At 42.8% G+C, this 230686-nt stretch carries 185 protein-coding genes, 1 pseudogene and 3 riboswitches (1 of these 189 cut by a window edge); of the genes and pseudogenes, 132 read left to right on the forward strand and 54 right to left on the reverse strand.

Features of this window, described 5'->3' with window-relative positions:
- Positions 1-52 precede the first annotated feature (52 nt).
- From NSQ70_RS01790 to NSQ70_RS01800, 3 genes are all read left to right on the forward strand, one after another.
- Positions 53-1240, forward strand: a complete 1188-nt coding sequence (locus NSQ70_RS01790; RefSeq protein ID WP_342502395.1) for an MFS transporter — start codon at positions 53-55, stop codon at positions 1238-1240.
- A gap of 125 nt (positions 1241-1365) precedes the next feature.
- On the forward strand, positions 1366-1995 hold the full coding sequence (locus tag NSQ70_RS01795) for a LysE family translocator (RefSeq protein WP_045034613.1): 630 nt from the start codon (positions 1366-1368) through the stop codon (positions 1993-1995).
- A 119-nt stretch (positions 1996-2114) separates the two neighbouring features.
- The gene (locus tag NSQ70_RS01800) at positions 2115-2498 is read left to right on the forward strand and encodes a UPF0715 family protein (RefSeq protein WP_041508211.1); all 384 of its coding nucleotides are present in this window, start codon (positions 2115-2117) and stop codon (positions 2496-2498) included.
- Here NSQ70_RS01800 and NSQ70_RS01805 read toward each other — a convergent pair.
- On the reverse strand, positions 2493-2774 hold the full coding sequence (locus tag NSQ70_RS01805) for a DUF2651 family protein (RefSeq protein WP_024718984.1): 282 nt from the start codon (positions 2772-2774) through the stop codon (positions 2493-2495). The two genes, NSQ70_RS01800 and NSQ70_RS01805, sit on opposite strands and share 6 nt — an antisense overlap.
- 229 nt (positions 2775-3003) lie before the next feature.
- Between NSQ70_RS01805 and NSQ70_RS01810 the strand changes: the two genes are divergently transcribed.
- Entirely contained in the window at positions 3004-3762 is a 759-nt protein-coding gene (locus NSQ70_RS01810) for a YqcI/YcgG family protein (RefSeq protein ID WP_024718983.1), read from the forward strand.
- Here NSQ70_RS01810 and NSQ70_RS01815 read toward each other — a convergent pair.
- Positions 3757-5106: an amino acid permease gene (locus NSQ70_RS01815; protein WP_342502396.1), complete on the reverse strand. Its 1350-nt coding sequence runs from the start codon at positions 5104-5106 to the stop codon at positions 3757-3759. The two genes, NSQ70_RS01810 and NSQ70_RS01815, sit on opposite strands and share 6 nt — an antisense overlap.
- An 82-nt stretch (positions 5107-5188) precedes the next feature.
- Between NSQ70_RS01815 and NSQ70_RS01820 the strand changes: the two genes are divergently transcribed.
- From NSQ70_RS01820 to NSQ70_RS01860, 9 genes are all read left to right on the forward strand, one after another.
- On the forward strand, positions 5189-5785 hold the full coding sequence (locus tag NSQ70_RS01820) for an urea carboxylase-associated family protein (protein ID WP_039166482.1): 597 nt from the start codon (positions 5189-5191) through the stop codon (positions 5783-5785).
- A gap of 195 nt (positions 5786-5980) precedes the next feature.
- Complete coding sequence (nadE, locus tag NSQ70_RS01825; RefSeq protein ID WP_024718980.1) at positions 5981-6802, forward strand: ammonia-dependent NAD(+) synthetase; 822 nt, start codon at positions 5981-5983, stop codon at positions 6800-6802.
- Positions 6803-7126: 324 nt separating this feature from the next.
- Positions 7127-7984 (forward strand): citryl-CoA lyase, encoded by an 858-nt coding sequence (locus NSQ70_RS01830; protein WP_255816847.1) that lies wholly within the window; start codon positions 7127-7129, stop codon positions 7982-7984.
- Positions 7981-9414, forward strand: a complete 1434-nt coding sequence (locus tag NSQ70_RS01835; protein WP_342502397.1) for an aldehyde dehydrogenase family protein — start codon at positions 7981-7983, stop codon at positions 9412-9414. The genes NSQ70_RS01830 and NSQ70_RS01835 overlap by 4 nt, the downstream gene beginning before the upstream one ends.
- Before the next feature lie 9 nt (positions 9415-9423).
- Entirely contained in the window at positions 9424-10197 is a 774-nt protein-coding gene (gene aroD, locus NSQ70_RS01840) for a type I 3-dehydroquinate dehydratase (protein ID WP_342502398.1), read from the forward strand.
- A gap of 38 nt (positions 10198-10235) precedes the next feature.
- Complete coding sequence (locus tag NSQ70_RS01845; protein WP_047945860.1) at positions 10236-11996, forward strand: thiamine pyrophosphate-binding protein; 1761 nt, start codon at positions 10236-10238, stop codon at positions 11994-11996.
- 23 nt (positions 11997-12019) lie between these two features.
- Complete coding sequence (locus NSQ70_RS01850) at positions 12020-12400, forward strand: cupin domain-containing protein (RefSeq protein ID WP_024718975.1); 381 nt, start codon at positions 12020-12022, stop codon at positions 12398-12400.
- 87 nt (positions 12401-12487) lie between these two features.
- On the forward strand, positions 12488-13690 hold the full coding sequence (locus tag NSQ70_RS01855; protein ID WP_041508218.1) for a CoA transferase: 1203 nt from the start codon (positions 12488-12490) through the stop codon (positions 13688-13690).
- 45 nt (positions 13691-13735) lie between these two features.
- Entirely contained in the window at positions 13736-15046 is a 1311-nt protein-coding gene (locus NSQ70_RS01860; RefSeq protein WP_008342087.1) for an MFS transporter, read from the forward strand.
- Positions 15047-15288: 242 nt separating this feature from the next.
- Here the strand turns inward: NSQ70_RS01860 and NSQ70_RS01865 are convergent, their stop codons facing one another.
- Complete coding sequence (locus tag NSQ70_RS01865) at positions 15289-16650, reverse strand: hypothetical protein (RefSeq protein WP_039166336.1); 1362 nt, start codon at positions 16648-16650, stop codon at positions 15289-15291.
- 143 nt (positions 16651-16793) lie between these two features.
- Here NSQ70_RS01865 and NSQ70_RS01870 point away from each other — a divergent pair, with 143 nt between their 5' ends.
- The 5 genes from NSQ70_RS01870 to NSQ70_RS01890 all read left to right on the forward strand — a co-directional run bounded on the left by NSQ70_RS01870 (position 16794) and on the right by NSQ70_RS01890 (position 22143).
- A complete protein-coding gene (locus NSQ70_RS01870; RefSeq protein WP_217967577.1) occupies positions 16794-17567 on the forward strand; it encodes an IclR family transcriptional regulator in 774 nt (257 codons plus the stop codon).
- Between the two features lie 85 nt (positions 17568-17652).
- Positions 17653-18210 (forward strand): shikimate kinase, encoded by a 558-nt coding sequence (locus NSQ70_RS01875; RefSeq protein WP_025206715.1) that lies wholly within the window; start codon positions 17653-17655, stop codon positions 18208-18210.
- Between the two features lie 403 nt (positions 18211-18613).
- Complete coding sequence (locus tag NSQ70_RS01880; RefSeq protein WP_342502399.1) at positions 18614-19561, forward strand: dihydrodipicolinate synthase family protein; 948 nt, start codon at positions 18614-18616, stop codon at positions 19559-19561.
- Between the two features lie 77 nt (positions 19562-19638).
- Entirely contained in the window at positions 19639-20646 is a 1008-nt protein-coding gene (locus tag NSQ70_RS01885) for a LacI family DNA-binding transcriptional regulator (RefSeq protein WP_255836188.1), read from the forward strand.
- 120 nt (positions 20647-20766) lie between these two features.
- Positions 20767-22143 (forward strand): MFS transporter, encoded by a 1377-nt coding sequence (locus NSQ70_RS01890; protein WP_058336338.1) that lies wholly within the window; start codon positions 20767-20769, stop codon positions 22141-22143.
- Between the two features lie 228 nt (positions 22144-22371).
- Here NSQ70_RS01890 and NSQ70_RS01895 read toward each other — a convergent pair whose 3' ends face one another.
- Entirely contained in the window at positions 22372-23145 is a 774-nt protein-coding gene (locus tag NSQ70_RS01895; protein ID WP_342502400.1) for a class I SAM-dependent methyltransferase, read from the reverse strand.
- A gap of 118 nt (positions 23146-23263) precedes the next feature.
- Between NSQ70_RS01895 and NSQ70_RS01900 the strand changes: the two genes are divergently transcribed.
- Positions 23264-24169, forward strand: a complete 906-nt coding sequence (locus tag NSQ70_RS01900; protein WP_216895645.1) for a LysR substrate-binding domain-containing protein — start codon at positions 23264-23266, stop codon at positions 24167-24169.
- 198 nt (positions 24170-24367) lie between these two features.
- On the opposite strand, the gene NSQ70_RS01905 is transcribed toward NSQ70_RS01900, so the two are convergent.
- Positions 24368-25153 carry a carbon-nitrogen family hydrolase gene (locus tag NSQ70_RS01905; RefSeq protein WP_096880978.1) on the reverse strand — a complete coding sequence of 262 codons (786 nt, stop codon included), beginning with the start codon at positions 25151-25153 and terminating at the stop codon, positions 24368-24370.
- Between the two features lie 210 nt (positions 25154-25363).
- Here NSQ70_RS01905 and NSQ70_RS01910 point away from each other — a divergent pair, with 210 nt between their 5' ends.
- Positions 25364-26326 carry an acetylxylan esterase gene (locus tag NSQ70_RS01910; RefSeq protein WP_216895546.1) on the forward strand — a complete coding sequence of 321 codons (963 nt, stop codon included), beginning with the start codon at positions 25364-25366 and terminating at the stop codon, positions 26324-26326.
- A 70-nt stretch (positions 26327-26396) separates the two neighbouring features.
- On the opposite strand, the gene NSQ70_RS01915 is transcribed toward NSQ70_RS01910, so the two are convergent.
- Positions 26397-26711, reverse strand: a complete 315-nt coding sequence (locus tag NSQ70_RS01915) for a hypothetical protein (RefSeq protein ID WP_008342068.1) — start codon at positions 26709-26711, stop codon at positions 26397-26399.
- A 60-nt stretch (positions 26712-26771) separates the two neighbouring features.
- Between NSQ70_RS01915 and NSQ70_RS01920 the strand changes: the two genes are divergently transcribed.
- From NSQ70_RS01920 to NSQ70_RS01940, 5 genes are all read left to right on the forward strand, one after another.
- Positions 26772-27575, forward strand: a complete 804-nt coding sequence (locus NSQ70_RS01920) for a nucleotidyltransferase domain-containing protein (protein ID WP_017358557.1) — start codon at positions 26772-26774, stop codon at positions 27573-27575.
- A 161-nt stretch (positions 27576-27736) separates the two neighbouring features.
- Positions 27737-28654: a proline dehydrogenase gene (locus tag NSQ70_RS01925; protein WP_327862119.1), complete on the forward strand. Its 918-nt coding sequence runs from the start codon at positions 27737-27739 to the stop codon at positions 28652-28654.
- A gap of 23 nt (positions 28655-28677) precedes the next feature.
- Positions 28678-30225 (forward strand): L-glutamate gamma-semialdehyde dehydrogenase, encoded by a 1548-nt coding sequence (pruA, locus tag NSQ70_RS01930; RefSeq protein ID WP_058336343.1) that lies wholly within the window; start codon positions 28678-28680, stop codon positions 30223-30225.
- Between the two features lie 125 nt (positions 30226-30350).
- Entirely contained in the window at positions 30351-31583 is a 1233-nt protein-coding gene (locus NSQ70_RS01935) for a helix-turn-helix domain-containing protein (protein WP_017358555.1), read from the forward strand.
- Between the two features lie 129 nt (positions 31584-31712).
- Positions 31713-33011: an arsenic transporter gene (locus NSQ70_RS01940; protein ID WP_008342056.1), complete on the forward strand. Its 1299-nt coding sequence runs from the start codon at positions 31713-31715 to the stop codon at positions 33009-33011.
- A 225-nt stretch (positions 33012-33236) separates the two neighbouring features.
- Here the strand turns inward: NSQ70_RS01940 and NSQ70_RS01945 are convergent, their stop codons facing one another.
- Together NSQ70_RS01945 and NSQ70_RS01950 are read right to left on the reverse strand one after the other, a co-directional pair.
- A complete protein-coding gene (locus NSQ70_RS01945; RefSeq protein WP_008347854.1) occupies positions 33237-33914 on the reverse strand; it encodes an amino acid ABC transporter permease in 678 nt (225 codons plus the stop codon).
- Positions 33915-33926: 12 nt separating this feature from the next.
- Positions 33927-34799, reverse strand: a complete 873-nt coding sequence (locus NSQ70_RS01950; RefSeq protein WP_342502401.1) for a transporter substrate-binding domain-containing protein — start codon at positions 34797-34799, stop codon at positions 33927-33929.
- Between the two features lie 181 nt (positions 34800-34980).
- Between NSQ70_RS01950 and NSQ70_RS01955 the strand changes: the two genes are divergently transcribed.
- On the forward strand, positions 34981-35310 hold the full coding sequence (locus NSQ70_RS01955) for a YckD family protein (RefSeq protein ID WP_024718960.1): 330 nt from the start codon (positions 34981-34983) through the stop codon (positions 35308-35310).
- Positions 35311-35356: 46 nt separating this feature from the next.
- On the opposite strand, the gene NSQ70_RS01960 is transcribed toward NSQ70_RS01955, so the two are convergent.
- Complete coding sequence (locus NSQ70_RS01960; protein WP_268373347.1) at positions 35357-36121, reverse strand: MBL fold metallo-hydrolase; 765 nt, start codon at positions 36119-36121, stop codon at positions 35357-35359.
- Positions 36122-36236: 115 nt separating this feature from the next.
- On the opposite strand from NSQ70_RS01960, the gene NSQ70_RS01965 reads away from it, so the two are divergent.
- A complete protein-coding gene (locus NSQ70_RS01965; protein ID WP_024718958.1) occupies positions 36237-36656 on the forward strand; it encodes an Lrp/AsnC family transcriptional regulator in 420 nt (139 codons plus the stop codon).
- Positions 36657-36680: 24 nt separating this feature from the next.
- A complete protein-coding gene (locus tag NSQ70_RS01970; protein ID WP_268373349.1) occupies positions 36681-37487 on the forward strand; it encodes an AAC(3) family N-acetyltransferase in 807 nt (268 codons plus the stop codon).
- A gap of 1 nt (position 37488) precedes the next feature.
- Here the strand turns inward: NSQ70_RS01970 and comJ are convergent, their stop codons facing one another.
- From comJ to NSQ70_RS01985, 3 genes are all read right to left on the reverse strand, one after another.
- A complete protein-coding gene (gene comJ, locus NSQ70_RS01975) occupies positions 37489-37875 on the reverse strand; it encodes a competence protein ComJ (RefSeq protein WP_342502402.1) in 387 nt (128 codons plus the stop codon).
- Positions 37876-38011: 136 nt separating this feature from the next.
- Positions 38012-39709, reverse strand: a complete 1698-nt coding sequence (locus tag NSQ70_RS01980) for a methyl-accepting chemotaxis protein (protein WP_342502403.1) — start codon at positions 39707-39709, stop codon at positions 38012-38014.
- 126 nt (positions 39710-39835) lie between these two features.
- Positions 39836-40264 (reverse strand): NucA/NucB deoxyribonuclease domain-containing protein, encoded by a 429-nt coding sequence (locus NSQ70_RS01985; protein ID WP_007498233.1) that lies wholly within the window; start codon positions 40262-40264, stop codon positions 39836-39838.
- Between the two features lie 368 nt (positions 40265-40632).
- Between NSQ70_RS01985 and NSQ70_RS01990 the strand changes: the two genes are divergently transcribed.
- The 12 genes from NSQ70_RS01990 to NSQ70_RS02045 all read left to right on the forward strand — a co-directional run bounded on the left by NSQ70_RS01990 (position 40633) and on the right by NSQ70_RS02045 (position 93604).
- Complete coding sequence (locus NSQ70_RS01990) at positions 40633-42702, forward strand: hydantoinase/oxoprolinase family protein (protein ID WP_041508230.1); 2070 nt, start codon at positions 40633-40635, stop codon at positions 42700-42702.
- A complete protein-coding gene (locus NSQ70_RS01995) occupies positions 42692-44677 on the forward strand; it encodes a hydantoinase B/oxoprolinase family protein (RefSeq protein WP_144679653.1) in 1986 nt (661 codons plus the stop codon). Before NSQ70_RS01990 ends, NSQ70_RS01995 begins: the two co-directional genes overlap by 11 nt.
- Entirely contained in the window at positions 44674-45759 is a 1086-nt protein-coding gene (locus NSQ70_RS02000; protein WP_342502404.1) for an ABC transporter substrate-binding protein, read from the forward strand. The genes NSQ70_RS01995 and NSQ70_RS02000 overlap by 4 nt, the downstream gene beginning before the upstream one ends.
- Before the next feature lie 8 nt (positions 45760-45767).
- A complete protein-coding gene (locus tag NSQ70_RS02005; RefSeq protein WP_041091065.1) occupies positions 45768-46859 on the forward strand; it encodes an ABC transporter ATP-binding protein in 1092 nt (363 codons plus the stop codon).
- Positions 46859-47728, forward strand: a complete 870-nt coding sequence (locus NSQ70_RS02010) for an ABC transporter permease (RefSeq protein WP_327862504.1) — start codon at positions 46859-46861, stop codon at positions 47726-47728. The genes NSQ70_RS02005 and NSQ70_RS02010 overlap by 1 nt, the downstream gene beginning before the upstream one ends.
- Entirely contained in the window at positions 47721-48524 is an 804-nt protein-coding gene (locus tag NSQ70_RS02015; RefSeq protein WP_327862503.1) for an ABC transporter permease, read from the forward strand. Before NSQ70_RS02010 ends, NSQ70_RS02015 begins: the two co-directional genes overlap by 8 nt.
- Positions 48525-48892: 368 nt before the next feature.
- A riboswitch (cyclic di-GMP riboswitch) is annotated at positions 48893-48986 on the forward strand.
- Between the two features lie 146 nt (positions 48987-49132).
- Positions 49133-59848 carry an amino acid adenylation domain-containing protein gene (locus NSQ70_RS02020; protein WP_342502405.1) on the forward strand — a complete coding sequence of 3572 codons (10716 nt, stop codon included), beginning with the start codon at positions 49133-49135 and terminating at the stop codon, positions 59846-59848.
- A gap of 19 nt (positions 59849-59867) precedes the next feature.
- A complete protein-coding gene (locus tag NSQ70_RS02025) occupies positions 59868-70562 on the forward strand; it encodes an amino acid adenylation domain-containing protein (protein ID WP_342502406.1) in 10695 nt (3564 codons plus the stop codon).
- Positions 70563-70606: 44 nt separating this feature from the next.
- Entirely contained in the window at positions 70607-74440 is a 3834-nt protein-coding gene (locus NSQ70_RS02030; protein WP_327862135.1) for an amino acid adenylation domain-containing protein, read from the forward strand.
- Between the two features lie 62 nt (positions 74441-74502).
- Positions 74503-84645: an amino acid adenylation domain-containing protein gene (locus NSQ70_RS02035; protein WP_342502407.1), complete on the forward strand. Its 10143-nt coding sequence runs from the start codon at positions 74503-74505 to the stop codon at positions 84643-84645.
- 13 nt (positions 84646-84658) lie between these two features.
- On the forward strand, positions 84659-92857 hold the full coding sequence (locus NSQ70_RS02040) for an amino acid adenylation domain-containing protein (protein ID WP_342502408.1): 8199 nt from the start codon (positions 84659-84661) through the stop codon (positions 92855-92857).
- Between the two features lie 6 nt (positions 92858-92863).
- Positions 92864-93604, forward strand: coding sequence for an alpha/beta fold hydrolase (locus NSQ70_RS02045; protein WP_160758155.1), 741 nt, complete (start codon positions 92864-92866; stop codon positions 93602-93604).
- Positions 93605-93683: 79 nt separating this feature from the next.
- Here NSQ70_RS02045 and NSQ70_RS02050 read toward each other — a convergent pair whose 3' ends face one another.
- The 3 genes from NSQ70_RS02050 to NSQ70_RS02060 all read right to left on the reverse strand — a co-directional run bounded on the left by NSQ70_RS02050 (position 93684) and on the right by NSQ70_RS02060 (position 96839).
- Positions 93684-94376 (reverse strand): ABC transporter ATP-binding protein, encoded by a 693-nt coding sequence (locus NSQ70_RS02050; RefSeq protein ID WP_327862138.1) that lies wholly within the window; start codon positions 94374-94376, stop codon positions 93684-93686.
- 8 nt (positions 94377-94384) lie between these two features.
- Entirely contained in the window at positions 94385-95719 is a 1335-nt protein-coding gene (locus NSQ70_RS02055) for a hypothetical protein (protein WP_327862139.1), read from the reverse strand.
- Between the two features lie 193 nt (positions 95720-95912).
- On the reverse strand, positions 95913-96839 hold the full coding sequence (locus NSQ70_RS02060) for a DMT family transporter (protein WP_060811887.1): 927 nt from the start codon (positions 96837-96839) through the stop codon (positions 95913-95915).
- 131 nt (positions 96840-96970) lie between these two features.
- Here NSQ70_RS02060 and NSQ70_RS02065 point away from each other — a divergent pair, with 131 nt between their 5' ends.
- Positions 96971-98308, forward strand: coding sequence for a PLP-dependent aminotransferase family protein (locus tag NSQ70_RS02065; RefSeq protein WP_096880991.1), 1338 nt, complete (start codon positions 96971-96973; stop codon positions 98306-98308).
- On the opposite strand, the gene NSQ70_RS02070 is transcribed toward NSQ70_RS02065, so the two are convergent.
- Positions 98295-98996 (reverse strand): 4'-phosphopantetheinyl transferase superfamily protein, encoded by a 702-nt coding sequence (locus tag NSQ70_RS02070; protein ID WP_327862140.1) that lies wholly within the window; start codon positions 98994-98996, stop codon positions 98295-98297. The two genes, NSQ70_RS02065 and NSQ70_RS02070, sit on opposite strands and share 14 nt — an antisense overlap.
- 143 nt (positions 98997-99139) lie before the next feature.
- Here NSQ70_RS02070 and NSQ70_RS02075 point away from each other — a divergent pair, with 143 nt between their 5' ends.
- On the forward strand, positions 99140-100000 hold the full coding sequence (locus NSQ70_RS02075; protein WP_098680843.1) for a GyrI-like domain-containing protein: 861 nt from the start codon (positions 99140-99142) through the stop codon (positions 99998-100000).
- Positions 100001-100025: 25 nt separating this feature from the next.
- On the opposite strand, the gene NSQ70_RS02080 is transcribed toward NSQ70_RS02075, so the two are convergent.
- Positions 100026-100616, reverse strand: coding sequence for a hypothetical protein (locus NSQ70_RS02080; protein WP_342502409.1), 591 nt, complete (start codon positions 100614-100616; stop codon positions 100026-100028).
- Between the two features lie 85 nt (positions 100617-100701).
- On the reverse strand, positions 100702-101346 hold the full coding sequence (locus NSQ70_RS02085) for a YitT family protein (protein WP_058336822.1): 645 nt from the start codon (positions 101344-101346) through the stop codon (positions 100702-100704).
- 546 nt (positions 101347-101892) lie between these two features.
- On the opposite strand from NSQ70_RS02085, the gene NSQ70_RS02090 reads away from it, so the two are divergent.
- The 3 genes from NSQ70_RS02090 to NSQ70_RS02100 all read left to right on the forward strand — a co-directional run bounded on the left by NSQ70_RS02090 (position 101893) and on the right by NSQ70_RS02100 (position 106918).
- Positions 101893-105957 carry an isopeptide-forming domain-containing fimbrial protein gene (locus tag NSQ70_RS02090; protein ID WP_342502410.1) on the forward strand — a complete coding sequence of 1355 codons (4065 nt, stop codon included), beginning with the start codon at positions 101893-101895 and terminating at the stop codon, positions 105955-105957.
- Between the two features lie 6 nt (positions 105958-105963).
- A complete protein-coding gene (locus NSQ70_RS02095; RefSeq protein WP_342499338.1) occupies positions 105964-106524 on the forward strand; it encodes a class D sortase in 561 nt (186 codons plus the stop codon).
- Positions 106525-106633: 109 nt separating this feature from the next.
- Positions 106634-106918, forward strand: coding sequence for an AbrB/MazE/SpoVT family DNA-binding domain-containing protein (locus NSQ70_RS02100; RefSeq protein ID WP_039166253.1), 285 nt, complete (start codon positions 106634-106636; stop codon positions 106916-106918).
- Positions 106919-106957: 39 nt separating this feature from the next.
- Here NSQ70_RS02100 and NSQ70_RS02105 read toward each other — a convergent pair whose 3' ends face one another.
- The 3 genes from NSQ70_RS02105 to tcyA are packed head-to-tail and all read right to left on the reverse strand — an operon-like array spanning position 106958 to position 109208.
- A complete protein-coding gene (locus NSQ70_RS02105) occupies positions 106958-107701 on the reverse strand; it encodes an amino acid ABC transporter ATP-binding protein (RefSeq protein WP_007498183.1) in 744 nt (247 codons plus the stop codon).
- A gap of 12 nt (positions 107702-107713) precedes the next feature.
- A complete protein-coding gene (locus NSQ70_RS02110; RefSeq protein WP_008347286.1) occupies positions 107714-108406 on the reverse strand; it encodes an amino acid ABC transporter permease in 693 nt (230 codons plus the stop codon).
- Positions 108393-109208, reverse strand: a complete 816-nt coding sequence (tcyA, locus tag NSQ70_RS02115) for a cystine ABC transporter substrate-binding lipoprotein TcyA (RefSeq protein WP_007498178.1) — start codon at positions 109206-109208, stop codon at positions 108393-108395. Before tcyA ends, NSQ70_RS02110 begins: the two co-directional genes overlap by 14 nt.
- A gap of 361 nt (positions 109209-109569) precedes the next feature.
- On the opposite strand from tcyA, the gene NSQ70_RS02120 reads away from it, so the two are divergent.
- Both NSQ70_RS02120 and NSQ70_RS02125 read left to right on the forward strand, forming a co-directional pair.
- Entirely contained in the window at positions 109570-110190 is a 621-nt protein-coding gene (locus tag NSQ70_RS02120; protein ID WP_327862143.1) for a dienelactone hydrolase family protein, read from the forward strand.
- Positions 110191-110520: 330 nt separating this feature from the next.
- Positions 110521-111912, forward strand: coding sequence for an amino acid permease (locus NSQ70_RS02125; protein ID WP_047946191.1), 1392 nt, complete (start codon positions 110521-110523; stop codon positions 111910-111912).
- Between the two features lie 44 nt (positions 111913-111956).
- On the opposite strand, the gene NSQ70_RS02130 is transcribed toward NSQ70_RS02125, so the two are convergent.
- Positions 111957-113450: a peptide MFS transporter gene (locus tag NSQ70_RS02130; RefSeq protein ID WP_342502411.1), complete on the reverse strand. Its 1494-nt coding sequence runs from the start codon at positions 113448-113450 to the stop codon at positions 111957-111959.
- A gap of 263 nt (positions 113451-113713) precedes the next feature.
- Here NSQ70_RS02130 and NSQ70_RS02135 point away from each other — a divergent pair, with 263 nt between their 5' ends.
- The 11 genes from NSQ70_RS02135 (at position 113714) to NSQ70_RS02185 (ending at position 125632) form a co-directional block, all read left to right on the forward strand.
- The gene (locus tag NSQ70_RS02135) at positions 113714-115498 is read left to right on the forward strand and encodes a right-handed parallel beta-helix repeat-containing protein (protein ID WP_342502412.1); all 1785 of its coding nucleotides are present in this window, start codon (positions 113714-113716) and stop codon (positions 115496-115498) included.
- A 198-nt stretch (positions 115499-115696) separates the two neighbouring features.
- Positions 115697-117022, forward strand: a complete 1326-nt coding sequence (locus tag NSQ70_RS02140; RefSeq protein ID WP_274660782.1) for an LLM class flavin-dependent oxidoreductase — start codon at positions 115697-115699, stop codon at positions 117020-117022.
- A gap of 17 nt (positions 117023-117039) precedes the next feature.
- Positions 117040-117543: a GNAT family N-acetyltransferase gene (locus tag NSQ70_RS02145; RefSeq protein ID WP_024720188.1), complete on the forward strand. Its 504-nt coding sequence runs from the start codon at positions 117040-117042 to the stop codon at positions 117541-117543.
- 22 nt (positions 117544-117565) lie between these two features.
- On the forward strand, positions 117566-118360 hold the full coding sequence (locus NSQ70_RS02150; protein ID WP_008347268.1) for an amino acid ABC transporter substrate-binding protein: 795 nt from the start codon (positions 117566-117568) through the stop codon (positions 118358-118360).
- A gap of 24 nt (positions 118361-118384) precedes the next feature.
- Entirely contained in the window at positions 118385-119059 is a 675-nt protein-coding gene (locus NSQ70_RS02155) for an amino acid ABC transporter permease (protein ID WP_007498163.1), read from the forward strand.
- 12 nt (positions 119060-119071) lie between these two features.
- Complete coding sequence (locus tag NSQ70_RS02160; protein WP_008347264.1) at positions 119072-119818, forward strand: amino acid ABC transporter ATP-binding protein; 747 nt, start codon at positions 119072-119074, stop codon at positions 119816-119818.
- A 33-nt stretch (positions 119819-119851) separates the two neighbouring features.
- Positions 119852-121009, forward strand: a complete 1158-nt coding sequence (locus NSQ70_RS02165) for an amidohydrolase (protein WP_342502413.1) — start codon at positions 119852-119854, stop codon at positions 121007-121009.
- Positions 121000-122334, forward strand: a complete 1335-nt coding sequence (locus NSQ70_RS02170) for an MmgE/PrpD family protein (RefSeq protein ID WP_342502414.1) — start codon at positions 121000-121002, stop codon at positions 122332-122334. The genes NSQ70_RS02165 and NSQ70_RS02170 overlap by 10 nt, the downstream gene beginning before the upstream one ends.
- Positions 122335-122601: 267 nt before the next feature.
- A complete protein-coding gene (locus NSQ70_RS02175; RefSeq protein ID WP_096881002.1) occupies positions 122602-123150 on the forward strand; it encodes a GNAT family N-acetyltransferase in 549 nt (182 codons plus the stop codon).
- Between the two features lie 369 nt (positions 123151-123519).
- Complete coding sequence (locus NSQ70_RS02180; RefSeq protein WP_058336812.1) at positions 123520-124215, forward strand: response regulator transcription factor; 696 nt, start codon at positions 123520-123522, stop codon at positions 124213-124215.
- The gene (locus tag NSQ70_RS02185) at positions 124205-125632 is read left to right on the forward strand and encodes a HAMP domain-containing sensor histidine kinase (protein WP_007498154.1); all 1428 of its coding nucleotides are present in this window, start codon (positions 124205-124207) and stop codon (positions 125630-125632) included. The genes NSQ70_RS02180 and NSQ70_RS02185 overlap by 11 nt, the downstream gene beginning before the upstream one ends.
- 32 nt (positions 125633-125664) lie before the next feature.
- On the opposite strand, the gene NSQ70_RS02190 is transcribed toward NSQ70_RS02185, so the two are convergent.
- The 5 genes from NSQ70_RS02190 to NSQ70_RS02210 all read right to left on the reverse strand — a co-directional run bounded on the left by NSQ70_RS02190 (position 125665) and on the right by NSQ70_RS02210 (position 131043).
- Positions 125665-126510: a GAF domain-containing protein gene (locus NSQ70_RS02190; RefSeq protein WP_024720194.1), complete on the reverse strand. Its 846-nt coding sequence runs from the start codon at positions 126508-126510 to the stop codon at positions 125665-125667.
- A gap of 152 nt (positions 126511-126662) precedes the next feature.
- Entirely contained in the window at positions 126663-128039 is a 1377-nt protein-coding gene (locus NSQ70_RS02195) for an aspartate kinase (RefSeq protein ID WP_160758162.1), read from the reverse strand.
- 174 nt (positions 128040-128213) lie between these two features.
- Complete coding sequence (locus NSQ70_RS02200; RefSeq protein WP_017358520.1) at positions 128214-129647, reverse strand: MDR family MFS transporter; 1434 nt, start codon at positions 129645-129647, stop codon at positions 128214-128216.
- A gap of 16 nt (positions 129648-129663) precedes the next feature.
- Positions 129664-130530, reverse strand: a complete 867-nt coding sequence (locus NSQ70_RS02205) for a TetR/AcrR family transcriptional regulator (RefSeq protein WP_224559208.1) — start codon at positions 130528-130530, stop codon at positions 129664-129666.
- Positions 130531-130668: 138 nt separating this feature from the next.
- Complete coding sequence (locus NSQ70_RS02210; protein WP_159160180.1) at positions 130669-131043, reverse strand: hypothetical protein; 375 nt, start codon at positions 131041-131043, stop codon at positions 130669-130671.
- A 123-nt stretch (positions 131044-131166) separates the two neighbouring features.
- On the opposite strand from NSQ70_RS02210, the gene NSQ70_RS02215 reads away from it, so the two are divergent.
- Positions 131167-131478 carry a metalloregulator ArsR/SmtB family transcription factor gene (locus NSQ70_RS02215; protein ID WP_041508257.1) on the forward strand — a complete coding sequence of 104 codons (312 nt, stop codon included), beginning with the start codon at positions 131167-131169 and terminating at the stop codon, positions 131476-131478.
- Between the two features lie 81 nt (positions 131479-131559).
- Here NSQ70_RS02215 and NSQ70_RS02220 read toward each other — a convergent pair whose 3' ends face one another.
- Complete coding sequence (locus NSQ70_RS02220) at positions 131560-132111, reverse strand: DUF4865 family protein (protein ID WP_024720198.1); 552 nt, start codon at positions 132109-132111, stop codon at positions 131560-131562.
- Positions 132112-132210: 99 nt separating this feature from the next.
- On the opposite strand from NSQ70_RS02220, the gene NSQ70_RS02225 reads away from it, so the two are divergent.
- On the forward strand, positions 132211-132942 hold the full coding sequence (locus NSQ70_RS02225; RefSeq protein ID WP_342502415.1) for a LysR family transcriptional regulator: 732 nt from the start codon (positions 132211-132213) through the stop codon (positions 132940-132942).
- Positions 132943-133008: 66 nt separating this feature from the next.
- Here NSQ70_RS02225 and NSQ70_RS02230 read toward each other — a convergent pair whose 3' ends face one another.
- Entirely contained in the window at positions 133009-134433 is a 1425-nt protein-coding gene (locus NSQ70_RS02230; protein WP_256689009.1) for a PLP-dependent aminotransferase family protein, read from the reverse strand.
- A gap of 108 nt (positions 134434-134541) precedes the next feature.
- Here NSQ70_RS02230 and gabT point away from each other — a divergent pair, with 108 nt between their 5' ends.
- The 3 genes from gabT to NSQ70_RS02245 are packed head-to-tail and all read left to right on the forward strand — an operon-like array spanning position 134542 to position 138637.
- A complete protein-coding gene (gene gabT / locus NSQ70_RS02235) occupies positions 134542-135858 on the forward strand; it encodes a 4-aminobutyrate--2-oxoglutarate transaminase (RefSeq protein WP_024720201.1) in 1317 nt (438 codons plus the stop codon).
- A 21-nt stretch (positions 135859-135879) separates the two neighbouring features.
- The gene (locus NSQ70_RS02240; protein WP_024720202.1) at positions 135880-137268 is read left to right on the forward strand and encodes an APC family permease; all 1389 of its coding nucleotides are present in this window, start codon (positions 135880-135882) and stop codon (positions 137266-137268) included.
- Entirely contained in the window at positions 137243-138637 is a 1395-nt protein-coding gene (locus NSQ70_RS02245) for an NAD-dependent succinate-semialdehyde dehydrogenase (RefSeq protein ID WP_342502416.1), read from the forward strand. The genes NSQ70_RS02240 and NSQ70_RS02245 overlap by 26 nt, the downstream gene beginning before the upstream one ends.
- A 45-nt stretch (positions 138638-138682) precedes the next feature.
- On the opposite strand, the gene NSQ70_RS02250 is transcribed toward NSQ70_RS02245, so the two are convergent.
- From NSQ70_RS02250 to NSQ70_RS02260, 3 genes are all read right to left on the reverse strand, one after another.
- Positions 138683-139279 (reverse strand): NAD(P)H-dependent oxidoreductase, encoded by a 597-nt coding sequence (locus NSQ70_RS02250; RefSeq protein WP_216896144.1) that lies wholly within the window; start codon positions 139277-139279, stop codon positions 138683-138685.
- A 130-nt stretch (positions 139280-139409) separates the two neighbouring features.
- Positions 139410-140024 (reverse strand): DUF1775 domain-containing protein, encoded by a 615-nt coding sequence (locus NSQ70_RS02255; RefSeq protein WP_024720205.1) that lies wholly within the window; start codon positions 140022-140024, stop codon positions 139410-139412.
- Between the two features lie 16 nt (positions 140025-140040).
- Positions 140041-141675, reverse strand: coding sequence for a copper resistance protein CopC (locus NSQ70_RS02260; protein ID WP_274660793.1), 1635 nt, complete (start codon positions 141673-141675; stop codon positions 140041-140043).
- Between the two features lie 503 nt (positions 141676-142178).
- On the opposite strand from NSQ70_RS02260, the gene NSQ70_RS02265 reads away from it, so the two are divergent.
- The 4 genes from NSQ70_RS02265 to NSQ70_RS02280 all read left to right on the forward strand — a co-directional run bounded on the left by NSQ70_RS02265 (position 142179) and on the right by NSQ70_RS02280 (position 147193).
- Positions 142179-143621, forward strand: coding sequence for a PTS mannitol transporter subunit IICB (locus tag NSQ70_RS02265; protein WP_041091126.1), 1443 nt, complete (start codon positions 142179-142181; stop codon positions 143619-143621).
- 95 nt (positions 143622-143716) lie between these two features.
- Positions 143717-144151, forward strand: coding sequence for a PTS sugar transporter subunit IIA (locus NSQ70_RS02270; protein ID WP_019743148.1), 435 nt, complete (start codon positions 143717-143719; stop codon positions 144149-144151).
- 1 nt (position 144152) lies between these two features.
- Complete coding sequence (locus tag NSQ70_RS02275; RefSeq protein WP_217967541.1) at positions 144153-145274, forward strand: mannitol-1-phosphate 5-dehydrogenase; 1122 nt, start codon at positions 144153-144155, stop codon at positions 145272-145274.
- Positions 145275-145444: 170 nt separating this feature from the next.
- Complete coding sequence (locus NSQ70_RS02280; protein ID WP_017366624.1) at positions 145445-147193, forward strand: methyl-accepting chemotaxis protein; 1749 nt, start codon at positions 145445-145447, stop codon at positions 147191-147193.
- A gap of 45 nt (positions 147194-147238) precedes the next feature.
- On the opposite strand, the gene NSQ70_RS02285 is transcribed toward NSQ70_RS02280, so the two are convergent.
- Genes NSQ70_RS02285 through NSQ70_RS02295 form a run of 3 tightly spaced genes read right to left on the reverse strand, consistent with a single transcriptional unit; the run spans position 147239 to position 149517 of the window.
- Positions 147239-148105: an RnfABCDGE type electron transport complex subunit D gene (locus tag NSQ70_RS02285; RefSeq protein ID WP_327862155.1), complete on the reverse strand. Its 867-nt coding sequence runs from the start codon at positions 148103-148105 to the stop codon at positions 147239-147241.
- A complete protein-coding gene (locus NSQ70_RS02290) occupies positions 148063-149040 on the reverse strand; it encodes an FAD:protein FMN transferase (RefSeq protein WP_327862156.1) in 978 nt (325 codons plus the stop codon). The genes NSQ70_RS02285 and NSQ70_RS02290 overlap by 43 nt, the downstream gene beginning before the upstream one ends.
- Before the next feature lie 15 nt (positions 149041-149055).
- A complete protein-coding gene (locus NSQ70_RS02295; protein ID WP_327872033.1) occupies positions 149056-149517 on the reverse strand; it encodes an FMN-binding protein in 462 nt (153 codons plus the stop codon).
- Positions 149518-149867: 350 nt separating this feature from the next.
- Between NSQ70_RS02295 and NSQ70_RS02300 the strand changes: the two genes are divergently transcribed.
- A complete protein-coding gene (locus tag NSQ70_RS02300) occupies positions 149868-150260 on the forward strand; it encodes a RidA family protein (RefSeq protein WP_144679590.1) in 393 nt (130 codons plus the stop codon).
- A gap of 44 nt (positions 150261-150304) precedes the next feature.
- On the opposite strand, the gene NSQ70_RS02305 is transcribed toward NSQ70_RS02300, so the two are convergent.
- Genes NSQ70_RS02305 through NSQ70_RS02315 form a run of 3 tightly spaced genes read right to left on the reverse strand, consistent with a single transcriptional unit; the run spans position 150305 to position 151275 of the window.
- Entirely contained in the window at positions 150305-150547 is a 243-nt protein-coding gene (locus tag NSQ70_RS02305; protein ID WP_017358500.1) for a DUF2651 family protein, read from the reverse strand.
- A gap of 31 nt (positions 150548-150578) precedes the next feature.
- On the reverse strand, positions 150579-150872 hold the full coding sequence (locus NSQ70_RS02310) for a DUF5316 family protein (RefSeq protein WP_017358499.1): 294 nt from the start codon (positions 150870-150872) through the stop codon (positions 150579-150581).
- 25 nt (positions 150873-150897) lie between these two features.
- Positions 150898-151275 (reverse strand): VOC family protein, encoded by a 378-nt coding sequence (locus NSQ70_RS02315; RefSeq protein ID WP_058336799.1) that lies wholly within the window; start codon positions 151273-151275, stop codon positions 150898-150900.
- A gap of 185 nt (positions 151276-151460) precedes the next feature.
- Here NSQ70_RS02315 and NSQ70_RS02320 point away from each other — a divergent pair, with 185 nt between their 5' ends.
- Together NSQ70_RS02320 and NSQ70_RS02325 are read left to right on the forward strand one after the other, a co-directional pair.
- Positions 151461-151727 (forward strand): excalibur calcium-binding domain-containing protein, encoded by a 267-nt coding sequence (locus NSQ70_RS02320; RefSeq protein ID WP_080964896.1) that lies wholly within the window; start codon positions 151461-151463, stop codon positions 151725-151727.
- Positions 151728-151854: 127 nt separating this feature from the next.
- On the forward strand, positions 151855-152610 hold the full coding sequence (locus tag NSQ70_RS02325) for a Cof-type HAD-IIB family hydrolase (RefSeq protein ID WP_008347194.1): 756 nt from the start codon (positions 151855-151857) through the stop codon (positions 152608-152610).
- 86 nt (positions 152611-152696) lie between these two features.
- On the opposite strand, the gene NSQ70_RS02330 is transcribed toward NSQ70_RS02325, so the two are convergent.
- Positions 152697-153191 carry a hypothetical protein gene (locus NSQ70_RS02330; RefSeq protein ID WP_041091136.1) on the reverse strand — a complete coding sequence of 165 codons (495 nt, stop codon included), beginning with the start codon at positions 153189-153191 and terminating at the stop codon, positions 152697-152699.
- Between the two features lie 69 nt (positions 153192-153260).
- On the opposite strand from NSQ70_RS02330, the gene NSQ70_RS02335 reads away from it, so the two are divergent.
- The 8 genes from NSQ70_RS02335 (at position 153261) to NSQ70_RS02370 (ending at position 160893) form a co-directional block, all read left to right on the forward strand.
- Positions 153261-153566: a hypothetical protein gene (locus tag NSQ70_RS02335; RefSeq protein ID WP_024720216.1), complete on the forward strand. Its 306-nt coding sequence runs from the start codon at positions 153261-153263 to the stop codon at positions 153564-153566.
- A gap of 246 nt (positions 153567-153812) precedes the next feature.
- Positions 153813-154946, forward strand: a complete 1134-nt coding sequence (locus NSQ70_RS02340; protein ID WP_138278114.1) for a Rap family tetratricopeptide repeat protein — start codon at positions 153813-153815, stop codon at positions 154944-154946.
- A gap of 595 nt (positions 154947-155541) precedes the next feature.
- Complete coding sequence (locus tag NSQ70_RS02345; RefSeq protein ID WP_159145418.1) at positions 155542-156300, forward strand: 5-oxoprolinase subunit PxpA; 759 nt, start codon at positions 155542-155544, stop codon at positions 156298-156300.
- A gap of 24 nt (positions 156301-156324) precedes the next feature.
- Entirely contained in the window at positions 156325-157542 is a 1218-nt protein-coding gene (locus NSQ70_RS02350; RefSeq protein WP_007498097.1) for an NRAMP family divalent metal transporter, read from the forward strand.
- A gap of 4 nt (positions 157543-157546) precedes the next feature.
- A complete protein-coding gene (locus tag NSQ70_RS02355) occupies positions 157547-158338 on the forward strand; it encodes a putative hydro-lyase (RefSeq protein WP_039166168.1) in 792 nt (263 codons plus the stop codon).
- Between the two features lie 19 nt (positions 158339-158357).
- The gene (gene pxpB, locus NSQ70_RS02360) at positions 158358-159104 is read left to right on the forward strand and encodes a 5-oxoprolinase subunit PxpB (protein ID WP_335352086.1); all 747 of its coding nucleotides are present in this window, start codon (positions 158358-158360) and stop codon (positions 159102-159104) included.
- Positions 159101-160105, forward strand: coding sequence for a biotin-dependent carboxyltransferase family protein (locus NSQ70_RS02365; protein WP_144668140.1), 1005 nt, complete (start codon positions 159101-159103; stop codon positions 160103-160105). The genes pxpB and NSQ70_RS02365 overlap by 4 nt, the downstream gene beginning before the upstream one ends.
- A gap of 14 nt (positions 160106-160119) precedes the next feature.
- The gene (locus NSQ70_RS02370; RefSeq protein ID WP_326377907.1) at positions 160120-160893 is read left to right on the forward strand and encodes an IclR family transcriptional regulator; all 774 of its coding nucleotides are present in this window, start codon (positions 160120-160122) and stop codon (positions 160891-160893) included.
- A 34-nt stretch (positions 160894-160927) separates the two neighbouring features.
- On the opposite strand, the gene NSQ70_RS02375 is transcribed toward NSQ70_RS02370, so the two are convergent.
- Positions 160928-161563: an FMN-dependent NADH-azoreductase gene (locus tag NSQ70_RS02375; RefSeq protein WP_024720223.1), complete on the reverse strand. Its 636-nt coding sequence runs from the start codon at positions 161561-161563 to the stop codon at positions 160928-160930.
- 414 nt (positions 161564-161977) lie between these two features.
- Between NSQ70_RS02375 and NSQ70_RS02380 the strand changes: the two genes are divergently transcribed.
- The 3 genes from NSQ70_RS02380 (at position 161978) to NSQ70_RS02390 (ending at position 165989) form a co-directional block, all read left to right on the forward strand.
- On the forward strand, positions 161978-162610 hold the full coding sequence (locus tag NSQ70_RS02380; RefSeq protein WP_251211005.1) for a GDSL-type esterase/lipase family protein: 633 nt from the start codon (positions 161978-161980) through the stop codon (positions 162608-162610).
- Between the two features lie 87 nt (positions 162611-162697).
- Positions 162698-163780: a C45 family peptidase gene (locus tag NSQ70_RS02385; protein WP_342502417.1), complete on the forward strand. Its 1083-nt coding sequence runs from the start codon at positions 162698-162700 to the stop codon at positions 163778-163780.
- A gap of 121 nt (positions 163781-163901) precedes the next feature.
- Positions 163902-165989 (forward strand): BglG family transcription antiterminator, encoded by a 2088-nt coding sequence (locus NSQ70_RS02390; protein ID WP_008347174.1) that lies wholly within the window; start codon positions 163902-163904, stop codon positions 165987-165989.
- 16 nt (positions 165990-166005) lie between these two features.
- Here NSQ70_RS02390 and NSQ70_RS02395 read toward each other — a convergent pair whose 3' ends face one another.
- Positions 166006-166617 (reverse strand): class I SAM-dependent methyltransferase, encoded by a 612-nt coding sequence (locus NSQ70_RS02395; RefSeq protein WP_024720226.1) that lies wholly within the window; start codon positions 166615-166617, stop codon positions 166006-166008.
- 155 nt (positions 166618-166772) lie between these two features.
- Between NSQ70_RS02395 and NSQ70_RS02400 the strand changes: the two genes are divergently transcribed.
- Both NSQ70_RS02400 and NSQ70_RS02405 read left to right on the forward strand, forming a co-directional pair.
- On the forward strand, positions 166773-167642 hold the full coding sequence (locus tag NSQ70_RS02400; RefSeq protein WP_035390424.1) for an SDR family oxidoreductase: 870 nt from the start codon (positions 166773-166775) through the stop codon (positions 167640-167642).
- A gap of 293 nt (positions 167643-167935) precedes the next feature.
- Positions 167936-168358 (forward strand): pyridoxamine 5'-phosphate oxidase family protein, encoded by a 423-nt coding sequence (locus tag NSQ70_RS02405; protein ID WP_342502418.1) that lies wholly within the window; start codon positions 167936-167938, stop codon positions 168356-168358.
- Between the two features lie 565 nt (positions 168359-168923).
- Here the strand turns inward: NSQ70_RS02405 and NSQ70_RS02410 are convergent.
- Positions 168924-169106, reverse strand: a complete 183-nt coding sequence (locus tag NSQ70_RS02410; RefSeq protein ID WP_041091160.1) for a hypothetical protein — start codon at positions 169104-169106, stop codon at positions 168924-168926.
- A gap of 13 nt (positions 169107-169119) precedes the next feature.
- Positions 169120-169338 (reverse strand): hypothetical protein, encoded by a 219-nt coding sequence (locus NSQ70_RS02415; protein ID WP_144668130.1) that lies wholly within the window; start codon positions 169336-169338, stop codon positions 169120-169122.
- 160 nt (positions 169339-169498) lie between these two features.
- On the opposite strand from NSQ70_RS02415, the gene NSQ70_RS02420 reads away from it, so the two are divergent.
- Positions 169499-171748: a hypothetical protein gene (locus NSQ70_RS02420; RefSeq protein ID WP_342502419.1), complete on the forward strand. Its 2250-nt coding sequence runs from the start codon at positions 169499-169501 to the stop codon at positions 171746-171748.
- A gap of 57 nt (positions 171749-171805) precedes the next feature.
- On the opposite strand, the gene NSQ70_RS02425 is transcribed toward NSQ70_RS02420, so the two are convergent.
- Both NSQ70_RS02425 and NSQ70_RS02430 read right to left on the reverse strand, forming a co-directional pair.
- On the reverse strand, positions 171806-172102 hold the full coding sequence (locus tag NSQ70_RS02425; protein ID WP_008347156.1) for a DUF3817 domain-containing protein: 297 nt from the start codon (positions 172100-172102) through the stop codon (positions 171806-171808).
- A gap of 129 nt (positions 172103-172231) precedes the next feature.
- A complete protein-coding gene (locus tag NSQ70_RS02430) occupies positions 172232-172906 on the reverse strand; it encodes a GntR family transcriptional regulator (RefSeq protein WP_045035043.1) in 675 nt (224 codons plus the stop codon).
- 153 nt (positions 172907-173059) lie between these two features.
- On the opposite strand from NSQ70_RS02430, the gene NSQ70_RS02435 reads away from it, so the two are divergent.
- From NSQ70_RS02435 to NSQ70_RS02500, 14 genes and pseudogenes are all read left to right on the forward strand, one after another.
- Positions 173060-173887 carry an AraC family transcriptional regulator gene (locus tag NSQ70_RS02435; protein WP_342502420.1) on the forward strand — a complete coding sequence of 276 codons (828 nt, stop codon included), beginning with the start codon at positions 173060-173062 and terminating at the stop codon, positions 173885-173887.
- Positions 173877-174809 (forward strand): DMT family transporter, encoded by a 933-nt coding sequence (locus tag NSQ70_RS02440; protein WP_058336789.1) that lies wholly within the window; start codon positions 173877-173879, stop codon positions 174807-174809. The genes NSQ70_RS02435 and NSQ70_RS02440 overlap by 11 nt, the downstream gene beginning before the upstream one ends.
- 100 nt (positions 174810-174909) lie before the next feature.
- Positions 174910-175965, forward strand: coding sequence for a tartrate dehydrogenase (locus NSQ70_RS02445; protein ID WP_342502421.1), 1056 nt, complete (start codon positions 174910-174912; stop codon positions 175963-175965).
- Between the two features lie 72 nt (positions 175966-176037).
- Positions 176038-178224, forward strand: coding sequence for a DNA topoisomerase III (locus tag NSQ70_RS02450; RefSeq protein ID WP_286068992.1), 2187 nt, complete (start codon positions 176038-176040; stop codon positions 178222-178224).
- 197 nt (positions 178225-178421) lie between these two features.
- A complete protein-coding gene (locus NSQ70_RS02455) occupies positions 178422-179504 on the forward strand; it encodes a glycosyl hydrolase family 8 (RefSeq protein WP_135010091.1) in 1083 nt (360 codons plus the stop codon).
- On the forward strand, positions 179485-180336 hold the full coding sequence (locus tag NSQ70_RS02460; protein WP_035390404.1) for a GGDEF domain-containing protein: 852 nt from the start codon (positions 179485-179487) through the stop codon (positions 180334-180336). The genes NSQ70_RS02455 and NSQ70_RS02460 overlap by 20 nt, the downstream gene beginning before the upstream one ends.
- Complete coding sequence (locus NSQ70_RS02465; RefSeq protein WP_342502422.1) at positions 180326-182041, forward strand: DUF2334 domain-containing protein; 1716 nt, start codon at positions 180326-180328, stop codon at positions 182039-182041. Before NSQ70_RS02460 ends, NSQ70_RS02465 begins: the two co-directional genes overlap by 11 nt.
- Positions 182034-183302 (forward strand): glycosyltransferase, encoded by a 1269-nt coding sequence (locus NSQ70_RS02470; protein ID WP_342502423.1) that lies wholly within the window; start codon positions 182034-182036, stop codon positions 183300-183302. Before NSQ70_RS02465 ends, NSQ70_RS02470 begins: the two co-directional genes overlap by 8 nt.
- 4 nt (positions 183303-183306) lie before the next feature.
- Positions 183307-185388, forward strand: coding sequence for a cellulose biosynthesis cyclic di-GMP-binding regulatory protein BcsB (locus NSQ70_RS02475; protein ID WP_342502424.1), 2082 nt, complete (start codon positions 183307-183309; stop codon positions 185386-185388).
- Positions 185389-185454: 66 nt separating this feature from the next.
- A riboswitch (cyclic di-AMP (ydaO/yuaA leader) is annotated at positions 185455-185602 on the forward strand.
- Between the two features lie 112 nt (positions 185603-185714).
- Complete coding sequence (locus tag NSQ70_RS02480; RefSeq protein WP_035703793.1) at positions 185715-187541, forward strand: APC family permease; 1827 nt, start codon at positions 185715-185717, stop codon at positions 187539-187541.
- Positions 187542-187611: 70 nt separating this feature from the next.
- Positions 187612-189333 carry a pyruvate oxidase gene (locus tag NSQ70_RS02485; RefSeq protein ID WP_019743133.1) on the forward strand — a complete coding sequence of 574 codons (1722 nt, stop codon included), beginning with the start codon at positions 187612-187614 and terminating at the stop codon, positions 189331-189333.
- 233 nt (positions 189334-189566) lie between these two features.
- A pseudogene (locus NSQ70_RS02490) lies at positions 189567-191119 on the forward strand (T7SS effector LXG polymorphic toxin).
- A gap of 4 nt (positions 191120-191123) precedes the next feature.
- Complete coding sequence (locus tag NSQ70_RS02495) at positions 191124-191606, forward strand: DUF2247 family protein (protein ID WP_342502425.1); 483 nt, start codon at positions 191124-191126, stop codon at positions 191604-191606.
- A gap of 416 nt (positions 191607-192022) precedes the next feature.
- Positions 192023-192247: a hypothetical protein gene (locus tag NSQ70_RS02500; RefSeq protein WP_035704197.1), complete on the forward strand. Its 225-nt coding sequence runs from the start codon at positions 192023-192025 to the stop codon at positions 192245-192247.
- 40 nt (positions 192248-192287) lie between these two features.
- On the opposite strand, the gene NSQ70_RS02505 is transcribed toward NSQ70_RS02500, so the two are convergent.
- The 4 genes from NSQ70_RS02505 to NSQ70_RS02520 form a co-directional block, all read right to left on the reverse strand.
- Entirely contained in the window at positions 192288-192551 is a 264-nt protein-coding gene (locus NSQ70_RS02505; protein WP_008346966.1) for a hypothetical protein, read from the reverse strand.
- 98 nt (positions 192552-192649) lie between these two features.
- Entirely contained in the window at positions 192650-193219 is a 570-nt protein-coding gene (locus NSQ70_RS02510; RefSeq protein WP_008346964.1) for a GNAT family protein, read from the reverse strand.
- A 67-nt stretch (positions 193220-193286) separates the two neighbouring features.
- Positions 193287-194564: an Nramp family divalent metal transporter gene (locus tag NSQ70_RS02515; RefSeq protein WP_327862521.1), complete on the reverse strand. Its 1278-nt coding sequence runs from the start codon at positions 194562-194564 to the stop codon at positions 193287-193289.
- A gap of 229 nt (positions 194565-194793) precedes the next feature.
- Positions 194794-195054, reverse strand: a complete 261-nt coding sequence (locus tag NSQ70_RS02520; RefSeq protein ID WP_003214275.1) for a GlsB/YeaQ/YmgE family stress response membrane protein — start codon at positions 195052-195054, stop codon at positions 194794-194796.
- A gap of 156 nt (positions 195055-195210) precedes the next feature.
- On the opposite strand from NSQ70_RS02520, the gene NSQ70_RS02525 reads away from it, so the two are divergent.
- Both NSQ70_RS02525 and NSQ70_RS02530 read left to right on the forward strand, forming a co-directional pair.
- Complete coding sequence (locus tag NSQ70_RS02525; protein WP_024720476.1) at positions 195211-196041, forward strand: EcsC family protein; 831 nt, start codon at positions 195211-195213, stop codon at positions 196039-196041.
- Between the two features lie 248 nt (positions 196042-196289).
- Positions 196290-197645, forward strand: a complete 1356-nt coding sequence (locus tag NSQ70_RS02530) for an IS1182 family transposase (RefSeq protein ID WP_047947312.1) — start codon at positions 196290-196292, stop codon at positions 197643-197645.
- A gap of 102 nt (positions 197646-197747) precedes the next feature.
- Here the strand turns inward: NSQ70_RS02530 and NSQ70_RS02535 are convergent, their stop codons facing one another.
- Positions 197748-198845, reverse strand: a complete 1098-nt coding sequence (locus tag NSQ70_RS02535; RefSeq protein ID WP_096881033.1) for a TRAP transporter substrate-binding protein — start codon at positions 198843-198845, stop codon at positions 197748-197750.
- An 82-nt stretch (positions 198846-198927) separates the two neighbouring features.
- Here NSQ70_RS02535 and NSQ70_RS02540 point away from each other — a divergent pair, with 82 nt between their 5' ends.
- The 8 genes from NSQ70_RS02540 (at position 198928) to NSQ70_RS02575 (ending at position 207605) form a co-directional block, all read left to right on the forward strand.
- Positions 198928-200532 (forward strand): sensor histidine kinase, encoded by a 1605-nt coding sequence (locus NSQ70_RS02540; protein WP_327862524.1) that lies wholly within the window; start codon positions 198928-198930, stop codon positions 200530-200532.
- Positions 200529-201212 (forward strand): response regulator, encoded by a 684-nt coding sequence (locus NSQ70_RS02545; RefSeq protein ID WP_039166112.1) that lies wholly within the window; start codon positions 200529-200531, stop codon positions 201210-201212. Before NSQ70_RS02540 ends, NSQ70_RS02545 begins: the two co-directional genes overlap by 4 nt.
- A 124-nt stretch (positions 201213-201336) precedes the next feature.
- Complete coding sequence (gene dctP / locus NSQ70_RS02550) at positions 201337-202605, forward strand: C4-dicarboxylate transporter DctP (protein ID WP_007496516.1); 1269 nt, start codon at positions 201337-201339, stop codon at positions 202603-202605.
- Positions 202606-202814: 209 nt separating this feature from the next.
- A complete protein-coding gene (locus NSQ70_RS02555) occupies positions 202815-203837 on the forward strand; it encodes an AI-2E family transporter (protein ID WP_007496515.1) in 1023 nt (340 codons plus the stop codon).
- Between the two features lie 63 nt (positions 203838-203900).
- Positions 203901-204035: riboswitch (cyclic di-AMP (ydaO/yuaA leader) on the forward strand.
- A gap of 44 nt (positions 204036-204079) precedes the next feature.
- Positions 204080-205354 carry a dicarboxylate/amino acid:cation symporter gene (locus tag NSQ70_RS02560; RefSeq protein ID WP_082627000.1) on the forward strand — a complete coding sequence of 425 codons (1275 nt, stop codon included), beginning with the start codon at positions 204080-204082 and terminating at the stop codon, positions 205352-205354.
- Positions 205355-205480: 126 nt separating this feature from the next.
- Positions 205481-206407, forward strand: a complete 927-nt coding sequence (locus NSQ70_RS02565) for an ABC transporter ATP-binding protein (protein ID WP_144668458.1) — start codon at positions 205481-205483, stop codon at positions 206405-206407.
- Positions 206385-207152 carry an ABC transporter permease gene (locus tag NSQ70_RS02570; RefSeq protein WP_148943814.1) on the forward strand — a complete coding sequence of 256 codons (768 nt, stop codon included), beginning with the start codon at positions 206385-206387 and terminating at the stop codon, positions 207150-207152. The genes NSQ70_RS02565 and NSQ70_RS02570 overlap by 23 nt, the downstream gene beginning before the upstream one ends.
- A 117-nt stretch (positions 207153-207269) precedes the next feature.
- Positions 207270-207605, forward strand: a complete 336-nt coding sequence (locus NSQ70_RS02575; protein ID WP_017366657.1) for a hypothetical protein — start codon at positions 207270-207272, stop codon at positions 207603-207605.
- A 98-nt stretch (positions 207606-207703) separates the two neighbouring features.
- Here the strand turns inward: NSQ70_RS02575 and fbpB are convergent, their stop codons facing one another.
- Positions 207704-207853, reverse strand: coding sequence for a Fur-regulated basic protein FbpB (fbpB, locus tag NSQ70_RS02580; protein WP_017366658.1), 150 nt, complete (start codon positions 207851-207853; stop codon positions 207704-207706).
- Between the two features lie 338 nt (positions 207854-208191).
- Positions 208192-208512 carry a thioredoxin family protein gene (locus NSQ70_RS02585; protein WP_008346934.1) on the reverse strand — a complete coding sequence of 107 codons (321 nt, stop codon included), beginning with the start codon at positions 208510-208512 and terminating at the stop codon, positions 208192-208194.
- A 185-nt stretch (positions 208513-208697) separates the two neighbouring features.
- Here NSQ70_RS02585 and NSQ70_RS02590 point away from each other — a divergent pair, with 185 nt between their 5' ends.
- The 7 genes from NSQ70_RS02590 to NSQ70_RS02620 all read left to right on the forward strand — a co-directional run bounded on the left by NSQ70_RS02590 (position 208698) and on the right by NSQ70_RS02620 (position 216144).
- Positions 208698-209780: a D-alanine--D-alanine ligase gene (locus NSQ70_RS02590; RefSeq protein WP_039169882.1), complete on the forward strand. Its 1083-nt coding sequence runs from the start codon at positions 208698-208700 to the stop codon at positions 209778-209780.
- A gap of 81 nt (positions 209781-209861) precedes the next feature.
- On the forward strand, positions 209862-211226 hold the full coding sequence (gene murF, locus NSQ70_RS02595) for a UDP-N-acetylmuramoyl-tripeptide--D-alanyl-D-alanine ligase (protein WP_110487757.1): 1365 nt from the start codon (positions 209862-209864) through the stop codon (positions 211224-211226).
- Positions 211227-211252: 26 nt separating this feature from the next.
- A complete protein-coding gene (locus NSQ70_RS02600; protein WP_045035109.1) occupies positions 211253-211945 on the forward strand; it encodes an alpha/beta fold hydrolase in 693 nt (230 codons plus the stop codon).
- Between the two features lie 127 nt (positions 211946-212072).
- The gene (locus tag NSQ70_RS02605) at positions 212073-212411 is read left to right on the forward strand and encodes a n-acetylglutamate synthase (RefSeq protein ID WP_113767287.1); all 339 of its coding nucleotides are present in this window, start codon (positions 212073-212075) and stop codon (positions 212409-212411) included.
- Between the two features lie 166 nt (positions 212412-212577).
- Positions 212578-214068: a DEAD/DEAH box helicase gene (locus tag NSQ70_RS02610; RefSeq protein WP_041507152.1), complete on the forward strand. Its 1491-nt coding sequence runs from the start codon at positions 212578-212580 to the stop codon at positions 214066-214068.
- 110 nt (positions 214069-214178) lie between these two features.
- Complete coding sequence (locus NSQ70_RS02615) at positions 214179-214658, forward strand: PH domain-containing protein (protein WP_041092980.1); 480 nt, start codon at positions 214179-214181, stop codon at positions 214656-214658.
- Positions 214648-216144: a PH domain-containing protein gene (locus NSQ70_RS02620; RefSeq protein ID WP_342502426.1), complete on the forward strand. Its 1497-nt coding sequence runs from the start codon at positions 214648-214650 to the stop codon at positions 216142-216144. The genes NSQ70_RS02615 and NSQ70_RS02620 overlap by 11 nt, the downstream gene beginning before the upstream one ends.
- A gap of 56 nt (positions 216145-216200) precedes the next feature.
- Here the strand turns inward: NSQ70_RS02620 and NSQ70_RS02625 are convergent, their stop codons facing one another.
- Positions 216201-216806: a rhomboid family intramembrane serine protease gene (locus NSQ70_RS02625; RefSeq protein WP_342502427.1), complete on the reverse strand. Its 606-nt coding sequence runs from the start codon at positions 216804-216806 to the stop codon at positions 216201-216203.
- A 94-nt stretch (positions 216807-216900) separates the two neighbouring features.
- Between NSQ70_RS02625 and acpS the strand changes: the two genes are divergently transcribed.
- From acpS to NSQ70_RS02695, 14 genes are all read left to right on the forward strand, one after another.
- Entirely contained in the window at positions 216901-217266 is a 366-nt protein-coding gene (acpS, locus tag NSQ70_RS02630; RefSeq protein WP_017366663.1) for a holo-ACP synthase, read from the forward strand.
- A 160-nt stretch (positions 217267-217426) separates the two neighbouring features.
- Positions 217427-218443, forward strand: a complete 1017-nt coding sequence (locus NSQ70_RS02635) for an outer membrane lipoprotein-sorting protein (RefSeq protein WP_007496489.1) — start codon at positions 217427-217429, stop codon at positions 218441-218443.
- Between the two features lie 135 nt (positions 218444-218578).
- Positions 218579-219760 carry an alanine racemase gene (alr, locus tag NSQ70_RS02640; RefSeq protein WP_047946997.1) on the forward strand — a complete coding sequence of 394 codons (1182 nt, stop codon included), beginning with the start codon at positions 218579-218581 and terminating at the stop codon, positions 219758-219760.
- Between the two features lie 294 nt (positions 219761-220054).
- The gene (locus NSQ70_RS02645; protein WP_003214273.1) at positions 220055-220336 is read left to right on the forward strand and encodes a hypothetical protein; all 282 of its coding nucleotides are present in this window, start codon (positions 220055-220057) and stop codon (positions 220334-220336) included.
- Between the two features lie 4 nt (positions 220337-220340).
- Positions 220341-220691, forward strand: a complete 351-nt coding sequence (ndoA, locus tag NSQ70_RS02650; RefSeq protein WP_003214169.1) for a type II toxin-antitoxin system endoribonuclease NdoA — start codon at positions 220341-220343, stop codon at positions 220689-220691.
- 114 nt (positions 220692-220805) lie between these two features.
- The gene (locus NSQ70_RS02655) at positions 220806-221636 is read left to right on the forward strand and encodes an RsbT co-antagonist protein RsbRA (RefSeq protein WP_017358395.1); all 831 of its coding nucleotides are present in this window, start codon (positions 220806-220808) and stop codon (positions 221634-221636) included.
- A 4-nt stretch (positions 221637-221640) separates the two neighbouring features.
- Complete coding sequence (gene rsbS, locus NSQ70_RS02660; RefSeq protein ID WP_003214235.1) at positions 221641-222009, forward strand: RsbT antagonist protein RsbS; 369 nt, start codon at positions 221641-221643, stop codon at positions 222007-222009.
- A gap of 2 nt (positions 222010-222011) precedes the next feature.
- Positions 222012-222413 carry an anti-sigma regulatory factor gene (locus tag NSQ70_RS02665; protein ID WP_003214085.1) on the forward strand — a complete coding sequence of 134 codons (402 nt, stop codon included), beginning with the start codon at positions 222012-222014 and terminating at the stop codon, positions 222411-222413.
- Positions 222414-222423: 10 nt separating this feature from the next.
- Positions 222424-223431 (forward strand): PP2C family protein-serine/threonine phosphatase, encoded by a 1008-nt coding sequence (locus tag NSQ70_RS02670; RefSeq protein ID WP_017358394.1) that lies wholly within the window; start codon positions 222424-222426, stop codon positions 223429-223431.
- Between the two features lie 59 nt (positions 223432-223490).
- A complete protein-coding gene (locus NSQ70_RS02675) occupies positions 223491-223820 on the forward strand; it encodes an anti-sigma factor antagonist (protein WP_017358393.1) in 330 nt (109 codons plus the stop codon).
- Positions 223817-224305, forward strand: a complete 489-nt coding sequence (rsbW, locus tag NSQ70_RS02680; RefSeq protein ID WP_017358392.1) for an anti-sigma B factor RsbW — start codon at positions 223817-223819, stop codon at positions 224303-224305. Before NSQ70_RS02675 ends, rsbW begins: the two co-directional genes overlap by 4 nt.
- On the forward strand, positions 224271-225059 hold the full coding sequence (gene sigB / locus NSQ70_RS02685; protein WP_012009000.1) for an RNA polymerase sigma factor SigB: 789 nt from the start codon (positions 224271-224273) through the stop codon (positions 225057-225059). Before rsbW ends, sigB begins: the two co-directional genes overlap by 35 nt.
- Complete coding sequence (locus tag NSQ70_RS02690; protein WP_017358391.1) at positions 225059-225658, forward strand: PP2C family serine/threonine-protein phosphatase; 600 nt, start codon at positions 225059-225061, stop codon at positions 225656-225658. Before sigB ends, NSQ70_RS02690 begins: the two co-directional genes overlap by 1 nt.
- Before the next feature lie 76 nt (positions 225659-225734).
- The gene (locus NSQ70_RS02695; RefSeq protein WP_041507146.1) at positions 225735-227894 is read left to right on the forward strand and encodes a Tex family protein; all 2160 of its coding nucleotides are present in this window, start codon (positions 225735-225737) and stop codon (positions 227892-227894) included.
- A 19-nt stretch (positions 227895-227913) separates the two neighbouring features.
- Here NSQ70_RS02695 and cmpA read toward each other — a convergent pair whose 3' ends face one another.
- Entirely contained in the window at positions 227914-228048 is a 135-nt protein-coding gene (cmpA, locus tag NSQ70_RS02700; protein WP_008346893.1) for a cortex morphogenetic protein CmpA, read from the reverse strand.
- A 99-nt stretch (positions 228049-228147) separates the two neighbouring features.
- Between cmpA and NSQ70_RS02705 the strand changes: the two genes are divergently transcribed.
- The 3 genes from NSQ70_RS02705 to NSQ70_RS02715 all read left to right on the forward strand — a co-directional run.
- The gene (locus tag NSQ70_RS02705; RefSeq protein ID WP_017358389.1) at positions 228148-228621 is read left to right on the forward strand and encodes a SprT family protein; all 474 of its coding nucleotides are present in this window, start codon (positions 228148-228150) and stop codon (positions 228619-228621) included.
- 192 nt (positions 228622-228813) lie between these two features.
- Positions 228814-229791 carry a thiamine pyrophosphate-dependent dehydrogenase E1 component subunit alpha gene (locus NSQ70_RS02710; protein WP_342502428.1) on the forward strand — a complete coding sequence of 326 codons (978 nt, stop codon included), beginning with the start codon at positions 228814-228816 and terminating at the stop codon, positions 229789-229791.
- Positions 229792-229811: 20 nt separating this feature from the next.
- Positions 229812-230686, forward strand: the 5' portion of a protein-coding gene (locus NSQ70_RS02715) for an alpha-ketoacid dehydrogenase subunit beta (protein ID WP_024719198.1). The gene runs 163 nt beyond the window's last position; 875 of the gene's 1038 nt are visible here — the first part of the coding sequence; its start codon is at positions 229812-229814; its stop codon lies beyond the right edge, outside the window.

The raw sequence follows: 230686 nt of genomic DNA on the forward strand, positions 1-230686 counted from the left end.
AGGTGGAGCGGAGGATATCATGACTCCGCTCCTTTTTAGAGGAAGTGAAAAGATGAAAAAGGTGTTTTATTTTGGCTGTATCTTTTATTTTTTTATTGGGACCATTCATGTGTTTTTTGGCAGTTTAACGCCTTATTTGCTGTCTAGTTATGAGAAGGGTCCTGGGGAATTATCTTCTTTAATCTTCTTTCAGTTTATTGGCTTTTTGACAGGCGTTCTTTTGTCGCCCATTCTTGTGAGGAAAAAAGGCTACGGCGCTGTTTTGACGATGGGATTGCTGCTGATGATCGGAGCGCTTCTTCTTGGCCTTTTGGTACCAGGTTGGACGATTCTTGTGGTGGCAGGTTTTTTCCTTGGGAGCGGTGCTGGCAGTCTTGAGACAACGGCCGGGGCGTATGTCATTTCAATGGCAAACAGTGCAAAGCGAATCAGCATCATGGAGGTCTTTTTTGGATTAGGTGCGCTATTATTTCCTCTATTGATTCTGCTGACTGTGACAGAGGAAACGTGGCATTATGTGTTTTTATTTCAAGTCGGTGCACTGACTTTTTTCCTTATGCTGTGGCTTACTTTTATGAATAAACTCCCTCGTGGACAGATGGCGGCTCCTTCTCAAGACATGAAGAAACCGTCCTTGCTGTTTGATCGAGGGAATCGGATGATTGTGGTGCTGATGATCTGTTTTGCGTTTTTCTACGCAGGAATTGAAACGAACTTTGCGAACTTTTTACCGTCGATCATGCTAGAAAAAGGGGGAGACAACTGGGGTCTTTTTGCGGTCTCTACTTTTTGGACAGCGATCGTCATTGGCAGAACTGTCATTGCGAGAAAAGCCGATCAGCTGCATCCGCTGCGTTTTTTAAAGTTAAGCGCAGCGCTGATGATTGTGCTGCTCGCCGTATTTGCTCTAGCCACCCAAATCGCCGCACAGCTAATTCTTATCTTTTTCATCGGTCTGTGCGCAGCTGGCATGTTCCCCATTGCCTTGACGGCTTCTGCATTAATGATTGAAAATGCCATCGACGAGGCCACGAGTTATTTTATTGCCGCCGCTAGTTTAGGTGGAGCTTGTTTGTCCTTTTTGATTGGGTTTAGCCTTGAGTGGGCAGGTGCGGCAAGCGCCGTCTTTGTTTTCGCCTTTTTAGCTGTTCTCCTTTTTGCGGCTGCCATTCAAATGAATCGATCTCGGAAAAAAGAAACCATACCCACACAGCCGCCGGCGATGAAAGCCGATCGATAAGCAGCTGATCTGGTGGCTTCTCCTTTTGTATAGTTTATCTTCAGAAAAGGTGACGAAGGACTTGTACTAAAACAACGAAAGCGTGAATAACATGTACAAGTCAGCATCAAAAGGAGGACGTCTATGTGGCGGTGTTTTTTGGTTATATCTTTTTAGGGTTGTCACTTTCAGCGCCTGTTGGGCCAGTCAATGCAGCCCAAATCGACAGAGGGATTAAAAGTGGATTTTGGCACGCTTGGATTTTTGGTGTGGGGGCTATGGCTGCGGATATTGTCTATATGCTCCTCATCTATTTTGGTGTCGCCCAGCTTTTGACTGCACCTCTTGTGAAAACCTTTTTGTGGCTGTTCGGCTTTTTCGTTCTGACCTATACCGGTATTGAAAGCCTTCGTAAAATCAACTTGCAGGAAAGTCCAAAGAAGGATGGAGGAAACACGTCGATCGGGCATTCGTTCATGACGGGATTTTTTATTTCTCTTTCGAATCCGCTTAGTATTTTATTTTGGCTTGGAATTTATGGAAGTATTTTGGCCAATACGATTGAAAAGTACGGGGCATCTCAAATGCTGATGTACAGCATCGCTATTTTCATCGGCATGCTCATATGGGATTTCTGTATGGCGATGCTCGCCAGTACGTTTAGACGGTATTTAAATGAACGAATGTTGCACGGCTTATCCGTTCTGGCGGGTCTCTCTTTACTTGGCTTCGGTGCCTATTTTGGATATCAAGGGATCATGGCGCTCATTGGATAGAATGGTTGATAAGAAAAAGGGCTAAAATCTAAATCATTTTAGCCCTTTTTCATATTTGACAGAAATAGGACACTCTTCAATAATGATGGAAGATACATAAAATTGAAGGAGTTTTTGTCATGCGTATGTTCCTGCCAGCATTCAACTATGTGTGTATGCTGATTTTGTCTGTGATCACAGCGACATTTGTTTATACCATGTTGTTTGCCCCACCTGATACGAGATTCAGTTATGTGGAGGTCACCAGTCTTTTCATTTTGATCGCTTATGTCCTATTTGCTGCACCTATCCAAATGGTTTTACACCGTCATCCTGAGAAGTTTCGACGCCGTGATTTATTGGTTTATTTTATCGGGGCGTGGGTGGTTTGTACGGCGCTCGCATTATGGATTGATTATGGTGTTGTCGTCTTTATTAGCTACAAAGTTTATCTATTTAGCTTTTGTGCGGCCTTTATTTATTGGCTGCTTGATTCCGTCTTTTTAAAGAAGAAACAATCATAAAGGCTTTTCCCGTTTTTTCTCTTGAACATGAACGTGTATGACCTTCGAGAGTCCGCTTGATACAAAAGCAAGAGCCGTCATCAGAAGGACCCAATATAGATTGCTAAGGTCAAATCCAGTATAAGCGAAGATGAAAATCATCGAAATCACGGACGTTAATATGAGGACAGGCCATATCCGTTTAAATAGCAGATAACCAACAAATCCCCAAAGGAAAGCCATCACTGGTAGTGTAAATAAGATCAGATACATCGGATGGAGAAAAAGAAGACGCATGTCATTCACCCATTTCTTTTATAATGACCAACTCTATTAGATAGAGGCGGCTAAATGATGATATGCAGAAGCATACTCATACATGATTAGATAAATGGAAGTGAATTCCTGCTTCATCCGGCAAATCAATCACCTTGTGAATGTCCAGTGAAAGTCGTTGAAGGACAGTCACCACAGCTTTTTCCTCCTCATAGGCTATGGAGAAGACGCTAAAACGAGGTGGAAGAAAATGGCCCAGCTGTATGCAAAAAGTTGCCTTGATCAAAATCTACGATCACTGGAAGAATGGAAGCAGGATGCCTTCACGCAGTTTGGAGAGATGGTAGGGGATGAGGCAGATACATTTCCGTGTGTACCAGGCAGACAAGGATTTTTTCTCGATCATTTACGCTATGGATTTGTCGGTGATCCGCGGGGAGAAGAGGCCGTGAATGAATTAGCAGAGCTTTTAAGGGAATACCAAAGCTGCTCTAGGGAAACCGGTCAATATGCTTCGTTCATTTGCTTTTTTGAAACACCGCAGGATATGAAGGAGTATTCGCTCGAAGAGTATGAGGAGCAGTTTTGGTCGGTTGTTCAGCAATTACATCAAAAGGATGAAATGAAATGGCCAGAGGAAATTCCATCAGATCCTGAAAATCATGAATGGGAATTTTGTTTTCATGGGGAGCCTTATTTTATTTTATGCGCGACACCAGCGCATAAGCTAAGAAAAAGTCGTCACTTTCCTTATGTGATGTGGGCCTTTCAACCAAGGTGGGTGTTTGAAAAGATGAACGGTTCCACCACATTTGGTCAAAAAATGAGTAAACTCGTTCGGAAGAGGCTGAAGGCGTATGATCAAGTAGATGTACACCCAGCATTAAAATGGTATGGGGATCAGAAAAATTTAGAATGGAAACAATATTTTCTCTCAGATGATGAGGCGGAGAAACCAGCCTCCGCCAAATGTCCATTTACTGCTTTAAAAAACATGATGAAATTATGATGCGGCCTGATCCTGTTTCCACTTTTTTCTCATAAAGAGTACCATGATGGCAATGACGGCAATGATCCCAAGGCTTATAAAAAAGCCGGGTCGTCCGCTTGCCTCTGTCAGAGTGCCTGAAACAGCCGCACCAATCAAGAGCAGGGCAAGAACCGTTTCACACGTTTGACGAGTAGATGGTTTTGACAGCTTTTTGCTCGAAAGCAGAATAAACACCCATGTGTATAAAAGAGTTAAACCGGCTGCTGTTGTGAGATGCTCATATATGTGTTTGGACAAAAAGAGTGCCAGCAAAATCGAGACAATCAATCCAGCAGCAGTTAACAAGATCGAAGACCATCTAACATGAGATGGTTCTTTTTGTTTAAAACAAGCAGGTGCATCGTGATGTTCCGACATCGTGCCAAGCAGCGTCGTGACTGCATAGAGGGAGGCAACCAATGTGGAAAACCCAGCAATAATGAAAATGCCATTAAAGATATGAAGGAAAATCGATAAATGAAATGGTTCTAGTGATGTAATGAATGGACTGCTATTCTCGTTAAAGGCTGTCACTGGCACAAGCAAAAGCGCAAGTCCGATGGAGACGATATAAATGACAGCAAGAATGATCAGCATCACACGTCCAGATTTTGCGGCGTCTTTCGGGTCTTTTAAATGAACCGCCATCAGCCCCATGACTTCAATTCCCCCGAAAGCATAAAACGCATAAATCAGCCCATTCCATAAACCGAGCGGGCCGAGCGGCATCCATTCATGGTCTTTATTTGGCAGGTGGAGGGTGGGCCTATGCTCTGTGAGAATGCCGCATAAAACAAGAACGGCAAGGACGACAAACAATAGGATCGCCCCGGTTTTCAGCACGGCAAGGACATTTTCCGTCTTTTGAAAAGAAGAAAGCCCAATGATAATCACAAGCAGGGCAAGAGCGGAATAAATCGCTGAAAACACCCATAGTGGAATGGATGGAAACCAGTGACGAGTAAAAAGAGAAATCGCCGTCAGTTGACTCCCTGTGATCAGCATTTCTGAAAACCAATACACCCAGCCATTACTAAAACCCGCCCAGCGCCCATAGGCTTTTCGGGCATAGGAACAAAATGATCCCTTATCTGGGTTCTCGGCTGTCATCGCAGCCAGGTGTTTAAAGACGAGATATGTGCCGACTGCCGCAAGCAAAAATGAAATGCAGACGGAATAACCGGATTTTGTAATAGCGATGCTGGAACCAAGGAAGAAACCAGTGCCGATTGTACAGCCGACTCCGATAAGAGAAAGCTGCCACCAAGATAAAGATTGTTCTTCTTTCAATGCATGTGCAACACCTTTCCGATTCAATAGCATTAGCTTGTGACCGCCTCTTTTTTTTATACATGATCAAGAGGACGTTTTGGGCATACTGTCAACATGGAAAGGAGTGCATGTGATGAACGGAGAATACGTGATTTTACCAAAGGATGGGCTTGGTTTTCGGTTAGGAAAAGGACAATGTATGCGAGTGGTTGATGTCGAAGGGCAGCAAGTAGCAGACGTGATGGCCTATCATGAAAAGGATTTTTATGAAAAATTTGATCAAGGCGCTACAATGGACAGCCTATTCTCTTCCAAGGTGAAAAAGGGAGATCAGCTTTATTCTAATTTATATAAGCCAATGTTTACGGTCATTGAAGATACAGTCGAATGTCATGATTTATATATGCCTGCGTGCCGGCAAGAAATGTATCAGCTCTTATACGGCAGGACGCACCTAGAGGTCATGCATACATGCTACGATAATCTCAGAACGGCTTTTGAGCCATTCGGGATTCCAAAGGAAGATATGTATTATCCTTTTAATGCGTTTATGAATACAGTCATTGATGAAAAAGGAAAGCTGTCTGTCGAGCTGCCAAAATCGCTCTCCGGTGATTACATTCGTCTGCGTGCAGAAATGGACCTCATTGTCGCGGTGTCTGCATGTCCTGCCGACATTGGAAAATGCAATGGCTCAAGCTGTACATCCATCCGGGTGGAGATTGATTGAAAAGGAAAGACCAGTCAAAACGGCTTGGTCTATTTCGTTTGTGAATGTTTGATCATTTATGAAAAAGGGGAACGTCTAAAAAATATCTTTTTTCAAAACATGATATAATAAAGTGGCTAAAATCGTAGGTAAATCAATTGAAATGGAAGTAAAACCTGTTCTCTTCATGTAGAGGATGCTTAGGAGGAAAAGTGTATGAGTTTGCAGAAAAAAATCAGCCAAGAGTTGCATGTGCAGCCCTCAATTGACCCAAAGCAGGAGATCGAAAAACGGGTTGGATTTCTAAAGGCTTACTTGAAAAAGACCGGTGCAAAAGGATTCGTTCTCGGTATTAGCGGCGGACAGGATTCAACGCTTGCCGGCCGTCTCGCTCAGCTCGCTGTAAGTGAGCTTCGTCAAGAAGGAAAAGAGGATGCTGTCTTTATTGCAGTCCGTCTACCGCATGGCACGCAGCAAGATGAAGACGATGCGCAGCTGGCTCTATCATTTATTCAGCCGGACAAGTCTTGGAAATATGACATCGCACCTGCCGTGACGGCATTCAGTGAACAATATCAAAAGGAAACAGGCGGTGCGCTGTCTGATTTTAATAAAGGGAACGTCAAAGCACGTATGAGAATGATCGCACAGTATGCCGTCGGTGGACAGGAAGGCTTACTTGTCATTGGAACGGATCATGCAGCTGAAGCTGTGACGGGCTTTTTCACGAAGTATGGTGATGGCGGTGCAGATGTTCTCCCGCTCACAGGTCTGACGAAACGCCAAGGACGGACGCTACTAGAAGCGCTGCAAGCACCAGAGCGTCTATACTTAAAGAAACCAACAGCCGATCTGCTGGATGACAAGCCTCAGCAAACGGATGAAACAGAACTTGGTATTACGTACAATGAAATTGATGATTACTTAGAAGGAAAACCAGTTTCAGATCAAGCAGCAGAAGCGATTGAAAAACGCTATGTTCAATCAGAACATAAACGTCAAGTACCAGCTTCTATGTTTGATGACTGGTGGAAATAAAATAAGTGACCTCTCCAGTAGATGGAGAGGTTTTTTTATGTCAAATTTCAGCTGAATTTGACAGAATGAAACGAAAATGGTTCATTAATAAGTAGAACGATCTACATAAGTCTGTTTGACTAAATAAAGGGTAAATTGAAGAAGAAGTGGTGAAATAATTAGTTCGATTCACTTAATTTCTCATCAAAAGACAGTATTTTCAGAAAAAATGATTGACGATAAAAAAGAATGCGCTTACAATGAAAACACATTCCAAAAAGTGAAATTGAATTCCACTAGACGGAATAAAAGGAGTCGTTCATCTCCAAATAAGTGGCTAAAGGAATGATTCACACAATGAAAAATCGAAGTGCACTGGAAATATACAAAGAAGGAGGCGCTTGGTGGGAGACTGAGATTAGTCATATTCAAAAAAATTCAATTGAACTTCGGGGCTATCCAATTGAAGAGCTTATTGGTGAATTGTCGTATCCGCAGATGCTTTATCTACTGCTTGTTGGTGAATTACTAGATGATTCGAAGGCAGCTCTTTTTGAAAGTGTTCTTGTCGCAGGTGCGGATCATGGGCCAAGAGCACCGTCTATTGCAGCGGCAAGAATGGCGGTTACGTGCGGCATTTCGTTTAATTCTTCTGTTGCAACAGGGGTGAATCTATTAGGTGATATTCATGGCGGAGCTGGTGAAAAGGCGATGCGTATGTTATACGAAGCCAAAGCAGCCTACGATGAACACGAGGATATCAAGTCTGCTGCAAAGCAAGTATGTCAGACGTGGTTAGCCCGCAAGGAAAAAATTCCGGGAATCGGTCATCAGCTGCATGATGATGATCCGAGAGTGAGACGGCTGTATGAGCTGAGTCAAACATATGTGCAGCAAGGTGATATCAGCGGAACGTACTTACGGTTAGCTGAGGCGATTAGACATGAACTTGAACAATTAAAAGGGAAAAAAATCACGATGAACATAGATGGTGTATCTGCTGCGATCCAATGTGAATTAAACATTCCAGCTGAAGCGGCAAAAGGCATCTTTTCCTTATCCAGAGGAATGGGCATCGTGGCGCATGCATATGAAGAGCTGACAAAAGGTGCCCTAGTGAAAGGTCCTTGTCCGAATGAAGAAAGACTTGTTCGTTATGCGGGGGTCGGGACGCGTCACTTGAAGGAGGGTGAGAGAATTTGAGTGAATTGAAAGCGTTGTCATATATAAACGGCGAATGGCTGGATGCAAACCATGTCAAAGAAGACATTATCAATCCATACTCTGGGGAAATGATCGGTACATCCTATCTTGCATCCTCAGAAGATATAGAACAGGCGCTTTCTATTGCGCAGCAAGCTAAAAAACAATTAGCGGCAATATCAGCATTAGAACGCTCAACGCTTCTAACAAAGGCAGCTGCCTTATTGGAAGAACAAAAAGAGCATTTTGCAAAACTCATTTCTTTAGAATTAGGCAAACCGCTTAAAAATACAAGAGATGAAGTCTCACGATCAATTGAAACGCTGGCGCAGTCAGCCGAAGAAGCCAATCGACTAATCGGTGAGACCATTCCTGGCAATGTATCTTCCCGTGGACAGAGAGCAATGGCGATGACATTTAAAGTGCCGGTTGGGGTTGTGCTGGCGATTACGCCTTTTAATGCGCCTCTCAACTTAATTTGTCACAAAATCGGTCCAGCTTTTGCGGCAGGGAATGCCATTATTTTAAAACCAGCACCGCAAACATCAGCTGTTGCCACAGCGTTTGTTAAGCTCCTGCTTGAAGCAGGGTTTCCAGAAAAGAGCCTGCAGCTTGTGATTGGAGGAGTAGACGCCGGCAGACAGTTAGTCACTGATGAAAGAACCAATCTTGTTTCTTTTACTGGCGGTGCGGTGGGCGGAGAACATATTTCAAACTCTGCTGGATTAAAAAAGGTACTACTGGAACTCGGAGGAAATGGAGCGACGATTGTTCATCATGATGCAGATATCGAGCAAGCCGCATCTCTTTGTGCCAAAACGGGCTTTAGCAACTCTGGTCAAAGCTGTATTTCTGTTCAAAGAATTTATGTTCACAAGCAAATTATGTCGACGTTTACTGAGACACTTAAACAAAAAGTAGAGCAGCTTGTCGTTGGAGATCCGCTGTCTAGTGAAAGTGATATCGGCTGTATGGTTGATGAACAGGCAGCAAAACGTGTGGAAGCATGGATACAAGAGGCAGAGAAAATGGGTGCCGAGCTTTTATCTGGAGGACAACGAAATGGCGCAAGCATCACACCGGCTATTTTGCTAAACCCGCCAAAACAAGCCAAGGTCGTCTGTGAAGAAGTGTTCGGTCCAGTTGTCAGCATTCTCCCATATGAGGAGCTGGATGAGGCAATCAAAGAAGCAAACGATAGTCGATATGGTTTGCAGGCAGGCGTCTTTACGAATCAGCTGGATGTTGCGTTACACGCAGCAAAAGAGCTTGAAACTGGTGGCGTAGTCATCAACGGGACATCGAATTTCAGACTAGATCACTGGCCATATGGCGGGATTAAACGAAGTGGTATTGGAAGGGAAGGCCCGCGTTTCGCCATCGAGGAGATGACCGAAACCAAAATGGTTGTGCTGCCAAATGGTCTATAAAGGGGGCAGATGGTTGTGAATGTCTTTCAGCAAAAGGTAAAGAGTGCGCAGACAGGCGGTCAGCCGATGATTTGTACGCCGCTCATTGGACAAACAAAGGAAGAATTGTTTCTTGAAGTTGAGGTGTTAGCTGAGAAGAAGCCTGATGTGATAGAGTGGCGAGCGGATTTTTTCAATCACCTCAATGACAAGGAACAAGTCATTGCCACCCTGAAAGGGATGATCGAAAAGGCAGATAGCATCCCATTTTTATTCACCATTCGTTCTGAAAAAGAGGGCGGCGAACGCATCTCACTCTCAGAGGATGAAAAGGTTTCCCTGCTTGTCGAGCTTTGTGCCACTCAGCTTGTGGCTGCCGTTGATTTTGAATTAATGCATGATGTCTCGCATATCCAGCAAGTCAGTCAGGCGGCTAAGAGAAACGGGGTCATCTTGATTGTGTCGTACCACGATTTCCAGCGTACCCCTGCGGCGGATCGGCTTATGGAGCTATTCACCCATGCAGAATCGGTTGGCGCCGATATCGCAAAGATCGCCGTCATGCCGCATTCCTATGAGGATGCATTGACACTGCTTTCTGCGACGGGCAAGGCGAACAAGCATCTGTCCATCCCCGTTATTTCGATGGCGATGGGGGAATATGGCGCCTTCACAAGAATGGTAGGTGGACTCTTTGGGTCTATCATGACCTTTGCTGTAGGGAAAGAAAGCTCGGCACCTGGACAAGTTGCGATACAGGATTTGAATACCGTTCTATCGATTGTGTTTTCAAAGAATCAGTGAGTAGCAGATTCATAGCTGCACCGTGAGAGGAGAGAAACATGAAGAAGAATATATCTACACAGGTCATTCAGTATTTAGAAAATCGAGGAGTTGAGCATATCTTCGGTCTGTGCGGTCATACGAATATTGCTTTTTTATCAGCGCTAGAAAAAAGCCGTATTCAATTTGTGAATGTCAGACATGAACAGATAGCTGCGCATGCAGCAGACGGTTATGCACGAGCGAAAAAACAGACGGCTGTTGTGCTCAGTCACTTAGGTCCTGGACTCACCAATGCGGCAACAGGCGTAGCGAATGCTGCACTCGATTCCATTCCAATGGTTGTTATTGCAGGAGATGTTCCAAGTCATTACTACGGAAAGCACCCACACCAAGAAATCAATCTTCATTCCGATGCTTCTCAATACGAAATTTATCGCCCGTTTGTGAAAAGAGCATGGCGAGTCGACATTCCAGAATTATTTCCAGAAATTTTATCAAAAGCGTTTCAGTTAGCTGAAAGCGGCCGCCCTGGGCCAGTCCTGATTTCAGTTCCGATGGATGTGTTCTCAAAAGACTTAGATGTGTCGTTATTTGAACAAATCGCTCATCATACACACACCGTTGAAAAACCATCTATTGATGATCAAACAGCGAATCGGATATTAGATCGATTGCTGCAGGCAGACAAACCGCTTTTATATGTAGGGGGAGGCATTTTACTAGCCGATGCAGCAGAAGAGTTAAAGGCATTTTCTGACCATTTGAGTATCCCTGTTGCCCATTCTTTGATGGGGAAAGGGGCGATGCCAGATGATCATCCAATGACCCTTGGTATGACAGGGTTTTGGGGGACGAAATTTATCAATGATCAGTGTAAAGCAGCGGACTATATATTGGCTTTAGGCACCCGTTTTGCTGAAGCAGATGCGAGTTCGTGGGAATCGGAGTATACGTTCAATTTCCAATCAACCAAGCTCATTCATATTGACATTGATCCGAATGAAATTGGCCGAAATTATCCTGTGGAAATTGGAGCGGTAGCAGATCTCAAACAGGCGTTGACCGTACTCAATCGTGTGGCGAAAGAAAGGCTGCCAGAAGGTCTGGATCGCCCTCAATTGAAAAAGGATATTGCGGTATATCGTGAGGAATTTCAGAAGAGCAATTTGACGAATATTCAAGACGAGTCTTTCCCAATGAAACCACAACGTATTTTGCAGGAGGTGCGGGAAGTATTGCCGCCTGATGCCTTCATTACAACCGATGTTGGCTGGAATAAAAATGGGGTCGGACAGCAATTTCCTGTATTCACCCCAGGCACTATTTTAACCCCAGGTGGTTTTGCGACGATGGGATTTGGCGCTCCTGCTGCACTTGGAGCAAAGATTGCCCAGCCTGACCGTGTCGTTGTATCACTTGTCGGGGACGGCGGATTCGGTCAAAATCCATCTGTTCTTGCAACAGCTATGGAAGAAAACATTCCTGTTGTGTGGATTGTGATGAACAACAGTGCGTTTGGGACGATCGCCGGCTTGCAAATGGCACACTATGAAACGACATACGGCACTGTTTTTAGAAAAGATGGAGAAAGCTATTCGCCTGATTTTGCAGCCATTGCAAGAGGTTATGGGATGAAGGGGATCAAAATTACGGCGGCTTCTGAATTCAAAGAAGCTTTGGCGGAAGCGATCGCTTCTCAGGAACCGTGTGTCATTGATGTAGCGATGAAAAATGATCCTGTGCCTACTGATGGACATTGGAACATTAATGATATTTATTCACCAAATACAAAACGTTCACATGTCAGTGTGAACTAAACATGACTAGGGAGGAATCAACAATGAAAATTAAAGTGTTAAATCCATTTCAAGACGGTCATCCATTATGGTTAGGTTTAGATCATCCAGAAGAGAACATGATTCGGAAGGTGTTTCAAACGATCACACCAGATACCGTTGGATCAGAGCATATGATGGCAGGTCTCACTATTTTTGAGCCGGGAGAAGCAAGCTCAGTACACAATCACCCGGGTTCAGAGGAATTTGATTATGTGATTAAAGGGTCTGGCGAAGTCATTTGCGATGGAGAAAGACAATCATTTAAACAAAATGACTTTATGTTTATTCCAGACGGTGTCTCGCATCAGCATGTGAACACAGGGGACGAACCTTTATGGCTGATTTGGCTCTATACACCGCAAGGGCAGCTGCCGAAGGACTAAAGAAACCTTGCACGAGAGAAAGAAGAAAAGGGGCTAAAATAGAAAGCATTTTAGCCCTTTATCAATTGAACGAAAGGGAGTCAAGCAATGAATAAGAATACACCACTTGAAGGAATCAAAATATTAGATGTTTCAACGATGATTGCTGCACCATACGGCGCGGTGCTTCTAGGAGATTTCGGTGCAGAGGTCATTAAAGTTGAGATTCCTGGAAAAGGGGATACACTGCGGCATGTTGGCCCTTTTGCAGATGGTGAACCTTTGAGATGGTCAGGGCTTTCAAGGAATAAGAAATCTCTTACACTCGATCTACACAAAGAAGAAGCAAAAGACATTTTTAAAAAGCTTGCAGCGCAGGTTGATGTGATCATTGAAAATTTTCGTCCGGGCACACTTGAAAAATGGGACGTTGGGTACGATGTATTAAAAGAAATCAACCCTCGTTTAATTATGATTCGAGTTTCGGGTTATGGGCAAACCGGTCCATTTAAGGACAAGGCGGGATTTGGTACACCTGCGACGGCGTTTAGCGGCTTTACATATATTCAGGGGTTTCCAGATCGGCATCCAGTCAGCCCGTCCTTTTCCCTTACGGATTATATCGCAGGAATCTATGTGGCGTTTGCCACTGTGACAGCGATGTATTACCGTGACACACATCCAGAAGGAACAGGGCAAATGGTGGATTTGGCTCTCTATGAATCTGTGTTCCGCATGTTAGAATTTTTGGTTGCTGAATATGACAAGCTAGGGAAGGTGCGTGAGCGTTCACCAGGGTTAAGCGGTCATTCAAGCCCTGCCGGCACCTATGAGACAAAGGACGGGCATTATTTGGTTCTTGTGACGAGTACAGATTCGACCTTTAATCGATTGGCAGAGGCGATGAATCGCTTAGATTTACTAGAGAACGAGAAATTCTCTGTGAATGCAGCCAGGCTGAAGCATAACGATGAAATGGATGAGATCGTCTCGCAGTGGATTGCGTCCAAAACAAGAGATGACGTCCTAGACATTCTAGATACACATGGTGTGCCTGTGAGTCCGATTCTAAGCATTCGGGATATCTTTGAGCATCCGCAATTTAAAGCACGAGAAAATATTGTCGAGGTGCATCATCCACGTCTTGGAAAAGTGAAGGTGCCTGGAATCATTCCGAAGTTTGAAAAAACCCCCGGCCGTATTCGCCATATTGCGCCTGATTTAGGTGAACATAATTATGACATTTTAACGAAAATGCTTGGCTTCACAGAAGAAGAGTGTAAACAGTTAGAAGAAAAAGGGGTCATTTAAGACACTCAACCGATCCGCACGCTGCGGAAACAAAGGAGGATGGTTATGAAAGTGCATTCAGAACTGAAGGGGAACGACTTGCGGCCTGCTTATGCGAAACCAACAAAAGCTCGTTTCGGCATCTTGATTCTGTTGTTTTTTATTACCGCTATTAACTATATTGATCGAGCCAGTGTATCCATTGTTGCACCTGCGATTCAGTCTTCATTGCAATTAAACCCTGCCTTATTAGGCCTCATCTTTTCAGCATTTAGCTGGACCTATACAGCCATGCAGATCCCTGGCGGCTTTATTCTTGATAAGTTTGGATCAAAGGTAACGTATGGAATATCACTCATTACTTGGTCTATTTTCACCGGTTTACAGGCGTTTGCGAACAGCTTTGCCTTCTTATTTGGCTGCCGTTTGTTTATCGGAATTACAGAATCTCCCGCATTTCCTGCGAATAATCGCATTGTGACCACATGGTTTCCAAGGCGGGAACGCGCATTTGCAACAGGGGTATATACCGCTGGAGAGTATGTGGGGCTTGCATTTGCGACACCTCTTCTTTTTTGGATCATGACAACTTTCGATTGGAGAACCGTCTTTATCACTGCTGGTGCGCTCGGTATTATATTTGCTTTCTTTTGGTACAAGTATTATCACGAACCGAAAGAGCATCCGAAGATCAATGAAGATGAATTAGAATTGATCCGTCAAGGCGAAGGACTGACTGTGGCATCACAGGAGAAACTGAAATGGGCAGACTTTGCCGCACTTTTAAAATATCGTAAATTGATTGGACTCTATATTGGTCAATTTTCTGTTGCGTCTACCCTCTTTTTCTTTTTAACATGGTTTCCGACCTATTTAGCAGAGGCGAAAAATATGGCCTTTCTCAAAGTGGGTTTTGCGGCATCCCTGCCATACATCGCTGCATTCTTTGGAGTGCTGTTTGGAGGCTATGTGTCTGACTGGCTGCTTAAAAAAGGTGTATCGGTCAATGTAGCGAGAAAGCTGCCGGTTGTGGTCGGTCTGCTTCTGACAAGTACCATTGTTTTAGCGAATTTTACAACGAATATCCCGCTTGTGCTGACTATTTTATCCATCGCGTCCTTTGCGCAAGGACTGTCTAATATCTCCTGGACCATGCTGTCTGAGGTGGCACCAAGAGAAATGGTCGGGCTGGCTGGCGGCGTATTCAACTTTTTTGCTAACTTATCCGGCATCATCACCCCGCTGATCATCGGATTCATTGTATCGGCGACAGGCTCTTACAACGGCGGTATTTTATTCGTCAGCCTAGTGGCATTAGGCGGAGCGTTGTCGTATATCTTTATTGTAGGTAAGATTGAACGGATTCAATTAAAATAATAGAGAGTAAGAAAAAGAGAACTCATTGGGTTCTCTTTCAGCGTGTAGACAAACCCTCGCATTCGGTGTCAGTCCTGCGCGCTGGTGCTCACGAATGTCAAATTCGCTCCGCGCCGGTACTCGTCCTTCCTAGGGCTGCAAAGGTTTTCTATCACACTGAAAAAAAGACAAGGGGCTAAAATCAAATTCATTTTAGCCCCTTGTCAACAAACTTGAAAGAGAACTCATTGGGTTCTCTTTTTCTATGAATAAAAGATGACGGTGATGATCGTTGCACATGCGATCCCCATGCTGATATAAAAACCAGCAAACCAGATATTCCATCGAGTGATTCGGTAAGGGTTGACCTTCATCAAATCGGCTAATAGGGAGACAGATACATTATATGGGCTAAACATGACCGTTGAGGTTCCAGCGATAATGAGCATGATTGCGATGGGAAGGGCAGGCAGTTCATGAATGACAGGTGCCATCAAGCTCACTAAGAGAGCAAGCGAAACGAGCGGGTGAAAACCGCAAAGAGCGGTGATGAGAAAATACAGCCCGATGACCCCATAAACCCAAATGGCATGATCTGATATACTGACGATAAATGCTTGAATCGGCTGCAGGCTGTTTGTGACAAGCAGCATATCGACAAAGAAGCCCGCGCTTAAAAATAGACACATATAATTGGAGAGCTGGCGGGTTCGTTCTTTCCAATGGGGAATAGAAACGGCTACATATTGTTTTCGTTTTTTGATGATAGACGAGAATAATAGAGCGAAAGGAATAATCGTCAGCACAACAGCGAACAGATAACCTTTTCCAATCCAGGCGTCAACAAGCGAAACGACTGTCATAAAACTGAGCAGCATGAAAGCAAGCTGAATGGTTTTTCTCTTGATGCGATGAGGGTTGGAGTGAGCTTCTGCCGGCTGGATGATATGCGGCAATCGTTTGCTTTGACGAGAAAACAGCAACCAATCCGTCAACAGCACAAGCACCATTAAACAAAAGGTAACGGGTGCAATCTGATAATATTTCAATTTGGTTGCATCAATGGTGACACTCACCAGTACTTCGACAGGACTCCAGCTAAGACATAGCGCATATGACCTTAAAAGATTGCGCGTATAAAGGTGCTGTTTGACTTGTTCCTGAAGGGCGTTCAGCGACGGTTTCAAGGATGTATATAATAAGGGAATCGTTGCGATATTTAAAAACATGCCAAGAACATGAGTGACAAAAGAACTCTTGCGATAAAGCTGATTTGTACTTGTTGTATGTAAGGTAAGCAGTTTATTTAATTGAGTATCGAAATGTCCAACATGTATGAGAGAATGAATAAATGGCAACATGAAAAATAAAGAGAGCAAGCCTAGCATGGAATGAAAATGAAGAAAAAGCGTATGCAAAGGCTGTTCTGACCAGAAAAATAACACCAATCCAATCAAGAGAAACATAGCACCCGTTTTCAAATAAAGCCCATTGGCCTTCTTAAAGGAAATGGTGAGCGAAGCAGCCGCCAGCAGACCAACCAAATAGGAGAGAATGGGAGCAGGGAATAGTTGATGAACGATGTATAAGCTAATAAGAAGTGTGAAAATGAGCAGGTAGATCATGATATCTCCTCCATCAAAACATCTATCGGTTTTATTCCGTACAGTGGAATTTGTTTTCTTTTAATGGAACATTTAAAATGGATTATAGCAAAATTGGTTAATCATGTCGATAAGAAATCAAAGGGGAAAAGGAGAAAGTGAACATGGCTGATAAAAAGTCAAAAGAAGAATCAGGATTGCGTACCGTTCAGCGCGCTTTGGATATTCTTTCTTGCTTTAGCGAAGAACGTCAAGAGTTGACGCTAACGGACATTTCAAAAGAGATGAACTTAGCAATGTCTACCACAACGAGACTGCTCAAGGCACTTGAAATGAATCATTTTGTGGAAAAGAACCAAGAGACGATGAAGTACCGGCTCGGTCAAAGACTTTATCTTCTCGGTTATATTGCTGGGAAGTCCATCAAATTGAGGGAACTGGCAAAACCGCTCATGTACACACTTCGTGATGAAACAAAGGAAACCGTCAACCTGTATGTGCTCGATCACAAAAGCAGGGTATGTATTGAACAAGCCGAAGGGCTGCAATCGATTCGGCATCTTGTGAAAATCGGTGAGAAGCTGCCGTTATACGCTGGTGCTGGTGGAAAGGTGCTACTTGCTTTCCAAAGCGAAGAGTTTCAACAGCAAGTTTTCGCATCTGAGGCTGATCACATGACGATGGAGGAATGGCAAAAAGAATGTCGTCATATTCTTGAAACGCATACCGCTTGCAGTATTGATGAACGGGAAGTCGGATCGGCGGCAGTGGCGGCACCGATCTTTAACATTCATGGGGAGGTGCAGGCATGTTTATCCATATCTGGACCGACCCAACGATTTAATGAAGATATCATCCCTCAGCTGCAGCAAAAAGTGAAAAAGCATGCCGAGAAGCTCTCCGAACAGCTCGGTTACGTCGTCAAACACAATTTTTAAGAATGCCTATCTTTTCTCAGTCCATTTATCATATAATAGAAACATTATGTAGCATTCCTTGTCGTAAGGAGGACGTGTCACGAACATGAAAAACAATAGAGAGATTCCTGTGAGACAGCGAAATATTGTCCTCATTGGCTTTATGGGCGTTGGGAAAACAACCATTGGGCAGCTCGTTGCCAAAAAGTTATATAGAGATTTTATTGATGTTGATCAGGAGATTGAGAAAAAGTACAACATGACGATTCCAGAAATGTTTCAGCAAAAAGGAGAAGATTTCTTCAGACAGGCTGAAAAGGACTATATCGTCGATTTATGTGAACATACTCAGCTAAAGATCGTGTCTCTTGGAGGCGGTGCGTTTAAACAGGAAGAAATCAAACGATCTTGCTTAAAGCATTGTACGGTTCTTTTCCTTGACCTATCTTGGGAGAATTGGAAACAGCGGCTGGATATTTTAATTGAAAACCGTCCTGTTCTTCATAACCGCACGCTTGACGAGATGAAAGAGTTGTTTGAAGAGCGCCGGGAAATTTATTCCCTTCATAACTCAAGAGTGGAAACAGATCATCTAGAAGCTGAAGAAGTCGCCAATTATATTGTCGATACACTCAAGCTTGGCTGGGATCTATATTCGAAATAAAAAAGTCTATCCTAAGGGGGTAGACTTTTTCTATTAGATCAGGAGTAGTCAAAGAAATCACAGTCTGATGGTTGAAAAAAAGAAGAAAAGATGTTTTTTCCTTCGTCACTATATCAAAATGTATGCATCCTTTATGTGGTGTGTCTAGCCGTTTGAAAAAAGTGGTGATTAGACTACAACTAGGTCAAGATGATGAGGTTTTTTGATTGATGTGGGAAACGAAATATATCTCTCATTTTCTTTTTTTGAAAAAATAAAATAGTATCTAAATTCTAATAATCGTTTTTTGAATTATTATAATTTTTAAAAATATTGTTGACACCTTCGGTTAGATCATTCTATGATTATTAACGTAAACGCTTACCGTAAACGTTTACTATAACGGATGGGGAGGAATTTGTTGATGAAAAATAAAGAAAAATGGAGCGGTGTATTCCCGGCAGTCTTAATTCCTTTTAAAGATGACTATTCAATTGATGAACCTGCTTTTCGTAAGCTTGTTCGCTGGGTGGCGGAGCACGAAGGGATTAATGGGATCGTTGTCAATGGACATACTGGCGAGATTATGACTTTGCTGCCACATGAACGAGCTGAAGCTGTGCGTATTGCAGCCGACGAATTAAAGGGAGAAATCCCTGTCATTTCTGGGGTTTCTGCTGAAGGGACAATCGAAGCGATCCAGCATGCAAAAGCAGTGGAGGAAGCTGGCGGAGAAGGTATTCTTCTTATGCCGCCACATTCATGGCTGAGATTCGGTATGCAGCCTGAGTCACCTGTCCAATTCTTTAAAGATGTTGCAGAAGCAATTGATATTTCAATCATCGTCCATCAGTATCCAACATGGACAAAAACCTCTTATACAACCAGTCAATTATTAGAAATGTCGGAGATTCCAAACGTTGTCTCATTTAAAATCGGTCAAAGAGACATGGCGCAATATGAAGTCGATGTGCGCGCACTGAAAAAGCATGCATCAGATGTATCGTTGCTCACATGTCACGATGAATATTTATTGCCAACATTAGTTCAAGGAATTGATGGGGCGCTTGTAGGTTTCGGCTGTTTTGTCCCAGATTTGATTGCTGAGCTTGTGAAATGTGTGGAAGAACAAGACCTTGTAGCGGCTAATAAAGTGTACGATAGAATCTTTGAATTAAAGCATGCTGTGTATAAAATGGATGAACCTTCCTCTACCTCTCATCTGCGAATGAAGGAAGCGATGTTCCAGCGAGGTTTGATCAGCAGTTCGCTTGCGAGGAAGCCAGTATTACCTTTAACTCAAAAGGAAAAAGAAGAGATTCGTCAGGGCCTTCAAAGTGTTGGTTTACTTAAGGAAAACGTTAGTAAATAACAGACCATTGATTTCATGATGAAGGTGAGTCGGGTTATAATAGAGTATAAAACAACAGACTCCCGGAGGTATGAAATGTGTCAGTAAGTATTAAAGATGTCGCATTGAAAGCTGGAGTATCTATCGCCTCTGTTTCCCGAGTATTAAGTGGCAAACCAGGAGTAGGTGCTCAAACGGCTGAAAGAATTAAACAAGTGATTGATGAATTAGGCTATCGTCCTAATTTAGGAGCTAGAGGGCTCGTTAAAAGAAAGACTGGCAATATTGCTGTCGTGGTTCCTCGTGGTTCATATATTTTGAATAATCCATTTTTTTCGACGATTTTAGATGGGATAGCGAAGGAATTAGATGAGACTGAATTCAATATGTTGATGTCATTTACATCTGTACAGCAGCAGCGATTACTTGAAACGCAGGCTGTAGATGGTGCCATTTTATTTTCTCCAAGAAATGAAGAATTGAGTATGGATTGGTTAAAAAGTTTAGCTATTCCCATTATCGTTGTCGGAAGTTACTTAGAGGATTCTCCATTTCCATGTGTCAGGCCTGATGATGAGGAAGGTGTGTGTCAATCTGTCACGGCCTTATTTGATAAAGGTCATCGAACCATTGGACTGGTCAATGGTCCAATGAGTTCGATGCATAGTGTGAGGTATTACAAGGGGTATGAGCGTACACTGAAAAATTTAGGATTAACAATGAACAAAGAGCTTGTGTTTGAGTTAGATGAATTTGATGGGGGAAAAGTAGTAGAAGTGGTTTCTCAATTTCTCCAAGGAAACCAGCACATGACTGGAGTTGTTTGCTCTTCAGATTTTTTGGCGATAGGGGTCATGAAAGCGGCAGATATCGCAAATGTGTTAATACCTCATGATTTGTCTGTCGTTGGTGCTGATGATGTGCCCATTGCAAGTTTTCTAACCCCTTCTTTATCTTCTGTTCATGTTGATTTAGTTGGAATGGGAAGAAAAGCGGTTTCTTTACTAACGCAGTTAGTAGAAGGAGAACAGTTAGAGAAGATGGAACATATCTTCCCGATGTACTATGTAGATCGTGGCACCACGGGAACGCCAAAAAAGAAATGATAGATGCTGAAAACTCATATGATCGCTTTAGAATGTCTCTTCATTTAAAATGTAAGCGATTTCTTTTGTGCTCATCAGCATGTACTTTTGCATCATTTCCTCTATTAAGGAGGAGATATCATGACGTTAGAACTCAGCGGAAATTCAAATTCTCATGATGAGCAAGTTGTTGATAGAGCTTCGCAACTATTGACTAGGATGGAAAGTGTACCTTTTTCGAGATGGCATTTAAAACCTCGTATCATTATGGGATCTGCTACCTTTTTTGATGCTTTTGATGCACTATCTTTAGCGTTTGTTCTCCCAGTTCTCATCGGCATGTGGAATTTATCACCTGCTCAAATTGGTCTTCTTATTGGGTCTGGTTATATCGGACAAGCGATTGGTGCTATTTTCTTTGGATGGTTAGCAGAAAGACGTGGCCGTGTATTTAGTGCAAAGTGGACTGTATTTCTCATGTCTATTATGAGTATCGCATGTGTATTTTCAGGTAACTTTATGGCCCTTTTTATTTTTCGTTTTATACAGGGGATTGGAGTAGGAGGAGAAGTGCCAGTAGCGGCCTCATATATCAATGAGTTGTCCCGGGCCCAAGGGAGAGGGAGATTTTTTATGCTCTATGAGATGATTTTTCCATTAGGATTAATGATCTCAGCTCAAATTGGTGCATTTGTTGTACCTAGCTTTGGGTGGAAATGGATGTTCTTGATTGGTGGAATTGGCGGTTTAATCGTCTTTGTCTTCTTTTTCATGTTACGCGAGTCTCCAAGATGGCTTATTTCAAAAGGCAGGTTAGATGAAGCCGAAGGAATCATTGAAGAGATTGAAGCTAGTACAGACAAACGAATGCCTGTTGCAAAGCAAGTGTCCAGCAGCACTGAAAAAGGCGACTGGAAAGAGCTCTTTTCTACTTTTTATCGTAAAAGAACATTGATCGTATGGGGACTATGGTTTTCTGCCTACTTTGTATCGAATGGATTAAATAACTGGTTACCGAGTCTTTATAATACGGTTTATAATTTGCCAGTTGGAGATTCATTAAGGGCAGCCTCTCTCACAAATATTTTACAGACCATAGGGGTATTCGCTTGTGCATTTTTAATCGATAAAGTAGGACGGAAGCGTTGGGCAACCATTGCATTTATCGTAACAGGTGCTTTATTAACGGCTTTATGGATCAGCGGAGCAAATTCTCCAGAAAGCGTTATTTATTTAGGGTCCGCTGCCTACGGAATGATGGGGACAATTACAGTTCTTCTCTATTTATATACACCTGAAATCTATCCAACCCGTATGAGGGTAATTGGTACGGCATTTGCTACAGCGTGGCTTAGGCTGGCCTCAGCGATTGCTCCTATTATGATAGGTTTTATTTTAGAGGTGAGCGGTGTTTCAACTATTTTTATTCTTTTTGCAAGTGTGACTGTAGTGGGAGCAATTCTTGCTTTTAAAATGATCGAAACGAGAGAGAAAGTATTAGAGGATATTGCACCGTAAGTGATGCATGCAGTGAAGAACTTATTCTAAAGAGGGTAGGTTCTTTTTTTATTCAGAGGATTTACGTACACTTTTGAAAAAGCCTAACCTACCTCAGTTCAATTATCTTATAATAGAAACATTATCAGCACTCCTTGTCACGAACATGAAAAGTATATCTATCAGATAGTGGAAATGTATATTCATAATATAAAAGTCTACCGGCTAGGGTAGACTTTTTCGATCAGTTTAATGTTTGATCCCTTGAAGCAGTGTGGCTTTTAGGCAAAAGGATGTTGGCTGACGATGTTCGTCGAATTGCAGTTGAAACAGCTGTTTCGTTTCATCGTCTGCAGCATGAAGGTGGGCAACGATTTCCTTTTGAACATTCTCTGGTGTACGTCCTCGTATGATCCAGTCCTGATAATCAATATGCAGATCCCAGTAACGGATTTCTTCTTTCGTCAGATGGTTGTCAGCGAAAAGCTCTTTCCATTCTGATAACGAGCTTTCTCGCACATGGGAGGGATCTCTCAGTCTATTTAAATGATTAATAAAGTCATCCTGTGCTTGGTTTTCAGGTGCATAATGATCGACAAGTAGAAATTTGCCGCCTTTCTTTAAGACTCGGCTGATTTCAGACATGGCTGCCGGGAGATGTGGGAAGTGATGAGCAGCAAATCGGCATGTGACCAGATCAAATGATGCATCAGAAAAGGGCAATGCGTCTGCGGATGCCTGCTCAAACGTAATGTGGTTCAGTTGGCGCTCTTCCGAAAGTGCTGTAGCAACCTCGGTCATTTTGTGTGTGACATCAATCCCGATTCCTTTAGAGATGACGTCTGAAAAGGAGAAAACGGTATGACCTGCCGCGCAGCCGATATCAAGTAGATGCTCATCGCCCTTTGCCTTCGCCGCCGTTTTCATCCATTCAAGTTCTTTTCCAGCTGCAAAGATGGGTGAATCTCGGTAGTTCTCTGCATTTTGTGAGAATTGTTTCTCGGCTTTTGAATATGGATTCATTCCTTTACCCCCTTTTTGTTGTTTCTTTATCGTAGGGTTCTTCCCGTGATTTGTCTAAGACATAAAAGATATGATATGAATAGTTAAAACCTATGAGGTGAGAGAAGTGGATATACGAATGATGGAATATGTCATGGAAGTGTACCGGCAGCAAAGCTTTACAAAAGCAGCGGAAAAACTTCACATTGCACAGCCCTCGTTAAGTCAGCAAATTAAAAAACTTGAGGAGGAATTAGATACTCCTCTGTTTATTCGGAAGTATGGACAAGTCACTCCTACACCTCAAGGAAACCGATTGATCAAAAGAGCAGAAACCATTTTGAAGGAACGAGATGATTTGTTGCGTGAGATGGGTGAAGCTGCTTATGAGGTGGGGAAAGAACTGTTGATCGGTGCGCCAGCTGTCACAGGGGGATATGTCCTGCCAAGTTTATTAAAAACCTATTGTCAAACGTATCCGCACGTTCACGTTCATTTGATAGAAGAATCGCCTCGTGAGCTAGAAAGACGTTTACTCGCTGGGAAACTGGATCTGGCGATTCTTTCTCTGCCTGTCGAGCATGAATCATTGAAAACAAAACAAATGCTGACAGAGCCGCTTCTCCTCGCCATTCCGCAAACGGCTCAACCGTGGTTGACGGATGAACTCAATGAAATCATCAATCAAGCGGATCAAGAAGGGTCTATCCCGTTTCATCTTCTGGAAGATGCCCCGTTTATTATGCTGAAAGAGGGATATGGCTTTCGGCAAGTGGTCACGGAACTGTGCCGTCATCATGGCTTTCGGCCGAGGATTGCATTTGAAACAAGTCATATTCAAACAGCTCAGGCATTGGTTGAAAATGAGCTAGGTGTGACGGTGGTGCCGAAAATGGTGGCACAAGAGGAAAGGAAAGCAGTCACTTATTTACACATTGATTCATGCCCAACCCGCACACTTGTGTTTGCATATGTGGAAGAAAGATATTTAACGAAAGCCGCGCAAGCCTTCATGGACCTTCAACAGAATCAAGGAAAAGCTTAAACAAACGTTTAATTAAACGTAAAAAGCAGGGGAGTCCCCTGCTTTTACCTTTTTTCAGCGTGATAGAAAACCTTTGCAGCCCTAGGAAGGACGAGTACCGACGCGGAGCGAATTTGACATTCGTGAGCACCGGCACGCAGGACTGACACCGAATGCGAGGGTTTGTCTACACGCTGAAAGCAGGGGGCCCCTTGCTTTCTAATATAAATCCAGCCGCTGATCTGTCATGACGGGGATTTGTTGTCTCACTTCATCTACGAGCTGAAGATCAATGTTTGCATAATAAATGTCTTCTTCATCATTTGTCTCAAGTAGAATGCGTCCGAGCGGGTCAATCACCATGGAGTGACCAGGGAATTCAGTGTCTCTGCTTGTGCCCGTCCGGTTCACCGCAATCACAAATGACTGATTCTCAATGGCTCTTGCGATGAGCAGACTGCGCCAATGGTCCACTCTTGCTGACGGCCATTGAGCGGTATTAACAAGCACCTTCGCCCCTTTGTTCACGAGCGTCCTAGAAAGCTGAGGGAAGCGGAGGTCATAGCAGATCATCGCACCAATCTTGACATTTTCACCATAGTCAAATAAACCAAGCTGATCACCAGCGGTTAAATAGTTATGCTCATCCATTAAGCGGAATAAATGAATTTTATCATAATCTAACAAAAGCTCACCTTGGCGGTTAAAGACATACATTGTATTGGTGATGTTTTCATCTTCTGTCCTCTTATTTAAAACACTGCCTGCGATGAGATACACTTGGTGCTTGCGGGCAAAGGAAGAGAAGAGTTGTTTTGTTCGCTCGCCATCTGCATCGGCAAGCTCATCCGCTTGCTCTAACGCATAGCCGGTATTCCACATTTCAGGTAGAATAATCAAATCAGGCTGTTGGCGGATGGCTTCTTCTAAACATGCTTCTGCTTTCTGAAAGTTTACATCAGGTTCTCCTATTTGTACGTCCATTTGAATCAGGGCGATGTTCATGTCGGTCTGCCTCCTTTATTCGTTTCATGCAATGAATGGTTCGGGTGATATTGCCTGAAGCATCTAGTCTTCAAGCCAGTTTCTTTATCATAAAGCTTTCCGCCATCTTTGCCAATAGAAATGTCAGAAGGTTTTGTTAAATGACTTTCTCAATCAAGAAATGAGTGGTATGATACTCATAACTAATAAAACAAAGGGGAATAGTATGATATGCAATTGTTCGATTTGTCACTAGAAGAGCTAAAAAAATATAAACCAAAGAAAACAGCACGTCCTGATTTCTCAGACTTTTGGAAGAAATCGCTCGAAGAACTGCGCCAAGTGGAGGCAGAGCCAACACTTGAATCTTATGACTATCCAGTGAAAGGCGTCAAGGTGTACCGCTTGACGTATCAAAGCTTTGGACATTCTAAAATTGAAGGCTTTTATGCTGTGCCTGATCAAACTGGTCCGCATCCAGCGCTCGTTCGTTTTCATGGCTATAATGCCAGCTATGACGACGGCATTCATGACATCGTCAACTGGGCGCTGCACGGCTATGCAACATTTGGTATGCTCGTCCGCGGTCAAGGTGGCAGTGAAGACACATCAGTGACGCCAGGCGGGCATGCATTAGGGTGGATGACAAAAGGCATTTTATCGAAGGATACGTACTATTATCGAGGCGTTTATCTAGATGCTGTTCGTGCACTTGAAGTCATTCAGTCTTTCCCCGAAGTAGATGAACACCGTATCGGCGTGATCGGTGGAAGTCAGGGGGGGGCGTTAGCGATTGCGGCCGCAGCCCTTTCAGACATTCCAAAAGTCGTTGCGGCAGACTATCCTTACTTATCAAATTTTGAGCGTGCAGTTGATGTTGCCTTGGAGCAGCCTTATTTAGAAATCAATTCATACTTTCGCAGAAACAGTGATCCAGAAGCTGAAGAAAAGGTATTTGAGACATTAAGTTACTTTGATTTAATCAATTTAGCCGGCTGGGTGAAACAGCCAACATTGATGGCGATCGGTCTGATTGATCAAGTGACACCGCCATCCACCGTGTTTGCGGCATACAATCATTTAGAAACAGATAAAGAGCTGAAAGTGTACCGATATTTTGGGCACGAGTTTATTCCTGCTTTTCAAACAGAGAAGCTGTCCTTTTTACAAAAGCATTTGCTTCTATCAACATAAGAGCATGACAAAGAGCTAAAATGACATTCATTTTAGCTCTTTGTCTTTTTCAGCTATTGGAGCGATCAGCTTAATAACTGGTGTTCTGTCTTGTTTTTTCATCAGGCACTAATGCTGTAACGATCAGGGCAAGGGCTGTGATGATGTGAAGGATGAATCCGAGAATCGGAATCCATGCAAGGCAGGATGTGACAATTCCAATGATACTTCCAATCATTGGTCCCTGGTCTCGCTTCGATAAGACGAGTGTGATAATATGCAGAATAAGCATGACCATGAGCGGTGAATAGCCATTGCTGATAACGAATAGACCTCCGATCACAGGGATAGCAAGGCAAGCTTCAAAAATCCCAGTGATCCATTTCATAATGCGAGATATAGACATCAGATCCAACTCCTTTTTCATATATGTCTTATTCGTATTTTCCCAAAAGGTGAAGAAGTCATGCAGAATTCTATAGAAAGAGTTGATGGACACTTGAGAGAGAGAATTAAGGAAGAGCTGAAAATCATCGAAGAAACGTATGACGTCAAGATTTGTCTTGCCGTCGAATCAGGCAGCAGGGCATGGGGTTTTCCCTCGACCGATAGTGATTATGATGTTCGCTTTTTATATGTTCCCCGGAAAGAATGGTATTGGGCGATGGAAGAGCATCGTGATGTCATAGAACGACCGATTGATGACATGCTTGATATCAGCGGCTGGGAGCTTAGAAAGGCACTGCGCTTATTCAATAAATCAAATCCGTCCATTATGGAATGGCTGTCTTCTGATATCATCTATGCTGAATCTTTCTCTTTGGCAAAGCAGCTAAGAGAATTAAAGGATCGAGCGTTTTATCCTGCGGCTTTGATGTATCATTACCTCAATATGGCGAAGCGGAATGAAAGCCGGCATTTACGAGGAGAGCAGGTGCGAATCAAGAAGTATTTCTATGTGCTTCGTCCGCTGCTTGCCTGTCAGTGGATTGAACGTTACCGAACAGTTCCACCAATGGACTTTCATGAATTACTCAAGGAGCTAGTGGAGGAAGGTCCGCTGTTAGCAGAAATTCACGAACTGCTCAAACGTAAAATGGACGGAGAAGAAATGGATGTAGAGAACCGTCTCGCTCATGTCCATCCATTTATTGATCAAGAGCTGGCGCGTTTTGATGAATTGGTGAAAAGCTACAATCAGCCGAAAGACAATCTGATGCAAGAATTAAATGAGCTTTTGCAGTCTACCCTTGATGAGGTGTGGGCGTAGGAGGGGAGAGTCAGCCGGATCGCGGCAGACTCTTTTTTTATCTCCTATTGTGATAAAACCACAAAAAAAGTCAGAATTTTTGTCATCTTCAAATATTGTAGCGGACAGCTCATGAGCCTTACAATAAAGACATAGCTTACAAAGAGTGGGAGGTGCCCTTTATGGAGTCGGTCACAAGAAATTTCTTCTTGTTTTTGTCAAAGAGCAGTCTCTTGAACCATATTGCTCGTAATTGGGGAAGTGCTGTTGCATCAAAGAAAATCATCGGTGGGAAGGATTTTGAGAGCGCTATCCCTGTCATCAAACGATTAAACGATCAAGGTATGCCCGTAACGGTTGATCATCTCGGTGAGTTTGTCACAAAGGCAGAGATTGCAAATGAGCGGACGAATGAGTGTATTCAAACCATTCAGCGCATTGCAGAGGCGGGACTCAATTCCCACGTGTCACTTAAAATGACATCGCTTGGCTTAGATATTGACGATGACCTCGTGTATCGCAATATGAAAAGCATTTTAGATACGGCAGAGAAACACCGTATTATGGTGACAATTGATATGGAGGATGAACAGCGCTGTCAAAAAACGCTGGACATTTTTAAAGAAATGAAATCTCAATATGAGTATGTCAGTACGGTTTTGCAGGCGTATTTGTACAGAACAGAACAAGATCTTGATGACCTAAATGAGTTGCAACCATTTTTAAGACTTGTAAAGGGTGCCTATAAGGAATCCGCCGAAGTGGCGTATCCAAACAAAAAAGACGTCGATCAGAATTACAAGAAGCTGATCGAAAAGCAATTACTCTCAGGGAACTATACAGCCATTGCGACACATGACGATCAAATGATCGAATTTACGAAACATATTGTGAAAAAACACAATATACAGACAAGTCAGTTCGAATTTCAAATGCTGTATGGCATGAGATCAGAAACGCAGCAAGCACTCGTGAAGGAAGGCTATCAAATGAGGGTCTACACCCCGTATGGACGAGAGTGGTATGGCTACTACATGAGACGTCTTGCAGAAAGACCAGCAAACATTGCATTTGCTTTAAAAGGGATGACGAGAAAATAATTTGAAACGGGAGCGTGACAAAGATGACAACACCTTACAAGCATGAACCATTCACGGATTTTAGCCAGGAAGAAAATCGCCAAGCGTTTGAACAAGCATTAGCCAAAGTAACAGAATCACTTGGGCAAACCTATCCGCTTGTGATTAATGGAGAAAGAATCGAAACAACAGACAAGATTGTCTCGATCAATCCGGCGAAGAAGGAAGAAGTCGTGGGTACCGTATCAAAAGCTGGGAAAGAAGAGGCAGAGCAAGCGATTCAAGCTGCGGCAAAAGCGTTTGAAACATGGCGCTACACGTCTCCAGAAGAAAGAGCCGGCGTCTTATTCCGCGCTGCGGCAAGCATTCGCCGTAAAAAGCATGAGTATTCAGCCCTTCTCGTAAAAGAAGCAGGGAAGCCTTGGAATGAAGCAGATGCAGATACAGCAGAAGCCATTGACTTCCTAGAGTATTATGCCCGTCAAATGCTAGAGCTTGCGAAAGGCAAACCGGTGAACAGTCGCGATGGGGAACGCAATCAATATGTGTACACACCAACTGGCGTGACGCTTGTCATTCCACCATGGAACTTCTTGTTTGCAATCATGGCAGGAACAACCGTTGCACCAATCGTCACAGGGAATACAGTCGTATTAAAGCCAGCAAGTGCGACGCCTGTCATTGCTGCCCGCTTTGTAGAAGAACTGGAGCAAGCAGGTCTTCCGAAAGGTGTTGTCAACTTCGTGCCAGGTAGCGGAGCAGAAGTTGGAGATTACTTAGTAGATCATCCAAAAACAAGCCTCATTACATTCACTGGATCAAGAGAAGTGGGCACACGTATTTTTGAACGTGCGGCAAAAGTACAGCCAGGACAACAGCATTTAAAGCGTGTCATTGCTGAAATGGGCGGTAAAGATACCGTGGTTGTAGATGAGGATGCAGATGTTGAATTAGCCGCTAACGCCATTTTCACATCAGCCTTCGGGTTCTCAGGTCAAAAATGTTCAGCTGGATCTCGTGCTGTCGTCCACGAGAAGCTGTATGACCAAGTCGTTGAGCGAGTGAAAGAAATCACAGAAACGAAAACAACAGCGAATCCGTTATCAGCTGATGTGTACATGGGACCTGTCATTGATCAAGCTTCCTTTGACAAGATCACGGAATATATCGAAATTGGCAAGCAAGAAGGCCGTCTAGTCACTGGCGGAACAAGTGATGATTCAGAAGGGTACTTCATTCATCCAACCGTGTTTGCAGATCTAGAGCCAACATCTCGTTTAATGCAAGAAGAAATCTTTGGACCTGTCCTAGCTTTCTCAAAAGTCTCAAGCTTTGATGAGGCGCTTGAAGTAGCCAACAACACAGAATACGGGTTAACCGGTGCGGTCATTACAAATAATCGTGATCACATCAACCGTGCGAAGCAGGAGTTCCATGTCGGGAACCTTTACTTTAACCGTAACTGTACGGGAGCGATTGTGGGATACCACCCATTTGGCGGCTTTAAAATGTCAGGAACTGATTCAAAAGCAGGCGGACCAGATTATCTTGCTCTGCACATGCAGGCCAAAACGATCAGCGAAATGTTTTAATATGGAAAAGCATGAACTCGTGCAGGCGAGTTCATGCTTTTTTTACCTGTCTACGACTTGTTTCTATACAAATATGACTGGAAAGAAGTATGATAAATGTATCACTTATTCAGGGAGCAATCGGGATGGAAGAGATATTAGAAAAGCTTCATACATTTTTTGATGTCGATAAATTAATTGCATTTATTAGTGGTTATTTAAAAAAACCAGTCATTTTAGAAAGTACTGAATGTCAGCTGCTTGCTTATAATTCTTACAGCATCCAGCAGTTCGACCCAGTCAATCAGCAAACCATTTTCTCAAAGGAATGTCCGGGAGCTGTGGTGGATTGGTTAAAAAAAACAGGGGTCATTGAGCAGCTATATACAGATTCAAATCCTTTTTATGTGAATGGTCATGAGGAGCTCGGGTTTAATCGACGAGTGGCTGTGAGCGCCAAGCACAAACAAGAGGTTGTCGGCTTTATTTGGGTGCAGGACATTGAAGATTCTCTCTCTCAAGAGGAGCTGCAATTTTTACACGAGGCATCGTTTCAAGTTGGAAAAGTTATTTATAAAAATAAGAAACAGTTGGAGAAAAAGGAAGGCAAAATTGAAGAGTTCTTCAAAAAGGTCATGGATGATCATTTTTATACAGAAGAAGAGCTGAAATGGGAAGCTGAGAATTTAAGCATTCCACTGCCAGCTGTCTTTACTGTGATGGTTGTTCATGCCGCCGATAACAAAAGTGAGACGGCAGAAGATGTGAAGGATGTGATTAGAACCTATTTACAGCTAGAAGACAAGGTCAATCATGTCTACTCTGTGCAAGCAGACATCGTCGTGATATTAGGCAGTTTGTCAGATCGCCACTCACCAAAAGCGACCGCTGCGGATGTCGTCGCCCATCTTCAATCGAAAACGCATACACACCCATCTCCTTTATATATTGGGATGGGAAGAGAATATCGAGATGTCATGAAAATGAGCACAAGTCGATTTGAAGCGATAGAAGTCGTGAAAGCAGTGAAGATTGTCGGCGGACAGGAATTGATTCCATACGATTACGAGCATTTGGGGGTCTTCCGGTTCTTAGACTCGATTTACAGTCACCAAAAAAAGAAAAACGACTTCAATCCAGATTTGTTGCGCCTAAAGGAAAAAGACCGTGACAGCCAAACATCATTTTTAAAAACCTTAGAGGTCTACTTATTGAATAATTGTAAGCTAAAACCAGCTGCAGAGCAGTTGTTTATTCATCAAAATACACTAAACTATCGAATGAAACAAATTTTTGAAATGACGTCTATAGATTTAAGTCATTTTAGCCAGCGATGTGAGTTATTTATTGAATTGATGCTGATGAAAAAAGATCAATAGACGTGGACTCCGCAGGTGCAAAGGATGACCTGCGGATTTTTATGCGAGATCATAAAATGGCATACAATTGCCTTATTTCGTTGTATGATAGATAAAGATTTTATGAGGAAAGTGAAAGGAGGGCCACCTTTGGGATCAGTCACCTTGGCCATTTTAATTTTCATCATGACCCTCGTCCTTGTCATTTGGCAGCCAGGACGTTTAACCATTGGATGGTCAGCGTGCGGGGGAGCGATTCTTGCTCTTGCTTTTGGGGTCGTTCATTTGGGCGATGTATGGGAAGTTACCCAAATTGTCTGGAACGCCACCTTTGCATTTATTGGAATTATCATCATTTCATTGATTTTAGATGAGATTGGTTTTTTTGAATGGGCGGCACTTCATATGGCAAAAGCCGCAAGAGGGAACGGGGTCCGCATGTTTATTTATTTAACATTGCTCGGCGCTGTGGTAGCAGCTTTTTTTGCCAACGATGGAGCGGCACTTATCTTAACCCCGATCGTTTTATCTGTGGTCAGAGCGCTGAAGCTGGATGAGCGTATGATCCTGCCATTTGTCATGGCAAGCGGCTTTATTGCAGATACGACGTCTTTGCCATTTGTCATTAGTAACTTGGTCAATATCGTATCAGCCGATTATTTTCATATTGGCTTTCTTGAATATACAGCAAACATGTTCGTCCCAAACCTTGTATCGCTTGGCGCTAGTATGCTTGTGCTGTATGTGTTTTATCGGAAACTCATCCCGAAAACGTACGATGTTTCGCAGGCGAAGGAACCAGCTTCGGCCATTCGTGATCTGCGCATGTTCCGGTTATCTTGGTATGTGTTAGGGTGCTTGCTTGTTGGATATTTTGCTGGGGAATTGGCAGGCATTCCGGTGTCAATCATTGTAGGAGGCATTGCCATTGCTTTCTTATGGCTGGCGAAACGGAGTCCACAAGTAGCGACAAAACGAGTCGTCAAAGAAGCACCGTGGTCGATTGTGTTTTTCTCTATCGGCATGTATGTCGTGGTGTATGGGCTGAAAAATGTCGGCCTGACAGAAATTTTAGCGGCGTGGATTGAACAGGGGGCGTCACACGGTTTACTTGCGGGAACGATGTTTATGGGGGTTCTGGCAGCAGTACTATCTTCAGTCATGAACAACCTCCCAACCGTTTTAATTGATGCGATTGCCATCGGTCACACAGATACAGCAGGTGTGATGAGAGATGCACTGATTTATGCCAACGTCATCGGCTCAAACCTTGGTCCAAAAATGACCCCAATCGGTTCATTGGCGACATTGCTGTGGCTTCATGTCTTGAAGAAAAAAGGTGTGCATATTTCTTGGGGAGCATACATGAAAGCTGGAATCATTCTAACCATACCAACTCTGATCATCACGTTATTGGGGTTGTATGTGTGGTTATGGCTGATACATTAAAAAGCAGATCTCAAGGATCTTAGCGCGTAGGCAAACCCTCGCATTCTTTGTCAGTCCTGCGTGCTGGTGCTCACGAATATCAAATTCGCTCCACGCCAGTGCTCGTCTTTCCTAGACTGCAAAGGTTTTCTATCACGCTGAAAAGTAGAAAAAGGGCTAAAATCAAGTTCATTTTAGCCCTTTGTCAACAATTCTAAGCAGATCCAATGGATCTGCCTTTTGTTGTTATAGATATTTTGCATAGCGTTTTTCCAAAAAGTCTTGGAGCAATGAGACCACACTGCATATGCCCCAGTAAATCAAGGCAACCAATATATACATGGTCATATAATCGAATTCTCGTCCACCCACAATTTTTGCTTGCTGGAAGAGTTCGGGCACAGTAATCATTGCCGCTAGTGAGGAAGCTTTGATTAAATCGAGCATGACGTTGGTCAGGGGCGGCAGTGCAATGCGCACGGATTGAGGCAAAATGACTCCGCGCATCGTTTGCCAATAACTGAGACCAAGTGATTTGGCGGCTTCCACTTGACCACTTGGAACAGAGGAGAGAGCCGCCCGGTTAATTTCGGCAATGTATGCAGCACTATTGAAGCTGAATCCAATAATAGCAGCAGTGACAGCTGTAAATTCAATGCCGATGTAAGGGAATCCGAAATAAAGGATAAACAAAATGACCAGAATGGGAACCCCTCGCATGAATGAAATATACAGCCGTGCAGGCAGCCGAAGGAACCACGTATTTGCCATTCTAGCAAGGGCAATAAAAAAGCCTAGAATCGTCCCAAAAAACATGCTCACAAAAGAAATGAGCAGCGTCAGCCAGATGCCTTTCATGACAAATGGAAATGACGCTTTTGCCAGTGCAGGATTAAAGATATATTCTAAATGAATATCTCCCACGTCTGCGGCTCCTTATTTAGAAATGTCGACATCTTCGACATCAACATCAATTTTCTTTGAGACGTCAGCATCATTAAAGAATTTCTCCGAAATCTTTTTCATGGTTCCGTCTTTTTTCATCTCTTTTAATACACGATTTAATTCTTTTTGAAGCTCTGTATTGTCTTTTTTCATCACAAACCCTTGTTCATTCGGCATGTATTTTAGGTCTGGATGGATCGTAATATTTAGCTTAGGGAATGCAGCAAGCGCCAGTGTTTGTAAGTAGTAGTCATTTAAAATGACATCTGTACGGCCATTTGCGACATCCTTTAAATATTGCTCGTTTGTGGCATTATCATAGATGACTTCTTTTGCACCATACTTACGGGCAACATCCATATAAATGGTCGTTGCAGCACCTGCTGCTTTCTTTCTTTTTAAATCCTTTAGCGTTTTAATACCTGACAGATCATCTTTTCTAACGATAGCGGTTCCATAGGAGTATTTATAAGGTGTTGAAAAGGCGAACTTATCTTTCCTGTCATCTGTGATGTCGATATCGTTTGCAGCGGCATCCACCTGACCTGAATTAATGGCACTGAGCATACCGTCATAACCCATTTCTTTAAATTCTACTTTTACGTCAAGGCGCTTAAATGCTTCTTTGACGACTTCCACTTCATAGCCAGTCAATTGATCCTTGCCGTTCGATGTATCATGGTAAGACGTAGGATACAAGGTGCCTGAAGTAGCGACCACGATTTTCCCTTTCTTTTGAATCTGATCCCACTTTGATTCTCCAGACTGAGATGAGCCTGATTGATTGCAAGCAGACATGACAAGCATGAGAGCAGACACAACAAGCAGCACCCATATAGGTTTTCTATGATAAAAACGACTCATTTAAGAATCCTCCTCTATTTTTTATACAAAACAAAACATAGCACGCTTTTTCAGTTAGGACAACGTTTTCAGATGAAAAGCGAAAAAGTAAGAATATTATGTGCAATTTGATGCTGTGAATAATGTATAAAAAAGGAAAGAGTGTGCAAATTAAAATCGAATAAAGGAGGGAACGACAGAGATGAAAAAAACAAGTGGTTTGATCTTACTAACGATGGTGCTATTATTTGGTTTTCAGGTGAATACGGCTCATGGAGAAACACCCCAAATGGAAAAGCGCCCCGTCACGCATCAAGTAAAATTAACGACAGAGCAACAAAAACAAATTGAAGTTCTTGAACAGCAAATTTTGTCTAAACGAAAAGAAGTGATTGAAAAATACGTTCAGTATGGTGTGTTAACGAAGGAACAAGGCACGCACATCACAAAACGAATGGATGAACATTACAATCATTTAAAAAATAACGGGTTTGTTCCATTACTAAAAAAACCACAGCACCATCGACCATAAGTTCAAGAAAACCGGCAGCAAGGTGCCGGTTTTTATTGTTTATGTGTTAAAAGGTCAGTATCTCACCATCTTGAGGGACAAAAATGGCCTGATCTGCATGATTCTCTTGAATGTAAGATGTTAATGCCGCTCTTGTTAATAAACAATGATTCACGGCTTCAAGGTGACAGGCGATGATTTGAGCTTGTGGTTGAGTATGGTGAATGTCTACAATCTCTTCCTTTGTCATCGTAATAGGGTCTCCCTCTAAAAATTGGGCAGCCCCACTATTGACCACAATAATATCTGGCTGGCATGTATTCACAACCTCTTTCGGCTCATCACACCAAATGGTATCTCCTGCAATATAAAGAGTAGGCTCATCAGGATGAGAGAAAACAAAACCGCTCACTTGTCCCATCCGTTTAGCGGTTTCTCCTGTCCCGTGCTGCCCGCCAGTTCGTTTCATATGAACACCGCAAACATCCATTTCATCTTCAATGCATGTAACATGCTGAAATCCAGCTTCTTTCACTATCGTGCGATCTTTCTCTGATTGAGTATAGATCGGCAAAGTTTGCGCTAACCTCTTTTTTGCCTCGTCGTCAAAGTGATCTACATGTAAATGAGTGAGCAGGACAGCATCCGGCTGTAATATCTTGTCCAAATCAATGTTTGCAGGCAGATCCACAATTGGATTGTTTACATGTTGATTGGCAGTATGCGGGAACGGTGGATAGGTTCCTTTTGCTGCTAAAAAGGGATCGATTAAAAATGTTGACGGACCATATTGAAGGTATAAAGTAGCATTACGAATGAGTGTTATTTTCATTAGAAGGCCTCCTTTTTTTCTCATTAAGTTTACAGTATATTAAAAGAGCTTCATGTGACAGAGGATCATGAAAGTCTTTCAGCGGAACGACTTGATTTTTGAAAGAGGTGAGCCAATGCTAGACAAAACAGATATGGATATATTAAAAGAACTCTCAAAAAATAGCCGATTGACGATGAAAGCACTTGGTGAAAAAGTCCATTTAACCGGTCAAGCTGCTAAAAATAGAGTTTTAAAGCTTGAAGAAGAGGGGGTTATTGAAGCCTATACCATTTCAATTAACTGGCGGACACAGCAGAACATCCAAACATTTTTACAGCTCTTTACCCGAAGTCATGATCATGAACCGCTTTTATCGTTTCTCCATCAAAAGGAAGAAATCAAAAACCTGTTTAAAATAAGTGGAGAGGGCTGTTATATGGCTGAAGGACATTTCTCCAGTCATGATGAGCTTGATCAATTTTTAACGGAGCTAACAAAGCATGCAAATTATAAATTGTCTATCGCTGTGAAACGTCTCACTCATCAAGAATAGATGAGGCGCAGGAGGAAATAACCGATGAAAAGATTAATTGAACATCAGGCTGAACCGATCACAAAGGAAAGAATCAAAGCGGATTTGGTTCAACTTGGTGTAAGGAAGGGCATGATCTTATGTGTCCACTCATCCTTGTCATCTATTGGCTGGGTGAATGGAGGAGCTATAGCCGTTATACAAGCTATGATGGATATTTTAACAGATGAAGGAACACTGATTATGCCGGCACAAACATTAGAGCTGTCGGATCCTGCTGATTGGATCAATCCGCCTGTTCCTTATTCTTGGTGGAAACCGATCAAAGACACAATGCCTGCATTTGATCCGGCTTACACAGCTCCAACAGCAATGGGAAAGGTAGCGGAGACCTTTTGGAAATACCCAGGCGTAGAAAGAAGCAATCATCCTCATTTCTCATTCACCGCCTGGGGGAAAAGGAAAGATGAAGTGTTGAAACACCATGCGCTTCCTTATGGTTTAGGAGAAAATTCACCTCTTGGACGTCTGTACGATCTTGATGCAAAAGTGCTGCTAATTGGCACGTCATTCGAGAGTGTGACAGCTTTTCACTTAGCTGAATATCGAATCTCACAGCAAGACCTCATGACACGAGGGGCCCCCATTTTAGAGAATGGTTGGAGGGTGTGGAAAGAGTATCAAGATATCATCACAAGAGAAGAACTATTTGAACAGATTGGTCGTGATTTCTTACAATCAGGATGTAGTTATAACCACAGTCAAATCGGGCTAGCCAATTCGTATTTATTGCCGATGAGAGAATCGGTCGATTTTGCGGAAAAATGGCTTGAGCAGTACGACCAGGCGTGATCTAAGCATTCTGAAAATCAAAATAATAGAGATCTTGATCAGGGTGCTCAGATATATAGCAGGTGAGCTGATAGTCTCCTTTTGGAATGGAGAAAGACAGTACCTGTGCCATGACGCTTGTCAGATAAACATCATCACTTGAATGAATAAATGGCACTGTGATGACTCTATCAACGGATGATGGAGGCTCATGGCTGTTTAATGTCACGATAATAGAAGCTTTTCCGTTATTGATGCCTTCAAAAGAAATACCTCGATCCCCAGTTGCGAATCCTTGAAGAATATCGTCATCTGTCCAATCAATCACAGGTGGCGTCGTGCTTCCAGTGTATACGGTGATTTGGTGATAGGAGATAGATAGGGGATACGTTTGATTTAAATCATTCATATAGATAACTCCTTTATTCATAAGATTTGTCCAGCTGGCGATCATGTTGAAAAGTGAATGTTTGAAAGTAAGATTATTGAAGAGAATGTTAGGCAGCAAGACGATTGTCGCCGTCTTGCGCTACTGTTTGAGGGATCTAGATGTGAAATTGCGAAACCATTTCTTTTAGGTCTCCTGCTAAATGGGCGAGAGCCTCTGATGAAGCTGTTACTTCTTCCATTGCTGCGAATTGTTCTTCTGTTAAACCTGCTACTTGTTGTGAATGTTCACTCGTCAGTTTAACGCCTTCTGTGATAGAGGCAAAGGTTTGCTTCGCATCATTTGTATAAGCTGCGATTTTTTGGGATGCATCTGATAAATGTTTAATGCCATCTGCCATTTCCTTCATTGACTGCTGAATGTCAATAAATGAATCCTCTGTATGAGAAATAAGAACAGCCCCTTGAGCCGCTTCCTCTCGTACTCGTTTAATGGCACTCGTCGAATGATTCATCTCTTTTTGTATTTCGGAAATGAGATGTGAAATCATGTTGGATGATGTTTGCGATTCTTCTGCGAGCTTCCTCACTTCGTCTGCCACAACGGCAAAACCTTTTCCATGTTCACCTGCGCGTGCTGCCTCAATGGCCGCATTAAGAGCAAGTAGATTTGTTTGGTTAGCGATATCTGTAATCACTTTCGAAATTTGATCAATCTCGGCTGAACGTGTTTCTAGCGCTTGAATTGCTGTGCCGTTCTCTTCAATTGATTTTGCAATAGATGTCATTTGTGAATTGACTTCACCGATATTTTGTACACCTTTTTGGGCCATTTCTTGTGCGGACTGGCTTCTTGTTGCCATTTGTCCCGCATTTTCAGTGATGTTTACCAGCTCGTTAGATACTTGTCTCATCGTGTGCTCACTAGCTGTCATTTGGGCTGATTGCTGTTCAGACGATTGAGCGACTTCTTGAATGGTATGGGTAATCTTTTCTGATGCTGCACTCGTTTCTTCTGCGCTAGCTGACAGCTCCTCAGAAGAAGTGGCTACTAATTCAGATGTTTTGATCACATTTAAAATGGTTTGATTTAATTTCTCACGCATCTTATTAAAGTGACCTGCCAGCTCAGAAAGTTCATCGCCTGTGTGATCTGTCACGTTGATGGTTAAATTTCCTTCGCCTGCACTCTTAATAGCAGATGCCATATGTTTGAGACGTGTCTGAATCCGCTTTGTGAAAATAGAAATAATGATAACAGAAACAATTAAACTTAACAGTAAAACCGTGACAAATTGAATAAAGAAAGACTGAAGCATTTGTGAAATCATGCTTTGATTTGCACCGGTATAGAAAATACCAATCGTTTCCCCTGTATTATTTTTGATGGGCATATAAGCCGTTTGGTAGTCTTTCCCGGCAACATTGGCTGTTCCGTAATAATTCTCGCCTTTATCCAAAACAGCGGCCTTTACTTCAGGTGAGACTTCGGTTCCTACAGCTCGTTTCCCGTTTAACATGACATTTGTGGCAACGCGGGTATTTCCTTGGAAGATCGTGATTGTATCACCAGTATACTCGGCTAATTGATCAACCAATGTGTCATGGTTATTGATTTGAGTCTTTCCTTTGTAAAGCTTGCCATCTTTTATCTGCCACGAGCCAGCAACCTTCTCAGTTAGGTAAGCGTATCCTAGCTTTAGATCGCCTTTTGCTTTTTCGGTGGCCATTTGCTTAATGTTCTCTGTCATTTCGCGGTTCACTACATAACCAACCACTGCTGAAAATACGATGAGGACACTTAAAAAGATCAGCATTATTTTGGCGCCAAGCCTCAGTTTTCCTTTTTTCTTCATGCTTTTTACTCCTTTAGGTATAAGGTAGGGTATCCCTCCTTAAAGATTATCGGCATGAAAAAAATGTTTGATATACGTGAATGCACTTACACAGAAATTTTTGTTATGAAAAAAGGAAAGATCGTGCTACTCGATAATAAATTGGATTCTTGTGCCATCAGGATCATCTGATAATTGATGACTTACCCAAGAGCCTGCCCCCCTATTATCCGAAGGACGTACATATTTGACAGAAGCCCCTGCTCCACCTTCTTTACACATCGCCATTGGCCATTCATCACGATCATAACCACGCTTTGTTGGAATGCCATGAAGTGATTTGTCTCTTTGCTCATCACTATTTTTTCGATCAATGGTGCAAATGGAAGAATGACCTTCGTCAATAGCTTCTTCTATGTGCTTTGCGGTTTCTGGATATCGATCTGATGGAAAGTGAATGGTTTTGTCATAAGAAGAGTTTGTCGTCTCTTGTTTATGTTGCCCTAGTTGGACATAGCCTGTCGCTATACCAATGACAATCAATAAAAGCAAGAGAATGGTTTTAAGAAGTTTCATAGATGCTAGCTCTCTTTCTCTTTAGCGTATTTTGTAAACAGAAGTATAGCAGAATTACTTACCAATTTCTCCTCGTTTTGAAAAAACGTCTTTTAAAGTTCGAAAAACGTTTTTTACCTGTTTATGCTCTTTTCCTATTTGAACAAAAATCACAAAAATTTTAATTTTGCTGCTCATATTACAATTCTGCTTATGTAAAATGGCTTTATCACAGGTTTTTAGGCTAATTTCAAGATTTTAACACACAGAAATTTCAAAAAAATAAAATTGACTAGACCGATATGCTTTAATAATATGGAGTCAAATATCAAAAAATGTCGTAATTTATCAAAATATGATTCCATTTACATGACAGGAGGGAAGTACAAATGGCGGATGTCTCTTATCGGCTCGGAATAGACATAGGTGGAACATTTACTGATTTATCGCTGATGAATGAAGCAACAGGGGAGCTGACTGAACTCAAGACACCTACAGTGACAGATGACCCAGCTCAAGGAATTATCAATGGGCTAAAACTTCTAAAAGAAAGAGGTGTCGATTTATCCAAAATCCAATATCTCGTACACGGTATGACAATCGGTCTTAATACATTATTGCAGAGAAAGGGAGCAGATTTAGCCCTTTTTGTAACGGAAGGTTTTCAAGACATTTTGTCATTACAGCGTTTACGTCTACCCATTCCTTATGACTTCAATTCTCAATTGCCAGAACCATTGATACCACGAAAACATGTATATCCAATCTCTGAAAGGCTCATACACGATGGTTCGATCAAAAAACCTCTCCAACTGCAGCAATTAGATGATGCTGTCCAGCAGGTCATCTCTAAAAAACTAGCAGGCATTGTCATTTCTTTTTTACATAGCTATCAAAATCCAGTTCATGAATTACAGGCAAAAGCCTATATTCATCATCATTACCCACAGTTAGAAGTCCTGACATCATCAGAATTATGGCCACAAATGAGAGAATATGAGCGGACAGTGATGTCTGTTGTCAATTTGTACATTCAACCAAAGGTGAAACAATATTTACAAACGTTGAAAAACCGTTTGAAAGAAGAAGGTGTACCAATTTCTCCATACATTACCCAATCAAATGGTGGTTTAATGGATGCAGAAAGCGCAGCCACTTCACCCGTTAAAACACTTTTTTCTGGCCCGGCAGCTGGAGTAATTGGTGCGGCAAGAATTGCAACATCTGCAAATGAACCCAATTTAATTACGTTTGATGTTGGTGGCACAAGTGCAGATATCTCGATCATTCAAAATGGGCAGCCTACAATGGCTCAGTCGAATCAGCTTTCAGGATTTCCGATCATTCTTCCATCTGTTGCAATGTATTCGATAGGGGCTGGCGGAGGTTCTGTTGCATGGCTTGATCAAGGCGGGCTTCTTAAAGCAGGACCGGAATCAGTTGGCTCGCAGCCTGGGCCTGCTTCGTATGGAAAGGGAAAAAAAGCTGCTTTAACCGATGCATTTCTCATATGCGGTTACCTCAATCAAGATCGGTTTGCCGGAGGACATTTACAATTGCAGCGGTCTGCAGCGGAAATAGCCTTTCAGCCAATTGCTGATCAGCTTCATAAAACGGTCGAACAGGCGGCTGACCAGTTGATTCAAGTGGCTGTTGCCAATATGTACACAGAACTAAGCAATGTCATGGAGCAGCAAGGGTTTGATCCTAGAGATTTTAGTTTGCTAGCATTTGGCGGGGCAGGGCCTGTTGTCGCGAATTTCCTTGCGAGAGAAATTCATGCGAAAAATGTGGTCGTCCCTCCAAGTCCAGGGACATTATGTGCGCTAGGTGCACTTACAGCCGATTTTATCCATGATGCTGTGTTGTCTAAGAAAATATGCTTACAAGACTATACGATGGACGAATTAAAACAAGATTATGAAATGCTTTCTCGCAAAGCAACGGATTGGTTCAGCCAGCAAAATATTCAACATATCAAACAAACGTCCATTTTGTTATTAGCAGATGCCCGCTATCAAGGACAGGCATTTGAGATTGAATTGCCATTATCGGTGGATTGGCTAAAGCAGGAACAAGACGTCTATCATCTGATTGAAGCTTTCCACAGCCTGCATGAGCGTCAATATGGCCATAGAGATGATCAGGCGAACATTGAATTTACTCATTTGCGAGTTCGGGTTATAGGTGAAACGCCTCCACTGCCTTTCTCTTCTGTTGATGAAAGCAGCGGACAGCCTTTAATACCACAATCATACAGACGAATCTTTATAGAAGAAAAAGAGTACGAAGCATCTGTTTACAATCGGAGTACTTTGTCATTAGGTGCTGTTGTGAATGGACCTGCCATCATTGAGCAAGATGATACGACAACATTGATTTTGCCAAACTGGGCAGGCAGCATAGACCATTCAGGAAACTTGGTGATTTCAAGGGAGGCAGCTTTACATGGGAACTGATCCAGCAAAGCTTGAGATGATGAGGAGTTATTTTAATGCGATTGCATCAGGCATGGGACATGTCATTGAGCGGACATCCTTTACAACATTCGTAAAAGAATCGGCGGATTTTGCCACAGCATTAGCCACGCCTTCTGGAGATTTCTTTGTTTACCCAAAAACAGTCGGTGTCACGATCTTTTTAGGGCTGAGTCTCAGAAAAGCGATTGAAGAAAGCGGACCGATGCAGCCGGGTGACATTATCATCACAAATGATCCTTATACGACAGACGGTTTAGCGACTCATTTGCCAGATGTTCATATCATCAAACCCATTTTTATAGAAAATGAAATTGTCAGCTATGCCTGGTCTTTTGTTCATGTAAGTGATGTGGGAGGTCTTGTCCCTTCAAGTATTTCTCCAACTGCCACGGATGTTCATCAAGAAGGATTAAGAATTCCGCCAGTGAAAATCTATGAAGGTGGAAAAGAGAATCAGGTTGTTCGTACCTTTTTAAGAGCTAATAGCCGGGCGAGTCATTTAAATGATGGCGATATTAATGCGATGATTGCCGCTGTTAATACAGCAGAAATCAGACTGAAAGAAATGATCGAGAAATTTGGAAAAAACGAAGTGAAGCAAGGAATGATTGATCTGCTGAAGCAAGCAGAGGATCGCGCCGGAAAAGTAATTGAAGCCATCCCTGATGGAACGAGTGAATTCGCTGATTACTTGGATGATGATATGATTTCGGACGTGCCGATCCGATTAAAGATCAAGCTGACGGTCAAAGGGAAACAGCTGACACTGGACTTCTCTGAGTGTGATCCGCAAGTTAAGACAGCTTTTAATCTTGTCACCAATGGTCAAAAGCACTCCTTCTTATATCAAGGATTGATTAATTACATCATTAGTAAAGATCCTTTTATTCCGATTAATGGTGGGATTACGTATCCGATAGACGTGATTTCACCTAAAGGAACGCTTGTCCATCCAGAATATCCGGCTTCTGTCGGTATTCGGCATTCCATTACAATGAGACTGTATAATGTCGTGCTAGGTGCTATTGGTAAGCTGTTGCCTGAAGCAGTGCCAGCGGCAGGTGCAGGTCAATCCGCTATCGTCGTTCTCTCTGTTCCTGATGATCAAACAGGAGGCAGAAAAATGTCTGTGGTCGAACCGTTAGGCGGAGGCGGCGGTGCTCAAAAAGGGACTGATGGAGTAGATGGAATTGATCATTCGTCAGGATTTTTAAAAAATACACCTATCGAGAGCTTGGAACAGCATATTGATATTCATGTACACCGATATGAACTGTTGCCGAACACAGGTGGAGCAGGGGAACATAGAGGGGGACATGCGATTGGTTTAGAATTTGAAATGATCAAGCCAGAATCGATGGTGACGGCACGAGGAATGGAACGAATGAAGTTTCAACCTTGGGGGTTAATGGGCGGCCGAGCAGGAGCAATTGGTGAGGTGAAATTGACCAAACCAAATGGGGAGACACAAAAACAGCCGAAAATTGATGTCATGCGTCTTGAAAAAGGCGATATTGTTCAATTGGTTTCACCAAGTGGGGGAGGATGGGGGAATCCATTTGCTAGAAAGAAAGAAAAAGTCCTTCATGAAGTGGAAGCAGGGCTATTAAGTGAAGAAAGAGCACTTCAGCAATATGGCGTCAAAGTCTATCGAGATCATAATGAATGGAAAATTGATGACGAACAGACGAGCAGGCTTCGTGAAAAGATGAATGATGCTGATGCTGTCGCTTGGGATTTTGGAGAGCAAAGAGCAGCTTATGAGAAAGTGTGGACGGACGAAGCCAGCAGTGAGCTTGCTGTGCAGCTTCGTTCATACCCAGCAAATGAGCGTACGCACTATAAACATGCGGTTCATTCTCATTTTGGTCATAGACAGGAACCGTTAACAAAGATGGATATTATTCAAGCACTTCATCACTTGAATCAACAAAAAGGGGGAAATGAATCATGAAAAGAAGAGTAATCGCCATATTTGCAGGTGTCCTATCCGTCATGTTACTGCTGTCTGCATGCGGTGGAAATGGGCAGGACCAAAGTAAACAGCAGCAGACTGTGATCGTTGGTGTCTACGGAGGGGATTGGGAAAAGAATATTAAGCCAATCCTCGAAAAGTTTGAAAAGGATACAGGCATTAAAGTACAAACGGTCTCTGGGGCAGATTCTGAATGGTTTACAAAATTAAAAGCATCTAATGGTAAAAATCCACCGTATGATTTGCTTATTTTACAGCCTGATACGATTCAAAGAGGTATTGCGGCAAACGTTCTTGCGCCTATTGATGAAGATCAAGCGCCAAATGTGAAAAAGCTTTATCGTTCTGTTCAAAAGAAACTCACTGTTGATGGAAAACAATATGCAGCAGGCTTTAGTATGGGACAGCTTGGAATTGCTTATAGAAAAGATCTTGTCAAACAGGAGCCAAACAGCTGGACAGATTTATGGAGCGATCAGCTGAAAGGGAAAGTGGCGATTTCTTCCCCAACTTATTCAGCGGGCTTGCAATTTTTCTCTGCACTTGTCCATGCTCAAGGAGGGACAGAATCAAATCCTAAGGATATTGATAAAGCATTTAAAAGCCTCGCACAATTAAAAGGGCGTGTAGCTGCTTTTCCTGATAACCCAGGGTCTATTCAAACGCTGTTAGAACGTGGTGACGTGACGGCAGTTCCATATTGGGATGGCCGAGTATTTGCACTTGAAGAAGAAGGGATGGATATTGGATTCTCATATCCGAAAGAAGGCGCTGTGGCAGCAGTTGCGAGCTGGGCGTTAACAAAGGGAAGTCAGCATGAGGAAGCGGCTTATAAGCTATTAAACTACCTTAGCGGGAAAGAAGCTCAAGAAGCCTTCTCAGAAAAATCTTACTATGGCATGTCGAATTCTGATGTGAAATACGGAGACAAAATTAAAGGGAAAGTGAAAGTTGGCGAAAATTATTATAGCAAGCTGACTTGGGTAGATTACGAAACAGCGACTTCAGAGCTCGGTCAATGGACAAATCGATGGAATGAAGTACTAGGCGGAGGAAAATAGGTGATCGCATGAGTGGAATCAATTTGGAACATATCAGCCAGCATTTTGGCGAGCAGATTGCTCTTGATGATGTCAGTCTTACGGTAAAAGAGGGGGAATTTTTCTCCCTTCTTGGCCCTAGTGGCTGCGGAAAATCAACTTTACTCAATATCATTGGTGGTTTTTTAGAACCAACAAAAGGAGTCGTCTATATTGGTGATCAGGATGTGACGACTTTACCTCCTTATCAAAGGAAAACGGGGATGGTCTTTCAAAGTTATGCACTTTTCCCACATCTCACCGTATTTGATAATGTTGCATATGGGTTGAAGGTTCAAAAGAAAAAGAAGGCGGAAATCAAGCAAAAGGTGATGGAGAGCTTGTCTCTTGTGCAATTAGAGTCATTTGCCAAACGTATGCCGCACCAATTAAGTGGTGGTCAGCAGCAACGGGTCGCAATTGCACGGGCACTTGCTATCCAGCCGGCTGTTCTCCTTCTTGATGAACCACTCAGTAATCTAGATGCAAAGCTAAGAAAAAATATGCAGACGGAGCTGCGAAATATTCAACGGAATGTCGGAATTACGACTATTCTTGTGACGCATGATCAGGAGGAAGCCTTAAGTCTTTCCGACCGAATTGGGATATTAGGTGAGGGGAAAATTCAGCAGATTGGGACACCTTTAGAAGTATATCGTCAGCCAAATAATCGTTTTGTTGCTGAATTTATCGGACAGGTCAATCTATTTGAAGCGGAGTATGATGAAGTTACTTCCACATACACTGTTCCACATTTCACTCAATCAAACGGGAAGCAAGTTCAGCTAAAAGCTGCCGCATTTAAAGAGAAGAGCGAGAAGCATTTACTCATGCTTCGTCCTGAGAGAATCAAGTTATCTTCTGGCGGGGAGGAAGTTCAGCCAAATCATGTCACAGGAATGTTGGCAGATGTCAGTTATATTGGGCACTCTTTACGTTTGGTCGTTGGGCTTGATCAAGGTGAAATCATTGTCCATGCATCAGACGCAGCATTTCCCGAGCTGCCTCGAGTTGGAGAAACTGTGCATATTCATTGGCAGCCTGAAGATATTGTTTTCTTAGATTCGAAGGTGCATGCGTGATGCGAATCAAAAAAAAGAATCAGCGCTTTCATTGGTTTATGCTGCTGCCAGCTTGTTTGTTTCTAGTTGTATTCCTTCTTGCTCCGCTTGTGATGATGTTTGTCCTCAGTTTTCGTGATGTGGATTCGATGATGAATACGTTACAATCCTATAGTTTGTCTCAATATTTACATGTATTTACGACAGATGCATATGTGAAAGCAATTGGAAGTACTGTGTGGGTGGCCTCACAGACAACGGTGATTTGTTTATTGATGGCATATCCTGCAGCTTATGTGCTAGTGAAAGCACCTCATCCAAGATTGCGGGCTTTTTTCTATATCTTACTTGTATCGCCGCTTTTGACGAGTGTCGTCATTCGGACATTTGCATGGATCGTTCTTCTTTCGCAAAATGGCTTGATCAATGGCATGCTGATCGATTTACATCTGATTGAGAAACCGCTATCGATGCTGTGGAATATGAATGCGGTCATTATTGCTTATGTTCAAGTGATGCTGCCTTTTGCAGTGCTGCCTATTGCAACGAGCTTAACTGATATGGACCGTCACTTAAGACCGGCTTCTATGAGCCTTGGTGCTGGGCGTATACGGACATTTTTTCATGTGACCTTGCCGCTTACGATTCCAGGCATGATCACCGGAGCAATTATTGTCTTCTCACTTGCAGCAGGAAGTTATATTACTCCTCTGCTAGTCGGCGGACGGATGCAGCCGCTCTTGCCACTGTCCATTTATCAGCAGGTCATGCAGGTGTATAATTTGCCTCTTGCCGCTGCGATGTCCTTTACTTTATTGATTTGTGTGCTAGCGGTCGTCAGTCTATTAAGCTATCTATTGAAGCGATGGGAGGCGAGGATGCATGCGTAAAAAATCAATAAGTGACCGTTTGCTTTCGGTTCTGATATGGACCGCAGGCTCACTCGTTTATCTCTTTTTAACCGTACCTGTTCTTGTCATTGTTCTTTCTGCTTTTAGCCCGAATGCCTTTCCTGAATTCCCGCCGACTTCATTTTCCGTTCGTTGGTTTCATGAGGTCGTGTCGAATCCAGAATGGATGGAATCTTTGCGTATCAGCGTGATTCTGTTATTGATTGTGACGCCGCTTACTGTTCTTTTAGGAACGATGGCTTCTTATGCTTTAGCAAGGCTTTCTTTTAAGGGAAAGGAAGCTGTTCAAGCCTTTATTTTGTCACCTCTTATGATTCCTCAGGTGGTATTAGGGATTGCGATGCTGTATTTGTTTTCGGCTATGGGTTTTACAGGGTCTTTGTGGGCATTAGTCATTGGGCATGTCATCATTGGTTTTCCTTATGTGGTACGAACCGTGGGTGTCAGTGTTTCAAATCTTGATCCACGTCTTGAGCTAGCTTCCATGAATCTTGGTGCAGGGCCCATACGTACTTTCTTTCGTGTGACACTGCCCTTGATCAAGCCGGGCATTATCGCAGGTGGCGTGTTTTCTGCTGTGACATCATTTGGTGAAATCTCGATTAGTTTGTTCGTTTCTTCACCTCAAACCATTACGATTCCCGTGAGGACGTTTAATTACATTGAGCAAACTTTTGATCCGAGTGTCAATGCGATATCTGTCATATTTATTATCATTTCTATCATTGCGTTGCTCATTATTGAGAAAACGATTGGTCTGTCTAAGGTGATGTAAATATAATGAAGAAACAAGGAGCTGTCATTTGAAATGACAGCTCTTTTTGTATTGTTTTTTATGGTAAAAATATTCAAAGTTTTAGGGAATATAGTTCTTAAGATTTAAGAAAATGCGAGGCGTGATAGGAGACCTCTCTCCTACATTTTCGGTCATATTTGCAAAATTTAAGGAAAAACATGAAATTTTTGCGGTAATTGGTCATTTATTTTCGGTGGAACGCAACTATTATTAGTTATTTTCGGTAAATATCGTAAATTATGATGTGATCCCTTCGGCATAACGCATGAATCTTTACACCCATTTTTCGGTGAAAAAAACAATAATTTCATATAAAGTGGACGTAAATAGAAAATATCTAAAAGAAAAGAAGAAAAAGGCAAATCTATGGAAACATAGAGACGCAAAGCCATGTCCTAAGGTAAAAGTTTCTTTTTTTACTATGGTCGGCAGGTTACCGAATCAAAATGGGAGTCCCTCCGTTTTATTCGGGGTGGGCTCCTTTTCTGTTATTCGTCTATTTTAATGAAATAGACTTGGTTCTTTTGATATAGAGGGTGCAGGGTATCACATTTGGTGGAGAAAACATAGAAGAGCGGAGGATAAGAATGAGTACAGTTTATTACCCCTTAACACATGCGCAAAAGCGAGTATTCTACACGGAAAGATTTTATCCAGGCACAAGTATTTCTAATTTGGGTGGGTTTGCCAAGTTAAGATCGGTATCAGGTCTAAATCCTTCTTTGATCGTTGATGTGCTTCAAGCGTACATTCGTGAAACTGATTCTCTTCGTTTAAGGCTGGTGTATCAACATGAGCAGGAGGAGCCCGTTCAATATATCAAGCCATATGAAAAACAGCCGATTCGTTTGGTGAAAGGATGGAGTGAAAAGGAAGTCAGGGCGTGGGCGAACGAGGAGATTCGTGAGCCGATGGAACTGATTGACCGTTCCTTAATCGAATTTACGGTCTTTCAAATCAGTGATCAAGAGTGCTGGCTGTTCTGTAAAGCGCATCATATTGTGGCTGATGGTATTTCAATTATCTTGATGGGAAACCGAATCATTGATCTATACCATGACATGCTGCAGGGGACAGACATCTCCCCAATTGAAGACATTTCCTTCGTTGATCACATCATGAGTGAGCAAACGTATGAATCTTCTAAACGTTTTCAGAAAGACCAAGCTTTTTGGAACGAGCAATTTGCCAATATTCCAGATTTCGCTTCTTTAACACCGCAGAAAGGTTACGAGATGAGTTTACATGCGGAGAGATTTTCAGGGGATATTCCAGATGCTTTAAAGGAGAAGCTTCGCGTTTTTTGTGAAGAAGAGAAAGTCAGTATGCTTTCTATGTTTATGTCCGCTGTCTATATTTACTTGCACCGATTTAGCGGCATGGAGGATGTGGTCCTTGGAACCTTTATGGGCAATCGGACAAATGCAAAGGAAAAAAAGATGATTGGGATGTTTGTGTCGACTATTCCGATGCGCGCATCTGTGCAAGGATCCCTCACGTTTCTTGATTTCGTGAAGAAGGTCATGGCGGATCAGATGAAGATCTTGCGTCATCAAAAATATCCTTACAATGTGCTCATGAATGATTTAAGGGAAAGAGATGGATTTACAGGACGCCTGTTTGATATTTCTTTAGAGTATCAGGTCATGCAGTGGCAGAAAAAAGAGAACCTTTCGTTCATTACGGAGCCGATTTTTAGTGGAAGCGGAATGAATGATATATCGATTCATGTGAAAGACCGCTGGGATACAGATACATTGACCATTGATTTGGATTACCGTACAGATCTATTTAGTGAAGACGATATGAGTAAGCTGTTTGATCGATTGATGATTTTGCTGGAGGCGGCAGTCTCTCAGCCAGATCAGCTGATTGGGGCTCTCTCTTTACTGCCAGCAGATGAACAAAAGCAGCTGCTTCAATTATCTAAGGGAGAAGCATTTGATTTACCAGGAGCGAAACCAGTTCACCACTTATTTGATGAGGTAGCTAAAAAGTATTCAGAACGGGCAGCTGTGGTAGCGGAAAATGGAACGTTCACTTATGGAGAGCTGTATCAAAAAGCGGACAAACTGGCACGATTTTTACAGATGAAAGGTGTCTCGCGTGATGTACCAGTTGCCGTTTTAATGGAACGGACGGCAGATGCGATGGTTGCCATTTTTGGGATATTAAAAGCTGGCGGTGCATATGTACCGATCGATCCGGCATTACCTGAGGAACGCATTCAATTTATTGTAGAAGATTCTGGTGCTTCTATCGTTTTAACAGAAGAATCGTTTGTTCAGCGATATTCATCCATTGCGGAAAAAATGATTGTCCAGCAGCATATGGAATTAGAAGATCGTCCGCTACCTGAGCTGATCGATCAGACGACATCACAGGATTTGGCTTATCTCATTTATACATCGGGTACGACTGGAAAGCCGAAGGGAGTGATGATCGAGCATCTTCAGCTGCATCATTTGGTTCATGCTCTGCATCACGAAGTGTATGAGGGGGCAAATCAGCTTCAAGTGGCGCTTCTTGCACCATTCCATTTCGATGCATCTGTTAAACAAATCTTTGCTGCTCTTTTATTTGGACATACGCTTCATATTGTGCCAAGAGAAACGACACGAAACGGTGTACAGCTAGCGGCTTATTACAAAGAACAACAAATTGAAGCAACAGATGGAACGCCAGCACATGTGCAGCTTTTACTTGCAGCGGATTTGGATGGGCTTGCACTGACTCACATGCTGATTGGGGGAGAAGCACTCCCTGCGAAAGCAGCGCAGGCGCTGATTGAAGCTGTGCGTGTCAGCCAGCCCGATTTTGCCTTGTGGAATGTGTATGGTCCGACAGAAACGTGTGTGGATGCGGCGGTTCACCGTCTAGATCTCAGTGAGCTGCAGAAGTCACCAGAACAGCGCTATGTGTCAATTGGAAAGCCACTGGGCCATCATCGGATTTATATTTTAAATGAACATGAACAACTACAGGTGCAGGGAGCTGTGGGAGAACTATGCATTGCGGGAATAGGAGTGGGACGGGGCTATGTGAATCAGCCTGAATTGACGGAGAAGGCATTCAGACCAGATCCATTTTTTCCTGAAGACCGGATGTATCGCACAGGTGATGTAGTGAGATGGCTTCCAGATGGCACTATTGATTACCTTGGAAGAATAGATGACCAAGTAAAAATAAGAGGTTACCGCATCGAAACAGGTGAAATTGAGGCAGTCATGGAGCAGGTAGACGGAGTCGATCAGGCTGTCGTGCTTGTCGTGGATGAACCGGACGGTGGAAAGGCTTTAAGTGCTTACTATCAAGCACGACAAGAATTTCTTTCCGTGGACACCCTGCAAGCCGCTATCAAACATCAGCTGCCAGCTTATATGATGCCGCTTTATTTCAAGCAGCTGGAGGCATTTCCACTGACAGTTAGCGGGAAAGTCGACCGGCGTGCGCTTGCTGCATTAAAAGGAGACAAGGCTGTCAGTGCTGTTTATGTAGCGCCTAGAAACGATGTAGAAACGAAGCTTGTTCGTTTGTGGGAAGACGTTCTTCATCAAGAGAACATAGGTGTGTACGACTCATTCTTTGACCTAGGCGGGCATTCACTCAAAGCGATGAAAGTTCTTACACTCGTTCAGCGGGCTTTTCAAGTGGAGGTCCCTTTATCTGTTTTATTTGAACAGCAAACGATTGCAGCACTTGCTGTTTATATTGAACAAGCGGAAAAGTCTTCACAAGTGGTCATACCGAAAGCACCGACTGCTGCCGATTATCCACTGTCACCAGCACAACAGCGTGTTTATATGGTGACTCAGTTGGAGCAGAGCATCGCCTATCATATGCCTGCCGTTGTGAAATTAAGAGGAACGCTGCAACGAGAGAAGTTGGAGGGAGCTTTTGAAAAACTGATCGCACGTCATGATGTGCTGCGCACTTCTTTTCATACAGTCAAAGGAGTCCCTCGTCAGCGGGTAGCTTCATCCGTTCCATTTCAAATAGAACAGGTGACAGGCAGCACGATGGAAGAGAACATGCGTCAATTTGTCCGACCTTTTTATCTTGAGCAGGCTCCGCTTTTGCGTGTTGGGCTACAGTCTTTACATGATCAGGAGCATCTTCTCTATTTCGATATGCATCATCTGATTTCAGATGGTCTTTCAATTGATTTAATGCTGCGTGAGCTGTCTAACGCATATGAGGGATCAGTGAAAGCGCCATTGAAGCTTCAATATCAAGATTATGCTGTTTGGCAAGAACAACAGGCAGAGCAAGGCGGTCAAATAGATGAAGCATTCTGGCTGAAAGAATTTTCAGGAGATATCCCTGCTTTGCAGCTGCTAACGGATTATCAGCGTCCCGCTGTCCAGTCTTTCGCTGGAGACCGCGTTCTCAGAAACATCGATGAGACGTTAACAGGCCGTTTGCGGGAGCTTGCAGCGAATCATCATACGACGCTGTATACCGTGTTGCTTTCTGCTTACTATACATTGCTTGCGAAATACACAGGTCAAAAGGAGTTTGTGGTGGGGACGCCAACAGCAGGCAGGGTGCATGCAGATTTGAATGACATGATCGGCATGTTTGTCCAAACACTTGCTTTACGTTCAGAGGTAGATCCTAACGGTTCAATGACACAGTTGATTGAGCAAGTAAAGGAAAAGACGATGAGGGCGTTTGAGCATCAGCAATATCCATTCGAGCGGTTGCTTGAAAAGCTAAATGTGCAAAGAGATTTTAGCCGCCATCCATTATTTGATACGGTCTTTACTCTAACGCCAGATCATTCAACAGCCCAGCATATTGGAGAGATGAAAGTCGAAGTCGAGGAAACCAATTTCCATATTGCGAAGTTTGATCTCACACTTCAAGCGACGGAGTCAAATCATGGTCTTTCCTTTGTTCTCGATTACAGTACGGCGTTATTTAAACGAAGTACTGCCGAGCAGATGCTCAAGCATTATGTTTATCTTCTGGAGCAGATGGTTGAAGTGCCGGAGCAAGCGATTCAATCATACCGCTTACTGTCTGAACAAGAGGCAGCGGCTCAATTGAAGATGTGGAACCCGTTACCTACGCCTTATCCTGCGGAAGAAACCATTGTGACGCAATTTGAATCACAAGTACAGCAGCATGGTCATCAGCCTGCTTTGCAATGTAAAGATGTGGTTCTTTCTTATCAAGAGCTGAATCGCAGAGTGAACCAGCTGGCTCATTATTTACACGAACATGGTTTTGAAAAAGGGATGAAAGCGGCTTTATTCTTTGAACGTTCCAATGAGATGGTGCTGTCGGTTTTAGCTGTGCTAAAGGCTGGCGGTGTCTATGTGCCAATTGATCCTGACTTCCCTGATGAACGTATCAAGCACTTTTTGACAGATAGTGGTGCACAGTTTGTCCTGACCCATCAGGTGCTGCGTCATCGTTCTGTGCTTACTGCATTTGAAGGGAAAATCATAGAAACAGAAGATCAAGCCGTTGATCAGCAGTCAGAGAGCAATCCAGTTGTATGTGTTTCGCCTTTGGACTTGGCGAATTTGACCTACACATCTGGTACGACAGGCAAACCTAAAGGGAACATGGTGACGCACCGGAACATTTTGAGAACAGTGAAGCAGTCGAATTATCTCACCATTCATCATGAAGACACGGTGATGAGCCTTTCAAACTATGTATTTGATGCATTTATGTTTGATGTGTTTGGTGCTTTATTGAACGGAGCGAAACTCATTGTTTTGCCAAAGGATCACATTTTAAATATGAATGAGCTTTCTGGCGCGATTGAGAAGGAAAAAGTCAGTATTTTAATGATCACGACCGCTCTATTTCACTTACTGATTGATATGAAAAAAGGCAGCCTGAAAAACGTCAGAAAAGTGCTGTTTGGCGGGGAACGTGCTTCTGTGCCGCATGTTGTGGCAGCCCTTGAAACGGTTGGAGAAGACAAACTCATTCATATGTATGGACCTTCTGAAAGCACGATTTTCACAACATATTATCCGGTGAATCACATTGAAGAACAAGCACTGTCGATTCCGATCGGAAAGCCGGTGAGTCAAACGGCTGTTTATATTGTCGATGAGTTTGGACAGGTGCAGCCGCCGGGAGTTGCTGGAGAGCTTTGTGTTGCAGGTGATGGACTGGTCAAGGGGTATTATCACCAACCAGAGTTAACGAGCGAAAAGTTTGTTGAAAATCCTTTCCGACCTGGTGAAGTCATGTACAAAACGGGCGATCTCGCACGATGGCTGTCAAATGGAGATGTTGAATTCATTGGGCGAATAGATCATCAAGTCAAGATTCGAGGTCAGCGTATCGAGCTTGGCGAAATTGAACACCAGCTATTGCAGCATCCGCAAGTGAAGGAAGCCGTTGTCATTGCGATATCAAATGATACATTGTGTGCATATTTCACAGCAGAAGGTGCTGTTCCGCTGTCGGATTTACGTGAGCAAGCAGGACGAGAACTCCCTGTTTATATGATGCCAGCTTTCTTCATGCAATTAGACGAGCTGCCACTAACGGGGAATGGCAAGGTAGATAGACGGGCATTACCGGTACCTGATGTAAGTGAGCAGGCGGCAAATGAATACGTCCCTCCTCAATCAGATACAGAGCGTATATTGGCACACATTTGGGAGGAAGTTCTTGAAGTGCCGAAAATCGGCAGACATGATCATTTCTTTGAATGCGGTGGTCATTCACTGCGCGGCATGAAAATGCTGAACAGGCTCTATGAAGAGATGCATGTGGAATGTACTTTGAAAACATTATTTGAATCACCCACTTTAGAGGCGTTTGCCCTTGCGGTGGATCAAACAGGTCGAACTGAAATCAGACGAGTGGAGAAAGCGGAAGAAGCGGCATTTTATCCTGTGACATCTGCTCAGAAAAGATTGTTTGTTCTGCAAAAAATGACAGATGCCGAGCAGAGCTATCATATGCCAGCTGCTTTAAAGCTTGAAGGTGTATTTGATGAAAAACGATTTAAAAAAGCCATTAAACAGCTTGTTCATCGTCATGAAGCATTCCGTACGAGTTTTGACTTCGTTCAGGGTGAACCTGTTCAGCGAATTGAAACGAATGTTTCTGTGAACATTGAAAACATCGAAGGGGAAGGCCGAGACATTCAGCAATTAATGAATGATTTTATCCGTCCATTTGATTTAGAAAAAGCGCCGCTGCTTAGAGTGGGGCTTGTGTCTGAATCGGAGAGTGTTCATTATCTGTTGATTGATATGCACCACATCATTTCAGATGGTGCGTCTGTCGGTATTTTAATTGATGAGCTATCGATCTTGTATCGAGGAGACGAACTTGATGAATTGCCTATTCAATATAAGGATTATGCGGTTTGGTCAACAAGTGAAAAATTTCTTGCACAAAAAGAGGCTGAAGCGGCGTTTTGGTTGGAACAATTAAAAGGAGAACTGCCTGTTTTGGCGCTGCCTGAGGATCTCCCGAGACCAAAGGTTCAGACGTTTGAAGGGGGCCGCGTCGAATTCTCTATAGACGGTGCGCTTAAAGCGCAATTGGATGAGCTGGTTAGATCACTCAACGGTACAACGTATACAGTGCTGCTTGCTTGCTACAGTACGCTTTTAAGCAAGCTTTCGAGACAAGAAGACATCATGATCGGTTCTCCAGTGGTGGGCAGAACTCATCCTGATATTCAATCAGTCATCGGCATGTTTGTGAATACGCTGGCACTCAGAACAAAACCAGAAGGACATCAGACATTTTCTCAATTTGCGTCAACAGTTCATGAGCTTGTGTTAGCGGCAAATGAACATCAACTTTACCCATTTGAAGAATTGGTGGACCAAGTACAAACGGTTCGCGACACAAGCCGTCATCCAATCTTTGATGTGGTGTTCTCGATGGAAAATGCAGATATTCGTGACCTGTCGATGGATGGACTTGATATCATTCCCCAGCCGTTCAATGAGAACATAGCGAAATTTGACTTAACCTTAACTGGAAACGAATCTGACGATCAAATCGAGCTTGTGTTTGATTATAATTCTTCTATCTTTGAACGGTCGTCGATTGAGAAGTGGAAGGAGTATTTCCTTTACTTGATCGAACAAATGGTGTCAGCACCAGACCAATTATTAGATCAGATGCAATTATTATCACCAGCGCAGCAGCAAAAACTGCTTGATGAATGGTCGGGCCCTTATCTAAATGTCCCGACAGATCAAACGGTTCATGCATTGATTGAGACAAAGTCACAAGAAGTACCTGATCAAAAAGCCGTAACTTTCTGCCGCACAAGTTGGACGTATGAAGAACTGAACAACCGGGCGAATACAGTCGCCGCAAGACTTATTTCCAGCGGCACAAAACCGGGAGACCGCATCGGCATTCTCACACGTCCATCGCTCGAGATGACAGCCGTTGTTCTCGGAGTTCTCAAGGCAGGTGCGGCATTTGTGCCGATTGATGCCGATTATCCAGCGCAGCGCATTGCCTACATGCTGGAAGATGGCGGGGCAGAGGTCCTTCTGATTCAGAAAGGGCTCACTGCACCACCTTCATTCAGAGGTCATACCCTCTTCATAGAAGAGGCAGTAGAAGGAGAAGCACACGAGATTCAGGTTCCTATCAAACCAACGGATCTCGCTTATATGATTTACACATCTGGAACGACTGGACAGCCGAAGGGTGTCATGGTCGAGCATCAGTCTCTTGTCAATCTTGCTTTTTGGCACAATGATGCTTTCCAGGTGACGAAACAAGACCGAACCGCCAAATATGCCGGCTTTGGCTTTGATGCCTCCATTTGGGAGATGTTCCCGACATGGATGGCCGGCGCAGAGCTCCATATCATCGACGAAACGATTCGCCTCGATATGATCAAGCTCAATTCGTATTTTAATCACGAAGGCATCACCATTGCGTTCCTGCCAACACAGCTATGTGAGCAGTTTATGTCGATGGACAATCATTCTCTCCGTTACTTACTGACAGGCGGGGACAAGCTGAAACAGGTGAAGCCCGTTCCATACAAACTCGTGAATAACTACGGCCCAACAGAAAATACGGTCGTGGCGACAAGCGGGATCATTGATCCAGATCGAGGCACGCTTCCTATCGGAACAGCGATTGCCAATACTCGTTTTTACATTATGGGTTCGTTATATGACCTCTCGCCGCAAGGCGTACCGGGTGAGCTCGTGATTGCGGGGAAAGGACTGGCAAGAGGCTACTGGAATCTCCCAGAGGAAACGGACAAACGGTTTGTCCCAGATCCGTTTTATCCAGGAGAGCGTATGTACCGTACAGGTGATTTGGTGAAGTGGACAGAGGATGGCGAACTGATCTACCTCGGTAGAAAAGACCATCAAGTGAACATCCGCGGATTCCGGATTGAGCTATCAGAAATTGAAGCCCAGCTCCTTGCGCTAAATGAAGTGAAAGAAGCCGTCGTGACAACGGTCAAAGACGCAAGTGATCAAGACGCTCTTGTCGCTTACGTCATCACAGATGAAGAAGCGGCCACTTTGAAAGAAAGCTTAAAGCGCACCTTGCCTGACTATATGGTGCCATCATGGATCATCAAGCTAGACCAACTGCCGATGACGGCAAATGGCAAAGTGGATCTCAAAGTACTGCCAGCACCTGATATGGAAGCGAATCAAACAGCATACGAAGCCCCAAGAGATGAAGTGGAAGCACTGCTTTGCGGCATTTGGGAAGATGTGCTTGGCGTCAGCCAAGTTGGTATTCACGACCATTTCTTCTTCCTTGGCGGAGATTCGATTAAAGGCATCCAAATGGCAAGCAGACTCACGCAAGAAGGCTGGAAGCTCGATATGAAACTGCTTTTCCAATATCCAACGATTGCGGAGCTTCGCCCATATATCGAAGAAGCGGATATTCTCACAGCTGATCAGTCAGTTGTCGAAGGAGAGGTTATTTTAACACCGATACAGCGCTGGTTCTTTGAACGGAACTTCAGCAGCCAACATCATTGGAATCAGTCCGTTATGCTCCATGCGGCAAATGGTTTGGATGAAGTGCTTGTCAAACAAGTGCTCGAGCAGATGATGACCCATCATGATGCTTTGCGATTGGTTTATCCGATAGAAGAAGGACGCATCATCCAGCGTCATCGTGGAGTAGACGAAAACGATGTAGCGGTGGACGTGATAGAAGTACAAGGAGAACGATCACAGCAAATCCAGCAGGTAGAAAAGCTGGCAAATGAAGTGCAGGCGAGTATTTCTTTAACAGAGGGACCATTAGTCAAACCTGCGATTTTCCGTACGGATCATGGAGATCACTTATTGCTCGTTGTACATCACCTTGTCATTGATGGTGTGTCATGGCGTATTTTCCTTGAAGACTTCATGGCTCTTTATGAGCAGGCGAAGCGCGGGGAGGAGCTGACACTTCCTGAAAAAACACATTCATTCCAAGCATATGCCCAGAAGTTGACGGAATACGCAGTGTCAGATGAGCTGCTGGCAGAAAGGGACTATTGGAAAAAGGTACTTGGGCATTTAACTGCACCTCTGCAAAAGGATCATGTCACAGAGGATCAAAGAATGCTGCATACAAAAACCATTCGCTTTACGCTGTCTGAGGAAGAAACACGCAGCCTACTGACAGAAGTACATGAGGCGTACCACACGGAAATCAACGACATTTTGCTAACCGCTTTAGGATTGACCTTGAAAGAGTGGACAGGAGAAGACAGACACTTTATTCACCTTGAAGGACATGGAAGGGAAGACATCCTTCCGGCGGTCAATGTGTCGCGGACCATCGGCTGGTTTACGAGCATGTATCCTGTGCTGCTTGATTTGTCGCATGCGGAGGATCTTTCGTATCAAATCAAGCTTTTGAAAGAAGAGCTCAGACACATTCCGAACAAGGGAATCGGCTATGGCGTTTTAAAATACTTAACGCCTGACAAAATGAAGGACGGTCTCGCATTTGATGTCACGCCAGATATCAGCTTTAACTATCTTGGTCAGTTTGATGAACAGATTGGCGGGGGTGAACTAAGTCGATCCACTTGGCAGGCAGGTCAATCATTAAGTCCAGAATCAGAGAAACCTCATGCATTAGATATTGTTGGTTTCGTAGAACAGGGCATGTTCCATATGACGATGTCATATCACCAGCTTGAATTTGAAGAGAAAACGATGGAACAGTTCAAGGACCTTTTAGAAAAGAACGTGAAGGCGCTTATCTCACATTGTGTATCACAAGATGAAGCGCAAATTACGCCTAGTGATGTAGGAGACGATGACCTGACCATGGATGAACTTGAAAAGCTAATGGATATATTTTAAGCAAACGAAGAGGTGGACTATGAGCAAACAGAAGATTCAAAAGGTATATCCTTTAACACCAATGCAAGAAGGCATGTTATATCATGCCATGCTAGACCCTAATTCGTCCTCTTATTTCACACAGCTGGAGCTTGGAATAAGAGGGGAGTTTGATCTCGATCTTTTTGAAAAAAGTCTCAATGAGCTCATCGGCACATATGACATTCTCCGTACAGCCTTTGTCTATCAGCAATTACAGAAGCCGCGACAGGTTGTACTGGCAGAGCGCAATCTAGATGTGTATAGAGAGAATCTATCTCACCTGAACCATCAGGAACAGCAAAAGGTACTAGATCAATATAAAAAGCAAGTGAGAAAGCATGGCTTCCATTTAACGAATGATTTGTTATTGAAGGTCGCTGTTTTTCAACTGAATGAAACAAACTGGCATCTCATTTGGAGCAACCATCACATCATCATGGATGGTTGGTCCATGGGAGTTTTGATGAAAAAATTGTTTCATTACTACGAATCTTATCGGAACGGCAAAACGCCGGATCGCTCACAAGGAAAACCTTATGCAGATTATATTCAGTGGCTTGGCAAGCAAAATCAACAAGCAGCGGAAGGCTATTGGAAGGATCGCTTAGATGGTGCGATTCAGCATCAAGGGCTTTTGCAGCAAAAAGAAGCGAACGGACAATATGACCATCAGGAATGGACGTTCACATGGGATGCTGAAATGGTCAGCACCATTCAAGAGATCGCAAGGAATTGCCAAGTGACAGCACCAAATCTATTCCAGGCTGTTTGGTCGGTTCTTTTAGGCACTTACCATGCGGCACATGATGTCACTTTCGGAACAGTCGTATCTGGCAGGCCGCCAAGTGTGGCTGGGATAGAACAGATGGCAGGACTTTTTATCAATACAATACCGGTCAGGGTAGAAATGAATCAGGAAGACACTTTCAAACAGCTGTTTCAAAAAGTTCAGCAGCATGCGCTGGAAGCGGAAAACTATGATTTTATGCCGCTTTATGACATTCAGCAACAGGCAGCTGCAGGAGGACAACTCTTCGATCACTTGGTCGGGTTTGAGAACTATCCTTTAGATCAACAGCTATCTGGTGACACCATGTCGGAACGTCTAGGGTTTTCCATTGATGTAAAAGACGGATTTGAACAAACGAATTTCGATCTAAATGTCCTCGTATATCCAGGTGAAACATGGACATTGAAAATCAAATACAATGCGGTTGCTTTTGAAGAAGAGGTCATTGAAAAAATATCGAAACACCTGACCAACCTCATGAAGCAGATCATCGAGAATCCGGAAGTTCGCCTTCATGACGTGACGTGTATCACCGAAGAAGAAAAACAGCAGATTGAAGCATGGAACAAGACAGAACGAGATTATCCAAAGCATCTGTCTATTCCTGAGCTTCTTAAAGAACGCATTCAAACGCAACCAGACCATCTGGCGTTAGTCGAAGGAGAGCGGGCATTCACCTATGAAGAGCTCGGCCAAGAAATCCATCGTGTTGCGGGATATTTGATTGATAGCGGAGTGAAACAAGAAGATGCTGTCGCAGTGTATATGAATCGATCTGCTGAAGCAGTGATCGCCATTTTAGCGATTCTTCAAGCAGGGGCTGCTTATGTACCAATTGATCCGGCCCAGCCAGAGGAGAGAATCCGCTTTATGCTTGAAGACAGCGACGCATCCGTTTTGCTCTATGCGGACAGCCAGCCGCCAGTTCATGAAAGTATCCAAGCCGTTCGTGTGTCGGACATATCGAATCATTCCAACGGACCATTCGAAGTCGAGACCTCTCCTTCGCAATTGGCGTATATCATGTACACGTCGGGGTCAACCGGCCAGCCAAAAGGTGTTCAAATTGAGCATCAGCATATTGTCAGATTGGCATGTTCTCAGGAGACACTGGGCTTGAACAAGTCGGATCGTATGGCACATACAGGAGCAGTCAGCTTTGATGCCATTACTTTTGAAATTTTCACCACACTGCTGAACGGTGCAACGCTTTATCCTGTTGACCGTGACACGTTATTGGACATCAACCGGTTTGAACGCTTTATCCAAACGAATCAAATCTCGGCGCTCTTTTTAACAACTGGTTTGTTTAATCAACTCGCTCAGCAGCGGCCGCATATGTTTAAAGGACTGTCCAAATTGATCACAGGCGGTGATGTGATCAATGTGAAAAGTGCAGAGCTTGTGAAGAAAAAACATCCATCACTTGTTTTACTGAATGCGTATGGTCCCACAGAAAACACCACCATCTCGACCATTTATGAGGTGAGAGGGGATGAAACGGGCACGATTCCAATTGGTCAGCCGATCAATCATTCGTCCGCTTACATTTTAGATGACAATCAAAGACTTCAGCCAATTGGCGCGCCAGGAGAGCTGTATGTTGGCGGAGACGGTGTCTCAAGAGGATATCTCCATCGTCCAGAATTAACAAAGCAAGCATTTATCGCTGATCCTTTCAAGGCAGAAGGGCGTTTGTATCGAACAGGAGATTTGGCTAGGTACGGTTCAAATGGTCAAATCGAATTCCTCGGACGGACAGATGATCAAGTGAAAATTCGTGGTTTCCGTATTGAGCTCGGTGAAATTGAAACGATTCTTCAACAAGAGACGGGGATCGATGATGCGGTTGTGCTCATCCATGAGTCTCCTTCAGAAGAAAAAGAAATGACCGCTTACTATACGGGAACGATCACGGAAGAAGAAGTGCGGGATCTATTTAATCAAGCACTGCCAACATATATGGTACCTCATCACGTCATGAAGCTAGATGCTTTTCCGCTTACCGCAAACGGAAAGGTCGATCGGAAAGCTTTACCAACGCCTGACGAAGCTGATCGTGAAGAAATCAGGATCATTCCACCTGAAACCGAGACGGAAAAGGCGCTTGCTCAAATTTGGGAGGAACTGCTTGGGAAAGCGGTGGGAATAGATGAGCATTTCTTCATGACTGGCGGACATTCACTCAAAGCAATGATGATGTCAGCCAAAATCCAAGAAGTGTTCCAAAAGGAAGTTCCGATTCAAGTGATATTCGAAAAGCCAACGGTTCGATCGCTTGCGTCATACATTGACCAGGACGGTCAAGAAGAACAAGGACATCCGATCTTACCCGCAGCGAAGGCGGAGGACTATCCAGTGTCACCAGCTCAGCGGCGCTTATACATTTTACAAACACTTGAACCTAAGAGTACGAACTATCATATTCCGATCGTCTTAACGCTTGAAGGTACGCTCGATCATCAGCGGCTCACCTCAGCATTTGATGAATTGATTCAAACGCATGAAATTTTAAGAACGAGTTTTCATATGAAAGGCGAGCACATCGTCCAAAGGGTACATGAACGATCGGCATTTGACCTCCCCATCCATGATGTAAAGGAAGAAGAGGCCGAGGCATTTCTTGCTGAACGTCAGGCGCCGTTTGATTTGACAGCCGCTCCCCTCCTGCGGGCACAGCTGCTCAAAGTGAGTGACGACCGTCATCTTTTAGTTCTGGAAGCACATCACCTGATTACAGATGGCAGCTCCATGAAGACGTTCATTCAGGATTTGGCGAAAGCCTATGATGGAGAACCGCTTGCAGAAAGAGCCATTCATTATAAAGACTACGCTGTCTGGCAGTTAAGTGAAGAAGAAACAGAGAAACAGCGTGTGCATGAAGCGTATTGGCTGAAGCAATTCCAAGGAGATGTACCGGTTTTAGATTTGCCGACAGACTTTCCGCGTCCAGTGGAACGTGATTTTTCTGGAGAACGAGTGATGTTTGGCTGTGATCAAGCGACAACTCAGCGTATTCATGAGCTGCTCAAGAAAACAGATACGACGCTGTACATGTTCTTGTTATCTGCATTTCAAGTGCTGCTCGCATCCTACAGCGGACAGGAAGATATCATTGTCGGATCTCCTGTTGCGGGACGAACACATCCAGATATTCAGGACATGCCGGGGATGTTCATCAATACCATTGCGATGCGCGGGAAACCGGAACAAAAAAAGTCATTTTTACAGCTGCTTGAAGAAATAAAAGAAACGAGTGTAGATGCTTTTGCACATCAAAGCTATCCGCTCGAAGAGTTAATCGCGCGTCTACCGCTTGATCGTGATACAACCCGAAGCCCACTCTTTAGTGTTTCGTTTAATATGCAGAACATGGATGTTCCTGCACTAAAGCTCGGCGATCTGAACATTTCGCCTTATGCGATGCAGCACCGATCCGTCAAATTTGATCTGTCTCTCGAAGCATTTGAACGTGAGGGAGAAATAAAACTAAGCCTAGACTATGCAACGGCATTATTTAAAGAGGAAACCATCCGCCGGTTCGGAACACATCTTCTTGCGATTATTCGTGAGGCGGTCCAGCATCCGAATGAACAAATTGGCTTGTTCAACCTCTTGGATCAGCATGAGCAAATGGAGCGGCTGGAGAAAAGGGATGGGGAACAAACAGGTCAACATGAGCCGTACCATGTGCAATTTTCACGTCAAGCCATGGAAACGCCTGATGCCATTGCGGTGATGGATGGTGAAAGGAAGCTGACCTACCGTGAACTAGATCACATGTCCAATGCTCTTTGCAGTGAGCTGAAGATGCAAGGCGTAGAGAAAGAAAGCACAGTCGCACTTATTCTTGATCGCTCTGTCTATGTCATTGTCTCCATGCTAGGTGTAATGAAAGCAGGCGGTGCATTTGTCCCAATTGATCCAGCTTTTCCTGCGGAACGTATTCGTTACACATTAAAAGATTCAGGGGCAAAAGTCATCGTGGCAAATGAGTCTCTTGGCGATTCGTATCAGCATCTCAAGTCGATTCAGGTCGTACATGTGGAGAAAGCCGTCCAACGAAACGATTCTCTAGACCTGCCAGACGTATCGGTTGATCAACTGGCTTATGTGATTTACACATCTGGAACAACAGGGAAGCCAAAGGGTGTACAGCTCACGCATCGTAATCTATCACACTACGTCAATTGGTTGACACATGAAGTGACTTTACAAGAATGCGATCGAACGGCACTCCTGTCTTCTTATGCATACGACCTTGGTTACACAAGCATTTTCCCGATTCTAAAAGCAGGCGGGACACTCTATATTCCTCATGAAGACGTGTATACAGACCCTGTACGTCTCATGCGTTTTATTGATGAACAAGAGCTGACTTATATCAAAATGACACCATCCTTATTTCATATGATGGCAGATTCGAAGGGTCATACATTTGATGCTTTACGGCTTGTGGTATTGGGAGGAGAACCGATTGTCTCTGAAGATGTTGCGACATTTATGAAGCAGCATCCATGCGTGGCAGTGATGAACCATTACGGTCCGACAGAAACAACGATTGGTACAGTGAGCAAGCTAATGACACCGCATGAGCTGGACGCTTTAAAGGAGCGTTCTATCATTGGAAAGCCTATTGCTCATACAAGAGCGCTCGTATGCAATCGCGAGCAGCGCCTTGTTCCTTATGGTGCACCGGGGGAGCTTTATATTTCAGGTGATGGTGTTTCAAGAGGTTATTTGAATCAGCCTGAATTAACAGCGGAGCGTTTTCTTGAAAATCCTTATTTCCCTCAAGAGCGGATGTATCGAACGGGAGATTTGGTTAGACAGCATGCTAATGGGGAGATTGAATTCCTTGGAAGAGTAGACGATCAAGTGAAAATTCGCGGTTATCGAATTGAGAAACAAGAAATTGAGCATGCCGCACGTGCCCTTTCAACCATTCAAAAAGTGTATGTCAAAGTGATCAACACATCTCGTTTACCGGAGCTGGCGTTATATTATACAGCACCTGATCACATTGGAACGCTGACATTTAGAGAAAAGCTTTCAGAGACGCTACCGGATTACATGATTCCTACTTATTTTGTCAAAGTGGATCATATGCCGCTGACGCAAAACGGAAAAGTGGATGCAAAATCTCTGCCGCTTCCTCATGAGGCACATATGAACCGCACGGCACATGCAGCACCAGAAACGGCGCTTGAGCAGACGCTTTGTGATATGTGGTCAGATGTTCTTGAGATTGAAAAAGTCGGCATTGATGACCATTTCTTTGAATTAGGCGGGCATTCTTTGAAAGGCATGGTGCTCATTTCGAAAATGCAAGCCAAACTGAATCAGCATGTTCCACTCAAGGTTCTTTTTGAAAAGCCAACGATACGGGCGATAGCTGCCTATTTGGAAGAAGCTGATGCTTCGCTCGTCACATCCATTCAGCCAGCGGAAAAGCAAGATTTCTATCCAGTCTCTTCCGCACAAAAGCGAATGTACGTATTACAGCAGTTGCATCCAGAATCCGTCACCTACCATATGCCAGCCGTTTTCATGATGGAAGGAAACCTTGATCTGAAGCAGCTAGAAGGAGCGATTCAAGCTTTAATTGATAGACATGAGTCATTGCGGACAGCCTTTGTTGAAATTGATGGCAGTCCCGTCCAAAAAATCTATCGCCGTGTGCCGTTTACGTTACAGATGGTTGAAGTAGAAAGCGATCAGGTACAATCCGTCGTAGACAACTTCATGACACCATTCTCATTACATCAAGCACCTCTAATGAGAGCGAAAGTGGCAAAGCTGTCTGATGACAAATATGTGTTCATGATGGATATGCACCATATCATCGCAGACGGAGTGACACGCAGTCTGCTTATTCAAGAATTAGCGGAGTTGTATGAGCATAAGACGTTATCGCCAGTTCAGTTGCACTACAAGGATTATGCGGTATGGCAGCAAGAGGAAGAGCAGCAAGCAGCACTTGAAAAACAGCGGCAGTTTTGGCTGGAGCAATATGCACAGCCGCCAGAAGACTTGGCACTTCCGCTTGATTTCCCGCGGCCTAGCGTGCAGTCATTTGCAGGAGACCGGGTTGATAGATGGCTGTCTGCTGAGAAGGCGCAGCATATCAAAGCGTTCATGGCTGAAAAAAATGTGAGTTTGAACATGGTGATGCAAACGGCCTTTGCCATTCTTCTTCATAAATTGACTGGGCAGCATGACATCGTCATAGGGGCTGTAACGGCTGGACGTACACATGCGTCAATCGAACGGATTCCGGGCATGTTTGTGAATACACTGGCCCTTCGACATGACGTTCAGTTAGAAGAAACTGCAGAGCATCTGCTAGAAAAAATAAGGGATCACAATCTATCAGCTTATGAACATCAAGGATTCCCATTTGAGGATTTGGTCGCGCAGTTAGACCTTCCGAAAGACACGAGCCGCAACCCGTTGTTTAGTGTCATGATGACAACGGATGAGCGTGATCTGACGTTACCGGATTTGAATGGACTTACGCTGTCGCACAAACAGCAAGAAGCCGTTCAGGCAAAATTTGATTTAACGCTCGGTGTCTTTGAGGAACAAGATCAAGTGGGCTTGCGCTTTGAATATGCAGCGGCACTATTTAAAAAGAGTACCATTCAGCGATGGAGTCAATATTTTGAGCGAATCATAGACGAAATGCTTGCGAAATTGAATCAGTCGATCTCGACCATCTCCATCTTAACAAAAGAAGAAGAGCGACATCTGCTTGATGATTGGTCAGGACCTGTCCTAAATGTCCCGACAGATCAAACGGTTCATGCATTGATTGAGGCGAAGTCACAGGAAGTACCTCATCAAAAAGCCGTAACTTTCTGCGGCACTAGCTGGACGTATGAAGAATTGAACAATCGGGCGAATACAGTCGCCGCAAGACTTATGTCCAGCGGCACAAAACCGGGAGACCGCATCGGCATTCTCACACGTCCATCGCTCGAGATGACAGCCGTTGTTCTCGGAGTTCTCAAGGCAGGTGCGGCATTTGTGCCGATTGATGCCGATTATCCAGCGCAGCGCATTGCCTACATGCTGGAAGATAGCGGGGCAGAGGTCCTTCTGATTCAGAAAGAGCTCACTGCACCACCTTCTTTCACAGGTCATACCCTCTTCATAGAAGAGGCAGTAGAAGGAGAAGCACACGAGATTCAGGTTCCTATCAAACCAACGGATCTCGCTTATATGATTTACACATCTGGAACGACTGGACAGCCGAAGGGTGTCATGGTCGAGCATCAGTCTCTTGTCAATCTTGCTTTTTGGCACAATGATGCTTTCCAGGTGACGAAACAAGACCGAACCGCTAAATATGCCGGCTTTGGCTTTGATGCCTCCATTTGGGAGATGTTCCCGACGTGGATGGCCGGCGCAGAGCTCCATATCATCGACGAAGCGATTCGCCTCGATATGATCAAGCTCAATACGTATTTTAATGACGAAGGCATTACCATTGCGTTCCTGCCAACACAGCTGTGTGAGCAGTTTATGTCGATGGACAATCATTCTCTCCGTTACTTACTGACAGGTGGGGACAAGCTAAAACAGGTGAAGCCTGTTCCATATACACTTGTCAATAACTACGGCCCAACAGAAAATACGGTCGTGGCGACAAGCGGGATCATTGATCCAGATCAAGGCACGCTTCCTATCGGAACAGCGATTGCCAATACTCGTTTTTACATTATGGGTTCGTTATATGACCTCTCGCCGCAAGGCGTACCGGGTGAGCTCGTGATTGCGGGGAAAGGACTGGCAAGAGGCTACTGGAATCTCCCAGAGGAAACGGACAAACGGTTTGTCCCAGATCCATTTTATCCTGGAGAGCGCATGTACCGTACAGGCGACTTGGTGAAATGGACAGAGGATGGCGAGCTGATCTACCTCGGTAGAAAAGACCATCAAGTGAACATCCGCGGATTCCGGATTGAGCTGTCAGAAATTGAAGCGCAGCTCCTTGCGCTGAATGAAGTGAAAGAAGCCGTCGTGACAACGGTCAAAGACGCAAGTGATCAAGACGCTCTTGTCGCTTACGCCATCACAGATAAAGAAACGGATACGTTGAAAGATAGCTTAAAGCGCACCTTGCCTGACTATATGGTGCCATCATGGATCATCAAGCTAGACCAACTGCCGATGACGGCAAATGGCAAAGTGGATCTCAAAGCACTGCCAGCACCTGATATGGAAGCGAATCAAACAGCATACGAAGCGCCAAGAGATGAAGTGGAAGCACTGCTTTGCGGCATTTGGGAAGATGTGCTTGGCGTCAGCCAAGTTGGTATTCACGACCATTTCTTCTTCCTTGGCGGAGATTCGATTAAAGGCATCCAAATGGCAAGCAGACTCACGCAAGAAGGCTGGAAGCTCGATATGAAACTGCTTTTCCAATATCCAACGATTGCGGAGCTTCGCCCATATATCGAAGAAGCGGACCTTCTCACAGCCGATCAGTCAGCTGTCGAAGGAGAGGTTATTTTAACACCGATACAGCGCTGGTTCTTTGAACGGAACTTTGATCACCAGCACCACTGGAATCTCTCAATGATGCTTCATGCGCCAAAAGGGTTTGACTTGGCTGTCACAGAACAAGTTCTACAAAGACTGCTCTCACATCATGATGCGCTGCGCATGGTGTTCAGACAGGAGCATGATGACATTCTGCAATACAATCAGCGGGAGCTGACAGAACCATTTTCAATTATTTCTTGTGATGTTTCAAAAGCGCAAGATGTGAAACAGGCGATTTCAACATACGCCAATGAGTATCAGCGTCAACTGAATCTTGAAAAAGGTCCATTGATGAAAGTGATTTGTTTCCATACAGAAAACGGTGATCACTTACTCATCATCACCCATCATCTTGTGATTGACGGCGTTTCTTGCCGGATTTTACTAGAAGACTTTATGTCTCTTTATCATCAGGCAGAAAAAGGAGAAACGATGGTTCTGCCGCCAAAAACGCACTCTTTCAAAGAATGGGCAGAAGCGGTTGAACGATACGCGCAGTCACAGCTGCTAAAAAACCAGAAGGAGTATTGGGCAGCGATTGAAAATAGACCGTTTACGACTTTACCTGTTGACCATGAAGTAAAAGAAAGAAAAGTCGCGGATACGAAAGCGGTCAAAATGCAGCTGACAGAAGCAGAAACCGAGCATCTGTTAACGAATATCCATCTTCCGTACACAACAGAAATGAATGATATTCTTCTATGTGCGCTCGGGCTGGCCGTTCAGGAATGGACAGGACAATCTCATGTACATGTACAGCTTGAAGGTCATGGAAGAGAGGATATTTTATCAGGATTAGATATATCCCGCACAGTTGGCTGGTTTACGAGCATGTATCCAGTCGTTCTTGAAGCGAAGCCGAATCAGACCATTGCAGACGCTATCAAAGGAACGAAAGAGATGCTGCGGCGTGTACCGAATAAAGGGATTGGTTACGGTATTTTAAGATACATGACACCATCCGAACCGTCAGTCAAACACGTGCAGCCTGAAATCAGCTTGAACTATCTCGGGCAGATAGATCAGGAAGTGACGACAGAACTCTTTGGACCTTCAACCTATGATATGGGCCGTCAAGCAAGCCCTGAATCAGAAGCTGTTTATAAGCTGAACCTCAGCGGTCTTGTTCAGCACAATCAATTCATTCTGTCGTGCTCATATTGTGCAAGTGAATATGAAGAACAAACGATACAGCAGTTCATCGCATTGTTGAAGGAGAAAATCAGATCCATCATCACTCATTGCTTAGCGCATCAAGAGCGAGAATTTACGCCAAGTGACTTCTCGGCTGCAGACCTTGAAATGGATGAAATGGACGATATCTTTGACATGCTCGAGGAGAAATTGACTTAACACCACTAGATCAGTCATGAAAAAGGAAAGGAGGAATGAAATAGATGAGTCAATTTAAAAGGGATCAAGTTCAAGATATGTATTATCTGTCACCGATGCAAGAAGGAATGCTGTTTCATACCCTCCATCATCAAGAAAAAGGCTTTTATGTAGAACAAATGGATATGAACGTGAAGGGGACACTTCGGTCTGATCTGCTTGAGAAAAGCATGAATATCATCGTGGAACGGTACGATATTTTTCGTACCGTGTTCCTCCACGAAAAAGTGAAGCGTCCTGTCCAAGTTGTATTAAAGAATCGACCTTTCCAGCTTGATATTGTGGACATACAGGATCTTTCTGAAAGTGAACAGCTTGAACGTATCGATCGTTTTAAACAAAAGGATCAGCTGAGAGGATTTGATCTCTCGAAGGATCTGCTCATGCGGGCCTCTGTTTTTCAAACGGGTCCTTCAAGCTATCGCTGGATATGGAGCTATCACCATATCCTTCTAGATGGCTGGTGTTTTGGCCTAGTTGTGCAGGAATTGTTTGCGATTTATCATGCACTTTTGCATGACATCCCTTACAGGCTGGAGCCAGTCAAGCCATATAAAGAATATATTCAATGGCTGGAAAAACAAGATAAACAAGCCTCACTTGAATATTGGACGCAATCTTTGGCTGGCTTTGAGGGGCAATCGACTTTTAAAGAACAGCGAAAGCAAACAAATGAGCATGAATTAGGCGAAATCGAATGGGCCATGAGTAAAGAAGAAACAGCTGCTTTATCAGAGTTAGCCTTGCAGCAGAATGCCACGTTAAGTAGTGCGCTTCAATCGATTTGGTCTATCTTACTCAGCAGGTATCAGCGCTCAAACGATGTGTTGTTTGGAACGGTTGTGTCAGGACGTCCGGCAGATTTGGCTGGTGTGGACCGAATGGTGGGATTGTTCATCAATGTCATTCCAAGACGAATTCAGCTGACAGACCAAATGACGTTCCGTTCTCTATTATCAGAGACGCAGCAGCAGTCTTTAGCGGCTGAACCGCACCAATATATCCCGATTTATGATATTCAAGCTAAAGCAGGTCAGCAGCAGCTCATTGATCATATTGTGGTGTTTGAGAATGTCCCTGCTGCAAAGAAAGACGAGCAGGAGTCACTGCTTGGCTTTACAGTAGAAGACATGAATGTCTATGAAAAATCGAACTATGATCTCAATTTACTTGCATCACCTGGGGAACAATTGCAGCTGAAGCTGGCCTTTAATCAGCGTGCATTTGATCCTGCATTTGTCCATAAATTAAAGGATCAGCTGACCCTTTTGATCAGAGGGACCATCAAACATCCAGATCAGTCAGTTCATACACTGACACTTGTGACTAAGCAGGAAAAGCAGCGAATGTTAGAGGAATGGAATGCACCTGAGCTGGAGCATGATCAGCTTTATTTGACAAAGTGGTTTGAACATAATGTTCGAAAACAGCCGAATGCAGTGGCATTATCAGCAGGTGATCACACGATGACATATGCGGAGCTGAACGAACAAGCCAATCGACTGGCGAGGCATTTGCAAAAAAATGGGGTCGAACATCAAACGGTGACCGCCATTTTAGCAGAAAGGACACCTGAACTCATTGTCAGCTTACTCGCTGTCTTAAAAGCAGGTGCCACCTATGTGCCGATTGATCCAGATTATCCAGAAAGCCGTATCCAATATATGCTGAAAGACAGCGGAGCGACGCATCTTCTGACTCATTCATCCTTTATCAGTCAGACGAGGTCACTCGCATTTGATGGCACGTATCTTTTTGCAGATGATCAAGAAATTTTACTGATGAGCTCAGAGAATCTGCCACTTGAAGCAGGTTTAGATGATACGGCATACATCATGTATACATCAGGAACAACCGGACAGCCAAAAGGCATCATGACGACCCATTCCAATATTGCCCGGGTGGTCAAAAATACGAATTACTTAACTATTTTAGAAACAGATACATTGCTGTCGTTATCAAATAGCGTATTTGATGGCTTTACATTTGATGTATATGGTGCGCTTTTAAACGGAGCAAAGCTTGTCCTGCCGCAAAAAGAAACCATTTTAGATATGGGGAAGCTCACTGAGCTGATAAAAGGAGAGCATATTTCTGTCATGTTTGTTCCAACCGCTTTATTCCATCTTCTCGTTGATGAAGGAACAGACTGGATGCGCGGTGTGCGTAAGGTGCTGTTTGGGGGAGAGAGGGCATCGGTTCAGCATGTGAGAAAAGCCTTTGATGTGATGGGAAAAGGCAGATTGTTGAATGTATACGGCCCGACCGAATCAACGGTTTTTGCCACGTATTATCCGATAGATGAAGCGATCCCTTTAGAGTCACATTCTATTCCAATTGGGAAGCCGCTCAACCAGACGGGCGCTTATATATTGAGTGAGCACAGGCAGCTTCAGCCGATTGGAATGGTTGGAGAGCTTTGTCTGAGCGGCAAAGGACTGGCAAAAGGATATTTGAATCGTCCTGATCTGACAAAACAAGTGTTTATTCCTCATCCTTTCGCTTCGGGTGAGCGCCTGTATCGTACAGGGGATTTAGCTTACTTTCGAGAAGACGGTCTGATTGAGTATGCAGGCAGAGTTGATGATCAGGTAAAAATTCGAGGACACCGTATTGAACTGACAGAAATTGAAGCCAACCTTCTCATGCACCCAGGTGTAAAACAAGCTGTACTCCTAGCGGATCATGATGAAACCAATCATACAAGGCTGCTTGCCTACATCACGTGTGATGATGCATGGAAAGGCAAACTCGATGATATCAAATCAAGGCTGAAAGAGCGTCTTCCAGCTTATATGCTGCCTCATGAGCTGATTGAACTGGAGAACCTCCCACTTACGCCAAACGGGAAGGTTGATAAACGCCAGCTACCAAAACCAGAGGCGCCGCAAGGAAACCGTCGTGTGAAACTGCCCGCAAATGAAGTGGAACAAAAGCTGTTGGTGATGTGGCGGGAAGTACTTGAACGAGAGGATATTAGCACAGATGACCATTTCTTTGAGCTTGGCGGACATTCTTTAAAAGCGATGTCTCTTTTGTCCAAAGTATCAAAAGAGTTTGAGGTTCAGGTGCCGATCCATTTGTTGTTTGAGACCCCGACGATTGAAGCGCTTAGTCATTATATTCAGCATCAGGACGGGGAAACCGCTGGCTATCTTGTATTCAATGAATCTCAAACATCAACAGTCTTTGCTCTTCCGCCGTTACCAGGCTACGGCTTTATCTATCAGGAAGCAGCAAAAACGCTTGATGATGTCCGGTTGATCGCCTTTGATTTTATTGAAACGAATAACCGAATGGCACAGTACGTTCAGCATATTCAGCACCTTCAGCCAAAAGGGCCGCTGACGTTGATGGGGTACTCAGGCGGATGTTACCTCGCCTTTGAGCTTGTTCAAGCGCTTGAACAAGGAGGACGGACAGTCGAGAAAGTCATCATGATCGATTCCTATAAGAAAATTGGAGAAAGTGATTTAGAAGGGCGATCCATTGATGATGATATTGAAGCGATTGTTCATCAAACGAAACAAAGCGAACTTGCTCAAGGGGAGATCGTTCAAGAAGCGCTTGCCCAAAAGACGCGCGCCTACTATGAAACGTTTGTTAAGGGGGTGAATCAAGGCAAAATACAGGCAGATATTACGTTCATCCAATCTGAAGAACAAATAGCGATCCCGGACTGGATGGAAGAGTGGACACAGGCAACGGCCGGATCTTTTACCCAATACCAAGGCTATGGCCGGCATGCTGATATGTTCAAACATAAAGAATGTGCAGCTCAAAATGCAAAGCTGATCAAACATATTGTCAATCAAACAAATAGAGAACGAGTCTTGTAAACTTTAGATTAGGCAGGATGCAGCCTTGCAGTCCTGCCTAACAAAAAAGGAAAGGAACTCATATGAAACCATCAACCATTAACCAAACGAGTAGACATGAATCAATGGATGCGATTTTACAAGATGTAAAGACAACCATTTTACAAACCAACGAAATCGAACGCTTCGCTGTTTTTTCACGTGAAAAAACCATTCGACCGCGGCCGTATCACCTCTCTCATTTATTTCTCGACAAGCACATTGAGCAGGAGGCCGCAGCGGAAGCGATACAGACGCAAACGGCTGTACCTGCTTTGGCCGACATGCCGCCCGCACTTTCCTATGGAGGGGATCTCGACGTCACACAAGGCGCACAGACTTTACAGGAAGTCTTAACAGAGGCTGCAAAAACGACAAATGGGCTTACGTATATCGTGAATAGCAAGAACGAACTCACACAATCTTATGCACAGTTACAAGGAGACGCCGAGAGGGTTCTGACTGGTTTAAGGGCACTGGGGCTTAAGGCAGGCGATCCTGTTTTCTTTCAATTCTCATCGAATCATGCCATGGTCACTGCCTTTTGGGCATGTGTATTAGGCGGATTTGTTCCAACGCTTGTGTCAGCTGCCCCAACCTATCGGGAGATGAATGCTGCAGTGAAGAAGCTTCATCATGCTTGGAAGCTCCTCGAGCATCCACTCATCCTAACAGATGACTCACTGATCGAGGAGGTGCAAGGGTTAGCCTTACTATGGCATACAGACCAATTACGTGTCGCAGCAGTTGAGCCGATGCTGACATTAGAAAGAGATACAGCCGCTCACCCTGCCGCGCCGGATGATTCCGTCTTCTTTATCTTAACGTCTGGAAGTACAGGGATGCCAAAGTGTGTAGAGCATTCCCATAGAAGTGTGCTGGCGAACGTCAAAGGAACAGTAGCAGCGAATCAATTTACACAAGAGGATGTCTCGTTAGACTGGATGCCTTTAGATCATATTGGTGGCATCGTGATGTTCCACCTTGTCAATGTGTACACAGGCTGCGAGCAGATTCGGGCAAGAACAGATGACTTTATCGCTCAGCCGCTGCGGTGGCTTGACTGGATGGACCGCTACCGTGCAACGAAGACGTGGGCACCTAACTTTGCATTTGCGATGATCAACGATTATGAGAAAGAGATTTCATCAGGGTCTTGGGATCTGTCGGCGATGACCTGCATGATCAATGGGGCAGAGGCGGTCGTTCCAAAAACCATCCACCGATTTCTACACCTGCTTGCTCCGCACGGCTTAAAGGGAGATGTGATTAGACCGGCTTTCGGCATGTCTGAAATCTCATCAGCGGTTGTGTTTTCCTTTGCGATTGAGCGTGGAGATGAAAACAGCGGGGTTCTGACCTTTGAGGAAACGTCGCTGACAGAGCAGCTAAGACCAGCAGAAGCACGTGAGACAGGAACCGTCAGCTTTACAGAGTTGGGCAAACCGATTCCAGGTATCACGATACGCATTGTCAATCATCAGCATGAGCTTCTTCCAGAAGATCATATTGGCCGTGTGCAAATAAAAGGTCCAACCACCATGAAGGGCTATTACCGGAATGACGAAGCGAATCAAGAAGTATTTCAAGCGGATGGCTGGTTTCACACGGGTGATTTAGGTTTCCTGCACGAAGGAAGGCTGACACTAACCGGTAGAGAAAAAGACATGATTATCATCAACGGGAAAAACTATCACAACTATGAAATTGAAGCCATAGCAGAGGAAGTACCGGGAGTAGAAACGAGCTTTGTGGCTGCTTGTTCCGTCCGAATGGAGGCTTCTGCATCCGATGAACTGATTCTCTTTTTTACACCGAAGCTGTATGAGCCGGCTTATATTATGAGGGCAAGTCAGCACATTAAATCCCATATTGCAACAAAAATGGGCTTGTCTGCATCTCGCATCATTCCTGTCCAGAAGCATGCATTTCCCAAAACAAGCTCTGGAAAAATAGAAAGGGCACAGCTCAAGACAAGATGGCAAGAAGGCGAATTTGATGAAATGATCATGGAAATGGACATGAGACTTGAAAATGAACATACCTTGCCTGATTGGAGTTATCAAAAGAAGTGGATACCAGCTCCACTTGATGCAGCTGACAAGCAGATCGTAGGGGACGTTGTGATCTTCGCAGATCCATTAGGACTGGCAGATCAATTGAAATCTTTTGCAAACAGTGAACAAACATACATTACGGTTGAACCGGGTCAAGCGTTCAAACAACTCACACACACTCACTTCATCATCCACCCGAATCGGCCGTCTGACTACGAACAACTCTTTGAGACGCTCCGTTCGTATGGCGTTTCGGTGAAACACATCATTCACCTTTGGAACTATACAAACCAAGAAGACAAGCTTTATGTGGCCAAGGCGAAACAAGCGCAGAAAACGGGCAGCATGAGTGCATTATTTTTAACAAAAGCCATTTCCGTCTATGAGGAGCAGGTGGCCATCACTTTTGTCTCAACCCATGCGATGAATGTGCCGGAGGATCACATCCACGATGTAGAAAAAGCAACGACAGCCGGACTGATGACAGCAGTTCAGCATGAATGGCCGTTTATCAAGGTGCAATGTCTTGATTTTTCACTAGCAGAATCGGTATCTAGTCATTCCCATGCAATGGCGATTATGGCAGAACTCACGCATGACCAAGACCGTCATGTCGCTGCTTATCGTCAAGGTGTTCGTTATATTCCCTTTTTAGCACCTCTTCATTTGGAAAAGGAACAGAAAAGGAAAGAGCCGCCATTTGAATCATCTGGGCTTTATGTCATAACAGGCGGGCTAGGCGGAATTGGACGTTTAGTCAGTGAACACCTACTGACATCTTATCAAGCACATCTCGTGTTGCTTGGAAGGAAAGAGAGAGAGGCACTTTCTAGTGACCAGCAAGAGACATTGTCTTTGCTAGAAGAGCAGGCAAAAGTGCATGGCGGCAAGGTTCTTTATGAGAAAGCAGACATCACGGCTGAAAAAGAGGTGGAAGCGATCATCTCTAGACATGAGGTCGCTGGAAATCAAAGGCTGGATGGCATCATTCATTTCGCAGGTATTATTCAAGAAGAACTGCTTGCTGATATGACATCTGTGTCTCTGAATGACATGTACGAAGCGAAGGTATATGGAACGATTGCGCTCCATGAAGCAGCCTCCAAACGCAGGAATGTTTTATTTCTTTCCAGCTCGTCAGCCCGAACGCTAAAGGGCGGTATGACTGTCGGCGCCTATTGCGCTGCCAATGAGTTCGTGGAACAATTTGCTCATTATCAGAAGCTGACATCTACAGTGAAGCCATATTGCTTTAGTTTCAGCATGTGGGACGAGATTGGCATGAGTGAAGGCTCCATGATAAAAGGCATGTTAAAAGAAAGAGGTTATCTTCCAATTTCAAAGCAGGCAGGCTTCCAAACGATGCTCGCATGTCTGATGACAGATGCTCCGCTCATTTATGCGGGATTGGATCGATCGAAGAAAGAGATTCACGAGATGATCCATGCAGATGCGGAGATGCAAACAGAGCAGACCTTTTACGTCTTTTTCAAAACGGATCAAACAAAGGCGGTGGAAGAGCGGCTATATCAATCGATTCATACATGTTTACAGTCCCGTCTATCTGGTGAATATGCCGTACATTTGTTTCCTGAGGAATATTGGAAAGAAACAGAAGATGGATCGCCAGACGAGGCATATTTTCATGAATTAATAGAGGAAAGCGGAATGGATGCAGACAACAGAGCACCTCACACAGAAACGGAGAAACTGCTCGCACACATTTGGTCAGAGCTGCTCGGTGTCTCAGATGTCAACTGCGGCGATCATTTCTTTTTACTAGGAGGTCATTCGCTGAAGGCGACGCAAATGCTGTCTGCGGTTAGGCAAAAAACAGGGTTTGACGTGCCGCTTGCTGTGTTGTTTGAACATACGAGACTCGGAGAATTAGCAGATTGGATCGATTCAAATGCCAAAGCAGATGAAGTGATTCCGATGAGAAAAATGGAGAAGGGTCAGGAAATTCCGATGTCTTATGCCCAGCAAAGACAGTGGTTCCTCTATCAATTAGAGCCGGATCTGCCATTTTACAATAATACGATTTCGTTTCGGATGAATGGGCCTTTAGATATCAAGGTGCTTCAGGAAAGTCTGCATCATATGGTGGAAAGGCATGAATCGCTCAGAACGTCCTTTACGATGAGCGGGGATGAACCGGTACAGGTCATTCATGAACAGATGGCCCTGCCAGAGCTTGAGGTGATGGACCTTTCAGGCATAGCGTCACAGGAAGAGAAAGAACAAAAAGCGACTGAATGGGCGAAAGAAGAGGCATCCACACCTTTTCAATTAGAACACGAAGCGCTCTTTCGAGTGAAGCTGATTCGACTTTCATCCGCAGAGCATATCTTGCTTATGTCCATTCACCACATCGTGTCAGATGGCTGGTCGATTGGCATTGTTGCAAGAGAATTATCTGAGTGGTATACAGCGGCGATCGAAGGGCGGGAGCCTCACTTGCCGGCACTGCCTATTCAATATGCGGATTACGCACTGTGGCAGAAGGAGTATTTGACAGGAGAGCCATTGCATAAGCAGCTTGCCTATTGGAAGGAGCAATTTGCGGCACCTGTTGAAGATTTGGTATTGCCGTATGATCATCCGCGGCCGGCCGTTCAATCCTACAAAGGGAAGACGAAAACATATCAGCTGTCGAAGTCGCTGTCTAAAAAGATTGAGGCGCTATCCAAGAAAACAGACAGCACACTGTATATGACCTTGCTGTCGGCTTTCTCTACGCTTTTACATCGATTGTCTTCACAGGATGAGTTTGTCATTGGCTCGGTCATTGCTGGGAGAAATCGAACGGAAATGGAGCATTTAATCGGATTTTTCGTGAATACATTGGCGCTTCGGATCGACCATAGCGGGAATCCAGCCTTTACGGAATTATTAGAGCGAGTGAAGGAGACAACTGTCGGTGCTTATGCACATCAGGATGTGCCGTTTGAGATGGTGGTCGATGAATTGAATATTGTGCGTGATGCCAGTAAGCAGCCGCTGTTTCAGGTCATGTTTGTTCTGCAAAACTTACCGCTGGAAGCATCTCCAATGGGGGAGGCGACGTCGGTTTTAGCCATTGAAGATAATGATACAGCGAAATTTGATCTCTCCCTGTTTGTGTTTGAAGGAGCTGAAGGCCTTCAGTTAAAACTGGAGTATCATGCGGATTTATTTTCTGATGACACGATGGAGCGATTCCTCGCATACTACGAGCACCTGCTTGAAAGCATTTGTGAAAATCCAGTGCAGCCGATCAGACAAGTGAATTTCCTGCCAGAGAAAGAAAAGCATCAATTGCTCTATGAATGGAGCGGAAAGACTGATCAACCAAAAGGTCCGCTGCTTATGACAGAACGATTTGAAGCGCAAGTGAAAAAGACACCTCATGCAGTGGCGCTCGAGTTCCAGGGAGATGAGTGGACGTACCAAGAGTTACATGAGAAAGTCGATCGTCTAGCAGCCTATTTGCAGCAACGAGGCGTGACGCCGCATGAACCAGTTGGACTGCTCATCGACAGATCGCCTGAAATGATTCTTGGGGTGCTGGCCATTGTGAAAGCAGGCGGGGCTTATGTGCCAATTGATCCTGAATATCCAGATGCCCGCATTGACTATATGCTGAGAGATACAGGGATTCAGCTTTTACTGACAAAAAATGAATGGCTGAAAAAAGTATCCATCCATCAAACGGAACTCATTTGTCTTGATCAAGGGTATGAAGAATTTTTACCAGAAGCAGAGGTCATGCCCGCTGCACTAAGACCTGATGGACTTGCTTATATCAATTACACATCGGGGTCAACTGGACAGCCAAAAGGAGTACTGATCCCGCATCAAGCGGTCGTCCGGCTTGTGTGTGAAACAGACTATGTCACCCTTGATGAACAAACGCGCATTTTACAAATCGCCAGCTTCTCTTTTGATGCATTTACGTATGAAATATGGGGAGCCCTTTTAAACGGGGGAAGGCTCATACTGACGGATCGAAATACCATTTTATCAATGGATACATTAGCGGAAGCACTAAAAACTCATCAGATTACAACAGGGTTCTTGACTGTGCCGCTGTTCAACCGTTTAACAGAAGAACATCCAGAAGCTTTATCTGGACTTCATGCATTATTGGTCGGCGGAGATGCCTTATCAGCCGCTCATATCCGAAAAGCACTGCCGTATTTGCCTGAAGGGCTTTTAAATGGTTATGGACCAACAGAGAATACAACATTCTCCTGTGTGCATCATATTCGGGCACTGGAAGAAGATCAGGCGACGGTCCCGATTGGACAGCCTATTGCTTATTCACAAGCTTATGTATTAGATGACCAAATGCAGCCAGTTCCGCAAGGCGTCATCGGCGAAATTTATGTTGGCGGCACAGGGCTAGCACTTGGTTACCTTGGAGATGAAGAAAAAACAGCATCATCATTTATCCCGCATCCTTTCCAAGAAGGAGCGCGTTTATATAAAACAGGCGATATGGGCCGCTGGCTGTCAAATGGCATCATTGACTGTCTTGGAAGAATCGATCATCAAGTGAAAATTCGTGGACACCGCGTGGAATGCGGAGAAATTGAAGCCGCTATGCTGACATTTGATGACATCACAGAATGTGCCGTTATCCCGTATCAGCATGAGAGTGGTCATAAGCGATTGATCGGTTATGTTGTCCAAAAAGGCGGCATGACCACGCAAGACATTCGCCATAACTTAAAAGACATTCTGCCAGATTATATGGTGCCAAGCCTATTAATAGAGCTGGATGAATTACCGCTCACGCCAAATGGCAAGGTAGACCAAAAGCGTCTTCCGCCGCCAGAGTGGAGACAAGAAGAAGTAGAAACAGCCATTGACAAAGCAGCTACTGAGGAAGAACGTGTGTTAGAAAAAGTGTGGTCTCAGCTGCTAGGCGTTCCTTCTATTGGCGTCCATGATAACTACTTTGAGCTTGGCGGAGATTCCATTATTGTCATACAAATGGTGGCACGCTTAGCACAGGAAGGCTACGTCATCCAGCCGAGAGATGTATTTGAAAAACAGACCATCTCACAACTCGCACAAACGATGAGAAAGTCAGAGGTCTCTAAGGTCTATGATCAATCACCTGTGACAGGAGAGGTTCGTCTTCTCCCGATTCAATCTTGGTTCTTTGAGCAATCGATGACCAATCAAGATTATTGGAATCTATCGGCGCATATTGAAATGAAGCGATCTGTTCCACATGAACAGTTAACACAGGTTCTTTCAAAACTGGTCGATCATCACGATATGCTGAGAGCTATCTATACAAAAGAGGCAGATGGCACATGGATTCAAACCATTCGTGAGCCTGGTGTCACACCATGTGTCACATTCTTTGATGTGACGGATGTATCTCAGGAGGAAGCACGGGAACAAATCCGCTTGGAGACAAGTGCCTGTCAAGGAACATTGTCATTAGAGCGCGGAGAAGTGATCAAAGCGATTCTTTTTCATACAGGTGAAGACACGTCTGAGCTCTTTATTGCTGCACACCATCTCGTCATGGATGGCATATCATGGCGCATAATACAAGAAGATGTACTAAATGGATTGAAACAGCTTGCTACGGGGCAGGACATCATATTTGCGAAAAAAACCGCCTCCTATAAGCAGTGGGCAGATGCCTTATATGAATATGCACAAACAGATCAATTACAAGCGCAGGCCTCTTTTTGGCAAAAAATCAAGGATCAAGAGGAAGAAGGTTCTCCTTTCCAACTGCCTGCGCTTTCTAATATAGAAGAACATGCAGAGATCCTGTCGGTTCAGCTCACAAAGGAACAAACAGATATGTTACTTAGACAGGCCTCACAAGCATACCGAACAGAGATTAACGATTTACTGTTATCAGGACTCACGCAAGCCATTGGAAAGCCAATGCTCATCACGTTAGAAGGGCATGGACGCGAGGATTTATTTGAACAGATGGATTTGTCACGGACAGTCGGCTGGTTTACAAGCTCTTATCCTATTTTTATTCCTTTTATACAAACCGATGTTGCAAGACAAATCAAAGACGTCAAAGAAACCTTACGAGCTGTGCCGCAAAAGGGAATCGGCTATGGTTTGCTTCAATACATGACAGAATCTCGTTTACTCAAAACGGTAACGCCGCAGATGAGTTTCAATTACCTCGGTCAGTTAGATCAGGCAGATGGCGAAGCCAAGCTTTATATAGCAGACGAACGAAATGGACATGTTCACGATCCGAAAGCAGAAAGACAGCATTTGATCGATGTGTATGGATATGTTACAGATGGGCAGTTGCAAATGAACTTTATGATCAATCGGGAACTGCTGCAAGATCAAGAGGTGCGGTTGTTACCTGAACGTTTTAAAGAAAAAATGGAGATCATCTTGACGCATTGTGTTGAAGCGAGCGGCGGCTTTACACCATCTGATTTTCCGATGGTTCAGCTTACGCAAAAGCAAATAGATGAACTTCCAGACAATGTAGTCGATGTGTATCCGCTGTCTCCAATGCAGCAAGGAATGCTGTTTCATGCACTGCTAGATCAAGCCTCACAAGCTTATTTTGGTCAGGTGCATATGACGCTCCAAGGCTTAACAAACGGTGATGCCTATGAACAAGCTTGGAACCTTCTTGTAGAACGTCATTCGATTTTGAGAACAAAATTCGCTTGGGAAGGGCTGAAAGAGCCTGTTCAGTTCATTCAATCAGAAGGAAGCATCCACCTCACTCAGCACGATGTGCGCCACCTGAGTGATGCGGAGCAAGAAGAGACAATCGAACACTTTTTAGTATCTGATCGTTCAAAGGATTTCAATTTAGACCATATAGATGAACCGCTGATTCGGATTGCTTTATTCCGTTGTGATGAGGAAAGATGCACGTTTGTCTTTAGTTTTCATCACATTTTAATCGATGGCTGGAGTTTGTTCAGTTTTATTCAGGAATCTTTTGCGCTGTATCGCTCTCTTGTGGATGAACGAGAGATCAGTCTTTCTACAGTCCGTCCATATAAAGATTTTATCGAATGGCTGCAAAAGCAGGATCAAGAGAAGGCGCAAGAATTCTGGCAGCGTTATATGTCAGGTGTAGAGGAAGCGACACCGCTTCCAGGAGACGGCGAAGAACATGCTTCAGACCAAGAAGCAAGCATGATGCAGTCCAGCGTCAAACTGACGCCAGAGATGCAGCAGAAGCTGGAGAAGATGACTGGCAAGCAGAAGGTCACGATGAGCACACTGATTCAATCAGCGTGGGGACTGCTCTTGCACCTTCATTCGGGCGCAGAGGATGTCATATTTGGGGTGACCGTATCTGGCCGGCCAGCCGACTTACCAGAAGTGGAAAGCATGACAGGGCTCTTTATTAACACATTGCCGCTTCGTCTACCGATCCATTCGGACTGGACGATTGCGCGATTGCTCGCCTATACACAGGAAACCGTTTTTCAGATGAGAGAATACGAGTATACCGTATTGCCAGATATTCAGCAGATGACGGAAATTCCAAATGGAGAGGCATTGTTTCACAGCATTGTCGTGTTTGAAAACTATCCGATTGAGTCCATTGAGCCGTATGGCGTACGCATTTTAGACATCGCCAGTCATGAAGAAACAAATTATGACTTAACCCTTGTCGCAGTGCCGGGAGATACGCTGGAGCTTCGGATCACATACAACTTAAATCAATATACAGAAAAGCAAATACAAACGCTGATGCAGCAGCTGATTCACACACTTGAAGCCATGACAGAACAAGTGGATACGCCGCTATCTTCCTTCACACTTGTGACAAGTGAGGAAAAAGAACGGATGATCAGTGATTGGGCGAAAAACGCACATGTCAGCGTGTTATACCCAGACCAAGAAGAAGTTTATGCAGGCGTACATGATCCTGCCTATGAAACGGAAATATATGTCCTGAATGAAGAACATCAGCTCATGCCGATTGGATTTCCTGGAGATATTTTTATCGGCGCAAAAGAGATCAAAGCACTTTTTGGAGAGCTAGCCGATTGGATGGAGGCGCATAAAATTCCGCATCCATTCAAACATCAAACAGGCGAATATCTTTATCCGACAGGGGATGTCGGCGTTTGGACGGAAGAAAGCAAGATTCAGATTTTGGATTGGATGTAGGAGGAGAAGAAGAATGCTAGTTAGTAGACGAAAAGGAAATGCAGCAAATCATATTGTCAGGATCAATGGAAAACGAATCGATCTCAAAGCATTAGAGAAAGTCTTCATGCTTCACTTTCCACTAAAGGAATGTGCGCTCATCCCGAAGAAAAATCAAGAAGGAGGCCTATCGCTTGTGCTGTTTGCACAGGCGAAGGACCCTTCGTTGACAAGAGAGGATTTGATGAGAGGCCCGCTTCATCCTGATGAAGTGCCAGCCGCACTCGTCCTCGTCCCTTCCTTGCCGCGAAAAGAAAATGGAGCGGTCGATACCGAGGCGCTGCTTGCCATTGATGTACTAGATGAAGAGGAACGGAGAAAGATAGAAGAGCGCACGAAAGCCATAGATGGAGTAGAGGAAGCAGCCGTTTTGATAGAGAGTCAGACAGAAAAACAAACACCCTATCATTTAGATGACCTCTTCCCAGATAGACAGCGTACAAATGGAAACGAATCGTTTTCAAAAGATGAAGTCAGCCAAACCATACAATCCTCCGTACAAGAAAAACCACCAGCTCTTGTTTATGGAGGTGATGTGATCAGAAAACCAGGTACACCAGTCACATTGACAGAGGTACTGATCCGAGCCGCCTTTATGTCACCAAATCGCGGAGTCACGTATCTCAAAGAAGGCGGTCATGAGGTGATCCAGACTTACCCGGAATTACTCACAGGAGCGGAACGTGTCCTATCTGGATTAAGGGCAGCCGGACTTTCAAACGGCGATCAAGTGCTGCTTCAATTGAAGGACCATCAAGATTTTATCACGGTATTCTGGGGCTGTATTCTCGGTGGAATCATTCCAACCCCAGTCTCTGTACCGCCTGTGTATGATGAAATGAATCAAGGTGTGAACAAGCTCAAGGGCGTGTTTCAGCTTCAAAATGAACCATTCATTATTACAAACGAAGCGAGTGCTGAGGACATTGCAGGGCTACGTAAAACGTTTGAATCAAAAGCGATTCCGATTTTAACAATCGAAACATTACTTGCCTGTGACCCAGATGAACAGCATTATGAGCCAGAGCCGGATGAGCCTGTGCTTCAGCTGCTGTCCTCAGGAAGTACGGGTGTGCCAAAGTGTATCCGGCACAACCATCAAAGCATTTTATCTAGAATCATTTCCTTTGAGCAGGCAAATGGTTTCACGCATGAGGATGTATCAATGAACTGGATGCCGCTTGATCATGTAGGGGGCATTGTCATGTTTCATGTCCATGATGTCTACCTCGGCTGCCAGCAAATTAGTCCATCCATTGATCAATTTATCGAACGGCCGATGGTGTGGCTGGATTGGGTAGAAAGATACGGTGTCACAAGGACGTGGGCGCCAAACTTTGCCTTTGCGATGATGAATGAATATGAAGACGACATTCGCAAAGGGAGCTGGGATCTCTCCACCTTGACCTATATCATGAACGCCGCCGAAGCAGTTGTTCCTAAAGTGACGCAGCGTTTCATGCACATCATGGGTGAGCACGGATTAAGCCGCCATGCGATGGTGCCGGCTTATGGCATGTCAGAAACATCATCAGCCATTGTCCAGTCAAAAGAATTCATGCGTCATGATGATCAGGGTGGACAACTGACCATTGATCAGACCTCATTAACAAGTGAGATTCAATATGTGACGCACGATCATCCGCACAAGATAACTTTTACAGAAGTCGGTGCACCAATCCCTTCTGTATGGATTCGGATTGTAGACGAGCATCACCAAGTGCTGCCAGAAGATCAAGTCGGCCGCTTGCAGGTGAAGAGTCCAACGATTATGATGGGCTACTTTCAAAATGAGGAAGCCAATGAAGAAGTATTTGCGGAAAACGGCTGGTTTCATACAGGAGATTTAGGATTTATTCATGAAGGGCGCCTTGTCCTCACAGGACGGGAAAAGGATATCATCGTCATCAACGGAGCGAACTATTTGAATTACGAAATTGAAGCCGTTGTGGAAGAAGTTGAGGGGGTTGAAGTCACCTTTGCCGCTGCTTACGGCATTTACAATCCCGAATCAAGTAATGACACACTCGCCATCTTTTTTGTCACGCAGAAGGATTCGATAGAGGATCAAATCACAATGATTCAGCAGATTAGAGAGAGCATCATTCGCAAAATGGGAATCGAACCTGACCATATCATTCCGGTGAAAAAAGACCAATTTCCGAAAACAGAAAGCGGAAAAATCCAACGTGCCCAACTAGGTGCGGCACTGAAAGATGGGGTATTTCATGACATTGAACGTGCACTTGATCTTGCTTCGGAAAATGAACAAACCCTTCCAGATTGGTTCTTTAAACGTATTTGGGTAAAAGAGAATATCGGTCCATCTCAGCCAGTCTCCACTGATCATGTACTCGTATTTGAGGATGAAAAAGGGCTTTATCAATCGCTTTATACACAATTTGAACAAATGAACCTGCCTTATGTTTCTGTGAAAAAGGGTTATGAATTTTTACGCCTGTCAAAAGGGATGTATCAGATGAACCCTCGAATCAAGGGGGATTACGTCAGGCTTGTGGCGGCGCTTGAAGCCGATGAATTAAAAATTGACCGTATGCTCCACTTGTGGAATGTATCAGACAAGGAGATGATTGCGAGCCCTGCGCAGTTCAAAGAACTGAATGCAAGCACTAGCCAATCCATTTTGTATTTGTATCAAGCATTGAGACAAGCAAATAAAGAGCCGATGCGTCTCGTTGTTGTCACAAAAGGTGGTCAATTTGTAAAACCGCAAGATGAGCTTCATGTGGAGAAAACGTCTCTTGCCGGATTATTAAAAACCATCCCGCAAGAATGGGAAGGGGCAGAAGTGTCTCACCTTGATATTGAAGCGGAGAATGTGGAACAGGATGCCAAGCATATTACGGATGAACTAGGTGCGATTCATTTGAAAGCAGAAGTGTCTTACCGGCATGGCCAGCGCCTCGTACCAAAGCTGGAAAAAGTGAATATGATGACGGCACCTCAGACAGAAGGGTTTTTAGAATATGAAGGCTTGTACTTGCTGACTGGCGGGCTTGGCGGTATTGGATTTGAACTGTCTAAGCAAATGCTCCAATTTGGCTTGAAGCTCGTGTTAATTGGACGGACATCCCTTGAAGAAGACAGAGAAAAAGAGGCGTCATTCTCACAACTTAAAGATCTGGGAGACGTCCTTTATGTACGAGCCGATGTGACGAATTTATGTGACGTCGAGCGGGCGATATATGAAGCAGAAAAGCATTTCGGACAGTCGATCCGAGGAGCGCTTCATTTAGCCGGTGCTGGCAATGTATCTGAGCATTTTCAGCATGTGGATACGTACACACTGGCTCATACAACAGAAGAAGATTTCGTCAAAGAACTTTCAGGGAAGGCAGATGGTGCTTGGGTGCTGCAAGAAGCCTTCAAGCATGATCCGTCAGTTCCACTCGTCTTTTTTGGATCAGTAAATGGCTTTTTTGGCGGCACCACATTTGGCGCATATTCTGCGGCGAACAGCTTTTTAGATGGACTCGCACATGCCCTTACCTATCATGAGGGAAGAAGAGCGATTTCGTTGAATTTCAGCATGTGGGATAATCTTGGTTTGTCTAAGGGACATACTGGGGCTGCGCTAACCGTTCGCAAGGGCTTTCAATTGATTGGAAAAAAACAAGGACTCCATTCATTATGTCTAGGTGTTCGGCTGAATGAAGCGCATCTATTTATTGGCCTAGATGGGGCGAATCAAGAAATCGCTGAACATCTTCAACCAGCACCAATACCACATTTTGAAAAGAAACTGTACTATACGGTGCAATCAGGCAAAGAAGTGGATGTTGACAAGATCACAGGAATCATAGAGGGGAAATGGGACATCAGGCAAGTGGAAGATATACCGAAAAAACAAGATGGCTCTATTGATCACGAAGCCCTCAAACAGTTCCATCACAAACACGCACAGCCGTTTGAAAAGCAATTGCCAGAAACGAAGACAGAGCAGGTGCTTGCGGCCATCTGGGAGGATATTTTAGAAGTCGATCGTGTGTACAAAGAGGATCAATTCTTTGATCTTGGTGGACATTCATTAAAGGCGACTCAAACGATTTCTCGTATTAATCATGAGTTTTCAATAAAGGCACCGCTAAAAATATTATTTGAAAGCAAGAATCTGGCACACTTGGCACAAATGGTCGATGACATCAATGGAGCACCTGCCATTCAGGAAGCCAGCATTCCAAAGTTGGAAAAACGAACAAGCTATGAGCTGTCACACGCTCAAAAGCGAATTTGGTTCTTATCTACATTAGAAAAGAGCCATCATTACAATATATTAGGTGCTTGGAAGCTGATGGGCCAATTACACATCCAAACGTTAACAAAGGCGATCGGTCTCTTAACAAAACGTCATGAAGCACTGCGCGCAACATTTCAAACCATTGGCGGCAAGCCGGTTCAAGTCATCCGTGAAGATCTTCCGCCATCAGTAACCGTTGCGAACTTCTCATTATTTAATGAAAAAACAAGAGCGAGAAGATTGGAACAGCTGATTCAGCAAGAGGCGAACCGCATCTATGACTTAGAACGGGGACCACTTGCACAATGGACAATTGTTGATATGGGGAAAGAGGAATATTACTTGCTTTGTGCGCAGCATCATATCATTTCCGATGCATGGTCGCTCAGCCTGCTTATTCAAGAATTAGAAGTCGTGTATGGTGCGCTATTATCAGAGAAAACGCCTGAGTTACCTGCACTTGAGATTGAATGGACCGATTATGTTCATTGGGAGAATGAGCAATTAAAGAACCACCAGGAGGCTCAGAGCTATTGGCTAGAAACGTTACAAGGAGAGTTGCCGGTATTAGAGCTCCCGTTTGACCGTCCTCGTCCGCCGGTTCAAACATTTAATGGGGCTACAGAGCAAATCGTGATAGATGAACCGCTTGTTCGTCGTTTACATGCCTTGTCGAGGCAGCAGGGGACAACACTATTTATGACGATGTTGTCAGCCTATTATGTCCTGCTTCACAAGTTGTCTGGACAAACAGATGTCATTGTTGGATCGCCGATCGCTGGCCGTGATGTCGAACAATCAGAGAAGCTCGTCGGCATGTTTGTCAATACATTGGCGCTGAGACAGGACGTTTCAAAAGCCGATACCTTTGCCGATTTACTGGCAAAGGTGAAAGAAATGACGTTAAAAGCCTTTGAGCATCAGCATTATCCATTCGACAAGCTTGTGGATGACCTTTCAATGGATAGAGACCTAAGTCGTTCACCAATTTTCCAAGTCGCCATGGGGTATGTCACTGATTCGCTGGATATCAACCTAAAAGGACTGACATCGGAACAAGTGATGGTCCATCATACCGTCTCTAAATTTGATCTCACCTTGCATGTATTTGAGCAGGAGGACAAGCTGTCTATCCATGTGGAATATAATACGGATTTATTTGAGCAAGAAACGATCCACCGTATGATGAATTATTATCTCAATCTGTTAGATGGCATGACGGCTCAGCCTGAACGGACATTTGCTGACTTTTGCGTCATGGACAAAACAGAACAGGATGCCATGATCATAGGGAAAAATCAAACTGACACGCCTTATCCAAAGCGTACGCTGCAAGAATTATTTGAAGAACAAGTGCAGCGTGACCCGCACCGGATTGCTGTATCTTATATGGAAGAGCATATGACGTATCAAGATTTAGACGAGAAGGCGACAAAACTGGCTGCCTATTTACAGTCAAAGGGCGTTGGACCAGGTTCACTTGTCCCGATGCTGTTTGATCGTTCGTTTGACATGATGGTCTCAGTTCTAGGGATCGTCAAGTCGGGTGCTGCTTATGTACCGATGTCACCTGAGTATCCAGATGCCCGCATCGGTCTGATCGTTCGCGATACACAAAGCGATATCATCTTAACCCAGTCGCATCTGATTAATCGTTTAGACGATCTGAGCGGCACAAAGATTGAAATGGACAAGCCGTTACCAGAAACAGGCGCAGTGTATCAAAGGGAAAAATCGATTGTAGGAGAAGACCAGCTTGCCTATGTTAACTACACTTCAGGCTCAACAGGCACACCAAAAGGCGTGATGCTTCCTCATGCAGGAGTGGTCCGCTTAGTGAAAGAAACAAACTATATTGAGCTTGGTTCAGAAGATAAAATGCTTCAGCTGTCTAACTATGCATTTGATGCCTTTACCTTTGAATTATGGGGAATGCTGCTCAATGGCGGTCAGCTGGTTCTGATCCCGAAATATGCTGCTCTGAATATGGACGAATTAACTCGTTTAATCAAAACGCATCAAGTCACAGCCAACTGTTTGCCAACTGCATTATTCAACCGGCTGATTGAGCATGATCCAAAAAGTGTAGCTGGATACCGTACATTACTTGTTGGCGGAGAAGCCATGTCTAGTGAGCATGCACGAAAGGCATTGCCACATATGAAGGGTGTGCTGATCAATGCTTACGGTCCAACAGAAAACACAACATTAGCGACCACTTATCAAGTCACACACGTACCGGAGGATGCAAGATCAGTACCAATCGGTGTGCCAGTCGCCAACTCAACGGTTGTCATACTAGATGATCATCTCAATCCAGTACCAACAGGCGTCAAAGGAGAAATCTATATCGGCGGAACAGGGCTGGCAAAAGGATATTTGCATGACCCAGAGCGCACGCAGGAGCGGTTTATTGACAATCCATTCCCGGCATTAAAAGGGGACAAACTGTATCGTTCCGGTGACCTAGGGAAATGGCGGTCTGATGGCAGTATTGAATACCTTGGCCGAAAAGACAACTTGGTCAAAATTAGAGGCTACCGAATTGAATGTGGAGAAATTGAGACAGCTCTGCTCAAACACCCACAAGTAAAAGAATGTACCGTCATTGCTAAAACGTATGGCAGCTCAAAACGGCTGGCAGCCTACCTTGTCACAGATGGGGGAGAGCCTGTTCCCGGATGGAAAGCATTTTTACAGGAAAGCCTGCCAGGCTATATGATTCCAAGTTACTTTATCGTACTTGACGCAATTCCCGTCACAACGAATGGGAAGGTCGATCAAAAAGCATTGCCGGAGCCGACAGACGCAGTCTCTTCCTCACATGAAGACGATCAACCGGCAACAGAAACACAGCAGCTGATTGTGACAGCTTTCAGTGAAGTGCTTGGTGTCAAACGAGTAGGAATTCATGATTCATTCTTTGATTTAGGCGGAGATTCGATTATGAGTATTCAAGCCGTTGCCAAATTAAAAGAAAAAGGTGTCCGTGTTGATCCGAAATGGATTTTCATGCACCCAGCGCCAGCGCAGTTAGCGGCATATTTGGACACAGTGCCAGAAACAGGCGAGTCTGTCGAAAGAGCGCCGAAAGACTATGTGATCGAGTTGAAAAAAGGGGATCCGGCTGAACCGAGAATTTTCTTTGCACCGCCTGCTGGTGGAACGGTGATGGGTTATATCGATGTGGCCAAGCTCATGACACATGAAGGAGCTGTTTACGCCTTGCAGTCTCCAGGCTTGTATGAGGATGAAGAACCACAATTCCTTCATTATACAGAGCTTGTCACCATTTTTATTGAAGCCATTGAGACATTCTATCGACCAGGCATTGATTATTTGGCAGGGCATTCCATGGGCGGACATCTTGCTTACGGAATGAATCAGAGACTCTGTCATGCAGGAAAAGCGCCAAAAGGATTGATCATTTTAGATACGGTTCCGGTATTAAGAGATGAGGCAGATCAAGCGCTTCATGCCGATATGAACGAAGAAGAAGTGAAAATGCTGGCCCTCGTCCTAGGTATGGGGAACCTCGTCGGCATCAAACCAGAAGCATTACAAGGGCTCAGCTTCCAAGAAGTGAAGCAGAAAATCCTTAAAGAAGCAGAAAAGGATGAAGTCGTTCATCAATTTATGAATGATCACTATTTAGATAAATACTTGCAAATGCAGACTCATAATACCATCATGTCACAAGCCATTGAATTAGAAAAAGACCCATTCTCTGTGCCGTTTTATATTATACAAAGCAGCGATCACGCCACAGATTTCCAGAAGAAATTTGCCGATTGGGAAGCTTACACGAGAGAAACGTGCTCGTATTATCAAATAAAAGGCGACCATGTGACCATGATGAAAAGACCGCAGGCAGATCAACTTGCGCAGATTCTTGAAACGATCGTAAAGGGGTAAGGACGTATGAACCAATTATTTAAAACCTTTGAAAAAAAATCAGATCTCATTCAGCTTATTTGTTTTCCTTTTGCAGGCGGATATTCCGCCTCTTACCGTCCGCTCTTTGAACAGCTGAAGGACACGGCCGAAGTGACAGCAGCAGAACCTCCGGGTCATGGAACGAACCTCATGCCGCTTGAAACAAGCATTGACCGGCTGGCTGAATTGTATAAAGAAGGACTGACAGGCAAATTAAACCGTCCATTTATTTTGTTCGGACATTCCATGGGCGGACTTGTGGTGTACAGGCTGACTCAGTTGCTAGAAAGGGAAGGCATCGATCCGGCAGCAGTTGTCATTTCTGCCATTCAGCCGCCGCAAACCAAAAGACAAATATTGACCCATTTATCGAATGAAGCATTTGTTCAGCATATTGCTGAAATGGGCGGGATTCCAAAAGAATTGTTAGAGAACAAGCCAATGATGGATTACTTTACACCATCCTTACGTGCCGACTATCAAGCATTAGAATCCTTCCAGCACACAGACAAAACAATCATTGAATCACCCGTTTATTTATTGAACGGAAAGCAAGATAAGAAATGTATTGAAGACGCAGACGGCTGGCTAACATGGGCAAACGCCATCGAACGCACTGATTTCGAAGGAGGCCACATGTATATCAACACACACCTCGAGCAGTTCGCAGAACATATGAGGCATGTCATTGAGCAGACAACAAAAAGGCAATTCATCAGCCAATAAAAGAAAACAACGGCCCCGTCAAACGAGGGCCGTTGTTTTCTATAGCTGAATATCATTTTAAACGCAGAGAAACTGCTATTTAGGATAACGTTTCAAAGAATCTTTTTTCAAGCTGACCTTCATCAAATATTTCTTCGGAAGGTTTTTTTTCTGAATGAACGATTTGTCCTTCATTTATAAAAAGGATCTCGTCACATAAGTTAGCGGCAAATTGCAGGATGTGTGTAGAAAGAATGATCGTTTTATTTTGAGCCTTAAATTCTCTTAGATGTCTTTTCATAAGTGTCATATTTGCTGGGTCTAGACCGGTAAATGGTTCATCTAATAAGATAATAGATGGATTGTGTAAGGTGGTTAATATAAAAGAAATTCTCTGCCTCATCCCTCGGGATAGAAAAGAAGAGCGAATATGGGCTTGTTTTTCAAGCCCATATTTTTCTAATAAATGTTGAATCTGTTTTTTATTTAACGGTTGTTCAACTAGCATGGATTGATATTTAATCAATTCGAAGCATGTTAAGTTTTCAAAAAGTGTTGGATCATCTTCCATGTAACCGACAGTTGAAAAACCATTTGCTATATCCTTTTGTATGATCAATTCACCTTTATCTGGTGTGATCAACCCCGCGATTATTTCAAGAATGGTTGTTTTTCCAGCACCATTTTTGCCTAATAATCCAACAATTGAGCCTTTATGAAAATGTAATTCATGAATTGATATTTTGAAGTTGGACTCTGTATATTCCTTGGTTAGATCATGAATTGAAAGCATACAATCCCTCACTCGAATAATGTTTTAATTGATTGACAGTTTTTGTTAATCGTTTTATCCCAAAATAAAAACATGATGACGATGATGATCACTGTACAAGCAATCATGATCGTATTTGCCGCAATAAAAGAGGCTAGGTTATATGAGGACATAACGGATAAGCCTAAAATGAAACTGAAGCAAAGGTTTAATGTTAATTTGCTCAGTGTGCTAGGAACTTGATACACATACTCCCATTTAAAATAAGGAAATAGAACAGTAGAACCAACTGTGCATACGCCTATTAAAACGCTACTAACTAACAAAGTAAATATCACATAAAAGGGGTGATCTACATTTATTGTAAAAGTAGAAAAGATAGCATATACAATACAAAAAAACATATGTAATAAAACGGATAATATCAACTTAGAGTTTATTTTGTTCTTTATAAAGTGAGGTAACCTATGTTTTAAAGGAATAATGGGACCATCAACATCAAAAGAGACATAAGATTGAAGGGCGTTAGAAATAAAAATCATAGGGAATATCACACTAAAGATAAACAAAAAATCATTTTCTATATTCAGTGTTTCGATTTGGTTTGTATGAACACCATACAGAATGAGAGTAAATAGACCACCAGATATTGTTAATATAAATAGTAAAACCGACCATTGTATTGGAGGGTTTCTCAAAAGAAGGGTGATTTCAAAAAATAAAATATGATCGAAAGATCTTGATGTTGTGTTTTGATGATTTCTATCCTTCTCATCTGAATGGAAGATAGGCGTATATCTAAGGTTCTTTTTCCAATTGATTAACAAAATAAGACAAGTAAGAAAGATCAAAGCAGCAAGCGTAAGCACCAATTGGTTAGAAAAAGGAATAGAAAATAATTCGAATTTAAAAACAAAAAACATCCAAGAAGCAATGATCCCAGTGGTGATGTATTGAATCATGGGTGTGATTGAAAAGAATCTAGGTCTAGTAAGAAGTAATAATAAGTTCAATCTAAGTAAATATCCGAATAATAACGAGCTAATGCCTAAGGCTCCAAGAATAAAAGAATGATACAAAGCATGTGTGTTTAAAATCATGCAGAAAGAACCTAAAAAAAAGCATATAAAACCAATCATGACACCGAAAAATTTACTCATATCTTTCCCAAAAATATATTGATCCATATTCAATTTCAGGATGGCCATTTGTTTTTTATCTGAAGAAAATAAGATTCGCATAAGACTTTTATCAAGGTGAATCGTTGTTAAAAAAATGAAAAATGAGATGTAGATGATTGATACGTTTTTGATAAAAAACGCAAGCAGTCCACCTAGGAAGAGTGGTGCTAGTATGTAGTTCATCACAAATAACACATATAAATAAGGTCTGTTACGTTGATAGCCTCTTAACTCGTTGAGGATCAATATCTTTGTATATACTATAAATATATGCACTCATAACACGTCCATTTTAGTTTGTATAATAAGGAAAGGTTCTCCCTCCTTATTATACAAAAAAATACAAGACAATAAATGGTTTTGTTGTTAGTTTTGTCTAGTTCTTCTGTGTTGAATTCCCCTTCCTCACCACATTCCCGCCAATCACTCCGCCAATGACGAGCACAGCCCCGATGAGGTGAACCATATCAATCGTTTCATGTAAAATAAGCACGCCAGCGGCAATGGTAATGAAAGCAGAAAGATTGTTAAAGATACTCACCTTTGCTGCTTCAAGGTGGGAAAGAGCATAGTTTGATAAATACGCTGTGAGCAGTGAAGAGAGAATGCCTAAAAAGAGCATAGACCATACAAAGGATGGCTGCGTAAACGGACTGAAAAACTGCGGTAGTGTAGCATTTACCGAGTGCCGAATGAGAGCAGCAGCATTAAAGAAGACAAATCCAAAGAATGTCATCACGAAAGTCAGTTCAATGACATGGAATCGCCGTGTCATCACCCTGGCAAATACGCTATAGGCACTGGATGATAAGGCTGAAAGTAAGATCAGCACATAACCAATGAGATGAGAATGTTTCACATCAATTCCCTTCACCACAAAGAGGAGCATCACCCCGGACACAGAAAGAATGGTAAACAGCACCTGAATCGAGGTAGGGCGTTCCTTTAAACACCATGCTGCAAGCACCATTGTCAAAATAGGGATGGTCGCCTGAATAATGCCGGCCTCTGATGAAGAGGTAAACATCAGCCCCCACACTTGAAATGCAAAAAACAACACAGGATAAAGCAAGGAAAATGGCACAATGTAAATGAGATCACGCCATTGAATGGAAAAACGGTACTTTTTTCGTAAAAATGGAAATAACAAAAGAGCGGCTGCGAAAGAAACAGTAAATCGGTGTGCTAATACATCAATTGGATTCGCTGATGCTAAGGCCACTTTGACAAACAAGAATGAAAAACCAATAATACAGGCGTATGCGATCGAAGCAGCATACGCTTTTTGTTTTGACATATCCATCAGAATTCTCCTTACACGAGCATGCATGCTTCAGTTGAATTGACCGGTTCTGTCTTTTTATCGTAAACGGATCAAGTAAAGTGTACAATAAGAGTTATTCATATCTGTACCGGTACAAGGAGGGTAGTACTGTGAGAAAATATGATCAGCTTGTGTTGAATATAAAAAACAAAATCGAGAGCGGTGAATACAATGCTGGAATGAAAATTCCATCCATTCGTCACTTAGCGGCTCAATATGCTGTGAGCAAAAGCACTGTCATAAAAGCACTAGACACATTAGAGCGTGAACACTTGCTGTACTCTGTAGAAAGAAGTGGCTATTTTGTCGTGAAAACCAATCAGTCAGCCGTTAAGAAGGGCAGCACATGGATTGATTTTGCTTCCTCTGCGCCTGATCCCATTGTGTTTCCGTATGTCGATTTTCAGCACTGCATCAATCAAGCGATTGATCTGTATCAAAATGATTTATTTATTTATGGCACCACCAATGGATTACCATCTTTACTGCCAATCATTTCAAAGCGTTTAACGGATTATCAAGTGTTTGCCTCTCCAGAACAGATCGTCATGACTTCTGGTATTCAGCTGGCTTTATCGATTTTAAGCACCATCCCGTTTCCAAATGGAAAACAGACCATATTGGTCGAACAGCCAGGCTATCACCTATTCCTCCAATACTTAGAGAAAAACCAGCTACCTGTCCGGGGAATCCAGCGGACGGAAAAAGGACTCGATCTTCAGGAATTGGAGCGTATCTTCCGAGAGGAGGATATTCGCTTTTTCTATACGATGCCAAGATTTCAAAACCCGCTTGGAACGAGTCTGTCGAAACAAGAAAAAATAGCGATTGCAGCCCTTGCCGAAGCATATGATGTCTACATCGTTGAAGACGATTATTTGGCTGATTTAGAATTCGATATAAAAAGAGACCCGATCTATTCATATGATCAGGCGGGGAAGGTCATTTATTTAAAAAGCTTCTCAAAAATCATTTTTCCGGGGCTTAGAACAGGTGCTGTCGTCTTACCAAACGAGCTGATTGGCCCCTTTAGTGAACATAAACGGCTTATTGATATCGACAGCTCGATGCTCTCGCAGGCTGCTTTAGAAATTTATTTGAAAAGCGGGATGTTTGAGCGTCATAGAGAAAGGATGCAGGCGACCTATAGAGCTCGATCCAAACAACTTGTGGCCTGTTTGAAAAATGATCAAGGCGCTTATGCGCTGGGAGAAGAGGAGCCAGCTACCCATACCCACGTTCGTGTCGACCGGTCCATTCCGATGAATCAGCTCATTCAGCAGCTAAAAAAGGCTTCTGTGATGGTTCAGCCGATCGACCGCCATTTTATTTCTACTTATCAAAAGGAGCCTATACTTCAACTGAACATTTGGCATGTAAAAGAAGAGGAAATCGCACGAGGCGTCGATTTGCTAAAATCATCACTTCAACAAATCACACGTTATTAAGGCGAGATAGCATGTTCTCACAAGTGAGTATCTCGACGTGCTCAGCCGCAGCAGGTTTTCTTGTACAAACCGCCATTTGGTAGGCAGGATCAAGTGAATATGTTTGGACAACGCAAGGGGCTTCGTGATCAGGTAATCTCAAAGTAGCCTGTCCATCCTCTGACAAGCGAGCGGTAAAGGATGAAAGACCATAGGATATTCCCTTCCCTGTCAGCTTGATAAAAGCCTCCTTCATGGACCATAAATGAAAGAAATAGGCTTCCTGCCGTTCTGCCGGCTGTGAGAGTAAATCTTGATATTCGTCAGCTGAAAAAAATCGTTTGGCAATGGCTAAATCAATCGGTTTAATCTCTTCAATATCAATGCCAACAGGCGCATCATCTACTGCGCCCACGACCCAATCACCAGAGTGAGAAAGATTAAAATGAAAAGAAGGAATTTGCCGGACAACAGGCTTTCCATTCCCTTCTGTTTCAAAAATGATCTGTTCCATAGGCAGTGCGTACATCTCATGAATGATGTGACGAATCAGTACCTCACCTAAAAGCGTTCTTCTTGCATCGATCAAAAAACGAAAGCGCTCAGCGGCGGCGCGTTTTTCAAGTGATACAAAAGGCTTCAGCTGTTCTATTTGTTTTCGTGCATTTGTATCATCTAAAGGTTGTAATTGAATAGCGAAAATCTTCATAACGGACCTCAATTTTTTACATTTATTGTACCATTGGATGAACCCATGCAAAAGAGAAACAGACATCCTGTTCAATGAAAGCACAAAATGACAGGAAGGTGCGGGCGGTTCTCGATATAGTTGAAAAGGAAGGAGAGGGAAAAATGATTCACTTGATCATGGATAGTATCAATTATATGGAAGAGAGGCTGGATCAGCCTTTGCAGATCGAAGAAGTGGCAGAGGCCGCCTGTATGTCTAAATTTCATTATCAGCGGCTATTCCATATGCTGACAGGAATTGCAGTAGCAGAATATATTCGCAAAAGACGATTAACCCTTGCGGCAGAAGAATTCATGACCAAGCAAGTGAAAGTCATTGATGCGGCGGTGAAGTATGGCTATGAAACCCCAGAGTCGTTTGCGAAAGCCTTCAAGCGGCATCACGGATATACACCGGCAGCAGTGAAAACAGGCGAGTATACAGTGAAAGCATATCCCCGTCTCTCCTTCGAACTTCAAATAAAAGGAGTCGAACCGATGCATTATCGAATTGTGGAAAAGGATTCATTTTCAATCATGGGCAGAAGACTAAAGACAACAACAAAGAATAGCCAAAATAAACAGGATATTCCCGCCTTTTGGAAGCGTGTCAATCAAGAAGGATGGACGGATTCACTGGCTCATGCAGCTGGAGAACTCGGATATATCGGTGTATGTGCGCATTTTGATGAAACGCTTGAAACATTTGACTATATCATTGGGATTGAGCAAGGTGAGGAACAACCAGATTCGACCATGACAGTCGAGCAGATTCCGGCCAGTACGTGGGCTGTATTTCAGGCAAAGGGGCCTGTCGAAACCGCTGTGCATTCAACATGGACACGTATTTTCACAGAATGGTTTCCTGCCTCAGGATATGAGCATGCTGGGGGAATGGAGATGGAAACGTATCCTTTAGATGGAGAGATACATTCTCCAGATCATGTGACATTGATTTGGATTCCAATCCGTAAACAATCATAAAAAAGGCAGCGTATCTCGCTGCTTTTTATCCTTGTTTGAGGACGTGAACACCGTTTGGATCGGTCGTATTCATCCCATGAGAATCCATCATCTTCACTTCAAGTAAAGAGAGACGTTCTCCCTTTTTCCAATGAATAGGTTGTGTCAAACCGTCCAGCAACTGATCCACCGCAGGTGTATGAGTCAAATCAGGTACTGCGATCGTCATCTCGGCAATTGCTTCTTCACCAGTTTCAATCACATCTGTCCGCCGCTGCAATTCAAGCCTTAAGCGCATTGGTGTAGAAAGAAACGTTCTTCGCTCCCCGGTCTGGATTGCCCAGTTTCTCTTTTGCGCTTGTACCAGCAACTGATCATATTCATCATTAGTCACTAGAAAGCCGATGTGATCAAAAAGGACTTTTTTACTATAACCAAATGTGATATTGATCTGTCCCTTTCTCATCTCAATGATTCGGAAAGAGGGCTTCTTCTCTCTAAAATCATCCCATGTCTGCGGAGGAGGAAAGGAACCTTCCTTTGCGAAACGACCCTTTACTTCAAAGCCTAATGAAGTGTACGCCTGCTCCGTCTCCTCAACAAATGGTGTCCAGTAATGATAATGGAAAAGCTGCATCAGAGGATCATCTCCTGTTTTAAGAATATTTCGTCTATTTAGTTTAGCACAAAACAAGCCATTCTTTTAGTAGAATGGCTTGTTCTTATCGGATAAGGGTTTGAACAGGTTTCTCCGCTGTTTTTGTAATGAGCAGCTGCAAGAGCCGTGTCGATTGTGGCAATGAAAAGCGAAGGACGAGTCCAGTAAAGATGGCCGTCAGAATCGTTCCAATGCCAATCGGGCCGCCGAGCATCCATGCAAATAGGAGCACGGTTAACTCAATACCATTTCGAACCCACTGTACGTTCAGCCCTGTTTTTGCTGAGATGAGCAGCATTAATGAATCTCTTGGCCCAGCGCCAAGATTAGCTGAGACATAAATGCCAACGCCATACCCAGACACAATCACGCCCGTAATAAATACATATAAAGCAGGTAAATACCCATGTGGTGCAGGTAATACTGCATTAAAGAAATCAATAAACACGCCAATCAGCACCATATTGAGAAGGGCGCCGATCTTTGGAAAAGATTTCGTGAAAACAGATGTCAGTGTCACAATGAGTGCACCAATAATGATCGACCATTGTCCAATGGTTAAACCAAAATGCTGAAACAGTCCATAATGAAAAGCGTCCCACGGACCAATGCCAAGGATCTTTCCTTTCACTGTCAGCGATAGTCCAAAAGCAAGTACAATCAATCCAACAAAATAAAAAAACCAACGTAAAAGATGTTCCCGCTTCAAAAGCTTTCCCTTCTTTCTTAAACACTCGATTTCAATCGTAACATACTCGCACGCCCCTTTAAATGGCTTTGCTCAATTGTAATCGCTTACTCAATAAAAAGAATTTTTTCCATAAAAAGAGCAGAAAACATCAAATTTTGGAGCAAGACTTTTGCCTTGTTTTTTTTAACAAAGTAAACCAATAATTAACAATTTTTATGAAAATAAGAAAAAAATTCAATATAAAATGACAAAAAAACAACCTTTATCCAATTAAAGAATATTCAAGATAAATTAGAATAGATTGTATGTGAATTGCGCCGTTAGGCCTGTTTTTATTGATAGATAAAATATTTAATACACGATAAAAAAACTTGTTTTATTGGAAAAAACATAGATGGATCAGATGTCGAAAGCTGTATATGACAAAAGGGCTATTTTTGTCGAAAATAGTCTTTTAGTCATGTTGAGGGTTCTGAAATGTTACTGATATTCTTTACCAAAGTGTGGGAGGTGAACTGGTACATACCATTATGATTTAGAGCAGGGAAAAGGGGATGTCAAAAAATGAACATATTAAAAAGAACGAGTCAATTATTTCTAATATTGGTGCTGATTGCTGGGAATTTATTAACAGTTTCGCCACCTGTTACGAAAGCCGCTGGGACAGTGGTTGTCAATAACGCAGATTCCTACATGATTGGAAATGGGAAGTTAGTTCTTTATCAGCTTGATGGGCAAAATCCAACAAACGTAAAGGCTAGTGTACAGGTGAAGGGAATTAATTCGACTGTAGTGAACGGTGTTGCTGTGAATGATCAAGAAAACACTGTGTATGCAACTACGACAGCAAGTGGAGAGCCAGTTCTTTATAAAATAAATGCGACCACTGGACAAGCAGAGCGTGTAGGTGTTTTAGGCGGAAGAGCGCCTAATGCCGTTGTTTATAACGGTAAATATATTCATTCGTATGCGGTTGATGGAGAACCCTACCTTGCAACGTACGACTTAGCAACTGGTCAAAAAACGTCCAAGAAAATTGTCGGTTATGACGTTGGTCCTGGCATTGGCGGAGACATTGGCGGAGACCTTGTCGTCGATAAGGATGGCTATCTTTGGTTCGCATCTAATACCAGTGGGTCCATTGCGCAAATGAATCCTGAAACAGCTGAAGTCATTCGAGTGATTCCAATCACAAATGCAGATGGTAAACCGATTGAGGGAGGAGTACGAGGAATTAGCTTTTTGCCCAATGGACAAATGCTATTACAATCAGGAAAAGATGACTCTATTGGTCATTCTACTCTTTTTACACTTGATGCGAAAACATTAAGTACAACATATATGGGTACTGTAGGTGATTCATTATCTTACGACTTAGCTTCAAGGGTGAAGCCTGAATTCGATCCATATCCCCCTAACCTTGAATCAGAAAAATCTGTTGCTTTACAGAAAAAAGCAGAAGGCAACACAGATGAAAAGCATCCAGAAGTAGGCGACACTTTGCTTTATACAATTAGAGCAAAAAATACGGTGCAATTCGGCATTCTTAAAAATCTGATCATATCAGATAACCTTCCGAGCAGCTTAACCTATGTTTCTGGATCTCTTAAGGTAGATGGCACAAGCGTAACAGATGCAAAGGATCAAGACAAAGGTGATTTTACAAATGGTACTGTGACAGGTCAAATAGGTGATGTGAAAGACACCGATTGGCACACTGTGACATTTGAAGCGAAAGTAGCAAAAGGGCAAGCGGGTAAAGATATTCAAAATACAGCGAATGTCAAAGGGGAAAACACACCGCCAGACAATCCAACAACAAACATAGAAATTTATCCTCGTGATCCGAAGCTTGAATCAGAAAAATCAGCGGTCTTACAGAAAAAAGCAGATGGGAATACAGATGAGAAGCACCCAGAAGTAGGGGACACATTGCTGTATACCATTCAAGCCCGTAACGCTGTTGAAGATAGTGTAATAGAAGACCTTGTGATTTCTGACAAGTTACCTCAAGGATTATCTTATGTACCAAATTCACTTCAGGTAGATGGAAATCCAGTCACAGATGTAAAAGATGACGACAACGGTGATATGACAGATGGAACTGTCACTGGAACGTTCGGTGAAGTGAAAGATACGAAATGGCATACCGTGACGTTTGAAGTCACAGTTGAAAAAGGCCAGGCAGGCAAAGATATTCAAAATACAGCGAGTGTCACAACCGGCAACACACCGCCAGACGAGCCGACAACGAATGTAGAGATCTATCCTCGTGACCCAAAACTGACTTCTGAAAAATCAGCGGTCTTGCAGGAAAAAGCAGATGGCAATACAGATGAGAAGCATCCAGAGGTCGGTGATACACTTCTTTATACGATTAAAACAAAGAATACGATAGAAGACAGTCTCGTTGAAAATTTAGTGATCTCAGACGAACTGCCGGAAGGATTAGCGTATGTGCCGGATTCACTTCAAGTGGATGGAGAGGCAGTCACTGACGCAAAGGATGACGATAACGGAGACTTCACAGATGGTACCATTTCAGGACAATTTGGTGACATTCAAGATACAGATTGGCATACCGTGACATTTGAAGTGACGGTTGAAAAAGGACAATCTGGCAAAGACATTCAAAATACAGCGAGTGTCACAGGTGAAAACACACCACCAGACGATCCGACAACAAAAACAGAAATCTATCCTCGTGATCCAAAGCTAGAATCAGAAAAATCAGCGGTCTTGCAGAAAAAAGCTGAAGGTAACAAAGATGAGAAGCATCCAGAAGTAGGAGATACCCTGCTTTATACAATTAAAACAAAGAACACGATAGAAGACAGCCTTGTGGAAAATCTAGTGATCTCAGATCAATTACCAAAAGGGCTGACGTATGTCGCTGGGTCTCTTGAAATTGATGGAGAATCTGTCACAGATGTGAAAGACGACGATAGCGGAGACTACACAGATGGAAAGGTCACAGGTTATTTTGGTGATGTGAAGGACACGGACTGGCATACCGTGACGTTTGAAGTGACAGTTGAAAAGGGACAGGCTGGTCAAGACATTCAAAACACTGCCGAAGTAACAGGTGAAAACACACCGCCAGATGATCCAACAACGAAAACAGAAATTTATCCTCGTGAACCAAAACTAGCATCAGAAAAGACAGCGAGCATTCAGAAAAAAGCAGAAGGGAACACAGATGAAAAAACACCACAGGTAGGCGATACCCTTCTGTATACGATCAAAACAAAGAATCTTGAAGAGGACAGCATCGTCGAAAATCTCGTGATTTCAGATCAACTGCCAGAAGGTCTTGAATATGTCGAAGGATCATTAAAAGTAGATGACCAAGCCGTCACAGATGCAAAAGATGACGATAACGGAGATTACACAAAAGGCACAGTGACCGGACAATTTGGTGATATCAAAGACACGGACTGGCATACTGTGACGTTTGAGGCGAAAGTAGCCAAAGGACAAGCAGGGAAAACCATTCAAAATACAGCAAAAGTAACAGGCGAAAACACACCGCCAGATGAACCGACAACCGAAACAAACATTGATCCAAGAGATCCAAAGCTTGAATCAGAAAAAACATCTGAGATTGCTCAAAAAGCAGAAGGCAATACAAATGAAAAAGAAGTACAAGTAGGCGACACTCTCCTTTACACGATCAAAACAAAAAATAGTGTAGAAGACAGTATCATCAAAGATCTAGTCATTGCAGATCAACTGCCAGAAGGTCTTGAATACGTCGAAGGGTCATTAAAAGTAGATGACCAAGCCGTCACAGATGCAAAAGATGACGATAACGGAGATTACACAAAAGGCACAGTCACCGGACAATTTGGTGATATCAAAGACACGAACTGGCATACTGTGACGTTTGAGGCGAAAGTAGGCAAAGGCCAATCAGGTAAAAGCCAATCAGGTAAAAGCATTCAAAACACAGCAAAAGTAACAGGCGAAAACACACCGCCAGATGAGCCGACAACCGAAACAAACATTGATCCAAGAGATCCAAAGCTTGAATCAGAAAAAACATCTGAGATCTCTCAAAAAGCAGAAGGCAATACAAATGAAAAAGAAGTACAAGTAGGCGACACTCTCCTTTACACCATCAAAACAAAAAATAGTGTAGAAGACAGTATCATCAAAGATTTAGTCATCGCAGATCAACTGCCAAAAGGTCTTGAATACGTCGAAGGGTCACTAAAAGTAGATGACCAAGCCGTTACAGATGCAAAAGATGACGACAACGGAGACTACACAAAAGGCACAGTGACCGGTCAATTTGGCGATATCAAAGATACGGACTGGCATACGGTGACTTTTGAAGCGAAGGTCGCGAAAGGATCTGAAGGTAAAACCATTCAAAATATCGCAGTTGTGAAGGGTGATAATGTTGACGAACCAGACAAACCTGAAAACTCAACAACGGTAGTACCGCCGCATGTGCCAGAGGTGCCAGCAAATCCAGAGCAGCCTTCTCATTCAGAACCGGATACACCTGGTCATCATCTTCCGAACACTGCAACAGAGATGTACAACCTTTTACTAGCAGGATTTGCACTTGTACTAATAGGTGCATCCCTTATTGTATGGAAAAGAAGAAAAAGAAACGGATAATCGTCCATGTTTCAAAAAAACATCTCAGCTCTATTGATTACAGCGGGTATTTGTTTTGTGATTGTAGGATATATGAAAATCGTTGATGGACAAAGACAAGTAGATCAATCATTCCAGTCTGCGCAAGCAGCCATCCAGCAAAAGGGGAAAATGGATTCCTCTTTTGTGCCGGAGGCTGGTGAAACCATTGGGCTCTTGCACATTCCAAAGTTAAACGCTGAGTTACCAATTGTAGAAGGAACAGCGGCGGAGGATTTGGCAAAGGGAGTGGGTCATTATCACGAGAGCTATTTTCCTAACGAACAGGGACAAATCGTTTTATCTGGGCATCGTGATACTGTGTTTAGACGAACAGGAGAACTTGTGAAAGGGGATCAACTTGTCATAGAGCTTTCATACGGTCGGTTTACCTATGAAATTGAGAAAACAAAGATTGTGAAAAAAGATGATCAAAGTATTATTACACTACAACAGGAAAAGGAAGAACTTGTCCTCACCACATGTTATCCTTTTTCTTTCATTGGTCCTGCGCCAAACAGATATATTATATATGGGAAGCGTGTTTAGCCACTGGATCAGCCTGCAGCTCATTCTTTCATTAACCGATTAGAGCGCTTAATCCCTTGATAAACAGGGAATCTTCTATATCATATCTAGAGATGCAGGGGGGGTCAATTTGTTAAATAAAGAAGATGTAAAGTATATAGATAACGTTGGAAGAATTGTCCTGCCGACAGATATAAGAAAACGGTTGAAAATTCATCCACAAGATTTTATTGAAATCTATCAAGAAGAAAGTCATATTGTGATAAAGCCTTATTGGCGGGATAAACCTTGTATCGTTACAGGGCAAGTCACCTGTTCCAATAAGGCGCTGTCAGGCGGTGTAGTTGTCAGCCCAGAGGGAGCGAGACTGCTCCTGCAAGATTTACTAGCGCTGCGGCTGCAAAAAGAGATATAAAAAAAGGCTGTTCTCACATGATGAGAACAGCCTTTTTGATCATACTGGATTCAAAATCCGATTTAAGAATTGTTTTGTTCGTTCTTCCTTTGGTCGTTTGAAGATTTCTTCAGGAGGACCTTGTTCGACGATCACGCCGCCATCAATAAAAATCACTTCGTCCGCCACTTCTTGGGCAAACTTGATTTCATGTGTGACAACCGCCATCGTCCAGCCTTCTTTCGCTAAATCTTTCATGACCTTTAAGACTTCTCCGACAAGCTCAGGATCAAGCGCAGAGGTTGGTTCATCAAAAAGCATAAGCTCTGGCTGAATGGCAAGTGCACGGGCAATGCCGACACGCTGCTTTTGACCACCTGACAGCTGGAAGGGATACAAATCTTTTTTATCCTCAAGTCCTACCTTTTGCAGGAGCTGAATCGCTTCTTTTCGCACCGCTTCTTTCGGACGGCGCTGGACTTGGACTGGACCTTCCATCACATTCTCAAGAACAGTGCGATGTGGGAACAGATGATAATCTTGAAACACCATGCCTGACTTCCGGCGAAGCTTGAGCAAATCAGCTTGTTTATTTTTTTTAGAAAAATCAATCGAGAAATCATCGAAGGTAAAGGAGCCGGCATTTGGAATTTCAAGTGCATTTAAACAGCGAAGCATCGTTGTTTTTCCTGAACCTGATGGACCAAGAATCGCCACAACCTGCCCTTTGTTGATCGTAAAATCAATCGACTTTAAAATCTCATTTTCACCAAAGGATTTGTTTAAGCCTTTGACTGTTAGCATGTCGTTCCCTCCTTACCTTGCGACATATCGATCAAGTCGTTTTTCAATTTGGTGTTGAACGAGCGATAGAATGAAGCAGAATACCCAATAAATCAGGGCTGCTTCCATATAAATAAATAAAATTTGATCCAAGTTCGCCGCAGCAATTTCCTGTGATTTACGGAACATCTCTGCCACGAGGATTTGGGAGGCAAGCGATGTATCTTTCACCAAACTGATGAATGAATTAGACAGCGGCGGAATCGATACACGCACTGCCTGCGGTAAAATCACGCGGACGAGCGTTTTGCGATGGGTCATCCCAATCGAATACCCCGCTTCCCATTGTCCTTTTGGAACAGATAGGACGGATGCACGAATAATTTCCGAAGCATACGCACCTACGTTTAAAGAAAAAGCGATGATAGCACTTGGATATGGATCAAGTGTGATATTAAATGTCGGAAAGAAATAGAAGATAATAAACAATTGCACAAAAAGCGGCGTTCCGCGAACAGCCGACACATAGATAGAAAAAATCCATCTGAGCGCTTTGATTTTAGACATTCTAGCAAGAGCTGTCACAAGCGCGATAAAAAGACCAATGATAAAGGCAATGATGGCGAGGGGAATTGTATAATAAATTCCCTGCATCACCATTGGCCAAAAAGATTGCTGAAGAAGATCCCACGGAATGACGACTCCGAGGATATTATTTTGTAACATCTTCACCAAACCATTTCTTAGAAATCTTAGCGAGTGTACCATCTTTCTTCATTTCTTTTAGTGCGCCATTCACTTTGTCAACGACTTCGCCGCTGCCTTTTCTGAAGGCAAAATACGTTTCTTGTGGATCTCCTGTTTCAAATGCAACTTTTAGGTTTTTGTTACCGCTTGTTTTCAAGTAATTCAAGACAGCCAATTTGTCATTGAACGTCAAATCAGCACGCCCTTGCTGAATCAATTGAATGGATTGTGCAAGACCTTCAACCCCTTCAATTTTAGCGCCAGCATCTGTAGCTAATTTGTTGTAGTTACTGGTTAATGATTGTGCTGCTTTTTTGCCTTTCACATCAGAAAGTTTCTTGATGTCATTGTTATCTGATTTTGTCACAACAATGGCTTGAGATGTTGTGTATTTATCAGAGAAATCATATTGATTTTCACGTCCAGTTTTACCAACTTGGTTCGCTACCACATCAAAACGTTTTGAATTCAGACCAGCAAACATGCTGTCCCATTGTGTTTCTTTGAATTCTGGTTTTAAGTCAAGACGTTTTGCGACTTCTGTGATGACCTCGACATCATAGCCAGTTAATTTATCTGTCTTTTTGTCATGGAAGGTGAAAGGAGCATATGTACCTTCTGTACCGATGGTTAATACGCCTTTATCCTGAATGGACTTCCAAAGGTCACCTGATTCCTTAGACCCAGATTGTTTATTTGCGCTGTCGTTTGCAGCTGATCCACATGCTGTGATCAATGCAACACAAGCGCCTAAAATAATGGCAAAGAACATTTTTTTCATTTTATTCCCCACTTTTCTTGTTGGTATTTACAACATATGATCTTACAGAGAAGCAACCTAAAAGTAAAGCATTTGAAACTAGCTTGAGCGAATCTCACCAACTTTATGCCTTGAACTGGTTGAACGGATAAACGATAGAACTATACCCAAAACAAAAGGTGGATAAAACCAAATGCATTCTCAAAGGATGATGAAGAGAGTTCGATTGATGAGAATGTGAGATAGACCACTTAATGGTAAAATATGCTATTATTTTCACATCAAAAGAAGTATATGTGTGTGTTGATCAGTCGACTTAAATGACTTTTTAAAGTACACGATCCTCCAGTGAACAAACGGAATAAAAGGGAAGTGTGATCATTTGCATACATCGAAACAAAAACCTGTCATGATTTTAGTACACGAAATATACGGAATAAATGATCATATGAAGAGTATGATCGATCATTTTGACAAAGCTGGTTTTGAGGTTTATTGTCCTCATTTATTAGGACAGGCTAAACACTTCCCTTATGCCAGTGAGAATGAGGCATATGACTACTTTATGAATAAAGTTGGTTTTGATGAATCGGTAAAGATCGTATTGAATGTGGCAAAAGAGTTAAAAACGAAAAATGCAGAGAGAGACATATGTCTGATAGGTTTTAGTGTGGGGGCAACAATTGCTTGGCAATGCAGCCAATATGATCAGTTGTTTACCGGAGTCATTGGATTTTATGGTACACGGATAAGAGATTTTCTCGATATGACGCCTGTCTGCAATACGCTGTTATTTTTCCCGGAAGTTGAAGCTTCTTTTAACCCTCGGGAGGTTGCGAATGTTTTGGAGAAAAAGGAAAAGCTATGCGTGAAAATAGTAAAGGGGCAGCATGGGTTCGCCAATCCAGATTCTACGACTTTTCACGCTGAATCTAAAAATCGCTGCTTTCAAGAAATAGATGGTTTTATTAAAGAGTGTCTACAAAAGAAAAATGACTCATGACTGTTTGAAATGAGACTCGAATAGAGGGAAATGAAACCAGTGTGTCATGTAAGTTTGCATGCTGGTTTTTTCGTGCAATTCTTTTGGATATAAGGCATCCTATCAAATGATCAGAATCACCGTATAGTTGTGCGAACATTACTAAAATAAAGACTTTGTAACAGTGACGATAGAAGGAAGCATATTTATTATAAAAGATGTATAATTAGTAGGTTGTTTTGAAAATGGAATAATCACATGGAGACATGTTTTGATAACAGAACATCTTAGAAGAAGGAGGGCATCATTGTGGATGTTGGACAAAATCAGCCCGAACAATTGAAAAGGGCGATGACCTCCCGCCATTTATTTATGATTTCTCTTGGCGGTGTCATTGGGACAGGCTTTTTCCTTGGAACAGGCTATACGATTGGACAAGCAGGGCCAGTTGGAGCCGTTCTTTCCTATATAGTGGGCGGATTGATTATGTATTTAACCATGCTGTGTCTTGGAGAGCTGTCAGTCGCGCTTCCTGTGTCGGGGTCGTTTCATACGTATGCGACGAAATTTGTGAGTCCTGCAGCAGGATTTGCTGTTGGCTGGATTTATTGGCTTGGCTGGGCAGCCACCGTGGCGCTGGAATTTTTATCAGCAGGGCAGCTGATGAGACGCTGGCTTCCACAAGTGGATGTGTGGATTTGGTGTCTCATATTTGGGCTGTGTTTGTTCTTATTAAATGCCAGGTCAGCGAAAGCGTTCGGGGAGTCGGAGTTTTTCTTTTCAACCATTAAGATTGTTGCCATCTTACTATTTATTGGCGTAGGCGGAGCGGCGATGTTTGGTTTTATTCAAACGACGAGCGGGGAACCAGCTCCTTACTTTAGTCATTTTGTGAGTGACGGTCTGTTTCCGAATGGCTTGCTGGCCGTTGTCGTCACGATGATCACGGTGAATTTTTCGTTTCAAGGGACGGAGCTGATCGGGATTGCGGCAGGAGAAAGTGAAAATCCGGAGAAAACCGTACCTCGCTCTATTCATCAGACGGTTTGGCGCACCCTTGTCTTTTTCGTTTTATCTATTTTTGTCTTAGCGGGTATGGTGCCTTGGAAAGAAGCGAGTGTGCTGCAAAGCCCATTTGTCACTGTGTTTGAGAGAACGGGCATTCCTTATGCGGCAGATATCATGAACTTTGTCATTATCATTGCTTTATTATCTGTGGCGAACTCTGGCCTATATGCCTCTACGAGAATGCTGTACTCTTTGTCGAAGGAAGGAATGGCAGGGAAGGCGTTTAGACGAGTCAATCAGCGGGGCATCCCGATGAATGCCTTACTGCTCACTTTCCTGTTTACAGGTATTTCGTTATTATCAGGATTCTTTGCAGAGAAAACCGTTTTTGCTTGGATCGTGTCTATTGCGGGCATGAGTGCCCAAACCGGCTGGATTACGATTACATTATCACAGCTGCTTTTCCGCAGAAGATATTTGAAAGCAGGCGGAAAGCTGGAAAACCTAAAATTTAAAACCCCTCTTTATCCGGCACTGCCGATTATTGCGATCACGCTGAACTCGATTGTGCTAATCAGTCTTGCCTTTGATGCGGAGCAGCGGATTGGGCTGTATGTCGGCGTACCGCTCATGATCATTGGATATGTTGTCTATCACCGCTATGTGAAAAAACATCAGGTGAAAAGTGAACCGCTCCAGTTGCAAATCCACGGAGATGATGAAATTCGGTTTTAATTCAAAAAAAGAAGCCTTCCCATTTGGGAGGCTTCTTTTTCAATTTAATGCACACCTTTCATCGCTTTCTTAATCACCGGTGTAAGCAGGAGCATAGCGCCACATAAAATGATGGCGAGCATGCCGATGATCCCGAAATAGACGGTTTCTGGCACTTTATCAAATAGCTTGACCACTTGCGCATTGATGGCCTGTGCCATTGCATTTGAAAGGAACCAAAGGCTCATCGTTTGCGCTGAGAAGGCAGCAGGTGCCAGTTTTGTTGTGGCTGACAGCCCAACTGGTGATAAGCAAAGCTCTCCGATGACGACAAGGAAGAAGCTTAGAACGAGCCATAGTGGGCTTACAAGTGTATGTGGTCCAGACATGTAGGCAGGAATGATCATGATGATAAAGGATAATCCTGCGAACAGAAGGCCAAGTGAGAATTTAATCGGGGTAGACGGCTGTTTCTTACCGAGTCTGACCCATAACCAAGCAAATACTGGTGACAGGAGCACAATAAAGATTGGGTTCAATGATTGGAACCAAGAAGAGGCTAATGTCATGCCAAGGAAATTCAAGTTTGTTCGCTGATCTGCATATGTGGCTAAAATATTTGAGCCTTGTTCTTGAATGGCCCAGAACATCACCGCAGCTAGGAACAATGGAATATAAGCGAGTACCCTCGACTGCTCCACTGCACTCGTTTTTTTACTAAAATACATCACAATAAAATAAACAATTGGAATCAGCACACCAAGGACACTGACAAACCAAGTGAATAGATTAATCGTGAGCGCTCCTGTTTGAATACCGATGACAGCAAAAACAGCAAGTACAATCACGATCAATGTACCGAAAATTTTGAAGTTCTTGCGTTCAGTAGCTGATAGTGGATTTGTGACATAAGTGCCGGCAAGTCCAAGATTCGGCTTTTTCGTGATGACAAACGTAATCAGTCCAACAAGCATACCAACGGCAGCGAGTGAGAAACCAAGGTGGAAATTCACTTTTTGACCGAGTGTTCCGACAATTAATGGGGCGATAAAACCACCCATGTTGATCCCCATATAGAAAATACTGAATCCAGAATCCCTGCGAGGGTCTGTTTTTGTATATAGGTCACCGACTATGTTTGACACGTTTGGCTTTAGGAGACCTGTCCCAATAATAATCAGCCCCATACTAATAAAGAGCGCTGTTGCACCGCTAGGTAGTGCCAAAATGACATGACCAAGCATAATGAATACCCCGCCATAAAAGACCGTACTGGATGAACCAAATACCCGGTCGGCAAGCCATCCGCCAATAATGCCTGACATATAGACAAGCGCACCATAGACAGACATGATCGAATTAGCGGTTGTCTGGCAGAAGCCAAGACCGCCTTTTGTCACCTCTGTGTACATATAATAAATAAGCAGTGCACGCATGCCATAATAAGAAAAACGCTCCCAAAATTCAGTGAAAAACAGTGTGTAAAGTCCTTTAGGATGTCCAAAAAACCCTTTTTGAGGAACACTTTTAACAATTTTATCGTGGTCAATTGTAGACATGGCATAGATCCTTTCTTAAAAAAAGAGATATGAGAAAAATGATATTCTTGTATAGTTCTTGTGTCAATATAAAACTATTCTAAAACAGGAAAATGTTAGTTCAATAGGCGTAAAGACTCAAAAAGATGAAAAATTTGCTCAAGTGAAAATCATCGGAAAGTTATTCCAGAAGAATTTATATAAAATTTGAAATATCGTACAAGCAAACCTTTCCCACATGCATAGGATGACAAGAGGACATGTGTAAAAAGGAGGGGTTTTCATTGGGGGATGTAAATGAATCTGATCTGAAGAAACCCATTGTCAATGTATTAGACTTTGGCGTGATTGCTGACGGGAAAACGGACTGTACAGCGAAACTGAACGAATGCCTGGAATGGACAAAAGCACAGGGCTACTCCCACGTCTGGCTGCCGAGTGGAACGTATCTAATAGATGCGGTGTACAGGGGGGATCAATTTTTTCCTTTTCGTCATGCTGGCATTCGAGTGCCAAGTCATATTTGTATTGAGATGGCATCAGATGCCGTTATCAAAGTGAAACCAAATGATTCGTGGGGATATGCAGTCTTTTATATAGGAGAGGTAGAGCATGTGACCATTCGGGGCGGGCGGATTGAAGGCGACCGTGATGAGCATGTGTACAAGGCACTCCCGCCAGAAAGAAAAACACATGAATGGGGCTTCGGGGTGTGTATTGAAGGTGCTTCCCATGTGAATATCGATCGTGTTCAAATCAACAATTGTACGGGAGACGGCATCATTGTCAGTCCGCACGGTTTATTGACCCATATCGAATCGTACTCGCCTGCTTCGTCTATTCATATTTCTGGCTGCACCATCACTGACTCAAGGCGAAACAATATTTCTATTACAGGCTGTGATGGTGTCATTGTGGAAGACTGTTTGCTTGAAAGGGCAGGGGTAAACGGGGTCGAGCCAAAAATGGGCATTGATATTGAAGGATACGGAGAAAATGCGACCAACTTGGAGGAACCGCTGAATATTCAGATTCGAAACAACATAGTCAGAGGCGGCGCAGCCAGCTCTATCTATAATTTCAATGGCTATGGTGTGATCATTGAAGGCAATCAAACGGACAGCAGTATCTCCTATGGCTTTGCCACTGAAATGATCATTGCGAATAATTTGATTCGTGCAGTGGGAGGGGGCGTGACAAAAGCAGGGATTACGAGCTTAGGTGTGCCGCTTGATCAATCGGAAAACAATGTGATCATTATTGGCAATATGATTGAAGGATTTGAAAAGGGTATTGATGTGAGGGGAGACAGCGTGCACATCACAGGTAATAAAATCAGTCTTTTTGAAGATGCGGCTGTGTCTGTCTATATGGCCAATCGTATTTTAATAGAAGGAAACCATATTGAGTCAGGGACAAACACACGGCTTAGAAGTACATCGCTGCGTATTTATCAATCAGACAGCATTGTTTTTTCAAACAATACCGTCTACTCTGTCATCGATGCGGCGATGGTCAGAGGAACGAATATCTTAATTCAGCATAATCAATTCAAGGAATTCAGCCGAGGGATATGGGTGCAGGAGGGAGAAGCGGGGATCAACGGCAATCACTTTATTCAAGAAGGATATTCACAGCTCGCATCTTCGTATACAATCAGCGTGACAGGAAATGCAAAGGCTTTCATATGGCAGAATCGTTTTAAGCACTATCAAAACTATGCCGTCTACAGCAATACGACCGCTCCTTTAGAGATTAAAGACAATTCCTTTGAAGAAACGTCCTTATATGTGGTGATGTATATTAAAAATGGCTCACCCCAAATTGGTGATAACCGCTTTTATTTAAATCGTTCAATCGGACAGCCGACAGCCGTTTTTCTTGATGAGGTTGTCTCAGCACGTGTGCTGCGGAATAACATCATTAATCTCTCTCCTCAAAAAGCGATTGCCGTCCGCACCACATCTTCCACTCATTCGGTGATTGCCCATAACGTACTAGAGCGCAGTCAATTGATGACGCACTCCACGGACCGGCTCATCGGAAATATTGAAATTGATCCACCGTAACCGCCTGTAAATCCCTTTTTTTGGAGGTTTAGAAGGCGGTTGACAATCATGTAAAAAGGGCATATAGTAATAATTATTTTTCATTTTTCACAACATTTGCCCTTTTTTTATGGATAAAACCGATTAATTCAATCAGAAAAATGTATCTTGTAAAATAATCACTTGATACAAGGAAGATATAGAAAGGATGAAGAACAAGTGTCACAGCCGAAACGGAAGCTCAAGCTAGGCGTATTCATCGCGGGAACTGGACATCATGTCGCCTCTTGGAGACATCCGAAAGCAGTACCAGACGCAGCCATGAATCTTGATTACTTTAAACAATTAGCGAAAAAGGCCGAGGAAGGGAAGCTGGATTTGCTCTTTTTAGCCGACAGCTTATCAATTAATCATACATCTCATCCAAATGTATTAACAAGATTTGAACCGCTCACCCTGCTTTCTTCGATTGCAGAGTCTACCTCAACAATTGGTTTAGCAGCAACAGCATCAACTACATATAGTGAGCCATTCCATATTGCGAGACAGTTTGCCTCACTCGATCATTTATCAGGCGGACGAGCAGCATGGAATGTGGTCACATCTTCTATTGAAGAAACAGCGAAAAATTTTAGCGGAGAAGAGCATTTAGCACACCACAAACGATACGAACGAGCTGAAGAATTCGTCGATGTCGTCAAAGGTCTGTGGGATTCTTGGGAAGAGGACGCACTTATTAGAAATCAAGAAACAGGAGAATTTTTTGAGTCTAGTAAGCTTCATGAGCTGCAGCACAAAGGTGAATTTTTCTCCGTACGGGGTCCGCTTAATGTATCACGCACCCCTCAAGGACAGCCGGTGATCATTCAAGCAGGGTCTTCTGAAGATGGTCAAAAGCTTGCGGCTAAAACGGCTGAGCTTATTTTTACGGCACAAAACGATCTCGACAAAGCGAAGGAATTTTACCAAAGCTTGAAGGGAAAAGTAGAGGCTGCTGGGCGAGCTAGAGAGGATGTCAGCATCATGCCGGGCATCTTCCCAATCATTGCCGATACTGTCGAAGAAGCAAAAGCGAAGTATGAAGAATTACAAGAGCTGATTGTTCCAGAGATCGGCCTTAGCATTTTACAAAACTACTTAGGGGGTATTGATCTTTCGCAGTATCCACTAGACGGACCGCTTCCAGAGATTGATCCAAGCGCGTCAAATGCCGTGAAAAGCCGCTTTGACCTTGTGATGAATATGGCGAGAAAGGACAACCTGACCATTCGCCAGCTCTACCAATCTGTTGCAGGGTCCCGTGGGCACCATATCTTCATTGGAACACCAGAGCAGCTAGCAGATGTGATGGAGACATGGCTCGTTGAGGAAGCAGCCGACGGTTTTAACGTGATGCCGCCATTATTGCCAGAAGGACTTGATGCCTTCGTAGACCGCGTCGTTCCGATCCTTCAGGAAAGAGGCCTGTTCAAAACAGAATACACAGGAAAAACTTTACGAGAAAATCTCGGATTAAAACAGCCAAAAAATCGCTACACGACATAAAGGTGAGGTGACTAACGTTGGGATATACGTTTCGTCTGGCAACTGAGGATGATATAGAAGCGCTGCTTGAACTGACAACAAGAGCCTACGAGCCGATTCGTGAGCTCGGCATTCAGTTCCAAGCAGCACATGCAGATGTCGCCCTCGTTCAGAAAAATGTACAAAAGAACCTTTGCTATGTAATGGAAGAAAACGGAGAGCTTCTCTCCACCTTATCACTCCGTATGCCTTGGGGAGAACAGCCAGGACCATTCGGCGTTCCGCATATATGGTGGTTTGCTTCAGAACCAGCGGCAAAAAAAGGCACAGGCTCAGCCTTGCTTGAGTGGGTTGAAACTGAAGTGCTAAGGGACACACTAAAGGTACCGTTTGTCTCTCTTGGGACAGCTGATAAGCATCCGTGGCTCATGGACATGTATGAGCGTAAAGGCTATGTCAGAGCAGGTGAAAAGGATCTAGGTAAAGGCCATATCACCATTTATTTTAAAAAACAATTAAGATCAGATATTACACAACCATAAGAGGAAAGAAGGGTGTACGAACATGAAAAACAAAAAGTGGCTAGTTGTTTTATTTGCGGCAATGCTTGCGGTGTTAGCGGCATGCGGCGGGGGCAATCAGAGTGAAGGCAAAGACGAGAAAGTGCTTAAAGTGGGCGCTACAGGCCAAAGCTATCCATTTGCTTATAAAGAAAACGGCAAACTAGTAGGATTTGATGTCGAGGTCACAGAAGCCATTGCGAAAAAGCTAGGCTACAAACTAGACTGGCAGCTGAGTGAATTCAGCGGACTGATGGGCCAGCTGACATCTGGTAAGCTGGATACCGTATCAAACCAAGTTGCGATTACAGATGAGCGTAAACAAACGTTCAACTTTACAGATACGTATGCATACGCAGGAACACAAATCATTGTCAAGAAGGACAACAAGGACATTAAAGGGCTTGACGATTTAAAAGGAAAAACGGTGGCGGCTGTTCTTGGCTCAAACCATGCCAAAAACCTAGAGAGCAAAGACCCAGACAAGAAAATCAACATCAAAACATATGAAACACAAGACGGTGTCTTAAATGAAGTCGCAAATGGCCGTGTAGATGCTTACGTCAACGGACGCAGTGTCTTGTTAGCTCAAATTGAAAAAACAGGACTTCCACTCAAAATCGTCGGCAACCCAATCGTATATGAAGAAGTCGGCTACCCATTTGCCAAAGATGAAAAGCACGACAAGCTAAGAGAAGAATTCAATAAAGCGATCAAAGAATTAAGAGAAGACGGAACACTGAAGAAATTGTCTGAGAAATATTTCAAAGACGATGTCACAGTTCCAATTAAAAAATAACAACAGCGGCGGTGAAAAGCAGACATGAATCACATTGATTGGCAGTATATGGTGACGGTTTTTCCAACCTTGATTCAATACTTGCCGATAACGATCTTCATGGCGATTGTCTCCATGGTATTTGCCATTATCATTGGTGTGGTATTCGCGCTTATAACGAAAAACCGGATACCTGTCTTATACCAATTTGCCAAGCTGTATATTTCTTTTTTCAGAGCGGTTCCAACTTTGGTTCAGCTCTTTCTCATTTATTTTGGTCTTCCGCAGCTATTCCCTGCGATGACCTCAATGGATGCCTTAACAGCGGTCATTATCGGTTTAAGTATTAAAAACTCAGCGTACTTAGCAGAAATTTTTAGAGCGGCTCTTAATTCAGTGGATGAAGGGCAGCTTGAGGCCTGTTTATCTGTCGGCATGACAAGATGGCAGTCTTACGTCAGAATTATTTTCCCGCAGGCCGTCAGAAATGCCATTCCAGCGACGGGGAATACCTTTATTGGACTTTTAAAAGAAACATCGCTTGCCTTTACCATTGGGGTGGCAGAAATGTTTGCGCAAGGGAAAATGATTGCATCGGCCAACTATAAGTACTTTGAAACGTATTTAGCGGTTGGCATTGTGTATTGGGTGCTCACCATCATTTATAGTTTCCTGCAAGACCTATTTGAACGAAAAATCAGCAAACCTTACCGGAATTAAGGAGGTGTGGACATGATCAAGCTCACCAATTTGAAAAAATCATTCGGCGACCTTGTCGTCTTAGACGGAATTAATCTTGACGTGCAGAAAGGGCAGGTTGTGGCCATTATCGGACCTTCTGGCTCCGGTAAATCAACATTGCTGCGCTGTCTAAATCTATTAGAAACGCCAGACGAAGGTACGATTGAAATTGGCGATGCAAAGCTGAATGCGTCTAAATATACACGTAAAGAAGCCCATCACCTGCGCCAGCAAACGGCCATGGTGTTTCAAAACTATAATTTATTCAAAAACAAAACAGCCCTGCAAAACATTACAGAGTCACTGCTTGTGACGAAAAAAATGACAAAACAGCAGGCAAATGAGATCGGTATGGAGCTATTGAAACAAGTAGGGCTAGAACAAAAAGCTGACAGCTATCCGGTTACACTATCCGGCGGTCAGCAGCAGCGAATCGGGATTGCCCGAGCCTTAGCGGTTGATCCACATGCGATTCTGCTGGATGAACCAACATCAGCACTCGATCCAGAACTTGTCTCAGGCGTGCTTCAAGTCATTAAATCCATTGCCATTCAAGAAACAACGATGATCATCGTGACACATGAAATGGCGTTTGCAAGAGAAGTAGCAGATCATGTCATTTTTATGGCAGATGGTCATATCATTGAGCAGGGAACGCCAACCGAACTATTTGACGAAACGAAGAATGAACGAACAAAACGATTTATCCAAAAAGAAGCAGCGGCTGAAGAAGCATAAGCTGCTTTTTACTCTTTAGAGGGGTGAGTATCAATGAAATCATTAGGAAATGAAGCTTTAAACAAACGTTTAATTAACATGCGCCGAGCGCTTCATGAGCATCCAGAGCTAGCATTTGAAGAGTATGAAACGACAAAAAAACTACGAGGCTGGTTACAAGAGGAAGGGATCACAGTGCTCGATTTCCCAGATCTTCAAACAGGGGTCGTTTGTGAAATCAAAGGAGAACAAGAGGGACCAACGATTGCTCTGAGAGCCGATATTGACGCACTTCCAATTGAAGAAGCATCTGGCGAACCATTTTCTTCAAAGATACAGGGGAAAATGCATGCATGCGGTCATGATTTCCATACCGCTTCGATTTTTGGTGCGGCTGTCCTATTAAACGAACGGAAACATGAGCTCAAGGGAACAGTGCGCATTTTGTTCCAGCCGGCTGAGGAAGTGGCGCAAGGAGCGAAACACGTCATAGAGGCAGGCGTCTTAAATGGAGTCGATGCGATATTTGGTATGCACAATAAACCTAACCTGCCAGTTGGCACCATCGGGATAAGAGAAAAAGCGTTAATGGCGAGTGTCGATCGGTTTGAAATCGACATTCAAGGAACGGGTGGTCATGCTGGAATTCCAAATCACACAATTGATCCGATTGCCATCAGCGGTCAGATCACAAGCGCCCTACAGCAAATTGTCAGCCGCCGCATTAGTTCTTTGCATCATGCGGTTGTCAGCATCACACGTATTCAAGGCGGCACATCATGGAATGTGATACCTGATCGCGTCGAGATGGAAGGGACCGTTCGGACGTTTGAGCCTGAAGTGAGAGCGATGATTCCAGATCTCATGAAACAAATCGTGAGCGGTATCGCAGAAGGGTTTGGCGCAAAGGCAGATGTGAAATGGCATCCGTATTTGCCTTCTGTGATGAATGACGAGCGTTTGACAAAGGTTGTGGAAGAAACGGCAGGAGCGCTTGATCTCGCAGTAGTACAGGCAGAGCAGTCACCAGGCGGAGAAGACTTTGCCCTTTACCAAGAACGCATTCCAGGCTTTTTCGTCTGGATGGGGACGAGCGGTACCGAGGAATGGCATCACCCTGCCTTTACGTTAAATGAAGATGCACTCCCTGTTGCCGCTGCCTTCTTTGCCGAGCTTGCGGTTCGGGCGTTGGAGTCAAGATCATGGAACTAACGAAACAGCTCGCAGAGGCAGTGCTCTCTGCTGATCCGCTGCAAGATCAACAGGCCGTTCAAATGGCTCGAAACGGTCTGTTAGACGCTGCGGCAGCAGCGCTTGCTGCAAAAGAGGATGAAGGGATTCAGAAACTCATGGCGCTGGTGGAACAAGAAGGCGGCGCGGCTCAAATTCCCGTCATTGGACAAGGAAAGAAGGTCAGCCGTCAATCCGCAGCCATGCTAAATGGCTACCTGATTCACGCCCTTGATTATGATGATGTGCATTCTGATGTGAGAGGACACCCAAGTGCGGTCATCATCCCGGCCTTGCTTTCCCAGCTGACCAACGGGGAGGCGTACGGTGATCGATTTCTAGCAGCCTACATTACTGGCGTCGAAGTAATGGCAAGGCTAGGTGAATCCATCGGCAAGTCGCACTATGAACGGGGCTGGCATAATACCGGAACTCTCGGAGCCATTGCAGCAGTCTGTGCGATTGGTTATTTGAAACAAGTTTCACAGAAAGAGCTGGCGAAAGCGATCGGCTTTGCAGGTGCGCAATCAGCTGGAATGCGAAAGCAGTTTGGGACTGATATGAAACCATTACAAGCTGGCCTCGCCGCTAAAACAGCCGTATGGTCCATGGATTTAGCTTGCTCAGGTTTTGGCGGGAGTGAATCGCTTCTGGATGGAGAGTTGGGCTTCTTTTCTCTCTATGGGGATCAGAAACTAGCGGAAAGACGTCTGCTAGAAGACTATGGCACTGCGTGGCGTATCGTGTCGCCAGGTCTATGGTTTAAAGTGTATCCGTTCTGTTCAGCGGCGCATCATGCAGCCGATGCGATCGAGTCATTAGTACAAGAACACTCTTCCTTACAGGGGAAGATCGAACAGGTCGACGTCATGTTTCCGCCTGGCGGAGATGCAGCACTCACGGAGCGGACACCTCTGACGGGAGAAGAGGGACGATTTAGTGTCGAGTATGTCATCGCACTAGCGGTGTTTGGACAACCTTTATCACTGGATGCTTTTACGAAAAAAGCCATTTCACCAGAGCTGCGGACATGGATGAAGCGGGTGAAGAGAGTATATGATCAAACGATAGAACCCCATCCAGACGCAGTGCCAAAAGGACGATTTACGATTGTAAAGCTCACCTTATCTGACGGCACCACCATCAGCAAACGGGTCGATATCCCCCGGGGAGCACCAGGCTGTGCGTTATCGACAGAAGACATCCTACAAAAGTTAAGCAGCGTCACTAGCACATCACAGGCAAAGCAGCTTTTACAGGCGGTTGAAGAGGGGAATGATACTGCCTATCTGAAGTTGCTCGTGTGATATGAAAAAAGCTCATCTTTGGAGATGAGCTTTTTAAATGTCCTTATTCTTATAAGAGTGAATACACTCTATGACGTCAAAGAAGATATTCTCTTCGTCAGGTGAACAATTGATCTACAACAATCACATTTAAAAACGACCCTATTCTATGACAGAGGCAAAACGAGTTTTATCTTTTAGGTGTATTTTTAAAGGTATCAAATCGCAAATCGACGAATTTAGTAGTACGTTTAAAGATTTAAATCATTGATATGAAGGGAGTATGAAATGTTAACTATTCGTCGTATCTATCAAAAAAATTATCCTAAAGGAAAACAAGTATATTATCAATATACATCTGAAAAATACTATGAAATTCATATGGAAACCAGTCACAATGGTTGGAACATCTCCCTTACAGAAGAAGTATTTGAAGCGCCAGTTAAAAAAAATCTAAAAGAGGAGATTTTCGATCCATATAAAGAGGGTTCAGAGGTTTACGTGTCAGAGATGAATGGTGAAGAAACTGGAATTATAGTCATTCAACACATGAAATGGAATAATACATTACTCATTCATGATTTATATGTGGATAAACAATTTAAAAGAAAAGGTATTGGCAGCACTTTCATTAAAATGGCAAAAAAACGCGCTCGTGAATTGAGAGTTAGAATGATTGTATTAGAAACCCAATCATCCAATTTTCCAGCTATCCAGTTTTATTTGAAAAATGGCTTTCAACTGATTGGATTAAATGTCAATTCTTATTCAAATGAAGATATAAAGAAAAAGGAAATTCGCATCGAAATGGGGTGCCTTATAGAAAATCACAATTAGCTTCGTTAGGGCACACCGCCCTGGATATGCATGTCCAGTTCCAAACTGTTTTATATAGACCATTTATAACGATCAGGAAGCGTGTCATTTCATTCTTTTACTAAATGGGAGACTTCTTCATCTGAAAGAACGTAAATGACACTGTCCTCATCTTAGACTATCCTCTACAATTCCTTCATTTTGCCATTCTACGATATTAAAAAAGAACAATGTGATTCCCCAAAATGTCAGCTCCATCAAAAAGTATGAATAAAAGATGACCAAAGCATGATAAGTTCATGAAATCGTATCAATCCAATTGAGATTTGAGAAGGAACATGTAAAATAAAGCTACATAAAGAAAAACAAAGGCAACAGCGGAGGCTGATGATGAAAATATTAATGATTGAAGATAACCAGAGTGTTTGTACAATGACGGATATGTTTTTTCAACGAGAAGGATTTCAAGCGGAATTCGTCCATGATGGATTAGATGGATTGAATCGATTTAAGCAAGAGGAGGATTGGGATCTGCTCATCTTAGATGTCATGCTTCCTTCAATGGATGGTCTGACCATTTGTCAAAAAGTACGCCAGATCAGTGATGTTCCGATTATTATGCTGACAGCAAAGGAAACGGAATCTGATCAGGTGCTGGGCTTCGATCTTGGGGCAGATGATTATGTGACAAAACCCTTTAGTCCGCTCACCTTAATGGCAAGAATCAAAGCAGTGAAACGACGTTTTGCTCAAACAACATCTACTCAAGAAGGAGCGAAAGAGGGTGAACGGCTAGAGACCGAACATTTTCAGTTAGATAAAAAAACGAGAGAAGTGTTTCTAGAGGGGAAACGGATCGAAAATTTAACGCCAAAGGAATACGATCTGCTGTGCTTTTTTATTCAGCATCCTCGGCAAGTATTTTCACGAGAACAATTGCTTGAGCAAATTTGGGGATACCAATTTTATGGTGATGAACGAACAGTTGATGTTCATATTAAACGATTGCGCCAAAAAATCGGAGACGGACCTAAGCCCTTTCTGTATACGGTATGGGGCGTAGGGTATAAGTTCGATGAAGATTAAATATTTTTACCAGTTGCTGATTAGTCACCTTGGGTTATTGCTCATTGCCATCATTATTATCAGCACCCTCATGTCTCATTTTGTAAAAGATATTGCCTATCAAAATAGGGTAGACGAAATGAGTTCGTATGGGAATGAAATTTTGGAGAATTTTAAACAACTGTCGAAAGCCGAGATGAACTTCCGTTTGCGTCCATTTGAAGACATTCTTTCGACAAGACAAATCCGTTTTTTCGTCTTTGATGAAAAAGGGACTGTGCTGTCTCAGCAGCAAGAGATGCCACCGCATGAAGCGTTACTCACAAAAGATTTGTGGGCCAAGCTTGCAAAAGGAGAAGAAATCATTGTCAAGCGAAGTGATTCGCGCCGGCTTGATCAAGAAGCATCACTTGTGGCACTTCCTGTCATGGAAGACGGAAAGCTGAAGGGCGGGGTGGTGCTCATAGCTCCTATTCAAGGAGCAGAAGAGCTGATTGCTCAAATGAACCGGTATTTATATATCATCGTGTTTGTGGCATTGACGATTACCTTTATTCTCAGCCTGTTTCTGTCGAAGTTCCATGTGAATCGTATCAAAAAACTGAGAGAGGCAACTGAGAAAATTGCGCATGGTGATTACAACATTCATCTTGAAAACAAACACCTTGATGAAATTGGCACACTAGGTGAGGATTTTAATATGATGGCCAATCGTCTTCAACGGTCAAGAGAGGAAATTGACCGGCTCGAAAAACGAAGACGCCAATTCATTGCGGATGTGTCTCACGAATTGAAAACACCGCTGACGACCATTCGAGGATTGGTCGAATGGCTGAATACTGCGGATGTGCCGGCAGAAGAGAAAGAGAAATGCTATGCGCTGATCACTGATGAGACAAAACGAATGCTGCGTCTCGTCAATGAAAATATGGATTATGAGAAAATCAGGTCGAATCAAATCACCCTTCAAAAATTTCACTATCCACTCATTGATACGTTTGAAGTGATTAAGGAGCAGCTGAGCCGAATGGCTGAAGAGAAAAACAATCAGCTCATGGTAGAGGTTCACCCTGAACAAAAGGTATACGCAGATTATGACCGGCTCATTCAAATCCTCGTCAACATCACAAAGAACGCCATCCAATTTACAGAAGGCGGCCGTATTTCTTTGAGAGGGAAAGAAGAGAACGGGGAAACGATCATTGAAGTAGAAGACACGGGAATCGGCATTGCACCTGAAGAAGTCAAACACATTTGGGAACGTTTTTATAAAGCGGATATTTCGAGAACGAATACACCATATGGAGAATACGGACTTGGCCTGTCGATTGTCAAGCAGCTTGTAGACTTGCATGACGGACAGATTGATTTAAAAAGTGAAAAACATAAGGGAACAACATTTATCATTCGATTGCCGCTCCCACAGGAAAAGGGCTAAACTCTGTTTAGCCCTTTTTGGTGTATCATCACTTATTCTGTTTTGGAGAACGTTAGGCCGATATGAGCAAGTGCCTGCGGTAAATCCTTACGAATGGTGATGTCTTTAAATGAAATATTCGATTGAATCGCACTCAGCGCAAGGTCTTGCTTAATTCCTGTTAAAACAGCTGAGATGCCTAACAGTCTTAACGTTTGCGCATAGCTGACCAAGTATTGAATGCTTTGTTCATTGAGTCGTTTTGTCCCTGAAACATCAATGACCAAATGAGAGAGCGACAGCCTGTAGCTTTCCTGTAAAATGGTTTCTAAAATATGCTGCGCACGTGTCTCTTCGATATCACCAAGAAGAGGGAGCACGGCGACACCGTCAACAACAGGTACGATCGGTACAGATAATTGCTGAATCTGCCGATTGGCCTGGTCGAGTTCTAAGACGTAACTCAACAAAGATGCCATCGTTTCAAACATATGAACATGCTCTTCTGTAAATTGCTGCGGCCTTAGGTCAAGTCCACAAATTGTTCCATAGTTCGTACCATCAGTAAAATCGATGGGAACCCCAATAAATGAGCCGCCTTGCAGCTGTTTCGTGACGTCTAAGTTTTTTGAACGCTCGTCCAAGCGGATATCAGGGATCAACAGCGTATCGCGATGATCGACCGCCAGCTTGCAAAATGTCTTCTCGTAAGGATTTTCTTCCCCTTCTTCAAGAAGCTGCTCGTCATGATTTAGCACCTTCACAATCTGATTGGTGTTTTGATCATTTTTAGCAATAAACAGTGTATTCATATGAATGAATTGACTCATCATGTTTAAAATACTTGTAGAAGCATCATGAAAATTGCGAAACTGTTTTAATAGTTGTTGACGAGGCATGGATTAGGACTCCTTGTAGCTCCGATCAATGGCCGGAACAATAGTTGATTTGTCTCTATCATACAAAATCAAACGAGAAATAGATATACTTTAATGCGCAAATCGTGCGAGATCAAAAAGACTGCCGATCCGGAGATCTGACAGTCTGCTGATTAAATGGTGACAGGCACCGTGGACATAGAGAAAAATTCCTCATATAAGGCTTGAACGGCTTCTTTTTCTTGAGCTGCTTTGACGCCAAACATCATGCTCACCTCTGAAGAGCCTTGGTTGATCATTTCAATATTCACTTTGGCTTTTGACAGCGCTTTTGCCGCTCTTGCTGTTGTACCAACATTATGACGCATCGCTTCTCCTACGACCATAATAAGCGAGAGGTTCCGCTCTAGAACCACTTCATCTGCATCAAGCACAAGCTTTAATCGGTCTAAAAGCTCTTGTTCAATCTGCTGCTCCTCCAGCTGATCCTGCCTTAAAATAATGGTCATATCATCAATGCCAGAAGGCACGTGTTCATACGTAAGTCCATATTCCTCTAACGTTTGCAACACCTTACGTCCAAAGCCCACTTCTCGGTTCATCAAATACTTAGAGATATAAATACTGCAAAATCCATTGTCTGACGCGATTCCCACAACAGGGCCATTCGTATGATCCCGTTGATTTACAATTTTTGTGCCTTTGGCCGCTGGATTATTGGTGTTCTTAATCTGAACAGGAATGCCTGCCCGAAAGGCTGGAATAAGTGCCTCATCATGAAATACAGAAAAACCCGCATAGGACAATTCACGCATTTCACGATACGTCAGCTCTGTGATTTCCTTTGGTTCATGAACGATCGTTGGATTGACGGCGTAGACTGCATCCACATCCGTAAAGTTTTCATACACATCTGCCTTCAGTCCATTTGCCAAAATGGAACCGGTAATGTCTGATCCACTACGGGAAAAAGTGACGATATCACCCGCTAGACTAAAACCGAAAAAGCCAGGGAACACAATAATGCCAGAGCGTTCTCTTAATTTGTACAAATGATCATACGATTCTGGAAGGACTTGCGCTTGACCAGGCTCGTCGCTGACAAATAGACCGGCTTCTTTTGGATTCACATAGTGCGCTTCGACGCCTTGATGCTGAAAGTAGGCTGCAATCAGCTTTGCGTTATTATCTTCACCGCTTGCTTTAATCGCATCAAGATAACGCTCAGGATGAGAAGAATCAGCCTGTAATAACGTGTTTACATCTTGCCGGATGGTGTCAATAATGTCTTGACCTAACCCCAGCTCATCCGCAATCGAGGCATATCGCTCGATGACAGCTTCTTGTAAATCGTGTGCTTCACCTAAACGTAAATATTGTTCACCGCAACTAATTAATAGATCGGTGACCTTCGTATCCGTTGAATGCCGTTTTCCTGGTGCGGAAACAACGACTGCTTTTCGAGCTGGATCTGCTGTGACAATGTCAAATACCTTTTGCAGCTGCTTGCCAGAAGCAAGAGAACTGCCACCAAATTTAACGACCTTCAATGCATACATCTCCTATAGTAAAAATTTTCTCACAAATTGAATAGTTTCTATTATCAACTCTTTTCTTCAAATTATCAAGGTTTTTCTTCTCTGAATGAACAAATGTATTTTTGGGGAGGACGTTATGTGTGAATAGATGAAAAAAGAGCCGGCGATATGCCGAGCTCTTTGTCTTTATGAAGAAGAGGACGAAGAAGATAGCTCCTGCTTCATCACTTTGTTTTTACGTTTTTCTTTTAAGAAGAACGAGAGAACGAGTCCAATGACCGCAATAGCACCAGACACGATAAATGACGTATTCATACCATGAACGGCTGACTTCATTGGATCGGATAATGCTGCATTGGCAGCAGAGCTGCTCATAATGGAGACAAGCACAGCCGTCCCGATAGAGCCGCCCATTTGTCTCATCGTATTATTCATTGCTGTCCCGTGCGGAATCAAATGCGGTGGTAACGAGTTAATACCGGCTGTTGTCAGCGGCATCATGATCATCCCAACCCCGATTAAGCGAAGTGTGTAGGCCACTGTAATGAGGGCAATCGATGAATCAAGGTTCAGCATCATAAATGGCAGGGAAGTGACAGCTAATATCGTAAACCCGCCTAGAGCCAGCCCTTTACCGCCTACTTTGTCAAAAATTCGTCCGATAATCGGTGATAGGAATCCCATAAAGAGAGCCCCTGGCAATAAGATCAGCCCTGTATCAAGGGCAGATAACCCTCTGACATTCTGCGTATAGAGCGGCAGAATCGTCTCTGTTCCAATCAGTAAAGCAAAGACGAGCATACCGAGGAAGGTCGTTAAGCTAAAGATCGCAAACTTAAAGACGCCAAACTCAAGCATCGGTCTTTTCAAATTCGACTGACGCAGGATAAAGAAGAACAAGCTTACAGCGCCGACAATGAGTGAAATCAGAACGGTCGCACTCGTCCAACCATACGTTCCGACACTTGAAAATCCGTACAGCAGTCCGCCAAATCCGAAGGAAGACAGGATCACCGATAAGACATCGATACGAGTGTCTCTTTGCTGTGTGACATTTTTCATTAAGAAGAAAGCAAGAATGAGATCAATAATACCGATTGGAAGAACAATATAGAATAAGAACTTCCAGCTAAAGGAATCGACAATCCAGCCGCCAAGTGTTGGTCCAAGCGCCGGTGCGAATGAAATCACTAGTCCGACCATACCCATGGCTTGCCCGCGTTTTTCTTTTGGGAAAATGGTTAAAAAGATCGTTTGCATGAGCGGCATCAAAATTCCTGCGCCGGCTGCCTGCACGATACGTGCTGCAAGTAGCACCGGGAAATTCGTGGCGAACGAAGCAAGAATGGTACCTGCTGTAAAAATGCTAAGAGCCGTTAAGACTAAGGAACGGCTTGAAAATTTCTCAATTAAAAAGGCCGTAATTGGGATGAGAATCCCGTTTGTCAGCATAAAGGCTGTGGTCAGCCATTGGCCTTTACTGACATCGATATTGAATTCCTCCATGATATGCGGGATCGCTGGAATGAGAAGCGTTTGGTTTAAGATCGCAACGAACGCCCCAACGAGGAAAATCCCAACAATCACAGACCGGTTATACGATGTTGTTGATTGGTTCATATTATCCCTTCTTTATCTATAAAATAATGCTTTTCAGCTGTGACACGTTTTGAGATAAAACGCTGTGTTTGCCTAAATAATCAAGCAATGAGCTGATTAAAAAGGTTCTCGGTTGGTCCTTTGACAGTTCTTGACTCAGCAGCTCAAACGCAGAGAGGAGATCGTCCTTTTCTTCTCCGTTTGATAGTGTGTGAAGCTCTTGTTTCATCTTTGTTAAGTACGAGATGACAAGCTTTTCTTCATCATATTCTTCCTGTGTGGAAAGCAAATAAGAGTCCATCAGCTGATCTGTTAGCACAGGCTCAATGGAGCAAGGCTTTATTGATACACGATCCATCACACCGATGATCATTTCGGCGGCATTTTCTAATTGGATGTTCTTGTGCTCGATCGCCAACATCAAGATAAATTCTCTCATTAATCCGTTGAGGACAATCACAAGATCCCACACATAAGGCGCAACAGATTCACCATATGTGCTTAAAATGATGTCTCTGTGTCGCTGCATGATAATGGAGCGTGTCTCACGTAAATGCTTAATGACGATGGGCGAATGCTGTGAAAAAGCTTCAAAGGACAGCATATTCAAAAATTTATGATTCTCTTTAAACTCTTCAAGCTCAAGCTTAATCTTTTTTGTGAATTTTTCCTTTTTGGACAGCGTCGTTTCGGAATGAATGATCTGAGAAATCTCTCTCATTTTGCGCTGATTGTATTTAATCAGTTCCAATAGAAGAGCTTCCTTTGAATCAAACAGTTTATAAATAGACGCTTTTGATATTTTACAGGCATCAGCAATTGACTGCATGGAGACACTCATATAGCCTTTTTGAGAAAATAATTTCTTCGACACCCGCAAAATCTCTTCTTGCTTTTCGTTCATCTTCATAAGTCCTTTCCGAATCGGCAAAACCATATGGTCACAATGGAAACCGAGTGGTCACTTTTGCTATGATAACAAAACCAATGGCACATGACAAGAAAATGAACTTAAAAAAATACCTATCTGATGACAGGTATTTTATCCTTCCGCATGTGCGGCATATATGTGGATCTGTCCGTTACGTTCGGCGATTAAAAGGTCTTCTCGCTCCTTGACAGAGTAAATAGGTGTTCCTTTTTTCAACCGAGAAGCTGTTCCATGTTCAAAATGTGTGGTAGCTGTTTTCTGAATGACACCTACTTGCTGATGTTTTGTTATATTTAATGATTTTGTCCAATCTATGTTTGTTTCATAGATCGTTTCTTCCCATTGAAATAAATCTGCCTGTGGATCGAGAGCTAATAACTCTTCTGCACTAGGTGGTTTTGACTCAAATTGCTGAACAGATTGGCAGGCGCATAAGCTCGTTGCCAATAAGAGCATGAATAAGCAAGTCCATATTGTACGTGTCAAATAAGGTTCTTCCCTTCAAAATAGTGTCTATGAGTCATAGTCGTTTCCAAAGGTTGTCACGTTACAATGTCATAGGCGAGTAACGAGATTGTATGTTAGAACAAAATACGATACATTTATCGTATGAATAATCCAAATCATCCAACCCAAGAAAACATGAGACTCATTTCTGTGCTGCAAGCATTGGCTGACCCTGTTCGGCTGGAGATTGTCCGCTGCTTAGCAGAAGCGGGTGAGAGAACATGCGGTACGTATGATATGAACATTGCCAAGTCCACGCTATCGCATCACTTTAAAGTACTAAGAGAAGCAGGCATCGTGAAAGTGAGAATTGACGGGAAGCACCGTTACTACTCTCTCAGAAAGGACGACATTGATACCGCTTTTCCAGGCCTCTTGTCATCCGTATTAGCTGTAGACAAGGAGCGGTGGTAAGAGAATTTTGCATCAATAAATGACAAATCCCCAAGGCATTGTAACCTTGGGGATTTGTGATGCGTCTCGTGTAAAACGGAATTAGGCCATTGAATGATCCATAGACAGATGGATAATCTCATAAGTGTGAATTTGCTTCTCTATATTCACTGGCAATGAGTCTAGAAAAGAATATTTGACGCATTTCCATTTATCGGGGTTATATACGATGACTTCCCCCTTATTGTCATTAAAATGGGAAAAGAGATGAGCGATATCTAGGTTTTCCAGGCAATCAGTAGGATGAATCGTCACATACTCTTCAAGAACGAATGTGCTACGATGAAAATCATCTGTTAAATGAACGGAATACGTGATGCCAATATTGATTTGTTTCCAGCCAAAAGAACGTAAAATATGATCAAATGACCCCTTAAACACAAAATCCGTCATGCCCTCAGATTGTTTCCAAATATACAATGGGCAATAGCCATTGTGTAAACTCCTATGTTTGTCTTTTTCAGTGATCAAATAAGCTTTAAATAATAAATCCTGATATCCATCTGTTTTCCATCCATTGTTTCGTACTCTTTTTCTAATGATATTCATATCATAATCCGCAGGCAGATCCACATGATATTGCATGGCATGCATAGAAACACTCCCTTTCAATAGCCATCATAATCGACTTCAAACCAGTTGAATAATACATATTTGTGTTATTGTTATCACAAAAAGTGATAGGTGATCATGATGAATATAAATGATTTGATTATTTTTATAGAGGTGTATCAAAAAGAATCGATTAATCAAGCGGCTAAAGCTTTAGGGTATGCGCAATCCAATATTTCTCAAAGAATCAAAGCGCTTGAAACTTTATATGATGCAACATTTTTTATCCGGCATCATCATGGAATCAGTTCAACAGGACAGGGGGATTTATTTTATCAATACGCTCAAAAAATCGTAAAAGAAACGAAGGCCATTCAACAAAAATTGACTTCAAAGAAAAAGACCGTTTTATGCTCTGAGCTTCTATTTACCGTTTTATACGAGCAGCATGTTTTAGAGGATATTCAAGCCACTGATTTTATCATTGCTTCATCAAATACGATCAACAAAAAGTTAACAGAGGATGTGTATGATCAAATTATTTCTTTTAATCAAATGGAAAAAGCGGAATATCAATTAAAAGAGGTAAAGAGCTTGGCATTGAACGTGTATGGAAAATCTAAAGAAATATACGATGATGATATCTCATTGGTCGTGAATCGTGATCAGCTTTGCCCATTAAGACATGAGGCCAGACGTATGCTGGGTGATCGAACCTTATTTGAGTTAGATTCGTTTGAAGGAATGATCAAAATCGTTGAACAGGGAGATGGTATTGCGTTACTTCCAACCAACTTAAAAAGCATTCAAACACTCGTGAAATTGCTAGAAAAAAATATTCACATCAACTATTACGTTTATGAAAGAATGTGATCGTAACACTCCTCTGTGGGTTTAGTCCCGTCAAAGGAGCGCCACGATTCATCTACATGAGCTGTTTTATTTCCCATAAATCGAGTCATACAGGCGTTTCACCGCTGGCTTAATATCCTCTGGCCGCATATGCGAGAAACCGAGGACGAGCGGGACAAAGCCTTCTTTGTGACCAGGCACATGCTCATCAAGGGTAAAACGGTCCATCCCATACATTTTCAGCTTTCGGTCTTTGGCGCGTTGTAAAATCTCATGCTGCGTCCGATCTGAGCGGAATTCTGCGATAAAATGCAGCCCTGCATTTTCCCCGATAATTCGTACGTTGTCACGAAAGACAGTGTCAAGCTCTCCAATAAGCTGTTTTCGTTTTTCCTCATATAGCCCATTCATTCTTTTAATATGCCGCTGATAGGCGCCATCTTTTATAAAATAAAGAAGAGTGTATTGTGTAAAAAGATTGGCCGTTTGAATAAAAAAGTGCTGTTCTTCCTTATAGCGTCTTAATAAATGCTGCGGCAGCACCATGTAGCTGATCCTCAAGCCGGGAAGCAATGATTTCGAAAAGGTCCCCATATAAATGACTTTGTCATAGCGGTCAAGGCTCTGCAGTGCCGGTATGCTGTCTGTGCCATACTTAAATTCACTGTCATAATCGTCCTCAATGATATAGCGGTCTGGCTGATCAGCCGCCCAGTTTAACAGCTGTATCCGCCGGGAAATCGGCATGATCACCCCTGTTGGGAACTGATGAGAAGGCGTAATGATCAACACATTTGGCTCTTTCTTCTGAATATCGCTCATCCGCACCCCTTTTCGATCAATGCCAATCGTTTCAATCCGGTGATGATTGTTTTTCAGCATTTGATACAGTCTGCGATAGCCGGGGTTTTCTAATCCATATATTTGATCAGCTGGAAGGATGCTAGATAATGAATGAATGAGTGACTGTGTACCCGCACTTAAAATGAGCTGTTCAGGGTAGCATTTGACCCCTCGTGCAAGTCCAATCAGCCGGGCAATCGTTTCCCGTAGCTCATAGACGCCTTGTGGGTGCGGCAGCTCACCAAAGGCTTCTTGGTGGAGATGAATCGCTTTTTGCTCACTTTTCAGCCAGCTTTTAAAAGGAAAATTGGCTGTATCAACAGAAATATGTGAAAAGGAATACCAGTCATCTCGCTCAATCGAATTCTCTTTTAAATCAGCTGGAAGGGAAGAGGGTTTCAGTTGACCTGATTCATGAAATGTTTCCAGTGATTCCACAAAAAAGCCTTTCCGTTCAACTGAATATAAATATCCCTCGGCAAGCAGCTGCTGATAGGCGCCATTCACTGAATTGACGCTGACGTTTAAAGTATCTGCTAACTCTCGTTTAGATGGTAATTGATCGTGTGGTTGCAGGTTGCGGTTTAAAATTTCCTCTTTAATTTTCGTGTAAATTTGATGATAAATAAACCCGTTTTCCCCTGTTTGATCTAGTTGAATTGTCAGCATCTCGTCATTCCATCCTCTCTGGTACCATGAAAAAAATGATATTGGTACTTTCTATCATACCAAAAAATATTCAGAATAATAAAAAAGACATAAAGGGGATGGATGACAATGAGTCAAACGACAACAAACCGTTTTTCAACAGAGGAATGGCAGGGGAAAAGAGATCAATACGTCGCAAGAGGCGTAAGTAATGGCAACCGTCATCTTGCAGCGAAAGGAAAGGGAGCCGAGCTTTTCGATATTGATGGCAATCGTTTTATCGATTTTGCAGGCGCCATCGGTACATTAAATGTAGGACACTCCCATCCAAAGGTTGTGGAAGCAGTCAAAGCACAGGCAGATAGCCTGATTCACCCAGGATTTAATGTCATGATGTACGAATCCTATATCGAATTGGCAGAAAAACTATGCCACCTCACACCAGGCGACCACGACAAAAAAGCCATTTTCTTAAATTCAGGTGCCGAAGCAGTTGAAAACGCAGTGAAAATTGCCCGTAAATATACGAAAAGACAAGCGGTTGTCTCTTTTACAAGAGGGTTCCACGGAAGAACGAATATGACGATGAGCATGACAAGCAAGGTCAAGCCTTATAAATTTGGATTCGGCCCATTTGCGTCAGAGGTGTATCAAGCGCCGTATCCTTATTACTATCAAAAACCTGAAGGATTAAGCGATGCAGCCTACGACGAATACATCATTGATCAGTTCAATCAATTCTTTGTCGCAACCGTTGCACCAGAAACGGTCGCTTGTGTGGTGATGGAGCCAGTCCAAGGGGAGGGCGGATTCATTGTACCATCGAAGCGTTTTGTCCAGCACGTCGCTTCATTCTGCCAGCAGCATGGCATCGTATTCGTGGCAGATGAAATCCAAACAGGATTCGCAAGAACAGGGAAATACTTTGCGATTGAACACTACGATGTGGTGCCAGACTTAATCACTGTGTCAAAATCACTTGCAGCTGGCCTGCCGCTGAGCGGTGTTGTTGGCAGAAAAGAATTACTTGATGCAGCGGACCCAGGGGAGCTAGGGGGGACGTATGCTGGCAGTCCATTAGGCTGTGTGGCGGCTTTGGCTGTACTTGATATTATTGAAACAGAACAACTGAATGAACGATCTGAACACATTGGACAAGTCATTGAGGACAAAGCGAATGAGTGGAGAAGTAAGTATTCATTCATCGGGGAAGTCCGGCGATTAGGGGCAATGGCGGCCATTGAAATTGTGGAAGATCAAAAAACGCGTACACCAGATAAGAAGACAGCCGCAGCGATTGCAGCCTATGCAAACAAGCACGGACTACTCTTATTAACGGCAGGGATCAATGGGAATATTATTCGCTTTTTAACACCACTTGTCATCACAGATGAGCTGCTGCAAGAAGGACTAGGGATTATCGAAGACGCCTTCACAGCACGCTAAACAACAAAGGGGGATGGTTGTATGCAAAAACAACAAATGGCTAAAACCATGTCGCAGTCAGACGTACTGTTTTTATCCATTGGTGCAATGCTTGGCTGGGGCTGGGTTGTACTTTCGGGAGATTGGATTTTAACAGCTGGATTTTTAGGAAGTGTGATTGCCTTTGTCATAGGGGGCATTCTCGTCATCTTTATTGGACTAACGTATGCAGAGCTTTCCTCTGCGATTCCAGAAACAGGCGGAGGACTCGTCTTTGTCCAGCGGGCATTTGGGATCAAATCAGCGTTTGTCTCCGCATGGGGCGTATTGTTCGGTTATGTGTCCGTGATTACGTTTGAAGCTGTCGCACTTCCGACAGTCATTGACTATGTCATTCCAACACAGCATGTTGGTTTCCTATGGAATATAGGAGGATGGGATGTTTACTTTACATGGGTATTGATTGGATCTGGCGGTGCGCTGTTTTTAACAGCTCTCAACTACATTGGCGCAAAGCCTGCTGCTATTTTTCAATCGGTGTTCACAGTGGCCATTATCCTGACAGGTTTTCTTCTATTAGGCGGAGCTACATTTAATGGAGATTTTGCAAACCTTGAGCCGATGTTTCAAGGCGGGATTGGCGGTCTGATGGCTGTGTTAGTGATGATTCCCTTTTTATTCGTTGGGTTTGATGTCATCCCGCAGGTAGCGGCGGAGATTAACGCACCGAAGAAAATCATCGGGAGAATTTTGATTATCTCCATTGTGAGTGCGGTTGTATTTTATCTGCTCATTGTCTTTGGAGTAGCGGCAGGGTTGTCAAAAGGTCAGCTTGAGGCTTCATCACTAGCAACAGCAGATGCCATGGTACAGCTTCTTGGTCATCAGGCGTTTGGGACTGTGCTTGTCATTGGTGGTGTAGCAGGCATTGTGACGAGCTGGAATGCATTTATCATTGGTGCAAGCCGTATCCTCTACGCAATGGCGGAAAGAGGCATGATTTCCAAATGGTTTGCGTATATTCATCCGAAGTATAAAACTCCGACAAATGCCATTTTGTTCTTAGGTGCATTGGCCTTTTTTGCACCATTACTAGGCCGACCTGCCCTCGTGTGGATTGTCAATGCAGGGGGTGTGGGCATCATCGTTGGGTATTTGATTGTGTCCATTGCCTTTATGAGACTTCGCAAGACAGAACCTGAGCTTGAGCGTCCATACCGCATTAAATATTGGCGGACGACCGGCGTTTTAGCCATTGGACTTAGTTTCCTTTTTCTTTCATTTTATTTTCCAGGGATGCCGGCTTCCTTATCATGGCCAGCTGAATGGATTTTGCTTTTAGGTTGGGCACTCATTGGGTATATACTATATGTAATGAATCCAAGAACGAAGGAGAAGGTAGAGCATGACAAACGAACTCAAAGTGTATAATCCTGCAACCGGAGAAGAAATTGCCTCAGTTGCTCAGCATACAAAAGAACAGATTGAAGATGCGATCACTCGCTCACACAAAGCATTCAAAACATGGGCAAAAACGTCAGCCCATGAACGTGCAAATATCATTCGCAAGTGGTTTGATCTCATGATCGAGCATAAAGAAAGACTTGCAAAAATCATCACAGAAGAAAACGGGAAGCCGTATCAAGAAGCATTAGGGGAAATCGTCTATGCCGCTGGATATATTGAATGGTACGCAGAGGAAGCAAAGCGGATTTACGGCAGAACGATCCCATCTCATACGACAAACAAACGCCTATTTGTCACAAAACAGCCAGTCGGTCCTGTTGCCGCCATTACACCATGGAATTTCCCTGCGGCGATGATTACAAGGAAGGCGGCACCAGCGCTTGCGGCGGGCTGTACGTTTATCGTGAAACCTGCTGAAGACACGCCGCTTACGGCCATTGAGCTTGTGAAATTAGGCCATGAAGCCGGAATTCCAGAGGATGCCTTGCAATGGGTGATTGGAGATGGAAAAGAAGTGGGGGAAATCTTCACAGATAGTCCATTGATCCGCAAGATCACGTTTACTGGCTCAACACCAGTTGGAAAACATCTCATCAAAAACAGTGCGATCACGGTGAAACACGTTTCTATGGAACTTGGCGGTCATGCCCCGCTGATCGTCGATAAGGACGCCAACCTTGAATTGGCTGTGAAACAAGCAGTGGCATCTAAATTCCGTAATGCAGGCCAGACGTGTGTTTGTGCCAATCGCTTAATCGTCCATGAAGAAATTCATGAAGCATTTGCGCAAAGCTTCAGCAAAGAAGTGGAAAAGCTGAAAGTAGGAAATGGCTTTGAAGAAGGCACGTCCATCGGACCGATTATCAATAAGCGAGGCTTCGATAAAATTGTCGACCAAATTCAAGATGCCGTGGATAAAGGGGCGAAAGTTCTTGTCGGCGGCGATACACATTTTGACGAGGAGAAGTCGTATTATTTTGTTCAGCCGACGGTGCTAACTCATGTCGACCCTTCAATGAACATTATGCATGAAGAGACGTTTGGTCCAGTTGCACCAATTACGACATTTAGCACATTAGATGAAGCCATTGAATTAGCGAACGATACACCTTTTGGACTTGCGGCTTATTTCTTTACAGAGAATTACCGCAATGGTCTCTATATATCTGAGAATCTAGATTACGGGATTATTGGCTGGAATGACGGGGGACCATCCGCTGTGCAGGCACCTTTCGGCGGTATGAAAGAGAGCGGTATTGGCCGTGAAGGCGGCATCGAAGGCATCGAACCTTATTTAGAAACGAAGTATGTGTCAATTGGTTTAGACGAATAACATGTGAAAAAGACTGTCCGAGAAGCCTCGGCAGTCTTTTTTATGTTAAACAGCCGGTGGGAAAAGTTGATCCACCGTTTCTTTTGTTTCTTTGAGAATCTCGTGGATGTCGTCTGCAGATGCTTGTTCCATGCTGCTGAACAAGAGCCGTTCGACTGGCTCAACGCCGATCAGATCGAAGGCGGCTGTATCTGTCGTCATCTGATGGCTGGGGGTGATGATCATATTTGAATCAAGAAAGGTCCTCGGTGCATCATGCGTATTAATAATGACCCCTTTTTTGTCTCGAAGCAGATTTTTCACCACTCCGTTTTCATTGATCTCATACGCAAACCCCTCTGAAAAAACGCGCTCCACATAACCCTTTAGCATCGCCGGCAAGCCTGTCCACCATATTGGAAAGATAAATGTGAGGACATCGGCTTGCTGAATCAGCTTCTGCTCTCTTTGAACCGGTACCGGCACATGCCCATTTTTCATGGCAGCCTTTTCTGCTGTTGTCAGCTCTGGCGGAAAGCCAATGGCATACACATCACGAACTGTCACATCATGACCATTGTTCAAAAGAGTGCTTACAACAAGATCTAATAGGGTTTGATTTAAGCTTTGCTGGGGATGAGCAAATATGATTAGATGGTTCATCTCATAGCCTCCTAGGTGGTCATGTGTCTCATTATGGCATGCACGAGTATCCTATTCAATCCTATATTGGAAATGATAGGTTGGGAAAATAAAAAGCGACCGCTTGAAAAAACGATCGCTCATGTAAGGTTTATTTCTTTCTAAAAGCAAGACCAAGTGCAATCAATGCCACAACTAAGGCTGCAATGGACAGACCAAGAACAAGTGGTGAAGAAGAAGCAGAGGCTGTTTCAGATGCCTTTTCTTCTTTTGGTTTTTCTTGCCCATGTGAATCCGTTACGGTATTAGACGCAACAATATTTGTGATTGAATGAGGCTTATCAGCGTCCTTGTCGCCAGTCCATTCAACTACTGTTCCATCCTTATAATATTGATACGCATCCCATGCCGCTTCGCCGGCTTTTTCAGGGTTTTTTGCGACAAACACGAATTGCTGGAACTGCCCAGCAAGGACACCATCGCCAGTTGCTTCCCAAGTGACTCTTGTGACTTTTCCGTTTTTCTCTTCAGTTGTTGTTTTCCAGCCAGGCACTGGCTCGTATTGCTGGAATTCTACGCCTTTAGGCATCGTGATGACAACCTTTGTTGTCGGACTGTCGCTTTCAGAAGGTACTTTTAACGTATAGGTTTCCCAAGCATTAGTTGCAGATGTATCAGGTTTGACTGTCACGTGTGCACTCACAGGAATCGCCAGTAAAAATGAAGCGAGAAGCATTGGTAATAAAGCTTTAATGTATTTTTTCATATCATATAAACTCCTTTTAGTTTCTTCTAATGAATGTCGTATCGATGTTGTCAAAAGAACCAGTTAACGCATGAATGTTAATTTTCCAAGTGCCTTTTTCATTTAGTAAGAGGTTTTCAGCCGAGAAGTGCCCATTCTTTAATCGTTTCAGCTGAAACTCGTTAGGCGTTTCATCACCGAACAAGGAGACTTTGTGGATCTTAGCTGTCACAGATTGAATGTCTGTGATCGTTTGTCCATCCTTCTTCGTAAATGCCACCTCGAACGTGTTTTTACCAGGAGCATTCGGGGTAATGCTCAAAGACACAAGGTCACGATGCTCCACCTGATTGGCTGCAAAGAATGGCTCTGGTGCAGGCGGCGGAGGACTTGGGATATTGGTGAATACGGCTGTTAATAGTAAAATAGCGATCCCAATGATCCACTCTGCTCGTAAAGATACGTTTCGTTTCTGCTTCTTTTCCCATCTCAGCATCAAATAATGGACGAGCCCAAGGAGACCCATGATGATAAATAAACCAAGTTTGATTAAGAAGGTGCGTCCATAAGCTGATTGGAAAAGGGCATCAAATGATTGCAGAATAAAAATCGCATTCACAAACCCAGAAAACACAATCAGTCCAACCGAGAGCAGTGCCCACGGATGAAAAGCTGTCAGGGTGCTGCGTATGAGCGGCTGATCTTCATTCGGCAGTTTCTTCATCAAAAGAAGGACAATAGCTGTTAAGCCGCCGACCCAAATGGATGCAGAAACGAGATGAATGAAGTCAAGTGACGTTGTCAGTATTTTATTATCTGTTGCGGCTGGATGACCGATTTGTGCTTTCAGCCAAAGGAGCACGATGAAAATGAGCAGTGGAAACAGCCATACCCGGAAGGAAGTGAAGTTTCCTTTTTTCATCGCCACAATCGTCCAGATCGTCAGTAGAACAAATGCCGCCATTAGCATCATCCACAGACTCCCGCCCGAAGTCGACGCAATGGTTTCTTGTAAAAGCGATGGTTGAAATGCCCCTAAAAAGGACACGTCTGCCGCTGATTTAGTTTGAATCGGCAGCTGGAACAAGAGTGCTCCGCCCATCATGATCAATGAAACAGTTAAGAGTCGCTTCATTCGCCGGGCTAAAACGTCGGTTATGGCCGCTTTAAACCATAGAAGCCCAAATAAAATGGTTCCAAGAAATAAGCTAAATGACGTATACAGAAAGGCTTTGTCAATGGTTGAAGCCATATCGATGGATTCACTCGACTGTCCTTGATCTAATTGATCAAATCCTCCATCCGCTTTTCCGATACTAAAAGGAATCATGCCAGACACAGAGTGTCCATCGGCTGATACCGCATTCCATTGAATGGTGTAAATGCCTTTAGGTAAATTCTTTTTTAAAGCTGCTTCCATGATCTTTTGCTCTTTGATGACCGTATCTCCTTGATCTACACGATCCCCTTTTGCATTGAACACCTTAATGGCATGAAATCCACTTTCGATTCCTTCACTAAAGGTGATCGAGACTGCAGGAGGCTGCTGATCCAGCTCTTCATTTGCCACTGGATTTGAGCTCACCACATATGCATGAGCAAATGCCTCTTTTGGCATGAAGAAGGAGAACATGAAGATGAGCAGCAAAAGCCACTTACTATATTTCAACAATGTGAATAACCGCCTTTCTACCTATGAAAATGTCTCATGTATCAGAAAGAAAGCGGCAGTAAACTGTGAGTCACAGAAAAACCGCTCTTTCTATTGTACCGCCCACTCTAAAAGGTAAACGAAACAAATAGCAAGATGGTTCACTTTTTCTGTGTCATGTCTTGTCTGCGCAGACGTTTCTTGAATGTTTGATCAATATAAGCCTATTCGATTTAAGTAGAGGAAACAAGAAGTGACCATTTGAAAGTTGTGAAATTCCAATGAATTTTCGAGAAAATGCCGGCTGATTCACCTTTTCAGCCACTATCTTCTATGATCTGAAAGAGAATTCACATCATTTTTCAATTTTGTCACACACTAAGTGACAAAGTGACATTTAGTTTCAATTGAAGGGAAAGTGAAAGCGTTTTACGATAGGTATAAGGGCTTCACTGACTCTTGTTCTTATATCTTTTGACCTATAAAGCCCGAAATAAAGGGAGAGAAGAAAGGGGTTTTCACAGATGCAGGAAAAAAGCGGATTCCGTGTGAAAGTACAGCGCTTTGGAAGCTATTTAAGCGGCATGATTATGCCGAATATTGGTGCATTTATTGCATGGGGACTGATTACAGCTTTGTTCATTCCAAGTGGTTATCTTCCGAATGAGCAATTAGCTACACTCGTTGGACCGATGATTAACTACTTACTGCCGCTCTTAATTGGTTACACAGGCGGTAAACTCGTCTATGACCATCGAGGCGGAGTGCTCGGTGCTACGGCTACGATTGGGGTCATTGTTGGCTCAGACATTCCAATGTTTTTAGGTGCCATGATCATGGGGCCGCTGGGCGGTTATCTTATTAAGAAAATCGACCAGCTGTTCAAAGACCGAATCAGATCAGGTTTTGAAATGCTTGTGAATAACTTTACGGCAGGTATCCTAGGTGCCATTCTTGTTGCCATTGCATTCTATGCTATCGGCCCAGTGGTACTAGGTCTGAATAAAGCCCTTGCGGCAGGTGTAGATATCATTGTCAATGCTCATTTACTGCCACTAGCAAGTATCTTCATTGAACCTGCAAAAGTATTATTCTTAAACAACGCGATTAACCAAGGTATTTTAGGTCCATTAGGGGTCGAGCAAGCAGCGAAGACAGGGCAATCTGTTCTGTTCTTGCTTGAAACAAACCCAGGTCCAGGCTTAGGTGTTCTTCTTGCGTACATGTTCTTTGGAAGAGGAAATGCGAAACAGTCTGCACCAGGTGCCATTGTCATTCAGTTTTTAGGAGGAATCCATGAAATTTACTTCCCGTACATCTTAATGAAACCAAAACTCATTTTGGCTGTCATTGCAGGGGGAGCAAGTGGTGTCCTGACGTTCACATTATTAAATGCAGGATTAAAAGCAGTGCCGTCACCAGGAAGTATTATTGCGCTTATGCTGATGTCTCCAAAAGGCGGTCACCTTGCCGTTTTAGCAGGTGTTGTCGTAGCAGCTATCGTATCGTTCCTTGTCGCATCGGTCATTTTGAAAGCATCTAAAGAAGTTGACGAAGATTTAACAGCAGCAACAGAAAAGATGCAGGACATGAAAGGCAAGAAAAGTGCAGCAGCCGCTGCTCTTACGGCACAAAAAGAAGACGCTCAAGCAAACGAGCAAGCAGCATCTCCAAGTGATGTCAATCCAGATGACGTGAACAAAATCATCTTTGCCTGCGATGCGGGGATGGGTTCAAGTGCAATGGGTGCGTCCATTCTGAAAAACAAAGTGAAAAAGGCAGAGCTTGATATCGATGTGACAAACACTTCTATCAGCAACATCCCAGACGATGCGGATGTGGTCTTTACTCATAAAGATTTAACAGACAGAGCCAAGGCAAAGCTGCCAGGCGCTGTGCATATCTCAGTGGATAATTTCTTAAACAGCCCGAAATATGATGAGCTGATTGAGAAATTGAAAAAATAACATGACGAAACGGGTTGAGTCCAATTTTTCCTAATTGAACTCCCCGTTTTGGTTGTTTTCCTGATTTTTATTCTAAAAAAGGTGTGTGATCATGTATGAAACAAGTACTTTCTAAAGACAATATTTTTCTAAACGAACAAGCAGGTTCTAAAGAAGAGGCCATCAAAAAAGCAGGCGAAGTCCTCGTAGCAAACGGCTATGTCACAAGTGATTATGTCGACAAAATGTTTGAAAGAGAAGAGATCTCTTCTACATTTATGGGGAACGGCATTGCAATCCCTCATGGAACAGAGGATGCGAAAGCGGCTGTCCTTCATTCAGGGATTTCGATTATCCAAATTCCAGATGGTGTTGAATATGGTGAAGGAAATGTGGCGAAAGTCGTCTTTGGGATCGCTGGGAAAAACAACGAGCATCTTGATATTCTGTCTCAAATTGCGATTGTCTGTTCAGAAGAAGAAAATGTAGAACGGATCATTCATGCAAAGGATCAGGATGAACTGATCGCCATCTTTAACGAGGTGAACTAATATGAAGGCACTTCATTTTGGAGCAGGGAATATCGGCAGAGGGTTTATCGGATCTTTGTTAAAGACATCAGGCTTTGAGCTTGTCTTTACCGATGTGAATGAAGCGGTCATCAATGAGCTGAATGAAAGAGGGGAATACACGGTTGAACTCGCAGCACCAGGGCAGAAGCAAGAAGTAGTCGGGCCCGTATCAGCGATCAATTCTTCGCAAAATCCAGCAGCATTAACAGAGGCCGTTGCCACAGCCAATTTGATTACAACAGCGGTTGGACCAGCCGTATTGAAGATCATTGCCTCATCAATTGCTGAAGGATTAAAACAAAAAAAGCCTGACCATATCATCAACATCGTGGCATGTGAAAATATGATTGGGGGAAGTGCTCATTTAAAAGAAGCGGTGTTCTCTCATTTAACAGCAGATGAGCAAGCAGCGATATCACAAACCGTTGGCTTTCCAAACGCTGCGGTTGACCGCATTGTTCCGATTCAGCACCATGAGGACATTCTCAAAGTGTCAGTTGAACCATTTTTCGAGTGGGTCATTGATGAGACGGGCTTTATTGGAGATGTTCCGCAAATTGACGGAGCGACCTTTGTCCAAGATTTGACGCCGTATATTGAACGAAAGCTTTTCACCGTTAATACAGGACATGCACTAGCGGCTTATGTCGGGTATCAGCAAGGCGTAAGAACCATTAAAGAAGCTGTTGATACACCAGACATTCGTCAAGTTGTCGAAGGTGCCCTTCATGAAACGGGCAGTTATTTAATTGACGCGTATGGCTTCCGAAAAGAAGAACATGATGCGTATATTCAAAAAATCATCAAGCGATTTGAAAATGCGTTTATTTCCGATGAAGTGACTCGTGTCGCACGCTCTCCTCTTAGAAAGCTGGGAGCAGATGACCGTTTAATCGGTCCAGCGAAAAAGATCAAGCAGCCAGTGTACTTAATCAAAGGGATCGCTGCTGCTTTGGCTTACGACTTTGCAGAAGACGAAGAAGCGGTTCGCTTGCAGGCATTAAGGAAAGAAAAAGGAATTGAAGGTGTGCTTCAAGAGGTATGTGGACTCAAACCTGAAGACGATCTCTATCAAGCCATCCTCAAAGAAACCGAGCGATAATCAAAAAATCCCTTTCTAACGTGAAAAGAAGACAAAGGGCTAAAATCAAGTTCATTTTAGCCCTTTGTCAACAATCTGAGATCCCTTTCTAACGTGAAAGGGATTTTTTCTATGACTTTTTTAATACTTTCCCCTGCATGACGATATATGTAGTAAGGGGGAATTAGAACATGAAAAAGAAAGCGTTTGCTTCAAGAAGTGTCTTTTTTCAATTGATGTCAGCCATTATCGTTATTACAATTTTAACAGGCGGACTTGTAGGAACAACGGGGTATTTTTTAGCGAAAAATGTCTTAATTGATGCAGGGAAAGCAGATTTAAAACACATCGTAAATGGAGCGATGGCCACTCTTGAACAATTGAACGACCGTGTGGAGAACAAAGAACTGACGCTTGAACAGGCGCAGGAACAAGCCCGTATTTACTTGAGCGGGCCTAAAAATGACAACGGCAAAGGGTATCAATTTCAAAAATCAGATTTTATCTATAAAAATAAAGGCTACCTTGTCGCATATGGAGCCGATTATTCATCACAGGTTCATCCGGTTAACGACATCGGTGTCATCCCAGATAACACGACAAATCGTCAAAAAATGGTCGCTGGCGCTACAGCAAAAGGCGAGGATGCACACTATATCACCTATATGGATAAAGACGATGCCACGGGGGAAGAAAAGCAAAAACTCGCTTATATGAACCAGTTTACACCGTGGAATTGGAGTATAGGAATCGCCGTATTTCAGGATGAATTTTATAAAGAACTAGAGCAGATGAAGCTCTATATTATTCTCATTACAGCAGGTGTCGCTCTTTTAAGTATGGGTGTCTTTTATTTGGCAGCCCGAGGAAAAGTGAGACTGCTCAAGCAAGTTACGGCTGCTTCAAAAGAAATTGCGGCGGGCAATATTGAACGCACCAGCTTAAAAGAAACCTCGGATGAAATTGGGCAGCTGGCAAAAGGTTTTAATCATATGTCAGGAGAGCTTAGAGCACTTGTGAGCGGTTTGCAGGAAACGAGCAGCCAGCTCGTCGAATCTGCGACAGATCTATCCGCCATCTCTGAAGAAACATCCGCCAGCAGTGAAGAAATTGGCCGAGCGATTGGAGATATCTCAACTGGGACACTTCATCAGGCATCAGACCTTGAGGTAGCCAATCAACAAATGACTCAGTTCAATCAATCCATTGAAAACGTCAAAGAACAAAGCGACCAGATCAAACGAATTTCAGACCAGTCGAACCAATCTTCCCAGCAGGGTCAGCAAATTGTCCAGCAATTAAAACAATCAAATGAGCAATCCATTCAGGCATCTCAAGGCATTCGATCAGGGATTGAGCAGTTAAGTACAAAAGTACAAGATATTTCTCAAATCACAGATACCATTGAAAGCATTTCAAATGAAACGAACTTACTGGCCCTGAATGCGAGCATTGAAGCAGCTCGTGCAGGAGAGCATGGTAAAGGATTCTCGGTTGTGGCGAGTGAAGTGCGGAATTTAGCTGAACAGACAAAGCAATCAGCCGTTCAAATCCAGCAGATGATTCAAGGCATTAAAGAAGAAACGACGGCTACAGCTGGTATGATGTCCAAAACAATGGATCGTTTTGCCGAGCTTGATGAAGCGGTTCACGCAACAGAACAAGAATTCAATTCCATCTCTACATCGATTTCACAAACCATCGTTGAAACAAATGCGATGGCAAAAGAGCTGAACACATTACTGGAACAAAATGACCTCATCACAAAAGCGATGCATGGTGCAGCCCATATTTCTCAAGAAAATGCCGCAGCGATTGAAGAAATCACTGCATCTACAGACGAACAAGTCACCGCCATCTCCAATGTGGCGAAGGCAGCAGAAAGGCTCAATGAGCTAAGCATGCGATTGAATCAAGATATTGCACGTTATCGTTTATAATGTATGGTCAAACGGACGTCGAGAAGTCGATGTCCGTTTTTTTATTTAGACGATTTTCGTCCGTATTACCCGTCGCTTTTGATTTGTTTGGTACGTTCGATAGGCTTTCCAGGCATTGGCACATAAAAGCCCTGTGAGTAAGTAAGATAAGCTGTTAAATAAATAGAAGTCCACACACGAAACGACAGCACAGATGATACCAAAGATGATTTGATCACGATTCTTTGCTGGTGAAGTAGGTGGATCAGTCAACATAAAGAACGCAAGAAACAAGACAGCATTTAAGTAGGGTGTAATAAAAGCAGATGAAGCATCCGTTAAGCCAATGAATCCCAATATGAGGTGGATCAGGCCGTATGCTGCTAGAAAGGCGAAAACTTGCGGGAATTTTTGTACGCGGCTTGTCACCAAATAACCGCCGATCACCACAAGGAATAGGGTCCACCAAGGTAGAAGAGACATACCGCCCCACCAGCTTTGATTGGAAGAAAATAAAATGACTGAGAGCCATAAACCAAACGCAGCTGGATTCAAAATTGGTTTCTTTTGATAAGTGATGACATGCTTAGATAAAATGGCTGCTGCGGCTGTGAAAACAGAAACAGCAAAAGAAGTAGCTGGACTTAGAACAATGCCAATAATCAGCCCTGTGAGCAGAGCTCCATCAGGGAATGTGTGTTTATTGTTTTTCCAAATCACTCTTGAGATGAAAGAGTCAAGAATTAGTGCTGTCCCGATGCTGGTAGCAACTGTAGCGAGACCACTAAGAAAACCAGCGTGCAGACTCCCGGCGGCTAAAAGGACCAAAAGAATGGTGGTGACATACCGTTTTGGTGTCCGAATGTAGGCTTTTAGTGAGGGGGATGGTTTCAAAAATGTTTGGTTTGTGATAGGTGCTGGTTGTGATTCCATGAGTGAACCTCCTTCATCTCCGGTGTTACGATCATATCAGCGGTATGATCTACCATCACGGCAGGTATTTCATGTTCGGCTAAAAAAGAATAACCCTCTTCTCGACCTAATAAAAAAGCAGCTGTAGAGAGACTATCTGCGAGCATACCGAGTGGTGCAATGACGGTACAGCTTAACAAACTTTGTTCAGACTGTTTCGTTTGAGGGTGTATCAAATGGTGCGTATGAGGATCATAACGACTGATCCGTTCATAGCTTCCAGATGTACAAATCGCACAATTTGTGGTTTGAATGACCGAGATGTTGGTCTGTTTGTGAATGGGATGCCGAATCCCAATTGTCCACTCTTCTTGTTGTTCGTTAAATCCAGATACCAACACATCCCCGCCAGCATTCATCATAAAGCCTTCCCATGCTTCAAGCTCTTTTGCGGCAAGATCGCACGCAAATCCCTTTGCAATAGAACCGAAATCCAAAATCAGCGGTTTGTTCAAATAAATCGTCCGATTCTTCTCGTTTAACTGGACGTCACGATAATGAACGGCTGCATGTGGAACGTCATGTGATGAAAAAGTTTGTCCTGTCGTATATAAACGATCGAATCCTTTTTGTTCCATGATTTTTCCGATGGTTGGATCATACTTGCCATTTGTTAACTCGGCTAACTCTAGCGCATAGGCTGTTAAATCGAAAAGCATTTCACTGACTAATACCTCTTGCTTTGAACGATTGGCTAATTTCATGACTTCGGAATCAGAGCGGAAACGGCTAAAACGATGCTCGATATCGTAAAAAATGGAAAAGGCACGGTTGATGTCCTCTAAAACAGCCCGTCGATCTTCTTCATAGGCAACCACTTGAATATTGATAACAGTTCCCATAGCCAGCATGGATTTTTGAAAAGTAATGAGTTTTTGTTGTCCTAACCATTTCATCATGGTGTCTCCTCTCTATGCCTTTGCCTGCTCTAAAGCCTGAGCAACAGCTGTTTCAAAATCCTGTGTACTTAATGTTGCACCGCTCACCGTATCTACATCAGCACTTTGTCTGATGACCACTTCATTGGGGAATGAGGAAATGGAGCTTTGTCCGTATCTAGTGTTATCACTCGTAATCTCGACAGAAGTGATATTTCCTTGTTTGATGGTAACAGATACACTAATAGAGCCAATCTCATTTGATCCAGTACCAGAGAAAGTACCATCCTTGAGTTCAGTTTCTGAAGTGGTATCTTCTGTTTGAGTGGCGGTAGTATCTGATGTGAGAGATGTATGATTAGAAGCGTCTGTTTGTGTATTTGATTGTGCTGTCTGAACGGCTAGCGCATGATGGGTAGTTGCATAACCAGTGATGTATAAGCTGCTGATAGCTGCGGTGCAAAGACTAATCATTTTCTTATTTATTTTTGCCATGATGTATCCTACCTCCTATTACGATCTACTATATAGAAGAAATTTGAACAAACCATGAACAAGAAAAGAACGATTTTAGATAATAGGCAATAAGAATCAAGATATTGCACGTTATCGTTTATCATTTATTTTTGACTGTGGTTCATTTATCAGGTAGGATGAAATGAATCTAAACCTTGCTCACGCAATCAAAAAGGAGTGTTTCGTCCATGAAAAAGAAAATATTGATGTTCTTACCTTGTGGCTACGGATACTCCACTGCTGTTTTCTTTTAGGATAGACAAAAATTGGTGAAGTCTGTCTACAGGAAGAAAAACACGCAGAAAAATCATAGTGAGTGAGGGATTTACATGGAGAAAATTACGAGAAAAAATCCAGAAAGTATGCCGAAACCCGTTGGCAACTACAGTCATATCACAAGGGTGCCAAAGGGTGCGGGGTTATTTGTGACATCAGGTCAAGTAGGGACAGGAGCGGATGGACAGATCCCATCAAGCTTAAACGACCAAGTCACCAATACGTTTGAAAATATAAAGAGAATCCTTGCATCAGAAGGGTTGAATGAAGAACACGTCATCAAAGTCAATATTTGGGCAACAGAAAAAATTGATTGGGATCATCTATATCCACAGTGGGATGCAATCTTCAAAACGGCATATCCATCAATGACCGTTGCCTATGTGACTGCATTAGGGTGGCCAGAGCTGAAAATCGAAATAGAGCTATGGTGTGCCGATATTTAATCAAAAAAAGAACAGTGCAAACTGTTCTTTTTTTTGATGAGTATTTATGAAACAGCTTTGAATCGCTTTGTAATGAATGCACCGAGAAATGCACAGACTGTGTAAATGATGACCCAAATGAGAAAAGATTCATTTCCACCAATAGAGGTGAACATCAGAATCACACTCGCAACCAGCACAATCAATGTAGGAAACCAAATGTTCTTTAAAAACAATGTGCCGAAAATACCAATCAGCACAGAGATCATAGGGAAACCAAATACAACGAATAAGACAAAAACAGCCATGTTAATTACTCCTTTGAACCAAATCAACTATTTACATAAAAACATACAACAGTGCTGCACCCATATGCGGAAGGGCAAAGATGATGAAAAGAAAAGCCGTATCAAGACGAAACATCCGGTGTTCTTTTGTTTCAGAGTGATAGGCCGCTCGTGCCTCTTCCCCGTTGGTCCATGCACCCATAAGAAATCCAGATGCAACGAACGCAATAATAGAGATTCCACCACTGACGAATCCAATCCATTCATGGTGCTGTAATATGAGCGCCGCACTGCAAATCAACAGCATGGAGCAAACACCAGCAAAAAAAGCATGTTTCTTTCTCATTATGCTTCACTCCTTCAGACAGCTATTAGGAGACCGCATCACATATTTCAATGAAATGTCCATCAGGATCAGACACATAACTGACCGTTTGTCCCCACGGCTTCTTGGCAGGTTCCTTGATGACAGGTACTCCTTTTTCCTTCAAGGATGCAATTGTTTCATTCACATCATCCACAACAAAGCCAATCTCAAACGTTTGTGACGAGCTAACTGCCTCTGGAACAGGCAGACCAAGTGACTCTTTCACATCTTGGCGTGAATTAATCGATAAGGTCACTTCTCCTGTATCAAACTCAACATAGGATTCAACTCTTAATTTAATCGGGAAACCGAGGATATGATGGTAGAACTGAATACTTGCTTCAACATCGTTTACATATAGAATGGTATATTTCATTTTCATGTGGAAAGCTCCTCTCTTCATATACGTGTCAAAACCGGAAAGGTTTCCCACTCATTTTACCACATAGGCAATAAGATTCATTTAATTCCAAAAAAAACAATATTCCTACCTCAATCGTCTTGAAAAACAAAATGTGGTGACATATGATAAAAATGTAAAATGAGAAAAAATAGGGGGGAACTTACATGTTGAAAAAAATCATGGTGGCTGTCATATCATTCGGTCTTTTACTTAGCTTTACACAAGTTGACACTCACACAGCGGATGCAAAGACAGTCAAGTACAAAAACTGCAAAGCACTCAACAAAGTGTATAAAGGCGGCGTGGCAAAAAGCAAAAATACGAAAAACAAAGGTGGAAAAACGAAGTACAAGCCTTATGTATCAAAAGCACTCTACTTAAAAAATAAACACCTTGACCGTGATAAAGACGGCATCGCATGTGAACGTTAAGAAGAAGAAAAAAGACCTGTCACAAGGTCTTTTTTCTTTGGGATCAAACTCGTCCCTTTGTGCCATCTTCATCTTTATATTAAAATAAAGATAGATTCAAAAAATGATACAAAGTGGGGTACTCAATTTGTCAACACAAGCTGATAAGAAAGACATCCGATTGATTGCCATTGATATGGATGGCACGCTGTTAAACAGTGAGCACGTCATTCCTGAGGAAAATAAACAAGCCATTAAAGAAGCAGAAGCCAAAGGGGTCCATGTGGTGATTAGTACAGGACGTACGCTGATGACATGCCGAGAGCTGGTCGAGCCGCTGAAACTCTCTTCTTATCTTGTCACAGCGAACGGAAGTGAAATTTGGGATTCAAACTTCCAGTTGATCGAACGGGAACTGCTGCATCCCGATCACGTTCAGATGATGTGGGATCTAAAAAACAGATACGAAACCGATTACTGGGCATCTACTGTGGATAAGGTGTGGAGAGGAGAATTCCCAGAACGCATTCATGACCACGAATGGTTGAAATTTGGTTTTGATATTCATGACGATGCTGTTCGTGAGGAAGTCCTCCATACATTGAAAACAAATGGACAGCTAGAAATCACGAATTCCAGTCCAACCAATATCGAAGTCAATGCAGCAGGCATTAACAAAGCGGCAGCTCTTGCAAAAGTAGCAGAACGCATTGGCTGCACAATGGACAACGTCATGTCACTTGGCGACAGTCTGAATGATATGGCGATGATTCAAGAAGCCGGATTAGGCATTGCAATGGGCAATGCACAAGAAGTTGTGAAAGAAGCCGCTGATTGGATTACAGCTCCTAATACAGAGCACGGGGTAGCAAAAGCCATCCAGCATTGGGTGCTGTCTAAATAAACGAGTAGAAAAACAGATTGTTGACAAAGGGCTAAAATGAACTTGATTTTAGCCCTTTGTCTTCTTTTACGTGATAGAAAACCTTATTAAAAACTTACAAAGAAACCAGGTAATACAGGGAATCTATCCCCAAAGGAATCTTCTGCACTTCCTGTTAGAAAAACCTTTCCGCCTTTGTTTTTATTAATATCTACAACACTTGAAAAACCAACCCCGGAAACGCCAAAGCCTCTAATAGGAACATCTCTTTTAAAACCACTTTTATATCTTAACTTTAATTTTCCATGAAAAACCCACGGACCTTTTGCGGCTGGCTTAACACTCCAATAAATATGCCTACGATCGCCAGTTACACTTAATGAAGCCGTTCCACCCGGTCCCCATTGTGTTGTGTTAGTGGAAACTTCCCCGGCTTTCTTTTGTAAAGCAAGTTCGCTTATTGAGGTGTTAGGCAATGTTTTTATAACAGAATCATATTTCCCACCAAAAACGACTTCTGACTCACTTGCTGAAACGGAACTCGAAAAAACAGTTAAAGCTAGAACAGAAACTAAAGCAAGGCTAATCATTTTTTTAACCACTATTTACACTTCCTTACAAATTATTTTTGAGTTATAATTCATAGAAAATCTAGGAGGTAATAAACAAAGATGATTAAACATGCGAATAAATTGAAGACTTTTCTAGACTTAATGGTAAACCCTGAAAAAACTGAAAATGCAATTCAAGACTTCCACACTTCCGGGGGGAAAATTATTTTCCGAGTTGATTATAAAAATGTCGATATTGCTTTAAAAATAGCCAGTTTACTTGGTGAAAACACATCAAATTATAGTATCCAGTTATTTAATTTCCCCGGCACTGATGATATAGATTTTATTCAATTTGCAATATCAGAAATTCATGAGCCCAAGCTGCTAAATTTTTTAGAGGAAATGCCCGAAAAGTGGTCATAGAGCTGCTCGTTTACCATCTAATTCCATTATATTTAATTACAAATGTACATATAAAAGGAATTCAAAACAAGGTGAGTTACCTTGAAATTCCCTTAATTTAGACAATTCCCCTTCAAGTTAACCATGATTCCACTTTTTTTCATATTCATATGTAGACATAAATTGCGGTTTGTTTTCGGTGTGGAATTATTCGGAAAATGATAATATATGTCATTATAGGGAATAGCAAGGAAGGGGTAGGGTCTTATGGAGATAGTTCTATCTTCTCATGTCGGTATGAAAATCAATGAATGGTATTATCATATTCAAAGATTTAACGTACCGGACGCTGAAGCATATAAAGAAGAAATAAAATCTTTGCTCGATGATATGGAAGAAAATCAAGATTTATTATTATATTTCTCACTCATGGAATTCCGACATAAAATAATGTTGGACTATTTGAATCCATTGGAAAATGGAAAAGAGCGTGCCAACATTAGAGAATTAGCAATGAAGATTAAAAAGGATCAAGAGAAATTAACAGGTTTACTTGATTTTTATTTTAACTTTTTTTACGGCATGTACGAATTTGAAAACTATGAATACCTCAACGCCATTACCTTCTATAAACGAGCAGAAAAAAAGCTATCTCTTGTAAGTGATGATATTGAACGTGCCGAATTTAATTACAAGATGGCTGAAATCTATTACCACATGAAACAAAACCACATGTCCATGCACCATATAGCACAGGCGATAGAATGTTACCGAGAAAAAGAAACCTACACAGTTAGAGAAATACAATGTTCTTTTGTCATTGGGTTAAACTATATAGATATGGGCTGCCCCGAAAAAGCCTCACCGCATTTTGAACACGCACTAGAAAAAGCTGCCGACAACTCAACAAAACGATTAGAAGGATCAGCGCTATATAATTTAGGATTAAGCTATTTTCACAACGACGAATTATCTGTTGCAATTAAATACTTTAACGATTCAATAAATTCATTCAAAGAAAGAGGATATGAACATTTAAACAAAATTCTCGATCCGCTAGTAATGTTGACGAAATCCTATTTTAAAAGTGGTCAAAGCGATCTAGGGTTATACGCTTTAAACAATGGCATTGAACTAGCTGGAAAATTAAAAGATGACATATTTGTGAATACGTTTATTTTATTGAAATCATTATATATAGAAAACAATGTAAACCGGATAAAAGAAGCAATGGAATACTTGGAGTCAAAGTCCTTTTTTGCGAATCTTGAAGATTTATCGAAAGATGCAGCGAAGCATTATAATAAAGCAGGAGATATAGAGCGAGCAAACGAATTTTATGAGAAGGTTCTTTATTTCCAACACCAAATTAAAAGGGGAGACTGTCTTTATGAAATTTAAGTCAGTAGTAACCATATTAATAATTGTAAGTGTGTTAGGTGCTTTTAGTTATGTTTCGTCAAACAATACCTACAATGAAGCCCAAAGAGGACATACATCAAGTATTGGTTATTTTGCCTAAATAAAAAAGCCCTATTCGGGGCTTTTTTATTTGAATATCTTTTTCATTAGCTTGCCGGTTGTTTTACCCGCAGCACGTCGCATGATACGTTTTCCGATAGTACCCTTTTGAACGGCATTGACGTCACCCAGGTATTTTGATGTCTTATAAAAGAATGATCTTATATTGTTTATGTTCATTTTACGCTCCTTTTACGTCTGTCAATTATTAAAAAACTCCCCCAATACTCCCCCAAATGAATGCTTTTGTCTGCATTTATTTCCAAACGTTTGTTCTTTTTTAATGTTCAAAAAGGTTGATAGAATAACCTTTTTGAGAATGAGACCGAAAGTATGCAAGAGACACAATCTCCTAGTTCTATTGTTATATTTTCTGACAATTTCATGTGCAGACTATTCAAAGTTGGTATAATCAATATAAATTCGAATATTCGGACTTTCTATTCCGCAATTCGGAACGACAAGGAGGGGTCCTATGTATCAAGTGGATATTAACTGTGATTTGGGAGAAAGTTTTGGTCAATACACCATCGGTTCAGATGAACAAATTCTTGAATATGTTACCTCAGCCAATATTGCATGCGGTTTTCATGCGGGAGATCCAACTGTGATGAGAAAGACGGTTAAAATGGCGCTGGATAAAGGGGTTCGAATTGGTGCACATCCAGGTCTGCAAGATTTAGTCGGTTTTGGCAGACGTCCAATCGCGATCTCAGCAGAGGAAGCCTATGATCTTGTGATCTATCAAATTGGTGCACTATCAGCCTTTCTAAAAGCAGAAGGCGGCATGATGCAGCACGTCAAACCACATGGCGCCCTTTACAACATGGCGGCTAAAAATACTGAATTATCTGAATCAATTGCGAAGGCTGTGTATGATATTGATCCTAACCTTGTGTTATTTGCGCTGTCAGGCAGTGAACTTGCGTCAGCAGGGGAAAGAATCGGTCTTCAAGTGGCACATGAAGTTTTTTCTGATCGCACGTATCAACCAGACGGGACACTGACATCCCGCCGTGAACCTCATGCACTCATTGAAGAGGATGAAAGGGCGGTTCAGCAGGTCATCCGTATGGTAAGAGAGGGAAAAGTGCGGACAATGCAAGGGGAAGATGTTCAGCTCAAAGCAGATACGGTGTGCATCCACGGGGATGGCAGTCACGCGCTTCAATTTGCAAAAACCATTACAGCGAAGCTAAAAGAAGCCACTATTCAGCTTAAGGCCTTTCGATAAATCGTCATCAAAGGGGGAAACAGCATGAAAAGAGAGAAAGCCAAACAGATGAAAGCTCCAAAAGGGAACCGTTCTATGCTGATGGGCGCAGCCTTTTTAATGGCAACGTCCGCCATTGGACCGGGATTTTTAACACAAACAACGGTGTTCACACAGCAGCTCGCAGCTAGCTTTGGGTTTGTCATCTTGATTTCCATTTTGCTAGACATTTTTGCGCAAACAAATGTATGGCGTATCATTGCCGTCTCGGAAAAAAGAGGACAGGACATTGCCAATATGGTTCTGCCGGGGCTCGGATATGTGTTAGCCTGTTTGATTGTCATTGGGGGTCTTGCCTTTAATATTGGAAATATCGCTGGTGCAGGTCTCGGTTTTCAGGTCATATTCGGCGTCGATCCCCGCATAGGGGCTGGGGTCAGTGCAGTCATTGCCATTCTCATTTTTGTCATCAAAGAGGCAGGAAAAGCGATGGACCGATTCACACAAATCGCTGGTTTTGTCATGATTGGTCTGATGCTGTATGTGGCTATTTCCACAGCACCGCCAGTTGGAGAAGCGGTCATGAGAACTTTCGTGCCAGAGAAAATTGACATGTTATCCATTGTCACACTTGTCGGCGGGACAGTTGGTGGCTATATCGTTTTTGCTGGTGGTCATCGTCTGCTGGATGCTGGCATTAAGGGGAAGGAAGCATTGCCGCAAGTGACGAAAAGTTCCATTTTCGGTATTTTGATCACATCCGTAATGCGTGTGGCTTTATTTTTAGCCGTTCTAGGAGTTGTCTCAAAAGGCTTACAGATTGATCCGTCGAACCCGCCTGCGTCTGTTTTTCAATTAGCATCTGGAAATGTTGGATATAAAATGTTCGGGATTATTATGTGGGCTGCTGCCATTACCTCAGTCATTGGAGCAGCATACACCTCCGTTTCCTTCTTTAAAACCTTCTCACCAAAAATCGAGAAAAATCAACGAGGCATTATCGTTGGATTCATTGCGCTCTCGACCATTTGTTTTATAACGATTGGAAGACCTGTGAACATATTGATTTTGGTTGGGGCCATCAATGCATTGATCTTGCCGCTTGCACTCGGAACATTGCTGATTGCTGCCTATAAAAAAGAAATTGTCGGTGATTATCGCCATCCATTCTTTTTGACCGCAACAGGTGCGTTTGTTGTTGTCATCATGGCAATCATGGGCGGATATACCATCATGAATGAAATTCCAAAACTATGGAGCTGATCACATGAAAGCATATCAAACCTATAAGCCGTCACAAATAAGGGAATTGATTCGTAAGCAGAAGATCACAGGACCAACGGCTGGCTTTGCTGAGGGATTTGCGCAAGCCAACTTAATGATCGTCAAAAAAGAGCTGGCCTTCGATTTTCTTTTATTTTGTCAACGGAATCCGGCTTCGTGCCCATTGCTTGATGTGCTCGACCCAGGTGATCCAGTGCCAAGGCGTTCAGCACCTGATGCGGATATTCGAACGGATTTCCCTAAATACCGTGTTTACAAAAAAGGGGTTCTTCAAGAAGAGGTAACAGATATTTCTTCCTACTGGGAGGATGATATGGTCGCCTTTCTCATCGGATGCAGCTTTACGTTTGAGCATGCACTCATGCTGAATGACATTCCTGTCCGCCATATTGAAAATGGACATAATGTCCCAATGTATCAAACGAACATTTCATGTGAAAGGGCAGGTGTATTCCATGGTCCGATGGTTGTCAGCATGAGGCCGATCCCAGCACATCAAGTCACAAGAAGTGTTCAGGTGACGTCTAGATTCCCATCGGTACATGGCGGTCCTATCCATATAGGTGATCCAGCTGTGATTGGCATTGAACATGTAGATCAACCAGACTTTGGAGAGCCATCTGTGATCAAAGAAGGGGAAGTTCCGGTGTTTTGGGCATGTGGTGTGACGCCGCAAGCCATCGTCATGCACACTAAGCCAGACATTGCGATCACCCATGCACCCGGTCATATGTTTATCACAGATGTAAGAGATCAAAAGCTCGGTGTCCTGTAGAAAGAGAGGTGTCATAAGAGTGGCATTTTCAACGATAAAAGATACGATCACGTTCCACCCGCTAGGAGACGCAGCCATTGTGATCCAAGCCGGGACTGACATAAGTGAAGACATTCATGAGCGTGTGAAGCAGCTGTTTTCGTGTATTGAACAGCATCCATTTGAAGGATATGTGGAAGCTGTTCAAGCTTTTACAAACGTGACCGTCTTTTATGAGCCCTATAAGGTGTATCAATCTGCTCAGCTTAAGCAACGTGCGATCTCTCCGTATGAATGGGTCAAAGACTATATTGAAAACCTCCTTGAAGACAACTGGCAGGAGGGGAATCAGGCAAAGCGCCGGATCGTCGACATTCCTGTATGTTATGGAGGAGAGCTCGGTCCTGACTTAGAAGAAGTCGCCCGTATCAATGATTTGACGCCTGAAGAAGTTGTACGCATTCACACATCCGGGACGTATCTTGTCTATATGATTGGGTTTGCTCCTGGGTTTCCGTTTTTAGGCGGACTTTCTGAAAAAATTGCAGCTCCGCGCAGACAAACACCAAGAATGTCGATTCCAAAAGGATCTGTGGGTATTGCGGGGAAGCAGACAGGGGTTTATCCGATATCTACACCCGGAGGCTGGCAGCTCATTGGACAAACCCCTTTGTCCTTATTTCGGCCGAATGCTGAGAGACCTAGTCTACTAAAGGCAGGGGACGAGGTTCGATTTGTTCAACTGTCTGAAAAGGAATTTTTCAGCATGAAGGAGGAAGAACGTTGAGTATGCATGTCATCAAGCCAGGAATGTTCACCACCATTCAAGATAAAGGGAGAATAGGCTATCAGAAGTACGGTGTGTTAACGAGCGGCGGCATGGACCCGCTCTCGCTCCGAATCGCCAACATCCTCACCGGGAATCAAGAAAACGAAGCGGTGCTGGAAATCACTTTAATGGGGCCCGGCCCAGTGTTGACATGTCAGAAGGATCAGCTGATCGCCGTGACCGGTGCTGATGTGGAGATTGAGATTGACGGGGAACAAGCGCCTCTATGGAAACCACTCTTCATTCGAGCAGGAAGCACGATCACCTTTGGCCCTTGTAAGAGGGGATGCCGCTCCTACCTCGCTGTAGCCGGTGGATTTGATGTTGAGCCGGTGATGAAAAGTAAAAGTACATACGTCAGAGCGAAGATAGGCGGGATAGAAGGGCGTCCGCTAGAAAAAGGAGACGTCCTGCCAATTGGAGAACCGTCACCACTGGCGGAGCGCCTCGTTCACATGTTAAAAAGCAAAGGGGAACGTGCGCCAGACTGGACAGTCAATCATGCGCATTTTTTGCCTCTCGGGAAATCACCAGTCATTCGGGTGCTGGCAGGCAGACATCTATCTCATTTTCAGGAAGAATCGCAGCAAGCTTTTTTCGAGCGGTCTTATCAGGTCACTCCCCAATCTGATCGTATGGGATGCAGATTGAAAGGGGAACCGATTCGTTTAAAGCAAAAACTTGAATTGATTTCAGAAGCGGTTGCTTTTGGCTCTATTCAAATTCCTCCTGACGGCCAGCCGATTATTCTGCTCGCAGATCGTCAAACGACAGGTGGATATCCCCGAATTGGTGAGGTGGCAACAGTCGATTTGCCGCTCATTGCGCAGGCGATGCCTGGAGCGAATCTCACGTTTCAACAAATTGGCCGCCAAGAAGCAGAGCAAGCCTTATTCACACAAGAAGCAGAGATGAAGGACCTGACGGCAAGATTAAAACTCGAAGCATTTTCGTTTTAGAAAAGGTGAGGAACATGCAGAACACAAATAAAACCGTTGTGAAATCAATGGAGATATTACGGCTTTTTATCACACACGAACAATTAACGTTAAATGACATGATTGAGCTCTCGAACATGCCCAAAACATCTGTACACCGAATGGCCAACTCGTTAGCCGATATGGGGTTATTAGAAAAGCATCCTTCAGGTGTTTACCGATTAGGATTGGTGTTCCTTGAATACGGTCAGCTTGTCGCAGACCGCCTTGATATCCGTAGAATTGCAAGGCCCTTTATGAAAAACTTGCGTGATGAGGTAGGTGAGGCTGTTCAGCTCATTATTCGTGAAGGAGATGAAGCCATTTATGTAGAGAAAATGGAAGGAACGCAGCCTGTCCGGCTCTATACCGCTGTCGGAAGAAGATCCCCATTATATGCGGGAGCTTGTGCGAGAAGTATTCTCTCCTTTTTGCCAGAGGAAGAGAGACTTGCCTATATTGATTCGGTAGAGCTCGGGAAAATCGGGATCGGAACCATTACCGATAAAGATGTCCTGCGAAACATGATCGAAGAATCAAACAGACGTGGATATACGTTAAGCTATTCAGAGCTTGAAAACTATACTGCGGCTATTGGAGCGCCCATTTTCAATCATCATGGAGAGGTGGCAGCAGGCATTAGTATTGCGGGGTTTGAGGCCGGCTATCAAAAGGAACGGCTTCCTTATTTAATTGAGCAGGTCAAAAAAGCGGCCAGCGGCATTTCAAAAGAATTAGGTTTTACAACTGAACAAATAAAAAGCCAATGACCGTTAAGATCATTGGCTTTTTGCGTGTTCATGATTAGAAAGTTTTACCTAAAGCTTTTGCACGTTCGATCGCATCTGCTTTAATTTGTTCTGCTTTTGCAGGCTCAGCATTGTGACCTTCAACAATAAGACCTTCGAAAGAAGGAATACCGAAGAAGTTTGCAATTGTTCCAAGGTAACGGTGACCTGCTTCTAGTTCAGCAGCAGGACCTTCAGTGTAGTATCCGCCACGTGCTTGGATGTGCAACGCTTTTTTGTCTGTTAGTAATCCAACAGGACCTTGCTCAGTGTATTTGAATGTTTTACCAGCTACAGCAACAGAGTCGATGTACGCTTTAAGAACTGGTGGGAATGAGAAGTTCCAAAGTGGTGAAACAAATACGTATTTGTCAGCAGAAACGAATTGATCGCTTAATTCGTTTAGGCGAGCAACTTTCGCTTGCTCTTCAGCTGAAAGTGTATCGAAGCCAGCACCAGATTGAAGCTTGCCCCATCCAGCGAATACATCTGCATCAATGTGAGGAATGTTTTCTTTGTACAAATCGATATGTACAACCTCGTCACTTGGATTTGCTTCCTTATAAGATTCGATAAATGCTTTAGCAGTAGCCATACTGTAAGAAACTGTTTCATCATGCGGATGTGCAGTGATGTATAAAACTTTTGCCATGTTTATTCAATCCTTCCTGTTTCAATGATTTTTTTAGTGTATCCCAAAGATACACTGAATATGTGGCATCTTTAATCATATTGGAATGCTATGAAAAAGATGTAACAAGCACAGTTACATAAAAACTGATATTTTCATTGTAATCACTATATAGTTTGAAGTCAAGGTATAAAGTCTTGAAATCAAGATAAAAAGTTTGTAAATTTTTCTGAAACGCTTCAAGTCCGCGATTTAAGCAAAAAAACCCTACTCCCATTGAACAAAAAATGGATCGATATCGCAAGTAAAGTGTTTGTAAATGCGCTCATCCTGCGTTTTTGAAAAGAAGGTGGATGCCTTTAAGCCATCTGCTACAAGCATTTGCACTTCTTTTTCGTATATATAAGAGAAGGCAGGAGAGAGTGAGGGATAAGAGTGGGACGATCCTATGTTGCGATTGGAGATTCCTTAACGGTTGGGGTGGGGGCACGTTTATTTGGCGGCGGTTTTACGGAGCGATATGCGGCGAAGCTTGAAAAGAAGCTGCATATACCAGTGAAACTGTCCGTATTTGCGAAATCAGGGTTAACAACGGAAGAAATCTTGCAGCTTTTTCAGCGGTCTGATGTAAGACGGGCGATTGCTCATGCTGACATCATCACCATCACAGGCTGCGGGAATGATCTTGTTCAAGCTGTTCTGCAGTATGAAAAAGGTGAAGATGAAAAGAAACTGCTGCAAGCGTCTATGCATTGTCAGGCGAATTTTAGCAAAATGGTTCAAGAAATCGCCCTGATAAAAAGAGGGCAGCATCAACCATACTGCGTATATTTATTGAATTTATATAATCCTTTTCCTGAGATTCCGATCGCCGAGAGATGGCTGAAGCAATACAACCATCACCTTCGCCAGCTTGCTGCGAATCCACATGTAGAAGTGGTGGATATTTACGGTGTATTTGAAGGTCATCAAAGCGCATACTTATCGATTGATCAATTTCATCCGAACCACAAAGGATATGAAGCAATGGCAGAAGCGCTGTTTCAACAATCCGCTAAGCAACTGTGATCCCGCGGGATTACAGTTTTTTTCATTCTTTTAAATGAAGGGCTGTTTCGATATGATAAAAGAAACAAAGACAAAAGAGGTGGATGCATGCAGGAGATGAGTGCGTATTTTCATGAATTGAAAGGAACAGCTTATGAGGTAGGAAAGCAGCAGGCTATTTGGCTGAAGGAACGCCCTTTGCTTAAGAAACAATACATTCAATCAGAACCGTTATCAAAAGAGGCTGTGAAGGAAACAAAGCAGCTGGTTCGACCGTTTCTTCCTCAGTTAGAAGAAGAGCTCTCGGGATTTTGTGATGCTATGCAAATAGATGAAAGCGATTTGACCTTTTTCTATTCTTCGCATCTTCAGCCAGGCTGTTCCCATTGTGTGATGCAGAGGAATGAGGCTGCCAATCAACAGACGGTGATGCTTCGCAACTATGATTTTTCTCCGCTGTTTGATGATATGCGTCTTGTATCTACGCATGTGAAGGGCTCAGCAGTCCATACAGGCTCATCATTAATCTTATTTGGTCGATCGGATGGGATGAATGAACATGGTCTATCGGTAACATTTTCTGCATGCGGTCCGCCTGTTGGCAACGAACCAGGCTTAAAGCCGCCGGCTGTTGCTGGCTTGCAAGTATATCATGTCATTCGTGCTGTGCTAGAGTCCTGTAAAACGGTGGAGGATGCCGTCCGTTTGGTACAGGAAATGCCTGTCGCGTCTAATGTTCACCTCATGCTTGCTGACCGGAAGGGAGAGGCGGCTGTGATTGAAATGATTGATGGGCAAAAAAAGGTGAGAAGGCCGGAGCGTGGATTTATTGCGGCTACGAACCATCCGCTCGCTGATCACACGGCAAAAGGGTTGACGAAACATCATTCTGTTGTCAGGTACGACATGTTAATTCAAGCTTTAGAAGAACAGCCGTCAAGCGAGTCTCTTACGGAACTATTTCAGGCAGAATACCCTGCTGGTCTGACTGTGCACAATTATGAAGAGCTGTTTGGGACGATGCGAACCGTCATGTTCCGGCCGGAGGAAGGGACGATGGAGTATTGCTTTGGCTCTCCCGTCTATAATCCTACCTATTCATTAAAGGTCGGGGGCACACTGCCATTTCATGAACAAACGATTCAATTTCATCAAAAGGATTATGGACCTTCCTTTTGGAGAAACGTGTGAGTCTTTCATTTTGTCACAGCCTGTGTGCCAAATTTAGATCAACTTCAGGTTGCATCGATCAGTGAAAGCGTTTTATATTAAAGTGTGACAATAGACCTATTTAAGCAGAAGGAGGCATTTCATGTACATAACGGCACGAGAACAGAAAGTGATCAAATATATGATTCAGCAAAATCGTTATGTCACCATTCGTGAGATCGCCGATTCTGTTCAAGTAAGTACAAGAACCATTCATAGAGAACTTAAATCCATTAAACCTATTTTAAAGAATTACAACCTATCACTTGATAAACAGCCGGGGAAGGGCTTGAAGGCGGTCGGTGAACAGGAAGACAAACAGCGGCTTCTGTCTCATATTTCAAATGAAGACCAAATTGAATATAGTTCTGATGAACGGAAGCTCTTAATCCTATGTGCCCTGCTTGAAGCAAAAGAACCGGTGAAATTATATACACTTGCAGCTGACTTGCAGGTCACAAATGCGACCATCAGCTACGACTTAGATGAACTGACGGACTGGATCGCTCCTTACGGTTTACTGCTTATCCGCAAGCGTGGGTACGGCATTGAATTAAAAGGACCGGAGGAAGCCAAACGAAAAATTGTCGGGAACCTGATCGTGGACCGTCTCGACATTCAATTATTTCTCGAAACGATTGAAATGAATATTAAACATCGAACGAAAGCGACTGAAAAGGTGTTTGGGGTAGTCAGTCGAGGACAGCTGCTCAAGGTAGAAAGGCTGCTCTTTCATTTGAAAAACAGACTCTCTCTCTCGTTGTCAGATAGTGCCTATATTGCACTTGTCGTTCACTTAACCTATGCCATTGAACGCATTCAAATCGGTGAAACCATTCGGATGGAAGAGGAAGAATTGCTTGAATTAAAGCGGACGAAGGAATTTGAATCTTCACTCAGAATCGCACGAGCATTAGAACGCATGTTTAATGTAGAGATTCCTGAAGCTGAAGTTGGATACATGACCATCCATTTGCGCAGTGCAAATCGAAGCTTTACGGCAGAATACCGCATTGATGAGATTGAGTTAGATATCGCGCTGAGAACGAAGAAACTCATTGACTTTATTTCTCATAAAACAGGCTATCATTTAAATGAAAACGATTCATTGTATGAGGGACTCGTGTCTCATCTTGAACCAGCTATGAACCGATTAAAAGAAAAGATGCGGATTTATAATCCGCTCACACAACAAATAAAAAAAGACTACTTCTTGCTGTTCATGGCGATTGAAGAAGGTGTGGAGCGCTTCTTTCCTGAGATTGAATTTCCAGAGGATGAAATTGCCTTTATCGTGCTTCATTTTGGTTCGGTGCTTGAAATTAAAAAAGAAGAAACCAAGATTCATGCATTGGTCGTTTGCTCAAGCGGTATCGGTTCGTCAAAAATGCTCGCATCACGATTGAAAAAAGAATTGCCTGAAATCGCCAAATTCGATCTATCTTCCTTAATGGAGCTAAAGGAAATCGACGCTGCAAGCTATGACATGATTGTATCAACCGTGCCGATCCCCTATGAGCATATTGATTACATTATGGTCAGCCCGCTCTTAAACGAGGATGACGCAGTGCGGGTCAAGTCTCATATTAAACGAAAAATTCCTTATCTGATTGAGAAAAAAAGAGCGCAGGAATCTGCAAAAGAATCGGTGGAGGAAACGGTTGATATGATAGGGATGGCAGAGCAAATCACGAATTATATGTCAGTGATTCGCAGTATCTTGTCCCATTTTACAATCGAAAAAAAGAAGACGACGGAGCAGCATGAGTCAACAATGAGAGAGCTGATGCGTCAGGTTGAAAGTCAAGGCTATTTAGAACGTGCAGACGAAGTGACAGCCGGTTTGCTTGAGCGTGAGCAGCAAGGTGGTTTAGGCATTCCAGGAACCGAGTTTGCTCTTTTTCACTTAAAGCATGATCTCATTAAGAAACCGGTCTTTCATATCTATGATCTTGATGAGGCATACGAGATCAAAAGCATGGATGGCGGGCAGCAGCTTATGTCCAGAATGCTCCTCATGCTAGCGCCGCTAGAGCTTGGCAAAGAAGGGTCTGAAATGTTTAGCCTGATCAGTTCATCTATCATTGAAAGCGAAGAAAGCATGGCGCTTTATGGACAAGGAACAAAGGAAGAGATTGAACAGAAATTACATCAACTTTTTTATCAATTTGTCAAAGAGGCAAAATGGTAAGAAAAAAGCCGAGAGCTTATTCGCTTCTCGGCTTTTTTGCTGTGACACAGACAGCGAGGGTGGGACGAATCTCCTCATATTCAACAGAAAACTGATCAAATCCAGCAAATTCTAAATCATTGAGGATGCTTTCGCTCATTTCTTTTGTTCGATTGGCGTCCGCTCCTTTTTCTCTTGGTTGCATCACAATGACGAGTGTTCCACCCGGCTTCAAGGTGTGATAAAGGTTGAGTGCGCCAGCCTTTGGGTCATCCCAAATCGTATAATTGTTAACAGAAAGTACTTTGTCATACTGATCCGCCGGCAGGCGCGTTTTTTCAATTTTCCCGACATACAGCCTGACCTGCTTCTCTTTGGATCGTTTCTTTATACGCGAATGCGCCTGTTCCTTCATAGTTGAAGAAGCATCTAGTCCATCAATGTGAAGATCGTCAAAATGCTTGAGCATATGTTTGATGCTATAGCCGGGGCCATAGCCTATTTCCAATATGTTTTCACCATCTGATAAATCTAAATGCTGGATCGCCCATTGATTCAGTGCCTTATTTTCATTTGCCATAATAAAACCTGCGATGCTTCCGAGCCAGCCTTTTGGTCTGCTAAAGGTTTTAGAAATGGTTGACAGCATGTGAGAACGCTCCTTTTTTATGTTTATGTAACCGATTTTTCTCATCCTGAAACCTGTCAGTTTTCAAAACGCATCGATGACGCATAGGGATGTTTGAGTGAAAAAATGAAGTGGTAATGAAAGGATACATCAACAAATCAAGGAGGAGCTTACACATGGATTTACGTGAATACTTAACAAATGGCATTCCGCGCCAAACGCAGGATCAGCAGCCAGGCAGTGAAAGAGAAATGAATCCTGCGCCGATCTATGAGGATGAATCGTATAAAGGGTCTGGTAAGCTAAAAGGAAAAGTAGCGCTGATTACAGGGGGAGACAGCGGAATTGGACGTGCCGTTTCTGTCGCGTATGCCAAAGAAGGAGCTCATGTCGCGATCGTATACTTAAATGAACATGAGGATGCAGAGGATACGCAAAAACGTGTAGAACAGGAAGGCGTCAAATGTTTAACAATTGCAGGGGATGTCGGGGACGAAGCCTTTTGTGAGAAAGCGGTAGAAAAGACAGTTGAAGCCTTTGGAAAGCTGGACATCTTAGTCAATAATGCGGCCGAACAGCATCCGAAAGAACGTATTCAAGATATTTCTAGTGAACAGCTTCACCAAACCTTTAGAACCAATTTCTATTCTTATTTTTATTTTACGAAGAAGGCACTCGATTACTTAAAACCGGGAAGTTCCATTATTAATACAACATCTATTAACCCGTATCGAGGCAACAAAGTGCTCATTGATTATACGGCGACAAAAGGGGCCATCAACGGCTTTACTCGTTCTATGGCACAGTCGCTTGTGAAAGATGGAATTCGGGTAAACGGTGTAGCACCCGGTCCAATTTGGACGCCGCTCATTCCATCTACATTTGATGAAGACAGTGTCGAAAGCTTCGGGGCCGAGACACCAATGGGAAGACCAGGACAGCCTGTGGAGCATGTAGGCTGCTATGTACTGCTTGCTTCGGACGAATCGTCTTATATGACGGGACAGACACTTCACGTCAACGGCGGTTCCTTTATGAATACATGATCAATAGCACGCCGCCCAGATTTGATTGGGCGGTATGTTTAGTATTTCTTCCGATTCTTCTGTACAGATGAGACAGACCATATGATAATGCCCACAACAACCGCTGCAATAACAAGTGAACTCAAATGGAACATCGTTTCATGATGCATATTCAACATCCCCTTTCAATGTGTCCGTTTTCTATAGCATCAGCTAGAAGATGTCTTTTTATGAAAAACACATTTCTTTGTTTAATGAATGGATTGTCGTGGAAACCTAAGAGTACGGATGACATTTTGAAGGAGTGAAGATACATGTCACAAGAAGAGTTAAAGCAAAAGGTAATGAACTTATTAGACGAACAAAAAGTGGGAACATTGGCGACTGTTGAACAAAATAAGCCGCATACCCGCTATATGACTTTTTTTCATGAAGGGCTGACATTATATACACCAACAAGCAAAGAAACACATAAAGCGGATGAGATTGAAAAAAATCCGAATGTTCATATTCTCATTGGTTATTCAGGTGAAGGATTTGGGGACACATATGCAGAAATCGCAGGTAAAGCCACATTAACTGATGATCCAGAACTGATCGACCGCCTTTGGTCAGATGAGATGGAGAAATGGTTTAAAGGAAAAGATGATCCAAACCTAGTGATCCTTAAGATTGACCCAACCTCCATTCGTTATATGAACGAAGGAAACCGGACACCAGCAGAATTATCACTTTAACACTTGCGTAAGTTGGGGGAACGTGTTATAGTTTTATATTAAGTGTTGAAATAGCAAATAAATAAAGAAAGTAAACTTTCTTTTTTCTATGACATAATGAGAAGCAATAGAGCTTCTACTTGATAAGAACGAGACGCTGTCAAAGCGAACAAACTTATTCTTTTCCTTCTGCAACCGCCCCCTATAAAAGCGGAAGAATGGAAAAAAGACGTTTTGATTTACAATTCACACTGGCACGGCTTCGGAGCCGTAAGGACGAATGAGAGGTAGGGCTTTCGTTGTCTTGTTATCCAGAACTTCCATGGCGTTTACTTTCAAACGTAGGTTCACTCGGAACACATATGACACACTGATATGATCGAATCTTAATTCATACACTCCGTGACGGAGATTAAACATTGATTATTTATTTGCATGAAAAGAGTAAGAAACGGGCTGCCATCTATTTGGCAGCCTTTTTTAGTTTAAAAGCGGACACCATCCGCATGATATCCCCTTCAAAAAGATTCGCCGCCAATAATAGAACAACGAACACTCATCGACAGAAAGAGGAAATGCTTCATCATTACTCCCTTCGCCCTTTCTTCTGATACCTCCAAATCCGGCCAATAAAAAAGAACATCACCGTAAACAAAATAGAGAAGATCAACATGTCCAGCAGTGTCACGCCTCTATCTGGATGCACAACCCCAAACCAAACCCATTGAAGAACAAAAGAGATAGCAAAATAAAAGATGGATTCTTTCATGAAATTCTCCTTTTTACTTATTTTTTTGACTGTTTAGCCACACCAACCAGATGAAGAAGGAACAAATGGCGCATGCGAGCAAAGTGACAGGCGGCAAGGTGTGCCAGCTAGTCAGCCCCTTTACAAAGCACATATAAAAAAAGAAAATGGTAATAGATACGAGCACCCCTTGCTTGAACCAACGGGGAACACGCAGCCAAGCCGCTAGAATGATCGATGATAGCTTATCCATTGAGATAACATCCTTTTTTTGAATCTGATTGGATTTTATCGTAAACAATCAAATATGTAAAATATGGATTTAGAAAATTGGAATGGTATTCTTCTAGCATGAAACATTCTCGCTGCACTGACGTATAAGAAAAAGGAACTCCATGAAAGGAAGCGATCAAGTGAAAAGAATACCAGTGATTTTCCTCAGGTATATTGTCTTCTTTATTCCAGCAATCATTCTTAGTGTCTTGGTGTGGAACCATTACCAAGATGATTTGTCAGCAGGGAAAGCGACGCAATATGACGTCAAACAAATATTTACATTCGATGAAGGAAAACGAGTGGTGAGTGCTGTATCAAAAAACCAGCAGCTCCATTTTGCAATGTATGATCCTCAATCAGGAAAAAGAATCAGTGAATGGACCACGGAAAGCGATACGTTTAATGAAATGCTGCCATCTATTCAAGGGAACAACCTCTTACTTGCTTTAAAAAATAAAGAGGGGCAGCTGTTGATCGAGAAACTAACGCCGAGCGGGGAAAAGAAAGAGCTCGTTAAGCAAAATCTACAGATACCCTCGTTTTTAAAAACGAATACATATCAATGGAATGGACGACTCTTGTTTACAGGAGAGAGGGAAGGTGCCGCTGCGGTCCTCGGTGAGCTAAAGAATGGTCAGTTTCATGTCCACAATCTCAACGAGCTGAAGCTGCCAGCAAGACCTGTTTCCATCGATGTCGTCATGAATTCTTTTAGAGGGCAGACCCCATTCCCTATGTTTGAATTGACTTTGAAAAATGACCAGAAGGCGTATGTCAGCGGAATCTCAAACGAGAAGCATCAGCTTGGGGTCTATGTCTCCAAAAGTGCAGAATCGTTCAGCCTCATTGAAGATAAAGTCGTGCAGCAGCTGCAAAAAACGATCGGATCATCACAAAACGTTGCTGTCGCTGTCGAATCCAACTATCCAAAAAGACCAAGGAAAGTGGATGCAGAGGGAAGGCTTGGGGAAGTCGTCCCAACACCAAAACCGATTTACCAAACCTTTATCTACCAGCTGAATGAAGAAGAAGTTCTTCTTGCAGGCTCTACAGCAAAGGACGAAGCAAAAGGCAAGCTGACTGGTTATATTTATAATCACCGCACGAATAAGGCGACGTCTGCCAGCAAGCTTTTTCAGTCGTTGTCATATGAATCTTTACAAAAAGAAGATCTCTCTTTTCATAAAAATGTGAAGAGCGATTGGCTCTATTATTCACTTGGAAACCAATTATCGGGGGCATTTGAGGCGAAAAGCAAACAGCTAAAGGAATTCCCTTTGCAAAAGGTCATCTCAATCGAAAATGCCAGTCCAGCCCACCAAACGTCTGTTGACACCTTTATGCAATATGTCATGAAGGGCGGCCCACTCATTCTCAACTGGGCGATATGGCTCTTTATCCCACTGCTGTTATTTGTGCTAGCGATCTTCCTGCCGCCGATTTTGAGACTGGTGAGAAAGAACAAGATAAAAGACAGTGTCACATTAGAAGCCAATATTGTATCTGTCAAAGAAACGGGTACCTACATCAATGAACAGCCGCTGGTCAACATGCAGCTTCAATTTCAATATGATGGGGAAAATATCGAGAAGGCGGTTAAAACGGTTGTATCCTATACTCAGATACCGCAACCGGGTCAGCGTATCGCCATTCTCTACAATCCGAAAAAGAAAAAAGCGATGCTCTTAAAAGAGGGTGACTTCTCGCAGCCGAGCGAGCCAAAGTTCATCAAAGGCGCTATTTTAAGAAACATAGAATCATATGGAACCGTAGGACGTGGCACCGTCTTATCGCTTACATTTGAAGCAGATCAGAAAAGGTATACCATTCCGATGATTCAAGCCGCTGGTTTTGAGTTTAGAACAGGAGAAAAAGCCGATCTCGTTGACATCAGCGGTCAGTTGAAAATGGCAGCCTATGGGCATGAAGTGCGGAATCGTGCGGGGAAAGACGTGACATTAACAGGAACGATCCAACGGGTGAAGCAATATCCAGTCACAATTCATGATCAGAAGCCTATTATGCTGGATGTGACGGTTTCTAGCGGAGGTCAATCCATCACAAAAACGGTCAGTCAATTCATCCCTGACCATATGGAGGTCGCGCCAGGAACTCAAATCACGATGCAGACAAAACAAGAAGAGCTGGATAAAGAAATCAGTCTTATGCAAGAGAAACAAGGAAGTGCAAAAGTGACCCATGTCACATTTTCTGGTGTCATCGGCAACCAGCCGTTAGCGATCATTCAGATTGAGAGAGATGGCGTGATGTATGAAGTGAAACAGCCAATCGATCCGATCACTAGCGTACTGCCAGGTGATGAATTATGGGTGGCATATCACGAAATGACACGTCAAGCAGCCATTGTGAAATATGTATCGATTTAAAAAATACGTCAGCGTGTAGAAAAAGGGCTAAAACGAATTTCGTTTTAGCCCTTTTGATTAAGCTTTTGTATCATACTGGCGAAGCACCTTATCATAGGCGAAGTTGCCGAAAGGAATGAATGCCGCAAAGAATCCGGCGATGGACCATTTCAAATGCCAGCGAACTTTAAATGTCACATATGCCAAAATGAGCATGTAGATCACAAACAATGCGCCATGAAGAGAGCCCACAATGGTGACCGCCATCGGAATATCCGCAAAATATTTTAGAGGCATGGCAATTAAAAGAAGGGTTAAAAGAGACATACCCTCAATAAAACCCGCCTGTCTCAGACGGCTAATACTTGTATGCATATACAAATCCTCCTGTATAAAAGCTAGTTTCTCATCTTCTAATATAAACGAAAGATCGTCTGGACATGCTGAAATCTACGAAAAATTCAAAATATGTTCATGGAATGCTTAAAAAATGGGGAAAGTCCTTTACTCCTTGTTTGTTTCAGAGAGTACTTGCTTTAAGTGCATCACATCATGCAATAAATGCTCCGTCATTGCTTGAACGGCTTCTGTGGAGCGGCGCTTTTTTATTTTAGAATAGATGGCTGCATGCTCTCTTTGAATGGTTTCAGCACGAGCCCCGCCGCTAAAATGAAAGATGCGGCAATAGTGAATGAGTGCATTTACGTGATTCAATTGTTTGGATAAGCGGTCATTGTGACTCGCCAAAATGATTTTTTGGTGAAAGGCTTCATGTAACTGGACGATCTCTTTAGAGGGCAGCTGCTGCTTGATCGCTTCGTCCGCCTGCGTGAGAACCTGCTCAATTTCATCCATTTCTCTTTGCACGGCTTCCTTACAGGCAAGCTCAACAGCAAGTGTTTCTAAAGCTACCCGAATTTGATAAAGCTCCTCGACATCTTTTTCTGTTAACGTATAGACGGAATAGCCTGATCGATGATCCGCGATTAAGAGCTCGTCTTTTTCTAACAGCCTCATCGCCTCTCTTACCGGTGATCGGCTTACGCCAAATTGTTTGGCAAGCTGTGTTTCATTGATGCGCTCTCCTGGCTGAAACTGGCCATCAAAAATCATTTGCTTCAGCTGTTCATAAAATTGCATGTGATACGGTGTTGGTCTTTCCATCTCGAATGAATTCATGCCATCATTCCCTCTTTTATACATCATCTTTTATCTCATGTTATCCAAGTTTTTCCCTCTAGGCAAGCCTGCATCAAAAAGTCAATATCGTACAATCCAAGAGAAAAGGGGTGTGCTACACTTATGATCAGTTCAGCGAAAAGAGGGATCGACATGAACACACAAGAGGAACGAACTGTACATTTTGATCAAGACTTACAAATAGAGGCATATCGCTTTCATGGCATCATGCAAAAGTTCCCGAATCATTTTCATACATATTATGTGATTGGATTTATTGAAGACGGTCAAAGACGTTTGGTCTGCCAAAATCAAGAATACATCATTGAAAAAGGTGATATCCTTCTTTTTAATCCGTATGATAATCACGCATGTGAACAAATTGATCACAGGACACTCGATTATCGCTGCTTAAATATTGAAGCAGGTGTGCTAGAGAAGGTCTTTCAGCACAAACCGCATTTTAAAGCCCCTGTGTTTTCACAAAGTGAACTAACAAAGCCATTATATGATCTACATCAAATGATCACAGAAGAAGCTCCTGCTTTGAATAAACAGGAAACCTTCTATTTCTTTATGAAACAATTGATTGAAGCCTATGCTGATACCTCAGAGGAAAAAGCATCAGCCACACGTGCCAACGAACAAAAAGTCCGAGACGTACAGCAATATATCGAAACACACCTCACGGAAAATATATCGTTAGAAGACTTAGGCGAGCTTGTGTCCATGAACAAATATTCATTGCTGCGTGCTTTTACAAAGTTTAGAGGCATCACGCCGTATCGTTATTTACAGACAGTCAGAGTGAACTTTGCGAAGGAGCTTCTCGCCCAAGGATTGAAGCCTGTAGATGCGGCTGCCTCCGCTGGATTTTCTGATCAAAGTCATTTGAGTCATTTCTTTTCAGAATTTATTGGGCTCACGCCAGGGCAGTATCAGCAAATTTTTGTAAAGCAGGTAACAGCTGATGAAAAATAAACAGCTGCTCGGTCATTTAGCGGCCATGTTCACCATTTTTTTATGGGGATCTACCTTTATCTCTACCAAAATATTATTAACGGCTTTTTCTCCAACAGAGATTTTATTTTTCCGTTTTTTTATAGGGTACTTGGCTCTGATGATCATCTATCCGTTTACGATGAAGGTGCAAAGTAAAAAGCATGAAGGGATGTTTGCGCTGGCAGGTTTATGCGGTGTGGTCTTATATTACTTTTTAGAAAATGTCGCACTTACTTATACGTTCGCTTCGAATGCAGGTGTCATCAGCTCCGTTGTCCCATTCTTCTCTTTTTTATTGGCTTATTTTTTATTAAAAGATGAGCCGCTGCACAGCCGGTTTTTCATAGGCTTTTTCATCGCGATGACGGGAATCGTGCTGATTAGCATGAATGGAATGACGACGTTTCAATTGAATCCACTCGGTGATGCCTTAGCATTAACAGCAACCATCGTCTGGGCATTCTATTCCATTTTATCGAAGATGATCAACCAATATGGCTACCATATCATTCAGGTAACAAGGCGTGTCTTCTTTTACGGACTGCTATGGATGATTCCACTGATCTGGCATTTTAAGGTTCGTTTAGACTGGGAGCGGTTGACCAATCCATCGTTTGCCTTCCACTTGCTGTTTTTAGGCGTCTTTGCATCTGCTATTTGTTTTCTGACATGGAGCTTTTCCGTGAAGACGATCGGTGTGGTGAAATCAAGTATGTATATTTATGGAGTGCCTATTATCACGATGATCATTTCAATGATCGTTCTTCACGAGAGCTTGACCTTCATGTCTGGGCTTGGAACAGCACTGACCTTAGGAGGTTTGCTGCTTTCAGATAAAAAAAGTGCGGGAAGAAAGAAACAGAAGCCCCATGTGCTGATGCAGGATAAAAAGGCGCTTTGATCAAAAAAAGCGTCTTTTGTCCATTGTAAGAACACGCACTCTTTAGTAAACTCAAATAAAACGGTCGACGGTCGACCGATAACAAAGGGGGAAAAAATCAATGAAGCATGTTTCAATTGCAGCGATACCAGGTGACGGGGTTGGAAAGGAAGTTGTGCCTGAAGCTATTCGAGTTTTGAAAGCGGTATCAGATGTGCATGGCGGTCTGTCTTTCACCTTTCAGGACTTTCCGTGGAGCTGTGAGTATTATTTAGAGCATGGCGAAATGATGCCAAAGGATGGATTGGAACAACTAAAAGCCTTTGACAGCATTTTCTTAGGAGCAGTCGGAGATGCCAATTTAGTGCCGGATCATGTATCACTTTGGGGATTGCTCATTAAAATTAGACGTGAATTTGAGCAAGTGATCAACGTTAGACCTGCAAAACAGCTGAGCGGCATTCGCTCCCCGCTTGCTCACCCAAAGGATTTCGATCTTCTTGTTGTAAGAGAAAACGGTGAAGGTGAATATAGTGAAATTGGAGGCCGCATCTATCAAGGGGAAGATCAGCTTGCCATTCAAAATGCTGTTTTCTCAAGAAAAGGGACAGAACGAGCCATGCGTTTTGCCTTTCAAGTAGCAGAAAAGAGACGAAAGCATGTGACAAGTGCAACCAAATCGAATGGAATCGTTCATACAATGCCATTTTGGGATGAAGTGTTTCAAGACGTAGCCAAGGATTATCCAAAGGTGACAGCAGACTCGCAACACATTGATGCGCTTTCAGCCTTCTTTGTGACAAGACCTGAGAAATTCGATGTGATTGTTGCCAGTAATTTATTTGGCGATATTTTAACTGATCTTGGGGCAGCCATTATGGGAAGTATTGGCGTGGCGCCTGCTGCCAACATCAATGTAAATGGCAAATATCCATCAATGTTTGAGCCTGTACATGGGTCAGCCCCAGACATTGCAGGAAAAGGAATCGCCAACCCAATCGGTCAAATTTGGACCGCTAAACTCATGCTTGATCATTTCGGAGAGGAAGAACTCGGTACACACCTGCTCGAAATCATCGAGTCAGTCACAGCAGACGGCTTTTTAACGGCAGACATCGGCGGGGCTTATCGAACACAAGAAATCACAAACGAAATCATCAAGCGCTTGAAGAAATAATCCGTCATTAGAACCACATCTCCACGTCTGCTATAATAAAAGGATGGATAGAAGAAAGAGATGTGAAATTTAGTGTCAAAAACAGTTGTATTAGCAGAGAAACCTTCAGTAGGACGTGACTTAGCGCGTGTGCTGAAGTGTCATAAAAAAGGAAATGGTTTTTTAGAAGGAGATCAATACATTGTCACGTGGGCGCTTGGCCATTTGGTCACACTGGCTGATCCAGAAGGCTACGGGAAAGAATTTCAATCCTGGCGCCTAGAGGATTTACCAATTATTCCAGAACCACTCAAGCTTGTCGTGATGAAAAAGACAGGGAAGCAGTTCCAAGCGGTTAAAGCGCAGCTGGCGAGAAAAGATGTAAAAGACATTGTCATCGCAACAGATGCTGGACGTGAAGGGGAGCTTGTGGCAAGGTGGATTCTTGAAAAAGCACATGTGAAAAAGCCTCTAAAACGTCTATGGATTTCGTCTGTTACAGACAAAGCCATTCAAGAAGGGTTCAAACGATTAAAAGACGGTAGAGAGTATGATAACCTGTATCGCTCGGCGGTTGCGCGTGCAGAGGCCGACTGGATTGTAGGGATCAACGCAACAAGAGCGCTGACAACGAAGTTCAATGCGCAGTTATCCTGTGGACGTGTGCAAACGCCAACGATTGCTATGATCGCCAAGCGAGAGGAAGACATTCAGCAATTCCAGCCGAAGCCGTTCTTTGGGCTGACTGCACAAGTTGACGGACTGACGCTGACTTGGCAGGATGCAAAGACAAAACAAAACCGTACATTCCAAGAAGATGTAGTGAAGGAGCGCTTGGCAGCCTGTAAAGGAAAACCTGCAGTGATTGATGCACTGAAAAAAACAGCGAAAAAAGCCTTTGCTCCAGGATTGTATGACCTGACAGAATTGCAGCGTGATGCCCATAAACGCTACGGTTTTTCAGCAAAAGAAACATTGTCTACACTTCAGCGTCTGTATGAGCAGCATAAGCTCGTCACGTACCCGCGTACGGATTCACGTTTCATTTCGGCAGATATCGTGCCTACATTAAAAGATCGACTCAAAGGAATGAACGTTAGACCTTACGCACAGCATGTGAATCGCATTCTACAATCAGGCATTAAAGCGCATAAAGGCTTCGTCAACGATGCCAAAGTGTCAGATCACCATGCGATCATTCCAACCGAGGAAGAGCTGTATCCAGGTGCATTAAGCGATAAAGAACGTAAATTATATGACCTGATTGCCAAGCGATTCCTCGCTGTACTGATGACCCCTTTTGAATATGAGGAAACAACAGTGATCGCCAAGATCGGCAGTGAGACATTCACAGCGAAAGGAAAAATTGTGCAATCAGCCGGCTGGAAAGCCGTGTACGATGATTCCTATGAAGACGAGGAATCAGCCGAAGCAGATCAGCACTTGCCGGCATTAACAGAGGGGCAGTCACTTGACGTACGCCAATTAAAAGAGACAAAAGGCGAAACGAAACCTCCTGCTCGTTTTAACGAAGCGACCCTTTTATCTGCCATGGAGAACCCGTCTGCATTTATGGAGAACAAGGAAAAAGACTTAGTGAAAACCCTTGGCGAAACGGGTGGATTGGGGACAGTGGCAACTAGAGCTGATATCATTGAGAAACTGTTTAACAGCTTCTTAATTGAGAAAAAAGGCAAAGACATCTTCATCACATCGAAAGGGAAGCAGCTTCTTTCTTTAGTACCTGAAGATTTAAAGTCACCTGCGTTAACAGCGGAATGGGAACAAAAGCTGTCTAAAATTGCAAAAGGTCAAATGAAAGCTTCTCAATTCATGAGTGAAATGAAGTCATATGCAAAACAAGCCGTATCTGAAATCAAACAAACGAACCAAACCTTTAAGCATGACAACATGACAGGCACACATTGCCCTGACTGCGGAAAACTCATGTTAAAAGTGAACGGGAAAAACGGCACCATGCTTGTTTGTCAGGATAGAGAATGCGGACATCGAAAAAATGTGGCAAAGAAAACAAATGCACGCTGCCCGAACTGTCATAAAAAGCTTGAGCTACGAGGAGAAGGTGATGGCAAAATATTTGCCTGTGTTTGTGGTCATAGAGAGAAACTGTCTGTTTTCGAAAAGCGCAAATCACAATCCAATCAAAAACGAGCCAGTAAGCACGATGTGTCTAAATATATGAAGAAACAAAAGAAAGTGGAAGAACCAATCAATAACGCACTTGCAGAACAATTGAAGAAACTAAAATTAGATCAATAGTTGTGTAAAAACCCATGTGAATTCGCATGGGTTTTTTGTTTGTTCGAGTATTTTGACATGTTGTTTTTCTGTAAATGGGAATATGTAAGCGAAAAGACTCGTAATTTGGTATAAAATATTTATTTTCATTTAAACAGAAACGCTCTATAATAAATCGTTAGATGCTTAGAGAGAACAAGGATTGAAAGGGGACACGAATGGATACACCCATATATCGTACAGCTATCGCTATACTCATTGTCATTCTACTAGGCGGATGTACCTGGAAACAGCAGCAACATTCAGCTCAACCAGAACCTGCAAAGCCAGTATTGTCAGGAGAGTACTTTATGACTCACCACTTAATGACAGATCAAGGCATGATCCGGACCTCGCTTGCGGAGCAGCCTACTTACTTATCAGAATCGCTCGGACTTTGGATGGATTATCTTGTTAGAAAAAAAGATCAAACATCTTTTGATCAACAGGTAGACGTCCTGCGCACTCAATTCTTACTGGAACATGATCTTCTTAGCTGGCAAATCGAATCTCATCAAAAAAGCAAAGTCAATGCTTTAGTTGATGACTTACGTGTAGTAACAGCGCTTCAAAAAGCAGATCAATTGTGGCAGAAGTCAGTGTATCAAACCACAGCCAAAAAAATCGCAAAAGCGTTAAAAGACAAAAACATGTTCAAGGGTATGTTGACCGACTATTATGATGCATCGACAAAGCAAACTTCACATACAATCACACTTTCATATATTGACCCAAAAGCAATCAAAGAACTAGTATCCCTCCACCTATTCACAGAACAAATGATGAACAACCAATTGGCCATTCTAAAAAATGCACCGAGACAAAAAGGATTTTTTCCAAAATCCTATGACATAGCGAAGAAAGTCTACTCATTTGATCAGGAAATCAACTTGATCGACCAGCTTTATACGGCTCTTTATGCCGAACGTGCACAGGTTGATACAACAGTCATCATGAAATGGCTGAAAACCAACTTCCAAAAGGAAGGAAAACTGTATGGACGATATAAACTGAGCACATTACAGCCAGCAGTGACGTATGAATCACCTTCGGTCTATGCACTGGTGATCTTATATGCACTCAAACAAGGAGAAGATGATTTTGCAAAAGACGTCTATCACCGAATGAAAGAGCTGCAAATCCAAGATCCTCTCAAGCCTTATTACGGAGGCTATATGAACGAAAAAGATACACACTCATTTGATAATTTATTGCCTCTAATTGCAGAAAGGGAGCTTCTAAATGAAAAGGTTATTCAGTAACACCTATCGCACGTATTATACGCTGCTCCTCACGTTTGCGGGACTCATTTTATTTATGGGCTACTTGAATGGACGTGATGCGGAGAGTGTCATGATCATCACACTCACATTTGTCGTGATAGGATGCGGCATTTTATTTGGTATTTTGCCAGCATTGGTTTTTACTTTGTTGATTTTGTTCTTTATAGGAAGCGGGATGTTCTTTACAGAGCTTGGTCACACAAATTCACTCTTTTCTCATCAAACGTTGCAAGATGTCGTGATATGGGGCGTGGCGCTTCTCTTTTTTGCTATTTCTGCTGGAAATGTGCATGAGCGAATCAAAACGATGCGTTACACCATTGACCAACAAAAGAGGGCCATCAAACAATTTGTAGCGATTGACTCAACCACAGGCTTTGACAATGCAGAGCGGATGAGACTCGAATTGTCTGAGGAAATGAAACGAGCAGAACGATATAAACAGCCATTCGTCTTTATCCTTCTTCATATGCACTACTCAGCGGAATTCAAAACATTATATGGAGAAAAAGAAATGCAGCATCTTTTCCAGCAACTCAGTATGAAGATTCGCGAAAGTGTGAGAGAAACCGATAAGAAATTTCGATTATCCGAGGAACGAATCGGGCTGCTGCTCACTCACACACCTGCAGAAAACGTCTCGATCGTTCTTGAAAAGCTAAAGGATAAACTGCAAACGCATGTCCTGCTAAATGGTCGTGAAGTGACCTTAACTTTTCATGTCTGTCATTTAACAAGCAGCTCGGACTATCGGACACCAGAGCAATTTTTAGAAGAACTAGAAAACGAGATGATGATGAATGAACTTTAATGTTTTGACGAAATGTTGTTTGTTAATCGTTCTTTTCTCTATGCTTTCGATCAAAGACAGTACATCAGCCGGTGCACTTGAGACAGAGTCCAGGACTCTCATCGTCTATTCCACACAATCAGGTGAGACAACGCCAACTGTTCATATGCTTGATGTACTTGTGGGGCATTTTTCCACACGAACGACCATTTTATCTGATGAACAAATCACTGAAAAGAACCTCAATGACTTTCAGCAAGTTATCTATATAGGTGAAGAAAAGAGAACGTTGAAAGCACAAACCATTCGTCTCATAAACGAATCAAAACGCTTAATTGCAATAGGATACAATGCGGAACAGCTTCGCCCATTCTCCACGCTTACTTTTCACAAACAAGATCACATCAGTCAAATCAAAGATACTGATGATCAAGAATACCGTCAGCTTGAGAGAGGAATCACAGCTCAGACGGTTCAAGGGACAGATCTGCAACGTAAATTCTTATTGAAGAAAAATCAAGCTGAACAGCCATTTGTGATTCAAACAAAAGAAGGTGCGGCATATGTCGGAATGCTAAATATCCTTCAGCACGACAAGCTGCTTGCAGAGGTGCTGGAAAGTCTCCTGCCGGCTTCTAATCAAACGACGACAAAGTACTTACAGATTGGGAAGATTAACCCCGTCACGGATGAGAAGAAGTTACTTGAACTTGGACGATACGTAACAGCTCGCCATATCCCTTTTCTGCTGGCGGTGACCCCTATATGGATTGATCCAGCAACAGGGGATGAAGTGACGCTCAGTGACCGGCCTAAACTTGTCCACGTGTTAACACAATTGCAAAGCAATGGAGCTAGTATCGTTCTTCACGGGTTTAGCCGTACGTATCGAACGGAGGAGTCGGGTAAAGGCTTTGAATTCTGGGATGTAAAGTACGATCAGCCCGTTACGTCAAATGAACCAGAGAAAGCTGATCAGCAGCTGAACAAAAGCTTTTTTCCGAATGAAAAAGATTTTAATGCGTATATCACATCCAATCAACATCAAGAAGCCATCTATACAGAAGAAAAGCTGACAAAAGGCATTGAACTGCTCGCGCAGCAGGGGTTATATCCGCTTGCATTTGAAGTGCCAAATGACGCCATTTCCCTGCAAGGCTATGAAGTGATTTCCCGCCATGTGTCCAGTCTATTTGGACAGGTGCAGCTCTCAGACCGTACATGGAAAACAAGAAGTGCATCACCGTTTTTGTCGACACCCGCCATGCTTCATGGCATGACTTTATATCCTGAACAGTCTATAGATACAGCGTCTGACCAAGAAGGTACAAACATACTGACTGAGCAAACAATTCAATCCATGCAGCATATCCAATCCGCCGCCATTGGGCTGTCCTATGATGTGGAAGCGGGGATAGATGGGCTGCAAGATGTAATCACACAAATGGATGCGATCCCTTCTAGTGAATGGCTAGATTTAAAGAAAACACAACAGACTGTTCAAACTCAGAATGTCCAGATCAAAACAGCAGGAAATGGACATATTCAAATAGAGCAATCCAGTATAGCTGAACCAAAAACAAACAAACGAAGCGGGATGGAAAATATGCTTCGAATACTCACAATGGTGGTACTGCTCTTTATTGTGGCATTTGCTTTTTACACATTGTATTTAAGGCTGACGATGAAAAAACGGATCTTTAAGGAGAGAAAATCAGGTGGCTGATATCTTATTTTACCTATCATTAATACTGATTTGGATCATGCTCCTATATCATATGTTTCTGATGCAGGGAGGCTTTCAGCACTATTTAACTTACGAAGAAGTGCTGCCTAAATGGACGAAACAAGGGAAAGATCTGCCGACCGTCAGCATTCTCATTCCAGCACATAATGAAGAAGTGGTCATTCGGCAGACGCTAAAAGCCATGGTCCAGTTATCCTATCCCAAACACCTTCTTGAAATCATTGTGATTAATGACAATTCCTCTGATCGTACAGGGGAGATTGTGCAATCATTTAGTGAGCAATACGATCATGTCCATATGATTGAAACAAAACCGCCATTTGCAGGGAAGGGGAAATCTACTGCACTGAATGAAGGCTTGAAGGCTTCGACAGGAGACGTTATTTGTGTATACGATGCAGACAATATGCCTGAAAAGAAAGCCGTCTACCATTTGGTTCTTGGATTATTGAATGATCCTAAAGCAGGTGCTGTTGTCGGGAAATTCAGGGTCATCAATGCAGCCAAAAACCTCCTGACAAAATTCATTAACATAGAAACGATCTGCTTCCAGTGGATGGCGCAAGGCGGGAGATGGAAATGGTTTGGCATTGCGACAATACCAGGCACCAACTTTGCGATCCGTCGGCACATTTTAGAAGAGCTTGGCGGCTGGGATGTCCATGCACTAGCTGAAGACACTGAATTAACAATTCGTGTGTATAATCTGGGCTATGTGATTCGGTTCTTTCCTGCTGCGATTACATGGGAACAAGAGCCTGAAACATGGAAAGTCTGGTGGCGGCAGAGAACACGCTGGGCTAGAGGCAACCAATATGTTGTGCTCAAATTTTTAAGGCAGTTTATGAAATTAAAACGGAAACGAATGATTTTCGATTTATTTTATTTTTTCTTTACGTATTTCCTATTTTTCTTTGGTGTACTGCTCTCCAACGGCATTTTTATCGTAAACTTATTCGTTGATCTTCACTTATCTGTGGGAGCTGTGGCACTCATCCTATGGGGATTAGCCTTCTTTCTCTTTTTAACAGAAGTGATGATTACGTTAAGCATAGAGAAAACAGAGCTGACCAAACAAAATATTCTCATTGTCGTTCTCATGTACTTTACCTATTCCCAAGTATGGATTGCGCTTGTTGTGTACTCCTTATGTGTAGAGGTGAAAAGCCGATTATTGAAACAAGAAGTGAAATGGTACAAAACCGAGCGTTACAATCAACAACAAAAGAAAAGCGGGTGACATATTGAAATCGTTAAAATGGTTGATTTATATATTAGGATTATCCTTAGCGATCCAGCCTTTTTTCATGGCAGGTCAAGCAATGGCGCAATCCAACCGAGTTCAAGTCAAAGATGATTGGGTTCAATCTTCAAAAGAAAGCAAAACAAAAACGCAGCATCTATCAGAAGACGTAGTGACCTTATATGGACAAGAAGACCGCACTGAATTTACCTATCAAGTGGATCAGGAAAAAACAGAGTCAAGCACATTGACGTTCAATATAGAGGCTTCACCATTATTGATTTCACCTTCCTCATTCACTGTTATGATTGATGGAGAGATCGAAAAGACCATCCCTGTATCAGGGAAAAACCAGAAGAAGTCGATTCAAATCAAGTTGAACAAAGCACAATTGAAAGAAGGTACTCATCGCATTCAGGTCACATTTTATGGTGTTTTAAAAGAAGGCGTGTGTATCAACCAAGACACACCTGCTAATTGGCTAAAAGTGTATCCTGAAAGTGAACTTACATTCAAAGGAATCCAGACAAAAGATTTCACATTAGATAGCTTTCCATCACCTTTTATTCAAACAGGTGATCAGAAAGAACAGACAGATATTGTAATTCCTAATTCACCGGATGCAGCTGAATTAGAAGCGGCCATCAAAGTATACCGTACGTTGAAAAACAAAGATCGCCAAAAAGAGATCAAACTTATCCAAGAAAAGGACATCAAGCAAGTGGCGCACCCAACGATTGCTGTGGGAGCTAAAGGAAGCTGGGATGGACGGATGAAATCGATTGAACAAGCTGCAGGAATTAAAACAAAAAGCAGTCATCTTACGGTAGCGATGAGAACTTTGACAGCAAAGAAAACAGAACAGCCCATTTTATTTGTGACAGCGGAAAAGCCTGTGACAATCGCTGGAAAAATCAATGTTCTGACTCAGTCAGAATTAACGGATCAACTGACTGGAACAGACCTAGTGCTTCAAAAGGCTGCAGCTCAAACGTCTAAACCATCTCACAAGATTCGTTTGAAAGATTTTGGCGGAGATGATGTCACGGTTGGGACCAACAAGACGGCATCCGACCACTACTATTATCCGAAAGCGCTACTGGCTAACCAAAAATCAGGTGCAAAGCTCAATCTTTCATTCAAAAAATCTGATACAGCGGCAAGCAAAACAGAACGGTTAACTGTTATGATCAATGACGAACCGCACGACGTACCATTAACAAAACTAGGCAGCAAAGATGCGAATGGATTCTATCATGTCTCGATTCCAGTCGATTCAAAGATACTTCAAAAAAATGAATATATTGATTTGCAATTTGTCACAAGTGGTTTTAAAAACATGGAATCTTGCAGACATACGGATGAAGAAGGCTGGATATTCATTGACAAAAATAGCTCTTTACAAATACCAGAAGGAACAACGAGTGAAAAGCCAGATTTAGCCGCATGGCCGCTCCCGTTCACTTCGAAAAATACATTGATCATCATACCAGATCAAATCAAACGTGAAACAATCAATCAAATGGCCATGGTGACGGAATCTTTTAGTCAGCCAGAAGTAGCTCAATATCATTTAATGAAAGCTTCTCAAGTGACAAATGAACAATTGAAAAATCACCCTCTCATTTTCATCGGAGGCATTCAAACATTCTCTCTTCTGAAAGAAAAAGCAGCCGATCTCGTTGTTCCGGTGAAAAAGGATCAGTATGATGTATCTTCTTTCGGCATGATCAACGAAACAACGGCTCGAATTGTATGGACGCAGCCATCTGTTTGGAATAAAGAACAGACAATGACAGTCTTTTCAGGAATGACTGCAACTGAAGCTAACGTGTCAAATGAAGTAATGCAATTTCTTCAAACAAATACAGAAAAAGCAACAGTTGCAATAGAGAGTAAAAACAAAGGTGTGTTTACTAATCATCAATCCGTCAGCAGCACATCGAACAGTCTGAAAACAAGTGAAAAACAAAGCAGTAGCGAGTCTTGGATTTACTTTGTGTGTATCGCTGCAATCATCCTTTTGGTGCTTGTGATGATTGTCTATTTCGTACGAAAAAACCGTAAAAAGACTGAGTTCTAAACGATCAAAAGACCTTGAAAAAATCTCTTTACTTTGGTGTCAAACGGGAGTATGATCTCTTTTATAAAAGACCAATCGCTGAATCATTTCGATGAGCGGGGGAACCAATTGTGGTGGTATAAAACACCACGTGGGGTGAATCCTTTTAAGGTAGGGCAAAATCTCATGCGCCCGAATCCGTCAGCTAACCTCGTAAGCGTTAAAGAGAGCAAAGACCAATCTGTGATCTAAACAATAGGCACAGGGGCATTCTATTGCCTCTGTGTCTTTTTGGCGATCCAAATTTTGTAACTCAAATCGTTTGACACTAAAGGAGCGGGCATCACATGTACAGTTTGATGAAGCGTATTTTAATTGGTAAACCATTAAAATCACAGGCAGCAGGAGAACAAAAACTATCAAAAATCAAAGCTTTGGCATTATTGTCATCAGACGCATTGTCGTCAGTCGCATACGGTACAGAACAAATCTTAATTGTTCTATCAGTTGTTAGTGCGGCAGCGTTTTGGTACTCACTCCCGATTGCAGGTTGTGTATTAATTCTTTTGATGGCGTTAATTCTATCTTACCGCCAGATTATTTATGCATATCCAGAAGGCGGCGGGGCGTATGTCGTCTCCAGCAGAAACTTAGGTGAAAAACCAGGGCTGGTTGCTGGTGGATCATTACTCGTCGATTACATTTTAACCGTAGCAGTGAGCATTTCTGCTGGGACCGATGCGATCACATCGGCTTTTCCAGCTCTATATCCATATCATGTCATGATCTCAATTGTATTAGTCCTAGTGATTATGGTGTTAAACCTTCGTGGACTGACAGAGTCGGCATCTATTTTGGCTTATCCTGTGTACCTATTTGTCTTTTCGTTGCTCATTTTAATTGGGGTGGGCGGGTTTAAACTATTAACTGGGCAAGTGCCGCCAGCACCTGAACATACAGCATTTGGCACACATGTATCAGGCATCACGTTATTTCTTTTATTAAAGGCATTTTCGTCTGGCTGTTCTGCTTTAACTGGTGTTGAAGCGATTTCTAATACAATTCCATCCTTTAAAAAACCAGCTGCACAAAATGCAGCGAGAACTTTATTGATGATGGGGGGATTACTGGCCGTTCTATTTGTAGGAGTGACATTGCTTGCGTTTGGTTTTGGCATCTCGCCAAAGCCAGAAGAAACGGTTGTGTCACAGATTGCATCAGACACTTTTGGACGGACATTTTTCTACTATGTCATTCAAGCTGTCACAGCTTTAATTTTAATATTAGCGGCAAACACAGGTTTTTCAGCTTTTCCATTATTGGCTGTCAACTTAGCAAAGGATAAATATATGCCGCGCATGTTTACAGTGAGAGGAGATCGGCTCGGTTATTCCAATGGTATTATCTTTTTAGGTGTAGCTTCTATGCTGCTTATTTGGTTATTTGATGGGAAAACGGAACACCTCATTCCACTTTATGCTGTCGGTGTGTTTATTCCATTTACCTTGTCTCAGACAGGTATGTGTGTAAAGTGGATTCGTGAAAAACCACAGGGATGGAAAGTGAAAATGCCTATCAATATCGTAGGAGCACTTATTTCATTTACGGTTTTCATGATTCTCATTTTGACCAAGTTCCATCTTGTATGGCCGGTATTTGTTTTCATGCCAATTGTTCTATTTATTTTTTATTCTATTAAGAAACATTATCTGTCTGTTGGAGAACAATTACGTTTATTGAATGAAACCGAGCCTGTCGAAATCAAAGGGAATGTGGTCATCGTCCCAATAGCAGGTGTCACACGTGTCGTCGAACAATCTGTTCAATATGCAAAATCCTTATCAGACCAGGTCATAGCGGTTCATGTATCGTTTGATAAAGAGAAAGACAAGAAAATTGAAGCTGATTGGGAAAAGCTGAATAGTGATGTGCGTCTTGTGATTTTACATTCGTCTTATCGAAGTCTCATTCACCCGCTTGATAAGTTTCTTGAAACGATTGAAGCGAAAGCAAATGCGCATCAATATAGAGTGATGGTACTCGTCCCTCAATTTATTCCGAAAAAAAGATGGCACACCATTTTGCATAATCAATCTGCTTTCTTATTAAGGTTCCGTTTATTATGGAAACGGGATATTGTTGTCGCCACTCTTCCATATCACTTTAAAAAGTAACAAGAGCAAGTTGAAACGTTTGATCAAAAGGGTGCGGTGGTATGGAGTAAGAAAAAAGGAGTTTTCTCACATGCCGCAAAGAACCGCAGGAAAAGAAGTAACAGCGCTACTGGAAGAGTGGGGCGTGAAACATATTTATGGAATGCCCGGCGACAGTATTAACGAATTAATCGAAGAACTAAGGCATGAATCAAGCAAAATTCAATTTATACAAACAAGACATGAAGAAGTGGCAGCACTTTCAGCAGCAGCTGATGCGAAACTAACAGGCAAACTTGGTGTTTGTTTATCAATTGCTGGGCCAGGTGCTGTCCACTTATTAAATGGACTATACGATGCAAAAGCGGATGGTGCACCTGTATTAGCGATTGCAGGGCAGGTTGCCTCAACTGAAGTAGGCAGAGATGCATTTCAAGAAATCAAATTAGAGCGGATGTTTGACGATGTTGCTGTCTTTAATCAGCAAGTACAAACAGCAGAAGCTCTGCCTGACTTATTGAATCAAGCCATCAAAGCTGCTTATACCCATAAAGGGGTGGCGGTTCTCACTGTCTCAGATGATTTATTTTCTCAGAAAATTAAGCGGAGTCCCGTTTATACATCACCTCTTTATGTAGAGGGAGATGTGCGGCCGAAGAAAGATCAACTGCTAAAGGCTGCTCAACTCATTAACAATGCGAAGAAGCCAGTCATCTTAGCAGGAAAAGGATTAAGAAATGCTAAAGAAGAACTTCTTTCGTTTGCAGAAAAGGCAGCTGCACCGATCGTCATTACACTTCCTGCAAAAGGTGTTGTTCCAGACAGGCATCCATACTTTTTAGGAAACCTAGGTCAGATCGGTACGAAGCCGGCATATGAAGCGATGGAAGAGTGCGATTTATTAATCATGCTTGGAACCTCCTTCCCATATAGGGATTACTTACCGGAAGACACACCTGCCATTCAATTGGATATCAAACCGGATCAGATCGGTAAAAGATATCCAGTAGAAGTGGGGATTGTAAGTGACAGTAAGACTGGTCTTCATGAACTAACCTCTTATATTGAATATAAAGAGCAGCGCGGTTTCCTTGAAGCTTGTACAGAGCACATGATGAAGTGGCGAGAAGAAATGGATAAGGAAAAATCTATTGCCACATCACCGCTTAAACCGCAGCAAGTCATCGCTAGATTAGAAGAAGCGGTCGATGATGATGCCATTCTTTCAGTTGATGTCGGTAATGTGACGGTATGGATGGCACGTCATTTCGAAATGAAGCAGCAGGATTTCATTATTTCCAGCTGGCTTGCCACAATGGGCTGTGGGTTACCTGGCGCAATATCAGCTAAATTAAACGAACCAAACCGCCAAGCTATTGCTGTCTGTGGTGACGGAGGCTTCACAATGGTGATGCAAGATTTTGTGACGGCGGTAAAATATAAACTGCCAATTGTCGTTGTGATCTTAAACAACAACAACCTTGGTATGATTGAATATGAACAACAGGTAAAAGGCAACATCAACTATGGTATAGAGCTGGAAGATATTGATTTTGCAAAATTTGCAGAAGCATGCGGTGGTAAAGGAATCTCGGTGTCATCACATGAAGAACTAGCACCAGCCTTTGATCAAGCACTTCAAGCTGAGAAACCTGTGATCATTGATGTTGCGGTGACCAATGAACCACCGTTACCTGGTAAAATCACGTACACACAAGCAGCAGGCTTTAGTAAATATTTATTGAAAAAATTCTTTGAAAAAGGTGAGCTGGATATCCCTCCACTCAAGAAAAGCCTTAAACGCTTTTTCTAAACAGCAGGTAGTCGGTCTTCTAATTAGAAGACTGACTTTTTTTGTTGAATAGGTAAAATCATTTCAATTGTCACTTGTTTTCTTCTGTATAAAAATATACAGACTGGCTTTTTTGCAACTTAAAGCCTATTTTTCCAATTCGGTGAGAAAGGTAAAATAGACTTTATGATCAATAATGGAGGGAGTGGCTTAATCTGGGAAAGATACTTGATGCAAAAGCACTAACCAGTGCCATGGATACAAGGGCAAAACACTATCAGGAACTCCGCGAACAAATGATAGATTTAAAAAAGGCACTTCAAGGTGTTGCCAATCTCGGTGACGACTTCACTGGAAAAGGTGCCGATAACATTAAAAGCTTCTACAAAGAACTCGCCGGAAATGTGGACATGTTTATTAGCTTCATTGATAAACAAAAAGCCTTTCATGAAGGTGTTTCTGGGACACTTGATGATACAAACTTTGGCGGCGACACCTTTGTAGAAGAACACTTTTTAGACAACGCTGTACATATGGGAATCAAGAATGCCAAAAGCATCGTGAAGGATCAAAAAAAGGCACTCAAAACGATTTTTCAAGATATTGATGACCTCATTTCTCTGGAGGTATTTGATAGTAAAACCTTTGACGAAAAGATTGCAGATGCGGAAGATGAACGGAAGAAAACGGTTAAAGATTTAATAGAACTTGATCAAAATCTAAAAGATGAATATGCTTTGTCAGAGACTGAGGAGAAGGCTACAATGGCATTGTACGCAGAAATGATGAATGCCACAAATGACGGAAAATCCATTTCGCCTATGAATTTTGACAAGAAAGCGTATCAAAATAGCGAAATCTACAAGGCAAAAAGCGATATTGAGAAGCAAACTTCTGAATATCTAAAAATCAAAAAAGATCAAGAAGAAGCCCGCAAGATTGCAAAGGAACAAGAAGCGCTAGCCAACCGTCCGTGGTATGAAAAAGCTCTTGATTACGGAGGAGATATCGTCAATGAACTGACAGGCGTGAACGATGCAAAACGTGCCGCAACAGGTGTCGATCCGATCACAGGTGAAGAACTCACCGCAGGACAGCGAGTCGCCGCAGGCGGCATGGCAGCAGCAGGCTACATCCCGATCGTCGGATGGGCAGGACGTATTTTCAAAGGCGGAAAAGCCGTCTATAAAACGACTCAACCACGTCTGCCGCAGTCAGAGCAGTCGACATTTACAAGACATCACAGAAGTCTTTCGATGCGTTGAAAACATCACAAAAAGGCTTATATGGACTCACCGCGACCAACGGCTTCAGCGAAGCGATTACGGGTCGAGATATGTTTGGAAATAAAGTCTCGAAAGAACAACAAGAAGCTAGTATGAATGCGGCGCTGGGGATGCTTTTGCCATTTGGGGCGAAAGGGTTTCGTGGGAAGATGGGGATTAAGAGTACGAGTGAACTTAAGCATCCGGTTTTAGATAATCCAAGAGTAGGTAGTGCATTAAAAGATGATTTTTATCATAGATTTAATGATATTATTGACAACTATGCAGTTCATTCAAAAAGATTTGATTTGCCGAATAGAAGAGGACATATGGATTCGTTGTATCAAATTGAGGGATCAATGGTTAAGTATGAGACAAAGTTTGTAAAAATTAAGAATAATGCACCTGAAATGATACAGTCGAAAGAGATAAGAAATGGCGTGTTTGAATGGGTTGTAGATCCAACAACTAACAAAGTAACCCATAGAACTTTTATACCTGACGGCAAAGTTACAGGAAAAATAAATCAATGGGGGAAATAAAAAATTGTATAAAATTGAAATAATCAAGAAAAGAGGATTTGAATGTAATTGGGCTACGTTGTTTGTTGGTAGACAGTATAATTTAATTCCTGCCTTAGAAGTAACAAACTATGCAGTGGAATATCTAGAAAATAACCCTCATGATGATAACGAGCTCATTCTTGAATTAGCGTGGGAACAAGAAGAAGTAAAGGTAGATGATATACTTGAAAGCATAATCTCTGATAATTCTTCGGAAGACATGACGAGAGAATATCATAAGTGGCTATATAGTATTATGAAAGAAGCGTATACTCACTCAACTGATGATACCATCTTTGAAGAAATTGAACATATTTTCTCAGTTTTTCACACGCCCGAAAATATGTATGATTTTTTTAGAGAAGTATCAGACGCATTTTATTATCCCCATGATTCACAAAAAACAATGAAAGAACTTGTAGAAGAGTTTTTAGAAAATGAAAAACAATTGATTTTAAATAAGTAGAGAACTTAAAGAAAACGATGGATAAATAAGCCATCGTTTTTTCGTACATAAGATTGTTTGTCTAATGACCTTTCTCTTGAGCATAGGGATTTTCATGGAATTGCAGAAGTCCTTTGGTGATTGAATTCTACGTGGAATGTTATATATAGGATCATTTTATAAAATTTTGAAAGAAACGGTGAAAACATAGATTGACAATAAAATAAGTATCATATCCGAGAAATTTGAAAATAAAAATATGGGTGAACTCGTAGAAGGAATTACGATTATCATAGATGGAAAATTTCACCTTGATATTTCTGATAAAATCAAGGTTTTTTAAACTGTAAATTCACTTTCATACCAAATCACCCCACACATAATTGGGAATCATATGTTAAACTAACCCAATCACCACAAAAAAAGGGGAATAAACCATGCTATGGATTTTCACACAAAACGAACAAAGTTTCGTTAATGTCCACGAAGTCACAGTAACCGGTAAAAAGATTGAAGGGTCTATCGCAGGCGGCGATTCTTGGGTCAAGACGCTCGGCAAGTATGACTCAAATGATCGAGCGTCAGAGATCCTTCAAGACATTGTGAAAGTAATTGAAAAAAACCCAAATGGTACAATGACCTATCGAATGCCTCAGCAGTAAAAAAAGAAACCACCTTTCCATCGCGAAAAGGTGGTTTTGTTTATGAAGGTGTTTTGGTAAAGGCTAAAAATAACGGGATGCCTGTGCCGACAAGTGTAGTGGCGAATAGGAACATACCGCAAATGAATAGAAAATGACTGGCTGAAAAGACGAGTGCCAGAATGAGAAACACGATGCTGAGTCCTGCCATGCTATATGATGGGACAAAGCGGCGTTTGTATGTGGCTTTCTTTGTTAGGAATGAGAAGAAAATGCCAAATAATAAAGGGACAATCCATAAGTAAAATAAAATAATAAGAGACATACATCATACCTCGATTTTTCCTTCTATTTTATCAGATGCCAATCACAACGGATACTACAAAGCTTCACTTTGTAAAATAGTTCATGCAATCGACACAATTAAGTGGGCTGATTGATCGAATTCGTTTTTTGTTTCATATATTCAGGCTGTAAAAGTGCGTACACACAGTGATCGGCAAAGTGGTCGCCCAGCCATTCACATTGTCTTAATATGCCTTCAAGTGAAAAAGATAAACGCTCTGCGATGCGTCTGCTTTTTTGATTATCAACAGCGGCTCTTATTTCAATGCGATGCAGACCGCACTCTTCAAATAAATAGTGAATGACCGCTTTGCATGCTTTTGTCATGATGCCTTTTCCTTGATAGCCTTCCCCGAGCCAATAGCCAATGGAAACCGTCCGATTAATCCAATGAATTTGGTGGGTGCCAATGATACCAACGAGTTCTCCATGTGACCAGATTCCAGCCTGAAAACCATTGTTTTGCAAAGCTTGCTGCATGGCACCTTGAATAAACGCCATGCTGTCTTCTTCTGTCTGCGTCGAATCGACCCATAGCATCCATTCACGTAAGTGCTCTCTTGAGCGTTGGATGAGCAGATACAGACTTCTCGCGTCTCTTGGTTCAAGCAGCCGCATGGATAGATCTTGATCCTGATAAAAAAACATGTGATCACATCCTCTCAAGGGAAATTCTACCACAACCCGATATAAAAGACAGCCTGATCACTGTCTTTTACATAAACGTATCCACAATTAAAAACAGATTCAGTGCGACAACAAGAGCTGCTATCACCCAAGATATTCCGGTCACCCAGCGAGCATTCGTCAAATCGCCCATAATTCGTTTTTTACTTGTAAACAAAATGAGCGGAATTAAAGCAAACGCAATTCCAAAGGATAAGACCACTTGACTCATCACAAGCGCAGATGTCGGATTGACCCCAGATGCAATGATCGCAATAGGGGGAATGATGGTAATTAGCCGGCGGACATACAGCGGAATTCGGTACTGAATAAAACCTTGCATAATAATATCGCCTGACAGTGTACCGACAGAAGAACTGGAAAGTCCGGCTACAAGCAGACCTACACCAAATAAGATCGCTGATACAGGACCTGCGAGAGTTCCAAAATGCTGAAATGCTACATCTAAATCCTCAACAAAAAGACCATTTTTAAAAAATAAAGCAGCTGCTACAATCAACATGCTGGCATTGATGGCGCCAGCAACTACCATCGCAATGAGGATGTCTAAAAACTCAAAACGAAAAATCAGCTTTTTCTCTTTTTCCGTTCTGCCGACGACTCTTCTTTGCGTTAAGGCTGAATGGAGATAGATCGCATGCGGCATCACCGTAGCGCCTAAAATACCAGCGGCAAGCAGTACGCTGTCTGTCCCTTCAAACCTTGGAATGAACAGTCCACCGGCGACACTTGCAAGATTAGGTTTGGCGACAAAGGTTTGTACAGCGAAAGCAATCACGACAACAAACAGCATGCCGGTAATTCCTGCTTCTAACGCTCGATAACCTCGTCTTTGGAGCTCTAAAATGGCAAAAGAACCGATCGCTGCAATAATCGATGCTTCAAGTAGCGGGATACGAAAGAGTAAGTATAAACCAAGGGCAGCCCCGATAAATTCGGCTAAATCTGTGGCGATAATGACGAGTTCGCCCTGAATCCATAAACCGATCGAGACTGGTTTTGGAAACTCTTCTCGAGCAATTTCAGGTAAATTTTTCCCTGTTGCGATTCCAAGCTTTGCAGACAAAGACTGGATGAGTAAGGCCATGAGATTGGATATGAGAATGACCCATAACAGAAGGTAGCCATATTTCGAGCCAGCTGCAATGTTGGTCGCAAAGTTTCCTGGATCAATATAGGCAATGGCGGCGATAAAAGCAGGCCCGAGAAAAGGAAGGAGCCTTCTAAATCCTTTCACCTTTCCTTCAAGTGCACGCTCCGCTGCCACTGACATGTGGGCCTGTGCCTCGATGTATTTGTTTGTCATATGTCATCACCTAGATTCTACAAAGTTTTGCTTTGGCACAAAAAGTTTCCTCGATGCAATTTTTAATCATCATATGCCCATCTTCATGAAAAGTCAACTATCTGAACTAATAGGTTTGTTTATCATATGTAAGTGAAAAAAATAGATACCTTGTCAATCAACACATAAAAAACACCGCCTCTTATCTTAGGCGGTGCATCCTCTGCTTCCTCTTCTTTTGTATCGTTTTTTAAGAAACCCTTGATCCAACGCTGCGGAAGATCAAGCTTAAAATAATGACGAAAATGGCTGCTCCTAAGATCGCTGGAATGATCGCAAATCCTGCCAGACTAGGACCCCACGTTCCAAGTAATCCATGACCAATCCAAGCACCTGCAAGCCCAGCAATCATTGAACCGATCCAGCCTCCTGGTACACTGCCTCCAGCGAGTGCACTCCCAATGAGACCAATGACAATCGCCACAACTAATGAAATCAGAAATCCTAACATGTTGATCACTCCTCTTTTGTTTGTTTACTAAGCAATAACCGTTTTAAAAGAGATTAAAACCTTTCGGAACCGCTTCAATGTTCGATACGTATGATGGACAAGGATTGTGTATAATAACAGACATATACTTGAACGGCATCTAAGGAGGCAAATGGCATGGAGGAAAGAGAGTGGCTAAAAGCACAATTAAAAGAGATTGAAAAATGGGAGAAAGACCAGCAAAAGGTATGGTTTTGGGAGAAACTCAGCCGGCTCCCATTTCAAATGCTGGACAAGCTGACCCCTGCCTTTATTCAAAAGAAAATCGGTGTGTTATTAGATGAGATGGGGCACTACATTCAATCAGGCGGTGTCTATTTGACGTCAGAGAAAGGCATTATTCATCAATTTCAAAAGAAATGTGCCGATGAATCGATTCAGCGTATTGAAGATATTGAGGCGGCTCCGATCGAGGTCATGGATGCCATTAGTGACCAGATGGGGAAAAACCGAACAAACCTCGCCACTGTACAAGGTGCGACAACAGGTGTCGGAGGTATGTTTACATTAGCGGCAGATATTCCGGCTGTCCTCGGTCTCTCTTTAAAAACATTACAGGATATCGCCGTCACCTATGGCTATGATCCGAAAAATAAAGAAGAACGAGTCTTTATCATTAAATGTTTACAGTTGAATTCTGCTGACGTTGTTGGGAAAAAATCAATATTAAAAGAGCTGAAGAGCTATCATGCATCAGAAGGGAAGCACGAAAACATGATCTCTCAAATTCAAGGATGGCGTGAGGTCGTATATAACTACCGTGATTCGTTTGGCTGGAAGAAGCTGTTTCAACTTGTCCCAATTGCGGGGATTTTGTTTGGTGCAGCGTCCAACCGCTCACAGTTAAAAGGAATTGCTGAAACAGGCATCATGCAATATCGAAAGCGCAGAATATTAACAAGATTAGAGGAGCTCGCTCAGCAAGAACAGCGTGACTCCGGCGCATAAAAAAATCCCTTTCTAAAAGGGATTTCAGCGTGTAGACAAACCCTCGCATTCGGTGTCAGTCCTGCGCGCTGGTGCTCACGAATGTCAAATTCGCTTCGCGCCAGTACTCGTCCTTCCTAGACTGCAAAGGTTTTCTATCACGCTGAAAAGAAGACAAAGCCCTTTCATAAGGGCTTTCAGCGTGTAGACAAAGTCTACACGCTTTTTTGTATAATAAGGGCAATAACACATTTCTGTGGGGGATGAACATGTTATCGAAACGTGAAGAAGAAAGAAGAAATCAATTAGAAGTCGTGGCCTTAGATGAATTAGTGCCTGAAGATCATCTTGTACGAAAAATTGATCAAGCGATCGATTTTGATTTTGTTTATGATCTTGTCAAAGATCATTATAGTTCTGATAACGGTAGACCAAGTGTGGATCCCGTTGTTCTTATTAAAATGGTTTTGATCCAATATCTATTTGGCATTCGTTCTATGCGTCAAACCATTAAAGAAATTGAAACCAATGTTGCTTATCGTTGGTTTATTGGGTATGGGTTTTCAGAGAAAATTCCGCACTTTTCTACCTTCGGTAAGAACTACGTGAGACGCTTTCATGATACAGATTTATTCGAACAAATTTTTTATCGAATCTTAAGAGAAGCGATGAAAAAAGGTCTCGTTGATCCATCTATCGCTTTCATTGACTCAACTCATGTAAAAGCGAACGCCAATAAGAAAAAACTTGAAAAGAAAATTGTTCGAGTAGAAACGAGAAGTTATCAAAATCAGCTTCATGAGGAGATCAATGTTGATCGTGAGGAACATGGAAAAAAGCCGTTACCCCTACAGAATAAAGAAGAGAAAAAAGAAATCAAGGTCAGTACAACTGACCCAGAGAGTGGCTACTATGTAAAGGATGAACGTGAAAAGTTATTTGCTTATTCATTTCATACGGCTTGTGATTCAAAAGGATTTATTTTAGGAACACTGGTCACTGGTGGAAATGTTCATGATAGTCGTATGTTAGATTCACTTGTATCAAAGGTGACAAAGAAAGTCGGAAAACCCAATGTAGTCGCAGTGGATGCTGGATATAAAACACCTTATATCGCCAAGTTTTTAATGGATCAAGAGATAAGACCTGTCATGCCTTACACTCGCCCGAAAACAAAAGCTGGTTACTTGAAAAAGAATGAATACGTATATGACGCACATGTTGATTGTTACATTTGCCCAAACGGGCAAATTCTTTCTTATCGTACAACGACTAGAGAGGGATATAAGCAATATGCGTCCGATTCAGAGGTATGTAAATCCTGCTCGTTTCTAGATAACTGTACACAAAGTCAAAATCACACCAAACAGATTCACCGACATATTTGGCAGGACTACCTAGACGAAGCAGACCATCTGAGACTCACTGAAATGAATAAGAACATCTATGCAAAACGGAAAGAAACGATTGAACGCGTTTTTGCGGATGCAAAAGAAAAGCATGGAATGCGATGGACGAAACTTCGAGGATTGAAAAAAGTTTCGATGCAGGCGATGCTTACTTTCGCTGCCATGAATCTTAAGAAATTAGCAAACTGGACATGGAAAGAGCCATGTCCAGCGTAAAGCGACTGATCAATTTTATCAAAATAAGTGAAAACCCCACTTTTACTTGAAGTAAAGGTGGGGTTTGTCTACGGTCTGAAATCCCTTTCTAAAAGGGATTTTTTATTTGGTCTCAGCATCTTCTTCAAACGCTTGAATCGGAGAATATTCATAGCGTGCCCGGAGCTCGCGGATTTGTTTGATTAAGGTGGAACCGATGATCCTTTCTGCTTCATCATATAAAGGATCGAGCGCCTTCATCCATTTTTGCCGCTCTGCTGGTGTTAATTCGTGTATGGCAATTGGAGATTCGCGTTTAATATCCTCCAGCTGATCCTTATTCATCTGTTCTGCATGTTTTTCATTCCATGCTGTTGTTTCTTCCATCGCTTCGAGTAAAATTCGCTTCGTCTCAGGTGTTTGGCGATCAAAAAAGGATTGATCTGTTAAGACGACATACCCTAAATACCCGTGATTACTGATCGTCATATAGTCTTGTATATGATAGAATTTTTTTGAATAAATATTTGAAATTGTATTTTCTTCACCGTCTACTTTTTTTGTTTCTAGCAGCTGAAAAGTTGAATTAAACGATTCCTGATAGGGTTTTGCGCCAAGAAGCTTGAATTGCTTTTCAATCATGTCACTTTGCATAATACGGAGAGATTGTTTTTTTAAATCACTAGGCTGCTTGATTGGGCCTTTATTCGAAGTGATTTGCTTAAAGCCATTTGTCCAGTAGGCCATTCCCTTTAGTCCGTCTTTTTGCAGTGTGCCGAACAGTCTCTGTCCAATCGCACCATGTAACCCTTCTTGGACAGCATCGTAGTTAGAAAAGGCAAAGGGCAGATCAAGTGCCAGCCATTCAGGGGACAGCATGCCGAGCTTTGACGTAGACGGAGCAATAAATTGAACTTGATTCTCTTTTAGTGCATTAATTTCTTCGATATCAGAATAAAGACTCCCGTTTGAAAAGATTTGAATGCTGATCCTGCCGTCGGATTTTTCATGAACAAGCTCAGCAAATTTCTTTGCAGCCAGCCCTTTTGGGGTATTATCTGCGACAACATGGCTGAATTTGAACACAAGCTGATCCTTCAGCCCAGTCTGTTCATCGTCGAAGATCGTCGCTGATTTAGGCATCATATGATAAAAACCAAAGTATAAAGCGGTTACAAAACCGATGATGAGCAATAGCGTATAGGCGAGTAAATTCTTCATGCGTCAGATCCCCCTTATGTCAAGGATACTTGACAGAGGAAGAATTCGTAAAGATACAGGTGAAAAAATGATGAGAAATCGACTGAAATTACAACAATTATCTATTAGATGGAAGCTCACCATCCTCACATATTTCGTTGTCATTTTTGCCCTTTTAATCGGAGGAATTGTTCTAGTCGGGGGAATTCAGCAAACAGAGGAACGAGAACTTCGAAAAAGGCTCATGAACACGGCAAGAACAGTAGCTGAGATGAATGAGGTAAAGCAGGCATTGGATGATCAGACAAAGGAGCGTGCGCAGTTACAGCATGCCATTGAAGAGATTCGGATTATCCAAGATGCTGACTACATTGTTGTCATGGATATGGATCATGTGCGATTGACACATCCAGTAAAAACAAGGATTGGCCAGCGCTCTGAGGGGACAGATGAAGAACCTGCTTTTGCAGAGCATATCTATTTCTCAGAAGCACAGGGAGAGCTTGGCACAGCCATTAGAGCCTTTTATCCAGTAAAAGATGAAAAATTTAACCAAACAGGGGTTGTACTAGTCGGAAGAACATTGCCGAGTATGGCAGATATATTAGGAGAAATGAAGCAGGATATCCTCATGATCCTTTTGCTGACGCTCAGCTTCGGGCTTGTCGGTTCATTTTTGCTCGCCCGTCATATTAAACAGCAAATGTTTAAGCTGGAGCCGCATGAGATTGTCAGAATGCTAGAAGAACGCACTGCTACCTTTCATTCCATTAATGAAGGGGTCATTGCCATTGATAACCAGCACATGATCACCATTTTTAATGAAAAAGCAAAGCAAATTTTCAGCGTGACAGGTGATGTAGTGGGCCGAAATATTTGGGATGTGCTGTCAGATACAAGGCTTCCAGAAATCATTGACCGCGCAGAACCCGTCTACAATGAAGAAATTCATATGAGCGGAAAGCGGATCATGAGCAGCCGAATTCCGATTGTGATGAAAAAGAAAATCATCGGAGCGGTTGCGATTTTTCAGGACCGGACAGAGGCGGCCAAATTGGCGGAGGAATTAACCGGGGTGAAGAACTTCGTTGATGGCCTGCGGGTGCAAAATCATGAACATATGAATAAGCTTCATACAATTGCGGGATTAATTCAGCTGGGGAAAGCCGATCAAGCACTCGATTTAGCGTTCCAAACGACCGAAGAGCAGGAGCATGTGACGGACTTTCTCCACCGTGTGATACAGCATGACGCAGTTGCTGGTTTATTGATGAGCAAGATAAGAAGGGGCAAGGAGCTTGGCATCAAGGTTGAAGTAGATAAAAATAGCAGTCTGCGCGATTTCCCAGAGCGGCTGGATCAGCATGATATGACGAAGCTACTTGGCAACCTGATCGAGAACGCCTTTGCCGCGTATGATACTGTAGAAAGAGACACAAAACTCATTTCTATTAGTATTGATCAAACAGAGGATGTCCTCGCGATCTTAATTGAAGATTATGGTTCTGGAATAGAAGAGGACATGATTCCTCATATTTTCGACAAAGGCTTTACTCACGGTAAAGAAGGCGGAACAGGCTACGGACTGTATATTGTAAAAACGATTATCGACAAAGGGATGGGAAATGTAGAAGTCACATCAAGCATCGGCATTGGTACCACCTTCTCAATCGAATTCCCAATGACAATAGAGGAGAGAGACAGATGACTCAGATTAAGGTGCTATTAATTGAAGATGACCCGATGGTGCAAGAAGTCAATAAAGAGTTCATTAAGAGTGTCCCTGGCTTTCAAGTTGCGGCTGTAGCAGGAAATGGCGAGCAGGGCATCCAGCTAATCAAAGACATTCGCCCAGATCTTGTGGTGCTCGATGTGTATATGCCTAAAAAAGATGGCGTCAAAACACTGCAAGACATCAGAAAGCAAAAGATGCAGGTGGATGTGATTGTGATTTCGGCAGCAAAGGACAAAGAGACGATCGGCACCATGCTTCAAAATGGTGCCCGAGATTATATCATTAAGCCATTTAAGTTTGAACGGATGAAAGAATCTCTTGAAAGCTATAAAGCGTTCAAATCAAAAATTCGTACCGCAGCAGAATTTTCTCAAGAGATGCTCGATGATATCATACGAAAGCCTGCAGTTAAGCAGGAAGAGACATGGCTTCCTAAGGGGCTGAATGTGCATACGATGAATGAAATTAAAGCCTATATGCGTCTGCAAGAAGGAGCGCAGTCTGCAGAGGAAGTCGCCAATGCACTTGGGATTGCACGTGTCACGGCACGCCGTTATTTAGACTTCCTTGTAAAAGAAGGCGAGCTGAAATTAGATATGCAATATGGCGGGGTCGGACGCCCTGTGAATAAATATATCGTACATTCTGACTAAGAGACCAAAAAGACCAAAATGTACGATATGTCCATAAGCTTCACAGCCTTTGATGAAATCGCTATCATTTACCTACAGATAACAGTTAAGCGTTTACATCAAAGGGTGAGGGAGTTGATTTTTTATGAAGAGGCTATTGAAGAACCTGACATTTCAGGTCATTGCAGCTGTCATTATCGGGATCATTGTTGGGATGGTTTGGCCAAACGTCGGGAAAGAAATGAAGCCGCTTGGTGACACATTTATTAATGCAGTGAAAATGGTCATTGCACCCATTATTTTCTTAACCATTGTTCTTGGAATTGCCAAGATGGGGGATATGAAAAAGGTTGGAAAAGTTGGGGGAAAAGCTTTTATCTATTTTGAAGTTGTGACGACGCTTGCGCTTGTCATCGGACTGTTTGTGGTCAATATCATGAAGCCGGGAGCGGGTCTTGACTATAGTAAGCTTGAAAAAGGGGATGTCTCGCAATATACCCAAAATGGGGGACAGGGTATCGACTGGATGGAGTTTGTCACACACATTGTGCCATCTAACATGGTAGATGCCTTTGCAAAGGGAGATATTTTACAGGTCTTATTCTTCTCTATTTTATTCGGTGTTGCGCTCGCTGCACTTGGCGAGAAGGGGAAAGGCATCATCGAATGGCTTGATAAACTGTCGCTTGTCTTCTTTAAAATCATTGGTTACATCATGCGTGCCGCGCCATTAGGGGCATTTGGAGCAATGGCTTATACAATCGGACACTTCGGTTTAGCTTCAATTAAACCACTGGCTAGTCTGATGCTTTCCGTTTATATGACGATGTTCTTGTTTATTTTCGTCGTGCTGAACATCATTTGTAAAATGTATGGCTTCAGCCTGTTCGGTTATCTCCGTTTTATCAAAGATGAAATTTTAATTGTTCTTGGCACAAGTTCTTCAGAATCTGTCTTGCCAAGAATGATGGATAAAATGGAACGCTACGGGTGCTCTAAGTCGGTCGTTGGACTTGTCATTCCGACAGGCTATTCTTTTAACTTAGATGGAACCTCAATCTACTTGTCCATGGCCGTGGTCTTCTTAGCGCAAGTGTTTGGGGTGGATCTATCCATCGGACAGCAGATCACGATTATCCTTGTTCTGATGCTCACATCAAAGGGAGCAGCTGGAGTCACAGGAAGCGGATTTATCGTGCTGGCTTCTACACTTGCTGCACTTCAGGTTATCCCGCTAGAAGGTCTTGCACTGCTATTAGGGGTCGACCGTTTCATGAGTGAAGGAAGAGCGATTACGAACCTGATTGGAAATGGAATTGCGACAATTGTTGTAGCGAAAAGTGAAGGGGAATTTGACGAAGCGAAGAGTAAAACAGCGCTACAGGAAATGCGAAATATCAAGCAGGCTGTTTAGTATAAAAACAACCAAAAACCGAAACCTTATGTTCTACATGGGGTTCGGTTTTTTCTTGTGTAAAAAAGAAAAAACATAAAAGCTTGATAAATTTAGGACGAATCGTAAGACCTCATTGACCTTTTGTTATATAATTTACAGAAAGATCCGATATAATGAATATGAGATCCAACGAAAAATAGACTTTAGTCCTGGCAGGTGTGTAACGTATGGCGGCATTTTTTAAATTGTTCGAAAAACCTGGTGTTAAGAGGTTTTCAGTATTTGTAGTATTAGCCACAGCATTATATCTATTAAGAGGAATGATGAATTTAATCCTCCTGACCTTCATTTTCACCTTTTTAATGAACCGGTTAGAAGAGGTCATAAGAGGCTTTTTAAATCGCTTCCTGAAAATAGGACAGAAATCAGTCATCACCATTTTGTACATCCTTCTAGCTGGTGGATTGACGTTTGGCGGCTTTGTGTTTGTGCCCATCATTGCTAAACAGGTGGAACAGTTATTTCATTTAGGGAAAAAGATTGCAGATCATCCACAAGATTTACCCTTCTTTGACGTCGTCACCAATGTGTTCGGAGATTTCAAAATATCTTCTTTCTTCGAGAAAGGGTTTAATTTCCTCTATACATACTTAACAGATTTCAGCACGTTCAGTATCCAGGTCATTATGTCCTTAATATTAAGCATGTTCTTCCTGTTCGAAAAGGAACGCCTCATTCAATTCATGAATAAGTTCAAAACGAGTAAAATCTCCGTGTTCTATCATGAAATTGCCTTCTTTGGACGTAAGTTTTCCAGAACATTTGGTAAGGTACTTGAAGCACAGTTCATCATTGCAACAGTTAACTGTGTCTTAACGACAATTGCGCTTGGCATTATGGGCTTCCCGCAATTATTTGGATTAGCGGTCATGGTCTTCTTGTTAGGTTTAATTCCTGTAGCGGGTGTGGTCATCTCCCTCGTTCCACTCAGCATCATTGCGTATACACTTGGAGGCGGAATGTACGTCCTATATATTGTGCTGGTGATTGTGATCATCCATGCCATTGAAGCCTACTTCTTAAATCCGAAGCTCATGTCAGCTAAAACAGAGCTCCCTATTTTCTTCACGTTTATTGTCCTAATCTTTTCTGAACACTATATTGGCATTTGGGGACTGATTATCGGCATCCCAATCTTTGTGTTTATCTTAGATATCTTGGAGGTCACGAATAAGGAAGAAAGTAATTAAAAAGTTCATATGAACCTGTTTACAATTTTCTAAAAATAAGGTATAAATAGTATGAAAATATCATATTACCACACGCTTAATCCTTCTAAAGGAATGGGGGACCCAAGTTTTTGGGGTGAATTTTTCTTATTTTAAGAAAAAAGGACATCTCTTCGTCCTAACCCGTCAGCTAACCTCATCAGCGTGAAGAGAGTAGACAGTGGTACACGTATGGACACGCAGGCCCACGAGAAGACTCTCTCGTGGGCCTTTTTGACGAGGAAGGGGAGATTTTATTGAAGCTTGCGACGAAAATTATTATTGCTTTAATTGTAGGTGCAATCACAGGACTACTGCTCAACATTTTTGCTCCAAATGTATTCAAAGTGTTAGACCCTTATCTATTTACACCTCTAGGTCAAATCTTCTTAAACCTGATTAAAATGTTAGTTGTACCGATTGTCTTCTTTTCGATCACACTTGGTGTAGCAGGCCTTGGCGATCCGAAAAAACTTGGCAGAATCGGCGTAAAAACCATTACTTACTTTCTACTCACTACGACTTTTGCCATCATTATTGGCATTTCATTGGCCTTACTTATTAAGCCAGGCGCATTTGGCAATTTTGATACGAAAGCGGCAGAATATTCCGCTAAGGAAGCCCCATCAATGGCAGACACACTACTCAATATTATTCCAACCAATCCAGTCCAATCTCTAGTTGAAGGAAATATGCTTCAAATTATCGTCTTCTGTGTATTTTTAGGTCTTGGCATTGCCTTGCTCGGTAAAAAAACAGAAGGTTTGCTGAAGCTGTTTGAACAAGGAAATGAATTAATGATGTATCTTGTCGGTGTTGTGATGAAATTCGCACCGTACGGGACATTCGGTTTGATCGCAACGGCAATTGGCAGTCAGGGGCTCGATGCCATGAAAGCGATGGGACTTTACTTCTCAGTCGTCTTAATTGCGCTGATCTTGCATTTCTTCCTGACCTATGGGTCAACCGTTGCCCTATTAGCTAAACGAAATCCAATGGCATTCTTCAAAGGATTTTCTCCAGCGATGGTTGTGGCATTTAGTACATCAAGCAGTAACGCAGTGCTGCCAGTATCAATGGAAACAGCTCAAAAGCGCTTAAAGGTGCCAGAACCTATTTCAAGCTTTGTGCAGCCGCTAGGTGCGACCATTAATATGGATGGTACAGCGATCATGCAAGGGGTTGCGACTATTTTTATCGCACAAGTGTATGGAGTTGAATTAACCCTTGTTCAAATGCTGACAGTTGTCTTAACGGCAGTACTAGCAAGTATTGGCACAGCAGGTGTCCCAGGGGTAGGGCTCATCATGCTAGCCATGGTTTTAAATTCCGTGAATCTTCCTGTTGAGGGCATTGCGCTGATCCTTGGCATAGACCGCTTATTAGACATGGCAAGAACCGTGGTCAATATTACAGGTGACGCAGCATGTGCGGTGATTGTTTCTGAAACCGAGAAGAAACATGAGAAGGAAGCACCAACACCTAATTTATCACTGTAACAACAAGAAGGGCTGACTGGATCAGCCCTTTGTTTCGTGGAACGGCTTGTCTAGCGTGATATACTTTTTACAGGATGAGCGGCCGTAACTGCCGCCATAGGTTTTACATCAGAAGGAGGAACCACTTTGCAGTCTGCTGTTTTACACATAGAGAACGTCGATAAACAAATTGGCCGGCATCAAATTTTACAACATATTTCGATGGACATTAGGCAAGGGGAAATTGTCGGTTTACTTGGACCAAATGGGTCTGGAAAAACGACCTTGATTCGATTGATTGTTGGCTTGATGAAAAAAAACAACGGCCGGATCATCATGAATGGATATTCTCAAGATGATGATCATCTAAAAGCGATGTCATCTGTTGGGGCGATCATAGAAAATCCGGAATTTTATTCATATTTAACAGGTTTTGAAAACCTTGAGCTGTATGCGTCTATGCATGATGGAGTTTCAGAAGAGCGCATTTTTGAAGTGGTAAAAAGAGTTCGTCTGGAGCACGCCATTCACCAGAAGGTCAAAACGTATTCACTAGGGATGAAACAAAGGCTCGGGATTGCACAAGCCATTTTGCATAAGCCCAATCTGCTCATTTTAGATGAACCAACAAATGGGCTTGATCCCGCAGGAATGAAGGAGTTTCGAGAGCACTTGCAAATGCTTGTACAAGAAGAAGGTGTCTCTGTGTTATTTGCTACACATCTTTTGCATGAAGTAGAAGAGCTTTGTGACCGCATGATCATCATCCAAAAAGGACAGATCAAAGCCAATACAAACCTTCGCGACATGGAAGGAAAAGAGCAGGTGCTGATGAATATTCAGCCAGTAGAAAAGGCAGTTTCATGGCTAGATACGCAAGGATATACATATGAACAAAGGGATCAGCATGTGCTGGTTCAACTGAAAAAAGACCGTGTGCCGGAGCTGAATAAACAGCTTGTCTTAGCAGAATTTGATGTACTTGAAATGACGCCTCAAAAACAATCAATTGAAGAGGCCTTTATGAAATGGACGGAAGGCGGGACGGAAGATGCTTCAACTCATCAAGAATGAACATAAAAAAATCACGAGACAAAAGATCACATTCATTGCACTTGGACTGATTGTTGTCTTTCAATTGACGATGGCACTAGCATTAAAACGAGTCATTTCCGGGCTTGGCGGGCAAGATACAGTCGCGAACTATTTTGCTTATTCCACGAATGTTGTGTTTATTTTACAAGTGTTCGCTGTCGTGATTGGCGCCACATTGATCTCAACAGAGTTTCAAAAAAGAACCATCAAGTTCTTGTTGATCCGGCCAAAGACAAGGCTTCATATTTTCTTGTCAAAATACATCACTCTTGTGCTGATGGTCCTTTACCTGTTTGTTTTTTATTATGTGTTCGCTTTTCTTTTTGGCCTTATTTTCTTTGGTACTGATTTTGATGAAAGCACTGGCCGGTTATTTCTGCACACATTTGCTGTGATTGGATCACAGTGGGTGGAAGTGGTCATGATGGCAAGCTTTGCTTTTCTGTGCTCAAGTTTGTTTAGAAACAGTCTGATTGCACTTGTGACTTCATTTTTCGTCTTATACGCGGCGAAATCATTAGTGTCGATCATGTCTCTGTTAGAAAATCAGTGGGGGAAAATTCTACTTTTCGCTAATACGGACTTCACACAATACAGTTTTCAAGGTCCGCCGCTCTTTCAGGGCATGAACCCTCTGTTTTCGCTATTCATTGTAGGGGCGCATTTCGTTTTCTTTGTTGGTGCTGCTTGGCTCCTTTTTTGGAAGCGTGATGTAAATGTGTAAAAATTGTGTCAAATAACAAGAAAAATTCGTGACATCTTTGTGAAAACGAGTCTGTATTTCACGATAACCGGCTGATTTTGTCTTATAATAAGACAGAGTCATGGAGGTGGCACTATCGTGAAAAATTTTATTACGGCTTTACCTATTTTGCTGCTGTTGTCGTTTTCGTTTGTGTCTTTTGCCTTCCAGTTTGATCATCTTGTTTATTTCAGACTAGCGCTAGGGATCTTTTCATTAGCGGGTCTTTTCTTTCTGTATACACTTAAAAGAAACATGAAATGGTTCATGGTCTATTTATATGCGAGCTGGATCGTTCTTGCTGCCGTTACGACATTTGAAGAACCCGTGTTTTCACAATTCTTCTTCGGTGGTTTAACGATGACAATGGGTTATCTAACATATATGCTCATCTATTTAGGAATGAAGCAAGACCGTGTAGCGAAATCACATTAAAACAAAAGCCGATAAAATCGAAGAATAGATTTTATCGGCTTTTTCTTTTCTTCAGGCAAATAAAAAAGCAGCCATCTGTTTGACTGCTCTTCTTGTGTTTATGATTCACGTCCAGCAGCGGCAAGCTGCTTCTGGTGCTTTTTGTCGATGGTTGCGTATATACTTTCCATCATCTTAGGGTCTCGCATGATCGCTTCTTTGTTTTCTTCAATCAATTGCTGATACGTTTTGATTTTTTTCTTAGACATGTAACTCAACGCTCCTTTGGTAGAATGGACTCTATAAGATTTCACACAGATGAAATTGATAATCATTTTCAATTAGCATCTCCATTATACAAAGCAGAATGTCATAAGTAAAGATTCAATTCAGAAAATTCACGTAACCGACATATTCCCATCCATATCGACGATGAATTCTTTCCCAGGAAATAATCCGCTGTCAAACCTTGTCATGAAATCAGATCAAACATTCCTGTCGATGTTGAAACATTTTAGCCGCACATCTCGTCTTATGAAGAGATTTGATTTAAAAGGATATAAAAAAGACACCAGCATGAGTTGGCTGATGTCTCCATTTAAATGAGTTATGAAACGTGTTCTTGAAGAAACTCTGTTACTTCTTCAGGTGATTTAGCGTTGGCACTGTGTAAATGACCTGTTTTTTCGCCATTTTTGAAAATTAACAGGCTAGGAATTCCCATGACCTGATACGTTTCCGCTAACTCAGGAAAGTCGTCTTTGTTTATTTCAAACCATTCATTCTGAGCATAAGCCTCTAAGATGTCTGGAATGAACATGTCCATTCTAGTGCAATCAGGGCACCATGTCGCAAAGAATTTAACGATGACCTCTTTGTCTGATTGAATGATTTCGTTGAATTGTTCAGTGCTTGTAATTTTTTTCAATTTGTCACAACTCCTTTTCAATGTCATTTTAATATAAAATAAAGGCGAATGACATACAAATGCTCGGGGGGGCGCTTACAACCTTTACAAATCATTTCAATTCCGTAACAACAAAAATTAATTAGAGCATTTTTGCTTGAAAGTGATAAGATAGTAAAGATGAATTTTAGTGGGGGGAGTATCCATTGAAAATAAGTTTAGGATTGGTTTACGGCGGAAAGTCAGCCGAACATAATGTATCACTGCAAACAGCCCTTGCAGTTACGAAAGCACTTAACACTGAGAAGTTCGATATACATCCAATTTATATTACAGAAGAGGGCGAATGGCTAAGAGGAGAAAAACTCACTGAACCAGTATCAAACGTCAAAATGCTTCAATTTGAACAAAATGCAAAGACGTTTTTACCAACTTCTTTAAATGAAAGCATGTTTCCACAGCCTGCATCAGCTGATGAAAAGATTGATGTTGTCTTTCCATTGCTACATGGGCCAAATGGTGAAGATGGGACCATGCAAGGGTTACTTGAACTAATGAATATCCCGTATGTCGGTAACGGCGTTCTCGCGTCTGCTGCGGGTATGGATAAAGTCATGATGAAAGATGTGTTTGCTCAAGCTGGGCTTGCGCAGGCAAAGCATCTTTCCTTCAATAAAAAGGATTATGAGAAAGCCATATCAGACAGTCTAGAACAGGTAGAAGCAGTTCTCGGGTATCCTTGTTTTGTGAAACCTGCCAACATGGGATCAAGTGTCGGAATTAGTAAATGCCGCAGCAAAGAAGAGCTGCAAACAGCATTTGATTTGGCTTTCCAATATGATCGTCGTGTTGTTGTGGAAGAAGGCGTTGTAGGACGAGAAATTGAAATTGGTGTATTAGGAAATGACGAGCCGAAATGCTCAGTCGTTGGTGAAATTGCACCTAAAACAGATTTTTATGACTACAAAGCAAAATATGAAGATGGCGATACAGATTTGATCATTCCTGCGAGTGTGTCAGAGGAAGAGTACAAGACGATTCACGATATGGCGATTAAGGCATTTAAAGCCATTGATGGATCTGGCCTCGTACGTGCAGATTTCTTCCTAACAGAAGAAGGCGAAGTGCTGATCAATGAAGTGAATACAATGCCAGGGTTCACACCTTTTAGTATGTTCCCGCTGCTTTGGAAACATACTGGTGTAGAGTATCCTGAGCTGATTGAGAAGCTGGTGTCACTTGCAATTGAACGCCATCAAGAAAAACAAACCATTAAAACCACTTTTTAATGTAAGAAGCAAGCAGACACTATCCTACAGGTAGTGTCTCTTTTCCTTCAAACGTGAAATGAGAAAGAGAGGCGAAAAAACATGATCAAACGTACAGTGAAACAAGTCGCCCAAATGGCTGGTGGCACATTATCGAATGAAGCTTTTGGCGAAGAACAGATACACGGAGTGACAACAGATACACGAAAAGTATCAAAAGGCGCACTATTTATCCCGCTTATTGGGGAACATTTTAACGGTCACACTTTTGCTTCAAAAGCAGTGGAGCTTGGAGCGGCAGCGGTTCTTTGGAATCAAACAGAAGCGAATCCACCGTTCGATGTACCTGTCATACTTGTAGAGGATACTTTGACAGCACTCCAACAGCTTGCAAAATCATACTTAAAAGAGGAAAATCCTCGAGTTGTCGGTATTACTGGAAGTAATGGCAAAACAACGACGAAAGATATGATCCATTCAGTCTTACAAACGACATACAGAGTCCACAAAACGGATGGCAACTTTAATAATCACATTGGACTTCCACTGACCATCCTTGCGATGCCAGAAGGAACCGAGATTGCTGTACTAGAGATGGGCATGAGTGCAAAAGGGGAAATCGAATTTTTATCTAAACTCGCTGAACCTGATGCAGCTGTCATCACCAATATTGGAGAATCTCATATGCAGGATTTAGGATCAAGAGAAGCCATTGCAGATGCAAAATGTGAGATCACAAAAGGGTTAAAAGAGGATGGGACTTTTTATTATTTAGGAGACGAGCCTTTACTCCGCCAAAGAGCAAATGCCCTGGCACGCAGCGTAAAAATGTTTGGAGAATCAGAGGACTGTGATATCAAGGTGATTCACATCCACCAACTCGCTGAAGGTACTGAATTTCAAGTGGAGGGATATGCTCAAGGGTTTCTCATTCCTGTATTAGGGAAACACAATGTAAAGAATGCTCTTGCAGCTATTGCAATCGGCCAGCATTTCGGTCTGAATGAAAGACAAATTGCCCAAGGGCTGATGCAAACGAAATTGACAGGCATGCGTTTAGAACTGTTTAAAACAGATAAGGGCATCACGGTTATCAACGATGCGTATAATGCGAGTCCTACGTCGATGAAAGCAGCGATTGATCTTGTAGGAGATATGGATGGCTTTGCTAACCGCATACTCGTTCTCGGAGATATGCTGGAGATGGGCAGTGAAGAAGAGACCTATCATTTTGAAGTAGGGGAGTACATCAAGCCTGAGTTTATTGATCATGTTTTAACGTTTGGCCGTCTTGGCGCATTCATTGCTGAAGGAGCAAAGAAAGCATTTGGAGACGACCGCGTGTCTTCTTATATGGACAAAGAAGAACTGAAGAAAAAACTAGCGGATGTGGCAGGACCTGACGATGTCGTTCTGGTCAAAGCTTCCCGTGGCATGAGATTGGAAGACGTTATTACTGCACTATAAATCAGATCGGCAAAGAAGGTGACAGGGTGATTGGCTGTCTATGTATACACGGTTTTACTGGTGCCCCGTATGAAGTAGAGCCGCTTGCGGAATATTTAAAGCAGACGACAGATTGGACGGTACAATCTGTCACGCTTCCGGGGCATGGGGAGGAACTTCAGCTCAAAGGCATTCTCTATCAGGAGTGGATTGCCACCGCTGAATTAGAACTCTTATCCCTTTACCGAACATGTGACACCATTTATTTGGTCGGCTTTTCTATGGGCGGGATGATTGCCTCATATTTAGCAGCGAAGTATCCAGTGGCCCGTCTTGTTCTGTTAAGTGCTGCTGCTAAATATGTAAACCCAAAACAAATGATTCAAGACACAAGGCAGATGGTGAAGGAATCCTTGTCTGGTTTGATTGAGACGAACCCATTGTATGATCGATATCGTCATAAGCTGACGAGTACACCGCTATCAGCTGCTGTAGAATTTATGAAATTGGTGAAGCAAACGAAAGGTTCTCTTGAAAAGCTTCATCTACCTGTCTTGATCGTTCAAGGTGAAAGTGATGGGATCGTCCCCGCTTCTAGTGCAGAATTCATTTATCATAAAATCCCGTCCCGTCAGAAAGAAATGTTCTATTTACCTGATTGTAAACATCACGTTTGTCATGAGCCTTGTGCACAGCAATTGTTTGAGAAAGTCGAACAATTTCTAAAAAAAACAATTTAATCTATAGAAAAGCTAAAATGTGGCTAAACTAATATAAATTGAATCCCACTTGTTAAAATTTGCATCATTTTTGTCGAATGAGTGACAGGCCTATGTTACAATAGGTAAGAAAAGGTGGTCGATTCGGTTGTTTCAATATGACGGAAAAACCTTTATCCCGCAGTCTAATTCGAGCAATGGGGAAGTATCGGAAGGAACCATATTTCAATATCGTCAGGACGGGAATATTTTAACGGGCACATATCAAGGCGGCAGTATTCAATCTGGCGTGCTTGTAGGAACTGTGAATATAGACGGAGCACTTCATTTTAGATATCATCATGTTAGTAAGGATGGCAGCATGAGAAGCGGTTCATGTCATTCCACTCCTAAGCAGCTGGATAACGGAAAAATTCAACTGTTTGAAAAGTGGAAATGGATGGACGGAGATCAAAGTGAAGGTGAATCGGTCATTGTCGAGCAGTAGATATATCCATTTCTGTCTTGTTGAAAAACAAATAGTGTAATGGTAAGATATAATGTAGGGTAATTCGGGCTTTGTATATAATGGACCTGTCCTTTCATACAAAGGGCAGTTTTTAATGATCATTCACGAGATTACTGAAACAGCAATTAGAAGGAGTTTGAATAATTTGACTATAACGTTTCAAGATTTTCAATTAAGCGAAAGTCTCATGAAAGCTATTAACCGCATGGGATTTGAAGAAGCAACACCGATTCAAGCGGAAACAATTCCTCTCGGTCTTCAGAATAAAGATGTCATTGGACAAGCACAAACAGGAACAGGAAAAACTGCAGCGTTTGGTATTCCTCTTGTAGAAAAAATCGACCCAGCGTCTCCAAATATCCAAGCGATTATCATTGCGCCAACAAGAGAATTAGCGATTCAAGTATCTGAAGAGCTATACAAAATTGGCCAAGACAAGCGTGCGCGCGTACTTCCGATTTACGGTGGACAAGATATCGGTCGCCAAATCCGTTCGCTCAAGAAAAATCCTCATATCATCGTAGGGACTCCAGGACGTTTACTCGATCACATTAACCGTCGTACAATGCGTCTTCAAAATGTTGAAACAGTCGTGCTTGATGAAGCAGACGAAATGCTAAACATGGGTTTCATCGAAGACATTGAATCGATCCTTTCAAATGTACCAAGTGAACACCAAACACTTTTATTCTCTGCGACAATGCCTGCACCAATTAAGCGTATTGCAGAACGTTTCATGACAAACCCAGAACACGTAAAAGTAAAAGCGAAAGAAATGACTGTATCTAACATCCAGCAGTTCTACTTGGATATCCATGAACGTAAAAAGTTTGATACATTGACTCGTCTTCTTGACATTCAATCACCTGAGCTTTCAATTGTCTTCGGCCGTACAAAGCGCCGCGTTGACGAATTGACTGAAGCACTGAACCTTAGAGGTTATACAGCTGAAGGAATTCATGGTGACTTGACTCAAGCGAAACGTATGGTTGCGCTTCGTAAATTCAAAGAAGGTTCAATCGATGTGCTTGTAGCAACAGACGTTGCAGCACGTGGACTTGATATTTCAGGCGTAACACACGTGTATAACTTTGACGTGCCACAAGATCCAGAAAGCTATGTACACCGTATTGGTCGTACTGGACGTGCTGGACGTACAGGTATGGCGATGACATTCATCACACCACGTGAAAAAGATATGCTTCGTGCGATCGAGCAAACGACTAAGCGTAAAATGGATCGTATGAAAGAACCAACACTAGATGAGGCAATCGAAGGACAACAACAAGTAACCATTGATCGTCTGCGCACAATCATCAGTGAAAACAACTTAAACTTCTACATGACAGCAGCTGCTGAATTATTAGAAGATCATGATTCTGTTACAGTGGTTGCGGCTGCCATCAAAATGATGACAAAAGAGCCAGATGCAACGCCTGTTCGTTTGACAGATGAAGCACCAATGGTTTCAAAACGCAATCGTAACAACCGCAGCTCTTCAAAACGTAGAGACGGTGGCGGCGGAGGCGGCTATCGCGGAAAAAGCCGTTCATCTTACGGTGATAAAAAGCGTTCTTCAAATGACCGCAATCGTTCTTCTAACGATCGTCGTCAAAAGAAATCTTATAACAACTAATTCAAAAGCGAATCCTTTGCAGGGTTCGCTTTTTTTAACAGGCCTAATGAAACTTTTTAGGCTTTCTTTCGTAATATATTGATAGAAAAGTAAGAGAATGGGGGAAGAATGTGAGAAAACAGCCGCAACGTCAAATCAGCTTAAATGGATTAAAAGTATGGCGTCTTCAAAATGGAATTATCTCATTGATTTTCTTATTCATCATCATTGGGGTATTTGTAGCTAGTTATTATTTTCAATGGCCATATTGGATTGGAGCCATCCTCATCGGTTTGTGGATTTTACAGGTCATCTTCGGAATCTGGCTCATACCGAAAATCCGCCACCACATCTGGCGCTACGAAGTATTTGAGAACGAAATTGAAATACAGCACGGACTGATTCGTGTCACACGTGTCATTGTGCCAATGGTACGTGTTCAGCATGTGGATACATCCCAAGGGCCGCTTTTAAGGCACTACCGGTTGGCATCTGTTCAAATTTCTACTGCTGCGACAGTGCATGATATTCCGGCACTGGAATTAGAAGAGGCAGATGAGCTTCGCGATTACATATCTCGATTAGCAAGGGTGACGGAAGATGATGTCTGAACCAAAACGTGTACATCCAATCTCGATGTTCATTGATTTTATATCAGATGCCGTATCCATGATCAAAAACTTCATTATCCCTTTTTTCGTGCTTATTTTTGTGAACTCGAATTCAAGTATTCGTTTTTATGCGTTTATCATTCTTGGTGTGCTTCTTTTATGGAAAGCTGTTTCAACCGTTTTAGCATGGAGACGATTCACCTACCGAATGGAAGACGATGAATTTCGAGTAGAATCAGGTGTCATCACCAAAAAGAAAAAGTATATCTCATTAGAACGAATTCAAACGGTGAATACAAGTGAAGGCATCTTCCAGCGGATTTTCGGTTTGGTTCGGGTGCAAATCGAAACGGCAGGCGGGACGGATGGACCTGAAGTGAGCCTGACGGCCATTACAAAAGCAGAAGCTGAGCAATTAAAGCAATCGATTTTCAACCGGAAGAAAAGCTTGCAACAAGAAGAAATGAATGATGAAAATTTAGATCTCCCTGATCCTCTGACAGCGCAACAGCCTGTAGAAAAAGAAATCAGTGTTTCCTACCGAATGGGTATACCAGAGCTGCTTTTGGCTGCGACCACTTCAAGCGGAATCGGCGTCATTATTTCTGGGTGTCTCGCCATTTACACACAAATAGATGAAATTCTGCCTTTGGACGGATTCCTCAAACGGTTTTCTTTTTTAAGTCATGCGAGTGTTGAGATTTATGCGATTCTCATATTTATTGCCGTATTGATTGCGTGGATTCTTAGTGTTGGGGTAACAGCCCTTCAATATGCGAATTTTAACGCAAAACGAAAAGGGAAAGACATCATCATCACAAGAGGACTCATCGAAAGGCATCAAATGACCATTCCGCTTGCGAGAATTCAAGCAGTGAAAATCAAGGAAAATATTCTTCGTGAACCATTTGGTTTTGCGACGGTCATGCTTGTCAGCGCAGGAGGTTCCATTACAGAAAAAGAGACCTCTTCTGTCTTATTTCCACTCATACGGAAGAAAAAAATCAATGAATTGTTAACGCAATTTACAGATCAATATCAGCTGGCACCAGAAAGTGAATTGAAAAAAGTGCCGAAGCGTTCACTAAAACGTTATCTGATATCTTACGGATTTGTTCCATTACTTGTAGGTATAATCCTTTCTGTACGTTTTCCACCATGGGGATATTTGGCGCTGATTCCATTACCATTTGCCTTGTTCTTTGGGTATTTAGCCTATAAACAATCAGGATATGTGATCAAAGATCAACTGATTCAATTAACGACAAGAGGTATCGGCAAGACCACCGGAATTGTTTTAAGAAAACGAATGCAAAACTATACGATGACCCAATCTTATTTTCAAAAGAAAGGGCGGGTGGCAAGTATTCACACCTTTGTGAAGTCCTCTGCCTTGCTTGATTCCTTTGGTGTGCATCACCTTGAAGAGGAAGACGCTGCACATGTATGCGATTGGTATTCCTATGAAACGAATCAATCAACTTAAACCAAAAAATGTCGATCAGCTCCCGTTAAACGGAGTGATCGACATTTTTTATGAGCTTAATAGCGTCGTTTTTTTGAATGGAAGAATAGGGTGATCGGTGCTAGGATCATGCCGCCTATCAATCCAAATAAGTGGGCCATGATGTTGATGTTCGAGTTGACGAACGTCATAATGACAGAAACGCCGAGAATCGTTAAGATGACCTGAGAATTACCACGGTCCATCATATGCGTTTTAAATAGGACAAGATAAAGATAGACGCCAAATAAACCAAATATCGCACCAGAAGCCCCGACATGTACGTACTCTAAAGGCTCCACCCAATAGGTTCCGAGATTGCCAATGAATCCAGCACCCAGATAAATCACAAGAAATCGAACCTTTCCAAGCAAATACTCAAGTGCGGGAGCGAATAGGAAGAGCGACATGGAATTGAACAGAATATGTGTCAGACTTCCGTGAAGAAAAATAGGCGTTAAAAGCCGCCACCATTCTCCTGCTGCAACACCATAATTAAAACCAACGAGATGGTCCTGCCCAAGCTGGATCATTGGAATAGGGATTGCAAATAAAAGCCATAGGCCGATTTGCAAAGCAAGGATCGCTGTTACGATTGGATACGATCTAATAAATTGTTGAAAGCTCTCCGTTCGAATAAACATAACAAACCCCTTTTGACTAGATAATGGTAAGTTTATAGTAACACGTTTATGAAGCGAACATCCAAATTAGTACGAGTATCATAGGAGGTACCTCATGATTAAAGGAATCGGTATGGATATTGTAGAGATCGGCCGGCTGTCACGAGTGCTTAGCAGGCAGCCCCGTTTACCAGAACGAATTTTGACTTTACGTGAACAGGAAGTCTTTCGCACACTAAGTGAAAAGAGACAGCTGGAGTTTCTGGCAGGACGTTTTGCGGCGAAGGAAGCATTCGCAAAAGCATACGGTACGGGAATTGGTCAGTATGTCAGCTTTCACGACATCGAGATACAAAAAGATGCGAACGGAAAACCTCTCATTAAAAGTGAGAAAACAAAAGAAGACTACGTTCATGTATCCATTACACACACAAAAGAATATGCTGCAGCACAAGTTTTAATTGAAAGGTTGTCAAGCTAGTCTGCATATTGTTTGTCCCCCCTTCATATATTGGGTAGTGCGATAAGGAAGGGCGAGTTGCTAACAGGCTTTGATGGTTCGCGGTACGCAGTTAACTCTTGAGGCGTACTGTTAAAGTCAAACAAGCGGTTTCTTCCTTTTAACACAATTAACGAAGGGGTTGAAAAGGGTGAGAAAAAGCTTTGTTTTGCTTGTAACGGGGATCCTTTTTGTACTGATTCTCTCCGCATGCGGTCAAAAATCTCAACAGGATATCGTTGGAGATTTAAACAAAAAGGCAGAGGAAATGACATCATACAAAGCCAAAGCAAAAATGACCATTGAGACAGGAAATGATCCGCAGGAATACCATGTGGAAATTTGGTACAAGAAGCCGGAGCTTTACCGTGTCTACTTAGAAAATCCGAAGAAGGATCAGAGTCAAGTCATTTTAAGAAATGGCAATGGTGTATTTGTGCTGACACCTTCATTAAACAAAAGCTTCCGCTTCCACAGCGATTGGCCGAACAACAGCAGTCAGGTGTATTTATTTGAATCACTTGTGAAAGACATTAAAAATGACAGTGCAGCTCAGTTCAAAGCAAAAGAGTCGAAGTACGTTTTTGAAACAAAAACCAACTATCAGCACAACCAAATGCTGCCGACCCAAGAGATTACCTTTCATAAAAAAACAATGGCGCCTGCCAGTGTGAAAGTACTGGATAGCGATAAAAAGCCAATGGTGAAAGTAGAATTCTCTCACTTTGAATTCAACAAATCCTTTGACAAAGACGCCTTTGATGAGAAGAAAAATATGACACTTTCTCAAATGGATGTTGCCACAAGTGCAGATCCATCTGACAGCTTTGCGGTGAAAACACCTGTGGATATGCCAGAGGGCGTGAAGAAAATGGAAGAGAAAGAAATGACAACAGATGCCGGGAAGCGTTATGTGATGACGTATGGCGGAAAGAAATCCTTCACACTCATTCAGGAAAAAGCGCGGGTAGCAGAAGCGTCTACGCCTGTGACAATGAACGGCGAGCCAGTCGATCTTGGCATGACAGTGGGTGTTCTGACAGACAAATCTCTTTCTTGGACATCTGATGGAGTTGACTACTTGATTTCTTCAAGTGATCTATCGAAGGAAGAGCTCTTGATGGTTGCAAAGAGTGTAGAAGGCCAGTCAGCTAAATAAATACCTCAGGCGAGAGCCTTAGATATGAAACATCAGCCCTATACAAGGGCTGATTTTCTTTGATTTGTTTCACTTTATTCCTGATTTTTAGTATCATATGAGGGGATTGAATCATTCAATAGGGAAGTGTGACGGATGGACACAAACGCCTTTTATAGAGACACATGGGCAGAAATTAATTTATCAGCAATCAAGCATAATGTTTCACATATGAAAGATCATATCGGTCAAAATGTTCAACTAATGGCTGTGGTGAAAGCCAATGCATATGGACATGGAGATATAGAAGTGACAAGAGCTGCTCTCAAAGCAGGAGCAGACGTATTAGCCGTCGCCTTTTTAGATGAAGCCATTTCTTTAAGAAATAAAGGCATCAAAGCACCAATACTGGTACTCGGCGCTGTACCTGCTGAATATGTCAAAGTCGCCGTTCGATACAATGTCATCATGACTGCATACTCCATCGATTGGCTGAGAGACGTCACCAACATGATGAAAGGGCAGATGGGACAGCCTATACGATTTCATTTGAAAATAGACAGCGGAATGAACCGATTAGGTGTGAAAACGATTGAGCAAGTGAACGAAGTGAAAAAACTTGTCAGCGAGCACTCTTATTTACAGCTGGAAGGCGTATTTACTCACTTTGCGACAGCAGATGAAAAGGATGAGTCCTACTTTGATCGGCAGGTCGACACCTTTCAAACACTGCTTGAGCCGCTTCATACGGACAAGCTGCTCGTTCATTGCGCCAACAGTGCAGCGGGTCTAAGGTTTAAAGACGTCTTGTTTAACATGGTTCGCTTCGGTATCAGTATGTACGGGCTGTCACCGTCAGAAGAAATCAAGGATGAACTGCCTTTCAAGCTCGAAGAAGCTATGTCTCTTCATACAAAACTTGCCCATGTGAAGCACATTCAAAAGGGTGAGAGTGTCAGCTACGGAGCAACGTATACAGCCAATCAAGATACGTGGATCGGCACGGTTCCAGTTGGCTATGCAGATGGATGGATCCGGAAGCTGGCAGGAACGGAAGTACTTGTTGGTGGAAAGCGCCGGAAGATCGCCGGAAGGGTTTGTATGGATCAATTCATGGTTGAACTGAAAGACAAGCTTCCAGTAGGGGAACCGGTCGTTTTAATTGGTAAGCAAGGAGAAGACATGGTACCAGTCGATGAAATCGCTAAAAGACTTGAAACCATTAACTATGAAGTCACGTGCTCGATTGGCCACCGTGTTCCAAGAGTATATATAGAAGACGGCAAAAGAGTGCAAGTGCGGAATCCACTCCTTCAAGGCGGGTCAAGTTTTTTATAAACAACATTCAAAAAGAACGATAGTCAAACTGACTTCGTTCTTTTTTATTCGACAAAAATAGGGTAAACATTCTCCCTTTTTTAGAGATTTTGGAAATACCGTATGATTTTCGGAAAAAAGCGTATAATGGGAAAGAGGAACTCCATTATCATCTTGATTTACGGGTGGCGAGCCGCTTCATGTTCTAATAAGAAATCATGAAAAAACAGCTTTGCTTGTGCATTGAATAATGGTATGATTAGTCTTGGAATGGATCGAAACGGTATCCGTAAGTTTTGTGGAGGTGTATGTTTTTTGTCTGAATCCAGCGCAACAAACGAAATGAAGATTCGACTGCCGGAGGCTTTAATGTCTGAGATCGAACGAGTAGCAGAGCAGGATAAGGTAACAAGAAATGAATTGATCTACCGAGCGACAAAAACGTATATTCGTGAACGTAATATTCGACAAAATCGTGAATCGATGAGACGCGGCTACATGGAGATGGCGAAAATTAATCTGAATATCTCTTCAGAGGCACAATACGCAGAATTTGAGGCTGAGAATACAGTTGAGCGATTAGTCAGCGGGGGTTAAACATTTGATTGTTAAACGCGGTGATGTTTACTTTGCTGATTTATCTCCTGTTGTTGGCTCCGAGCAGGGCGGGGTTCGCCCGGTATTGGTGATTCAAAATGACATTGGAAATCGCTTCAGCCCGACTGCTATCGTTGCAGCCATAACAGCCCAAATACAAAAAGCGAAATTACCGACTCACGTCGAAATTAATGCAAAGCGCTACGGCTTTGAACGAGATTCTGTCATTCTTTTGGAACAAATTCGTACAATCGATAAACAAAGATTGACAGATAAAATCACACATCTTGATGATGAGATGATGGAGAAGGTTGATGAAGCCTTACAAGTTAGTTTGGCTCTTATTGATTTTTAATATGGTGATACTTGGTTGCTCTATTGGGAGCAACTTTTTTTGTGTTCAATTTTTTTTAACGTTATAATGAAGAAAGACTAAAGAAGAGCTTTAAATGTAAGTAGGGGGTAAAACATGTCGAATCATATCGTGTTAGCTTTTGCAAGAAAGCACCAAAAGGAATTAGAAACAGAGTGGACGGACATTTTAAAACGACTCGGAGAAAAAGAAACGGACATGATGCTGAACGACAAAATGTATGAAACCATCTGTTCGGAATATGTTCAACTCATCATTACATCCCTTTCAGAGGGGGATCATGAGGATTTTGAAGAAAAAGTGCAAAATTTTGCTTTGAAAATCGTTCAAATGGGTATATCACTTAAGTTACTGGCAAACGGTCTAACGGAAATCCGTACACATTTATATGAAAAAATGAACGATGACAAAGATACAACACAAGAAAGTCATGACCTCATCTGGCAAATCGATCGATTCATCACACCCATCCATAATGAGATCTTAAACCAGTATTCCATCTCATGGGAAAAAACCGTCAGCCTTCAAAAAATTGCGCTGCAGGAACTTTCTGCCCCGCTAATCCCTGTGTTTGAGCACATCACCGTCATGCCACTTGTTGGCACAATTGATACAGATCGTGCGAAAAAAATTATGGAGAACCTGCTTAATGGTGTCGTCAAACATCGCTCACAGGTCGTCCTGATTGATATCACGGGTGTACCTGTCGTAGACACAATGGTGGCACACCATATTATTCAAGCGTCAGAGGCTGTGAGATTAGTAGGAGCGAAGTGTTTACTTGTCGGTATTCGCCCAGAAATAGCCCAAACGATCGTTAACCTTGGAATTGATTTATCTCAGGTTACAACAAAGAATACCCTTCAAAAAGGAATTCAAACTGCTTTGGAAATGACAAATCGAAAAATTGTTTCATTGGAGGGATAACCAATTGAGAAATCACCCGAAGATTCCAATCTTAAAATTATATAATTGTCTTCTGATTTCAATACAGTGGGAGCTTGATGATCAAACAGCTCTTCACTTTCAAGAAGACTTACTGAATAAAATTCATGAAACAGGAGCAAACGGTGTGGTCATTGACTTAACATCCGTCGATATGATTGATTCATTTATCGCAAAGGTATTAGGCGATGTGATCACCATGTCCAAGCTCATGGGGGCAAAAGTTGTATTAACAGGAATACAGCCGGCAGTCGCTGTGACGCTTATTGAACTTGGCATTTCACTGGAAGAAATTCAGACAGCACTAGATCTTGAACAAGGGCTTGAGACACTGAAGCGGGAATTGGGGGAATAGATATGAAAGACCAATCCTGTGTAAAAATATTGACGGAATGGGACATAGTCGCAGCAAGACAATTGGGGCGGAATGTTGCAAAAGAACTTGGTTTTGGAACAGTTGACCAAGCAAGAATTACGACGGCCATTTCAGAATTAGCTCGTAACATCTATTTATACGCTGGTAAAGGTCAGATTTGTATAGAAGAAGTGATGGAGCGCGGAAAGCGTGGACTCAAAGTCATCGCAGCCGATGAGGGGCCTGGCATCATGGATATACGTAAAGTAATGGAAGACGGATTTTCTACATCAGGCGGACTCGGAGCAGGCTTGCCGGGCGTCAGAAGACTGATGGATGAATTTAAATTAGATTCCGCACCAGAACAAGGAACTGAGATACAAGCTGTCAAGTGGCTTCGCTAGGAGGGAAACCATGGATTTTAAGGAGGTAATGGAGCAGCGTTATCATCAGCTGCTCAGTCGTTATATCAGTGATTTAACTGAAACATCGCTTTATCAAGCTCAAAAATTTAGCCGTAAAACCATTGAGCATCAAATACCTCCTGAAGAAATAGTGAGTGTTCACCGAAAAGTGATTCAGGAGCTTTACCCTGATTTGCCGGAAGATGTCTTTCATTCACTAGACTTCTTAATTGAAGTCATGATTGGATACGGACTTGCCTACCAGGAGCATTTAACACTAAGAGGCATCCAGCAAGAAATTAAGTCGGAAATTGAAATTGCTGCAAATGTTCAGCAAACCCTTCTGGAAACGAAAATTCCAGAAGGAGACACATTTGATATCGGAGCCATCAGTGTGCCGGCAAAACAGATGAGCGGGGATTATTACCATTTCGTAACAGATCACGATACAATCAATATCGCGATTGCAGACGTCATTGGGAAAGGCATTCCAGCTGCGCTCTGTATGTCGATGATTAAGTATGCGATGGACTCCTTGCCAGAGTCAGGCAGCGGCCCAACGAAAGTGCTCAAAACCCTTAATCGTGTGGTCGAGCAAAACGTAGACCCAAGCATGTTTATCACCATGTTTTATGGCAGCTATAATAAAGAAACACATGAATTTAAGTACGCATCGGCTGGACATGAGCCGGGCTTTTTCTATTGCAAAAAAGAGAATCAATTTTACGATTTAGATGCAAAAGGTCTTGTCCTTGGAATCGCACCAGACTTTGATTATAAGCAGTATGAGAAGCATTTGGACGTAGGGGATATGGTGATCTTATTCTCTGATGGTGTCACAGAATCCAAATCGGAGGATGGCTTCCTAGAGCGTGAGGATATCAAAGCCCTGATATCTGAGAACCTATCCTATTCAGCTCAGGAAATGGTGGATTCCATCTATGACAGCTTACTCAAGCTGCAAGAATTTCAGCTGCATGATGATTTTACGTTACTTGTCCTCAAAAGGAAGGTTTAGAAAGTGCATAGACGGGTATATAAAATTCAAGGAAACAAGAATTTCGAGGTGAATGCATAATGAATATGTCTGTAAAAGAGCATCAAATAGATCAAAAAACGAAAATTAGTGTTAGTGGAGAAATCGATGTGTACTCTGCTCCTCAGCTAAGAGAAACACTCATGCCTAAAGCCGAGGCGGGAGAGCATCTAGAGATCTGTTTGAAGGATGTTACGTATATGGATAGTACAGGATTAGGTGTATTTGTTGGGTTGTTTAAAGCAGCTCAAAAAGCAGGTGGAACACTAAAGCTTGAGAACTTATCAGAGCGGCTTGTAAGGTTGTTTGAAATTACTGGATTAAAGGACATCATTGACATTTCTGCAAAGTCAGAGGGTGGGGTACAATGAACGAAACAGTAGATCTAATCGAGATGAAAATACCGGCAAAACCAGAATACGTAGGCATCATTCGTCTGACTCTTTCAGGCGTAGCGAGCCGAATGGGCTATGCCTACGAAGAGATTGAGGACTTGAAAATTGCCGTCAGTGAGGCATGTACAAATGCAGTTCAGCATGCCTATAAGGGAAAAGACGGTGAAGATGGAGAGGTAGCTGTTCGCTTTCTTGTCTACGAAGATCGTCTAGAAATCATTGTCGCAGACAAAGGCGGTAGCTTTGACTTTAAGCAAAAGCAGGAAGACCTAGGGCCGTACACATCTGCTCATACGGTGGATCAATTGGCAGAAGGAGGTCTTGGTTTATACTTAATGCAAACATTGATGGATGAAGTCGAGGTGCAAGCAAACTCCGGAGTTACCGTGGCGATGACAAAGTTTTTAAACAGGGAGCGAGTTGACCATGACACAACCATCCAAAACTATGAAACTAACTAAAGATGAAGTGGATCGCCTCATTCAAAGCTATCAATCCAACCAAGACGAGCAGGCGCAGCTGACACTAGTTGAGTGTTATACAAATCTTGTGGATATGCTCGCGAAGAAATACTCCAAAGGAAAAAGCTTTCATGAAGATTTAAGACAAGTTGGAATGATTGGTCTACTTGGCGCAATTAAGCGTTATGATCCACTTGTCGGTAAATCATTTGAGGCATTTGCCATTCCAACCATTATCGGGGAAATCAAACGCTTTTTACGTGATAAAACATGGAGTGTCCATGTACCAAGACGAATTAAAGAGCTTGGACCAAGAATCAAGATGGCTGTTGATCACCTGACAACGGAAACGCAAAAGTCACCTAAAGTACAAGAAATCGCAGAATATCTAGATGTAACAGAAGAAGAAGTGCTTGAAACAATGGAGATGGGCAAAAGCTATCAAGCGCTGTCTGTTGACCAAGGCGTAGAGGCAGATTCTGAAGGAAGCACTGTGACGATTTTAGACGTCGTCGGCTCACAAGAAGAAGGGTACGAACGTGTAAACCAAAAAATGATGCTTGAAAGTGTGCTTCACGTTCTGACAGATAGAGAAAAAGAAATTATCAATCTCACGTACTTGCAAAATAAAAGCCAGAAAGAAACAGGCGATTTACTCGGCATATCTCAAATGCATGTATCAAGGCTGCAGCGGAAGGCAGTTAAAAAGCTACGAGATGCACTGTCAGAAGATGCGTCTATGGAGCTAGGGTAATGAAGCAGATCGAACAGCATGAGCATGTAAACGCCATTATCTATCAATCGAACAAAGAAGGAAAATCATGCTGCGGGGACAGTTTTTTTATTAAAGCAGATGATGAAGAACTAATTTGTGCTGTAGCAGACGGATTAGGCAGCGGCCAGTTCGCCAATGAATCATCTTCTTTAGTCAGCGAAATTGTCGAAGAATATGGACATGAGGATGTGACAACCCTCATCGATAGATGCAATCAGGCCATGAAAAATAAACGCGGAGCCACTGTAGCCATATTAAAGGTGAATTTTTCCCAGCAGCAGTTTACCTATTGTTCGGTTGGTAACATTCGTTTTATCTTGAATGCACCTTCTGGCGACTATATTTATCCACTTCCGACATCAGGATATCTATCAGGTAAACCTAGAAAATACAAAACATACACCTATTCCTACGAAAAAGGTTCGACATTCATTATGTATTCAGACGGGCTGAATGTGCCAAACATGCGAATGTGTTTAAAGCATAGCCATTCAGTTGCAGACATCGCAAAAGAACTTGAAACATACACACAAGACAAGAAAGACGATCTCACCTATGTACTTGGTCAGCTTACATGAAATAGCTGACCTTTTTTCTGTTTTGCCAGTTTTTTTGATACACTAAAAGAGAAGACACAGTGAGAGGATGCAAAGTATGAAGACATCTGACTTTTTATTGAAACAAATTGCGACAGAATTAAAGCTTTCAACAAAACAAATTGGAAGTGTAATCCAGCTATTAGAGGATGGCAACACCGTCCCGTTTATTGCACGCTACCGGAAAGAGCAGACAGGCTCACTAGACGAGGTGCAAATTCAAACCATTTCTGAACGCTATACATATATCCAAAATGTGACGAATCGAAAAGAAGAAGTGATTCGCTTAATCGCTGAACAAGACAAATTAACAGATGAATTAAAACAGAAGATCGAACAGGCGCATAAGTTGCAAGAGGTCGAAGATTTATATCGACCATTTAAACAAAAACGAAAAACGAAGGCAAATGTAGCCAAAGCAAAAGGACTTGAGCCGCTTGCGGAGTATTTACTGAAGCTGCCAAACGATGAGATCGAAAAGAAAGCATCGGCTTTTATTAATGAAGAAAAAGAAGTCACAACCGCAGAAGAAGCACTAGAGGGCGCCCAGCACATCATTGCTGAACAGCTTGCGGATGATCCTGATATGCGGAAATGGATTCGCAGTGAGACGTACCAAAAGGGAAGTCTTGTCACATCAGGAAAAGACGTTGAAAACGACGAGAAAAACGTCTATGAAATGTATTACGACTATCAAGAGCCGATTAAAAAAATTGTGCCTCATCGTGTACTCGCGGTCAACCGAGGCGAGAAAGAAGGGATTTTGAAAGCAGCCATCGAACCACCTGCTGAAAATATTCGTTTCTACCTCGATAAACAAGTCTTAAAAGGCAAGCAAACGACGGCGAGGCCTTACATTGAAGCGGCCATTGATGATGCATACAAGCGCTTGATTCAGCCTTCAATTGAACGGGAAATACGAAAAGAGCTGACAGAAAAAGCAGAGGAACAAGCCATTCATATTTTCGCTGAAAATTTAAGAAAGCTCCTACTTCAACCGCCGATGAAAGGGAAACGTGTACTTGGGGTGGACCCTGCGTTTCGTACAGGCTGTAAATTAGCCGTCGTGGATGATACAGGAAAAGTCCATCATATTGGCGTCATTTATCCGCACCCGCCTGTGCAGAAAAAAGCGGAAGCCAAACAAAAAGTGAAAGAAATCATTCAATCATCCAACATTGAAGTCATTGCGATCGGAAACGGAACAGCCTCAAGAGAGACCGAACAATTCATCGCAGACTTGATCCAAGAGCTGGACCAGCCAGTTTCATATTTGATCGTGAATGAAGCAGGGGCAAGTGTATACTCTGCATCTGCACTGGCAAGAGAAGAGTTTCCAGACTTGCAAGTCGAAGAACGAAGCGCTATATCCATTGCTCGAAGATTACAAGATCCATTAGCAGAGCTCGTAAAAATAGATCCAAAATCTGTCGGAGTAGGCCAATACCAACATGACGTGAGCCAAAAGCAATTAAACAGCTCGTTAACCTTCGTGGTGGAGACGGTCGTCAACCAAGTCGGTGTGAACGTTAATACAGCTTCACAGGCACTGCTGCAATATGTGTCAGGTCTTTCAAAAGCCGTCGCAGGGAACATCGTCAAGCGCCGTGAAGAAATTGGGAGATTCACAAGCAGAAAAGAGCTGAAGGATATCCCAAGGCTTGGTGCAAAGACATATGAGCAGTGTATCGGCTTCCTGCGCATCACAGATGGACAAGATCCACTTGACCGCACGGGTATTCACCCTGAAAGCTATAAAGAAACAAAACAGTTTTTACGCATGATTAAGATGACGCCAGACGATCTTGGTACAGAGCAGTTAAAAGAGAAAATCGCAGAGGTCAAGCTAGACGAAGCCGCACAGCAGCTTGACATTGGTCCAATTACACTCCAGGATATCATCGATCAGCTCACAAGACCTGAGCGTGATCCGCGCGATGAAGTACCAAAACCTCTTTTGAAAACAGATGTGTTGAAATTGGAGGACTTGAAGCAAGGGATGGAGCTACAAGGAACGGTGAGAAACGTCGTAGACTTCGGCGCATTCGTTGATATTGGCGTAAAACAGGATGGACTTGTCCACATTTCCAAGCTGAGCAACCGCTTTGTGAAGCACCCACTTGACGTCGTGTCAGTTGGTGACATTGTGACCGTATGGGTAGACTCCGTTGACCAGGCAAAAGGCAGAGTGGCTCTATCAATGCTAAAACCAGAGTAAACAAAAAACGAGGCGCACCTTAGGATGGGGTGTGCCTTGATGTGACTGAATGCTTTTTTCTATAGAAGTACCAGCATTGATTAAGCAATTTGATTTGATAATGATTTTTCTCATAAAATGCTTTCTGCATCTGATTTTTCAGCCAGTTGGGCATCGCCCATTCCTCCTTTGATCAAAACAGTGGGTGTACCTTCAATGTATGCAAAGAGGAAATTGTCCCGTTCGAGGTTTTTATAGAAAGGAACGATCTTGATTGAACGAGAGAGAGTTACAGCAGTTAACAGAAGACATTTCAGAGCAGTTCTTTGGTAAGGCGTTTCGCCATCAGGCTGTTTTTAATGACCGTCTTAAAACGACAGGCGGGAGATATTTACTTGGAACACACAATATCGAATTGAACCGCCGATACCTAGAAGAACATGGACGAGAAGAATTAATCGGAATCATCAAGCATGAGCTGTGTCATTATCATCTGCATCTTGAGGGAAAAGGCTATCAGCATCGTGACCGTTCTTTTAAAGAGTTATTAAAACAAGTAGGAGCCCCGCGTTTTTGTACAGCGCTAAAGACCGTACAAAATAAACGACGTGGACAGAAGCGACAAGAATATGTTTGCACAGGATGCGGTCAGTATTTTATCAGGAAAAGGCGAGTTGATACCTCTCGTTATGTGTGCGGCGTCTGCAAAGGAAAATTAAAATGGCAGCGTACAATCGGTTCAGAGTGATATGCATTCCTTTATGGGGTGCTTTTTTTGTGAGATGAAGTAGACATATTGAGACAAATAGAGACGCGAGTCTCATTTTGTCTCTTTTTTGATCGATGGGAATCGCTCAAATCCTAAGCTTTCAAGCGCCATGATGTTGGCACGCTTTTTGCTTGTATAGAAGTGCAAGCAAAAAAGATAGGAGGTTTTATCATGGAAATGGCACTTACAAAAGAAAAAGCCGTTTGGATGTATCAAAAAATGCAGGAGATTCGCCAATTTGAAGATCAAGTACACATGCTTTTTACAAAAGGGATCCTGCCAGGTTTTGTCCATCTTTATGCTGGTGAAGAAGCTGTTGCTGTAGGAGTCTGCGCTCATCTGAATGAACAAGACAGTATTACAAGTACACACCGTGGCCACGGTCATTGTATCGCCAAGGGCTGTGATCTAAAAGGAATGATGGCAGAAATCTATGGAAAAGCCACAGGTCTTTGTAAAGGTAAAGGTGGATCTATGCACATTGCAGATTTTGATAAAGGAATGCTCGGTGCCAACGGGATTGTTGGAGGCGGCTTTCCACTTGCGTGCGGGGCAGCCCTCACGGCTAAATATAAAAAGAAAGACAATGTAAGCGTTTGCTTTTTTGGGGATGGTGCTAACAATCAAGGGACTTTTCACGAAGGAATCAATCTCGCTGCCATCTGGAAACTGCCAGTCATTTTCATCGCAGAAAACAATGGTTACGGGGAAGCGACGCCATTTTCGTATGCTTCAAGCTGCAAATCGATTGTGGATCGAGCCGGTAGTTATGGTATTCCGGGTATTCAAGTGGATGGAAAAGATGTGACAGCCGTTTATCAAGCAGCAGAACAAGCGATAGAACGAGCAAAAAATGGAGAAGGTCCGACATTGATTGAATGCATGACATATCGGAATTATGGTCATTTTGAAGGAGACGCTCAGCGCTACAAAACCAATCAAGAAAAAACCGAACATCAAGAAGAGAAAGATGCCATCACTCTTTTTAAAAACGAATTATTAAAGCAGCAGCTGCTAACAGATCAAGAAATATCAAGTATTGAAGCGTCTGTAGCAGAAGCGATAGATGAAGCCGTAAGATTCAGTGAAGAAAGTGAATATCCAGATCATACTGAATTGTTAACTGATGTGTATGTTTCGTATCAATAAATCTGAAAGGAGAGAGGGAAATGACAAGAGAAATCAGCATGTCTAGTGCTTTGAATGAAGCGATTAAACTGGCAATGAGAAGAGACGAAGATGTCATTTTAATGGGGGAAGATGTTGCGGGAGGTGCTCATGTAGATCACTTACAGGATGATGAAGCATGGGGCGGTGTTCTTGGTGTAACAAAAGGGATTGTTCAGGAATTTGGGCGTGAACGTGTCCTTGATACACCGATTAGTGAAGCTGGCTATATAGGTGCGGCCATGGCTGCTGCTTCAACAGGGCTAAGACCAATTGCTGAACTCATGTTTAATGATTTTATCGGTACTTGTCTTGACCAAGTGCTGAATCAAGGCGCAAAATTTCGATACATGTTTGGCGGAAAAGCAGAGGTGCCAATCACGATTAGAACGACCCATGGGGCGGGTTTTAGAGCAGCTGCCCAGCATTCGCAAAGTTTGTATGCACTATTTACAAGTATCCCTGGATTGAAAGTAGTTGTGCCTTCTTCACCATATGATGCCAAAGGGCTGCTGCTGGCAGCCATCGAGGATCAGGACCCTGTCATCTTTTTTGAAGACAAGACGCTTTACAATATCACAGGAGATGTGCCGGAGAGGTATTACACATTGCCGCTTGGTCAAGCAGATGTGAAGAGGGAAGGTTCTGATGTAACCATCTTTGCGGTGGGCAAACAAGTGTATACAGCACTCGAAGCGGCAGAGCAATTGTCTGCTCAAGGTATTGAAGCGGAAGTGATTGATCCAAGAAGCTTGTCGCCGCTCGATGAGGAGGCCATTCTGACTTCAGTAGAAAAAACAAATCGACTTGTCATTGTCGATGAAGCAAATCCAAGATGCGGAATTGCCGCAGATATCTCTTCTTTGATTGCAGATAA

Origin of the sequence: Bacillus sp. FSL R5-0397, assembly GCF_038593395.1 — a bacterium.
In the GTDB taxonomy this organism is placed as follows: domain Bacteria; phylum Bacillota; class Bacilli; order Bacillales; family Bacillaceae; genus Bacillus; species Bacillus altitudinis.

Coding starts and splice junctions, on each gene's coding strand:
- NSQ70_RS01790 (WP_342502395.1), top strand. CDS start 53: ATGAAAAAGGTGTTTTATTTTGGCTGTATCTTTTATTTTTTTATTGGG.
- NSQ70_RS01800 (WP_041508211.1), top strand. CDS start 2,115: ATGCGTATGTTCCTGCCAGCATTCAACTATGTGTGTATGCTGATTTTG.
- NSQ70_RS01805 (WP_024718984.1), bottom strand. CDS start 2,774: ATGCGTCTTCTTTTTCTCCATCCGATGTATCTGATCTTATTTACACTA.
- NSQ70_RS01810 (WP_024718983.1), top strand. CDS start 3,004: ATGGCCCAGCTGTATGCAAAAAGTTGCCTTGATCAAAATCTACGATCA.
- NSQ70_RS01815 (WP_342502396.1), bottom strand. CDS start 5,106: ATGCTATTGAATCGGAAAGGTGTTGCACATGCATTGAAAGAAGAACAA.
- NSQ70_RS01820 (WP_039166482.1), top strand. CDS start 5,189: ATGAACGGAGAATACGTGATTTTACCAAAGGATGGGCTTGGTTTTCGG.
- nadE (WP_024718980.1), top strand. CDS start 5,981: ATGAGTTTGCAGAAAAAAATCAGCCAAGAGTTGCATGTGCAGCCCTCA.
- NSQ70_RS01830 (WP_255816847.1), top strand. CDS start 7,127: ATGATTCACACAATGAAAAATCGAAGTGCACTGGAAATATACAAAGAA.
- aroD (WP_342502398.1), top strand. CDS start 9,424: ATGGTTGTGAATGTCTTTCAGCAAAAGGTAAAGAGTGCGCAGACAGGC.
- NSQ70_RS01845 (WP_047945860.1), top strand. CDS start 10,236: ATGAAGAAGAATATATCTACACAGGTCATTCAGTATTTAGAAAATCGA.
- NSQ70_RS01850 (WP_024718975.1), top strand. CDS start 12,020: ATGAAAATTAAAGTGTTAAATCCATTTCAAGACGGTCATCCATTATGG.
- NSQ70_RS01855 (WP_041508218.1), top strand. CDS start 12,488: ATGAATAAGAATACACCACTTGAAGGAATCAAAATATTAGATGTTTCA.
- NSQ70_RS01860 (WP_008342087.1), top strand. CDS start 13,736: ATGAAAGTGCATTCAGAACTGAAGGGGAACGACTTGCGGCCTGCTTAT.
- NSQ70_RS01865 (WP_039166336.1), bottom strand. CDS start 16,650: ATGATCTACCTGCTCATTTTCACACTTCTTATTAGCTTATACATCGTT.
- NSQ70_RS01870 (WP_217967577.1), top strand. CDS start 16,794: ATGGCTGATAAAAAGTCAAAAGAAGAATCAGGATTGCGTACCGTTCAG.
- NSQ70_RS01875 (WP_025206715.1), top strand. CDS start 17,653: ATGAAAAACAATAGAGAGATTCCTGTGAGACAGCGAAATATTGTCCTC.
- NSQ70_RS01880 (WP_342502399.1), top strand. CDS start 18,614: ATGAAAAATAAAGAAAAATGGAGCGGTGTATTCCCGGCAGTCTTAATT.
- NSQ70_RS01890 (WP_058336338.1), top strand. CDS start 20,767: ATGACGTTAGAACTCAGCGGAAATTCAAATTCTCATGATGAGCAAGTT.
- NSQ70_RS01895 (WP_342502400.1), bottom strand. CDS start 23,145: ATGAATCCATATTCAAAAGCCGAGAAACAATTCTCACAAAATGCAGAG.
- NSQ70_RS01900 (WP_216895645.1), top strand. CDS start 23,264: ATGATGGAATATGTCATGGAAGTGTACCGGCAGCAAAGCTTTACAAAA.
- NSQ70_RS01905 (WP_096880978.1), bottom strand. CDS start 25,153: ATGAACATCGCCCTGATTCAAATGGACGTACAAATAGGAGAACCTGAT.
- NSQ70_RS01910 (WP_216895546.1), top strand. CDS start 25,364: ATGCAATTGTTCGATTTGTCACTAGAAGAGCTAAAAAAATATAAACCA.
- NSQ70_RS01915 (WP_008342068.1), bottom strand. CDS start 26,711: ATGTCTATATCTCGCATTATGAAATGGATCACTGGGATTTTTGAAGCT.
- NSQ70_RS01920 (WP_017358557.1), top strand. CDS start 26,772: ATGCAGAATTCTATAGAAAGAGTTGATGGACACTTGAGAGAGAGAATT.
- NSQ70_RS01925 (WP_327862119.1), top strand. CDS start 27,737: ATGGAGTCGGTCACAAGAAATTTCTTCTTGTTTTTGTCAAAGAGCAGT.
- pruA (WP_058336343.1), top strand. CDS start 28,678: ATGACAACACCTTACAAGCATGAACCATTCACGGATTTTAGCCAGGAA.
- NSQ70_RS01935 (WP_017358555.1), top strand. CDS start 30,351: ATGGAAGAGATATTAGAAAAGCTTCATACATTTTTTGATGTCGATAAA.
- NSQ70_RS01950 (WP_342502401.1), bottom strand. CDS start 34,799: ATGAGTCGTTTTTATCATAGAAAACCTATATGGGTGCTGCTTGTTGTG.
- NSQ70_RS01955 (WP_024718960.1), top strand. CDS start 34,981: ATGAAAAAAACAAGTGGTTTGATCTTACTAACGATGGTGCTATTATTT.
- NSQ70_RS01960 (WP_268373347.1), bottom strand. CDS start 36,121: ATGAAAATAACACTCATTCGTAATGCTACTTTATACCTTCAATATGGT.
- NSQ70_RS01965 (WP_024718958.1), top strand. CDS start 36,237: ATGCTAGACAAAACAGATATGGATATATTAAAAGAACTCTCAAAAAAT.
- NSQ70_RS01970 (WP_268373349.1), top strand. CDS start 36,681: ATGAAAAGATTAATTGAACATCAGGCTGAACCGATCACAAAGGAAAGA.
- comJ (WP_342502402.1), bottom strand. CDS start 37,875: ATGAATGATTTAAATCAAACGTATCCCCTATCTATCTCCTATCACCAA.
- NSQ70_RS01980 (WP_342502403.1), bottom strand. CDS start 39,709: ATGAAGAAAAAAGGAAAACTGAGGCTTGGCGCCAAAATAATGCTGATC.
- NSQ70_RS01985 (WP_007498233.1), bottom strand. CDS start 40,264: ATGAAACTTCTTAAAACCATTCTCTTGCTTTTATTGATTGTCATTGGT.
- NSQ70_RS01990 (WP_041508230.1), top strand. CDS start 40,633: ATGGCGGATGTCTCTTATCGGCTCGGAATAGACATAGGTGGAACATTT.
- NSQ70_RS01995 (WP_144679653.1), top strand. CDS start 42,692: ATGGGAACTGATCCAGCAAAGCTTGAGATGATGAGGAGTTATTTTAAT.
- NSQ70_RS02000 (WP_342502404.1), top strand. CDS start 44,674: ATGAAAAGAAGAGTAATCGCCATATTTGCAGGTGTCCTATCCGTCATG.
- NSQ70_RS02005 (WP_041091065.1), top strand. CDS start 45,768: ATGAGTGGAATCAATTTGGAACATATCAGCCAGCATTTTGGCGAGCAG.
- NSQ70_RS02010 (WP_327862504.1), top strand. CDS start 46,859: ATGCGAATCAAAAAAAAGAATCAGCGCTTTCATTGGTTTATGCTGCTG.
- NSQ70_RS02015 (WP_327862503.1), top strand. CDS start 47,721: ATGCGTAAAAAATCAATAAGTGACCGTTTGCTTTCGGTTCTGATATGG.
- NSQ70_RS02020 (WP_342502405.1), top strand. CDS start 49,133: ATGAGTACAGTTTATTACCCCTTAACACATGCGCAAAAGCGAGTATTC.
- NSQ70_RS02025 (WP_342502406.1), top strand. CDS start 59,868: ATGAGCAAACAGAAGATTCAAAAGGTATATCCTTTAACACCAATGCAA.
- NSQ70_RS02030 (WP_327862135.1), top strand. CDS start 70,607: ATGAGTCAATTTAAAAGGGATCAAGTTCAAGATATGTATTATCTGTCA.
- NSQ70_RS02035 (WP_342502407.1), top strand. CDS start 74,503: ATGAAACCATCAACCATTAACCAAACGAGTAGACATGAATCAATGGAT.
- NSQ70_RS02040 (WP_342502408.1), top strand. CDS start 84,659: ATGCTAGTTAGTAGACGAAAAGGAAATGCAGCAAATCATATTGTCAGG.
- NSQ70_RS02045 (WP_160758155.1), top strand. CDS start 92,864: ATGAACCAATTATTTAAAACCTTTGAAAAAAAATCAGATCTCATTCAG.
- NSQ70_RS02050 (WP_327862138.1), bottom strand. CDS start 94,376: ATGCTTTCAATTCATGATCTAACCAAGGAATATACAGAGTCCAACTTC.
- NSQ70_RS02055 (WP_327862139.1), bottom strand. CDS start 95,719: ATGAACTACATACTAGCACCACTCTTCCTAGGTGGACTGCTTGCGTTT.
- NSQ70_RS02060 (WP_060811887.1), bottom strand. CDS start 96,839: ATGGATATGTCAAAACAAAAAGCGTATGCTGCTTCGATCGCATACGCC.
- NSQ70_RS02070 (WP_327862140.1), bottom strand. CDS start 98,996: ATGAAGATTTTCGCTATTCAATTACAACCTTTAGATGATACAAATGCA.
- NSQ70_RS02075 (WP_098680843.1), top strand. CDS start 99,140: ATGATTCACTTGATCATGGATAGTATCAATTATATGGAAGAGAGGCTG.
- NSQ70_RS02080 (WP_342502409.1), bottom strand. CDS start 100,616: ATGCAGCTTTTCCATTATCATTACTGGACACCATTTGTTGAGGAGACG.
- NSQ70_RS02090 (WP_342502410.1), top strand. CDS start 101,893: ATGAACATATTAAAAAGAACGAGTCAATTATTTCTAATATTGGTGCTG.
- NSQ70_RS02095 (WP_342499338.1), top strand. CDS start 105,964: ATGTTTCAAAAAAACATCTCAGCTCTATTGATTACAGCGGGTATTTGT.
- NSQ70_RS02105 (WP_007498183.1), bottom strand. CDS start 107,701: ATGCTAACAGTCAAAGGCTTAAACAAATCCTTTGGTGAAAATGAGATT.
- NSQ70_RS02110 (WP_008347286.1), bottom strand. CDS start 108,406: ATGTTACAAAATAATATCCTCGGAGTCGTCATTCCGTGGGATCTTCTT.
- tcyA (WP_007498178.1), bottom strand. CDS start 109,208: ATGAAAAAAATGTTCTTTGCCATTATTTTAGGCGCTTGTGTTGCATTG.
- NSQ70_RS02125 (WP_047946191.1), top strand. CDS start 110,521: ATGACCTCCCGCCATTTATTTATGATTTCTCTTGGCGGTGTCATTGGG.
- NSQ70_RS02130 (WP_342502411.1), bottom strand. CDS start 113,450: ATGTCTACAATTGACCACGATAAAATTGTTAAAAGTGTTCCTCAAAAA.
- NSQ70_RS02150 (WP_008347268.1), top strand. CDS start 117,566: ATGAAAAACAAAAAGTGGCTAGTTGTTTTATTTGCGGCAATGCTTGCG.
- NSQ70_RS02155 (WP_007498163.1), top strand. CDS start 118,385: ATGAATCACATTGATTGGCAGTATATGGTGACGGTTTTTCCAACCTTG.
- NSQ70_RS02160 (WP_008347264.1), top strand. CDS start 119,072: ATGATCAAGCTCACCAATTTGAAAAAATCATTCGGCGACCTTGTCGTC.
- NSQ70_RS02165 (WP_342502413.1), top strand. CDS start 119,852: ATGAAATCATTAGGAAATGAAGCTTTAAACAAACGTTTAATTAACATG.
- NSQ70_RS02170 (WP_342502414.1), top strand. CDS start 121,000: ATGGAACTAACGAAACAGCTCGCAGAGGCAGTGCTCTCTGCTGATCCG.
- NSQ70_RS02175 (WP_096881002.1), top strand. CDS start 122,602: ATGTTAACTATTCGTCGTATCTATCAAAAAAATTATCCTAAAGGAAAA.
- NSQ70_RS02180 (WP_058336812.1), top strand. CDS start 123,520: ATGAAAATATTAATGATTGAAGATAACCAGAGTGTTTGTACAATGACG.
- NSQ70_RS02185 (WP_007498154.1), top strand. CDS start 124,205: ATGAAGATTAAATATTTTTACCAGTTGCTGATTAGTCACCTTGGGTTA.
- NSQ70_RS02190 (WP_024720194.1), bottom strand. CDS start 126,510: ATGCCTCGTCAACAACTATTAAAACAGTTTCGCAATTTTCATGATGCT.
- NSQ70_RS02200 (WP_017358520.1), bottom strand. CDS start 129,647: ATGAACCAATCAACAACATCGTATAACCGGTCTGTGATTGTTGGGATT.
- NSQ70_RS02205 (WP_224559208.1), bottom strand. CDS start 130,530: ATGAACGAAAAGCAAGAAGAGATTTTGCGGGTGTCGAAGAAATTATTT.
- NSQ70_RS02215 (WP_041508257.1), top strand. CDS start 131,167: ATGAATAATCCAAATCATCCAACCCAAGAAAACATGAGACTCATTTCT.
- NSQ70_RS02220 (WP_024720198.1), bottom strand. CDS start 132,111: ATGCATGCCATGCAATATCATGTGGATCTGCCTGCGGATTATGATATG.
- NSQ70_RS02225 (WP_342502415.1), top strand. CDS start 132,211: ATGAATATAAATGATTTGATTATTTTTATAGAGGTGTATCAAAAAGAA.
- NSQ70_RS02230 (WP_256689009.1), bottom strand. CDS start 134,433: ATGCTGACAATTCAACTAGATCAAACAGGGGAAAACGGGTTTATTTAT.
- gabT (WP_024720201.1), top strand. CDS start 134,542: ATGAGTCAAACGACAACAAACCGTTTTTCAACAGAGGAATGGCAGGGG.
- NSQ70_RS02240 (WP_024720202.1), top strand. CDS start 135,880: ATGCAAAAACAACAAATGGCTAAAACCATGTCGCAGTCAGACGTACTG.
- NSQ70_RS02245 (WP_342502416.1), top strand. CDS start 137,243: ATGACAAACGAACTCAAAGTGTATAATCCTGCAACCGGAGAAGAAATT.
- NSQ70_RS02250 (WP_216896144.1), bottom strand. CDS start 139,279: ATGAACCATCTAATCATATTTGCTCATCCCCAGCAAAGCTTAAATCAA.
- NSQ70_RS02255 (WP_024720205.1), bottom strand. CDS start 140,024: ATGAAAAAATACATTAAAGCTTTATTACCAATGCTTCTCGCTTCATTT.
- NSQ70_RS02265 (WP_041091126.1), top strand. CDS start 142,179: ATGCAGGAAAAAAGCGGATTCCGTGTGAAAGTACAGCGCTTTGGAAGC.
- NSQ70_RS02270 (WP_019743148.1), top strand. CDS start 143,717: ATGAAACAAGTACTTTCTAAAGACAATATTTTTCTAAACGAACAAGCA.
- NSQ70_RS02275 (WP_217967541.1), top strand. CDS start 144,153: ATGAAGGCACTTCATTTTGGAGCAGGGAATATCGGCAGAGGGTTTATC.
- NSQ70_RS02280 (WP_017366624.1), top strand. CDS start 145,445: ATGAAAAAGAAAGCGTTTGCTTCAAGAAGTGTCTTTTTTCAATTGATG.
- NSQ70_RS02285 (WP_327862155.1), bottom strand. CDS start 148,105: ATGGAATCACAACCAGCACCTATCACAAACCAAACATTTTTGAAACCA.
- NSQ70_RS02290 (WP_327862156.1), bottom strand. CDS start 149,040: ATGAAATGGTTAGGACAACAAAAACTCATTACTTTTCAAAAATCCATG.
- NSQ70_RS02295 (WP_327872033.1), bottom strand. CDS start 149,517: ATGGCAAAAATAAATAAGAAAATGATTAGTCTTTGCACCGCAGCTATC.
- NSQ70_RS02300 (WP_144679590.1), top strand. CDS start 149,868: ATGGAGAAAATTACGAGAAAAAATCCAGAAAGTATGCCGAAACCCGTT.
- NSQ70_RS02305 (WP_017358500.1), bottom strand. CDS start 150,547: ATGGCTGTTTTTGTCTTATTCGTTGTATTTGGTTTCCCTATGATCTCT.
- NSQ70_RS02310 (WP_017358499.1), bottom strand. CDS start 150,872: ATGAGAAAGAAACATGCTTTTTTTGCTGGTGTTTGCTCCATGCTGTTG.
- NSQ70_RS02315 (WP_058336799.1), bottom strand. CDS start 151,275: ATGAAAATGAAATATACCATTCTATATGTAAACGATGTTGAAGCAAGT.
- NSQ70_RS02320 (WP_080964896.1), top strand. CDS start 151,461: ATGTTGAAAAAAATCATGGTGGCTGTCATATCATTCGGTCTTTTACTT.
- NSQ70_RS02335 (WP_024720216.1), top strand. CDS start 153,261: ATGATTAAACATGCGAATAAATTGAAGACTTTTCTAGACTTAATGGTA.
- NSQ70_RS02340 (WP_138278114.1), top strand. CDS start 153,813: ATGGAGATAGTTCTATCTTCTCATGTCGGTATGAAAATCAATGAATGG.
- NSQ70_RS02345 (WP_159145418.1), top strand. CDS start 155,542: ATGTATCAAGTGGATATTAACTGTGATTTGGGAGAAAGTTTTGGTCAA.
- NSQ70_RS02350 (WP_007498097.1), top strand. CDS start 156,325: ATGAAAAGAGAGAAAGCCAAACAGATGAAAGCTCCAAAAGGGAACCGT.
- NSQ70_RS02355 (WP_039166168.1), top strand. CDS start 157,547: ATGAAAGCATATCAAACCTATAAGCCGTCACAAATAAGGGAATTGATT.
- NSQ70_RS02370 (WP_326377907.1), top strand. CDS start 160,120: ATGCAGAACACAAATAAAACCGTTGTGAAATCAATGGAGATATTACGG.
- NSQ70_RS02375 (WP_024720223.1), bottom strand. CDS start 161,563: ATGGCAAAAGTTTTATACATCACTGCACATCCGCATGATGAAACAGTT.
- NSQ70_RS02385 (WP_342502417.1), top strand. CDS start 162,698: ATGCAGGAGATGAGTGCGTATTTTCATGAATTGAAAGGAACAGCTTAT.
- NSQ70_RS02390 (WP_008347174.1), top strand. CDS start 163,902: ATGTACATAACGGCACGAGAACAGAAAGTGATCAAATATATGATTCAG.
- NSQ70_RS02395 (WP_024720226.1), bottom strand. CDS start 166,617: ATGCTGTCAACCATTTCTAAAACCTTTAGCAGACCAAAAGGCTGGCTC.
- NSQ70_RS02400 (WP_035390424.1), top strand. CDS start 166,773: ATGGATTTACGTGAATACTTAACAAATGGCATTCCGCGCCAAACGCAG.
- NSQ70_RS02405 (WP_342502418.1), top strand. CDS start 167,936: ATGTCACAAGAAGAGTTAAAGCAAAAGGTAATGAACTTATTAGACGAA.
- NSQ70_RS02410 (WP_041091160.1), bottom strand. CDS start 169,106: ATGAAAGAATCCATCTTTTATTTTGCTATCTCTTTTGTTCTTCAATGG.
- NSQ70_RS02415 (WP_144668130.1), bottom strand. CDS start 169,338: ATGGATAAGCTATCATCGATCATTCTAGCGGCTTGGCTGCGTGTTCCC.
- NSQ70_RS02425 (WP_008347156.1), bottom strand. CDS start 172,102: ATGCATACAAGTATTAGCCGTCTGAGACAGGCGGGTTTTATTGAGGGT.
- NSQ70_RS02430 (WP_045035043.1), bottom strand. CDS start 172,906: ATGAATTCATTCGAGATGGAAAGACCAACACCGTATCACATGCAATTT.
- NSQ70_RS02435 (WP_342502420.1), top strand. CDS start 173,060: ATGAACACACAAGAGGAACGAACTGTACATTTTGATCAAGACTTACAA.
- NSQ70_RS02440 (WP_058336789.1), top strand. CDS start 173,877: ATGAAAAATAAACAGCTGCTCGGTCATTTAGCGGCCATGTTCACCATT.
- NSQ70_RS02445 (WP_342502421.1), top strand. CDS start 174,910: ATGAAGCATGTTTCAATTGCAGCGATACCAGGTGACGGGGTTGGAAAG.
- NSQ70_RS02455 (WP_135010091.1), top strand. CDS start 178,422: ATGGATACACCCATATATCGTACAGCTATCGCTATACTCATTGTCATT.
- NSQ70_RS02460 (WP_035390404.1), top strand. CDS start 179,485: ATGAAAAGGTTATTCAGTAACACCTATCGCACGTATTATACGCTGCTC.
- NSQ70_RS02465 (WP_342502422.1), top strand. CDS start 180,326: ATGAACTTTAATGTTTTGACGAAATGTTGTTTGTTAATCGTTCTTTTC.
- NSQ70_RS02480 (WP_035703793.1), top strand. CDS start 185,715: ATGTACAGTTTGATGAAGCGTATTTTAATTGGTAAACCATTAAAATCA.
- NSQ70_RS02485 (WP_019743133.1), top strand. CDS start 187,612: ATGCCGCAAAGAACCGCAGGAAAAGAAGTAACAGCGCTACTGGAAGAG.
- NSQ70_RS02500 (WP_035704197.1), top strand. CDS start 192,023: ATGCTATGGATTTTCACACAAAACGAACAAAGTTTCGTTAATGTCCAC.
- NSQ70_RS02505 (WP_008346966.1), bottom strand. CDS start 192,551: ATGTCTCTTATTATTTTATTTTACTTATGGATTGTCCCTTTATTATTT.
- NSQ70_RS02510 (WP_008346964.1), bottom strand. CDS start 193,219: ATGTTTTTTTATCAGGATCAAGATCTATCCATGCGGCTGCTTGAACCA.
- NSQ70_RS02515 (WP_327862521.1), bottom strand. CDS start 194,564: ATGACAAACAAATACATCGAGGCACAGGCCCACATGTCAGTGGCAGCG.
- NSQ70_RS02520 (WP_003214275.1), bottom strand. CDS start 195,054: ATGTTAGGATTTCTGATTTCATTAGTTGTGGCGATTGTCATTGGTCTC.
- NSQ70_RS02525 (WP_024720476.1), top strand. CDS start 195,211: ATGGAGGAAAGAGAGTGGCTAAAAGCACAATTAAAAGAGATTGAAAAA.
- NSQ70_RS02530 (WP_047947312.1), top strand. CDS start 196,290: ATGTTATCGAAACGTGAAGAAGAAAGAAGAAATCAATTAGAAGTCGTG.
- NSQ70_RS02535 (WP_096881033.1), bottom strand. CDS start 198,845: ATGAAGAATTTACTCGCCTATACGCTATTGCTCATCATCGGTTTTGTA.
- NSQ70_RS02545 (WP_039166112.1), top strand. CDS start 200,529: ATGACTCAGATTAAGGTGCTATTAATTGAAGATGACCCGATGGTGCAA.
- dctP (WP_007496516.1), top strand. CDS start 201,337: ATGAAGAGGCTATTGAAGAACCTGACATTTCAGGTCATTGCAGCTGTC.
- NSQ70_RS02555 (WP_007496515.1), top strand. CDS start 202,815: ATGGCGGCATTTTTTAAATTGTTCGAAAAACCTGGTGTTAAGAGGTTT.
- NSQ70_RS02570 (WP_148943814.1), top strand. CDS start 206,385: ATGCTTCAACTCATCAAGAATGAACATAAAAAAATCACGAGACAAAAG.
- fbpB (WP_017366658.1), bottom strand. CDS start 207,853: ATGTCTAAGAAAAAAATCAAAACGTATCAGCAATTGATTGAAGAAAAC.
- murF (WP_110487757.1), top strand. CDS start 209,862: ATGATCAAACGTACAGTGAAACAAGTCGCCCAAATGGCTGGTGGCACA.
- NSQ70_RS02620 (WP_342502426.1), top strand. CDS start 214,648: ATGATGTCTGAACCAAAACGTGTACATCCAATCTCGATGTTCATTGAT.
- NSQ70_RS02625 (WP_342502427.1), bottom strand. CDS start 216,806: ATGTTTATTCGAACGGAGAGCTTTCAACAATTTATTAGATCGTATCCA.
- acpS (WP_017366663.1), top strand. CDS start 216,901: ATGATTAAAGGAATCGGTATGGATATTGTAGAGATCGGCCGGCTGTCA.
- alr (WP_047946997.1), top strand. CDS start 218,579: ATGGACACAAACGCCTTTTATAGAGACACATGGGCAGAAATTAATTTA.
- NSQ70_RS02655 (WP_017358395.1), top strand. CDS start 220,806: ATGTCGAATCATATCGTGTTAGCTTTTGCAAGAAAGCACCAAAAGGAA.
- NSQ70_RS02665 (WP_003214085.1), top strand. CDS start 222,012: ATGAAAGACCAATCCTGTGTAAAAATATTGACGGAATGGGACATAGTC.
- NSQ70_RS02670 (WP_017358394.1), top strand. CDS start 222,424: ATGGATTTTAAGGAGGTAATGGAGCAGCGTTATCATCAGCTGCTCAGT.
- NSQ70_RS02675 (WP_017358393.1), top strand. CDS start 223,491: ATGAATATGTCTGTAAAAGAGCATCAAATAGATCAAAAAACGAAAATT.
- rsbW (WP_017358392.1), top strand. CDS start 223,817: ATGAACGAAACAGTAGATCTAATCGAGATGAAAATACCGGCAAAACCA.
- sigB (WP_012009000.1), top strand. CDS start 224,271: ATGACACAACCATCCAAAACTATGAAACTAACTAAAGATGAAGTGGAT.
- NSQ70_RS02690 (WP_017358391.1), top strand. CDS start 225,059: ATGAAGCAGATCGAACAGCATGAGCATGTAAACGCCATTATCTATCAA.
- NSQ70_RS02695 (WP_041507146.1), top strand. CDS start 225,735: ATGAAGACATCTGACTTTTTATTGAAACAAATTGCGACAGAATTAAAG.
- cmpA (WP_008346893.1), bottom strand. CDS start 228,048: ATGCCCAACTGGCTGAAAAATCAGATGCAGAAAGCATTTTATGAGAAA.
- NSQ70_RS02710 (WP_342502428.1), top strand. CDS start 228,814: ATGGAAATGGCACTTACAAAAGAAAAAGCCGTTTGGATGTATCAAAAA.